Origin of the sequence: Bradyrhizobium sp. CCBAU 45321 (assembly GCF_028128975.1) — a bacterium.
Lineage (GTDB): Bacteria > Pseudomonadota > Alphaproteobacteria > Rhizobiales > Xanthobacteraceae > Bradyrhizobium > Bradyrhizobium yuanmingense.
In genome coordinates this window covers 354,156-577,179 of sequence record NZ_LFKZ01000130.1, presented here as the reverse complement: position 1 = coordinate 577,179, position 223,024 = coordinate 354,156, and the positions used below count along the sequence as shown (strand labels likewise).

The window sequence follows — 223,024 nt, the reverse complement described above, 5'->3', positions numbered from 1 at the left end:
CGCCCGAGTCCATCCGCTGCATCAGCTCGAAGCCGAGCACGCCGCAATAGAAGCCGAGCGCACGATCGAGATCGGCGACCTTGAGGTGGACGTGGCCGATCCTGGTGCCGGCAGGAATGATTGGGCTTTGCGACATGTGAATGCTCCCTCGAAAACATGCACGTAAGCTCGGCTTCGAGCCAGTGCTACGGCCAAACGCGAAACCCATCGTTTCTGGATCGGCAACTAAACCGGAATGGCTTCAGGGTGAAGCGATTGCCGCGGGCTCGGTGCAACCTCTCCCGCTTGCGGGAGAGGTCGCGCCGAAGGCGCGGGTGAGGGCTTTCTCCTCTAGGGGACTATCCCATCGCGGAAGCACCCTCTCCCCAACCCTCTCCCGCAAGCGGGAGAGGGAGTGCACTTTCCTCGTAGCAATCAAACCTGATCTCATCTCGCTCTAGCTAAGCTCCGACACCTCGCCCTCGGGCAGGCCGAACTCGAACGTGTTCAGCGTCATCGACACCAGCGTGTAATAGCCGCACAGCCCGATCACCTCGACGACGCCGCGTTCGCCGAGCAGCTTCACGGCGTCGTCGTAGAGGCCCTTCTCGACGCCGTGGCCCTCGTGCAGCGACTTCGCGAGATCGTAGATCATCTTAGCCTTGGCATCTTCGAAGTCGGGCGTACGGCGGTCGCGGATCGCGTCGATAATCTCGGGCTTCATGCCGCCGGCGAGTGCGAGGCGCTTGTGCGCATACCATTCGTAATGCGCGGTCCAGTGCCGCGCCGTCACCAGGATCGCGATCTCCGAGAGCTTGGCCGGGAAGATGGTGTCGAAGCGCAGCACCTCGCCGAGCCGCGTGGCATGGCGCGCCATCTCGGGGCTGTTCAGCCAGGCCATCATCGGCGGCGGCGGCTTGCCGCGCTTGCCGGCGATCGACTCGTCATAGGTCTGCCGCTGGCTCTCGTTCATTTCGCCAGGCGAAAGAAGTTTTAGGCGCATGGTCGTTTCCTCTGTGTTTTCAAGGCTCGCCGCAGCAGCGACTATAAATGATAAGTGGTTGAATTCCGCGGGGGCTTGGCCCAGACTCGGCGACAACAATTCGAATTTTGGGTGATGGAAACAACGAATGACCGACCTCAAGACCAGCGATTCTGAATCCGCCGATCTCGAAACATTCCGCAACGAGACCCGCGCCTGGCTGGAAGCCAATTGCCCGCCGGAGATGCGCAAGCCCGCAACGTCGGACGCCGACGTGTTCTGGGGCGGACGCAACGCAAAATTCTCGTCCGAGCCGCAGCGCATCTGGTTCGAGCGCATGCGCGACAAGGGCTGGACCGTGCCTGACTGGCCGAAGGAGTATGGCGGCGGTGGCTTAAGCGCTGCCGAGCACAAGGTGCTGCGCGCGGAGATGGCGCGGATCGGCGCGCGGCCGCCGCTGTCGAGCTTCGGCATCTGGATGCTCGGGCCGGCGCTCTTGAAATACGGCAACGAGGCCCAGAAGAAGGAGCATCTGCCGAAGATCGCCGCGGGCGAGATCCGCTGGTGTCAGGGCTATTCCGAGCCGAATGCCGGCTCCGACCTCGCCTCGCTCCAGACCCGCGCCGAGAGCGACGGCGACGACTTCATCATCAACGGCCAGAAGATCTGGACTAGTTACGCCAATTACGCCGACTGGATCTTCTGCCTGGTGCGCACCGATCCGACCGCCAAGAAGCACGACGGCATCAGCTTCATCCTGTTCGACATGACCTCCAAGGGCGTCTCGACCAAGCCGATCCTCTTGATCTCCGGCTACTCGCCGTTCTGCGAGACCTTCTTCGACAATGTCCGCGTGCCGAAGTCGCATGTGGTCGGCACCATCAACCGCGGCTGGGATGTTGCGAAATACCTGCTCCAGCACGAGCGCGCAATGATCTCGGGGATGGGCGAGCGCGGCGTCGGCCGGCCGCTCGGCCAGATCGCGGCCGACTCGGTCGGCACCGATGCGCAGGGGCGGCTCGATGATTCCATGCTGCGCGGGAAGATCGCCAGCTTCGACGTCGATGAAGCCGCGCTGGCTGCCTGCGCCGAGCGCGCGGTCGATCTCGCCAAGGCCGGCCAGGCGCATCCGGCGTTCTCCTCGGCGATGAAATATTACGGCACCGAGCTCAACAAGCGCCGCCACGAGATCCTGATGTCGGCGGGCGGCGTCGATGCGCTGGAATGGGAGAGCGAGCGCTCCAGACAGGGCGCCCGCCCGCGCGCCTGGCTGCGCACCAAGGCCAACTCGATCGAGGGCGGCACGTCCGAGGTCATGCTCGGCATCGTCGCCAAGCGCATCCTGGATCTGCCGGGGGCGTAAGCCTTTCTGTCATTCCGGGGCGCGCGTAGCGCGAGCCCGGAATCCATAACCACCAGTCGGGAGTATGGATTCCGGGCCTGCGCCTGCGGCGCATCCCGGAATGACGAGACAACATAGATTTCGAATCGGAAACACGCACATGGCCCTCGTCCTCACCGAAGAACAATCCATGCTCCGCGACTCCGCGCGCGGGCTGATCAGCGACAAGGCGCCGGTGTCGCACCTGCGCCATCTGCGCGACAGCAAGGACCCCACCGGCTTCTCCAGGGAGCTCTGGCATTCCTTCGCGGAGATGGGTTTTGCCGGCTTGCTCGTGCCGGAAGAGTTCGGCGGCAGCGGTCTCGGCTTTGTCGAGGCCGGAATCATCATGGAGGAGATCGGCCGCACCTTGATGCCGTCGCCCTTCCTCGCGACGTCAGTGGTGGCGGCATCAGTGCTGACCCGCGGCGGCAATGCCGCGCAGAAATCGGAATATCTGTCGAAAATCGCGAACGGCTCGCTGCTCGCGACGCTCGCGATCGACGAGGGCGCCAAGCATCGCCCGCTGCAGACCAGCCTCAAGGCCGTGCGCGCCGGCAACGGCTTCAAGCTCTCCGGCGCCAAGGCGCTGGTGGTCGACGGTCATGTCGCCGATCTCCTCATCGTCGCCGCGCGCACCGCGGGCTCTGCCGGCGAGCGCGAGGGCCTGACGCTGTTCCTGGTTAACCCCAAGGCCAAGGGCGTTGCGATCGAGCGCACCATCATGGTCGATGCGCACAATGCGGCGCGAATCGAGTTCGCCAATGTCGAGGTCACCGCCGACAGCGTGCTCGGCGAGGTCGACCAGGCGGCCGGCCTGCTCGATGGCGTGCTCGATATCGGCCGCGGCGCGGTCGCCGCCGAAATGGTCGGCCTCAGCGATGAAGTGTTTGGCCGCACCGTCGAGTATCTGAAGAGCCGCAAGCAGTTCGGCAAGCTGATCGGCGAATTCCAGGCGCTGCAGCATCGCGCCGCCGAGCTCTACATCGACATCGAGATCACCCGCGCTGCCACCATGAAGGCGCTGCAGGCGCTCGATGCCGACGTTGTCAAGGCCGCACCCGCCGTCGCCGTGGCAAAAGCCCGCGCCGGCACCACCGCCACACGCGCGGTGCAGGAAGGCGTGCAGATGCACGGCGGCATGGGCATGACCGACCAGTTCGACATCGGCTTCTTCATGAAGCGCGCCCGTGTCTGCGAGGAGCTGTTCGGCGATGCGAACTACCACACCGAGCAGCTGGCCAGGGCGCGGGGCTATTGAGGCTGGGGCAATAGCGCGAACCGTCATGGCCGGGGTTGTCCCGGCCATCCACGTTCTTTGGTGCCTCGGAAACGTGGATGCCCGGGCCTTCGCCTCGCCGAAGCGGCTTCGGCCGCGCAGGCGGGACGCCCGGGCACGACGAATGAAGTGTGGCGCGAGCCTGTATCAACCTCGTCACTGCGAGGAGCGCTTGCGACGAAGCAATCCAGACTGTCGCCGTGGAAAGACTCTGGATTGCTTCGCTTCGCTCGCAATGAGGGCGGAGAGACCGCCTTACCGCATCGGCGGTGCGTACTGCACGCCACCTGCGTTCCACAGCTGGTTCATGCCGCGCGGGATCTTCAGCTGCGACTTTTCGCCGATGTTGCGATCATACATCTCGCCGTAATTGCCGACGTGGCGGATGATGCGGGCGGCCCAGTCCTTGGTGAGGCCAAGCTGCTCGCCGTAACGGCCTTCGGTGCCGACGAGGCGCATCACTTCCGGCTTCTTCGACTTCAGGGCTTCGTCGATGTTCTCCGAGGTCACGCCCAGCTCCTCGGCGTTGATCATCGCATACAGCGTCCATTTCACGATCATCATCCAGTCGTCGTCGCGCTGACGCACCACGGGGGCGAGCGGCTCCTTGGAGATCATGTCGGGCAGGATCATGTGGTCGCCGGGCTTCGTCAGGTTCAACCTGAGAGCATAGAGCTGAGAAACGTCGGCGGAGAACGTGTCGCACTTGCCGGTGTCGTAGGCCTTCACCACGTCGTTGAGGTTATCGAACTTCACCTCTTCATACTTCATGTTGTTGATGCGGAAGTAATCGGCGACGTTGAGTGTCGTCGTGGTTCCGTTCTGCACGCAGACCTTGCTGTCTGCCAGGTCCAGCGAGGTCTCCTTGTTGCGCGTGCGCGGCACCATGAAGCCGACGCCGTCGTAATAGGCCACGGCCGGGAAATACAAATCGTAGTCAAGCTCGCGCGCCATGCTCCAGGTCGTGTTGCGCGAGAGGATGTCCACCTTGCGGCTCTGCAGCTCCTTGAAACGCTCGTTGGCGTCGAGCGGAACGAACTTCGCCTTGCCGGGGTCGTTGAAGATCGCAGCAGCCACCGCACGGCAGAAATCGACGTCGAAGCCGGTCCAGTTGCCCTTGTCGTCGGGGATCGAGAAGCCCGGCAGGCCCTTGTTGACGCCGCACAGCACCTCGCCGCGGCGAACCGTGCGCCTCAGGGTGCGGGTGTCGTAAAACTCGTAAATGATCGCGCCGATGGCGACCAGCACGGCGATGGCGACCCCGATCAGCAGGCCGCCACGAAAAGTGCGCATCATGTTGCTCTCTCGAAAAATCGGGAAAAGGAATCAGGCGGGGATGGAGAGCATGATCGGGATCCGGACGGCCGCGTTGGCGCAAGGCACGCTGCGGCCGTCCGAAGCAATCATGCCGGGATCATGAACCTTAGAGCTCGGGCTTCTGCCGGATGACGACCTTGGTGCCGACAGGGACGCGATCGTAGAGATCGGCGACGTCCCTGTTGACGAGGCGGAAGCAGCCCGACGACACCTTGGTGCCGATCGTGTCGGGTCGGTTGGTGCCATGGATGCGGTAGACCGTGGTGCCGAGATACATGGCGCGGGCCCCCAGCGGGTTGCCCGGGCCGCCGGCCATGAAGCGCGGCAGATAGGGCTGGCGCTGGATCATCTCCGGCGGCGGTGTCCAGTCCGGCCACTCCTTCTTGTTGGTGATGGTCACCAGCCCCTGCCACTGGAATCCGTCGCGGCCGACGCCGATGCCGTAGCGGATGGCGCGCCCGCCGGGCTGCACCAAGTAAAGGTGACGTTCGGCCGTCGAGACGATGATCGTGCCCGGCGGCTCGGTGGTGCGGAAGTAGACCACCTGCTTCTGCCATTCCGGCTCGAGCTGGTATCCGTCATCGGCGATCAGGCCCGGCTCGTCGCCGCGGTCCGGTTGCTGGGCGAGGGCGTGTGGCGTGGACAGGACCAGTCCCATCGCAGCCACGAAAATCCCGGTCAGGCGACGAAAATCCGTCATTCAAGCTCTCCCCGCTGCCACACAGCGCAAATCATTCGGAACCATCAAACCTGAGGGGCAAGTTCATGGCAAGTTGATGGCGCGCTACCCCGGCATGTCACGAGAATGCTTTGGTTTTTTGACGGGCTCGGCGCAATGCCACGAACAGGGGATGGCGCGAAAAGCATAGGATGTGCGGCTGGGCGGGGTGCGCTCCCTTCCCCGCTTGCGGGGGAGGGTTGGGGAGAGGGTATCTCCGCAAAGGGACACTCCCGATGCGGAAAGAACCCTCACCCGCGCCTTCGGCGCGACCTCTCCCGCAAGCGGGAGAGGCTCAGACCGAGCTCGCCGAAAGGGTCAACTTCGACACTGGCAATCGAGGCCAGTCAGATCTTGTTGTTCTCCGCCGCGATCCCGAGCCGCCGCACGATCTCGGCTCCCACGGCGCGGGCCTCGACCCGGGAGCCGATGCGGGGGCTGCGAAACCGGCGCCCCGAATGCAGCCGGATCACCACGATGCAATGCTCGTCCTCGGAGCGGCCGCGGCGCTCGACCGTGATCGTTTTCACGTCGGGTCCGGCGATGCGGTCGGCGCGCAGGCTGCCGTCGCCCCACAGGCGCTCGACGCGAATATCGTTCGGTCCAATGATCCAGAACGCGCCGGTCGCAAGGTTGGCATAGCGATAGACGGCGAATGCGGCGATCGCGCCCAGCGGCAGCAGCAGGATATCGACATGGCTCGGCGAGAGGCCGCGCCACAGCTTGTAGGCATAGGGGGCCGCGGACAAAGCCACCGCGATCAGTGCGACGATGCGGATCTCCCGTGCAGGAAACGCCTCGAGAGGCTCGCCGAGATGCATCTCGGGATTGCTGGCATCGAGCGGGTTGCTCGGCGCCTCGACATTGGGAACGTCGAAATGCGCCGCGATCCACGCCACGGTGTCGCGGACATGGGTGACATCGGAAATCGGCGGTGAGGTCAGCCGCTCGCCCGAGGCCAGGGTGAAGACGAGCTGGAAGCGGGCCTTCACCCTCTTGCTGCCGGGGACCTGCAGCGCCGTGATCTCGTCCTTCCCGACGAGGCGCGTCCTTAGTTTTCCGAACGGCCGTTGCCGGCCGATCAGGATCTCGTCCGCCGTGATGATCCACACCACCGCCGGCGCCATCATGATGCCGACGACGAATCCGGCTCCCACCAGCAGCGCCACCGTCGATATCGTGATTTCCAGGAAGTCCTGCGTGAACAGACCCGGCGTGAAGCAGAGCGCGACGGCAGCCGCACAGCCGGCCACGACCAGCCGCTGCGCGATCGAGGAACCTTCACGAAGGCGGATGTCGGTGCTGGTGGTCGCGTCCATTGCGGGCGGCTGATTGCGTCGGTTGCGAAACTCCACGGACGGCTCCGTGGAGTCAAGCAACAAGGGCGACAACTGCCGCCGCGCGATGGCTGCGCGGCGTCAGCTGCTCGCGTTCAGCAGCTTGGCCACCGTGCGATCGATCTCGTCATAGCTGCCTTCGCCGGCGTGCTGGAACACGATCTTGCCGCTCTGGTCGACGATGTATTGCGCCGGCCAATATTGATTGCGATAGGCGTTCCAGGTCTTGGACTCATTGTCCTGCGCCACCGGATAGGTGATGCCATGGCGCTTCAGCGCGGCCTGCACGTTGGCGGCGGAGCGCTCGAACGGGAATTCCGGCGTGTGCACGCCGACCACGACGAGGCCCCGATCCCGGTACTTGGCGTAGAGCTCGGTGACGTGCGGCAGCGTGTTGACGCAGTTGACGCAGCCATAGGTCCAGAAATCCACCAGCACGACCTTGCCGCGGAGATCGGCGATGCTCAGCGGCTTCGAGTTGAACCAGTTGGTGATGCCGGTGAAGTCGGGCGCGGCCTGCTGGTTTGCGGCGGCGGTGACGACAGGCGCAGCGCGTGCGGCCTCGTCGCAGATGCCGGGGATGACGGCGCCGGTCACTGTGATGCCGATCAGTGCAGCAGACATTGCGAGCAGCTTGAGAGTCATGGAAAGCGTCCTCCGGTGAAGATGAGGTGGGATCACAGGCCGATCTGGCCGGTGGGGTAGAAGCCGGTGAGCCACGCCACAATCAGCGTGTCGTATTGGAAATAGGCGGCGACCGCGAAGCCGATCACGACGACGCCAAAGCCCTGCTGCAGTCGCGGTGAGATCCGGGCCAGGCTGCGCACGCGCGTGGTCGCGGCCTGTCCGCCATAGGCTATTCCCAGCATCGGGATCGCAGCGCCAATGGCATAGGCGACCAGCAGCGTGCCGGCCCAGGCAACGTTCTTCGACGTCGCCACCAGCGTCAGGATCGAGCCGAGCACGGGCCCTGCGCAGGGCGTCCAGACCAGTCCCAGCGTCGTGCCGAGGATCAGCCCTCCGAGTGCGCCGTCGCGCTGCGTGGCACCGGTGTTGCCGAGATCGAGCCAGCCGTTGATCCGGATCGACAGCCATTCGAACGGCGCCGGCCACAGCATCAACAGGCCGAAGCCGAGCAGCAGGACCGCAGCCGCCTCGCGCAGCACGTTCGGATCGAAATCGAAGGCCCGCGTGATCGCGCCGAGCGCCAGCGCGACCACCGAGAAGGAAACGACGAAGCCGAGCGCGATCATCGCGGGTCGCAGATGCCCCGCGCGCCCGATCGAGGCGCCGAGCAGGATCGGCAACATCGGCAACGTACAGGGCGCGGCGATGGTGAGGATGCCGGCGAGGAGAGCAAAGAGCAGGTCGAGCATGAGGCACTCGTGAGGGAGGTCACGAGGGCTGTTCGCGTGCGGTGGGGCGGTCGTTACGCAGCGTCACGGCTTCGTGACGGGGCTTTGAGGCATTCTGTTCGACACGACGGCGCTGCGCGCCACCCCCAAATAAAAACGACCCGGACGGGGCATCGTCCGGGTCGCTGGAGGTCTTGGGAGGTTTAACGAAACCGTATGGGAGCTTTATAGAGGGGAAGTTTTTCCGCCTGATGTTGTCGTTTGTTTCAATTGTTTCGCCGGCGGTAACGCTTCCGTGTCCGGGGGAGGCCAAAACGGAGGTCCTATCCCCTTGAAATCATTATTGTTAAGCGGCGAAACGGTCGACGCCGGCGCCCTTAAGCAAATCGGCGAGTTGCTTGCGGGCGTAGAACATCCGCGTCTTCACCGTGCTCTGGGGAATGCCGATGATCTGGCCGACCTCCTCCACCGACTTCTCGTGGTAATAGACGAGGTTGATGATCTCCCGATGCGCCGGCGACAGCTTCTGCACGCAGGCGCGCAGGATGGCACTGGTGTCACTGCGGTCGAGCGAAGTCTCCGGCGTGTCGCAATCATCAGGGATCTGACGCACGTCCTCCTGATCGATGTCCTCGAAGCGACGCTGGCGCATCGCGGTCAGCGCCTTGAAGCGGGCGATCGAGAGCAGCCAGGTGGACACTTGCGAGCGGCCCTGGAATTGGCCGGCGGTCCGCCACACATCCAGAAACACCTGGCTGACCAGATCTTCCGCCGTGGTGGCGTCGCGCACGATGCGCAGGATGAAGCGGTACACCCGTACATTGTGCCGGCAGTAAAGGATGTGCATAGCCGTCCGGTTGCCGTCGGCAATGCTTGCGAGGAGCATGTCGTCCGAGGTCGCCTGAGCGGCAATGATGCTCTGGCTGGCTTGGGCGTTGATGGCAATGACGTTCGGCATGGACTTGGCTCCCCGTAGCGCCGCAACCGAGCGGCGTTTCCTTGGATCAAAGTGTTAATGAGCCAACGTTTCGGGACGTCTGCACGAAAAGCGGAAAATGGTTTCGTGCGCCGTCAAATTGTTTCGCCGGACAGGGCGCGACGAAACATTCGGGGCAAAAAACCTTGTGATTTCAACGTACGGAAAATACGGGGTGGGGATTCGGGGCCGGACGGGCGCGCCGCGGAACGAATTTAGGGGGATTGCGTTTGGTCGCGCCACACCTACCGCTGTCGTCCCGTGGCGATAATCCGTAGCCCGGATGAAGCGCAGCGAAATCCGGGGCAACTCCATCCGCGGCTACAGCACCCCGGATTGCGCTGCGCTCCATCCGGGCTACGGCAGAGCGGGCTGTGCCGCTCGCCCTACGCCTTCTCGCCCTGCGGCGAGAACAGATAGCCGCCGCCGCGGATGGTGCGGATCACCGCGGGCTTGGCAGGATCGGGCTCGATCTTGCGGCGGATGCGCATGATGCGCAGATCGACCGCGCGGTCGAAGGCTTCGGCGTCGCGGGCGTTGGCAAGCTCGAGCAGGCGCTCGCGCGACAGCACGCGCTTCGGATTGGCCGCGAACACCTTGAGCAGCCCGAACTCGGACGCGGTCAGCGGATGCTCGTTGCCCTCGTCATCGCGCAAGGCCTGCGCTTCGAGGTCGAGCCATTTGGTGCCGAAGCGCACCAGCTGCTCCTTGTCCGACTTCGCCGCCGGCGCGTCGGCCGCCTTGGCCGGTCCGCTCCGCCGCAGCACCGAGCGGATGCGCGCCATCAGCTCGCGCAGCTCGCAGGGCTTTGCCACGTAATCGTCGGCGCCGAGCTCGAGGCCGACGACGCGGTCGATCGGGCTCGCGGTCGCCGTCAGCATGATGACCGGCACGTTGATGCGGCTCTTGAGGTCGCGGATGATCGAGAGCCCGTCTTCCTCGGGCATGTTGAGGTCGAGCACGACGAGATCGGGCATGCTGCCCTGGATCGCGGCGCGCAAGGACTTGCCGCCGTCGCACAGCGTCACGGTGAAGCCGTGCATCTTGAGGTAATCGCCGACCATCTCCCGGGCCGGAGCCTCATCGTCGACGATCATGATGTGCTGGCTTTGGGTCATGGGCTTTGCATCACGGGCTTTGACATCACGGCGCTTCAGTCGCAGGGAGGGTGATGGTGAAGGTCGAGCCCTTGCCGGGGCCCTCGCTCTCGGCGGTCACCTCGCCGCCGTGCATGTCGATGATACGCTTGACGATGGAGAGACCAAGTCCCGTCGAGCTCTCGCCGGCGGTCGGCTTGGCCGACAGCCGCTGGAACCGACCGAACAGGCGGCCGAGATCCTCCGGCGACAGGCCGGCGCCCTCGTCGCTGACGCTGACGATGGTGTCGCTGCCCTCGTGGACCACGGTGACGTCGATCTTGCCGCCGATCGGTGAGTATTTGATGGCGTTGCTGATGAGATTGTCGATCGCTTCGCGGATGCGGTCGGTGTCGCACATGGTGACGATGTTGGGCGGCGCGGTGACGCTGATCGCCTGCTGCTTGTTGACCGCGAGCGGCTGGTTGGCCTCGGCGACCTCCTTGACCAGGGCGGCGACGTCGACCGGCTCGCGGCGGATGGTGATGTCGAAGGCATCGGCCATCGCGTCCGAGATCAAATGATCGACCATCGTGGTCAGGCGCTTGGTGGCGTCGCGGATGTGGTCGACCTGGGCGACGACCCCGCTTTCCGAGGCGCCGGTCGAGATCAGCTCCTTGAGCATCTCGGTGCGGCCGAGAATGACGCCGAGCGGGTTCTTCAGGTCGTGCGCGACGGTGCCGAGAATCTCGTTCTTGAAGCCGTTGGCGCGCTGCAGCCGCAGCCATTGCGCCGAGAGGCGGCGATTGGCCTGCATCAGGGCGCGGGTGCGCTGGGCGACGCGGTCCTCCAGCTGGGTGTTGGCGTCCTGCAGCTGCTGATAAAGGATGACGTTGTCGAAGGCGATCGAGAGCCTGGAGGAGAAGATCTCGACCAGCGAACGGTCGGTCTCCGACAGCTCGCGCTCGGCCTGGAGCAGCACCACGACCTCGCGGCCCGATCCGGTGCGCAAATAGATCACGCTGCGGTGGTCGGCGAATTCGTTCTTGCGGCGCTGGAACGCGGCCTCCACCATCTCGCGCAGCTCGGGGTCGAGCGCCTTCGACGAGGTGGTGCCGATGAAGCGGCTGTAGCAGCCGCTGCCGGCGAGCACCGAGAGCTCGGGATCGATGCCGCCATTGTCGCGCAGCACCAGGATGCCGGCGCAGTCGACGTTGAGGAGCGAAGCGAGCTGGGTCAGGACGCCCTCGGCGAGCCGCTGCATCGACTTGAAGTCGTACAGCGTCGAGGCCGCGTCGATGATGATCTCGAGCCCGCGCCGGGTCTGCACCATGCGCTCGAGCTGCTGGTAGGAGCGCAGCGCCGCGGTCAGCGAGGTGAACAGCTTGTCGGCGGTGAGCTCGGTCTTGGCCTTGTAGTCGTTGATGTCGTACTGAACAATGACGCGCCGCTCCGGCGCCTGGCCGGGCTGGCCGGTGCGCAGGATGATGCGCACGGTCTCGTTCCGGATCTCGTTGCGAATGAACTCGACCAGCTCGAGGCCGGCGACGTCGGTCTCCATGATGACGTCGAGCAGCACGGCGGCGATGTCGCGGTGCTCGGCCATCAGCTTGCGCCCTTCGGCCGCGGAATAGGCCGACAGGATCTCCAGGCTCTGGCCGTTCAGGCTGTAGTCCGACAGCGCGAAACGCGTGCCGTCATGCACGGCCGGATCGTCATCGATGACGGCGATCTTCCATTTCCGGGCGTTGCTGTCCTCCGACGCGGTACCGGTGTCGTCGATCAGGTGGAGGACATCGTCCTGTTCGGCCATTGCGAAGATCCGTCACTTTCTGTGCTTTGCGCGCCGCCCTTGGCGACGCGGGGCATGATAATGCGAAAAGTAGTGCCTTGTCCCAGCTTGGATTCCAGCATCATCCGGCCGCCGAGCTGCTGGGTGACGAGGTTATAGACGATATGAAGGCCAAGTCCCGTGCCGCCTTCATTGCGCCGGGTGGTAAAGAAAGGGTCAAAGGCCTGGCGCTGCACGTCCGGGGTCATGCCGGCCCCGTCGTCGGAGAAGCTGATCTCGATGTCCTCGGTGCCGCGCGGCCGCGCCGAAATCGCGATCCGGCCGGCGCGGCCGTCGGCGAAGGCGTGGTTGGCGGCGTTGAGGAAGAGGTTGGTCAGGATCTGGCCGTAGGAGCCGGGATAGCCGTCGAGCAGCAGCCCCTCGGGGACGTCGACCTCCAGCGTGATCGGCGAGCGCTTCAGCACGGGCTTGAGGCTGGCGATGATCTGGTCGGTGGCTTCGCTTAAGGAGAACTGCCGCCGCTCGGCATGGGAGCGGTCGACCGCGACCTGCTTGAACGACTGGATCAGCTCGCCGGCGCGCTGGAGATTGGCGACGAGCTGCTGCGAGGCGTCGCGCGAGGATTGCACGAACTCCTCCAGCTGCGAGCGGCGCAGGCCGCCCTCGCCCTTGAGCTGGGCTTCGAAAATCTCGGTGCGCCGGGCAAAGCTCGATGCCACGGTCAGGCTGATGCCGATCGGGTTGTTGACCTCGTGCGCGACGCCGGCAACCAGGCCGCCGAGCGCGGCCAGCCGCTCGGCGTCGATCAGGTTCTGCTGCGCGGTGTTGAGCTCGAGCAGGGCACTCTCGGCCTTTTCCTTCGAGGCGCGCAGCTCGTCCTCGGTCCGGCGCTTGGCGATCGCGTTCTCGCGGAACACCTCCACCGCGCGCGCCATGGCCCCGACCTCGTCGCGCGCTTTCGTGCCCTGCACCTCGCGGTCGAGATCGCCGAGCGTGATCGCGCGCATCGCGGACATGATCTGCTGCAGCGGCAGGCGGATCGACAGCGCAATCAGGACGCCCGCGGTGAGGATGATGCCGAGGAAGATCACCGCGATCGACAGCACCCGGCGTGAGATATCCGCCAGCGTGCGGTCGAACACCTCCTGCGCTTTCTGCTCGCGCTGGCGCATCTTGGTCGAGAGGTCGTCGATGGCGCCGATCGCCTCGGCCTGGCTGGCGTCGATGGTGTTGCGCAACAGCTCCGTGCGGCTCGCAAGCTGCTCGGAGAGTTTTGCAAAACCCTCGCGAAGTGCGGCGGTGCGGGCCGCGAGCCGCTGCAAGGCCATCTTCTGCAGGTCGTTGTCGGCGAGATCGATCATGACCGGGATGGTCCTCTCGATCGTCTCGGTGTGGCGGCGCGCGTCGTCGGCGGCGCCCGACGACTGCGACAGATAGTAGGAATTGGCCGCGACCAGCATCGCGGTGAAGGCTTCGCGGGATTTGCCGAGCGAGGGCCAGATCAGCGCGTCGCGATGGCCGGTGGCGCCCTCGATGATGGAGTAGAGGCCCGCCATGTCCCTGGCCGGGCCCTGCACCTGCTCCTCATAGGTCTTGGCGATGGTGGACTGCACGCTGCGCAGCTCGCCGAAGCCGTTGAGGAAGCGGTCGGTGGTGCGCTCCAGCTCCTCGACCGAGCCCGACAGCATTGGGTCCTTGGCGGCGCGATTGGTCAGCGTGCCCAGCACCGCCTCGCGCAGCAACAGGATCTCAGCGAACAGGTCGGGGCTCGGCTGGTTGATGTAGCGGTGGATCAGGTTTTGCAGCCGCCCGGTCTCGCTCTCGAGCAGCGCCAGGATCCGGTCGGACTCGCGCACCTGGCGCACGTCGTCCCAGGCCGAGCCGAGCACCTTGGCGCCGTTCCAGATCATCGCCACCAGCACCACGACCACGGCGGAGTTCAGCGCGGCGATCGACAGGATGCGCCAGCGGATCGGCACCGCCCGCAAGAGGCCGACGATGCGCGCGCGCAGCTGCCCGATCGGGCCGGGCGGCTTGTCCGCGTGATCGCCATGTCCAAGCGCAGCCAACAGGCCTCACTCCACCTTGCGAATCCGTTCAATCAGCGCGGCCGCCGCGGGGTCGCGCGCGGCCTTGGCGTAGATTGCGGCCATGGCGTCCTCGAACGGCTTGCGGTCGATGTCCTTGATGATGGTCACGCCGGCTTCCTGCGCCTTGCGCTGCGACTGTTCCTCGAGGTCGTGCCACTTCTCACGCATGAACCGGCTGGAGCGCTGCGCGGCCTCCTTAAAGATCGTCTGCTCCTCCGCCGACAGGCTGTTCCAGGCCTTCAGAGAGATCACCAGCACCTCCGGGCTCATCGTGTGCTCGGTCAGCGTGTAATGGCCGGCATGCTTGTAATGATTCGTGGTCACGAAGGATGGCCAGTTGTTTTCGGCGCCGTCGATCAGATGGTTGGCAAGCCCGGTGAGCACCTGCCCGTAGGGCAGCTCGACCGGTTCGGCGCCGAGCGCGCGCATCATCTGGCTCATTAACTCCGACTGCTGCACGCGGATCCGCAATCCCTTGAGGTCCGCGATGGTCTTCACCGGGCGGACCCCGTTATAGATCGACCGCGCACCCGAATCGTAGAAGGCGAGCCCGACGAAGCCGTAGGGCTCGAAGCTACCGAGGATCTTGCTGCCGACAGGTCCGTCCAGCACCTTCTGCATGTGCTCGATGGACCGGAACAGGAACGGCATCGCCAGCACGTTCATCGCCGGGACGAAATTGCCGATCAGGGCGACATTGGTCCGGTTGAGGTCGATCGCACCGGCCCGGGTCTGCTCGATGGTCTCCTTTTCCTCCCCGAGCTGGCGGGAGTGGAACACCTTGATCTCGTGGCGGCCCTTGGTGCGCTCGGCGATCAGGGCGCCCATGTAGCGCAGCGCCTGGACGGTCGGGTAATCCTCGGCCTGGGTGTCGGCGGCGCGAAATTCGCGCGCAACCGCGCTCGTCGTGCCCATGCTCGACGAGACTGCGGCAAGCAGAAGCGCAACGAAGACCACCCCGGTCCGCGAGAGTTCGGCACGGCTCAACACTGGCACACTCAACCCCTCAGTGGTGGAGTCTATGGCGGAAGGAAAAGGTTCAATGCAATCTAAAGCGTTTTCAAGCGAAGTGGATACCGGTTCGCGTAAAGAAAACGCGTCAAATTGAGAATCTAGAGCCTGTTCCGATCGGAACGGGGCTCTAGCAGATGGTGAAGGGAAGGCCATCCCGCGCCCGGCCAGCGGGCTGATTGTGCGGCGCGGCCGGCGTTCATTCCCGGTTGAAACGGCCACTGCCGGGCCTTAAGCAGGACAGCCGCCACGTCGACCGCGGCCTGGGAAGAGCCATCCTGATGTCAGCCTTGCGCCTTTTGCAGCTCGTTGCCGTCTTTGCGGCCCTCGCATTGGCCGCCCCTGCGCGGGCTGCCACCGAGATCGCCTGGTGGCACGCCATGTCCGGCGAGCTCGGCCGGCAGCTGGAAAAGCTCGCCGCCGACTTCAACGCCTCGCAATCCGATTACCGCATCGTGCCCGTCTACAAGGGCAATTACACCGAGACGGTGACGGCCGCGATCTTCGCCTTCCGCTCGCGCAGCCAGCCCGCCATCGTGCAGGTCAACGAGGTCGCCACCGCCACCATGACTGCGGCCAAGGGCGCGATCTATCCGGTGTTCAGCCTGATGCGCGACCAGGGCGAGCCGTTCTCGCTGGGCGATTATCTGCCGGCGGTCTCCGGCTATTACACCGATGCCGCCGGCAATCTGTTGTCGTTCCCGTTCAATTCCTCGACCCCGATCCTGTACTACAACAAGACCATGTTCCGCGACGCCGGCCTCGATCCGGAGGCGCCGCCGAAGACCTGGCCGGAATTGGGAGCGGCCGCCAAGCGCCTGCGCGACCGCGGCGCTGCTTGCGGCTTCACCACGTCCTGGCCGTCCTGGATCCATGTCGAGAATTTTTCGGCCTTCCATAATCTGGCGCTAGCGAGCCGGGCCAACGGCTTCGCCGGGCTGGATGCGGAATTGACCATCAACAATCCGAGGCTGGTGCATCACGTCGCGGCGCTCAGCGAGTGGCAGAAGACCAAGCTGTTCGACTATAGCGGCCGTGGCCAGTCGGCCGAGCCGCGCTTCCAGAAGGGCGAGTGCGGCATCTTCATCGGCTCCTCGGCGACGCGCGCCGACATCAAGGCCAATTCGAAGTTCGAGATCGGCTACGGCATGATGCCCTATTGGCCCGACGTGAAGGGCGCGCCGCAGAACTCGATCATCGGCGGCGCCACGCTGTGGGTGCTGCGCGACCGTCCGCGCGAGGAATACAAGGGCGTGGCGCGCTTCTTCGCCTATCTGTCCCAGCCCGGCGTGCAGGCCGCCTGGCACCAGAACACCGGCTATCTCCCCGTGACCCGCGCCGCCTTCGAGCTGACGCGCTCGCAGGGCTTCTATGAGCGCAATCCGGGCTCGGCGATCTCGTTCGAGCAGATCACGCTCAATCCGCCGACCGAGAACTCCAAGGGCATCCGGCTCGGCTCCTTCGTCCTGATTCGCGGCGTGGTCGAGGACGAGCTCGAGCAGGCCTTCGCCGGCCACAAGAGCGCGCAATCAGCGCTCGATTCCGCCGTCGAGCGCGGCAACAAGCTGTTGCGCCAGTTCGAGCGCGCGAGTCCCGAGCGGTAGGGTGTGTTGCGATTAGGTTTCGCCGCCGCTGCGAACGAGGTGCGCTCCCTCCCCCGCTTGCGGGGGAGGGTTGGGGAGAGGGCTCTCTCCACGTTGGGATTGCCTGAAGTCTGCGGAGAGTGTCCCCACGTGGAGAGAGCCCCCACCCGGCGCTTCGCGCCGACCTCCCCCGCAAGCGGGAGAGGTGCACCGTCTCCTTGGCTCGCATCGAGCCAACCAAAGTTAACCCTGCTCTCAATACGCAAGCGCCAATGACAATCACGCCGCAACAGCTGCCTCACCTCGCAGACGCCGCAAGCCTCCGCGCCTTTCGCTCCGATCCCTTACAATGGCTGCCAATCGCTCTCGACATCGCGCGCAGCCACGGCCTCGATGCCGGCTCGCCGCATGTGTTCGCGGCCGGCACCAATCTCGTGGTCGGCCTCGGCGACAAGCTGATCCTGAAGATCTTTCCGCCGCCGCTCGCAGCGCAATTCGTCTCGGAGCGCGCCGCGCTGGCGCAGCTCAAAGGCCGTCTGCAGCTGCCGATCCCCGAGATTGTCGCGGAGGGGATGCGCAACGGCTGGCCCTATCTCGTCATCACGCGTCTTGCCGGCACGCTGGGCTCGGAGGTCTGGCCATCACTGCCGGAGCCGCAGAAGGAGCGCCTGCTGCGCCAGATCGGCGAGACCATTGCGAGCGTGCAGCGCGCGCCGCTTGGACCGCTCGCGCATATCGAGCCGCGCTGGGACGCGTTCATGCGCGCCCAGATGCAGGGCTGCCGCGCGCGGCACACGCGTCTCGGCCTCGCACCAAAATTCCTCGCCGGCCTCGATGATCTCCTGCGCGACGCCGCCAAGCTGATCCCGATGGATGCAGCGCCCGTGATCCTGACCGGCGAATACATCCCCGAGAACTTTCTGCTCGCCTGTGACGACGGCCAATGGTCGCTCGGCGGCCTGTTCGATTTCGGCGACGTGCTCACGGGGTGGCGTGACTACGATCTGCTCGGCCCCAGCGCCTTCATGGCGGCGGGCCGTCCGGGCAGAGTGAAGAGCCTGCTCGAAGGCTTTGGCTATGCGACGCTGGATTTCACCCTCAAGCGCCGCCTGATGGCCCTGATGCTGCTGCACCGCGCCAGCGACCTCAACAGCCACATCTGCATCGAGGGTTGGCAGGAGCGGGCGGATGATCTGGTTGAACTGCAGGAGTTGATCTGGCCGGGCTGAGCGCCCCCTCCGTCATTCCGGGCGCCGCGCAGCGGCGAGCCCGGAATCCATTGTGCCGTGCGTTCTGCCGCCCGATGGATTCCGGGTTCGATGCTGCGCATCGCCCCGGAATGACTCCTGGGGCCGGGCGAGCGCCGGCGACTGCCTCCATAATGATCCCTCAAGCCGATCAGCCTAAGTTTTACGCAATCGCGCATCTTTGTATGCAATTGCGCGTGGCGGTGCAGAGTGGTGAGAACAGGAATACTTTGTGATATCAGTGGCTTATATGGACTTTAGTCTTCCGTTAAGCCTTGGCACAAACCTTGCGAATCCAGCTCCAGCCAAAAAACCTTTGTGTTGGAGCGAATTTCATGAAGCGCCGCGATTTCCTCAAATCCGTTTCCGGGTTGGCCGCTGGCGCGGCGCTTCCGGCCATGCCGTCCGTGATCTCCTCGGCCAAGGCCGATGCCCGCTCGGAGACCTTGCTGATCGTTTCCGAAGGCGGCCCGAACAATCTCGACATCCATGGCATCGGCACCAACGTGCCCGGCTATGAAGTCTCCTGGAATTGCTACGACCGCCTGATCAGCCACGAGATGAAGAGCGGTCCCGGCGGCGTGCCCTATTACGACCGGGACAAGTTCAAGGGCGAGCTCGCCGACGACATGAAGATCGACGACATGTCGGTCACCTTCAAGCTGAAGAAGAACGCCAAATTCCACGACGGCGCGCCTGTTACCGCGAAAGACGTGAAATGGTCGCTCGACCGCGCCGTCAGCGTCGGCGGTTTCCCGACCTTCCAGATGAGCGCGGGTTCGCTCACCAAGGCCGAGCAGTTCGTCGTGGTCGACGATCACACCGTGCGCGTCGACTTCCTGAAGAAGGACAAGCTGACGATCCCCGATCTCGCCGTGATCGTGCCCTGCATCGTCAATTCCGAGCTGGTGAAGAAGAATGCCAGCGAGAAGGATCCCTGGGGCCTCGAGTTTACAAAACAGCAGACCGCCGGCTCCGGCGCCTACAAGGTGACGAAGTGGACCGCCGGCACCGAAGTGATCATGGAGCGCAATGAGGATTGGGTCGGCGGTCCGCTTCCCAAGATCAAGCGCGTGATCTGGCGCATGGTGCCGCAGGCCGGCAACCGCCGTGCACTGCTCGAGCGCGGCGATGCCGACATCTCGTATGAGCTGCCGTTCAAGGATTTCCAGGAGATGAAGGCGAACGGCAAGCTCAACGTGGTGTCGCTGCCGTTCTCCAACGGCATCCAATATATCGGCATGAACGTCACCAAGCCGCCCTTCGACAATCCGAAAGTACGGCAGGCCATGGCCTATGCGATGCCGTATCAGAAGATCATGGACGCCGTGCTGTTCGGCCTCGGCAATCCCATGTTCGGCGCAAAGGACAAGGCCACCGACGTCGCCTGGCCGCAGCCGCACAAGTACAACACCGACATGGAGAAGGCGAAGGCGCTGCTGGCTGAGGCCGGTTACGCAGGCGGCTTCGAGACCACGATCTCGTTCGATCTCAACTTCGCCGGCGTCAACGAGCCGCTCTGCATCCTCGTGCAGGAGAGCCTCGCCCAGCTCGGCATCAAGACCACCATCAACAAGGTGCCCGGCGCCAACTGGCGCACCGAGCTCAACAAGAAGGAGATGCCGCTCTTCACCAACGTGTTCTCGGGCTGGCTCGATTACCCCGAGTACTTCTTCTACTGGTGCTATCACGGCAACAATTCCGTCTTCAACACCATGAGCTACAAGTCGGCGGCGATGGACAAGTTCATCGACGGTGCGCGCACGGCGGCCGCCACCGGCGACAAGGCCGCTTACGATGCCGACGTGAAAGGCTTTGTCGATCTCGCCTTTGCCGACGTCCCGCGCATCCCGCTGTACCAGCCCTTCGTCAACGTCGCGATGCAGAAGAACATCAGCGGCTACCAATACTGGTTTCACCGGCGGCTCGATTATCGCGCGATGGCGAAGGGGTGAGGAAAGCGAATAGGGAGTGGCGAATAGCGAATAGGGGGACGTGATGGTCGACAGGAGCGAATGTCCATTCGCCACTCGCTATTCGCCAATCGCGCGAGCGGAGCGAGCCCCATGCTGACCATGATCGGCAAGCGCCTGATGTTCGCGATCCCGTCGTTGATCGGCGTCGTCATCGTCACCTTCCTGCTGACGCGTGCGCTGCCGGGCGATCCCGCGGCCTACTTCGCCGGCCCCGCCGCGACCAAGGAAGCCGTCGAGCAGATCCGCAAGAAACTCGGCTTCGACAAGCCGCTGGTCGAACAGTTCTTCCGCTATGCCACCGATCTCGCGCACGGCGATTTCGGCAACTCGCTGACGACGGGCCAGCCGGTCGCCACCGAGATCCGCAACCGCCTGCCGGCGTCAGCCGAGCTGACGCTGCTCGGCCTGTTCGTGTCCGTTGCGATCGCCATTCCGCTCGGCGTGCTCGCGGCAACGCGTCCGGGATCGTGGATCGACCATCTCTGCCGGATCACGACCACGGCCGGCGTGTCGCTGCCGGTGTTCTTCACCGGCCTCGTGCTGGTCTATGTCTTCTACTTCCGGCTCGGCTGGTCGCCGGCGCCGCTCGGCCGTCTCGACGTGTTCTACAGCGCGCCGCCGACGGTAACGGGCTTCTATCTGATCGATACCCTGATCGCGCGCGATCTCGAGGCGTTCCGCTCGGCGCTGAGCCAGCTCATCCTTCCCGCAACGACGCTCGCGATCTTCTCGCTGGCGCCGATCGCGCGCATGACCCGCGCCTCCATGCTCGCGGTGCTCGCATCCGATTTCGTCCGCACCGCGCGCGCCAGCGGCCTGTCGCCGGCAACCGTGATCGTCACCTACGCGTTCCGCAACGCGATGCTGCCTGTCATCACCACGCTCAGCATGGTGTTCTCGTTCCTGCTGGGCGCCAACGTGCTCGTCGAGAAAGTGTTCGCTTGGCCGGGCATCGGCTCCTACGCGGTGGAAGCGCTGATCTCCTCGGACTTCGCGCCGGTGCAGGGCTTCGTGCTGACCATGGCGGTCATGTACGTGCTGCTCAATCTGATCATCGACATTTTGTACGGCGTAATCGATCCGCGCGTGCGGTTGGAGGGCTAACCCGATCATGGTCGCGTTCGATGCAAGCCACGCGAACGGTGCGCTCCCTCCCCCGCCTGCGGGGGAGGGCTGGGGAGAGGGTGTATCCGCGGTCGAGAACCCCCAAGAGGCGAGAGCCCTCTCCCGGCGCGTTGCGCCGACCTCTCCCGCAAGCGGGAGAGGTGAAGTCAACTCCCAGCTCGTCATGAAGCACCAGGAGTGAACAATGAGCTCCGTTGCGCCTGCTGTTGAACCTGTCGGCCCCGCCCGCACGTCAGGCCTCGTCGCGATCCTTGAACAGACCCGCTATGTCCTCAGCGAGAACAAGGTCACGGCCTTTGCCTTCGCTCTGCTCCTGATCATCGTGTTCGCCGCGCTGTTCGGCCCTTACGTGGTGCCGTACGACCCGCTTGCCTCCGACACCGCCGCCGCGCTGAAGCCGCCGTCGGCGGCGCACTGGTTCGGCACCGACCAGCTGGGGCGCGACATCTTCAGCCGCGTCATCGTCGCCACGCGCCTCGACTTCTTCATCGCGATCGCCTCGGTCGCGCTGGTGTTCCTGATGGGCGGCCTTGCCGGCATCGCGGCCGGCTATTTCGGCGGCTGGACCGACCGCATCGTCGGCCGCATCGCCGACACCATCATGGCGTTCCCGCTGTTCGTGCTCGCGATGGGCATCGTCGCCGCGCTCGGCAACACCGTGCAGAACATCATCCTGGCCACCGCGATCGTGAACTTCCCGCTCTATGCCCGCGTCGCGCGCGCCGAAGCCAATGTCCGCCGCAATGCCGGCTTCGTGCAGGCCGCGCGTCTCTCAGGTAACGGCGAATTCCGCATCCTCCTGGTGCACATCCTGCCGAACATCATGCCGATCATGATCGTGCAGATGTCGCTGACCATGGGCTACGCCATCCTCAATGCCGCAGGCCTGTCCTTCATCGGCCTCGGCGTCCGTCCGCCGACCGCCGAATGGGGCATCATGGTCGCCGAAGGCGCGGGCTTCATGGTGTCGGGCGAATGGTGGATCGCGCTCTTCCCCGGCCTTGCCCTGATGATTGCCGTGTTCTGCTTCAACCTCCTCGGCGACGGCCTGCGCGACATCGTCGACCCCCAGCGGAGAACGTGATGGCAGACGTACGTCCGAAATTCTCCAATGATTTCAGTCGCCGCTCTACTGTGCATGGGGTTGTTTTCGACCGTTTGAGTGACGGGAGCCGTCCATGACCGCCCAGCCCCTGCTCGACGTCCAGAACCTCACGGTCGAATTCACCACCCGACGCGGCATCGTCAAGGCGGTGCAGCACGTCAACATCTCCGTGGCCAAGGGCGAGACGCTGGCCATCGTCGGCGAGTCCGGCTCCGGCAAGTCGGTGACATCCTACGCGGTGATGCGCATCCTCGACCGCGCCGGCAAGATCGCCGAGGGCTCGGTGATGTTCTCCGGCATCGACGTCAAGGCGGCGACCGAAGACCAGATGCGCGATCTGCGCGGCCGCGAAGTCTCGATGATCTTCCAGAACCCGCGCGCCGCGCTGAACCCGATCCGCAAAGTCGGCGACCAGATCGAGGACGTGCTGCGCACCCATGTGCAGCAGGCCCAGGTCGCAGATCACGGCGAGAAGGCGATCGAGGCGCTGGAGCAGGTCAAGATCGCCCGCCCGCGCGAGCGCTATCACGCCTATCCGTTCGAGCTGTCGGGCGGCATGTGCCAGCGCGTCGTCATCGCGCTCGCGCTGGCCTGCAATCCGCAGCTCCTCATCGCGGACGAGCCGACCACCGGTTTGGATGTCACCACGCAGAAGGCGGTGATGGACCTGATCGTCGAGCTGACGAAACGCCGCGCGATGTCGACCATCCTGATCACGCACGATCTCGGGTTGGCTGCCGCCTATTGCGACCGCGTCGTCGTGATGGAGAAGGGCCGCGTCGTCGAGACTGCCACCGCCGCCGACATTTTTGCCAACCCTCAGCACCCCTACACCAAGAAGCTGATGCGCGCGACGCCGCGGCTGGGGGTGAGCTTGCGCGATCTGCTGCCGGAGGAGGATACTCTTGCCTCTCCCCGCACGCGGGGAGAGGCCGACAGGCTCTGGAGCGCAGTTGCGCTCCAGAGCGTGGCGGGTGAGGGGAACTCTCCACGAGTCGAGCTCGCCGAGGCTGCCCCTCACCCCAGCCCTCTCCCCGTGAAGGACGGGGAGAGGGAGCAGAGCGGTGCAAGCGGGGAGAGGGAGAAGACGCTCCTCCTCCGCGTTGAAAAGCTCGTCAAGGAATATCCCCGCCAGGGCGCGACCGCCGTGCTCGGTAAACTGTTCGGCCGCAAGCCGCCGGTGGAGCCGGACGTGTTCCGCGCCGTCGACAGCATCAGCTTTTCGATCGGCCATGGCGAGAGCGTCGGCCTCGTCGGCGAGTCCGGCTGCGGCAAATCGACCACCTCGATGATGGTGATGCGTCTGCTCGACCAGACCTCCGGCCTGATCCAGTTCGACGGCGAGGACATCGGCGGCATTCAGCCTGCCGCCTTCGCCCGGCTGCCGCAGCGCAGCCGCATCCAGATGGTGTTCCAGGACCCCACCGACAGCCTCAACCCGCGCTTCACCGCCGCGCGCGCGATCGCCGACCCGATCATGCAGCTTGGCGATATCAGGGGTCGCGACGCGCTCCGCGCCCGCTGCGAGGAACTCGCCACCATGGTCGGCCTGCCGCACAATCTGCTCGACCGCTTCCCGCACCAATTGTCCGGCGGCCAGAAGGCCCGCGTCGGCATCGCCCGGGCGATCGCGCTGCATCCCAAGCTCGTCATCCTGGACGAGCCGACCGCGGCGCTGGACGTCTCCGTGCAGGCCGTCGTCCTCAACCTGCTGCAGGACCTCAAGGCGCGGCTAGGTATGAGCTATCTGTTCGTCTCGCATGATTTGAACGTGGTGCGCTTGTTGTGCGATCGTGTCATTGTGATGCGGACGGGACGGATCGTCGAGGAGGGCTCTTCCGAGCAGGTTCTCGGCGATCCCAAGGACGACTACACCAAGGAGCTGCTGACGGCGATCCCGCATCCGCCGTTGCCGACACACTAAGACTGCACTGATTGCTTGAGAGCGTGATGGCCGAACCGCTGGACGACTATATCGACGCCGTATCGAAGGCGCTGGCGCTGCCGATCGAGGAGGCCTGGCGGCCTGCGGTTCGCGCCAACCTCGAGGTCTCGCTGCGGCTTGGCCGTCTGGTCGACGAATTCGCGCTGCCGGACGAGACCGAGCCGGCGCCGATCTTCACGGCCTGATGCTGCCATGACCACCAAGCCAGAGATGACGGCCTCCGAGATCGCGAGTGCGGTTGCGGGGCGCAAGATGACCGCGCTCGCTGCCACCGAAGCTGCGCTCGCCCGCATCGCGCAGCATGACCGCATCCTCAATTCCTTCACCGACGTCACCGCCGAACGCGCCCGCGCCAAAGCGCGCGCGATCGATGCCGACATCGCCGCGGGCAGGACAATCGGTCCGCTCGCCGGCGTACCCTTCGCGGTCAAGAACCTGTTCGATGTCGCGGGGCTGCCAACGCGCGCCGGCTCGAAGATCAACCGGGACCTCGCGCCCGCGAGGCGCGATGCGACGCTGATCGAGCGGATGGAGGCGGCCGGCGCCGTTCTCGTCGGCGCGCTCAACATGGGCGAATACGCCTACGATTTCACGGGCGAGAACATCCATGACGGCCCCTCGCGCAATCCGCATGACACCACGCGGATGAGCGGCGGCTCCTCCGGCGGCTCGGGCAGCGCCGTCGGCGGCGCGCTGGTGCCGATCGCGCTCGGCTCCGACACCAACGGCTCGATCCGCGTGCCGTCCTCCTTCTGCGGCATCTTCGGCCTGAAGCCGACCTATGGCCGGCTGTCACGTGCGCGCTCGTTCCCGTTCGTGGCGAGCCTCGATCATCTCGGCCCGTTTGCGCGCTCCGTCGCCGATCTCGCGCTCGCCTATGACGCGATGCAGGGTCCGGACGCAGACGACGGCGCCTGCACCACGCGCGGGCCAGAGCCCGTCACGCCGCTGCTCGATGAGTCCATCTCCGGCTTGCGCGTTGCGATCGCCGGCGGCCACTTCCAGAAGAACGTGTTTCCGGAAGCGGTCGAAGCCGTCAGCCGCGTCGCCAAGGCGCTGGGCGCAACGCAAGTGGTGGATGTTCCCGAAGCCTCGCGCGCCCGCGCCGCCGCCTATGTCATCACCACCACCGAAGGCGCTTCGCTCCATCTCGATCGCCTGCGCAAGCGCCCGAACGACTTCGATCCGGCGGTGCGCGATCGGCTGATCGCGGGCGCCATGGTTCCGGCGCCGCTGGTCGATCGCGCCCAGAAATTCCGTCGCTGGTATCGTGCGCAACTCACCGAGATCTTCAAATCGGTCGATGTTCTGCTGGCACCCGCAACGCCCTGCACCGCGCCAAAACTCGGACAGGTCAATTTCAATCTCGACGGCGTCGAGCTGCCGGTGCGCGCCAATATCGGCATCCACACCCAGCCGATATCCTTCATCGGCTTGCCGGTGGTCGCGGTCCCCTTGCCGCTCGAGCCGCTGCCGATCGGCGTGCAGATCATTTGTGCGCCCTGGCGCGAGGACATCGCGCTGCGCGTCGCGCACGCATTGGAGAAGATGGGCGTCGTCGCTGCGCCCGCGCCGAGAGGGTTCTAAGATGCAGATCGATCTCCCCGACGTGATCGCGGAAGTCAAAGCCGCGTTCGAGCGCTATGAGCAAGCCCTCGTCAGCAACGACGTCGCCGTGCTCGGCGAGCTCTTCCGCAACGACCCGCGCACCTTGCGCTACGGCATCGGCGAGAACCTCTATGGCTACGAGGCAATCTCCGGTTTCCGCGCCGGCCGTTCGCCGGTCGGGCTGAACCGCCGCACCGCCAAAACCGTGATCACCAGCTATGGCCGCGACACGGCCGTGGCGTCCACCTTGTTCTATCGCGATACGGCTCCCGGCAAGGTCGGCCGGCAGATGCAGACGTGGATACGTTTCCCGGAGGGCTGGCGCGTCGTCGCCGCTCATGTCAGCATCATCGAGGAGCCGAAAGAGACCGTATGACGCTTGATGATCTTCCGCAGGGCGCATTGCCGGCCGAGCCGGTGGTGCCGCGCGTCGACCGTGCATCGCCGTCGCTGCTGAAGGTCACGCGCGCCGAGGAGCTGCGGCTGCAGCTTGCCGACGAGATCGTGCGCGGAACGCTGGCGCCGGGCTCGCCGCTGGACGAGACCGATATCGCGCGGCGCTTCAACGTCTCGCGCACGCCGGTGCGCGAAGCGCTGCGGCAATTGGTGGCGAGCGGCCTCGTCGAGGCGCGACCGCATCGCGGCGCCGTGGTGGCGCAGCCCTCGATCGAGCGGCTGAAAGGCATGTTCGAGGCGATGGCGGAGCTCGAGGCCTTGTGCGCGGGTCTTGCCGCCGAACGCATGTCGGCGACCGAGCGTCATGGCCTGGAAGCCGTCCACGAGGAGCTGCGGGTGCTGAGCTACACCGGCAATCCCGAGCGTTTCCACGAGGTCAACGAGCGCTTCCACAACGCGATCTATGCCGGCTCGCAGAACGGCTACATCGCCGAGATCACGCTCGCGACCCGCGTCCGCGTGCAGCCGTTCCGCCGCGCCCAGTTCCGCAACCTCGGCCGCCTCGCCAAGTCGCAGGCCGAGCACGACCGCGTCGTCGTCGCCATCATGCGCGGCGACAAGCAGGGCGCCGCCGCCGCCATGCGCGCGCATATCGAGCTGGTGCGCGGAGAGTACGAGATCTACGCGGTGTCGGTGTAGGACGACACGCTCGGTGTCGTAGGGTGGGCAAAGGCGCGAAGCGCCGTGCCCACCGTCTCTCCAAATTGACGATGATGGTGGGCACGCTTCGCTTTGCCCACCCTACGAGAGCTACGCCTTCGCAGCTTCCATCATAAATTTTCGCCATCCCCCATACGCCGTGATGTCCCGCGCATCGCCCAGCACTTCCGGCTCGACGAGGAATCCCTTCACGCTGCGTCCGTCGGCGAGCCTGATTGTGCCGATCGCCATCGGCGCGGGGATCGCGTTGACGAACTTGCCGAAGGCGGACGACGACAGCGACCAGATCTCCAGCTCGATCGCCGCGCCCGTGCCGGTCTCGACGCGCAGCATGCCGGGCTTCGGCGGCGTCGTCTTGAGCGCATAGAGCTTGTAGTCGGGCGCGGTTTTCGTCGCCTCGACCAGCTTGCCATTCAGCGCGGTCAATTCCCCGTTCAGCGCCATGCCGGTGAGATGCGCGCCGACCACTGCGATGGGAATCTCGTCGTCGCCGCCGGTCGGGAGCGGCGCGAGCGGGGCTTGCGTCACACCCTTCGCGCCGAGCGTCAGTTTCGTATCGGCGTGGAACACCCGGCCGATGCTCGCGAGCAGCGCGTCGCGTCCTGCGGGCGCCAGCAGCGTGATGCCGAACGGAATGCCGTCACTGCGCATCGCAGCCGGCACGGCGAGGCCGCAGAGGTCGAGCAGGTTGACGAAATTGGTGTAGGTGCCGAGCCGGCTGTTGAGCTCGATCGGATTGGCGAGCACCTGCGCGGTCGTATAGGCCGTCGGCGCCGTCGGCAGCACCAGCGCATCGATGTTGGCGAACGTGCGCTCTGCGATCTTGCGCAGGCCCTGCAGGCGGTAGAGCGCGGAGAAGGTTTCCGCGGCCGTGAGCCGCGCGCCGGCCGCGGTGATCTCGCGGGTAACGGGGTGGATCGCGTCTGGCGCGGACGCCAGCAGGTTCTTGATCACGAGATAACGCTCGGCGACCCAGGGACCCTCATAGAGCAGCCGCGCCGTCTCATAGAACGGCTCGAGGTCGAACTCGACCAGCGTTGCCCCAAGCGCGGTCCATCGCTTCAGCGCATCGCTGTAGGCGGCTTCCGCTCTCTTGTCGCCGAAGAAGATCAGCTGGCCGTTGCGCGGCACACCCAGGCGCAGGTTTGCCGGCATCGGCGTGATGGCGCCGAGCGGCCGGTCGCGCGAGAATGGATCGGCTTGGTCGGGCCCGGCCATCACCGACAGCGCAAGCGCGGCATCGTCCACCGTCAGTGCGAACACCGAGATGCAGTCGAGCGTGCGGCAGGCCGGCACCAGGCCTGCGGTCGAGATCATGCCGAGGCTCGGCTTCAGCCCGACGATGTTGTTGAGCATCGCCGGCACGCGGCCCGAGCCGGCGGTATCCGTGCCGAGCGACAGCGGCACCAGCCCGGCGCCGACCGCGGTGGCCGAGCCCGAGCTCGAGCCGCCGGGAATGAGATCCTCGCGGATCGAATTCCTGGGGACGCCGTAGGGCGAGCGGACGCCGACGAGGCCGGTCGCGAACTGGTCGAGATTGGTCTTGCCGATGATGATCGCCCCGGCCACGCGCAGGCGCTCGACGGCGGTCGAGTCGTGCGTGGGCGTGTAGGAGAAAGCCGGGCAGGCGGCGGTTGTGGGAAAGCCCAGCGCGTCGATATTGTCCTTCACCGCGACCGGCACGCCGTAAAGCGGCAGGCTGGCAGCATCCGCCCGGGCCGCGAGCTTCTCCGCTTCCGCGATCGCGTCCTTCTCTTCGCGCAGGCTGATGAACACGGCGGGATCGTCGTAATCGCGGATGCGCCGATAGGTCCGCGCGACGGTCTCTGCCGGCGAAAGCCGGCCCGCGCGGTTCGCGGCCACAATCGCGGCGATCGTTTCAGGCTGCTCGGCCCCCATGGCGGCAAAACTCCGGCAATTCGTCTTCGCCCGGAGTGAAGCAAGCGATGTGCCATTGTGTAAAGAATCCGGGCAGGATGATCGTGCCGGATCCTATCGTGCGATCAGTGGCTTGGGGGACATTTCGGCCGGCGCCCGGCCGGTCGCCCCAGTGACCTATCTGCCCAAATCATAGGCAGTCGGGATCAGGTGAAGCCGGAAAGGATCCGGAGCAGCTGTGCCCGGTTCTCCTTGCCGATCTTCGCCTCGACGTGCCGCTCGTGCTCGGCCGCGAGCCGCTTGAATTTCGTCAGCGCCGTCTCGCCCTGCGCGGTGAGGTGCAGCGCATGCGAGCGCCGGTCCTGCTTCGACTTGATCCGCTTCACCAGCTTGCGCTGTTCGAGGCTGTCGAGCAGGTGCACCAGCCGGGCACGCTCGATGCCGAGGCGTTTTGCCACCGCCATCTGCGACAGGCCCGGATTGGCGCCGATCACGGTCAGCACAGAATATTGCGTCGGCCTGATGTCGACCTCGCCGAGCGTCTTGATGAAGTCCTGAAAGATCCAGATCTGGAAGCGCCGCACCGCATAGCCGGCGTGTCCGACCAGCGCGTCGAGGCCCACGTCGTCGGCGCCATTGCGTGGTGCTGCGCCGTTGCCGGCGCGCTTGCGTGGGAAGCGGCGGGTATCGGCCCGGTCTGCTGTGGCTGTCACGTCGGTATCTCCTGTCGCGCAACCCTAGCGCCCCTGGGTTCGAAGCGAAAGATTGTTGTTGACGACAACAATTGCCATGCCCAACATTATGAGCAAAGCGGCCCGGAACGAGGCTGCGGCCGATCCTGTAACCGGGATGGAGGAGGAAACACATGACAGTCGCCTCACATGGTGACGTTGCAGGGCTGTTCGCAACGCCCAGGACCGTCGCAGAGCATCGGCCCGACGGCAGCATCGTTCTGCGCGCGCCAGAGCCGCTCGGCGAGACTGCGCGCTGCACCGGCGATTGGCTGGAGCAATGGGCGCAGCAAAGGCCGGATGCGATCTTCCTGGCCGAGCGCGGCAATGTCGAAATGCCCTGGACCACCGTCACCTATGCGCAGGCGCTGCGGAAGGTGCGCGCCGCGGCGTCCTGGATCCTGGCGCAAGGGCTCAGCGCGGATCGCCCCGTCGCGATCCTCTCGGACAACAGCATCGATCATGCGCTGCTCGCGCTCGCCGCCCAGCATGTCGGCGTGCCCTCGGCGGCGATCTCGCCGGCCTATTCGCTGATGTCGAAAGACTTCGACAAGCTCAAGAGCATGATTGCGCTGCTCGATCCCGGCGCGATCTACGTCTCTGCGCTCCAGCCGTTCGCGCCAGCGCTGGCCGCCATCGAGCCGCTGCACAACGCGCAGATCATCAGCGGCAATGCCGATGACACTGAGGTGCTCGCGTTCCGCGCCATTGCGGCAACGCCCGAGACGGCCGATGTCGCAAGAGCCTTCGCCGCGGTGACGCCTGATACGATCGCAAAATTCCTGTTCACCTCGGGCTCGACGGGCACGCCGAAAGCCGTCATCAACACCCAGCGCATGCTGACGTCGAGCCAGCAGGCCAAGGCGCAGACCTGGACCTTCCTCGAACGGAGCCGCGATCTCGTCATTCTCGATTGGCTGCCCTGGAGCCACACCTTCGGCGCCAACCACAATTTCAACCTCGTGCTGCGCAACGGCGGCGCGCTCTACATCGATGGCGGCAAGCCCGCGCCCGGTCTGTTCGCGACCTCGCTCGCCAACCTCAGAAGCGTGATGCCGACGGTCTATTTCAACGTGCCGCGCGGCTTCGACATGCTGATCGCGGCGCTGCGCAGCGACGAGGAATTGCGCCGCCGCTTCTTCGGCGAGGTGAAATTCGCGTTCTATGCCGGCGCGGCATTGCCGCAGAATCTGTGGGATGCTCTCGAAGAGCTCTCGCTCGAGACGGTCGGCCGCAAGCTGCCGATGGTCTCGGCCTGGGGCTCGACGGAAACCTCACCGCTCGCCACCGACTGTCATTTCCTCGCCGAGCGCTCCGGCAACATCGGCGTGCCCATTCCCGGCACCGAGCTGAAGCTCGTCACCTCCGGCGACAAGCTGGAGGTGCGGGTGCGCGGCCCCAACGTCACGCCCGGCTATTGGAAGGCACCCGAGTTGACCAGGCAAGCGTTCGACGAGGAGGGCTTCTACCTGATCGGCGACGCCGTGAAGCTTGCCGATAGCGCGCGCCCCGAGCGCGGCCTGTTCTTCGACGGCCGCGTTGCCGAAGACTTCAAGCTCAATTCCGGCACATGGGTCAGCGTCGGCGGCTTGCGCGTTGCCGGCATCGCCGCGCTGGCGCCGCTGGCTCAGGACATCGTCGTCGCCGGTCACGGCGGTGACGAGGTGCGTTTCCTGGTGTTTCCGAACATCGTGGCCTGCCGCGCCCATGCCGGTCTGCCCGAAACCGCGGCGGCCAGCGACGTGCTGGCGCACGACAAGGTCCGCAGCGCCATCGCGCGGGGTCTGACGAAGCTGAAACAGCAGAGCGCCAACTCGTCCGGTCACGCCACCCGCGCGCTGCTGCTCGCCGAGCCACCGTCGGTCGACGGCGGCGAGATCACCGACAAGGGCTACATCAACCAGCGCGCCGTGCTGACGCGCCGCGCCGATGCGGTGGCGCGGCTGAATGATGACGCGTCGGGTGAGTGGATCGGATTGTAAGGCCGAGTTAGCGACGCCACATTCCGCTGTCATTCCGGGGCGCGCCTCTTGGCGCGAGCCCGGAATCCATTTCACCGCAAGGGTAGTGCACAATGGATTCCGGGTTCGCGCTAGACGCGCCCCGGAATGACGAGTGGGATACTTCAGCAACCCTGCCGCATTATCTTGCCGATTCTTTTGTTGCCTAAGCAACTAATTTGTGCGAACCCTTCTAGACAGAGATGACGGCGGGCGGAACCGCTGCGTCCGATCGTGGAGGAAACAATGCGCGGCAGGAATGGTGCCGTCGGCAAATGCCGACGCATGCCGGAAGACAGGGTGCTTCCGCGACGCGACGCGTCAGCTATAGCTGCTGTCCGTCACGGCACCGAGGTTCTCGTGCAGCCGGCGCAAGAGATCGATCAGCACCTCGCGCTCGTCCTTGCTGAGGCACGACAACAGCCGCCGCTCGCGTTCGAACGCAGCGACGATCACCTTGTCATGGGTGGCGCGGCCCCTTGCCGTCAACGAGATCGAGTGGGTGCGGCCGTCGTTCGGGTCGGTGCGGATCGACACCAGCCCACGCTTTTCCAGCCCTGCCAAGGTCCGGCTCACCGGCCCTTTGTCGAAGCCGATGACGTGGCAGATGCGCGAGGCCGGGATGCCGGGTTCGATCGCCAGCAGCGACATGATCCGCCATTCCGTGACGTTGACGCCGAATTGCTTCTGATAGAACGCGGTCGCGCTGTTCGACAGCTTGTTGGCGATGAAGGTGATGAACGCCGGGACGTAACGGTCGAGATCGAGCGTCGGCCCCGCATCACTGGGTGCGGGCTTCTGGCGGGCTCTGGTCGAAGACGGCGGCATATCGGGTTTCTGACTCGCGGCGGGCCCAAAGACCTAAGGGCATGCGCCGCCCTTTCACAAGATCAAAATGAGGGAGGTCTTCCATGACCGCATTCGGTGCTGCGGGATCGGGCGTCCCGCATCTCGACGTCGACCCCTTCGACATGAGCTTTTTTGCCGACCCCTATCCGGCGCATGAGCTGCTGCGGGAAGCCGGCCCCGTGGTCTATCTCGACAAGTGGAACGTCTATGGCGTGGCGCGCTATGCCGAGGTCCACGCCGTCTTGAACGATCCCGCCACCTTCTGCTCCAGCCGCGGCGTCGGCCTGTCCGACTTCAAGAAGGAGGCGCCGTGGCGACCGCCGAGCCTGATCCTCGAGGCCGATCCGCCGGCGCACACCCGCACCCGCGCCGTCCTGTCAAAAGTGTTGTCGCCGACCGTGATGAAGCAGGTGCGCGACCGTTTTGCCGCGGCGGCGGAGGAACGGGTCGACGCGCTGCTCGACCGGCGCAGCTTCGACGCGATCACCGACCTTGCCGAGGCCTATCCGCTGTCGATCTTTCCCGATGCGCTGGGCCTGAAACCGGAAGGGCGCGAGCATCTGATTCCCTACGCAAGCGTGGTATTCAACGCGTTTGGCCCGCCCAACCAGCTGCGCCAGGAGGCGATTGAACGCTCGGCGCCGCATCAGGCCTATGTCGCCGAGCAGTGCCAGCGCGAGAACCTGGCACCCGGCGGCTTTGGGGCCTGCATTCATGCGCAGGTGGAAGAGGGCGCCATCACGGCCGTCGAAGCGCCGCTGCTGGTGCGCTCGCTGCTGTCGGCCGGACTCGACACGACAGTCAACGGCATCGGCGCTGCGGTGTATTGCCTCGCGCGCTTTCCCGATCAATGGCAGCGGCTGCGAGACGACCTCACGCTCGCGCGCGGTGCCTTCGAGGAGGCCGTGCGCTTCGAAAGCCCGGTGCAGACCTTCTTCCGCACCACCACCCGTGAGGTCGAGCTCTCCGGTGCGCGAATCGGTGAGGGCGAGAAGGTGCTGATGTTCCTTGCCGCCGCCAACCGCGATCCGCGGCGCTGGGATGCCCCCGACAGGTACGACATCACCCGCCGCACCTCCGGCCATGTCGGTTTCGGCTCCGGCATCCACATGTGCGTCGGCCAGCTCGTCGCCCGCCTCGAAGGCGAGGTGATGCTGACGGCGCTGGCGCGCCGCATCGCGAGAATCGAGATCACGGGCGAGCCGAAGCGCCGTTTCAACAACACGCTGCGCGGGCTCGACAGCCTGCCTGTGACGATCACCCCGGCCTGACGAGGAGCTTGATGCCTGCCATTACCTTCATCCATCCCGACGGCAAGTCCGATCGCGTCGAGACCGCGGGCGGCGAAAGCGCCATGCAGGCCGCGACCCGTCACGGCCTCGATGGCATTCTGGCCGAATGCGGCGGCAACGCGATGTGCGCGACCTGCCATGTCTATGTCGACGAGAGCTGGCTCGCGCGCCTGCCTGCGATGGCCGACGACGAGGATGCGCTGCTCGACGGCACCGCCGCTGAGCGGCGACCGACGAGCCGGCTGTCCTGCCAGATCACGATCACGCCCGATCTCGATGGGCTCGTCCTGAAGTTGCCAGAGCGGCAGGTCTGATCTGCCATGCCGTCGGATCTTCGCAAAATATCAAACAGGGAGGGAATGATGAAACATCTGAAGTGGACGCTCGCGCTGGCGGCGAGCTTGGTGACCGGGGCGGCGAGCGCCGAGATATCCGACAACGTCGTGCGCATCGGCGTGCTCAACGACATCTCCGGCATCTTCCAGGACACCAATGGCATGGGCTCGGTCGAGGCCGCGCGGATGGCGGCGGAGGATTTCAACGGCGGCGGCAAGGCCATCAAGGTCGAGATCGTCTATGCCGATCACCAGAACAAGGCCGATGTCGGCAACGCCATCGCGCGCAAATGGCTGGACGTCGAGGGCGTCGACGCCATCGTCGACGTGCCGAACTCGGCCGTCGGTCTTTCCATCAACGCGCTTCTGCGCGACAGCCGCATGACCTTCCTGGCGTCATCGACGGCGAGCTCCGATCTGACCGGCAAAGCGTGCTCGCCCAACACCATCCAATGGGTCAACGATGCCTGGGCGACCGGCAACACCACCGCAGCCGCCATGGTGTCGCGCGGCGGCAAGGACTGGTATTTCCTCACGGTCGATTACGCGCTCGGCAAGGGCATCGAGGCGGAGGCGCAGAAATACATCGAGGGTCACGGCGGCAAGGTGATCGGCTCGTCCAAGCATCCGCTCGGCACCTCCGATTTCGCCTCCTTCCTGCTGCAGGCGCAGAGCTCGAAGGCGCAGGTGATCGGGCTCGCCAACGCCGGCGGCGACACCATCAATGCGGTGAAGCAGGCCGCCGAGTTCGGCATCCAGCAGAGCGGGCAGAAGCTCGTCGCCTTCCTGCTCTTCATCAACGACGTTCACGGCATGGGCATCAAGGTCGCGCAGGGCCTCCAGCTCATGGAAGCCTTCTACTGGGACATGAACGAGGATACCCGCGCGTTCGCCAAGCGTTTTGCTGCACGGCCCGGCATGAACGGCAAGATGCCGAGCGGCAATCAGGCCGGAGTCTATGCTTCCACGCTCGCTTATCTCAACGCCGTCGCCGCCACCGGCAGCGACAATGCCAAGCAGGTCGTGCCCGAGATGAAGAAGTTCAAGGGCAAGGACAAGCTGTTCGGCGACACCACGATCCGTCAGGACGGTCGCGTCGTGCATCCGATGTACCTGTTCGAGGTGAAGAAGCCGGAGGAGTCCAAATATACGTACGATTATTACAGGCTGGTCTCGACGATTCCGGCAGACCAGGCGTTCCGCCCGCTCGCGGAAGGCGGGTGTGAGCTGGTGAAGTAGGAGCGGCGAGCGCGATCTGCTTTCACCCTCCCCTGGAGGGGTCCGGGACGAGCGTAGCTCGCCCGTGGTCGATCGCGCGCAGCGCGAGCGGGGTGGGGTGATCTCTCCACGCGGGCAGTGTTGGATGTGGAGAGACCGTCACCCCACCCCGGCACACATTTCGCTGCGCTCAATGTGAGCCGACCCTCCCCCTCCAGGGGAGGGTAAGAGGGCCGCGCTGCATCAGTGACTCCTACACCACCTTGCTCGACCCCTGCGTGATCAACCTCGCGGCGCGCTGGTCTCGCGCGTAGATCCAGAGCCAGCTCAGCGCGACGCTGAGGCGGTGGCGCAGGCCGATCAGGAAGTAGATGTGGGCGATGCCCCAGATCCACCAGGCGATGGTGCCGCGCAGCTTGACCTTGCCGAAATCGATCACCGCGAGCCGCTTGCCGATCTGGGCGAGGCTGCCGGCATGCTTGTAGCGGAACGGGCCGGTCGCAGCACCGCGCAGGCGCGCTTTGATGGTCTCGGCGACATGGCGGCCCTGCTGCTTGGCGGCCGGCGCGATGCCGGGCACCGGCTTGCCGTCCCAGGCGTTGATGCTGACGGTATCCCCGATCGCGAAGATCTCGGGATGGCCTGGAATGGTGAGGTCGGCCTCGACCAGCACGCGCCCGGCACGATCGCTCGGCGCGCCGAGCCATTCGGCGGCGGGCGAGGCGCGCACGCCGGCGGCCCAGATCCGCGTCTTGGCCTCGAGCAGCTTGCCGCCGAACACGACGCCCTCGCGGTTGATCTCGGTGACGGCCTGCCCGAGCACGACCTCGACGCCGATCTTTTCCAGCGAGGCCTGCGCATAGGCCGAGAGCTCGTCGGGAAAGCCGGCGAGCACGCGCGGACCCGCCTCGATCAGCACGACGCGGGCCTTGTGCGTGTCGATGTTGCGGAAATCGGCGGGCAGGGTGTGATGCGCCATCTCGGCGATGGTGCCGGCGAGCTCGACGCCGGTCGGGCCGGCGCCGACGATCACGAAGGTCAGCCGCGCCGCGCGCCGCTTCGGATCGGTCTCGCGCTCAGCGCGCTCGAACGCCACCAGGATGTGCCGGCGCAAGGTGGTCGCATCCTCCAGCGTCTTCAGGCCGGGCGCGAACTGCTCCCATTCATCGTGGCCGAAGTAGGCGTGCCGCGCGCCGGTGGCCAGCACCAGCGTGTCGTAGGGCACCTCGCTGCCGTCGTCGATCAGCACGCAGCGTCGCTCGGCATCGACGCCGCTCACGGTGGCGAACAGCGTCGTTACTTCGCGCCGGTCGCGCATGAGATGACGGATCGGCCAGGCGATCTCGCTGGTTGCGAGCGAGGCGGTCGCGACCTGGTAGAGCAGGGGCTGGAATAGATGATGATTGCGGCGGTCGATCAGCGTGATCTCGACGGGAGCGCCTGCAAGCCGGTAAGTCGCCTCCAGTCCGCCGAAGCCGGCGCCAACGATGACGACGCGATGGGGATTTGCGGCCATGATTTAACCCTCGAATCTCGCTGCTGCTCGCCTTCATTTAAGTGCGGATTGGGCGCCGCGGTCCAATAGAGGTCATCAATCGTCGCATAGGCCTGCTGTATCGATCCGGCGCGAAAAAGCGCCGCGGCCTCCCGGACCGGCCCTGGGCCGGCCTCGGCCGAAGTGAGTAGAATTATAATTCTTGCCATCTCCAATCGGGGCGAAATATGGTGCAGGGCGGGCGCTGAGCCATTGGCGGCGCGACAGATTTTGCGTTCAATAGAGACAGGCCTGGAGCGGCGATCACCCTGCTTCCAGGACCGATAATTAAGGAGGGAGTGTTATGAGGACGGCATTCTGGCTGGCGGGCGCAGCGGCGCTGGTGCTGGCAAATCAGGCATTCGCCGGAGACACCATCAAGATCGGCTTCGTCTCGACCTTCAGCGGCCCGACCGCCGTGATCGGCAACGACATGCGCAATTCCTTCGAGCTCGCGCTCGATCATCTCGGCCGCAAGATGGCCGGCAAGCCGGTCGAGGTGCTCTACGAGGACGACGGGCAGAAGCCCGACGTCGGCAAGCAGAAGACCGAGAAGCTGGTGCAGTCGGACAAGGTCGACTTCATCGTCGGCTATATCTGGTCGAACGTGCTGCTCGCCTCGCTCAAGACCGCGGTCGATTCGAAGACCTTCCTGATCTCGGCCAATGCCGGGCCGTCGCAGCTCGCGGGCGAGCTGTGCTCGCCTTATGTGTTCTCGACCTCCTGGCAGAACGACCAGACCCCGCAGGCGGTCGGCACCTATATGAACCAGAAGGGCGTCAAGTCGGTGTTCCTGATCGGCCCGAACTACGCCGCCGGCAAGGACATGCTGGCCGGCGTCAAGAGCACCTTCAAGGGGCAGGTCGTGGGTGAGGAATACACGGTGTGGCCGAGCCAGCTCGACTTCTCCGCCGAGCTCTCCAAAGCGCGCGCCTCCGGCGCCGAGTCGATCTTCGTGTTCTACCCCGGTGCCGCCGGCGTGCAATTCCTCAATCAATATGCGCAGGCCGGACTGAAGAGCACGATGCCGCTCTACACCGCCTTCACCATCGACGAGCTCTCGCTGCCGCTCCAGAAGGAGAATGCGCTCGGGGTGCCCGGTGCGCAGCAATGGGTCAATGACCTCCCCAACGAGCAGAACAAGCGCTTCGTCGCCGACTACCGCAAGAAGTATCCCGGCCTGCGCCCGACCTTCTACGGTGCGCAATCCTATGACGCCGTGAACCTGATCAACAGCGCCGTCGTCGCCGTGAAGGGTGACACCTCCAAGAAGGACGAGATGAAGGCCGAGATGGAGAAGGCCAACTTCAAGTCGGTGCGCGGCGCGTTCAAGTTCGGCAACAACCACATCCCGATCCAGAACTTCTACCTGCAGGATGTGGTCAAGGATTCCGAAGGCCAGCTCGCCCTGAAGACCGTCGCCACCATCGTCGAGAACGACCAGGATCGCTTCCACGAGAAGTGCAAGATGAAGTGAGATCTCTCCTCTCCCTCTCCCCGTTCTTACCGGGAGAGGGGTGGGGTGAGGGGCTCTCTCCCCGAGGACGGAGTTGCTCGAATTCCTCGCCAGTCCCACACCGTCATTGCGAGCGCGCAGCGAAGCAATCCAGAGTCTTTCCGCGGAGGGATTCTGGATTGCTTCGCTGCGCTCGCAATGACGTGTTGAGAGACCGTCGTCCCAGCGGATATGTGTCTCGCGGAGGCCGCTCACCCGCGCTACGCGCGTCGGCCTCTTCCCGCAGATTGGGAGAGGCGAAGACCTACACCCTCGGCATGCTTGCCGGGCGTACCTCGCGCGCTTGCGCTGCGAGCCTGATGCCGGCGTTGGCCGCGCCAAAACCTTGATAATTCCTGCGCTCGACGATCTCGAAGAAGAAGCGCTCGTCGAAGATGTGGGTGTAGACCTGGAAGAACTCGCCGTCGCCCTCGCGGTCGTAGAGGATGTGGTTGGCGCGCAGCTGCGCCATCAGTTCGGGCGCAAGATCGTATTTGGCTTCGATGTCGTCGTAGTAATTGTCGGGGATGTCCAGGAAACCCGCGCCGCGCTGGCGCATCGCGGCGACGGTCGCAAAAATATCCTGACACGCGAAGGCGACATGCTGTACGCCCGAGCCGAAGAACTCCGAGATGAAGCGCGCCGGCAGGGTGCGGTTGGCAGAGGAGCCGTTGAGCACGAAGCGCAGGCTCTGGTCGGCGTTGATGACGGCCTGGCTCTGCACGAGGCCCCTGGGGTCGGCGATCTCCATCTGCGGCAGGCGCTTCAGATCGAGAATGCCGGTGTAGAACAACAGCCAGGTCAGCATCTCGTCATAGGGCATCGACTGCGCGATGTGGTCGACGGCGACCAGCGCATCGGTGCTGGCGTCGCTTGCAACAGGCTCGAAATCCGTGTCCCAATTCTTGCCGGCCTGGTCGAGAAAATAGAGCAGGCTGCCGCCGACGCCGTGGATCGCGGGAATCTCGAGTTCGCCCGGCCCGACCGGCTGGTAGAAGGTGCGCGCCTTCAGCGTCTCGGCGCGCTGCATGGCGCGGCCGGCATCGTCGACGTCGAGCGCGATGGCGCAGACGCCGGGCCCGTGGGTGACATAGTGCGAATGCGCGAAGCCGTCGGTCTCGCAATTGACGACGAGCTCGACCTTGCCCTGCGACCAGCGCTCCACCGCCTTGCTGCGGTGCTGGCCGGTCTTGCGAAAGCCGAGCTGCGAGAACAGGCGGGCAAGCTCGGCGGCCTTGCTCTCGTTGACGGCAAATTCGATGAAGCCGGTGCCGCGGCTCTTCGCCTTCGGGGCCAGCGCCTTGCCGGCGAAATTCGGCCAGTCCGGTGCGAGCTGGTCCTCCAGCAGGATCAGCGAGCGCAGACCGTCGACGGCGGTCTGTGCGGCCGAGCCGGCGCGGAACTGGTCGTTGAAGATTTCCAGCGACAGCGGTCCGGCATAGCCGGTCGCTGCGATCGCCGCCATGAACGCGCCGACCGGAAGGTCGCCCTGGCCGGGGAAGGAGCGGAAGTGCCGGCTCAATGACAGGATGTCGAGCTCGAGCCTTGGCGCGTCGGAGAGCTGCACCAGAAAGATCTTGTCGCCGGGGATCGAGGCCATGGCGCGGTTCGGAAAGCCAGGTGCCAGCGCATGAAAGCTGTCGAGGATGACGCCAATCGCGGGATGATCGGCGCGACGCACGATCTCCCAGGCGTCGCGATAATCGTTGACGTGGCGGCCCCAGGCCAGCGCCTCATAGCCGACGCGCAAACGACGTTTCGCGGCGCGCTCGCCGAGCTCACGAAAATCGTCAGCCGCGCGGTCGATGCCGCCGAGCGCGGCGGGTGAGACGTTGGAGCAGATCAGCAACAGATCGGTGCCGAGCTCCTGCATCAGATCGAACTTCCGCTCCGCGCGGGCGAAGTTGCGCGCGCGCTGCGGCTCCGGCATGCCCTCGAAATCGCGGAACGGCTGGAACGCACAGATCTCGAGATTGAGGTCCGTGCACATCTTCGCGATATCGCGTGGGCCGGCTCCGAACGACAGCAGGTCGTTCTCGAAGATTTCGACCGCATCGAAGCCCGCGGCGGCGATGGCGCGGAGCTTTTCGTCGAGGCTGCCTGAGAGGGAGACGGTGGCGATCGAGCGCTTGTTCATGCGGCCTGCTCCATGATCTGCCCCGGCGAGATCGTTTGCCCGGTACGCGCGGCCGCGCTGACGGCTTCGACGACGGCAAGCGTTCCCATTGCGTCCTCGACCGAGATCAGCGGCTGTTCGCGGCCGGCAATCATTGCGCAGAAATGCCGGAGCTGCTCGACCAGCGGATCGAACGCGGGCGGCGCGATGGTCGCGCGCGACAGCGGCGCGTACCAGCCGGGCTGCTCCATGTATGACCAAAGCTCCATGTTCGGCAAGGAGAGCGAACCTGCAGTCCCTGCGAAGATGTAGCAGGGCTGGTCCTGCCTGGGATAGGCTGGATTCTCGCCCGAGGAGAGCTCCCAGCTCCATGGCGCCGGCGTCGCATCCGACACGGTCACCGTGCCCAGCGCGCCGTTGGCAAAGCGCAGCAGCAGCGCGGCGGTGTCTTCGACCGCGAAGCCGCGCACCTTGTTCGAGGTCAGCGCCTGCACCTCGACGATCTCACCGCAGATAAAGCGGAGATTGTCGATGTCGTGGATGAGATTGATCAGCAGTGGCCCGCCGCCTGCCTCGCGCCGCCAGGCGACCTCGAAATAATCGTCGGGCTTCTTGAGGAGCCACAGCCCGACCACGGCCGTGAGCTGGCCGAGCTTTCCGTTCGTCACGGCCTCTCGGGCCGACTTGATGATCGGATTGTGCCGCCGGTGGTGGCCGACCAGCATCGGCACGCCGGTGCGTCTCACCGCCGCGCACAGGCGTTGCGCGGTGGCAACCGTCTCGGTCACCGGCTTCTCGATCAGAGCCGGTATGCCGGATTCGGCGCAGTCGAGCGCCATCGGCAAGTGCAGCGTGTTGGGCGAGGCAATGATGAGGCCGTCGGGCTTCTCTTCTGCCAGCAGGGCGCGATGGTCCGCGTAGCAGGGCACGCCATGCGCCAGCGCATACTCCTTGGCGGCGGGCGAGGGGTCCGCAATGCCGGCGAGCACGCAATCCCCGGAGGACTCGATCAACTCGATATGCCGACGGCCGATCAGGCCGGCGCCTGCCACGGCGATCCGCATCTTCGCGCTCATGCCGCGCTCTCCTCCATGGCGCCGCCGAGGAAGAGCTGCCCGATGCGCGGATCGTTCAGAATGCGCTTGGCGTCATCGACCATGCGGGTCTGGCCAAGCTCGAGCACGATGCCGATGTCGGAGATCTCCAGCGCCGAGCGCGCGTTCTGTTCGATCATCAGGATGGTGACGCCGCGATCGCGCAAGCTCTTGAGGATGTCGAAGGTCTGCTGCACCATCAGCGGCGACAGGCCGATCGAAGGCTCGTCGACCAGCACCAGCTTCGGCTCGAGCAGCAGCGAGCGGGCGATCTCGAGCTGCTTCTGCTCGCCGCCTGATAGCGTGGAGGCCTGCTGCGCGGACTTGCGCCGCAGCGCCGGAAAAAGGTCGAGCGCCGCCTCGATCCGCTTGGGCAGGTCGAGGCCCTTGTCGGCGGCGACGCCGCCGAGCTCGATATTGTGGCGCACCGACAGCTCGGGAAAGATGTTGCGGCCTTGCGGCACGTAGCAGATGCCGGCGTTGAGCAGCGCGCGCTGGCTCAGATTGGTGACGTCGCGGCCGGCGAAGCTGATCTTGCCTTCACGCAGCTTGAGCAGGCCGAAGATGGCCTTGAACACCGTCGATTTACCGGCGCCGTTCGGGCCGATGATCGTCGTGATCGTGGCTGAAGGAACGGCAAACGTCGTGCCGTTCAAGATCGTCATCTTGCCGTAGCCGCCGACGAGATTGTGGACCGAGAGAATGGGATCGCTCATTACGCGCTCCTAATGTCCGAGATAGGCTTCGATCACGGCGGGGTTCTTGCGGACCTCGTCGGGCCGGCCCATCGCCAGCACCTTGCCTTCCGCCATCACCATCACGCGCGAGCACAGCGACATCACGAACTCCATATTGTGCTCGATCACGACGAAGGTGGCGTTCTTCTCGCGGTTGATCGCGACCAGGCGTTCCTTGAGGTCCGCCAGCATCGACGGGTTGACGCCGCCGGCTGGCTCGTCGAGCAGCACCAGGCGCGAGCCCCCCATGAAGGCCATGGCGGCATCGAGCAGTTTTTGCTGACCGTAGGACAGGCCCCCGGCCGGCTCGTCGGCGAGATGGTCGAGCTTGAAGAAGCCGATCATCTGGTTGGCGGCCTCGGTCAGCCCGGCATCGGAGCGGCCGACCAGGCGCGAGGCCATGTTGCCCTGGTGCTCCTGTCCGGCGAGGATCAGGTTCTCGCGCACCGAGAGCTTTGGGAACACCTGCAACAGCTGGAAGGTGCGGCTGACCCCGAGCTTGTTGAGCTCGGAGGGGCGCAGGCCCGTGACGACCTGTCCGTCGAGCTTGACTTCGCCGCCGGTCGGCGTGAGCTGGCCGAGGATGCAGTTGAACAATGTGGACTTGCCGCAGCCGTTCGGGCCGATCAGGCCGAGGATCTCGCCCTCGCGCACGTCGAACGAGACCCCGTTGACGGCGTGGATGCCGCCAAAGCTCTTCTTGATGTCGGTGACTTCGAGGACCGCACTCATTGCGCCGTCTCCAGGCGCGACTTTGCGACGGCGCGCAGTGCGGACGCCGCCTTGGTGCGGCGTTCGGCGAGGTATCGGTCGAGGATTCCGAGAATGCCGGTCGGCGACCAGATCAGCAGAAGCATCACGGCCACCGCGTAGAGCATCAGATAATAGCCTTCCGTAAAGCGCAGCCATTCCGGCAGCAGCACCGCGATCATCGCGCCGAGGAAGGGGCCGAAATAGAAGCCGGCGCCGCCGACGATCACCATTAAGAGGAGGTCGAGCGAGAGCGACAGGTTGAACGGCACCGGATCGATATATTGCGTCAGCGGCGCATAGAGCGCGCCGGCGACGCCGCCGAGCGCCGAGCCGATCGCGAAGGCCATCAGCGTGTAGCGGCGGGTATCGACGCCGAGGGATTGCGCGCGCAACGGATTCTCGCGCAGCGCCATGAAGGCACGGCCCCAGGGCGAACGGATCAGCCACCACACCGCGAGCGAGACGATCGCGAGCGAGCCGAGGCAGACATAGTAGAACGGCAGCGGCTTGTTGGTCGCGATGCCGAAGATGTGCGGACGCGGGATGTTGGAGATGCCGTAGATGCCGCCGGTCAGCCAGCTCTCGTTGCGGAACACCAGGAAGGCGAGGGTGGAAAAGGCGAGGGTGACGAAGGCGAGGTAATGGTGCTGCACGCGCAGTGCGGGATAGCCGAGCACCCAGCCGATCGCAAAGCTCAAGACCATCGCCACCAGGATCGCCGCCGGCAGCGGCCAGCCATGTGTGGTCATGATCGCGGCGGCATAGGCGCCGATGCCGACGAAGGCGCCTTGGGCCAGCGAGACCTGGCCGGCATAGCCGAGCGTGAGATTGAGCCCCATGGCGGCGATGCTCATCACCGCCCATTGGCTCAGGATGAACAGGCCGTAGCGGTTGAAGTTCATGGGGACGATGATCAGCGCGGCGATGACGGCAAGGCCGAGCGCGATCTTCAGGGGTTTGGCGATGCCGCTCATACGGTGCGCTCCTCGGCACGGCCGAGCAAGCCCTGCGGCCGGAACAGGATGACGGCGATCAGGAACATCATCGGCACGGCGGCGCGATACTGCGTCGACACATAGGCCGCCGCGAGATTGTCCAGCACGCCGATCAGCAGGCCGCCGGCGATGGCGCCGCGCACCTGGTTGAAGCCGCCGACGATCGCGGCGATGAAGGCGGCCTGGCCCAGCACCTCGCCGGACGAGAATTTTGCGAGGTAGATCGGTGTGATCAGCAGCGAGGCCAGCGCCACCAGGAAGGCGTTGATCAGGAAGGTCAGCAGGATCATGCGCTCGACCGGGACGCCGATGATGCGGGCCACCGTCGGGTTCTGCGCCGCCGCCTGCATCTGGTGGCCGAGCGAGGTACGGCTCAGCAGCGTGGTCAGGCCGAGAACGGCGAGGATGGCAACAGTGAGCACGCCGATGCTCTGCAGCGACACGGCATAGCCGAGGATGGAGATGTCGCCGGTCGGCACGATCGAGGGGAAGGGTGAAGCCTCCGCGCTGTAGAACTGCTTGACCGATTCCTTGATGCCGATCGCGAGCGCCATGGTCGCGATCGCCAGCGGTAGCACACCGTGACGCATCATCGGGTCCACCAGCAGCATCTTGAAGGCGAGCCCGAGCAGGATCAGCGAGAGCAGGATGCCGAGGATGATCGCGAGCCAGAACGGCGCGCCCACATGCATCGCGGCCAGCATCAGGAACGCCGGCAGCATCACGAACTCGCCTTGCGCGAAATTGATGGTCTGCGAGGTCTGCCACAGCAGCGTGAAGCCGACCGCGACCAACGCGTAGATGGCGCCGGTGGCGAGTCCCGCGACCAGTAGATCGAATAGGTTGGACATGTTCCCCTCTTTCCTTCCCTCTCCCCGCTCTCTTTCCTCTCCCTCTCCCCGTACTTACGGGGAGAGGGTTGGGGTGAGGGGCTGTCTCCGCGTACTCGCTTGTCACCGTCGTCGCGGAAGCAGCCCCTCACCCCGCCCTCTCCCCGCGAAGGGGCGGGGAGAGGGAGATGAAAGATCTCTCCCCGCGAAGAGCGGGGCGAGGGAGAAGGGCCACGCTTCACTTCACCTTGGGCAGCACCTGCTTCACCACCTGCTTGCCTTCGACCACCTCGACCAGGAAGCTCTGGCGATCGATGTCGCCGGTGTCGCTGAAGGTGACGTCCATCAAAATGCCCGGCTCGTCCGCGGCCTTGATGGTGAGGCCGTGCAGCGTGTCGGCGAACTTCTTCGGGTCGACCTTGCCCATCTTTTCCGTGGTGGCCTTCACCATGTAGACGGCGAGATAGCCCTTCAGGCCGTTATGGTCGGGGACGTAATTGTACTTCTTGGAGAACTTCTCGCGGAACGCCTTGACCAGATCGACCGGCGCGTCGGTGGTGAGGCCGACATGGCCGCGCGCACCGTTGGCGGCATCGCCGGCGAGCTCGATCACCTTCTGGCCGATCAGCGTGGTCTCGCCCATTAGCGGCGCGGTGACGCCCTGGCGCTTCAGCTCTTTCAGGATGCGCGCGCTCTCTTCCTCGTTCAGGTAGACGAACACGGCGTCGGGATTGGCGGCCTTGATCTTGCCGACGTCGGCGGCGAAGTCGGCCTGGCCCGCTTCGGTGGAGAGATCGGCGACGACCTTGGAGCCGAGCCGGTCGAGCTCCTTGACCACGACGTCGCGGCCACCGCGGCCGAAATCGTTGTTGACCCAGACCACCGCAACGGTCTTCGCCTTCATCTCGTCGTGGATGTACTTTGCGACCTTCGGCATTGAGGATTGCTGGCCGAAGGAGGTGCGGAACAGGAACTTGTTACCGGTCTGCGTCAGCTCGGCGGCCTCGCCGCCCATGATCTGCGCGATGCCGGCTTCGGCCGCGAGCGGCGCGGTCACCTTCACCGAGCCGGAATAGCCGGGCCCGAGCAGCACATAGGGTTCGGCGTCGAGCGCCTTCTGCACCTGGGCGCGCGCCACCCCGGGGTTGGACTGCGAGTCCGCGTGGCTGACCTCGAGCTTGCGGCCGAGCACGCCGCCCTTGGCGTTGATCTCCTCGATCGCGAGGTCGATGCCGTTCTTCCAGTTCGTGCCGACGGTAGCGCCGCCGCCCGAGAGCTCCGCGACGTTGGCGAGCTTGATCGCCTGGGCAAAGGCGCCCGTTGCGGTCATGACGGTGAGCAATGCGCCCACCACTAGCGTTGATTTCATCGTCCTCTCCTCCCGTTTCAAATCTTGCAAGCGGCCTTGTATTCCGGCCGCTTCGCCTCAAGCTGCCTGATAGGCGGCGCTGCGCGCTGCCATCACGGCGTCGAAAGCCTCTCCCATGATCTCGGTGGATGGGGCAAGGCCCGTGAACAATTCGAAGGCGTCGGCGGCCTGGTAGATCGCGAGGTCGCGGCCGGTCATGATCTTCGCGCCTTTGTCTCGCGCTGCGGCCAGCAGCGGCGTGATCAGCGGCGAATAGACGGCGTCGGCGACCCAAAGGTCCGCCCTGAGCAGTCCCGCCGGCACCGGCGTGTCACGGTTCGGCAGCATGCCGACCGGCGTGCCGTTGACGAGACCGGTCGCACCCTCGAGCGCATCCTCGACGCTGGCGGCGATGCGTGCGCCGCGCGGGGCGAGTATGGCGGCCAGCTTCTCGGCGCGCGCCGGCTCGCTGTCGAAAATGCGGATGTCAGCCACCGCTCGGCTCGCCAGCGCAAACGCAATGGCCTTGCCGACGCCGCCGGCGCCGATCAGGGCGACGGCGTTGCCGGAGGGCGCCAGCAACGGCGTCACCGCCCGCGCGAAACCCGTGGTGTCGGTGTTGTGGCCGGTCAGCCGGCCGTCCCTGACGACGACGGTGTTGACCGCGCCCATGCTGGCTGCGCCCGGCGCCAGCGCGTCGAGCAGCGGCACCACCGCTTCCTTGTAGGGATAGGTGACATTGACGCCGGCAAAGCCGAGCCGCCGGACACCCTCGAGCATCATGCGCAGCCCGGCCGCATCGGCCCCGGCGACCTCGATAAGCTGGTAATGGCCGCGCAGGCCGAGCGCCTCGGCGGCGCGCTCATGCATGCCGGGCGAGGCGGAATGCGCGATCGGGGCGCCGATCAGGCCGATGAGGAGCTTCTTGCTGGCGGCGTATCCGCGTTTCGACATGGTTCGCTATCGTCTCAAAGGGAGCGTCCGGCCCCGGCCATTAGCGGGGAAATCCGTGCAATTCCAGCTGCGACGATAGCCTTTCCCCCGCCTAACACAATTACCCTTTTATCTGGCAAACCTAACATCATGTTATTTCTTCCGCCCGCGTGAAGGGGCGGTCTTGCCGCTGCCGCGGGACGGCTCGACCGCGCGCATCTCGGTGCGCAGAGATTCGATGAAGTACTCCGCATGCAGTGACAACGGCGTGCCGCGCTTGACTGCGATGTAGGTGTCGAATCGCGTCGGCTCGGCGATCTTCAGAAGCTCGATGCCGGGATAGCCGCCATGGGCGACGGTGAACTGGTCAATGATGGCGATGCCGAGCCCCGCCTTCACCAGCGCGCAGACGGTGGTGCCGAAGCGCGCGCGGATCGTGATGTTGTAGTCGAGCCGATGGCGCGCGAAGATCCCGGCCATGATCCGGCCGTAGGGGTCGTTGGGATCGATGCCGATCAGCGGATAGCGCGTGATCTCGGCGGCGGAGACCTGCTTGCGGCCGGAGAGCTCGTGGCCCGGCGGCACGATGCAATAGAGCTCGCCCGAAGCGAGCGGCATGAAGTCGAGCCCGGAATGCTCGAGCCGATAGCTCATCGCCACGCACTCGCCGCGGCCGAGCATCAGGTAGTCGATGGCCTCCTCGAGCTTGAGGATGTTGATGTCGATGCCGAGATCGGGATAGCGGCGGCGGACGCGCTCGATCGCACGCGGCACCATCACCTGCGAGATGCTCGGCACCGAGCCGATGCGCAGCTCCGAGAGGCCGCCGCGGCCGATCTTGGAGATGATCTCGGAGAGGTCGTCGACCTTCTTGTAGACGCCGTTGATCTGCTCGAAGATGTTCTCGGCCTCCGGCGTCGGGAAGTAGCGCCCGTTCTGGCGCTGGAAGAAGCGGATGCCGAGCGAGCGCTCGGTGTATTTGACGAGGCGGCTGATCCCCGGCGCCGAGACGTTGAGCAGCTTCGCCGCACCGCCGATGGTGCCCGTCACCATCACGGCACGGATCACTTCGACCTGGCGCAGCGTCATCATGGCCTTGAACTGTCCCTGGCATCGACAAGAGATCGCGGCGGCGATCATCTCACGAGAGATGCGCTGTCATCCAGCGGCAAGTGTGCGCCGATGTGGCCGGAGGCGCGCTGCCTTACCCTCCCCTGGAGGGGCAGGGCAATCGCATATGAGAGTGATATCGCTTGTGGCCATCCTTCGAGACGCCCGCCGTTGGCGGGCCCTCAGGATGAGGACCGAGTGTGGCGCTAGTTTCAGCGGGCTCCGATGCCGCTTAGCCTCATCCTGAGGAGGCGCCTAAGCGCCGTCTCGAAGGACGAGGCGCGCGCTCAGCTCGCGCAAAGAGCCATATGTAATAGGCTGGCTGCGAGGAGGGCTATCGCATTTGCACCCTCACCAGAGGTCGTCATGCCCGGGCTTGTCCCGGGCATCCACGTTCTTTGTGCTGCGTGGCAAGGCGTGGATGGCCGGGACAAGCCCGGCCATGACGATGTGGAGACTTTCGTGCCCGAAGGTGTACTGCTCATATGCGATAGCCCTGCCTGGAGGGGGAGGGTCGATCGCGCGCAGCGCGAGCGGGGTGGGGTGACAGTCTATCCATTGAAGCGGTGCCCGAGTGGAGAGATCACCCCACCCCGTCACGCAACGCTTCGCTCGACCGCGTGCCGACCTTCCCCCTCCAGGGGAGGGTAAGGGCGCAGCAGGCGTTACGGATAATGGCGGAGTAATTTCGCAGTCAGAGTGTTTCGACTAAAATCCGCGCGGTCAGATGGAGAGGCGCTCTCGTGGCGCGATCTGTTGCTTCGGCTGTTGCAACGGCGTTCTAGCTCGCCGGCCCTTCCGGCGACACGCTCTCGGCCAGCTCCGCGCGCTCGCTCTGCAGCACCTCGCGCGCAAACTCGATGATCTTCTGCTTGTTCGACGTTTCGCGGACGGCAAAAAACACGCGGTTCAATTCCAGGCCGAGCACGCTGTTGAGGGCGATGTCCTCGTCTTCCATCGTTGGTTTCCCGCTTCGACGTTCTCAGGTGTATCGTGGCGTCAATTCTGCCACAAGTAGTTAAATGTTCAGAGCGGATGAGCACCGGGAAACTACGGCCACAGCGAATTGAGGCAGTCTGCGAATACGTGCTATACGAAAGCGGCGAGGGTCAGGAAACGTACGATGTCCGCCGTAGACTATGGCCGGGAGGCGCTCGACTTCATTGAAGGCCTGCAGACCTACCGCAAGGTACCAGAGGCCATGAATGCGCTCGAAGCGGCGTTCGGTCGCTTCGGCTTCGAAACCATCATCGTGACGGGGTTGCCCAATCCCGATCAGCAGTTTGCACAGATGGTGCTCGCCAAACGCTGGCCCGCGGGGTGGTTCAGCCTCTACACCGAGAACAATTACGATCGGTTCGATCCCGTGGTGCGGTTGTGCCGTCAGTCGGTCAATCCGTTCGAGTGGTCGGAAGCGCCCTATGATGCGGAACTCGAGCCGAATGCGGCCGAGGTGATGAACCGCGCCAGCGAGTTCCGCATGTCGCGCGGCTTCATCGTGCCGATCCACGGGCTCACCGGCTACGAGGCTGCGGTCTCGCTCGGCGGTGTCCATCTCGACCTCAATGCCCGCAGCAAGCCGGCGCTGCATCTGATGGCGATGTATGGCTTCGACCACATTCGCCGACTGCTCGAGCCGATGCCGCATCCGTCGACGCGCCTGACGCCGCGCGAGCGCGAGGTGATCGCCTGGGCTTCGCAGGGGAAGTCGGCCTGGGAAATCGGCGAGATCCTGCACATCACCCAGCGCACCGCCGAAGAGCATCTTGCAACTGCCGCGCGCAAGCTCGGCGCCGTCAACCGTACACATGCGGTCGCGCTGGCGATCCGGAACAAGATCATCGCTCCGTAAGCCGCCTTACTGGGAAATTTCCCAATACCGAAGCTGCGTCTTTTCGCGGACTCTGCCTCCATTGAGAATGAATGGGGGTTTTCATGATTCACGCAATTTCCGCGGCAAATCGCCACCTTTATGAAGACGTCATCGAGCAGCATTTCCGGCTGCGTCACGACATCTTCGTCGAGGAGCGGCGTTGGGAGACGCTGCGCCGGCCGGACGGCCGCGAGATCGATTCCTACGACGACGAGGACACCATCTATCTGCTGGCGCTGGAGGGCCGCCGCGTCGTGGGCGGTCATCGGCTCTATCCGACCACCAAGCCGTCGATGATGAGTGAGGTGTTTCCGCATCTGGCGGCGGTTCGCGGCTGGCCGGCCGATCCGCTGGTGTGGGAATGGTCGCGCTACTTCGTCGTGCGCGATCGTCGCGACGGCGCGCTCAACCTGCAACTGATGGCTGCGGTGCAGGAGTTCTGCCTCGATCAGGGTATCGCGCGGGTCAGCGCGATCATGGAGACCTGGTGGTTGCCGCGCTTCCATGAAGCCGGCTTCGTCGTGACGCCGCTCGGTCTGCCGGCTCTGGTCGAGAACGCATGGACCATGGCGGCGACCATCGACATTCGTCGGGAGACGCTCGATGTCCTGCATCGTCGGATCGGCACGGCTTCGGTCGTGCAGCAGGACGGCCCTCGTCTCAATGCCGTCGCCCGTGCCAACCTCTGCGGTCATGTTGCCGCGCAACGAAAGAGCGCCTGAGATGTCGAACGTGATGCGGGACAGCCAGATCATGGCGCAAATGGAAGACGAGAATCTCGGCTACATGTCCGACATGGCGCTCGAGCTGGCGCAAATGGCGGAGGACACCGGATTGACGACGCTCGCCTATCTGTTTCGGATGGCGGCCCTGGAGGCGTCGACGGCCAACAGTGTTCTCGCCGAGCCGGACGAGCTCCCCCGGCAGATGACGTCGCACTAGACGCAGCCCTGCTCGATTTTACGACGATCGTACCCTCTCACCGCCAGCCGGTGAGAGGGTGAAGTCGTCTGGCTGCGGCAGGTTGCCTCATGCAGCGCGGCAGCTTTTTTGCATTGCGGGGCGCGTCCGGGCCGCACGTGCCGAGATGCAACAAAGTGCATGTTTGATGTCGAATCGCTCTTGCCTCGGAACGATACTGCCATTACCCATTTTTCGGCCTTGAAGAGGCAGGGGGAGCTCTTTCACTGATGGCGGCAGTGTTCGAACATCGGCGCGCGTCTGTATGCGCCTGAAAGAGTCCTGATGCTGCTCGTCGTCGAACAATTCTTGAATGGGCTGCAGTTCGGTCTGCTGCTGTTCCTGCTCGCCGCCGGCCTGACGCTGGTGTTCGGGATCATGGATCTCGTCAACCTCGCGCACGGCTCGCTCTATATGATGGGCGCCTATTTCGCCGCGACCTTCGCGGCGTGGACCGGCAGCTTCCTGCTCGGTGCGCTGATGGCGCTAGGCGCCACCCTCGTGCTCGGCATCGTGCTGGAGGTGACGGCGCTGCGGCATCTCTATGGCCGCGACCACCTCGACCACGTGCTCGCGACCTTCGGCCTGATCCTGTTCTTCAACGAAGCCGTGCGGCTGATCTGGGGCCCGGCGGGCCTGGCGCTGCCGCTGCCGGCCTGGCTCACCGTGCCGGTGCCGATCCTTCCCGGTATTCATTATCCCGCCTATCGCCTCGCCATCATCGCGGTGGCGCTGCTGGTCGCGCTGTTGCTCTATCTCGGCGTGATGCGCACCCGCATCGGCATGCTGATCCGGGCCGGAGCATCCAACCGCGAGATGATCGGCGCGCTCGGCATCAACATCAAGCTGCTCTACACGCTGGTGTTCGGCCTTGGCGCCGCGCTCGCGGGCCTTGCCGGGCTGATGCAGGCCCCGATCCTCACCGTGCAGATCGGCATGGGCGAGAACATCCTGATCCTCGCTTTCGTCATCATCGTGATCGGCGGCATCGGCTCGATCCGCGGCGCTTTCCTCGCTGCGATCTTCGTCGGCATGATCGACACGCTCGGCCGCGCCTTCCTTCCGAACCTGCTCCGCCAGGTGCTGAGCGGCGCCGCCGCATCCACCGCCGCGCCCGCGCTGTCCTCCATGCTGATCTATCTGCTGATGGCGATCGTGCTGGTGGTGCGGCCGGAGGGGCTGTTTCCGGCCAACCGTCGATGAAGAGTTTGAGCGTGAGCAAGGCCGTCACGGCCCTGATGCTGGCGGGCCTCGTGCTGCTGCCGCTCTACTCGCATCTGACCGGCAACATCTTCATCCTGACGCTGTTCACCCGCATCATCATCCTGGCGCTGGCGGCCGCGAGCCTCAACCTCATCATGGGATTTGCGGGCCTGATGAGCTTTGGCCATGCCGCCTATCTCGGCATCGGCGGCTATGCCGTCGGCATGCTCGCGCAGGAAGGCGTTGGGTCCGGCTTCATCCAGTTTCCGGTCGCGATCGCGGCGTCGGCGATCTATGCGCTGGTGATCGGCGCGCTGTCGCTGCGCACCCGTGGCGTCTACTTCATCATGATCACGCTGGCCTTCGCCCAGATGGCCTACTATGTCGCCTCGGGTCTGGCCCGTTACGGCGGCGACGACGGCCTGACCATCTACACGCGCAGCGACTTCTCGGGCCTGATCGATCTCGGCAACCGCACGCAGTTCTACTATCTCTGCCTCGCCTGCCTTTTCGGCGTCATGCTCCTGATATGGCGCATCGTCAACTCGCGCTTCGGTCTTGTCGTGCAGGGCCTGCGTTCCAACGAGCAGCGCATGCAGGCCATCGGCTTCCCGGCCAAGCGCTACCAACTGGTCTGCTTCGTCATATCAGGCACGATGTGCGGCCTTGCCGGCGCGCTGCTCGCCAACAACACCGATTTCGTCAGCCCTGCCGTGATGTACTGGACCCGTTCCGGCGACCTCATGGTGATGGTGATCCTGGGCGGCATGGGCACGCTGTTCGGCCCGGTCATGGGCGCGGTGGTGTTCCTGCTGTTGGAAGAGCTGCTGTCGCAGATCACCGAATATTGGGCGCTGATCCTGGGCCCGCTGCTGCTGCTCATCGTCCTGTTCGGCCGCGGCGGCATCATGGGCGCACTCGGGAGGGCTGGCCGTGGCTGAACCCTTGCTCCGCGTCGAAAAGCTGGTGCGTCGCTTCGGCGGCATCATCGCCACCGACAACGTCTCGCTCGACGTCGCATCCGGCGAGTTGCACGCCATCATCGGCCCGAACGGCGCCGGCAAGACCACGCTGATCAGCCAGCTCACCGGGCATCTCGAACCGCATTCCGGCAGCGTCTTGCTGGCGGGGCGCGACATCACCTATCTGCCGGCCTATCGCCGCTGCGCGTTGGGCCTGGCGCGTTCGTTCCAGATCACCTCGCTGCTGCTCGACTTCACCGCCGCGGACAATGTCGCGCTGGCGGCGCAGGCGCATGCCGGCACCTCGTTCCGATTCTTCGCCAATGCGCGGAAAGAGAAGGGTCTGCGCGATGCCGCGCAGGCGGCGCTCGATCGCGTCGGCCTCGGTCACCGTGCCGATATCGTGGTGTCCAGGCTCAGCCACGGCGAACGCCGCGAGCTGGAGCTCGCAGTCGCGCTCGCCAGCAAGCCGAAATTGCTGCTGCTGGACGAGCCGATGGCCGGCCTCGGCGTGACCGAATCCCAGCGCATGGTGAAGCTGCTCCAGGAGCTGCGGAAAGAGGTCTCGATCGTGCTGGTCGAGCACGACATGCCGGCGGTGTTTGCGCTCGCCGACCGCATCACGGTGCTGGTCTATGGCCGCGTCATCGCCTCCGGCGATCCGGCCGCGATCCGCGCCAACGAGGACGTCAAGCGCGCCTATCTCGGCGATCAGCATGTGGTGACGCATCATGGCTGACACGCTGCTCGAGGTCGACGGCATCGAGACCTGCTACGGCCTGTCCCAGGTACTGTTCGGCCTGTCGCTGTCGATCAAGCCGGGCGAGATGGTCTCGCTGATGGGCCGCAACGGCATGGGCAAGACCACCACCATCCGCTCCATCATGGGCCTGACGCCGGCGCGCGCGGGCACCATTCGCTTCGCGGGCGCGGAGGTGCGGCAGCTTCCGTCCTACAGAATTGCCAAGCTCGGCGTCGGTCTCGTGCCCGAGGGCCGGCAGATCTTTCCGAACCTCACCGTGCGCGAGAACCTGGTCGCGGCCGCGGCCGATCGCTTCAACAGCGATAATCCCTGGACGCTCGCCGCGATCTACGTGATGTTTCCGCGCCTCGCCGAACGCGCGTCCAATATGGGCAACCAGCTTTCCGGCGGCGAGCAGCAGATGCTCGCGATCGGCCGCGCGCTGATGACGAATCCAAAGCTCCTGATCCTGGACGAGGCGACCGAAGGCCTCGCGCCGCTGATCCGGCAGGAGATCTGGAATTGCCTGTCGCTGCTCAAGAGCCGCGGACAGTCAATCCTGGTCGTCGACAAGAACGTCGACCATCTCGCCCGCATCTGCGATCGCCACTACATCATCGAGCGCGGCAAGACGGTGTGGAGCGGCACCTCCGACGAGCTGATGGCCGCGCCGGATCTGCAGCACAAATATCTGGGAATTTGAGCCCCGCTCCAGCCGCGTCGTCGTTGCGAGCACAGCAAAGCAATCCAGACTGCCGCTGCGGAAAGATCCTGGATTGCTTCGCTGCGCTCGCAATGACGGAAGAGATAACGTGAGCTCTCACCAATAAATTCCGTGCCGATGCAGCTCGCGGATCACGCGCGCCTCGGTGGACGGCTGCCGGCGCTTCGGTTTGGCGGTTTCGGCCCTCGACGCCGTTGCGGACCGGGCCGACGTTGTGGCGGCCGGAATTGCCGAGGCAGGCGCCGTCGATGCAGCTGGTGCGGTCGCCGTCGGCACATTCGTTGTTGGCGGGGCTTGAGGCGTCTGCGCCGGAACTGGCGTCGCGGTGGCCGGCTGTTCCGCCTGCTGGCTTGCATTGCTGGCTGCCAGGCTGAGGCTCCGCGAGCCTCCGGCATGGGCCTGGCTTGCCATCAGCGACATCGCGGCGATCAGGATCAGCTTGCGCATGGTAATCCCCGTCATCTGGTCAATCGATCTTACCCAATTCCCATGGGCTTCATGGACCTAACGCGCGAGGCGGTGCGTGCCGATCTCGATCAGGGTGGTCCGGCAGGACAGGCGATAGATCAGGCTGAAAAGTTGACCCCACATGACCGAACTCCGTTGTTGATCAATGCAGAAAATTCTAGACCGCCTGCCTTTCCGGCGTTTTTCGCCGGGTGAGGAAAATGGCTTCGTCCGGGGGCGGCGCGATGTCGTCGCAACAGTCCGGAAGAAGTCGCCTCACGCGGGCGTGAAGCAGCGCGCCGAGCGGGGCCGATCGGATTCCGATCAAGGCCGGTAGTTCTCCCGGGATGAAGCGCGCGCAGCGCGGCAGTAACGTGCGGGCGCCTTCAGCCCCGGTTATTGTATGAGTTCCGATCGCCAAGACGAGCCGCCGATCCTCATCTGCTCAAAATGCAGGCGGCCAATGAAGTTCCTGGCGACACTACCTGGAATAGTCACGCTGCCTGCGGAGCACGTTTATCATTGCGTCCAGTGCCGTCGCGTCGACACGATTCGGCTGAAGTGACGCTCTGGTGGCCGGGGCGGGCCGCTTACAGCAGTTGTAGCTGCTCCCGCCGCCGCGAAACCGGTGCTATAATATCGTGAACAGACGAGAACAGGGAGGACACCATGAACCACACCATGGTTCCCAGTGATCGCGTGGAGCACGTCGCCGTCTACGGACGCGACGGCACGAAGCTCGGCACGATCGAGCGGTTGATGCTCGACAAGATGAGCGGAACGGTTGCCTATGCCGTGATCAAGACCGGCGGGCTGCTCGGTACGCGTCACCATTATCCGCTGCAGTGGGGCGCGCTGAAATACGATCCAGCACGGCAGGCGTTCCAGACCGAGCAGACGCTGGACGAACTCAGCAGCGGCCCGTGCGAGTTCGATGGCGACGCGTTCGACTGGGGCGACCGCTCGCGGCCCTACCCGCATCCGCACTACTGGTCGGTCTAGCGAGCAAGACGGTTCGGCCGCGGAGCAGTATTTGACGCGAGCGCCCGCTATCCCGCGAGCGGCTGCTCGCCGACCTTGGGCCAGTAGGTGCCAAAGCTCCAGAGCCCGCCCTCCGGATCGCGTGCGGCGAAATCGCGGCTGCCATAATCGGTCGTGTAGGGCTCCATCTCGATCTCTGCACCAGCGGATTTCACCTTCGCATAGAGCGCGTCGGGATCATCGACAGCGAGATAGACGGCATCCGTCCGCCGGCCGCCGATGTCGCCAACCAATTTGCCGTAAGCATCGTCGCGATGCGCGCCCAGCATGAGGATCGACGATCCGAACGCCAGCTCGGCGTGAACGACCGTGCCCTCCTTGCGGTACACCACCCGTTCGGTGAAGCCGAGAACGTTCTTCAGCCAGGCGATCATCGCCTCGGCATCCTTGCAGCGCATGGTGTGGTAGAGGCGCGGCGCTTCATAAACGTTCGGCGGGTTCATGACATTCTCCAAGCAAGCCCTTTTCTGTCACGAAGCGACCTTAGTTCGGATCGCGGCGGCCGGCTTGAACAAATGGGACTTGACCCAAGTCTCGCGCTGTCTTGGCGCTAAAGCGCGATGCGAATAGGATGGATCGTCATCGCGCTTAAGGTTGTTTGAGCATGATCTTTTCGGAAAACCGCTACGCACGTTTCCGGATCATGCTCTAGCCTCCGCCGTCCCGCATCAGGCGTGGATCGACGACATCGAGCCGCGCGGCCCATCCGGTCGGCGTCTCGCCGCTGAACAAGCGGAAATCGCGGGCAAGATGCGCCTGGTCGGCATAGCCGGCGTCTGCGGCAATGGCCGCCCAGCCGCCTGTGCCATCCGTCCGGGCCAGGACGCAAGCGCGATGAAAGCGCAGCATCTGCGCCAGCACCTTTGGCGGAACGCCGATCTCGTGGTGGAAGCGGCGCGTGAGATGCTTGCGGCTCCAGCCGATGTCGGAGGCAATGTCGGCGATCCTGACCGCGCCCGCGCCTCGCCACAGCGTCTCCAGCGCGAAAGCGACCTCAGGCGAGGGCTCGTGTACGGCCCGGCGCAGCACGAAGTCTTCCACGATCTCGAATCGTCGCTGCCAGCCGGCCGCCTCGGCCACTCTGGTGCGGAGCTCCCTGCCGTGCCGTCCCAGGATGTCGTCGAGGCCGACGATCCGCGCGGTCAGATCGGGCACGGCGCCTCCGAAGAAGCGATACGCCCCGAGCGGCGTGAAATCGACCTGAACGCATTCGGCGCGCCCGTCGGATTCGATCACGACCGGCCCGGGAAACAGACCCGCCGCGAAACTCGGCCGCGCATCGGCGGTGTCCGGCTGGTGACCGAGCGCGATGCGGAAGGGCGTCCCCAAATTCACCAGCAGAGGCAGTGCAAGCGGCGCGGCATGCCGGAAGGCGGCCAAGCCGATGCCGCGCTCGCGGTAGAACGAAATGCTGGAGATCAGACGCGCAAGACGCGGCGAGGGCGGTCGACGGATGACATCGGGAGGTGCGTCCATCACGCGTTAACGCTCCGTCGCTTTGCGTTCCCTGCGAATGGTGTCAGGAAGCATGCCGGTCCTGTCTGGAGCTTAGCAGGCGATCGCCGCGGAACTCAAATGAACCGATGCGTGGCACGCCGTCGAATTGCCAAAGGCGTTGCCGCCCTGTCACGGCCGGTTGCGCATCCAATCGGCGAGGCCGGACAGCGCCTTGTCGAGATCCTGCCGCGCGGCGGCGTCGGCGATCGTCTCTTCCATCGCGCCGCGCATGCAGAGCATCCAGGCGTCGCGCTCGGCGTCCCCGATGGCGAAGCCGAAATGGCGCTGGCGCAGCCGCGGATGGCCTTTCTCGGGGGTGTAGAGCCGCGGCCCGCCGGTCCATTCGGTGAGATAGCGCTTCAGCACGTCCCTGATCAGGCCGAGGTCGTCCGCATGCATGGCGCGGATGATCTTCGCCTCCGGCAGGGTGTCCATGCGGTCGTAGAAGCGATCGACCAGAGCCTCGATCGTGGCGCGGCCGCCGATCCGCTCGAACATGGAGATGGCGACGTCGGTGGAGGTCATCTCTACAGCGCCACGCTGCGCAGCCCGAAGCTGCGCGCTTCGTTCTGGAGCACCGGTCGTACCGCATCGATCAGCCGCGCGGCGGCGGCGTCGACCGACAGCCCGGCGGTATCCACCACCGCGGTCGCGCGCGAATACAGCGGCTCGCGGCTGAGCAGGATGTTGCGCAGCTCCGTCATCGCCGAGCGATCATCCGCCATCGGCCGCAGATCGCCCTGGCGGCGCACGCGTGCCATGTGCTCCTCGGGCTCGGCCTTCAGCCAGATCGTGTAGAACGAGGAGAGGACCTGGTCGAAAGTCAAAGGCTCGGAGACGATGCCGCCGCCGGTTGCCAACACCATCAGCTCGTTGCGCGCGAGCAGCTGTTGCAGCGCCGCCTGCTCCATGCGGCGAAAGCCTTCCTGGCCGTACAGCGCGATGATCTCGGCGACCGAGAGCCCGTTCTGCTGCTCGACCTCCTTGTTGAGCTCGACGAAACTCCAGCCGATCCTCTTCGCCAGCATCCGCCCAAGTGTGGACTTGCCGGCGCCGCGCAGGCCGATCAGCGCGATGCCGCAGAACGGCGCGCGCCGCGGCGCGGTTGCGCTGCCGCCGGAGAGCAGATCCTTGGCTTGAGCAATCTGCGCGGGCGTTGCCTTGCGCAGGAGATCGCGAAACATCTGCCAGTCCGGCGTCGGATCGGGCGAGGGGAGCAAGTCTTCGAGATGCGCGCCCATCGCATCGGAGACGCGGCGCAGCAGCACTATCGAGACGTTGCCCTTGCCGCTCTCGAGCTGCGCGATGTAGCGCTCCGAAATTCCCGACACCTTGGCGAGCACTTTGCGCGACATGCCGCGCAACGCGCGCATGGTGCGCACACGCTGGCCGAGCTGTTCGAGGAAGCGGGATTCGGCGTCGGGACTTTCGGTCATGAGTCTTCTTTACAGGGGTCCTGCGGCGCATTTTAATGAAACATAGTGCCTGCTGGCATTGACAGCAAGCCGCCGTGGTGTCTTTCTATGAATTATAATTCTAAATTCCGGGGAGATGTCCGTGAGCGAGGGATCCTATAACGCGGTGACCTGGCTGCTCGACCGTAATGTCAGGGAGGGCAGGGGCAGCAAGCTCGCCTTCGACGACACCGTCTCGCGGCTCACCTATGGCGAGCTCCAGCAACAGACCCGGCGCGCCGCCAACATGCTGCGCCGGCTCGGCGTCCGCCGCGAGGAGCGCGTGGCGATGATCATGCTGGATACGGTCGATTTCCCGGTCGTGTTCCTGGGCGCGATCCGCGCCGGCATCGTGCCGGTGCCGCTCAACACGCTGCTGACCGCGGACCAATACGCCTACATCCTCGCCGACTGCCGCGCGCGCGTGCTGTTCGTGTCCGAAGCGCTCTATCCCGTCATCAAGGACGTCGTCGGCCGCATGCCGGATCTCGAGCATGTCGTGGTCTCCGGCGCCAAGCAGAACGGACACAAGCAGCTTGCCGAAGAACTCGCCGGCGAGAGCGATCAGTTCACCACCGCCGCGACGCATCCTGACGAGCCGGCGTTCTGGCTCTATTCGTCGGGGTCGACGGGCATGCCGAAGGGCGTGCGCCATTTGCATTCGAATTTGCAGGCGACCGCCGACACCTACGCCAAGCAGGTGCTCGGCATTCGCGAGAGCGATGTGTGCCTCTCCGCGGCGAAATTGTTCTTCGCCTATGGCCTCGGCAATGCGCTGACCTTCCCGATGTCTGTCGGTGCCAGCGTGATCCTCAACAGCGAGCGGCCGACGCCGGCGCGCATGTTCGAGCTGATGAACCGCTACAATCCCTCGATCTTCTATGGCGTGCCGACCTTGTTCGCCGCGATGCTCAACGACGAGACCATGAAGAGCCAGCGCGGCGGCAAGGCTTTGCGCATCTGCACCTCCGCCGGCGAGGCGCTGCCGGAATCCGTCGGCCACAGCTGGAAGGCACGGTTCGGTGTCGACATTCTCGACGGCGTCGGCTCGACCGAGCTGTTGCACATTTTTCTGTCGAACGCGCCCGGCGACATTAAATACGGCTCGTCCGGCAAGCCGGTGCCGGGCTATGCGGTGCGGCTCGTCAACGAGGCCGGGCAGGACGTCGCCGACGGCGAGGTCGGCGAGCTCTTGGTCGATGCGCCCTCCGCCGGCGAAGGCTACTGGAACCAGCGCCACAAGAGCCGCCGCACCTTCGAGGGGCCGTGGACCCGCACTGGCGACAAATACATCCGCGACGCCGATGGCCGCTACACCTTCTGCGGCCGCGCCGACGACATGTTCAAGGTCTCCGGCATCTGGGTCTCGCCGTTCGAAGTGGAGAGCGCGCTGATCACGCATCCCGCCGTGCTGGAAGCTGCCGTCGTGCCCCAGGCCGATCCGGAAGGACTCCTAAAGCCGAAAGCCTTCGTCGTGCTGCGCCCGGGCGCCAAGACGACGGATTTGCAGGAGATGCTCAAGGAGCACGTCAAGCAGAAGATCGGCCCCTGGAAATATCCGCGCTGGATCGACGTTGTGGAGTCGCTACCCAAGACCGCGACCGGAAAGATCCAGCGGTTCAAATTGCGCGAGGGCGCGAATTGAGTGAGCAGGCGGCGAACGCGCTCGCTTACCCTCCCCTGGAGGGGGAGGGTCGGCACGCGATCGAGCGTAGCGAGACGCGTGGCGGGGTGGGGTGATCTCTCCACGGGCACCGCATCCGCGGAGAGGCTGTCACCCCACCCCGCCTCACATCTCGCTGCGCTCGCTGTGAATCGACCCTCCCCCTCCAGGGGAGGTGGGCATCTCGGCATCGGCTAGGAATGGGAATTCGACCATGACCCAACTCACCCCAACCGGCTTCCTCAGCATCGATGGAGCCAGCCTCGAATACAAATGGCTCGCGCCATCGTCCGCGGACGCTCCCACCATCGTCACGCTGCACGAGGGCCTCGGCTGCGTCGGCCTCTGGGGCGACTTCCTGGAAAAACTGCAGCAGGCCACGGGCGCCGGCATCTTCGCCTATTCGCGCGCAGGCTACGGCCAGTCCAGCCCGGTCGCGCTGCCGCGGCCGCTCGACTACATGCATCGCGAGGCGCTGGACGTGCTGCCGAAGCTGCTCGACATGATCGGCTTCAAGCGCGGCCTCCTGCTCGGCCACTCCGATGGTGCCTCGATCGCGACCATCTATGCCGGGGCGCATCAGGATCATCGCCTCAATGGGCTCGTGCTGATCGCGCCGCATTTCGTCGTCGAGGACATCTCGATCAAATCGATCGCCGCGATCAAGACGACGTTCGAAACTTCGGACCTCAGGTCGAAGCTCACGCGCTGGCACAAGGACGTCGACAACGCCTTCTACGGCTGGAACGGCGCCTGGCTCGATCCGAAATTCCGCACTTGGGATATCTCCGAATACCTTGCCTACATCCGCGTGCCCGTGATGATCGTGCAGGGCGCGGACGATCAATATGGGACCGTGCGCCAGGCGGAGATCGCGCAGGAAGAATGTTACTGCCCGGTCGACCTGAAAATCATTGCCGGCGCGGCGCATTCCCCACATCGCGAGGCCCCGGGGCCGACCCTTGATGCCATCGTGCAGTTTGCGCAGGCCGCCTTGCGGGACGATCCGGGGCTTCAGGCCGCATGAAACCCATGAGCGCCTAGATGAAGCAAAGTGCATATGGCGCCGCGATTCGGGCTAGACTAATCTAATAAGATGCACTATTGTGCATCTAACGCTCCAGAATGCATAACCAAGCTCAAGGGTGGCTCATGGCCGGGGAAGATCGGCGCCTCGCAGGCGGCGCGACATTCATCGATTTCCAGACCGAACCGTCCCGCTACAGGCATTGGAAGCTGGCGGTCGAGGGCGACGTCGCGACGTTGACGATGGACGTCGACGAGAATGGCGGCCTGTTCGAAGGCTACCAGCTCAAGCTCAATTCCTACGATCTCGGCGTCGACATCGAGCTGGCCGACGCGATCCAGCGCCTGCGCTTCGAGCATCCCGAGGTGAAAGTCGTCGTGCTGCGCTCGGCCAAGAACCGCGTGTTCTGCGCCGGCGCCAACATCCGCATGCTCGCGGGCTCGACGCATGCGCACAAGGTGAACTTCTGCAAGTTCACCAACGAGACCCGCAACGGCATGGAAGACTCCTCGGAGAATTCCGGCCAGCGCTTCATCACCGTGGTGAACGGCTCCGCCGCCGGCGGCGGCTATGAGCTGGCGCTCGCGACCGATCATATCATCCTCGCCGACGACGGCTCGTCCGCCGTCGCGCTGCCCGAAGTGCCGCTGCTCGCGGTGCTGCCGGGCACCGGCGGTCTCACGCGAGTGGTCGACAAGCGCAAGGTGCGGCGCGACCACGCCGATGTCTTCTGCACCATCGAGGAAGGCGTGAAGGGCAAGCGCGCCGTGCAATGGCGCCTCGTCGACGAGATCGCGCCGAACTCCAAGCTCGAGGCCAAGATCGCCGAGCGCGCCAAGGAGTTTGCGGCGGCCTCGACGCGCAAGGGCAGCGGCAAGGGCATCGCGCTGACGCCGCTCAGGCGCCTGATCGACGAAAACAGCATCCGCTACGGCTTCGTCAGCGTCGACATCGATCGCACCGCCCGCATTGCCACCATCTCGATCAAGGCGCCGGAGACCGCGCCGCCCGCCGACATCGACGGCATGATGGCGCAAGGCGCCTCGTTCTGGCCGCTGCAAGTGGCGCGCGAGCTCGACGACGCCATCCTGCACTTGCGCATCAACGAGCTCGAGATCGCGATGCTGGTCTTCAAGAGCCATGGCGACCGCGCCCATGTGCTCGCCTGCGATGCGTTCCTCGAAGCCAACAAGGCGCACTGGCTGGTCAACGAGATCAGGCATTACTGGAAGCGCGTGCTCAAGCGCGTCGACGTCACTTCGCGCACGCTGGTGACGCTGGTCGAGCCCGGCTCCTGCTTTGCCGGCACGCTCGCCGAGCTCGTCTTCGCCGCCGACCGCTCCTACATGCTGATCGGCACCCGCCAGGGTGACAATCGTCCGCCGCCGTCGATCGAGCTGTCCGCCATGAATTTCGGTCCCTATCCGATGAGTCATGGCCTGACACGGCTGCAGGCGCGCTTCCAGGCCGATCCGTCCGATCTGGAGCGCGTGGAAGCAACGCTCGGCACCAGCCTCGACGCCGAGCAGGCCGAAGAGCTTGGCCTCGTTACCTTCGCCCTCGACGACATCGACTGGGACGACGAGGTCCGCGTGTTCCTCGAGGAGCGCGCCAGCTTCTCGCCCGACAGCCTCACCGGCATGGAAGCCAGCCTGCGCTTCGTCGGCCCCGAGACGATGGAATCGAAGATCTTCGCGCGCCTCACCGCCTGGCAGAACTGGATCTTCCAGCGCCCGAACGCCGTCGGCGAAGAAGGCGCGCTGCGCCGCTACGGCAGCGGCCAGAAACCGAAATTCGATATGACGAGAGTCTAGCGAGTAGGGAGTGGCGAATGGCGAATAGGGAATGCCCGTTCGCTACTCGCCATTCGCCATTCGCCCCTTCAAACGAGCTAGTCCCACACGGGAGGTCCACATGAACATGAACATCATGAACGTCGACTACTCGACCAAGATTCCGAACAACGTCAACCTCGCCGAAGACCGCCAGGTGCTCAAAGCGCTGGAGGGCTGGCATCCCGGTTACATGGACTGGTGGAGCGACATGGGGCCGGAAGGCTTCCAGGAATCGCTGGTCTATTTGCGCACCGCTTACTCCGTCGATCCGCGCGGCTGGGCCAAGTTCGATTATGTCCGCATGCCCGAATATCGCTGGGGCATCCTGCTTGCGCCGCAGGAAGAAAATCGCGTCGTGCCGTTCGGCGAGCATTATGGCGAGCCGGCCTGGCAGGAAGTCCCGGGCGAGCATCGCGCCATGCTGCGCCGCCTGATCGTGATCCAGGGCGACACCGAGCCCGCTTCGGTCGAGCAGCAGCGCCATCTCGGCAAGACCGCGCCCTCGCTCTACGACATGCGCAATCTGTTCCAGGTGAACGTCGAGGAAGGCCGTCACCTCTGGGCGATGGTCTACCTGCTGCAAAAGTATTTCGGCCGCGACGGACGTGAAGAAGCGGATGACTTGCTGCGCCGCCGCTCCGGCGATGCCGACGCGCCGCGCATGCTGGGCGCGTTCAACGAGGCGACGCCGGACTGGCTGTCCTTCTTCATGTTCACCTACTTCACCGACCGCGACGGCAAGATGCAGCTGCACTCACTGGCGCAGTCCGGCTTCGATCCCCTGTCGCGCACCTGCCGCTTCATGCTGACGGAAGAAGCGCACCACATGTTCGTCGGCGAGACCGGCATCACCCGCGTCGTGCAGCGCACCTGCGATGCGATGAAGGCGGCCGGCATCACCGACCCCACCGACATCGCGAAAGTCCGCGCGCTCGGCGTGATCGATCTTCCGACCATCCAGAAGAAGCTGAACCTGCACTACACGCTCTCGCTCGACCTGTTCGGCTCGGAAGTCTCGACCAACGCGGCCAACGCCTTCAACGCCGGCATCAAGGGCCGCTATCACGAGACCCAGATCGACGACGATCACCAGCTCAAGAACTCCAACTATCCGGTGCTCAAGCTGATCAACGGCGAGATCAAGCTGGTTGACGAGCCGGCGCTGACCGCGCTCAACATGCGCCTGCGCGACGATTACAGCCAGGATTGCATCAAGGGCATGCTGCGCTGGAACAAGGTGATCTCGACCGCGGGCTACGACTTCAAGCTGACGCTGCCCAACGTCGCCTTCCACCGCCACATCGGCGAGTTCAAGGACGTGCACGCGACGCCGGATGGGATCCTGATCGACGATGCCACCTGGGCCAAGCGCAAGGACGAATGGCTGCCGTCGGCGAGCGACGGCGACTTCATCACCTCGCTGATGCAGCCCGTCACCGAGATCGGCCAGTTCGCCTCCTGGATCTCGCCGCCCAAAGTCGGCATCGACAACAAGCCCGGCGATTTCGAGTACGTGAAGATCGAGTCGTAAGGGCTGCTGGCGGGACGAAGCGCTCTTCGCAAGACGCGGCGATCTCGCCACACATCCCGCTGTCATCGCCCGGCTTGGCCGGGCGATCCCGCATTCCAGCGACGGTGGAGGCGCCGCGGCGTACTCGTAACGAATGGAGGGGACATCTCCGCCACTGCGATTGTCTACTAGTCTTTTTTGGGCCGCATCCCACTGGCCTGCGTGAGGCTTTCCACTAAACAATCATCAAGCCATTGAAAATACTGAATTTTGTAGCCTTGCTACCAAAGGATTGACTCACCCCTTAAAATGAATACATTCGACAATATTCATTTTAGGTGCACTTCTTCATGCCCGACCTCCTCGCCGATTTGGCCGCTCGTCATATTGCCGGCCGTGACGGCCTGCCTGACGCGATCGCAAGGGCGTTGCGGGAAGCCATCTTCGAAGGCGCCTTCGCTCCGAACGAGCGGTTGAACCAAGACGAAATCGCTCAGCGATTTGGCGTCTCCCGCGTCCCGGTTCGTGAAGCGCTGGCAAAGCTAGTCACGGAAGGCTTGGCGGTGCAGCGCTTCAATAGGGGCATTAGGGTCGCGCCCCTGAGCCGAGCCGATTTCCAAGACATCATGGAAATGCGGAAGCTGCTCGAGCCGCACGCGCTTCGGCTATCGGCGCCGCACCTGCGGGCCGCTGACTACGATCAAGCCGAAGAGATTCTCGCACAGGTGCGGCCATCAAGACTGGGAGCAGAGGCCGCCGTCCTCCATTGGGCGTTCCATAATCGATTGTACGGTCGCTCGGGTCGCCCCCGGCTGCTCTCGCAAATTTCGGCACTGCAGATCGCAATCAATCGATATGTGCTCCCCGTCTGGCGCACGGTCGGTCTGTCGGCCGATTGGGATGACAGTCATCGCGATATCGTGAACGCGCTACGGGCGGGCGATGTCGAGCAGGCGGCCCGGCTGACCGGCGATCAGATCCAGCAGGCGATGCTTCGCATGCTGGATCAGCTACCGGCCACCGTCTCCACGGCGGACGAACTCGAATGATTTCCCAGCCGCGCGCCACGAGCGGCGTCGCGCCAACTCCGGTCAGGGCGTCAACTTGAGCGCCAACAACCAGCAACCGTTTGCCATGAAGAGGATTAGGAAAATGAGACACTCAGTGGCCTACCGCTCCCTGTGCCGAGGCTTCATGGTTGCGATCGCGACGGGGACTATCGGCGCCGCCACTTGGAACGCAAGCGCATCAGCAGCTTCGGAAGCGCCAGCCCTGAGCACGACCGACGCCAACGACTTCGCCGACGTTCAGCCCGTGAAGGAAGTCGCCGCGCTGTTGCCGGCAAGCACGAAGAGCCTGAAGGTGGCCATGAATCTGTCGACGCCGCCGAACAAGTTTCTGGCTACGGATGGTCGAACGCCACTCGGCACGAATCCGGATCTCGCCAGATTGATGGGCCGCGTCTTCGGGGTGCAGGTGCAGTTCGCGAACGTAGGATTCGACAACATCATCCCCGGATTGCTCAGCGGGCAATTCGATCTGTCCATCGCAAGCATGGGGGTAACGCCGGAACGCACCAAAGTTCTCGACATGATCGACTATGCGAAGTGGGGCTCCGAGGCCGTCACCCTTAGGAGCAGCAATGCCGACGTCTCGAACCTCTGCGGCCTGAACGTCGGCGCTCAACTCGGTTCTCTTCAACTCGCGAAGCTGTTGCCGGAACTCTCGGACGAGTGTGCCGCAAGCGGCAAAAAACCTGTCAACATCGTGGGCCTTCCGAGCCAGCAGGATGCGTTGACCCAGCTTTTGTCCGGTCGTCTTGACGCCGCGTTCGGCGATACGCCGGTCATGAGTTACGCGGTTCTCAAGCAGCCGATTTTTCGCGTCGCCGGCGCGGAGATCCGCCCGCTCCCCATAACGCTCTCCACGAAGAAAGGCAGCGCGCTGACTCCCGCTTTGGTCGCGGCCATGAAGCACATCGTGACCATGCCGCAGTACAAGGAGATATTCCGGGCGTGGGGCCTGCCTAACGCCACGCTCGAAACGATCGAACTCCACTGAGAGCCGCCGAGATGTTGGATCCGAATATGGCGGGGGTCGCCCCTAAAATTCTCGTGGACGTCAGAAAGCCACATCGTTCCCGCTGGGAGTATGCCGGCTGGATCGTCGCCATCCTAGTGACGTTGTCGTTGACGCGTTCGGTCGTGACCAATCCCAATTTCCACTGGGATATCGCCGCCGAATATCTTATGGCGCCGATCATCCTCAGGGGCGTCGGAATGACGCTGGTGCTCACCGCGATCAGCATCGTTCTCGGAGTACTGATCGGAGCGGTGCTGGCCGTGATGATGCGGTCTCAATCGCCCGTGGTCGCAAAGCTGGGGTCTGGCTATGTCTGGTTCTTCCGAGGAACGCCGCTGCTCGTGCAACTGATCTTCTGGTTCAACCTTGCCGCCCTTTATCCGACGCTCGGCTTCTTCGGATACGAGGTGAATGCCACGCAGATAGTCACGCCCTTCCTCGCAGCGATCATCGGGTTGATCACGAACGAAGCCGCCTACATGGCGGAGATCGTCCGCGGGGGCTTCGAGAGCGTCAATCGCGGTCAGACGGAGGCGGCCACCAGCCTGGGGCTCCGGCCGCGGCAGGTAACTTTCCGCATCCTCCTGCCGCAGGCGATGAAGGTCATCGTTCCTGTCATCGGGAATCAGACGATTGCGATGCTGAAGAACAGCTCGCTGGTATCGGTACTAGGCGTGTCCGAGCTCCTGCACAGTGCCGAAATCATTTACGGGACCAATTATCAGACCATTCCCCTCCTCATCGTCGCTTCGCTTTGGTACCTCGCCTTGTCGACCGTCTTTTCGGTCGTCCAGCATGGGGTCGAACGGGCATATGGCCGATCGACAAGTCGCAAGTCGGACGCGACGTGGAAGGAGCTGCTTCGAAGAGGACGCGATCGATGAGCGATCTGGCTGTTTCCGTCCGCGGTCTTGTCAAGCGATTCGGCGGTCGCACCGTGTTGAGGAACGTCGATTTCTCCGTCGAGCCCGGTCGAGTATCCTGCATCATCGGCCCGAGCGGGTCCGGCAAGTCCACCCTGTTGCGCTGCCTGAACAGCCTGGAGGAGATTCAGGGAGGTGAGGTGCGGATCTTCGGAGAACTTCAGGGCTACGTCCTATCCGGTCGAGCCTATAGGAGACTTTCGCCTGGTCGTTTGGCGCAGCAGCGCGAACACGTCGGCATGGTGTTCCAGAACTTCAATCTCTTTCCGCACATGACCGTTGCGCAGAATCTGACCTGCGCTCCTACCTTGTTGCGCAAGGAAGCCGCGGCGGACGCGCGCGAGCGGGCCGCCGAGCTTCTGTCGACGGTCGGACTGGCCGGCTACGAATCGTCATATCCGGCGCACCTGTCCGGCGGGCAACAGCAGCGCGTTGCTATTGCCCGCGCGCTCATGATGAACCCCCGCGTCCTGTTGTTCGACGAGCCCACGTCGGCCCTGGACGCGGAACGGGTCAGCGAAGTGCTCGACGTCATGAAGGCGCTGGCTAAAGCCGGAAAGACCATGGTCGTGGTCACGCACGAACTGGGATTTGCACGCGAAGTGGCCGACATCGTGGCCTTCATGGACGAAGGCGAAGTCGTCGAAACGGGAACGCCGGAGCAAGTGCTCGGAAGACCGGGCCGCGACCGGACCAGAGCTTTCCTTTCGAAGGTTCTGTGACCCGGCCCAGCGATTCTGGCGGCATCGCATTTTAAAACCGAGATCGGCGGCTCTAGCTCGTCAGGCGCCGCCAACAGACCAGGAGGCCTCGAGTGATCGATTTCGACAAGTTCAAGGTTGTTACGTTCGACTGTTATGGCACGCTCATCGATTGGGAGACCGGCATTGCCCGGGTCGTCCGTCCATGGATCGACGCCATCAACCCGGCGATTCCGACCGATCTCGTCGTCACGTCCTTCGCGCTTCACCAGGCCAAGCATCAACAGACGAGACCTGCATTGCTCTACCCCGAAGTGCTCGCCAGGACATGGAAGGATATCGAGCGCACCTTTGGCTGGACCGCGGACGGAGGTCATGCCGCAAATTTCTCGGCTTCGGTTCCGGAATGGCCAGCTTTCCCCGACACCGTGGATAGCCTGCGGTATCTGTCGCGCTTCTACAAGCTAGTCATCCTGTCAAATGTTGACAACACGTCGCTTACGGGAACGCTGCGCCACCTCGAAGTGCCCTTCGAATTAACGGTGACGGCGGAGGATGTCGGCTCGTACAAGCCTGCACTGCCGCACTTCACACGCGCCATCGAGGCGCTGGCCGCGAAAGGCATGGCAAAAAACGAAATCCTGCATGTCGCGCAGAGCAAGCATCACGACGTCGCTCCTGGGCGCGAACTTGGGCTGACCACCGTGTGGGTCAATCGTCGCCACGACCGGGCCGGAAGCGGGGCCACCTTGGCGACGGAGGCCGAGCCGCATCTGACCGTCAATTCGCTTGCCGAACTCGTGGCGCTGCACAAAGGACGGTCCAGATCAGCTTCGGCAAGCTGAGCGTCACAAACCGCATCGCTGATCAGGCAATTGGCTCGGTGCATCAAAGGAGCACCGAGGAAGGAAACATGATGACTTCGTTGCTAGAGAAATTCGGAAGACTTGCTACCGACGATGCGCCAGGCCAGGAGGTACGTCAGGCTTCGACTCATCATGCAAATTTGCTGAAGGGGAGAACTCTCGACGGTATGCCAGTTGACTTTTCCCATGGTGACGTGGATGCCTTCGAGCCTGCACCGGGTACCCTGGAAGCATTCGTCCAAGGCGTCCGTGTCGGCGGCAAGAGAGCCTACACAGAATACAGGGGCGATGCCGAGATTCGTCATGGGCTCGCGGCGAAGCTCGAGCGTTTCACCGGTGCACCGGTTTCAGCCTCCGAGGGTCTGATGGTCACGCCAGGAACCCAGGGCGCACTCTTTCTGGCCATCGCGTCAACGGTGTCAGCAGGCGATAAGGTCGCGATCGTCCGACCGGACTACTTCGCAAACCGAAAACTTGTCGAGTTCTTCGGCGGCGAAATCGTTCCCGTCAGCCTGGACTATCTCGGAACGACCACTTCAAGTGGAATCGACCTCTCCGGTCTCGAAGATGCCCTCAGAGCCGGAGCGAAGGTCTTCGTCTTCTCCAACCCGAACAATCCGACTGGCGTCATCTACTGTCGGGAGGACGTCGAGAGCATATCGCGGCTCGCCGTACGTTACGGTGTGACCGTGATCGTCGATCAATTATACGCACGACAGATATTCGATGGAGCGGACTATTGGCACCTGCGCGCCGGCGACGTCGACCCTGACCGGATCATCACGATCATGGGACCTTCCAAGACGGAATCACTGAGTGGGTATCGTCTTGGGGTGGCGTTCGGATCTCCAGCGATCATCTCGCGCATGGAAAAGCTGCAGGCGATCGTCTCGCTGCGGGCCGCGGGCTATAGCCAATCGGTGCTGCAAAGCTGGTTTGACGAGCCGACAGGATGGATGGAGGAGCGTATACGCCTGCATCAGATCATTCGGGATGATCTGATCGAATCGTTCGATTCGGTGGAGGGTGTCAGAGTCCGTCGACCACAAGGCGGCAGCTACCTGTTCCCACGCCTGCCGAAGCTGTCGGTATCCATGAGGGATTTCGTTCGCATACTCCGACATCAGGCCGCCGTGACGGTGACCCCTGGCACGGAATTTAGCCCTCACTCCGACGACAGTGTCCGTCTCAATTTTTCGCAGGCCCGACAGCCCGCCGCGCGTGCCGTCGAACGGGTCGTCCAACTCGTCGAGCGATACCGCGCATGATGATCCCGCAACAACGTGGAAGGCCAATACCGCAGGGAAACTACGTCCCTGCCAAACGACACGGCGATCTGGTGTTCACTTCGGGGGATGACGCCCCGAGAGAAGGGAAAACTCTTATTCTCAGGCCCGATAAGCGCTGACGTCCCACTTGTCGACTACCGGAATGCGGTGGTCCTGGCGTGTTGCAACGCTCTCGATTGTGGCCTTGGCGGACATGCACATCTGGGACCGCCAATGCACCTTTTCGAGCGGAAAGCAGACGTCGCTGTGCCTGCATCGCCCCTGATGGATTTTGACTACATGCCCCAGCTCGGCAGTGTTTTGCCCGACGTGTCAACATCATCGCGGCGGCAAGGGTCGTTTCCGCGCGGCAAGAAAAGCCCCTTGTCGATCAAGGGGCCTCCTACTGTGCATGGGGTTGTTTTCAACGTTTTGGTTTTGAGCCCCGCTGCGCGTGACGGGAGATCGCCAGATCAATCGCTGTCCCACCCGCTGCCCTTGATCCCGGGGTTCGCATAGACGATGCCGCCATCCACCGCGATGGTCGCTCCAACGACGTAATCGCCCGCGCGCGAGGCGAGGTAGATCGCGGCGCCTGCCATGTCCTCGTCGGTGCCGATGCGGCCCACGGGGACGCGCGTTGCAACCTCGTCGGCGTGGTCGCGTGCGGCGCGGTTCATGTCCGATTTGAACGGGCCCGGCGCGATCGCGGTGACCACGATGTGGTTCGGGATGAGCTTCACCGCCATGCGCCGCGTCAGGTGGATCAGCCCGGCCTTGCTCGCGGCATAGGAATAGGTCTCGCCGGGATTGACGAAGATGCCGTCGATCGAGGCGATGTTGATCACCTTCGCCGGCCGTTCCGCGCTTGCCGAGGCGCGCAACGTCGGCGCCAGCGCCTTGGTCAGGAAGAACGGCGCCTTGACGTTGAGGTTCATCACCTTGTCCCAGCCGTTCTCGGGGAATTCGTCGAACTCCGCGCCCCAGGCCGCGCCCGCATTGTTGACGAGGATGTCGAGCCTGGATTCGCGCTTCTTGAATTCGCTCGCGAGCAGCTCGCAGCCGGCGACCGTGGACATGTCGATCGGCAGCGCGATGCATTCGCCGTCATATTGCGCGCTGAGCGCCTTGGCGGTCTCCTCGCACGGTCCGGCCTTGCGCGCGGTGATGTAGACCTTCGCCGCGCCGGCACTGAGAAATCCCGCCGCGATCATCTTGCCGATGCCGCGCGAGCCGCCGGTTACCAGCGCGATGCGGCCTTTGAGCGAGAACAGATCGTTGAACATGCGTTCCTCCCTTTGTTGCCGCCGGTTGTGGGCGGAGCAGGGAGAGGAGTCAAGGAAGGCGCGCTTGTCCTCGACCAGTGCAGATTGAGGCCTACGCCGCCGCGATGCGGCGGAAGCCGTTCCACATCGCGGTCGCGGCGCCAGAGGTCAGCACCGGCAGGATCCGCGCGTCCTGATAATTGCCGTTGAGCGAGACGCGGGGCAGCGCGGTCATGTGGTCGGCATTCTCCGCGAACAGCATGCCGGGCCGCGTCGTCACCGCGGTCTTGAAACCGGCGGATGCGGCAAGGGCGAATTCGCGCGCGCCCGCGGCGTCACGGTCGCCATAGGGATAGGCGAGGTGCAGCACGGGGCGCTCCAACACCTGCTCGATCCGCGCGCGGCTTGCGGCCATCTCCTGCGCGGCGATGTCTTCCGTCTGCTTGGCGAGGTTGCAATGGCTGACGCTGTGCGCGCCGATCGTGACCAGCGGATCGGCGGCAAAGGTCTTGAGCTCGGCCCAGGACAGGCACAGGCCGCGGCACAGCGCTTCCATGTCGACGCCGTAGGTCCTGCACAGCGCGCCGATCTCGCGCGCAAGATCCTGCTCGCTCGGCAGCGCGCGAAGCCAGTCGTGCAGGCGGTCGAACGCCGCCTGCTTCGCCGCGACATTGGTCGCATCGAGCCGCAGCGCGGAATTGCCGATCTGAATGTCGATCTGCTCGGCCTTGGCGATCACGGCCTCCAGCGCCGTCCACCACAATCGTCCTGTGCCGTCGGCAAAATCGCTCGCGACATAGACTGCCAGCGGCGCGTCAAATTCGCGCAGCACCGGCAGCGCGTAATCCAGATTGTCGCGGTAACCGTCGTCGAGGGTGAAGGCGGCGAAGCGGCGGTCGAACCGGCCCTGCACCAGCCGCTCATGCAGCTCGTCCATGCTGACGATGTCGATGTCGCGCGTGCGCAAATGGCACAGCGTGGCGCGCAGGAAGTCGGGGGTGACCTCGAGATGCCGGTTCGGCTGGAACGCGGCCTCGCGCGCCGGCCGCACGTGGTGCAGCATGAAAATGGCGCCGACGCCCGACAAAAGCGGGCGCAACAGGTGGTGCGCCCCGCTGAGATAGAGTGCTCCCAGCCCGGCGCGGATGACGTTGTTACGCAGTTGTTTCATGACCGGGTGGGGACTTTGGCATTCCGGCCTCAACTTACGGAAGAACTCTTGAAGAAAAAGTTATTCCGATTGTCCCACCCGGGCCTTGGGACCAGGGCCATTTCCGGTTTGACAGCCTGCCAAGGGTTTGTTTTGTCTCCGTTTCCAGAGGTCGGGTCGTCGAATGCAGAAGCTTTTCTCGTGGGCCAGCAAATGGTGGCCGGGGTTGATCCCCCTTGCCGTCATGTGGGGATTTGCGGCCTGGAATAATACCTTACCGGTGGAGGCCGATCTGTCGGCCCGCAGCTCGGCTGCGCTCAAGGAGACCGTTCTGGACAAGACCCGGATCGCGGTCGACGGCCGCGACGTCAGCCTGGCCGCGGACGCCTTCTCCGAGGAGGGGCGCCGCGACGCCGTGATGGCGGTCGAAACCGTGCCCGGCGTGCGGCTGGTCGACGACCGGACCCGCCTCGTTCCCGAGGCCAAGCCCTTCGTCTGGAATGCCGAGCGCGACGTGGTGCGGGTGACGCTGTCGGGCTCCGCGCCGCTGCCATCGATGAGGGCCCGGCTGACCGAGGCGGCCCGCAAGGAAGTCGGCGGCGTCGAGGTCGCCGACCAGATGGGGCTGGCGCGCGGGGCGCCGCCTCGGTTCGAAGCCGCCGCGGTGCTGCTGCTGGATCAGATCGGCAAGCTGAAGGACGGCAAGATCACGATCACCGACACCAAGGTCAATCTGTCGGGCATGGCGCGCGAGCTCGGCGGCCGTGAGGCGATCGCGGCTGCGCTGAAGAACCTGCCCGAGGGTTTTTCGATTGCGGCCAACGAGATCAAGGCGCCGCCCTACATCTTCCAGGCCTACAAGGATCCGGTGGCTGCGACGGTAACGCTGACCGGCTATGTTCCGGACAACAACGTCCACGCCGCGATCGGCACCAGCGCCTCGCGAAAGTTCTTCACCGAAAAGGTCGTCGACAATCTCAAGGCCAGCATCGGCGCCCCCGGCTCCTTCAGCACGGCTGTTATCGCCGCGCTGGGCGCGCTGTCGCGGCTGTCGACCGGCACGCTGGTCGTCTCCGACCGCGAGGTGAAGCTCTCGGGCGATGCACTCTACGAGGGCGCCGCCAACGAGATCCGCGCGGGCCTCGGCAAGGACTTCCCGAAGAACTGGCAGTACAAGCCGGAGATCACGGTGAAGCCCGCCGCAGGCCCGGTCGACGGCACCGTGTGCCAGCAATTGTTCTCGGAGCTTCTGACCAAGGGCAAGATCCGCTTCGCGAACAGGCGCGCGGACATCGACCCCGACTCGGCCGGCATTCTCGATCGCCTCATCGAGACCGCGCTGCGCTGCCCCACCACCAATATCGAGGTCGTCGGACACACCGACGCCGATGGCGAGGATGCCTTCAACCAGGCCCTTTCGGAAAAGCGCGCGCAGGCGGTGATCGACTATCTCGTCAAGGCGGGCCTTCCTGCCAGCCGCTTCACCGCGGTCGGCCATGGCAGCACGCAGCCCGTCGCCGGCAACGACACCGATGAAGGCAAGGCGCAGAACCGCCGCATCGAATTTCTGGTGAGGTGACGATGCCCTATCTCGTCTCGTTCCATCTCGGCTGGCTGATCGGCTCGCTGCTGTTGGGCTTCTGCATGGGCTGGATCTCGGTGGTCCAGCGCGGCAACGGCACCTCGAAGGTGACGGCGCGGTGGCTCGCAGTGTTTGCCGCCGCCCTGGTCGCGGCCTCTCTCACCCATGTGGTCCCCGGTCGCTTCGGCTACTGGCTCGACCTCGGCCTGATCATGTTCGCCTGCTATCTCGTCGGCGGCACGATCGGCGCGTGGCTGCGCGACCGCGTGGTCTCGCGTACCGCGCCGCCAGCCGCTGTGTGATGTTGCTATGCACCCTCAGCGAGGGACGGGGTGTGCTCCGCCGCGGCCTTTCGGCGCATTGGAAAACCGGGACCTGGCCGCTCCAGTCACCCCTCTTTCAACAGGCAGGCCGGCTCCATAGATTGACGTCGGCTTAAGGCGTGACGGAACATTGTGCGGCCGAAATCATCAAAACTTCATGGCCCCTGCGCAGGATCGCCTGGAGATTCGCGCCAAGCCTTGCCGACGAAAGCGCCAAACCCTGGCACTGGGAGCTGCAACCCTGCCTAAAATATTGAAGGCACGTGTTTTTGTTCGAATTGGCGAATTCCACTTCGGCCGAAAACGCGCTAGTGGAGGGGCAGGGGGCATGCGCGATTCCGGCGCCGGCGGCGAGGGTTCGTTGAATGCCTGCGCGTCCGCCTGTCCGCCGGCCACCCTGGCCGCTGAAGCGTTGTTCGAGGTCTAGATGCTGGAAGCCATACGCAGGGCGATGACGTTTCTGCGCCAGAAGCAAGTCCTGCATAAGCTTGGAGTCGTGATCAGCATCGCGGTCATCGGCATCGCTTGCTACGTGCTCTACCACATGCTGCGCGGCATCGATTTCAACGAGGTCCTCGAAGCGATCAAGAGCACCGAGCCGAGCCAGATTGCGATGGCGGCGCTATTCGTCACTGCGGGCTATTTCACGCTGACCTTCTACGACCTCTTCGCCACGCGCGCGATCGGCCATGCCCATGTGCCCTATCGCATCAACGCGCTCGCGGCCTTCACCAGCTATTCGATCGGCCACAATGTCGGCGCCTCCGTCTTCACCGGCGGGGCGGTGCGCTACCGCATCTATTCGGCCTATGGGCTCAACGCGATCGACGTCGCAAAAATCTGCTTTCTCGCCGGCCTGACCTTCTGGCTGGGCAATGCCGCCGTGCTCGGCCTCGGCATCGCCTACCATCCGGAGGCGGCAGCCTCGATCGACCAGCTGCCGGTCTGGCTGAACCGGACACTGGCGCTGACGATCATCGTGGCGCTGATCGGTTACGTGATCTGGGTCTGGAGCCAGCCGCGGGTGGTCGGCCGCGGCCCCTGGACCGTGGTGCTGCCGGGCGGCCCGCTGACGCTGCTCCAGATCGCGATCGGCATCGTCGATCTCGGTTTCTGCGCGCTGGCGATGTATGTGCTGGTCCCCGACGAGCCCAATCTCGGCTTCGTGATGGTCGCGGTGATCTTCGTCTCGGCGACCCTGCTCGGCTTCGCCAGCCATTCACCCGGAGGCTTGGGGGTGTTCGATGCCGCCATGCTGGTCGGCCTCTGGCAGATGGACCGCGAGGAGCTGCTGGGCGGCATGCTCCTGTTCCGCGTCCTCTATTATCTGTCTCCGTTCGTCTTATCTGTAATCTTGCTGACGTTTCGAGAGGTTATAATCGGCGCCCGATCGAAGCGCTTGCAACAGGCGGCGCTCAAGCTGGACCCCGGCCCGGCGCCTGAAGCCGCCTATGTGAGAGAGCGCAGCGACAGCGGCGCCTGACCGGTGTCAGGTCCTTAAGGACAGTCCCCAGGAGAAGTCCGCCCCGATGGCGATCGACGCCCCCTCTTCTCCCTCCGCCCAGCCCTGGTCCGATCGGCTGCGGCACTCGACCATCATCCTGATCGCCGCGGCGCTGGCGCTGTCCGTCGTGGTCTCGCTCGGCGAATTGTCGGCGCTGCACGCTGCAATCGTGTTCCTCTGCATCGCGGCGGCTGCCTTGATCCCGTGGCGGCTGCACGATCCCGCCACCTCCCGCGACGACGTCAGACGCATCAACCCGGTCGAGAGCGCGGCGGTGGCCGCGGTGGTCGCCGGCATGCCGGATCCGGCGGTGCTGCTCGACCGGGCCGGCCGCGTCATCCACCTCAACGCCGCCGCCGCCCAGCTCGCGCCGGCGCTGCGCAAGAACGAGCTCGCCCAGTTCGCGCTGCGCTCGCCGGAGATCATCACCGCGCTGCGCGAGGCCATCGCGACCACCGAGCCGCGGCGCGCGACCTATCTCGATCATGTTCCGGTTGATCGCTGGATGGAGCTGATCATCACGCCGGTACCGGTGCCGACCAGCTTCGGCGGCGCCGACAAATGCATGCTAATGACCTTCCACGACCAGACGCCGCTGCGCCGGGTCGAGGAGATGCGCGCCGACTTCGTCGCCAATGCCAGCCACGAGCTGCGCACGCCGCTGGCGGCGCTGTCGGGCTTCATCGATACGCTCCAGGGCCAGGCCAAGGACGATCCCAAGGCGCGCGAGCGCTTCCTCGGCATCATGCACAACCAGGCCACGCGCATGGCGCGCCTGATCGACGATCTCTTGTCGCTGTCGCGGGTCGAGCTGTCGGCCCATGTCCGGCCCGACACCCTGGTCGATCTCGTCCCGATCATCCGTCAGGTCGCCGACGGGCTCGAGCCGCTGGCGCGCGAGCGTCAGGTCGAGGTGGACATCCACCTGCCGGAGCCACCGGTGATGATCGCGGGGGACCGCGAGGAGCTGCTCCGCCTGTTCGAGAACCTGATCGAGAACGCGCTCAAATACGGCGCCTCCGGCGGGCGCGTCATCGTGTCGCTGACCTCGAGCGCCGCCGCTGACGGAACTCAGGAAATTCGGGTCATGGTCCGCGATTTCGGCCCGGGCATCGCGCCGGAGCACCTGCCGCGGCTGACCGAGCGCTTCTACCGGGTCGATGTCGGCGACAGCCGCTCGCAAGGCGGCACCGGGCTCGGGTTATCGCTGGTGAAACATATTCTTAACCGTCATCGCGGCCGCCTTTTGATCGAAAGCGTGCCCAGGCAGGGCGCCACCTTCACCGCCTGTTTTCCCCAAACCAAGACTCCGGCTTGATCGGAAACGCAAGCAATTTCAACTGCTTGGTGTCGTCATCCAACTGTCACGAAACCTTCGTAAAAGCACAGCCGACCGCCCCTAAAGCGGCGGCGCGGGGAGCGCGATCGGGCGCGGATGGCGCTTCGCTCCCCTGTATGGAGACCAGCATGAATTTCCTCAAAACCATGGTCGCTGCCGGCTTGGTCGCCGCATCGACGACGGTAGCCTTTGCAGCCGACATCACCGGTGCCGGCGCGACGTTCCCGTTCCCGATCTATTCGAAGTGGGCCGACGCCTACAAAAAGGAGACCGGCAACGGTCTGAACTATCAGTCCATCGGCTCCGGCGGCGGCATCAAGCAGATCCAGGCCAAGACCGTGACCTTCGGCGCCACCGACGCGCCGCTCAAGGCCGAGCAGCTCGAGAAGGACGGCCTCGTCCAGTGGCCGATGGTGATGGGTGCCATCGTCCCCGTCGTCAACCTCGAGGGCGTGAAGCCGGGCGAGCTGGTGTTCGACGGCGAGACCTTGGCCAACATCTATCTCGGCAAGATCACCAAGTGGGACGATGCCGCGATCAAGAAGCTCAATCCCAACGCGAAGCTGCCGTCAGAAGCCATCACCGTGGTCCGTCGTTCGGACGGCTCGGGCACCACCTTCAACTTCACCAACTATCTCTCCAAGGCCAGCGCGGACTGGAAGAGCAAGGTCGGCGAGGGCACCGCGGTCGAGTGGCCGGTCGGCGTCGGCGCCAAGGGCAACGAGGGTGTGTCAGGCAACATCAGCCAGACCAAGAACTCGATCGGCTATGTCGAATACGCCTATGCCAAGCAGAACAAGCTCACCCACACCGGTCTCGTCAACAAGGCCGGCAAGCCGGTGCAGCCGACCGTCGAGGCCTTCCAGGCGGCCGCCTCCAACGCCGATTGGTCCAAGGCTCCCGGCTATTACGTCATCCTGACCGAGCAGCCCGGCGAGAAGTCCTGGCCGATCACGGCGGCGACCTTCATCCTGATGCACAAGTCCGCCACCGACAAGGCGGCCGCGCAGGAAGCGATCAAGTTCTTCCGCTGGGCCTTCAAGAACGGCGGCAAGATGGCCGAGGAGCTCGACTACATTCCGATGCCGGAAAGCGTCGTCCAGCAGATCGAGAAGACCTGGGCTGCCGAGATCAAGAGCTAAGGCGCCATATGTGTCCCGGACACGGTTCCGGGACGCTGCAAGATCTCCGCTCCGGATCGGCCTCCTGCCGCATCCGGAGCGCGCCACCAACAACAAGCGTACATAAAACGGGTATAGGGGATCGGCGTGGCTGAGATGGCTGTTGAGAGCAATGTGATTGATGCTGCCGGTCCATATGATCGCGCCAAGGCCTTGAGCGCGTTCAAGCTCGGCGACGTCACCTTCTACTGGATCACGCGGTTGTCCGCGATCTCGGTGCTGCTGATCCTCGGCGGCATCATCATCTCGCTGATCGTCGGCGCCTTCCCGGCGATCCAGGAGTTCGGCATCTCCTTCCTGTGGACGCAGCGCTGGGCGCCCTCGGCCGATCCGCCGGTGCTCGGCGCGCTCGGGCCAATCTACGGCACGCTCGTCACCTCCTTCATCGCGATGCTGATCGCCATTCCCGTCGGTCTCGGCATTGCGATCTTCCTCACCGAGCTCTGCCCGCAATGGCTGCGCCGCCCGATCGGCATGGCGGTCGAGCTGCTCGCCGGCATTCCCTCGATCATCTACGGCATGTGGGGCTTCTTCGTGCTCGGCCCCTTCCTGGCCAACACCTTCCAGCCCTTCATGATCAGGGTGTTCGACGGCGTCCCCGTGCTGGGCGCGATCTTCGCAGGGCCCCCGTCCTATCTCAGCCTGTTCAACGCCGCGCTGATCCTCGCCATCATGGTGCTGCCCTTCATCACCTCGATTTCGGTCGACGTGTTCAAGACGGTGCCGCCGGTGCTGAAGGAAGCCGCCTACGGCGTCGGCTGCACCACCTGGGAGGTCGTCCGCAGCGTGGTGATCCCCTACACCCGCGTCGGCATCATCGGCGGCGTCATGCTGGCGCTGGGCCGGGCGCTCGGCGAGACCATGGCGGTGACCTTCATCATCGGCAACTCGTTCCGGATCTCCTCGTCGATCTTCGCGCCGGGCACGACCATCTCGGCGGCGATCGCATCCGAGTTCGCCGAGAGCGACGGCCTGCACCAGTCCGGCCTGATCCTGCTCGGCCTCCTGCTGTTCGTGCTGACGTTCTTCGTGCTCGCGGCCGCCCGTTTGATGCTGCTGCGCCTCGAAACCAAGGCCGGGAAGTGAAGCCATGAACCCGATCTATTCACGCCGCCGCCGCTGGGACATCGTCATCCGCGGCCTCTGCATCGCCGCCGCCGCCTTCGGCGTCACCTGGCTCGCGCTGATCCTGGTCACGCTGCTCTACAACGGCCTGGCCGGGCTCAACCTCCAGGTCTTCACAGCTGACACGCCGCCGCCCGGATCGAACGAGGGCGGCCTGCGCAACGCCATCGTCGGCTCGCTGATCATGACCGTGATCGGCGTCGGCATCGGCGCGCCGCTCGGCCTGTTCGCCGGCACCTATCTCGCCGAGTACGGCCGCAACGACAAGCTGACCTCGGTGATCCGCTTCATCAACGACATTCTCTTGTCGGCACCCTCGATCATCATCGGCCTCTTCATCTATGGCGCGGTGGTGGTGCCGATGCGCGGCTTCTCGGCGATTGCGGGCGCGCTGGCGCTTGCCGTCATCGTGATCCCGGTCGTCGTGCGCACCACGGAGGACATGCTGCTGCTGGTGCCGAATCCGTTGCGCGAAGCTGCCAGCGCGCTCGGCCTGCCGCGCTCGCTGGTGATCAGGCGAATCGCGTACCGTGCGGCGCGCGCCGGCCTCATCACCGGCGTGCTGCTCGCCACCGCCCGGGTCGCCGGCGAGACCGCGCCGCTGTTGTTCACGGCGCTGTCGAACCAGTTCTTCAGCCTCGGCCTGGACAAGACGATGGCGAACCTGCCTGTCACCATCAACAACTTCGTGCAGAGCCCCTACGAATATTGGAAGCAACTCGCCTGGAGCGGCGCGCTGCTGATCACCCTGACCGTGCTTGCCCTTAACATTGGCGCGCGCATCCTTGGCGCCGAGAGGACTGCAAAATGAGTGAAATGTCTGTTTCCGTCAGCGCACCGACCGTTCATCCCGGTTCGCAGCCGTTGCCCGAGGCGCCCGCCAAGGTCACCGCGCGCAACCTCAACTTCTACTACGGTGATCACCACGCGCTGAAGAACATCAACCTGGCGCTCGGCACCAACCGCGTCACGGCGTTCATCGGCCCGTCCGGCTGCGGCAAGTCCACCCTGCTGCGCATCTTCAACCGGATGTACGACCTCTATCCGGGCCAGCGCGCAGACGGTCAGCTGTTGCTCGACCATACCAACATCCTCGACCCCAAGCTCGACCTCAACCTGCTCCGTGCCCGGGTCGGCATGGTGTTCCAGAAGCCGACGCCGTTCCCGATGACGATCTACGAGAACATCGCCTTCGGCATTCGTCTCTACGAGAAGATCTCCAAGTCCGAGATGGACGGCCGCGTCGAGAAGGCGCTGCGCGGCGGCGCGCTGTGGAACGAGGTCAAGGACAAGCTCAATGCCTCCGGCCTGTCGCTCTCCGGCGGCCAGCAGCAGCGCCTCTGCATCGCCCGCACCGTCGCGGTGCGGCCCGAGGTGATCTTGTTCGACGAGCCTTGCTCGGCGCTCGACCCGATCTCGACCGCCAAGGTCGAAGAGCTGATCCAGGAATTGTCCGAGAACTACACGATCGCGATCGTGACCCACAACATGCAGCAGGCGGCGCGCGTCTCCGACAAGACCGCCTTCATGTATCTCGGCGAGTTGATCGAGTTCGATGACACCAGCAAGATCTTCACGTCGCCGAGCGATCGGCGCACGCAGGATTACATCACCGGCCGGTTCGGCTGAGGAGACGGAACATGGGTTCTGAACATACCGTAAAGGCCTTCGACAGCGATCTTCAGGAGCTCACCCGCCTTGTCGCCGAGATGGGCGGCATCGCCGAGCGCATGATCGTCGATTCCGTCGACGCGCTGATCCGCCGCGACGTCGCGCTCGGCCAGCGCGTGGTCGCCACCGACGCCGAGCTCGACGCGCTGCAGAAGCGCATCGAGGAGCGCGCCGTGCTCACCATCGCCCGCCGCCAGCCGATGGCCGTCGACCTGCGCGAGATCGTCGGCGCCATGCGCGTTGCGACCGATCTCGAGCGCATCGGCGATCTCGCCAAGAACATGGGCAAGCGCGTCGCGGCGCTGGAGACGGATTTCCATCCGCTCAAGCTGTTCCGCGGCCTGGAGCACATGACCGACCTCGTGCAGCAGCAGGTCAAGTCGGTGCTGGACGCCTATGCCGCGCACGACCTGCCGGCGGCGATGGCGGTGTGGAAGGGCGACGAGGAAGTCGACGCCATCTGCACCTCGCTGTTCCGCGAGCTCCTCACCTACATGATGGAGGATCCGCGCAACATCTCGTTCTGCATCCACCTGATGTTCTGTGCCAAGAACATCGAGCGGATCGGCGACCACGCCACCAACATCGCCGAGACCGTGTTCTACATGATCGAGGGCCAGGCGATCACTGACAAGCGGCCGAAGGGCGACATGACGACCTTCGCCACGACGGTGCCGAACACCTGACGACTTAAGGAGCGACGACCACATGGGCGCACGCATTATGGTGGTTGAGGACGAGGAAGCTCTCACCGAGCTTCTCCGCTACAACCTCGAAGGCGACGGCTATGACGTCGAGACGGTGATGCGCGGCGATGACGCCGACACCCGCCTCAAGGAGCACATTCCCGATCTGATCGTGCTCGACTGGATGCTGCCGGGCCTGTCGGGCATCGAGCTGTGCCGGCGGCTTCGGACCCGTCCCGAGACCAAGCAGCTGCCGATCATCATGCTCACCGCGCGCGGCGAGGAGAGCGAGCGGGTGCGCGGGCTTGCGACCGGCGCGGATGACTACATCGTCAAGCCGTTCTCGGTGCCGGAGCTGCTCGCGCGCGTGAAGGGCCTCTTGCGGCGTGCCAGCCCCGAGCGCCTCGCCACCGTGCTCGCCTATGGCGATATCGAGCTCGACCGCGACAAGCGCCGGGTGGCGCGCTCGGGCCGGCCGATCGATCTCGGCCCGACCGAATATCGCCTGCTGGAGTTCTTCCTGGAGCATCCCGGCCGCGTGTTCTCGCGCGAGCAGCTGCTCGACAGCGTCTGGGGCCGCGACATCTACATCGACGAGCGCACCGTCGACGTCCATATCGGCCGCCTGCGCAAGCTGCTCAATCTCGGCCGCGAGCAGGACCCGATCCGCACCGTCCGCGGCGCCGGCTACGCGCTGGACGATCGTTTCGCGAAGGCTGAGCAGACATAAAGCGCCAGCGACAGCTGGTTTGGCGAACTGCGGCGCCGATCTCGACCGTCATCCCCGGGCGCGCGCAGCGCGAGCCCGGGATCTCAGCGCGAGCGCTTGCGCTCGTCGCGATTAGCCACAAGGCGTGGTTTGGCGAAGACTCGGAGTGACCATCTCGCGCAACAATTGCGCCCTGTGGCTATGGATCCCCGCGTTCGCGGGGATGACACCGAGTGGGTGGAGCCGTCATCGTATGACGGCTGCAGTCTTGGCGATCAAGCTTGGTGATCAAGCTTGTTGATCAGGGAATACCGCAAATTCACCGCGTGCCTGGCTTCGCCGGTGCACGCCGGCGATCCGCTGCGGGCTGATAGGCCACGCGCGAATGCTGGGCGCAGTAGGGCAGGCCTGAGAGCGCCTTGCCGCCGCAGAAGAAGAAATCCGGGCTCGAGGGATCGCCGACCGGCCAGTGGCAGGTCGCCTCGTTCAATTCCAGCAGCGACAGCCGCTGGCTCATCGGCACCACGTTGTCGTAGGTAACCGGCTCGGCTTCCAACTCGACCTCGAAGGCCTGCGCCAGCGCGGTGTTGCCGCGCGCGACGGGGCGGGTCACCCGCATCATGTGCTGCGCGGGCCGTGCCTTGCGCGGCCGCGGCGCTGCCGATGAAGGGCTCTTGGCGCGGCCGGACAGGCCGAGCCGGTGCACCTTGCCGATCACGGCATTGCGGGTCACATTGCCGAGCTCCGCCGCGATCTGGCTGGCCGAAAGTCCGGCCTCCCAGAGCTTCTTCAGCTGCTCGACGCGATCATCGGACCAGGTCAAAACCGTCATTGCACCCTTTCCCTCGCTGCGCGCCTGCCATCCTGGGGCCTTCGCAGCGAATGCTTTAGCCTTGAAAAACCCGTGCCGTCAGAATCCCTTAAGGCTCGCCGGGCGCGCTCAAGACGCCCGAACGTTTACGCCGGTACATGAGGACTTCTGGGATCAGAACTGCTGCACGAGATGTCGTATCTGACAGTCCAAACGCTACAATATGGCGTGACTCCCGCGCAAGAGTCCGCCGACTCGCTTCCACATGTTCCGTGGTGAAAAACCCGCAAAATCGGCACCGCAAGACTACGGAATCAGCGTTTCGCGAGGCTTTCCGGGCGGCATTGACACCCGTCTTGCCAGGCATAAGATAGTGGCACGTGCCGCCCTTAAAAGGCGGCACGTTTCGTTTTCCGGGGCCGGTTGATGGTGCGTCGCGCAATGCATGCCTCACACCGTCCGCAACATTCAAGTGATGTCATGACTAACAGCGCAGCGCCGCATTTGCTCCCCGTTTTCGCCAGGGCCGACCTCGGTTTCGAGCGCGGCGAAGGCTGCTGGCTGATCGCGACCAACGGCGATCGCTATCTCGATTTCACCTCGGGCGTGGCGGTGAATGCGCTCGGCCATGTCCATCCCGCGCTGGTCAAGGCATTGCAGGAGCAGGCGACCAAGCTCTGGCACATGTCGAACCTGTTCCAGAGCCCTGATGGCGAAAAGCTCGCAAGCCGCCTCTGCAATGAGAGCTTTGCGGACTTCGTGTTCTTCTGCAATTCCGGCGCCGAGGCGCTGGAAGGCGTGATCAAGCTGGTGCGCCACCATCACTTCTCCAAGGGGCATCCGGAGCGTTACCGCATGATCACCTTCGAGGGTGCCTTCCATGGCCGCACGCTGGCGACGCTCGCCGCCACCGGATCTGCAAAATATCTCGAGGGCTTCGGCCCGCCGATGGACGGCTTCGATCAGGTGCCGCATGGCGACCTCGACGCCGTGAAGAAGGCGATCGGTCCGCACACCGCCGGCATTCTCATCGAGCCGATCCAGGGCGAGGGTGGCGTTCGTTCTGCACCTCACGCCTTCCTGAGGGCGCTGCGCGAGCTCTGCAACGAGCGCGGCCTGTTGCTCGCCTTCGACGAGGTGCAGACCGGCATGGGCCGCACCGGCGAGCTCTTTGCCTACAAGCGCACCGGCGTCACACCGGACGTGATGTCGCTCGCCAAGGCGCTCGGCGGCGGCTTTCCGATCGGCGCGGTGCTGGCGACCGCGGATGCGGCCGCCGGCATGGGGCCCGGCTCGCACGGCTCGACCTTCGGCGGCAATCCGCTCGCGATCTCGGCTGCCAACGCCGTGCTCGACGTCATGCTCAAGCCCGGCTTTTTCGACCACGTGCAGAAGATGTCGCTGCTGCTCAAGCAGAAGCTCGCCTCCGTGATCGATCGTCACCCTGATGTCGTCAGCGAGGTTCGCGGCGAGGGCCTCCTGATCGGCATCAAGGCCGTGGTGCCGTCGGGCGATCTCGTCGCGGCGCTGCGCGCCGAAAAGCTGCTCACCGTCGGGGCCGGCGACAATGTCGTGCGCTTCCTGCCGCCCCTGATCGTCACCGAAGCGGAGATCGAGGACAGCGTCGGCCGGCTCGAGCGCGCCTGTGCTGCGATCTCCTCCAGCCAGACCAAGCGGGCGGCAAGCTGATGAGCACGACGCCCAACAAAGCTCCCAAGCACTTCCTGGACATCAACGAGCTGCCGCTGTCTGAGCTCAAGAGCATGCTCGCCGCCTCTTCCGCCATGAAGGCGAAGCAGAAGGCGCAGCAGCCGGTCAGGCCGCTCGAGGGCAAGACGCTGGCGATGATCTTCGAGCGTCCCTCGACCCGCACCCGCGTCTCGTTCGACGTCGGCATGCGCCAGCTCGGCGGCGAGGCGATCATGCTCACCGGCGCCGAGATGCAGCTCGGCCGCGGCGAGACCATCGCCGACACCGCGCGGGTGCTGTCGCGCTATGTCGACGCCATCATGATCCGCATCCTCAACCACGATGCGCTGCTGGAGCTCGCGGCCAACGCCACCGTGCCCGTCATCAACGGCCTGACGCGGCGTTCGCATCCCTGCCAGGTGATGGCCGACCTCATGACCTATGAGGAACATCGCGGCCCGATCGAGGGCAAGACGGTGGCCTGGACCGGCGACGACAACAACGTGCTGGCGTCCTGGGCCCATGCCGCCGAGCGCTTCAAATTCCAGCTCAATGTCGCAACGCCGCCGGAGCTCGCACCGAAAAAGGCGATGCGCGACTGGATCAAGGCGACGGGCGCGCCGATCGTGCTCGGCACCGATCCCGAGGCCGCCGTGCGCGGCGCCGATTGCGTCGTCACCGACACCTGGGTGTCGATGGGCGACAAGGAGGGCGAGCACCGCCACAACGTGCTCAAGCCCTACCAGGTCAATGCCAAGCTGATGTCGCTGGCCAAGGCGGACGCATTGTTCATGCATTGCCTCCCGGCCCATCGCGGCGAGGAGGTCACCGACGAGGTGATCGACGGGCCGCAATCGGTCGTGTTCGACGAGGCCGAAAACCGCCTGCACGCGCAGAAGGGCATCTTGGCCTGGTGCTTCGACGCGGTGAAGTAACCTTCTCGTAGCCCGGGTGAAGCGCAGCGAAATCCGGGGTTCTCAACGCGTGGAAAGACCCCCCGGATTGCGCTGCGCTCCATCCGGGCTACGCAGCTCGTCGTTCCGCGGACGACGGAATGCGGGCGTGCCTCTTTCAATTTGCATCGAACGACCCCAGATAAAGCGCCATGGTTTCCCAATCTCCTGACATGAAAACCGGGCCTGAAGGCCCGGTTCGCGCGCCATCATCGGTTCCGATCGATGACGCCGTGCTGCCTTACGAGGTCGACGCGCTCGACGTGCGCGGGCGCCTGGTGCGGCTTGGTCCTGCGCTCGACGACATCCTCACCAAGCACGACTATCCCGCCGCCGTGGGCAAGCTGCTCGGCGAGGCCATCGTGCTGACGACGCTGCTCGGCTCGACGCTGAAATTCGAGGGCCGCTTCATTCTTCAGGCCCAGACCGACGGTCCGGTGTCGTTCCTGGTGGTCGACTACAAGGCCCCGGACCGCCTGCGCGCCTATGCGCGCTTCGACGCCTCGCGCCTGGGCACGACCAAGGATTCCGGCACGCTGCTCGGCCGCGGCCATCTCGCCATGACCATCGATCAGGGCCCCGACATGAGCCGTTACCAGGGCCTGGTTGCGCTCGACGGCGGCAGCCTGGAAGACGCCGCCCACGAATATTTCATGCGCTCCGAGCAGATCCCGACGCGCGTGCGCCTCGCGGTCGGCGAGGAGTGGCGCTCGAGCGACGGCGGCAAGCATCGCTGGCGCGCCGGCGGCATGCTGATGCAATTTCTGCCGAAGGCGCCGGAGCGCGCGCGGCAGGCGGACTTGCATCCCGGCGATGCGCCCAACGGCACCGAGGTGCACAGCGTCGCCGAGGACGATGCCTGGGTCGAGGCGCGCTCGCTGATCGAGACCGTCGAGGACGTCGAGCTGATCGATCCCGAGCTCTCCGGCGAGCGGCTGCTCTACCGCCTCTTCCACGAGCGCGGCGTGCGCGTGTTCAATCCGCAGGTGCTCGAGGCGCGGTGCTCCTGCTCGCGCGATGCGGTCGCCGCGATGCTCAAGAGCTTCTCGCACGACGATCGCGCCGCCATGGTCAAGGACGACAAGGTCGTGGTCACCTGCGAGTTCTGCTCGTCGGTGTACCAGTTCACGCCGCACGAAGCGGGCGTCGAGGACGCGTAAGCCTACCCGCGTCGCTGCACTCAATGACGAGTGGAGCAGTGCCACACGCGCGGTGTCATCGCCCGACTTGATCGGGCGATCCAGTACTCCGAGACGATGCTGATCGAAACGAGAGGCCGTGGCGTACTGGATGCCCCGGTCAAGCCGGGGCATGACAGTTGTGAGTGTTACGGCGAACTCGCCTCCCTAATTCAACACCCGCTTGTTGTCGGGGCTGTCCAGCGAAAATGTCGGCACGTCGATCTCGAAACGCTCGCCGGTTTCGCTGACCATCTGGTAGCGGCCGGTCATGAAGCCCGAGGCGGTCGAGAGCGGCACGCCGGAGGTGTATTCGAAGCGCTCGCCGGGGGCGAGAATCGGCTGTTCGCCGACCACGCCTTCGCCCTTCACCTCCTGCTGGCGGCCGGAGGCATCGGTGATGATCCAGTGCCGCGTCTTGAGCTGCACGGTCTCCTCGCCCGAATTGGTGATGACGATGGTGTAGGACCAGAAGTAGCGCGAGCGGTCGGCCGACGATTGCTCCGGAACAAAGTTCGGCTCGACGGTCACTTCGATCTGGCGGGTCACGGCGCGGTACATGGCTGTCATCATACCGAAATCCGCCCCGGGAACCAAACCCCCGCGGGCGCCTTGGCGACATCGTCCCGCCAGAATTGGCGGGAAAGCACACCACCGAGGGAGACACCCTGATGTGATCCGGACGCTTTGCGAGACGACAGCCGGACCATTACACTGCTTCAACGTCGCGATTTGCGGAAGGGTTTCCAGGCCCCGATGACCATTGCCGACCAAGTGACGGGATCGACCATCGCAGGAACCGCGGGCGCCAAGCCCGCAGGGACCAAGGCGCGCGCCGCAGCGCCGGCCATCACGCTGCCCGCCGTCGGCGAGCGCGAGCTCCGACTCGATCTGTTCCGCGGGCTCGCGCTATGGCTGATCTTCATCGACCATCTGCCGCCCAGTCTGCTGACCTGGTTCACGATCCGCAATTACGGCCTCAGCGACGCCACCGAAATTTTCATCTTCATCTCCGGCTACACCGCCGCCTTCGTCTATGGCCGGGCCATGCTGGAGAGCGGCGTTCTCATCGCCACCGCGCGCATCCTGCGCCGGGTCTGGCAGATCTACGTCGCCCACGTCTTCCTGTTCACGATCTTCCTCGCCGAGATCTCCTATGTCGCGACCAGGTTCGAGAACCCGCTCTACACCGAAGAGATGGGCATCATGGACTTCCTCAAGCAGCCCGACGTCGTCATCGTGCAGGCGCTGCTGCTGCGCTTCCGTCCCGTCAACATGGACGTGCTGCCGCTCTACATCGTGCTGATGCTGGCGCTGCCTCTGATCCTGTGGTCGATGAAATGGCGGCCGGACGTCACGCTCGGGCTGTCGGTCCTGCTCTACGCGGTGACCTGGGAGTACGACCTTTACCTGTCGGCCTATCCGAACGGCTTCTGGGCCTTCAATCCTTTCGCCTGGCAATTGTTGTTCGTGTTCGGTGCCTGGTGCGCGCTCGGAGGTGCGCGTCGCATGTCGGGCATCCTGGCCTCGCCCGTGACGATGTGGATCTCGATCGCCTATCTCATCGCGGCGTTCTACGTGACCTTGACCTGGTACGTGCCCCAGCTCTCCCAGTTCATGCCGAAGCAGATCGAACAATGGATGTATCCGATCGACAAGACCGACCTCGACGTGCTGCGCTTCGCGCACTTCCTGGCGCTGGCGGCGCTGACCGTACGCTTCCTGCCCCGCGATTGGCCGGGCTTGAAATCGCGCTGGCTACGACCATTGATTCTATGTGGTCAGCATTCGCTCGAGATCTTCTGCCTCGGCGTCTTCCTGGCCTTTGCCGGCCATTTCGTCCTCGCCGAAATCTCCGGCGGGCCGGTGATGCATGCGTTGATTAGCCTCTCCGGAATCCTGATCATGTGGGGAGTTGCGTGGATCATTTCGTGGTACAAGCGTGTGGCTGACAAGAGCGGTGCGAAAACCAAGAACGCCGTCGGCAACGCCGATCTGGCGGGAGGGGGCTGATGAAGGCGAAGGTTCTCCTGAGCCTGGTCCTGCTGTGCGGTAACCTCGCCGCGCCCACGGCGCGCGCGGGCGATGCCGCGTCTGCCGCATCCCCTGTGCCTGCGGCCTGCGAATTGCCGTCCTATCTGCTGACCAGTGAAAGCCAGCTGCCCAAGGTCGCCGAGGCGATCAAGGCCGGCAAACCGCTCGACATCCTGGTGATCGGCAGCCGCTCGACCACGATTCCGTCGTCGGAGAGCAGCTCCTATCCGGCGCGCATGGAGGCGATCCTCAAGGAGAAGCTGCCGCCCTCCGAGCCGGTGCACGTCTCCGTAGAAATACAGAGCAAGAAAACGGCAGAGGAGACCGCGTCCACCTTCGTTAAGCTGATGGAAGCAAAAACGCCTACTTTGGTCATCTGGCAGACCGGGACCGTGGATGCTATCCGATCCATCGATCCCGACGAATTTCGTAGCGCGGTGACCGACGGGGTTGTTGCGCTGCAAAAGGCAGGGGCGGACGTCGTCTTGATGAATTTGCAATATAGCCCGCGCACCGAGACCATGATCTCGGCGCAGCCTTTTCTCGATAATATGCGCGTCGTGGCACAGGAGCACGACATCCCGCTGTTCGATCGTTTCGCGATCATGCGGCAGTGGAATGAACAGGGCCAGTTCGACCTGTTCAACCCGTCCCGCGGGCCTGAGCTGGCGAAACAGGTCCATGATTGCCTCGGCCGGGCCTTGGCACAGTTCGTGATTGACGCTGCTCATCTGGAGCCGGCCCAGCAGCAAAATTGAGGTCTAGCGTTAATGAGTTCTCTCCGCCCTTTTTGCCTGACGTCATGGTTGGCCGTGCCTGCAACAGCAGTGCTGTTGTTGCTGACGCCCGCCTCGCATGCGCAGACGCCGGCTGCACAGCCGGCGACCCCCGCACCCGCCCAGTCGCCTGATCCCGCGCCCGCAGCGCCGTCCCAGACCACCGTCGCCGCGAGGTCGCCCGAGCAGCGCGGCGTCACCTCGCGCGCCATCGACAAGGTGAAGGAGGTCGCGAAGTCCGCCGCCGACATCTTCAGCCGGGTGCCCTGCCTGCCGCCGAAGGGCGGCTCCAAGGCGATGGGCTCGCTGCCGCATGTCGCGAGCAAGCTGGCCGCCGGCCAGCCCGTCGTCATCGTCGCGTTCGGCTCGTCGTCGACTCAAGGGTTCGGCGCGAGCTCGCCGGAGTTCAATTACCCCAATCGTCTCGCCGCGCAGCTGCGCCGGCACTATCCGACCGCCGACATCAGCGTCATCAATGCAGGCGTCGGCGGCGAGGACGCCCCCGAGATGATGAAGCGTCTGCAGACGCAGGTGATCGACAGGCATCCGGATCTCGTGATCTGGCAGGTCGGCACCAACGCCGTGCTGCGCAATCTCGATCCCGGCGAGACCGTCAAGCTGGTGGAGGACGGCATCAACCGCATTCAGGCCGCCGGCGGCACCGACATCGTGCTGGTCGATCCGCAATATTCGCCGGCCGTCAACCAGCGCAAGGAGAGCGCCGGCAAGATGATCAAGCTGCTCGGCAACGTCGCCGAGCTCCGCAAGGTCGGTATCTTCCCCCGCTTCGAGGTGATGCGCGACTGGCACGAGAACCAGTCGATCCCGGTCGAGAGCTTCGTCATCGCCGACGGCCTGCACATGAACGATTGGGGCTATGCCTGCTTCGCCCAGCTGCTCGGGGACGACATCATCCGCTCCGTCGGCCAGATCAAGCTCGGTGTGAGCGTGCCCGCCGATGTGAGAACGTACCGGCCGATGTAGAGGCGAGTAGGGAATGGCGAGTAGCGAATAGGGCTGGGTCCATTTGCCACTCACTATTCGCCATTCGCCCTCACGCCTTCTCCAGCGCCGCGGTGAGATCCTCGATCAGGTCATCCGCGTGCTCCAGCCCCGCCGAGAAGCGGATGAAGCCCTCGCTGATGCCGAGCGCGGCGCGGTCTTCCGGCTTGAGGCGCTGATGCGTCGTGGTCGCCGGATGCGTGACGAGGCTCTTGGCGTCGCCGAGATTGTTGGAGATCTTGGCGAGCTTCAATTCGTTGAGCACACGGAACGCCGCCGCCTTGCCGCCCTTCACCTCGAAGCCGACCAGCGTCGAGCCGCCGCGCATCTGCTTCTTCACCAGCGCCGCCTGCGGATGATCGGCGCGGCCGGGATAGACCAGTCGCGAGATCTTGGGATGGCTCGCCAGCACCTCGGCGACGCGCGCGGCCGTGTCGGTCTGCGCGCGCACGCGCACGCCCAGCGTCTCCAGTCCCTTGAGCAGGACCCAGGCATTGAACGGCGAGATCGACGGGCCGGTCTGGCGCATGAAATTGTGGATGTGCTCGGCGATGAAGGCTTCGGAGGACAGGATGATGCCGCCGAGACAGCGGCCCTGGCCGTCGATGTGCTTGGTTGCGGAGTAGACGACGACGTCGGCGCCGAGCGCGAGCGGGCTCTGCCAGATCGGGGTTGCAAACACGTTGTCGACGACGAGCCGCGCGCCGCCCTTGTGCGCGATCTCGGCAATCGAGGGAATGTCGAGCACGTCCAGCGTCGGGTTGGTGGGGCTCTCCAGGAAGAACGTCTTGGTGTTGGGCCTCAGCGCCCGTTGCCACTGGTCGAGATCGAGCCCGTCGACCAGCGTGGCCTCAATGCCGTAGCGCGGCAACAGGTCCTGGATGACGTAGAGGCAGGAGCCGAACAGCGCACGGGAGGCGACCACGTGATCGCCGGCCTTGAGCGGCGCCAGGATCGCGGTCGTCACCGCCGCCATGCCGGTTGCCGCCGAGCGCGCGGCCTCGGCGCCCTCGAGCTCGATCATGCGGCGCTCGAACATTGCAATCGTCGGGTTGGAATAGCGCGAATAGATGAAGCCGGGATCCTCGCCCTTGAAGCGCGCCTCGCACTCCTCCGCGCTGGCGTAGACATAGCCTTGCGTCAGGAACAGCGCCTCCGAGGTCTCCCCATATTGCGAGCGCAGGGTGCCGGAATGGACCAGGCGGGTTTCGGGGCGGTAGGCAGCAGACGACTTCGACATAGGACCCTCTCCGACATGACCGTCGAGGCAAAACGGTCACAAAAAAACCGGCCTGGATATCTCCACGGGCCGGGATCACAGAGGTCCCCGGCCTGTTTAGCGACTTATTTAACGTGGCTGCAAGCCGGCCGGCTCAAATCACCACGGGATAAGTGATGCTCATATTCCGCAATGCCCTTTCCGTCAAGGCGTCCATCGGATAGCCGTAAAAGACTTGTATTTCCGGCATGGCCGGATGCATTCGACCCCTGATGAGGACCCCCGGTTGACGTTCACGGTCGCCGCCGACGCCAATGGTATCCTGCCCGACCGCACGATCGCGGCGATGGCGGAAGAAGGTCTCATCCTGCCCGCCTACGACTTCGTCGAGAGCCAGATCCAGCCGGCGAGCCTAGATCTGCGCCTTGGCGACATCGCCTATCGGGTCCGCGCCAGCTTCCTCCCCGGGCCCGGTGCCACCGTGGCCGAGCGCATCGACGAGCTGAAGCTGCACGAGTTTAGCCTCGCCGACGGCGCGGTGCTCGAGACCAACTGCGTCTACATCGTGCCGCTGCTCGAGAGCCTCGCGCTGCCGCCCGAGATCGTCGCTGCCGCCAATCCGAAGAGCTCGACCGGCCGGCTCGACGTCTTCACCCGCGTGATCGCCGACGGCACCCGTCGCTTCGACATGATCGGCGCCGGCTATCACGGCCCGCTCTATGCCGAGATCAGCCCGAAGACGTTTCCGGTGCTGGTGCGCGAGGGCTCGCGTCTCAGCCAGGTGCGCTTCCGCACCGGCGATGCCATCCTCAATGCCGACGAGCTCGATGCGCTGCACGCCAGCGAGCGTCTCGTCGACATCGACGATGCCGATCTCTCGGGCGGCGTTGCCGTCTCGGTCGATCTCTCCGGCGAGAAGGCGAGCGGCTTCGTCGGCTATCGCGCCAAGCGCCACACCGGCGTCGTCGATGTCGACCGCCGCGCGGGCTACGCGGTGGAGGATTTCTGGGAGCCGATCTCGGCGCGCCCCGGCGGCAGCCTGATCCTCGACCCCGGCGAGTTCTACATCCTCGCCTCCAAGGAAGCGGTGCAGGTGCCGCCCGATTACGCCGCGGAGATGGTGCCGTTCGATCCCCTGGTCGGCGAATTCCGCGTGCACTATGCCGGCTTCTTCGATCCCGGCTTCGGCTATGCCGGCGCCGGCGGGCTGGGATCGCGCGCCGTGCTGGAGGTGCGCTCGCGCGAGGTGCCGTTCATCCTCGAGCACGGCCAGATCGTTGGCCGCCTCGTCTACGAAAAGATGCTGGCCCGCCCCGACGCGATGTACGGCCAGCGCATCGGTTCCAACTACCAGGCGCAAGGCCTCAAGCTCAGCAAGCATTTCAGGGTGTAGTGCTAACCTCACCCACCGCTGTCATTCCCCGCGGAGGCGGGGAATCCAGTACGCCGCGGCCTCTCGATTCAAGCATGACCATCTCGGAGTACTGGATCGCCCGTCCCAGTGCGCAATGGCGCACAAGGCGGGCGATGACACCGAGATCGCGTCTGGTTGCGTCACCCGATCCGCGATGACACACTCCCGCAAAACAACAAGCCGGGAGCGAACATGACCACCGCACCAGACCTCGCGCAGGAAGCGCAATGGAAGCGCTGGCGTGCGATCGCCGATCTCTATCACGCCTGTTTCACCGGGCTGATCCTCACAATCGTCACGCGCCGCGGCACGGCGGATGCGGCAGAATTCGTCTTCCGCGTGTTCCGTCGCCAGCAGCAGGAGCGCTTCCTGCCGGGGCTCAAAAAGCTCGGGATCGACCATCTGCCGCCGGCGGTCGCGGCTGCGCAATACCACTATCTCTCCAACTGGATCGGCGGCGTGCATGTCGAATACATGTACGAGAGCGACACCAAGGCTTGGATCCGCTATCCGCCGCCGCGCTGGATCTGGAAGGGCACCGCGATCTGTGGCGTGCCGGGCGAAGTCTCCCGTGCCATGCTGCGCGGCTGGCACGCCAACAACGGCGTTGCGCTCGGCGATCTCAGGCTCGGCTTCGTCTGCACCAAACAGAGCGTCGACGGCCAGGACGGGCTCGAAGGCTACTACCATCTCTACGACCATCCGCTAGAACTCGACCAGCGCCTCGTGTTCGCGCGCCACCTCGAAGCACCTTTGTTCGATGCGAAGACGGCGCCCGCCTTGCCGGTCGCGAGCTGGCCAAAACCGCGGCTGGAAAAGGCCTACCGCAATTACGCGATGGAATATGTCCGCACCGCCGCGCCCGTGATGGTGCAGCTGTTCGGCCCGGAGGATGCCGGCTATCTGCTGCACCTCACCGGCAAGCTGATCGGCATGCAATATTTCGACGAGGTCGCCGCGGCGCTGGCGACGACCCGCGGCGGCGCGCGAGAATTCGCATCGTTCCTGAACGCGCTGCTCGCCGCGCAGGATGATGCGGCCGAGATGACGCAATCGGAAGGCACCTTCGAGATCCGGCAGCAGAGCTGGAAGCTGATGGACGACGTCGCCGATTATCATCGCGCCTGCGCGAAGGTGCTGGAGGGATTGCTTGAAGGGCTCACCGCAGGCTGCGGCCGGCACATCTGCGTGCAGATGCGCACCGCTGCAGGCGGCCGCCCGCCGCTGGTGTGGACGATCGAGTAATTCCACCGCTTGAAATGCGCTGCCGCAGGGCACGCCTGCATCAGGCGCAGGCGGAAGCGCCGCGCGCCGTGCTAACACGCCTCTGCCGCGCCTTTCGCGCGAACGAAGCCATTGGCACACGAAGTGATTGCTGCGCTGCAAATGGCGCCTGCGCCCGGGAGAGGACATGTCCGACATCGCCGAAATCCCGGTCGATGAGCAAGAGCGCCCGCTGCCGCCGCCGCCGCCGCCGATCAGAAGCGCCCTGACCGACGGGCCGATCCTGCGCACGCTGCTCTCGCTCGCCTGGCCGAACGTGATCGGCCTGTCGGCCGGCATCTGCGTCGTCATCGCCGAGACCTCCTATGTCGGCCGGCTCGGCGTCGAGGCGCTGGCGGCGATGGCGCTGGTGTTTCCGACGATCATTCTGACGATGACGATGTCCGGCGGCGCCATGGGCGGCGCGGTGGCCTCGGCCATCGCGCGTGCGCTCGGCGCCGGGGACCGCGAGCGCGCCGGCATCCTGGCCGTGCACGCGATGCTGATCGGCATCAGCTTCGGCCTCGTCTTCATGCTGGGCATGCTGATCTTCGGGCCGAGGCTGCTCGAAATGCTCGGCGGCCGCGGCGATGTGCTTGCGCATGCGATCGCCTACACGCAGGTGTTCTTCGGCGGCGCCGTGCTGCCCTGGCTGCTTAACACCATGGCGGGCATCTTGCGCGGCACCGGCAACATGAAGCTGCCGTCGTTCCTGATCCTCAACTCCGCGGCCTGGCAGATCGTGCTCGGCGGCACGCTCGGCCTCGGGCTCGGGCCAGTGCCGCAGTTCGGCATGCGCGGCGTCGCCGCCGGCGCGCTGATCGCCTACACCATGAACATCGGCATCATGAGCTGGTACCTGTTCTCCGGCCGCGCGCGGATCACACTGAAGCTGCGCGGCCTGCGCATCCAATGGGCGATGTTCTTCGACATCCTTAAGGTCGGCGCCATCGCCTGCTTCTCGCCGCTGCAATCGGTGCTGACGATCTCGATCTTCACCCACATGCTGGCGCAGTTCGGCACTGCGATCCTCGCCGGCTACGGCGTCGGCGCGCGGCTCGAATTCCTGCTGACCTCGATCGCATTCTCGTTCGGCATCGCCTGCGTGCCGATGGTCGGGATGGCGATCGGCGCCGGCCGCATCGCGCGCGCCCGGCGCGTCGCCTGGACCGCCAGTGTTGCCGCTTTCGTGGCGGTCGGCGCGCCGGCGTGCCTCGTTGCGATCTTCCCCGATCTCTGGGTCAACATGTTCACCGACAGCGTGGCGGTGCGCGCGGCGAGCCATCAATATCTCTCGACGGTCGGGCCGTTCTACGCCTTCTTCGGTCTTGCGACGACGATGTATTTCTCCTCGCAAGGCGCGGCCAAGGTGATCGGCCCGGTGCTGGCGCAGACCGCGCGGCTGATCTACATCGCCGGAATCGGCTGGTGGCTGTCGAGGCACGGCGCCAGCGCGCAGAGCTTCTTCTGGCTCGCCGCGAGCTCGATGGTTGTGCTCGGCCTCTTGTCGTGCTCCAGCGTCGTGCTGACACGCTGGGGACCGCGCGAGACGAAGCCTGCGATCAAGCCGGCGCTTTCGGCTGCCGACTAGCGACGCTTGTGGCGGCGATGGCCGCCCCCGGTATTTGCGAGCCGCATCAATTGCGGAATCATCGCCATCATGTCGCTGCCGCCGCTGCCGCCGAGCATGCCCATGATGTCGCCGCCGCCCATGCTGCCGATCCCGACCGGCATGGTGCCGCCGCCCATCGGCGCGTAGCCGCCATAGCTCGGTGCACTGAATCCGCCGCCGAAATTGCCGCCGCCGCCCATCAAGCCGCCGAGCCCGCCGCCGCCGTTCTCCATCATGCGGCTCATCATCGGGCCCATGGTCTGCATCAGCATGGCGAAGCGGCGCTTGCCCATCTTCGCCTTCATCATCTCCAGCATCGGCGCCATCTGGGTCATCATGTCCTCTCCGCCGGCGCCGCCGCCGCCGAGGAATTGCGCCTTTGCCGGCACGCTCGAGATCGAAAACAGCAGCAGCACCGCGGCTGCCTGGCAGATCACCTTGTCCGCACCTCTCATGGCATGCTCCTCGCGTGCGTGGCCGCCGGGAGAGCAGAGCCAACCGTACGCACGCGGCCATGGTTATGGCCGGCGAGGACGGAGCACTGTGAGAAAACTCACAGTGAACGATCAGGCAGCCGCGGGCGGAAACGCCTTGTGCATGGCGGCCACCGCCTCCTTGGTTTGCCCCTGGACGTAAGGCGCGAGCTCGTTCGGCAGCATGTCGATGATCCAGACGAGGCGGCAGCTCGTCTCGCCCTCGGCAATGACCTGCACCGAGGCACTGTAATGCCTCAGCCGCTCGTTGCTGATGGCATAGACGAGGCGCCGCCGCGCATCGTCGCAGTCGACCAGCACTTCGCGCGCGACCGAGCCGTTGGCGAAGGTGACAATGCGCGCATCGCCGTCGAGCGTGCACGCCGTGACGAAGCCCGGCACCAGCCGCCGATGCAGCGCGCCGAAATCACGCACTGCGCCCCAGACGTCGCGCGCGGGGGCGGGGAGGGAGATGTCGTGTGGATGGAGGCCATGAAGGTATCCTTGATTGCGATAAGTGGTGCCACAGATGCCGTCATTGCGAGCGCAGCGAAGCAATCCAGAACTGTATCCGCGGAAGCAGTCTGGATTGCTCCGTCGCAAGAGCTCCTCGCAATGACGGAGCGAGTGGCTAGCGCTCACACACAAACCGCCTCGACATTGTTGCCATCAGGGTCGATCAGGAACGCCGCGTAATAGGTTGGGCTGTAATCCTTCCGCGGGCCGGCGCCGCCATTGTCGCGGCCGCCGCACTTGAGGCCTTCGCTGTGAAACGCCTTGACCGCGTCATGATCCCCGGCGCGGAAGGCGATGTGGACGCCGTCGGCCTTGCGGCCCTTGTTCAGGTGCAGCCACAGCGCCGGCTCGCCCTTCGGCCCGAAGCCGGCATAGCCGTCGCCGCTCGAGCACAGGACAAAACCGAGCGGCGCCAGCACCGCGCTGTAGAAGCGCGTGGCGGCGTCGAGGTCGGCAACGCGCAATCCGATGTGGTCGTACATGTTCGTCTCCATTGCGAAGAAGCGTGCCGCGAAGGACACGCGCCGGAGACGACCCTAGTCAGTTGAGGGCAAGCTGCTCTTGGAGAATCTTGCGCTCCCCCTTCGACGCCTGCCGGAACTTGGTCGGCGACACGCCGGCGGCGCGATGGAAGGTGCGGACGAAATTGGAGAGATCGCCGAAGCCGACGTCATAGGCGATGTCGGTGACGGGGATGTCGTCGTCAGCGAGCAGCCGTGCCGCGTGGCGCAGCCGCGAGCGCACGAGATATTGATGCGGGGTGACGCCGAGCACGGCCGAGAACAGCCGCAGGAAATGAAACGGGCTCAATCCCGCCTGCTTGGCTGCCTGCTCGAGGTCGAGCTCGGCATGCGAGTTGTCGTCGATCCACAGCGCCGCCTCCACCGCGCGGCGGCGGTCGCGTGCGGTGGGGGTGGCCGGCTTGCGCGCTTTGCCCGAGACGGCGTCGACAAAACGGCCGCCCAGGATTTGGCCGATCTCGTCGAGACCGAGATCGCTGTTGCCATCTGCTGCCGTCTGGGCCAGCTCGCCCAGCACCATCAGCTCGGGCAGCGGCGGCGTCGCGCCGATCTGCCAGACCTCGCTCCGTCCGCCGAGGGCGTCGACCAAATCCTCACTGAAGAAGAAGCCGAGGCAGACGTCGCCGGACACGTGCTCATGCGTGCAGGTGTATTCCTCGCCGGGGGCGCCGATCAGCATCGAGCCCGCCACCAGCTCGAAGAAGCCGGCGCGGCAATGGCAGCCGAAGCTGCCGGAGCGGACATAGGCGATGGAATGGCCGGTGCGGCATTCCGCAAACGGCCTGTCGTCCGGGCCCGCATCGCAGCGAAACTCGGATGCCGTGATCGAGGGCGTCGTCAGCAACGTGGTGGCGTGCATCCCGCGTATTTAGGTAGGCGCCCGCGGCGGAGCAACCGGCAGCAGCACCTCGAATAGCGTCTTGCTGGCGATGGGGTGGGCGCCTTCGAGCGCCAGCAGCCGCCGCTTGGAGATCACGCCGCCATGGGGCGAGAGCCTGTCGGTGTAATTGCCAGCCTCCAGCACCCGGTGGCAGGGCACGATCAGCATGAAGGGATTTTTCGCAATCGCCTGCGCCACGGAATAGGACGCGCCGGAGGCGCCCAGCGCCCGGGCGACCTCGTGATAGGTGCGCGTCTCCCCGCGCGGAATGCTGCAGGCGTACTCGTAGACGCGCCGGTCGAAGCCGGGCACCCCGCCGGCGTCCAGGCTGACCTCGGAAAAATCGGGATCGTGACCTTGCAGCAGGCCCGTGATGCCCTCGATCGCCAGCTCGGCGTTCTCGGACGGGCGCTGCTCCCGCGCCTCGGGATGGACCTGGAAAATCCGGCGGCGGGTGTCGATCTCCCGCGCCTCCGGCAATTGCACGGCGACCACGCCGGTGCCGCTCCAGATGATGCCGCAACGGCCTATGGCCGTGTCGAATATCGCGTAAGCCCGCCCCACCATGCACACGCCCCACTCAGTGCACGTTTCTCCCCGGAAAAGCGATCATAACACCGCCACAATCCGGCGCACCTGGAATCTTATCAGGACGTTAACAACCGCCCGGCCGTTCGCGCCAAACCGCTTGGCGGCAGGCGCCGTCTCGGCTAATCAAGAGGGGCGTAAGCTGCGCATCGCGGGCGTAGTTCAATGGTAGAACGGCAGCTTCCCAAGCTGCATACGAGGGTTCGATTCCCTTCGCCCGCTCCAAGTTTTCCCCGATCGACGTTTCATTGGTGCCGGCGTGACAAACTCGCTCTCGCGAGCGGCGCAAAGATTCCAATATATTAGCTCTTCGCTCTCGGCATGCACCGCTTCCCCGGCTTAAGCTCCAGGGCGTCCGGCGGGTGAGGTCCTCGTGCCGGGCAATGTTGGGATGAAGGCCAGGACCTGCAAAGAGATGGACCAGCAAAAACTCGATCGCGCCATTGGCCGGCGCCTGAAGACGCTGCGGACGCAGGCCGGGATAACGTTGAACGAACTCGCGGCGCGCTCCGGCGTCAGCCGGGCCATGATCGGGCGGGTGGAGCGGGCGCAGAGCAGTGCGACGGCGGCGCTGCTGAACAAGCTCTGCGCCGCGCTCGACGTCACGCTCAGCGATGTCGTCGCGCTCGCCGAGAAGCCGCCGGAGCGCCTGGTGCGGCTTTCCGACCAGCCGCTCTGGCGCGATCCCGACAGCGGCTATCGCCGGCGGCACGCCTCGCCGCCGGATGCGGCCAGCGGCATCGAGATCATCGTGGTCGACCTTCCCGCCGGCGCGCGCGTCTCCTACAGCCCCTGGGGCCGCAACGCCTTCACCCAGCAGCTCCTGATGCTGGAGGGCGCGATCGCCGTGCATATCGAGGCCAAGGCGGTGCGGCTGCGCGAGGGCGATTGTCTGGATTTCGACGTGATGCGCGCCGTGATCTTCGAGAACGAAACCAAGCAGGACGCGCGCTACGTCATCATCGTCAGGCGCGGCGCGTCCTACGGCAAGATGTGAAGGCAAAGCGTGGAGACGAGCACGATGCAGATCCGTACCGGCGACACCTATGATCCGCGCGTCGTCGCGCTGCTCGATCACCACGTTGCGGCCGCGCGGGCGCAGACGGCGCCGGGCAGCGACCATGCGCTCGATCTGGCGGGCCTGCGTGCACCCGAGGTCGCGTTCTGGACCGGCTGGGACGGCGAGACGCTGGTCGCCACCGGAGCGTTGAAGACGCTGTCGACGAGCCACGGCGAGGTCAAGTCGATGCATACGCTGCAGACTGCGCGCCGGCGCGGCTATGGCGGCCAGATGCTGCGTCACATCATCACGGAGGCCCGTGGGCGCGGCATGACGCGGCTCAGCCTCGAGACCGGCTCGTGGGACTATTTCAAGCCGGCGCACGCACTCTATATGGCGCACGGTTTCGTCGCCTGCCGCCCGTTCGAGGGTTATGTCGAGGATCCCAACAGCCTGTTCCTGACGCTGGAGCTGTCGGCGCCAGGCCGCCGATAGCTACAGCATGATTCGGAAAAGTGTGAAGCGGTTTTCCGAAAAGATCATGCTCAAACAACAACCTAAAGCGCGATGACGCTTCACCCTGATCGCATCGCGCTCTAGGAGCGCGTCTCCTCGATCTTGTCGAGCACGCGCTCGGGGGCGATGTCCCGGGCCGCTTCCTGCAGGTCGCGCTCTGAGTCCGGCTTGACGTCGAGCCGCTCGGCGACCTGAGTGAGCAGGCGGGCCACCTTGGTCAGCTCGTGCTCGGCGAGCAGGCTGATCTGGAGATCGAGATCGGCGCGTTTGTCGGCCGCCGCGGTCATGCGGTTCTGCGAGATCAGCACGAAGGTGGAGAGGAAGATCGCCTCCACCGAGGCGATCATCGCCAGCATGACGAAGCTCTCGTCCCAGGCCGGAACTCCCGGAATCCAATGCAGGTTGGCGATGATCCAGAACCCGAACAAGGCGAGGTGCAGGTAGACGAAGATCATGCTGCCGGTGAAGGCCGTGATCGCGTCCGCGACCTTGTCCTGGCCGCGTGCCGCCTGCTGCTCGCGGCGCCGCCGCGCCACCAGTGCCTGGATGTTGCGCTCGAGCGTCGGGCTCAGCCCCTCGCCGGAATCATGTGTGAGGTCGTTATGCACGCCCCGGCAACGGTCCGCTCGCGGAGCCGTTCCTGGAAGAGGAAGCAAAAAGACGCTTCCCCTCACCAAAATGAGTTGCGTACCTCAAAACACCTCTGCTAGCCTTCAGCCATGGCCGAGACCCTCGCCCCGACTGTGCTGACGCTGAAGGACATCGCCCGCGAGGCGGGTGTCAGCCTCGCCACGGTCGATCGCGTGCTGCACAACCGGCCGGGGGTCCGCCCGGATACGGTCCGGCGCGTCAAGGACGCCATCGCGCGCAATTCGTTCCAGCCGCATGTGGCGGCCGCCGAGCTCGCGCGCGGCCGGGCCCGCCGCTTCGCCTTCGTGATGCCGTCGGGGCCGAACCCGTTCATGCAGCAGATCGAGGCCTATCTCGGCGAGATGGCGGCTTGGCTGTCGGCCCGCCGCCTCAATGTCGAGATGATCGCAACCGACGTGTTCGAGCCCGCCGCGCTCGCGGCCTCGCTCGAGGCGCTGTCCGGCGACTATGACGGCGTCGCCGTGGTGGCGCTGGACCATCCGAGCGTCCGCGCCGCCATCAATGACCTCGTCGATGCCGGCGCCAAGGTCGTGACGCTGGTCTCGGATGTGCCGTCGTCGCGCCGCCACCATTATGTCGGCATCGACAACATCGCCGCGGGCCGCACCGCCGGCGCGCTGGTCGGACGCTTGGTCGGCCAGAGGTCTGGCAAGGTCGCGATCATCGCGGGCTCGCAGGGCCTGCGCGACCATGCCGAGCGCATCTTCGGCTTCAACCAGGTGATGGCGAGCGAATTCCCAGATCTCAGCGTGCTGCCGGTGCTGGAAGGGCGCGACGAGGACGATCGTTCGGAGCAGCTGCTGGCGCGGCTGCTCGGCAAGCATCCCGACATCGTTGGTCTCTACAACGTCGGCGCCGGCACGCAGGGCGTCGCCAAAGCGCTGAACGGCAAGGCGTTGAACGACAAGGCCTCGGGCGCGGCCGGGCGTGACAAACAGGTGGTGTTCGTCGGGCACGACGTTACCGCGTTGACGCGCCGCTTGCTACTGCAGGGCGTGATGGATGCCGCGATCTCGCAGAACCCCGGACATGAAGCGCGCGCGGCCGTCCGCGTGCTGCTCGCGCTCGCCCGCGGCGAGCCGATCTTGAGTGAACAGGAGAAGATCCGGATCGACATTGTGATGCGGGACAATCTGCCCTAGCGGCAGGTGAACTTGGAAACGGGACCGCCGGCGGGGAAAAGCGACGCAAGATCGCGCTCCCGCGGCAGGCGAAAGGGAGGACGATTTGTATCTCGGGATCGACATCGGCACGTCCGGTGTGAAAGCGGTGCTCGTGAGCGAAGCCGGCGCGGTGACCGCGACGGCGGCGCGCGAGCTTGCGCTGTCGCACCCGGCGCCGTTGTGGTCCGAGCAGGATCCCGACGCCTGGGTCGATTCGGCCGTCGGCGCCGTCGACGATCTCGCCGCGCGCCATCCGCGTGACGTTGCGCAGGTGCGCGGCATTGGGCTGTCGGGTCAGATGCATGGCGCGACGCTGCTTGGCGAGGACGGCCGCCCGCTGCGTCCGGCCATCCTCTGGAACGACGGCCGCTCGCAGGCCGAATGCGCCGCGCTGGAGCGGCGCTGTCCCTCGCTGCACGCGATCGCCGGCAATCTCGCAATGCCCGGCTTCACCGCGCCGAAGCTGCTCTGGGTGGCGCGGCACGAGCCGAAGATCTTCGACCGCGTGGCGAAGGTGCTGCTGCCGAAGGCCTATGTCCGCTATCGCCTCACCGGCGAGATGGTCGAGGACATGTCGGACGCCGCAGGCACGCTGTGGCTCGACGTCGGTCTGCGCCGCTGGTCCGCGCTGCTGCTGCATGCCACCGGGCTCGATCTGCACCACATGCCGCGTCTGGTCGAGGGCAGTGCGGTGAGCGCGGTGCTCGCGCCTGAATACGCGCAGCGCTGGGGCATGGCGAAAAACGTGGTGGTCGCGGGCGGCGCCGGCGACAATGCGGCCAGCGCGATCGGGCTCGGCGCCATCGCGCCCGGCGATGCCTTCCTGTCGCTGGGAACGTCGGGCGTCCTGTTCCGCGTCACTGATCGCTTCGCCCCCGCCCCGGCCTCGGCGGTGCATGCCTTCTGCCACGCGCTGCCCGGCCTCTGGCACCAGATGGGCGTGATGCTGTCGGCCGCAGCCTCGCTCGCCTGGCTTGCCGGCGTGATGGAGACGCCGGCCGCGGCGCTCCTGGCACCGCTCGGCGAGCGCGTCGATGCACCAAGCCCGGTCCAGTTCCTGCCTTATCTCGACGGCGAGCGCACCCCGCACAACGATGCCGCCGCCAGCGGCGCCTTGGTCGGTCTGCGCGGCGCGACCGGGCGTTCAGAGATCGTGCAGGCGGTGCTCGAAGGCGTCGCCTTTGCCGCGCGCGACAATCTGGCGGCGCTGAGCACAGCCAGCGGGCCAATCGGCGAGGTCGATCTCGTCGGCGGCGGCTCGCGCTCGCCGCTATGGGCGCAGATCTGCGCCGACGTGCTCGGCATGCCCGTCCACCGCGTCGAGGAAGGCGAGGTCGGCGCCGCGCTCGGCGCTGCGCGGCTCGGCCGGCTCGCCGCGACCGGCGAGAACCCCGCGAACGTCTGCACGCGCCCGCGGCGGCTCGCAAGCTTCACACCCCGCCCGTCCGTCGCCGCGGCATATGACGAGGCCTATCGGCGATGGCGCGCGCTTTATCCCGCATTGAAGGAGTCTTAAGTGAACGCGCCAGCCAAATTCTTCGATGCAAGTGCACCCGTCGCCTTCGGCGGCAAGGATGCCGAAGGCGCGCCCGCCTTCCGCTGGTACGACAAGGACCGCCTGGTGCATGGCCGCCGGCTCGAGGATCACTTGCGCTTTGCGGTCTGCTATTGGCATTCGTTCTGCTGGCCGGGCGGCGATCCCTTCGGTGGCGAGACCTTCCTGCGGCCTTGGCACCACGGCACCGACGCGATGGCGATGGCCCGCGCCAAGGCCGATGCCGCCTTCGAGCTGTTCCGCCTGCTGGACGTCCCCTTCTTCACCTTCCACGACGTCGATGCGGCGCCGGAGGGCGCTTCGCTCGCCGAGTCCGTCGCCAACCTCAACGCCATCGCCGATCTGTTCGAGCAGAAGATGGCATCGAGCAAGGTTCGCCTGCTCTGGGGCACTGCGAACCTGTTCACGCACCGCCGCTACATGGCGGGCGCCGCGACCAATCCGGATCCCGACATCTTCACCTATGCCGCCGGCCAGGTTCGTGCTGCACTGGAGGTGACGCACCGGCTCGGTGGGCAGAACTACGTGCTGTGGGGCGGACGCGAGGGCTACGAGACGCTGCTCAACACCGATCTCAAGCGCGAGCTCGACCAGCTCGGCCGCTTCGTCTCGCTCGTCGTCGAGCACAAGCACAAAATAGGCTTCAAGGGCCCGCTGCTGATCGAGCCGAAGCCGAAGGAGCCGACCAAGCATCAATATGATTTCGACGTCGCCACCTGCTACGGTTTCCTTGAACGCTACGACCTGCTCAAGGACGTCAAGCTCAACATCGAGCAGAACCACGCCATTCTCGCCGGCCATTCCTTCCATCACGAGGTCGCGCTGGCCGAGGCGCTCGGCGTGTTCGGCTCGCTCGACATCAACCGCGGCGACGATCTGCTCGGCTGGGACACCGACCAGTTCGCGATGAACGTGCCGGAGCTGGCGCTGGTGTTCCACGAGATCCTGAACCGCGGCGGCTTCACCACCGGCGGGCTGAATTTCGATGCCAAGATCCGCCGCCAGTCGATCGACCCCGATGATCTCATCCATGCCCATGTCGGCTCGATGGATGCCTGTGCGCGGGCCTTCCTCGCCGCCGCCGACATGCTCGACGCCGGCACGCTGAGTGCGCCGCTCGCAAAACGCTACGAGGGATGGGCGAGCCCGGAGGGCCGCGCCATTCTCGGCGGCCAGCGTTCGCTTGCCGATCTCGCCGACCGCGCGATGTCTCCCGGCTTCGATCCGCAGCCGCGCTCGGGCCGGCAGGAATATCTGGAATCCCTGGTCAACCGCTATGTCTGAGGAAACGCCGCTGATGACGAAGACTGACGCGACACCGGTGCTCGAGCTCACCGGCATCGGCAAGGAGTTCGGCGCGATCCGCGCGCTGCACGACGTCGACATGCAGGTCTGGCCCGGGGAGGTGGTCGGCCTGATGGGCGACAACGGCGCCGGCAAGTCGACGCTGGTGAAGATCATCGCCGGCAATTTCCGCCCCACGCATGGCGAGATGCGCTTTGCCGGCAGCGCGGTGCATTTCAACCGGCCGGTCGATGCCCGCGCCGTCGGCATCGAGGTCGTCTACCAGGACCTCGCGCTCGCCGACAATCTGACGGCGGCCGCCAACGTCTTTCTCGGCCGCGAGTTGAAGCGCAGGTTCGGACCGATTGCCTTGCTCGACCACAAGGCGATGGCATCGCGCGCGCTGGAGCTATTCGGCGAGCTGCGTTCGGAGACGCGACCCGACGATCTCGTCAGGCAGATGTCGGGCGGCCAGCGCCAGGCGGTCGCCATCGCGCGCACCCGGCTCTCCAATGCGCGGCTGGTGATGATGGACGAGCCGACCGCCGCGATCTCGGTGCGCCAGGTCGAGCAGGTGCTCGGCCTGATCCACCGGCTGAAGGAGCAGGGCGTCGCCGTGATGCTGATCTCGCACCGCATGCCCGACGTGTTCGCCGTATGCGACCGCGTCGTTGTCATGCGGCGCGGCGAGAAGCGCGCCGACAAGTCGATTCACCAGACCTCCCCCGAGGAGGTCACCGCCCTCATCACCGGTGCGAAGGAGGCGGCGTGATGGCCATGCCCTTGGAATCCCCGATCAGCTTCACCAATGTCGGCAAGATCAGGTGGTGGCAGCGCGGCATCTTCGCCTCGCAGACCGGCTACGTCCTGCTCGCGCTGGCGGTGCTGCTGGTGATCATGCATTTCGCCAGCCCCTACTTCTTCACCCAGGGCAACATGCAGAACGTGGCGAAGAACTTTTCCTTCATTGCCATCGCGACGCTCGGCGTCACCTTCGTGATCATCACCGGCGGCATCGACCTGTCGGTGGGATCGATGATGTGCTTTTCCGCCATGATCACCTCGATGGTGATGACCGAGCTGTCGGCGCCTGGCTCGCCGCTGGTGCACATGGCGGCGGACGGCAAGACCGTGCTCGCCAATGTGCCGGGGCTGATCCTGCTCATCTCGATCCTCGCCGGCCTCGGCGCCGCGCTGATTTCAGGCCTCGTCAACGGCTTCTGCATCGCCGTGCTCGGCCTGTCGCCCTTCGTCACCACGCTCGGCATGCTATCGATCGTGCGCGGGCTCGGCTATGTCGTCTCCAACGGACGCGGCAGCTTCCCGGGCGGGCCGGACGCCGACTATTTCTATGCGCTCACGTCCGGTGACGTGCTCGGCGTGCCGGCGCCGTTCATCTATCTCGTGATCCTGGCGCTGACCATGGCCGTGGTGCTGCACCACACCTCGTTCGGCCGCCACGTCTTCGCGCTCGGCGGCAACGAGAAGGCGGCCGAGCTCACCGGCATTCCGGTGGTGCGGGTGAAGATCGAGGTCTACGTGATCTGCGCGCTCGCCGCGGGCCTGCAGGGCATCATCATCTCCGGCTGGCTCGGATCGGCGCCGGCCAACATGGCGATGTCCTACGAGCTCAACGTGATCGCGGCGGCCGTGATCGGCGGTGCCAATCTCGCCGGCGGCATCGGCGGCCCGCTCGGGGCCATCGTCGGCTGCGTGCTGCTGGAGGTGATCCGCAACGGCCTCGTGCTGGCCCAGGTCAGCTCGTACTGGCAGCAGACGCTGGTCGGCGTGATCATCATTCTGGCTGTGCTGGTCGACCGCGTCCGCTCGCGGATGACCTGACATGACGACATCTCGGGAAGGCAAGGAAAACGCCGCCTATCCGCTTCCCGGGGGCTTTCGAGGGGATAGGCACCAACAAGAGTGGAGGAGACAATGAGGAAACTGCTTCTTGCCGGCATCGCGGTTGCGATGATGGCCACGCCGGCATTTGCTGCGAACTACCGCTTCGTCATCGTGCCGAAGGCGATGAACAATCCGTTCTTCGACTTTTCGCGCGACGGCTGCCTGAAGCGCGCCAAGGAGCTCGGCAACATCGAGTGCATCTACAAGGGACCGGTCGAGCATGAGCCGGCGAACCAGGCCCAGATCATCCAGGACTTCATCACGCAGAAGGTCGACGGTCTCGCCATCTCGGTCGCGGACGTCGCGGCGATGACCAAGTCGATCGAGGCGGCGACCGCTGCCGGCATTCCCGTCATCACCTTCGATGCGGACGCGCCGGGCTCCAAGCGCATCGCCTATATCGGCACCAACAACAAGGAGTTCGGCCTGGCCCTCGGCAAGGAATTGCTGAAATTGCGGCCTGACGGCGGCAAATACGCCATGGTCTCCGGCGGTCCCGGCGCCAAGAACCTGGCCGAGCGTGTCGACGGCGTGCGCGAGGCGCTGAAGGGCTCGAAATGGACCGAGGTCGCGGGTTCGCCGAGCTTCTGCAACGACGATCCCGCGCTCGCGGTCCAGCAGATGACGGACATGCGCACCGCAACGCCGGATCTCGCCGCCATCGTTCCGATCGGCGGATGGCCGATGTTCGCGCCCGAAGGCTTCAAGGCCTTCGCCAGCAGGAACAAGAAGGACATCGATTCCGGCAAGTTCACGCTGGTCGTCGCCGATACGCTGAAGATGCAGCTCGAGCTGCTGCGTGACGGCTATGCCAATGCGCTGGTCGGCCAGCGTCCGTTCGAGATGGGCGAGAAGGCGATGGACACGCTGCTCGCCATCAAGAAGGGCGAGAAGGTGCCGGAGATCGTCTACACCGGCCTCGATCTCGTCACCAAGGACAACGTCGCGAAGATGTTGAAGTAGGAGCGCTGCCCAGCCCCGCGCTTCTGCATGCCTCTCCCGCTTGCGGTTTCCGCAAGCGGGAGAGATGATTTGGAATGGACGACGATCGCTGGAAGGCATGGGAATGAAAAGATCGCGGCTCGGGGCGCTCGATGTCACCTCGATCGGCCTCGGTTCAGCCCCGCTCGGCGGATTGTTCTCGCCCGTCAGCGATGCCGATGCGCACGGGACGATCGAACGGGCCTGGTCGCTCGGTGTCCGATTCTTCGACACCGCCCCGCTCTACGGCTTCGGCCTCGCGGAGCGGCGGCTGGGCGCCTTCCTGCGGCAACAGAGGCGCGACTCCTACGCTATCTCGACCAAGGTCGGCCGCCTGCTGCGCGCACCTGATGGCGCTGTCCCGGAGGACGAGCACTACAAGGGCACGCCGCGCGAACGGCCGGTGTTCGATTTCAGCTATGACGGCGTGATGCGGTCGGTGGAGGAGAGCCTGCAGCGCCTCGGCCTCGACCGCGTCGACGTCCTTCTCGTGCATGATCCGGACGATCATTATGACGATGCCGTCAGCGGCGCCTTCCGCGCGCTCCAGCGCCTGCGCGAGGACGGCACGGTGAAGGCGATCGGCGCCGGCATGAACCAGTCCGAGATGCTGGCCCGCTTCGCCGAGGCCGTGCCGGTCGACTGCTTCCTGCTCGCTGGCCGTTACACGCTGCTCGACCAGGGCGCGCTAGATGCGCTGTTTCCGTTGTCCCAGGCCAGCAATATCGGCATCCTGCTCGGCGGCATCTACAACAGCGGCATCCTGGCCAATCCGCGGGCGAGCACGAAATTCAACTATCAGGATGCTGACGCTGCGCTCGTGGCACGCGCGCTGGAGCTCGACGAACTCTGCCGCAGGCACGGCACCGAGCTGAAAGCCGCCGCGCTGCAATTCTGCATGGCCCATCCGGCGGTGACGGTCGCCGTGATGGGCGCGCGCAATGCCGCCGAAGTCGCCGACAACGTCGCGATGTCCGAGAAGGCGGTGCCGCCGGCATTCTGGCAGGAGCTGCGGGCACGAAAGCTGGTCGATGCGCGCTCGCCGCTTCCCGGCGGAGATTAAGGCATGATCGTCGATGCCCACCAGCATTTCTGGGATCCGGCGCGCGCCGATTATCCCTGGATGGAAGCGGACGAGCTGGCGCCGATCCGCCGTGCCTTCGGCCCGGCCGATCTCGTGCCGCTGCTACAGGCGAACGGCATCGACGCCAGCATCCTGGTGCAATGCCGCTCAGCGCTGGAGGAGACCGAGGAGTTCCTGCGTATCGCGGATGCGACGCCCTCGGTGATCGGCGTGGTCGGCTGGGCCGATCTCACCGATGCGGCGCTCGGCGAGATGCTCGACCGGCTGCGCGCTCTGCCTGGTGGCGACAAGCTGGTCGGCATCCGCCACCAGGTCCACGACGAGCTTGATGCGGATTGGCTGCTGCGCGAGGACGTCCAGCGCGGACTCACGGCCGTGTTCGCCCACGATCTCGCTTACGATTTCCTTGTCCGCAGCCGCGAGCTGCCCGCGGCGGTCGCAACCGCGCAGGCCTTTCCGCACGCGCGTTTCGTGCTCGATCACGCCGCCAAGCCGCCGATCGCCGAAGGCGGCAGCGCCGAATGGTCCGAGCGCATCGCGGTGCTGGCTGCCTGCGGCAATGTCTGGTGCAAGATCTCGGGATTGGCGACCGAGGCGGTCTGGAACGATTGGAATGCGGAACGGCTGTTTCCGTTCGTGGAGCACGCCGCGAAATGTTTCGGCGAGGACAGGCTGATCTTCGGATCGGACTGGCCCGTATGCCTGCTCGCGGGAAGCTACGGCGAGATCACGACCGCGCTGGAGGCCTGCTTGGCGCGGCTCGGCCCGCGTGTGCGCGACAAGGCTTTCGGTGTGAATGCAGCGCAGGCGTATCGGCTGGTATCGCGCGTCGGCGCCTGAGCGCGCGCCTCGTCCTTCGAGACGGCGCTGACGCGCCTCCTCAGGATGAGGCTAAGCGGCATCCGTCTCCCTTGAAGCGACCGCCGCGCACTCCGCTCCTCATCCTGAGGAGCCCGCCTGAGGCGGGCGTCTCGAAGGATGGCCGCATTCGCCGCGCCTACTCCGACATCGGCTTGTCGGAGATGTCCCAGTCTTTCCCGGTGAAGGTGGAGATGAACAGCGTCTTCATCGGCGTGTAGTCCTCGGGCGTGTAGCTGTAGGTGACGCCGTCGAGGAAATAGGGCGAGTGGAAACCTTGGAGGTTCGATGCCTGCTTCAGCACGTTGGCGCGGGTCAGCTCATTGCCGCAGCGGCGCAGGATCTCGGCCATGGTGGCGGCCTGCCCGTAGCCGGCGAAAGCGATGGTGTTGTCGGGGTCGATCGCCGGCGTGTACTTCTTGCGCAGCTCCTCGAACGCCATCACGTCCGGGTCCTTCTCCCATTTCGGCAGGCCGACCTCCTTGTTGTAGCGGATCGCGACGATGCCGGTAGCGTTATCGAGGCCCGCGGCATTGAGGATCGAACGACCGGTGGAGCCGGCGGACAGGAGGTGCAGAGGCTTCCAGCCGAGCTCGGCCACTTTCCGGATCGACTGCGACGAGGCCTTGCCGGTCGAGATGTTGTAGAAGACGTCGGCTCCGGACTTGGAGAGATTGATGAGCTGGGAATCGACGGTCGGCTCGGTGAGATCATAGGTCTGCTCCATGATCACTTGCGCGGTGCCGCCGGCGTCAGTCAGCACCTTCTTGAAGGGACCGAGGAAGTCGCGGCCGAAGTCGTCGTTCTGGTAGAGGATGCCGATCTTCGCGTTCGGCTTCACGCTGACGACGTGGCGCGCGAGGATGCGCGCCTCGGTCGGATAGAGCGGCAGGCCCGCCATCGTCCACTTGAACTCTTTCGGATTATTCCACTTCGACGCGCCGGTGTTGAGCAACAGCTGCGGCACGCCCTTGGAGTTCAGGTATTTGTGCACGGCGGTCTGCGGCGCGGTGCCGAGCGAGCCGTACAACGCGAGCACTTCTTCCTGCTCGACCAGGCGGCGCGTGGCCTCGACGCATTTCGGCGCGCTGTAGGCATCGTCCATGGTGAGGAACTTGACCTTGCGCCCGTTGATGCCGCCCTTCTCGTTCAGCATCTGGAAATAGGCTTCGCCGACGCGGCCGAGCACGCCGTAGAGCGAGCCGGGGCCGGAATGCGGCACGGTCTGACCGATCTTGATCTCGGTGTCGCTGGCGCCCGCATCGTATTTCTTCTCCGCGGCCCAGACGTAGGGCGCGGGCAATGCCGATGCGGCGATGGTGGCGAGTGTGCCGGCGCTGAAATCGCGCCGCGATGGATTCTTGGTCATTGTTGTTTTCTCCCTGATGCGCGCATTGTGCTGACATCGCAGCTCGGCTCGCAAGTGGGAAGTCGCAGCTTTGCGACGCAATGACGCTCAAATCGTCAGGCGTTAGCGTCTAGACTCAAGTTTTCTCGGCGACCACGACAAGGCCGCGCACGGGCTCGTTGTTCTCGTTGCGCGGCGAGGCCGGGTCCAGCGTCAGCAGCTTCAACCCCGCCTTCGCGATGGCGCCGCGCACATATTCCGCGGAATGGGCATAACGCAGGCCGTCGCCGAGCACGATGCCGTCGCCCGCATGCGTCTCCAGCGTGAAGGCGAGCACGCCGCCTGAGACGAGCACGCGCCTTACTTCGCTCAGCACCGGTGCGAGCTCGGAGAGATAGACGAACGCATCCGCGGCCACGACGAGATTCGCGCTCGCGTCGGCCTTGCCGCGCAGGCCCTCGATCATGTCGGCGACTTCGAGCTCGGCATAGAGATTCGTCGCCCGCGCCTCCTTGATCATGCCGGGCGACAAATCGATGCCGGTGAAATGGTCGACCTGCTTGGCGAAGGCAGCGGCCGCGAGCCCGGTGCCGCAGCCGAGATCGATGGTGCGCTTGAAGTAGGCGGGCTTCTTGGCCGCGACGCGCGCCGCCAGCACCGCCTTGAAGATCAGCGTGGGGGCGCGATAGCCGAGATCGTTGATCAGGGCGTGCTCGAAGCGCGGCGCGTATTGATCGAACAGCGCCTGCACGTAGGCCTTGGGCATCTCCGTCATTTCGGTATCGCCGAGCCGCATCAGGTGCAGGCCGGCGCCGTGCTGATCCCCGGGGTCGCATCGACGCGCTTCACGAAAGGCCGCGATGGCCTTGTCGCGCTGGCCGAGCTGCTGACGGATCTCGCCGAGCGTGAACCAAGCCGAGGTGAAGTTGGGCGCGAGCTCGATCGCCTGCTCCAGGAGGTCCGCAGCCGCCGGCAGGTCGCCCTTGAGCTGGAGATCGCGCGCGAACTCGAAACGGCGGTCGGCCATGAGATCGCCGGAGGTCAGGAACAGGCGGAGCGGCATTGAGGAACCAGGAAACGAAATGGGTAAGTGACTCGAAGATGTAATGGTTCGACTTATATAACAGGCATGCGTCCGCAAGACATCCTGCTGCCAAATGCTGCCGGCCTGTGCTGCAAGCCCGGCGGCTTCCATATCGACCCCGTCCGCCCCGTGGAGCGGGCCGTGATCACCCACGGCCATTCCGACCATGCCCGTGCCGGCCATGGCGCGGTGCTGGCGACGCAGGAAACGCTGGACATGATGCGGCTGCGTTACGGCGAGAATTTCGCCGGCTCGACTCAGGCGATCCGCTATGGCGAGGAAATCCGGCTCGGCGACGTCAAGGTCAAGTTTCACCCGGCCGGCCACGTGCTGGGATCGGCGCAGGTCGCCGTCTCGTGCAAGGACACCTGCATCGTCGCCTCCGGCGACTACAAGGACGCGCCGGACCCGACCTGCACGCCGTTCGAGCTGGTGCCATGCGATGTCTTCATCACCGAGGCGACGTTCGGCCTGCCGGTCTTCAGGCATGGCGATGCGAGCGACGAGGTCAAGAAGCTGCTGGCTTCCGTCGCGCTGTTTCCGGAGCGCGCGCATCTCGTCGGCGCCTATTCGCTCGGAAAGGCGCAGCGCGTGATCAAGCTGCTGCGTCAGACCGGCTATGATGCGCCGATCTACCTGCATGGCGCGATGGAGACGATCACGCATTATTATCAGAGCCGCGGGATCGACCTCGGCGAGCTCAAACCAGTGAAGGGCATGAAGAAGGCGGCGCTCGCCGGCACCATCACGCTGGCGCCGCCCTCGGCCACCTCCGATCTCTGGACGCGGCGCTTTCCCGATCCGGTCACCGCCTTCGCCTCGGGCTGGATGCGCGTGCGCGCCCGGGCGCGGCAGCGCGGCGTCGAGCTGCCGCTGGTGATCTCCGACCACGCCGATTGGGACGGCCTCACCGCGACCATCGCGTCGACCGGCGCCGGAGAGATCTGGGTCACCCACGGCCAGGAAGATGCGCTGGTGCATTGGTGCCGGAGCAAAGGCCTGAAGGCACGGCCGCTCGATCTCGTCGGCTATGGCGACGAGGAGGAGAGCGAGACGCCGATTCAAGGCGAGGCCGAAGCATGAACCGCTTCGCCGAGCTGCTCGACCGCATCGCCTATGAGCCCGGCCGCAACAACAAGCTGCGGCTGATCACCGGTTATTTCCGCGAGGTCGGCGATCCCGACCGCGGCTATGCACTGGCTGCGCTGACCGGCGCACTCAGCTTCAAGCACGCCAAGCCCGCGCTGATCCGCGATCTCATCGCGGCACGCACCGATGAGGTGCTGTTCGGGCTGAGCTACGATTATGTCGGCGATCTCTCCGAGACGGTGGCGCTGATGTGGCCGAAGGCCGCGCTCGCCGCCCACAACAACCCGCCGCCACCGAGCCTCACCGAAGTCGTCACCACGCTGCGCACGCTCGGCAAGACCGAACTGCCCAGGCAGCTGGAGCGCTGGCTCGACGAACTCGACGAGACCGGCCGCTGGGCGCTGCTGAAGCTCGTCACCGGGGCCCTTCGGATCGGCATCTCCGCGCGCCTTGCCAAGACTGCGGCCGCCGCGCTCGGCGACAAGGACCCGCACGAGATCGAGCTGATCTGGCCGGGGCTCGTCCCGCCCTATCTCGACCTGTTCGCCTGGCTGGAGGGCCGCGGCGACAAGCCCGTCAACCGCGATCCCGCGCCGTTCCGCCCGGTGATGCTGGCGCATGCGATCGAGGATGCGGATTTCGCCGCGCTCGATGCCGCCGATTACATCGCCGAATGGAAATGGGACGGCATCCGGGTGCAGGCGGTGGCCGGGCGCGACGAGCGCGGCCATATCACCGCGCGGCTCTATTCGCGCACGGGCGAGGACATCACCGGAAGCTTTCCGGATCTCGTGCCGTCGCTGCGCCTGCCGGGCGCGATCGACGGCGAGCTCTTGATCCTGCGCGAGGGCCGGGTGCAGAGCTTCAACGTGTTGCAGCAGCGCCTCAACCGCAAGGTCGTCTCGCCGAAGCTGATCAAGGAGTTTCCGATTCACCTGCGCGCCTACGATCTGCTCGGCGACGACGAGAACGATCTGCGCGAGCTGCCTTTTGCCGAGCGGCGCGAGCGGCTGGAGCGATTCATCGCAAAGCTCGACGATCCCCGCATCGATCTCTCGCCCACCGTGCCCTTCGATAGCTGGGAAGCACTCACCGCCGCACGCGCGGATCCCGCGAGCGCCGGCGCCGGCGAGGACGCGGACGCCGTCGAAGGCGTCATGCTGAAGCGGCGCGATGCGCCTTATTTGCCGGGGCGGCCGAAGGGGCAATGGTGGAAGTGGAAGCGCGACCCGCACATCATCGACGCCGTGCTGATGTATGCGCAGCGCGGCCACGGCAAGCGTTCGTCCTACTACTCCGACTACACCTTCGGCGTCTGGACCGAGACCGAGAACGGCGAGGAGCTGGTGCCGGTCGGAAAAGCCTATTTCGGCTTCACCGACGAGGAGCTCTTGCAGATCGACCGCTTCGTCCGCCGCAACACCACGGAAAAATTCGGCCCCGTGCGTCATGTCGTGCATGAAGCGGACAAGGGGCTGGTGCTGGAGGTCGCCTTCGAGGGATTGCAGCGCTCGCCCCGGCACAAATCCGGCGTGGCCATGCGTTTCCCCCGCATCAGCCGCCTGCGCTGGGACAAGCCGCCGCGCGAGGCCGACCGGCTGGGGACGCTGGAGAAGATGCTGAAGGAAGAGGCGGCGGAGATCGAGGTGTGAGGCGCGCGCTGAGCCGAATTTTGGCGGCGCCTGAGCGCGCGCCTCGTCCTTCGAGACGACCGCTTCGCGGTCTCCTCAGGATGAGGCTAATCGGCGTCGGTGCACGTTATAGCTGCTGCCGCGCACTCCGTCCTCATCCTGAGGAGCCCGCGAAGCGGGCGTCTCGAAGGATGGCCGCAGGCAAACACTCTCAATAGCGTCGCGGGAGAGGTGACCGACCGTCCGAATTAAACTCCCGTAATCCGATTGACGGCCCCTTGCGGGTTCCCCATGTCCCCCGCCGTGCCCTATAATGGGTTCGAATCCGCTTCAGGAGTTTGCGATGGTCCAAGACGTCAGAGATTTGCCGGCCGGCCGCAGCGACGGCCTGCACCGCTTTCTCGGCGGCTCGCCGCTGGCGGTCGCGTTCCGCCTGGCGCTGCTCTCGATCCTGGTCGGCGTCGTGCTGGCGACGATCGGCTTCGACCCCTGGAACATCATCCACAGCATCCGCCTCCTGTTCCAGCGGCTGTGGGACCTCGGCTTCGACGCGGTGAACTGGCTGTGGCGCTACTTCCTGCTCGGTGCGGTTATCGTGATTCCGATCTGGCTGCTGTCGCGCGTGTTCGGCGCGCCACGCGGCAGGTAAGGATCGGATTGAGGGAGTGCGCAGCCGATGCAATTGCGGTTCGTCGGCTGCGGTGATGCCTTCGGTTCCGGCGGCAGGCTCAACACCTGCTTCCACGTCTCGGGGCGCAAAGCGAACTTCCTGATCGATTGCGGTGCGTCGGCTTTGCCGGCGCTGAAGCGGCTCGAGATCGATCGGGGCGACATCGAGCTGATCCTGATCACGCATTTCCATGGCGACCATTTTGCCGGCCTGCCGTTCTTCCTGCTCGACGCGCAATTCTCGCGGCGAATGCGGCCGCTGACGATCGCGGGCCCGCAAGGCATCGAGAGGCGGCTGCGCGAGGTGATGGAGGCGCTGTTCGAGCATTCCTCGAACACCAAGCCGCACTTCGGGCTGAACGTGGTCGAGCTCGCGCCCGGACAAAGCCGAGACTTCGCCGCGGTGAATGTGACGCCCTATCCGGTCGTGCACGGCGAATCGGGCGGACCGTTCCTAGCCTATCGCGTCGCGGCCGAGGGCCGCACGCTCGCCTACACCGCCGATACCGAATGGACGGAGACGCTCATTCCGCTGGCGCATGGCGCGGACCTTTTCATCGCCGAAGCCTATATGTACGAGAAGGTGGTCAAGAATCACCTCAGCCTGAAGACCTTGGAACAGCATCTGCCCGACATCGGCGCCAAGCGGCTCGTCCTCACCCATATGAGCGACGACATGCTCTCGCGCCTGGGCGAGGTCGAGCACCTCGCCGCCGAAGACGGCATGGTGCTCGTGTTCTGAAACATGCACGCGCCCGTCCATCACCGCGTCGGTAGCCGGCAGGTCTTCGCCATCGCAGGTCCTGCGATGATCGCGAACCTCACGACGCCGCTGATCGGCGTGGTCTCGACCACCGCGATCGGACGGCTCGACGATGCCGCGCTGCTCGGCGGCGTCGCGATGGCTTCCGTCATCTTCGACTGCCTGTTCTGGCTGTTCGGCTTCCTGCGCATGAGCACACTCGCCTTCACCGCGCAGGCGCTCGGCGCGGGCGAGACGCGCGAGCAGACCGTGATCCTGGTGCGCGGCTTCATCGTCGCCGGCCTGATCGGTGCGGCGCTGATCGTGCTGCAGCTGCCGCTGGCAGGCCTGCTGTTCGACCTGATGGGCGGCAGCGATGGCGTGACGCACGCCGCGAAGACCTATTTCATGATCCGGATCTGGTCCTCGCCCTTCGCCTTCGCCAATTACGTCATCCTCGGCTGGCTGGTGGGGCAGGCCCGCGCCAATCCGGCCCTTGCGCTCCAGGTCGTCATCAACCTCGTCAACATGGTCGCGACGATCCTGCTGGTGCTGGTCTACGACACCGGCATTGCCGGCGCGGCGATCGCCGCGCTTCTGTCCGAGACGATCGGCTTCATGCTCGGCGTGATCGTGTGCAGGCGCCATGCGGTCGGCGGTTTTGCCGTGCCTCGCGCGATGCTGTTCGATCGCGCCAAGCTGATGCGGCTCCTGGCTGTCAACACCGACATCCTGATCCGCACCGCGGCGCTGATCGCCGTGTTCCTGTTCTTCACCGCCAAGGGCGCGCGGGCCGGCGACGTCACGCTGGCGGCGAACTCCGTGCTCAACAATTTCCTCCTGGTCAGCGCCTTCTTCCTCGACGGCCTTGCCAACGCGGCCCAGCAGCTCTGCGGCCGCGCCTTTGGCGGACGCGACGCCAAGGGATTTGCGGATTCGACCAGGCTGGTGCTGCTCTGGGGGCTCGGCTTCGCAATCGTCGTCGCCGTGCTGTTCGCAGCGTTCGGCCCTGACATCATCAACGTCATGACGGCGAGCGAGGACGTCCGCCGCGCCGCGCGCGAGTTCCTGCCCTTCATCGTGCTGGCGCCGGTCCCCGGCGTGTTCGCCTTCGGTTTCGACGGCATCTATGTCGGCGCGACCTGGGCGCGGGAGATGCGCAATCTGATGCTGCTCTCGCTCGCGATCTTCTTCGCCGCCTGGCTGGCGCTGCAATCGTTCGGCAATGCCGGCCTGTGGAGTGCGCTGATCGCGTTCTACGTCGCGCGCGGCGGCTTGCAGGGCGCGAGGTATCCGGCGCTGTACCGGGCGACGTTCGTGAAGCCGTAGCTCTCGTGTCCCGGACGCGCGAAGCGCGAGCCGGGACCCAGGATGCGGCAGCATAGGCCCCGGCTCTGCAGCGCACCGCTGCAGAAGCGCTGCCATAGCGCGTCGAAGACGCGCGTAAACGCGCTTATGGCGTCCGGGGCACGAGACAGTGCTACATCCCCGGCCAGTCTTCCGCCGTGAGCGTCGCCGCATCGGCACCGACGATCTCCGACAGCGAATCCCGCCCCGTCCGCAGCAATGTCGACGTCAGGTCGCGCTTGATCTCGTCGACAAGGCCGAGGCCCTTGTAGACCAGCGACGAATAGAGCTGGATCAAACTGGCGCCGGCGCGGATCTTGGTCAGCGCGGCGCCGCCCGAATCCACGCCGCCGGCGCCGATCAGCGGGAATGCGCCCTCGACGCGCACATAGGTTTCCGCGACCATGCGCGTCGACAGACGGAACAGCGGCCGGCCGGACAGGCCGCCTTGCTCCTTCGCCCGCGTCTCTTCACGCAACGTGCTCGGCCGCGCGACCGTGGTGTTCGACACGATCATGCCGTCGACCCGGCGCGAGCGCGCGACCTGCACGACGTCGTCGAGCTGGGCGAGGCTCAAATCCGGCGCGATCTTGAGCAGCACCGGCGTGTCGCCGGCCTTCTGCCTGACACGCTCGCGGGCCTCGATCACGCGCGCGAGCAGATCGTCGAGCAGCGCGCCTTCCTGAAGGTTGCGCAGGCCCGGCGTGTTCGGCGAGGAGACGTTGACGGTGAAATAGCTCGCCACCGGCGCGAAGGTCTCGATCAGCTTGACGTAGTCGCCGACGCGGTCCGGCGAATCCTTGTTGGCGCCGACATTGACGCCGACGATGCCGCCGTGCTGCGCCCGCGCGGCAAGCCGGCGCAGAGCCGCCTCCGCGCCGTCGTTGTTGAAGCCCATGCGGTTGATGATCGCCTCGTCGCGCTCGAGACGGAAGAGCCGCGGCCGCGGATTGCCGGCTTGCGGCTTCGGCGTCACGGAGCCGATCTCGACGAAACCGAAGCCGAGCCGCAGCAGCGCGTCCGGCACCTCGGCGCTCTTGTCGAAGCCCGCGGCCATGCCGATCGGATTGGGAAAGTTCAGCCCGAAGGCGCGCACCGCGAGCTTGGGATCATCGGCACGCGGCTTGACCGGCGGCAGGAAGCGCAGGCCCTGGATCGCGAGGCGATGCGCGTCCTCGGGATCGAGCCAGCGCAGCACCGGCAGCGAAAAGGCGTCGAACGCGCGGATCACGGCAACAGCTCCGGAACATCGTGACCGCCGTCGGAGCGCGTGTTGAGGTTTATCACCGCGATCACCGCGCCGAGATCGAGCTCGCCATAGAGATGCGGGAAGAGCTCGTCATTGCGCGAGCGTTCCCAGCGCAGCTCGCTGCCGAGCGCGTCGCCGTCGACCTCGACCAGGAACAGCGCGCGCTGCCCGAAATAGTGCTTGCGCAGGGTCTCGGGAACCTGGGCCGCGGTCGAGAAATGGATGAACCCGTCGCGCGCGTCATCTGCGCTGCCCCGGTAGACACCCTGCCGTTCCGCCTCGCGCCAGGCCGAGGCCGGACAGATTTTGTAGATCTTGACCACCGCTACCGCAGCCTTGTTTGTTCTTTGAGTCTCTTGGGTTTTTTCGCTTTTCGCGGGTCCTCGAAACTCGGGCGCGACCGTAAAGGCCGCCCCTTCCGAACTCAAGGCTTAGTGCCTTTTCCGCGCCGATGAAATCGGCACGGGGCTCCAGATTCCCGTTTTGCGCGCTTTCCTGACGCGAACGGCTACCCGTTTCGTTTGCGAACGCCGCCTCGGTCGCCTCTTGCGCGAAAAACGGAAAACCGGTTGATTTGAGGACAGTTTTCCTGAGTTGCGACGGGCTGGACCTTCCATGGTCAGACAGGCCAAAGCGCAGAGGATGCTGACTCACGACCAGATCTGGGCCGCGCTGGACCGGCTGGCGGCGCGCGCCGGATTGTCGCCGTCCGGCCTTGCCAAGCGTGCCGGGCTCGACCCCACGACGTTCAACAGGTCCAAGCGGGTCACCGCCGACGGCCGCGAGCGCTGGCCCTCGACCGAATCGATCGCAAAAGCGCTGGCCGCGGCCCACGCCTCGATCGACAGCTTTGCGAAGCTGATTGATGACGACGGTGGAAGCGGCCGCGGCTCGGTGCCGCTGCTCGGCTTTGCACAGGCCGGAATGAGCGGCGCCTTCGATGAGGCCGGTCTTCCAACCGGCGGGGGCTGGACCGAGATCGCGCTTCCGATCGGAGAGGACGGTCAAGTCTTTGCGCTGGAGATTTCCGGCGCTGCGCTGCTGCCTGCCTACCGCGACGGTGACATCATCCTGGTCTCGCCTGCGGCGCCGATCCGCAAGGGTGATCGCGTGGTGGTCAAGATCAAGACGGACGAGATCACGATTGCGACCCTGAAGCGCCGCACGGCAAAGACCCTGGACTTGGCGCCCCTCGATGCGTCACAGGCGGCGCGAACGGTGGCGGCGAGCGATGTCGCCTGGGTTGCGCGGATCCTCTGGGCGAGCCAGTGATGGCGCCGCTCACGCACTCCTTGCCAGTGCGCCGTCGATCATGTTGACCGCGTTCTGCACGCCGTAGACCGCGACGAAGGAGCCGAAGCGCGGGCCCTTCTCCTGGCCGAGCAGCACCTGGTAGAGCATGTTGAACCAGTCCAGCGTCACGCCGGGGCGGCCGTCCTTGCCCTTCTTGACCTGATCGAGGAACGGCTCGCGGCGGCCGATCTCGTAGACGACGTTCTGGATGTCCTCGGCCGAGGCATCCTGCGCCAGCTGCGACAGCGCATCGCGCAAATCCTGCAGCGCGGCGCGCTCGCTGTCCGTGGGTACGCGGAACTGCTTCGTCGGCGCGACGAAGTCGCGATAATAGTTGATGGCGTAACCGACCATCGCATCCAGCTTCGGATGCGTCTGCGGGCTCACGCCAGGGCGGTAGCGGCCGATGAAGCCCCAGAGCGTCTCGGCGTTCTCCGCGTTCGACGACGACACCAGCGTCAGGAGCAGCTGGAAGGTGACGGGCATGTCGCCCGTCGGCGGCTTGCCGTTGTGGATGTGCCAGACCGGATTGCCGAGCTGCTGCTTGCCGTCCTGCTTCGGAAAGCCGTCGAGGAATTGCTGGTAGTCGTCGACGTTACGCGGGATGACGTCGAAATACAGCCGCTTGGCCGCCTTCGGCTCGCGATACATGAACAGCGACAGCGATTCCGGCGAGGCGTAGCGCAGCCATTCGTCGATGGTGAGGCCGTTGCCCTTTGACTTCGAGATCTTCTGGCCCTTCTCGTCGAGGAAGAGCTCGTAGTTGAAACCTTCGGGCGGCGTGCTGCCGAGCGCTCTGGCGATCGCGCCGGACAGCTTCACGGAATCGATCAGATCCTTGCCGGCCATCTCGTAGTCGACGCCGAGCGCGACCCAGCGCATCGCCCAGTCGGCCTTCCACTGGCACTTGACGTTGCCGCCGGTGACGGGCGTTTCAACTTCCTGGTTGGTGTCGGGATCGACATAGGTCACCGTGCCGGCCGCGACGTCGCGGCGGATCATCGGCACCTGCAGCACGACGCCCGTGGTCTTGCTAATGGGCAGGAACGGCGAATAGGTCGCGCGGCGATCCGGGCCCAGCGTCGGCAGGATGATCGCCATGATCTCATCGTAGGCGGCGAGCATCTTCAGCAGCGTCGCATCGAACCGGCCCGACGTGTAATAGTCGGTCGAGCTCGCGAACTCGTAGTCGAAGCCGAAATGATCCAGAAACGCGCGCAAGCGCGCGTTATTGTGCGCGCCGAACGACGGATATTCGTTCGAAAACGGATCCGGCACCCGCGTCAGCGGCTTGCCGATATGAGCGGCCAGCATCTCCTTGTTCGGAACGTTGTCGGGCACCTTCCGGAAGCCGTCCATGTCGTCGGAGAATGCCAACAGGCGCGTCTTGACCTTGTCCTCGGTGAGCACGCGGAAGGCGTGGCGCACCATCGAGGTGCGCGCCACCTCGCCGAACGTGCCGATATGCGGCAGGCCGGACGGACCATAGCCGGTCTCGAAAAGCACCTCGTCCTTCGGGCTTTTTTTCAGCCGCGCGACAATGGCCTTCGCCTGCTCGAACGGCCAGGCGTTGGATTGTTCGGCGAGCGCACGCAACTCGCTCGGGTTTGCGGCTAGATCAATAACGGACATCAGGGGCCTCCGGGCCGCGGAAAATAGCGATTTCCCGGCAGAATGCAAAAGCTGCGAGCTAATACCCCCAGCCGTCTCCCGGTTGCGGTTGAGGGCTATCGGATAGCGTGCGCAGAATGCAGCGGCATCGGCAGTGGGCTCCCTCCCCCGCTTGCGGGGGAGGGTTGGGGAGAGGGTGTCTCCGCGCTGGGACTATTGGGATCAACTGAAGATGTCCCTGCGTGGCGAGAGCCCTCACCCGCCGCGCTCTGCGAGCGCGTCGGCCTCTCCCGCAAGCGGGAGAGGCGAAGCAAGCCCGCAGACAGTCCTCGTGGAATCCATATGCGAGAGCCCAGCCGCGCGGGACGATGCATCGCATCGGCCGGCAGGTGGATTGAATGCGATGCGGCTCAATGCGCTGCTGAGGCCGAGCGCTTGGTCGCCACTTGCTTCGGGGCCGGCTTCGCGCTGGCCTGCGGTGCGCTGTCCCAGCCGCCGTTCGGGGCCGCCACGTTGACGGCATCGTCGGGCTGCGGCTCGGCGTTGAAGGTCTGGATCGCAAGCTTGGCGGCCGCGAGCGATTGCGGGTCGAGGCGCTTGGCGACGTCGTCGCGCTTGCCGGCGGCATCCGCATCGCCCTGGGCAGCTGCCAGGTTGAACCATTTGTAGGATTCGGCGAGGTTCTGCTCGACGCCGATGCCGCGGGCATAGAGGATGCCGAGGTTGAACTGGCTGTCGGCGACGCCGCGATCGGCCGCTTTCCGGAACCACTGCGCCGCGCTCTTGTAATTGGCGCCGCGACCGCCGCCGTCGGCATCGAGCACGGCGAGATTGTGCATCGCCTTGGCGTTGCCGCGCTCGGCGGCCTGGGTGTAGTAGCGGCGCGCGATGTCGGCGTCCTTCTTCACCCCTAGGCCCTTTTCGTAGAGCGTGCCGAGGCGGAAGATTGCGGGGACGACCCCGGCCTGCGCGGCGCGGTCGTACCACTTCGCCGCTTCGTCGTAATTCGTGGCGACGCCCTTGCCTTCGGCAAAGCGCACGCCGATCTCGTAGGCCGCCGTCGCATCGCCCTTCATCGCGGCGCTGCGCAAGACCGGGCCGCCGATGCCGTCAGGCAGCTTCTCGCTCGGCGGCACCTGTACGACGCCGAGCCTGGCGCGGCTGGTGCCCGACAGCGCGCCGGTGACGTCGCTGGAGGCCGGCGGCACCGCCGCGGCAGGCGCTTGCGGGATTTCGACCGAAGCCGAGCCGCCGGACCCGGGAATGGGCGCCGGTGCGGCATTGTTCTGCGACTGTCGTCCGATCGGTGTCGGCGACGTCATCGACGGGGTGATCTGCTCGGGCGCGGCTGGCTTGGTCTCGACCGGCGGCGGCGCCGGCTGCGGTGCCGGCTCGCTCGGGATGTTTTGCATCGCCTGCGGCGTCGGTGACGTGCTGCCGCCTTCGAGCAGGTTCATCGCCATCTTGAAGGTGCCAAGCACGATCACGACCACGCTCGCGCCCACCAGCAGCGAGCGGATCTTGGAGGTGATGGTCGAGCCGCCTTCCTGGCCCTTCTCCTTGGCGCGGGCGATCGCGCCCTTGGCGCCGCGGGCCGGCTTCTCGGGCGGCTGTGCGGCGGCAGCTTGCGCCGCGCGGCGCGCGGCCGCGATGAAGCTCGACGACGACACCGACTCCTTCGGCGCGGCGGCAATTCCGCTGATCGCGCTTTCGGAGGCGGCGATGCGTTCCGACGGCGTGGCGACGCGCCCGCCCGGCCGTGTGCCCGGCTCGAGCGGGTGATCCGGCGGCAGTTCCGGCGCGAGTGCAGCGCGCGCCGTGTGCGGCTCCAGGATCTCACTGATCGCGCGCGACGGAACCGGCGGAGCCGCCGGCACGGGCGGCGGCGCGGTGGGGGTGGCGGCGTGGAACTCGCGCGGTGCGGCGACGAAGGCAGCCGGGGGCGCCTGCGCGGCAGCTGGATTGGGCAGCTCGGGCTTCGGATCGTATTTCGGCGGCTGTGCTGGCGGTTGCGGCCGCGGCTCGCGTGCCATCGGCGCCGGCTCCATCGCCGCCGCCATCGGCATCGACATCGGCTGTGGGGCGGGGGAAGGCGGCGCGGTGCGCACCGCGCGCAGATCGCCCTCGATCATCGAGAGGCGATCGACGACGTGACCGAGCGCGCTGTGGACGGCCTCGAGCGAGTCCTGGGTGTGCCGGTTGGTCTCGGCCTGACTGAAGCGGATGTCGGAGAGCTCGCGCTTGACGAGATCGACCATGCCGGAATCGGGCGGCGGCGCGGCGTTGCGGCTCTCGGCGAGGGCCGCATAGGTCGCCTGCTGCCGTTCCAGGTGCCTGAGGATGTCGTGCAGCCCGTCCTCGACGCGGCTCAAATTGCCGTTACGCGGATCGGCGGCGGCCTCGATCCGCTCCAGGAGATAGGAAACACGCTGCTCGAGATGGGCGAAGGTCGAGGCGGAATCGTTGCCGACCTGCATGCGATCGAAACGGTCCGACAGCGCGCGGATCGCAGCTTCGAGATGCTCGGTGCTCTCGGACGGCTGCGGCCGCTCGCGCGTTTCCAGCGCCGCCGTGAGCGCCGCGATGCGCTGCTCCAGCACGGCAAAGCTGTCGCTGGGACCGGAGGCGCGGGTGATCTGGTCGACCTTGGACGACAGCAGCTGCACGTCTTCGGATAGCCGTGCCAGCGCCTCGTTGGATGCGACGTTGGAGACGATGGCGCGCAGCGCCGAGATCGCGCCTTCGAGCTGCTGCACGGTCGAGGGATCGTCATTGGCGCGCAGGATCAGGTCGAGCTTGGCGCCGAGATTGCGGATCGCCTCGTCGTAGCCGGTGAGCTGCTCGGCCGGCGTCAGCGTGCGCAACACCTGCTTGATGTCGGACAGTGCGCGCTCGATGCCGGCAAGAACCTGCCCGTCAGTGCCGTTGGAGCGGGTCTCGTCGATCCGGCGGTGCAGCGAGCGGATCTCGTTCTCGATCGATTCGATCGCGCGCCGCGGCATCGCCTCGGTGATGGCGGCGCGGATTTCGGCCAGCTCGCTGCGGAAGGCGTTGATGGCCTGCTCGGTATTGTCAGGCCGCTGCAGCGATTCGATCTGGCTCGTGATCTTGAGCAGATGGCGCTCGAGCGAGGAAAAATCCGGCCCCGGCTGCGGTGGCGGCGGCGCCATCGGCGGCGCGTATGGAGCCGTTGGCGCAAGCGGCGGCGCGGCACGCGGCGGCATCTGCCGCGGCGCAAAGCCGTCGAGCTCGCTCTGGCGCGCGGTGATCTCGGCGACCGCGACGTCGAACGAAGCCGGGCTCAGGGGTGGTGAGCCGCGATAGACTTGCGCGGCGGCGCGCTCGACGGCGTCGGCCTGGCGCTGGCGCGTCTCGGCCGGGGTGGGGCGAGGGGCCTGCGGTTGCGGCGCTTGCCGCTGTGGACGGGAGATCTGCGACAGGCGCGCGTCGAGCCGCGAGATCGCATCGTTGAGCTGGCGCGCGACGCCCTGCTCGCGCGAGACGTCTGGTCTTGAGGAGTCTTGTCTTGAGGCGTCTTGTCTTGAGGAGTCTTGGCGCGGCGCGGGTTTTGAGATCCGCTCGATCTGCTGGGCGATCGCGTCGAGCCGCCGGTGGATGTCGGCGACTTCGCGGCTCTCCTGGCTCGGTCCTTGGCTCGGCACGTGCTGCGGACGCTGATCGTAAGGTCCGCGGAAGTTGGGCGGGGCAGTTTCGCCGAGCGTGGAGTTCAGCCAGTCGTTGAGCGACATGCCGGCACGGCGCGCAGCAGCCTCGGCCCGCTCCCGGACGGATGGATCGATGCCGTCGACACTCCACGATACGCGCGAATTCATGACTCTGTCCGGTTCCGACTTCGGCACCCCACCCCGGCGCCTCCAGCTTCCCCACGCGTGCCGGTTGCAAAGACAATCGAATTTGGCGCGGGTCGTCTGCCTCGAAAACCGACTTTTTCCTGTTACGGTAAATAACGAGTTAAGGAATGCGGCGTGGCTGTCTTAAAGTTGGGCGGCGGGAACCGGGGGGCGGTGTTGTGTCGCTCATCCGGTCCCGAAACAAACCGGTGTCATGCCCCGCGAAGGCGGGGCATCCAGTACGCTGCGGCTCCTCGGCTCTAGCCGCGCCGTCTCTGGAATACTGGATCGCCCGCCTTCGCGGGCGATGACAGCGAGGAGGCGGAAAGGGCTCGCGTAACGTCGGCGCCCTCAGCCCTTCTCGCGCTTGCCATCCTCCAGCGGCACCACTGTCGCCTTGCCGCTCATCGCCGATAGCGCCTCCAGCGCCTCCTCGCAGAAGTCGGCCACCATCTGCTCGTGGCGGGCGCCGAGCTGGAGCAGCAGCAGATTGCCGAGGTCGAGCCGTCCCTCCGCCGTGCCGTCGGGAAAGCGCTTCTTCAGGATCCGCTCGTAATTGGCGTGGCGGTCGCGGTGGTGCTCCAGGCGGGCCATCAGGTCGGTGCGCATGGGCTCGATGTCGATGCTGTCGAGCGCGTGCAGCCGCACCAGGAGGTCGTCCTTGATCGAGGGCGGCGTGCTTGGCCGCGCGGCCCAGTGCCGCAGTGCTGTTCGGCCCTCGGGAGTCAGCGTATAGATCAGTTTATTGGGCTTGCCCGACTGCACGACCTCGCGGCCCTGGATGTAGCCGCGGTCCCGCAGCTTGGAGAGCTCGCGGTAGATCTGCTGATGGTCGGCTTTCCAGAAGAAGCCGATCGAGGAATCGAACGTCTTGGCGAGCTCGTAGCCCGTCATCGGGCGTTCCGTCAGGCATGCGAGGATTGCGTCGCCCAGTGCCATGACCGGCCCCCTTCTTTAGGTTTGACCAAGTTGCTTGACTTTATGCGCATCGGCGCATATGCGTCAATGTGCATATGAGGCAGCGTGCAGGCGGGCCACAGGCCCGACTGGAATAATCAAGTGAAATCAATCTCCTCGCTACTGTGCATGGGGTTGTTTTCGCAACTTTTGCCCTAGCCTTGAGGGAGGCATCCGAGAATGACCGGCCTCGATTCCTGGTACGCCTACATGAAGTCCCACGACCGCGCCGCGCTCTGGGACCTCCTGCATCCCGACGCCGTGTTCGAAAGCCCGGTCGTGCACACGCCGCAAGCCGGCCGCGACATCACCTTCAAATACCTCTCCAGCGCCGAGAAGGTGCTCGGCGGCCCCGGCTTCACCTATGTCGGCGAGTGGCGCAGCGATAAAGGCGCGGTGCTCGAATTCAAGAATGTCATCGACGGCATCGAGATCAACGGCGTCGACATCATCAGCTTCGATAGCGAAGGACGCATCACCCACTTCAAGGTGATGGTGCGTCCGCTCAAGGCGATCAACATGCTGCACCGCCTCATGGCGGAGCAGCTTGCCGCCGCCCAATCATAAGCTCAACATCCCCTTCAAGCCCACGCCGGGAGACCTCCAATGCCGATCTATAAAGCCCCCGTCGAAGACGTGAACTTCCTGCTCAACGACGTCTTCCAGATCGATCGCTACGACAATCTCGCCGGCTTCTCCGATGCGTCGAGCGACGTGCGCGAGGCCATCCTCGGCGAAGCCGCCAAGCTCGCTGAAGAGGTGCTGCAGCCGCTCAACCGCGTCGGCGATCTCGAAGGCTGCAAGCGCGCGGACGACGGCAGCGTCACCACGCCGAAGGGCTTCAAGGAGGCCTTCAAGCAGGTCGCCGAGGGCGGCTGGCTCGGCCTGTCGGCGCCGATCGAATATGGCGGCCAGGGCCTGCCGGTGACGCTCTCGCAAGCCGTCAACGAATTCCAGATCTCCGCCAACATGGCGTTCTCGATGTATGGCGGCCTCACCATGGGCGCGACCGCGGCGCTCTTGGTGCACGGCTCGCCGGAGCAGAAGAAGACCTACGTGCCGAAGATGGTGGCCGGCGAATGGACCGGCACCATGAACCTCACCGAACCGCATTGCGGCACCGATCTCGGCATGCTCCGCACCAAGGCAGTGCGGCAGGCGGACGGCAGCTTCAAGATCACGGGCACCAAGATCTTCATCTCGGCCGGCGAGCACGATCTCGCCGACAACATCATCCACCTCGTGCTCGCCCGCATCGAGGGCGCGCCGGCCGGCATCAAGGGCGTGTCGCTGTTCGTGGTGCCGAAGTTCCTCGTCAACGCCGACGGTTCGGTGGGCGCGCGCAACGGCGTCGTCTGCGGCTCGATCGAGCACAAGATGGGCATCCACGGCAATTCGACCTGCGTGATGAACTACGACAACGCCACCGGCTGGCTGATCGGCGAAGAGAACAAGGGCATGCAGGGCATGTTCGTGATGATGAACGAGGCCCGGCTCGGCGTCGCCGTGCAGGGCCTCGCGCAGTCCGAGGTCGCCTATCAGAACGCGGTCGCCTATGCCCGCGAGCGCATCCAGGGCCGCGCGCTCACCGGCGCCAAGGCACCGGACAAGCAGGCCGATCCGATCATCGTGCATCCCGACGTGCGCCGCACGCTGCTCTCGATCCGCGCGTTCAACGAGGCCGCGCGCGCCTTCGTGATGTGGACCGCGCTGAAGAGCGACGTCGCCCATCGCTCCGAAGACCCCAAGGACCGCCAGGCCGCCGACGACCACATGGGCCTGATGACCCCGGTGCTGAAGGGCTTCCTCACTGACTATGGCTTCGCCAACGCGGTGCAGGCGCAGCAGATGTATGGCGGCCACGGCTACATCGCCGAGCAGGGCATGGAGCAGTTCGTGCGCGATGCGCGCATCGCCATGATCTATGAAGGCGCCAACGGCATCCAGGCGCTCGACCTCGTCGGCCGCAAGCTGCCGCGCGACGGCGGCCGCGCCATCATGGCCTTCTTCGGCGAGGTCATGGCGTTCGCCAAGGAGAACGGCGGCGACGAGGCGCTGAAGCCCTTCATCACGCCGCTCTCGACCTCGCTCGGCCATCTGCAGCAGGCGACGACCTGGCTGATGCAGAACGCGATGGCGAAGCCCGACAATGCCGGTGCCGCCGCAACCGACTACCTGCATCTCTTCGGCTTCGTCGCGCTCGGCTACATGTGGGCGCGGATGGCCAAGGTGACGCTAGCCAAGATTGCCGAGAGCGGGCAGACGCCCTATCTCTCCACAAAACTCGTCACCGGCCGCTTCTTCATGGAGCGGATGCTGCCGGAGACCGCCGCCAATCTCGCGCGCATCCAGGCCGGCTGCGCCACCATCATGGAACTGCCGGCGGACGCGTTCTGAGCCTGCTTCCGCTACCTGCTCCCAATCGTACCGAACATCACATCAGGAGGGCGTCATGCCTGAGGCATTCATCTACGACCACGTTCGTACTCCGCGCGGCCGCGGCAAGCCGGACGGCGCGCTGCACGAAGTCACCGCGCTCGCGCTTGCGACCGTGCCGCTGAAGGCGCTGAAGGACCGCAACAATTTGCCTGAGGATTCGGTCGATGACGTCGTGCTCGGCGTGGTCGACCCAGTCGGCGAAGCCGGCTCCGACATCGCGCGCTTCGCGGCGCTGAAGGCCGGTCTCGGCGAAGCCGTGCCCGGTGTGCAGATCAGCCGCTTCTGCGCCTCCGGCCTCGATGCCGTGAACTTCGCCGCGGCGCAGATCATGAGTGGCCAGCATGAGCTCGTGATCGGCGGCGGCGCCGAGTCGATGAGCCGCGTCGGCATCGGCGCCTCCGGCGGCGCCTGGCCGATGGATCCTTCGATGGCGGTGCCGGCCTATTTCATGCCGCAGGGCGTGTCGGCCGACCTGATCGCCACCAAGTACGGCTTCTCGCGCGACGACGTCGACGCCTACGCCGTGCAGAGCCAGCAGCGCGCCGGCAAGGCCTGGGACGAAGGCCGCTTCAACAAATCCGTGGTGCCGGTGAAGGATATCAACGGCCTCACCATCCTCGCCAAGGACGAGCACATGCGCCCCTCGACCACGATGCAGTCGCTGGCGCAGCTGCAGCCGTCGTTCACGATGATGGCGCAGATGGGCGGCTTCGACGGCGTCGCGATCCAGTCGCACCCGGAGATCGAGCGCGTCAATTACGTGCACCATGCCGGCAATTCCTCGGGCATCGTCGATGGCGCCGGCGCCGTGCTGCTCGGCAGCAAGGAGGCGGGCAGCAAGTACGGCCTGAAGCCGCGTGCCAAGATCCGCGCATTCGCCAACATCGGCTCGGAGCCCGCGATGATGCTGACCGGTCCGGTCGACGTCACCGAGAAGCTGTTTGCGCGCTCGGGGATGAAGAAGTCGGACATCGACCTGTTCGAGCTCAACGAGGCTTTCGCCTCGGTCGTGCTGCGCTACATCCAGGCCTTCGACATCGACAATGCCAAGATCAACGTCAATGGCGGCGCGATCGCGCTCGGCCACCCGCTGGGGGCGACCGGCGCGATGATCCTCGGCACCGTGCTCGACGAGCTCGAGCGCACCAACAAGTCGACCGCCCTCGTCACGCTGTGCATCGGCGGCGGCATGGGCACCGCGACCATCATCGAGCGCGTCTAAGGATAGGGAGCAACAAACATGTCGTACAAGAACTTCAAGGTTGAGACCGATTCCGACGGCATCGCGCTCGTCACCTGGGACATCCCGGGCCGTTCCATGAACGTGCTCGACGAGACCTCGACCAACGAACTCGAGGCGATCGTCAAGGCGACCACGGCCGACGCCGCGGTGAAGGGCGTCGTCATCACCTCGGCCAAGGAAGCGTTCTGCGCCGGCGCGGACCTGTCCATGCTCGAAGGCATGAACCAGGCCTATGCGAAGGTTTTCAAGGAGCAGGGCGAGACCGCGGCGAACCAGATGCTGTTCGATCAGAGCCGCCGCTTCTCGCAGGTGCTGCGCGGAATCGAAACCTCTGGCAAGCCGTGGGCGGCGGCGATCAACGGGCTCGCGCTCGGCGGCGGCTTCGAGATCACGCTGTGCTGCCATTATCGCGTCGCGGCGGAGAACCCCAAGACGCGCCTCGGCCTGCCCGAGGTCAAGGTCGGCCTGTTCCCCGGCGCCGGCGGCACGCAGCGCGTGCCGCGCCTGGTGCCGCCGCAGGACGCCATGACCATTCTGCTCAAGGGCGATCCTGTCACGGTCGACAAGGCCAAGGCGCTGAACCTCATTCACGCCATCGTTCCCGCCGCCGACCTCATCAAGGCGGCGAAGGACTGGATCAAGGGCGGCGGCAAGGCCGTTGCGCCGTGGGACGAGAAGGGCTTCAAGCTGCCTGGCGGCCCGGTCTTCTCTAAGGCCGGCATGATGATGTTCCCGGCCGGCAACGCGATCTATCGCCGCGAGACCTACGACAATTACCCGGCCGCACGCGCGATCATGAGCTGCGTCTATGAGGGCCTGCAGCTGCCGATCGATGCCGCGCTGCGCGTGGAGTCGCGCTACTTCACCTCGGTGCTGCGCTCGAAGGAAGCGGCCGCGATGATCCGCAGCTTGTTCCTGTCGATGCAGGAGCTCAACAAGGGCGCGCGTCGTCCGAAGGACGTGCCCGCAACCAAGGTGAAGAAGATCGCCGTGATCGGCGCCGGCTTCATGGGCGCGAGCGTCGGCTATGTCTCGGCCCGCGCCGGCCTCGACGTCGTCCTGATCGACCGCGACCAGGAAAGCGCCGACAAGGGCAAGGCACATGCGCAGAAGGTGATCGAGGAGCAGATCAAGAAGGGCCGCGCCAAGCCCGGTGATGCCGAAGCGCTGCTCGCGCGCATCACGCCGACCGCGGACTACGCCGCGCTGAAGGACGTCGACCTCGTCATCGAGGCCGTGTTCGAGGACCGCAAGGTCAAGGCGGAGACCTTTGCCAAGGCGCAGCAATATCTGAAGCCGGATGTGATCTTCGCCTCCAACACCTCGACGCTGCCGATCACCTCGCTGGCCGAGAGTTTTAAGGATCAGGGCAAGTTCATCGGCATTCACTTCTTCTCGCCGGTCGAGAAGATGATGCTGGTCGAGATCATCCTCGGCAAGAACACCGGCGACGTCGCGCTCGCGACCGCGCTCGACTACGTCCGCCAGATCGGCAAGACGCCGATCGTGGTCAACGACTCCAGAGGCTTCTTCGCCAATCGCTGCGTCGGCCGCTACGTCGCCGAAGGCAACGAGATGTTCCTGGAGGGCGTGCCGCCCGCGATGATCGAGAACTGCGCCAAGATGGCCGGCATGCCGGTCGGCCCGCTCTCGCTCTCGGACGAGGTCGCGCTCGATCTCGGTCTGAAGATCATGAAGGCGACCGAAGCCGACCTCGGCCCCAACGCGATCAATCCCGAGCAGAAGAAGCTGATGGTGGAGATGGTCGAGAAGCAGGGCCGCCTCGGCCGCAAGAACAGCAAGGGCTTCTACGACTATCCCGAGAAGGGCAAGGGCCAGAAGAGCCTGTGGCCGGGCCTTTCCGCACTGCAGCCGAAGCAGCTCGACCCCGACACGCTCGATATCGAGGAGCTGAAGCAGCGCTTCTTGGTGGTGCAGGCGGTGGAAGCTGCGCGCACCGTTGAGGACCACGTCATCACCGATCCGCGCGAGGCCGATGTCGGCTCGATCCTCGGCTTCGGCTTCGCGCCGTTCACCGGCGGCACGCTGTCCTATATCGACTTCATGGGCACGAAGAAGTTCGTCGAGCTCTGCCACAAGCTGGAGGCGAAGTACGGCTCGCGCTTCACCCCGCCGAAGCTCTTGGAAGAGATGGCCGCGAAGGGCGAGACCTTCTACGGCCGCTTCGCGCCGAAGAAGGCGGCAGCCTGACGGAGGAGGTTACGCAGAAACAAATGGCCGGATCATCGATCCGGCCTTTTTCATTTTCCGGCGCCGAACGGCGAGAAGGCGCGCCCTCCGACTACATCGTCGTCGAGACGGGCCTTCCAGCTGCCTTCGTCGCCGCGGCCGATGCGCACCTCGAAGCGCCAATCATTCTGGTTGGTGAAAGCGATCTCCGTGCCGCTCTTCGTCCTGGCGTAGCGACAGGGATATTCGGTCGGCCGGTCCGGAAAGACGATCTTGCCTTCCTTGCTCTCGAACACGGCCGAGGTGATCTGCGGATGGATCATGAAGATGCAATTGCGTTCCGGCGCGACCGGCGTCGACAAGCCGAGCATCGCCAGCGGCGCGCCCGCGGCGGTCATGAGGACGATCATGTTCATGGAGGCAATTGTCTCCTGGAGATGCTCCTTCGACGTCGCCGCTGATCAGATGGTTCACAAATGGAAGGGATAGATCATCGCTTGGGCGCTCTGCCTTGCGCCTTGTCACATCGATTGATGCGCTTTCGTCTCACCCCAGCACCCAATCCTCCACCCCGGCCACGCTCGCTTCGCCCTGGCACCGCTCTTGCTGATGATCCACCGGATGGCCCATCGACATTGAAGGTGTCCCGCAATGATCCCCACGGTGTCTCAAGACCGCGCAGCCGGCGTTGCGGTACGATACGTCCCGTTGTTGCTGCTGGGGCGGCCGTGGCCGCGCCGCAGGCTCTTCCGGCGGCGCAGAAAAATTCCTTCGTGGGTCGGCCTGGCCCTACTCGTCCTCATCTTTGATATGGCGCTGGCCGTGCTTGCCTGGTTCGCCGTCGATCTCGTCCTGCACTGAAAGCTCACCTCTGTGCACGTAGAACGTCGCCGCCAAATAGGCGACCTGGCCGGCAATCAGGCAGCCGACGACGATTGGAACGCCCGTCCAGAATCCAAAGCCTGAGGTCTGAAGCACCGTCGCGGCAAGGATCGCAGTCGCCGGCGAGACCAGCAATAGAGTCCAGACTCGGAAGAATAGCCCCGTCGCCAAGCCGGTTATTGCACTCGCGAGCAGGAGGAGGAGTACGGTCGTCACGATAGTTTTTCCGGTCCGACGGCTAGCGTCCTGTCCTCGCGCTGAAGCTGAGCCAAGAGCATTGCTCTCACAAGGATGGTGACGTCCCCGGAGCGCACAACACGGAGTTATTGTTAACCCGGACAATGCTCGTAAAATCGGTGTCAGCGCATCGCAAATCTTCGGACTAGCGAATGTGGCAAGAAAGAGCCGAATCATCGGTCCGGCTCTTCGCCGTCCTTCCGGTCGTGCTTCGCGAACGGTGGACCAGGCCTGATCGGCGATCATCTGGACAATCACTTGGCCTTCCGTCACGATCTCATTTGCTGTCGAGGCCCAGCGCAGGGACCTGGCCCCAAGGGGGGTCAGCTTCAGATAATCCTCACTATTTTCGGGCTTCTTGGCGCCGCTACCGACCTCGACCGGGCCATAGAGCGGGCTGCCTCCAGGAGCACGATGTGGGGACGGCGGGCACACACCGGGCAAACCGTCCGGTTTCGAGGAATTTCCTTCCCCTGACGCTTGGTTCGGCCGAAAGAACGACTACATGCACCTGCTTGAAATAGTCAAGATTGATGCAGGTGCATCGAATGGAGTAAGAGACGGACGACGAGCTTGAGCGGGACCATGAAACGCAAACCATCGACCGAGGCAACCGCGGCCTGGATCCGCCTGATGCGGGTGCAGAGCCGCGTGCTCGATTGCGTCGAGCAGGACTTGAAGAAGGCCGGCTTCCCACCGCTGGCCTGGTATGACGCGCTGCTCGAACTGTCGCGGGCGCCCTCGGGCGAGCTGCGGCCGGTCGAGCTCGAGCGGCAGATGCTGATCCCGCAATATTCGACCTCGCGCCTAATCGACCGCCTGGTCGACGAGGGCCTCGCCTCGCGTCGCGAATGCAAGATCGACAAGCGCGGCCAGTTCGTCGAGATCACCGAAGCCGGCCGCGAGCTGCAGAAGCGGATGTGGGGCGCCTATTCGGCCGCGATCGAGAAATATGTCGGTTCGAAGCTGTCGGATGCCGACGCCGTCAAGCTCAGCAATCTGCTCGATCGCCTGGGCTGCTCGTGCGGCGAGATGAAACTGCCGCCCGCGGCCGCCAACGAAACCATGCCGTCGCGATGATCGCGCGGCAAATCCGCTCGCCCGTGCAACCGGTGGGTTCGCGGGCCATCCCTGTCACCCGCGCGCGTTCGGTCGAAGCGCTTTTGATTAGAGTTTGATATGGCGCGAGACCAGATCGACATGACGCCGCTGCAATCACGCGACGAACTCGTCGCGTGGTTCGAGGCCGGCTGCAAGGACCCGTCCGAATTCCGCATGGGCACCGAGCACGAGAAAACGCCGTTCACGCTCGACGGCCATCGACCGGTGCCTTACGAGGGCGCGCGCGGCATCGGCGCGCTGCTCGAAGGCATGAAGCTCCTGCTCGGCTGGGAGCCGATCATGGAGCAGGGCAACATCATCGGCCTCTACGACGTCACCGGCGGCGGCGCGATCTCGCTCGAGCCCGGCGGACAGTTCGAGCTGTCCGGCGCGCCGGTCGAGAACGTGCACCAGACCCAGAGCGAGCTGATGGCGCACTTGGCGCAGGTGCGCGAGATCGCAACCCCGCTCGGCATCGGCTTCCTCGGCCTCGGCATGACGCCGTCCTGGTCGCGCGCCGATATCCCGGTGATGCCCAAGGGCCGCTACAAGATCATGACCAATTACATGCCGAAGGTCGGTCAATACGGCCTCGACATGATGTACCGGACCTGCACGGTGCAGACCAATCTCGACTTCTCCTCCGAAGCCGACATGGTCAAGAAGCTGCGCGTCTCGCTCGCGCTTCAACCGGTCGCGACCGCGCTGTTCGCCAATTCACCGTTTACCGAGGGCAGGCCGAACGGCTTCCTGTCGTTCCGGTCCGAAATCTGGCGCGACACCGACAATGCCCGTTCGGGCATGATGCCGTGGGCGTTCGAGGACGGCATGGGGTTCGAGCGCTATGTCGATTATGCGCTGGACGTGCCCATGTATTTCGTCAAGCGCGGCGAGGAGTATATCGACGTCTCGGGCTCCTCGTTCCGCGCCTTCTTCGACGGCCGCAACAACAACCTTCCCGGCGAGCGTCCGACCTTGTCGGACTGGGCCAACCACCTCTCGACGATCTTCCCGGAAGTGCGGCTCAAGCGCTATCTCGAGATGCGCGGCTCCGACGGCGGCCCGTGGGGCCGCTTGCCGGCGCTGCCGGCGTTCTGGGTCGGGCTGCTCTACGATGATGCCTCGCTCGATGCCGCCTGGGAGATCGTCAAGCACTGGAGCGCGCATGAACGCCAGGCCCTGCGCGACGACGTGCCGCGCATGGGCTTCAAGGCGCGGATCAAGGACCGCTATCTGTTCGAGATCGCCAAGGAATGCCTCGTTCTTGCCCATGCCGGCCTTCGCCGGCGCGGCCGGATCGACCAACTCGGCCGTGACGAAACCCGGCATCTCGAGCCGCTCGATCGCATCATCGATTCCGGCCGGACGCCGGCCGAGGAGATGCTGGATAAATTCAACGGTCCCTGGCAGGGTTCGGTGGAACCGGCCTACGCGGAATACGCGTTCTAGACCTCTGAAACCGGGCACCCGGGATTCAGCCGTTCATCGCCCATACAGGTTTGCGGCGATCAAATGACCGGCTGAAAAAACTTGAGCGTCGTCAATAACTCGAAAGCTGTTCCGATGGGGAAGGGCCGCCTGTCCGTGGCCATCATGGCCAGCGCCGCGGCATGTGTCACGCTGCTTTCGCTTGCGTTTGCAAGCGCGCCGGCGCTTGCCCAGACGGCGTTCGACCGGCCCGGCGGCGACTATTTCAGTACGCCCGTCACCTCCGGCGATCCCGAGGATTGCGCGCTGCTGTGCGAGCGCGATCGCCGTTGCCGCTCCTGGAGCTTCAACTATCCCGATGTCGAAGGCGGCTCGGCCGTGTGCTGGCTGAAGAACACCGTGCCGGCGCGCGTGCCGGGTAGCTGCTGTATCTCGGGCGTGCGCGGCGCCGGCGTGATCGAGCCGCGCGTGGAAGGCGTCGAGACGTCGATCGACCGTCCCGGCGGCGACTTGCGCAATTTCGAGCTCAAGGATGGCGAAAGCGTCGAGGCGTGCAAGGCCGCCTGCATCGCCGACAACAAATGCCGCGCCTTCACCTATGCCCGCCCCGGCTACACCGGGCGCGAGGCGCGCTGCTTCCTGAAGAAGGAAATCAAGCCGCCGCGAAGGAAGGCGGGGTTCACGTCGGGCGTGGTCAGATAGCACGCACTCCCTCCGCCGTCATTGCGAGCGCAGCGAAGCAATCCAGGCTGTTTCCGCGGAGGGATTCTGGATTGCTTCGCTGCGCTCGCAATGACGGGTAAGATGTAGCGGCACCTCACTCCGCCGCGATCACCGTGATCTCCGGCCACAGCGCCTTCCAGCGCTTAGCCTTCGCTTCGTAGTTCGCCGCGGAAAAATTCGGTCCTGGATTTGGCCGCGCGATCAGTGCTGCAATGTCGTCAAACCCGCGCGGTGCGTAGACCTCGTGGCCATCGCTTGCGCGCCTGACGCCGACCTGCGTGTTCTGCGTGAGGAAGCGGTCGATGCCTTCCCTCGAGCTTCTCAGCGGCGGATAGGGCAGGCCGTGCTTGGCCGGGTACCACATGTGCACGCGGGCCTGGTTGCGGACCTCGATCTTGGCGCCGAGATGCGCAAGGGGCGCATGGAGGGTGCGGATCACCGCGTCCTCGGCCTCCCACGATGTGTCGGCGTCGAAATAGAACACGTCGTAATCGGCGATGCCGTGGTCGATCGGGCGCCCCGTGAGCACGTTCCACACCGTCTGCACCAGGCATCCCGACACCAGCCACGCATCCGGCAGCGCGAGCCGGTGCAGTTCGTCGAGGATCGCGGCGTTGACCGGATTGCGTAAGGCGAGCGAGAGGAATTCGTCCTTGCTCACCTGCGACCGGTCAGTGCACGGCGGTGAAGAACCGCGACAGCCTGAATCCGGACAGCCAGGTCCACACCGGCTGGCTGCGCATGCCGAGGTCCCAGGAGCCGACCACGGCGTCCGCACGGCCGATCAGATTATCGATCGGCAACAGGCCGACGCCGCCGGAGCGCAGCGGCACGCGGCTGTCGGCGGAATTGTCGCGGTTGTCGCCGAGCACGAACAGATGTCCCGCCGGCACCGTCACCTCGGGCGTGTTGTCGAGCGGACCGCTGTCGCGCATCTTGAAGATCAGATGCGAGACGCCGTTCGGCAACGTCTCGACATAGCGATAGGCGGGCTCGCTGCCGCCACGGTCGTTCTCGGCCGCACCGACGCCGTCCGGCTTCAGCTCGGCCGGACGGTCGTTGATGAAGAGCTGGCCCTGCCGCATCTGGATGCGGTCGCCGGGCAGGCCCACGACGCGCTTGACCCAGGCCTGCGAACGATCGCCGGGCCAGCGGAACACGACGACGTCGCCGAGCTTCGGCGTCTCCGCGAACACGCGGCCGCTTTCCGGCAGGCTGATCTGGATCGGCAGCGACGAGGTGCCGTAGCCATAGGGGAATTTCGAGGCGAGCAGCGCATCACCGATCAGGAGCGTCGGCTCCATCGAGCCCGACGGCACGTAGAACGGCTCGGCGAGCGCGCCCTTGGCGATGAAGACCGCGGCGACGATGCCGGCGAGCTGAGCGATCTGTCCGCCCCAGCCCCTGCTTTTGCGCTTGGGACTGACCGTGACCTTGTCTTCAACGCTCATGCGCCGGTTCCACCCACGGTGATGCGTTCCATCAGCAGCGACGGCTGGCCGACGCCGACGGGCACGCCCTGGCCGTTCTTGCCGCAGGTGCCGATGCCGGTGTCGAGCGCAAGGTCGTTGCCGATCATGCGGATGCGATGCAGGTCGGTCGGTCCGTTGCCGATCAGCATGGCGCCCTTGAGCGGCGCCCCGATCTTGCCGTTCTCGATCTTGTAGGCCTCGGTGCACTGGAACACGTATTTGCCCGAGGTGATGTCGACCTGTCCGCCGCCGAAATTCGCGGCGAACACGCCGTTCTTCACCGATGCGATGATCTCGGCCGGATCGCGATCGCCGGCGAGCATGTAGGTGTTGGTCATGCGCGGCATCGGCACATGGGCATAACCCTGGCGACGGCCGTTGCCGGTCGGCTTCATGTTCATCAGCCGTGCGTTCTGGCGGTCCTGCATGTAGCCGACCAGGATGCCGTCCTCGATCAGCACGGTGCGATTGGTCGGCGTGCCCTCGTCGTCGATCGACAGCGAGCCGCGGCGCGAGGCGATGGTGCCGTCGTCGACCACGGTGACGCCCTTGGCCGCGACCTGCTGGCCCATCAGGCCCGCAAAAGCAGACGTCTTCTTGCGGTTGAAGTCGCCTTCGAGGCCATGGCCGACCGCTTCATGCAACATCACGCCGGGCCAGCCGGCGCCGAGCACGACGTCCATCTCGCCAGCGGGGGCGGGGATCGATTCCAGATTGACCAGCGCCTCGCGCAGCGCGCCGTCGGCGGCCTCGCGCCAATTCCTGCTCTGGATGAACTCGGCATAGCCGGCGCGGCCGCCATAGCCCTTGCTGCCGCTCTCCTGGCGGTCGCCCTGGCCGGCGACGACGGAGATGTTGACGCGCACCAGCGGACGGATGTCGCGATAGCTCTCTCCGTCGGGCCGCAGGATCTCGACGACCTGCCAGGTCGCGCCGAGACTCACGCTGACCTGCCGCACCCGCGGATCCTTGTCGCGCAGGTAAGCGTCGATCTCGGCGAGCAGCTTGACCTTGGTCTCGAAGCCCGGCGCATCGAGCGGATTGTCGTCGCCATAGAGGCGGACATTGGTGTGCGGCGGCGGCGCCGAGAAGCTGCCGGAGTAGCCGCCGCGCACGGCGGCAACCGCATCGGCAGCGCGGATCAGCGCCGGCAGCGACACGTCGGAGGAATGCGCGTAGCCGACCGCATCGTCCTTGACGGCGCGCAGGCCAAAACCCTGCGAGGTGTCGTAGGTCGCCTGCTTCAGCCGCCCATTGTCGAACATCAGCGCTTCGGTCTGGCTGTATTCCAGGAACAGCTCGCCGTCGTCGGCGCCGGAAAGCCCGCGCGCGACCTCGTGGCGAACCTGGTCGCGGTCGAGATTGGCACGGTCGAGCAGGGAGGTCGTGGCAGGATTGGTCATGCGTCCGTCCATTAGCCGGGGATGTGGGGCAAGATAATGGTTTCGGACCAGTTCCGCGAGAGCGCGAAGCCTCACATTACGGAAACAAAAGGATTGCCAAGGTTAGCCGCTGCTACGGCAGCTTGTCATAGCCCTCACCCAGTCCGTTCAGGCTGAGCGGGAAGCCGATGCCTTCTTCCGGGGTCTCGAAGATGATGAAGGTCGCGGTCTTGGCGCTGCGGAGCTGACCGAGCAGCTTGTCCTCCAGGACGACCTCGGCGACGCAGCCGTTGGGCAGGCAGCGGACGAAGCCGGCGCGGCCGACGTCCTGGTTGTCGAGCTTGAGCCCGAGGCCGGAGGGCAAGAGGACCCCGAGCGGAGCGACCACGCGCATCAGCCGGCTCTTCTGGTCGGCGGTCTTGAGCACGATCACGGTCAGGCCGGCATTGGAGCGGTCTTCGGCCACCACGCTCTGGATCAGGGCGCATTGCTCGGTCTGGGCGCCGGGCGGGGTGTCGCAGCGGATCTGCCAGTCGCCATGGACGGAGCGCACCGCGCCCTGCGCATGGGCAAGCCCCGGCAGCGCCAGCAGGACCATCGCAGCCACGAGGGCGGCGAGCGCCGCGAGGCCGTTCGCCGGCTTTGCCATCGATCTCGAAAGCCCCATCGGGTCGGTCCCTCTGCTCGCCTGGGTTGCTCGCGCTTGGCGGACTGATCTGGCGGACTGATACGGAATGACGGCGTCTTGAAGGCGATTCCCAAGCAAATTCCGCGCCGCGCACACCGCCATTGCCCGCACGAATCAGGCTGCCGCGTGGCAGTCTTCCAGTGCCTACCGAGGGCAATTCCGCTGTCAAGCCGCAGCGTCCCGGGAAACGGTATTTTTGTCTGATCTTGCTGGGAAATATCTTGCCGGTGATGGCTGGCAGGCGGGGCTCAAGACTGCATTGCGATAGATCAAGAATTATGGTTTGAGAGGCTTGATTTCGCGTTCTAGCGATCTGGCCCCAATTCCTCTTAGAGGTATTCTTGCGTGGCGGTTTGTCGGACTGGCGGAGCGAATAAGCGTTTCCCGCAAGCAGGGAAATGCACGTGGGGTGATTTCGGAAGGGGAGCGCGAACGACATGAGGATGTCGATGGGTCGGGTGGGCCGGCAACTGCTGGGATTGGCCACCATCGCCTTGGTGGCGGCTGGAGTCACGCTGGCGACGGGTGGTGCGGCATTGGCCGAACTCGGGCAGCCGGCGCCGTGGGAGTGGACGCTCCAGCAGTCCGGTTCCCCGGTGATGGACAACATCGTCTGGTTCCATAACTTCCTCTTCGTGCTGATCACCCTGATCACGCTGTTCGTCCTAGCGCTGCTCGTGATCGTGGTCGTCAAGTTCAACGCGAAGGCCAATCCGGTGCCGTCGCGGACGACCCACAACACGCTGATCGAGGTGGCTTGGACGCTCGTCCCGGTGCTGATCCTGGTCGGCATTTCGGTGCCGTCGTTCCGGCTGCTGTTCCTGCAGCTCGACATTCCGAAGGCGGACCTGACCGTCAAGGCGACCGGCAAGCAGTGGTATTGGTCCTATGCCTATCCCGACAACGGCAAGTTCGAGTTCGACTCGCTGATGGCCCAGGACAAGCAGCCCCGCCTGCTTGCCGTCGACAACGAGATGGTGGTGCCGGTCAACAAGGTGGTTCGGGTCCAGACCACGGGTGCGGACGTCATCCACGCCTTTGCGCTGCCGGCTTTCGGCGTCAAGATCGACGCCATTCCCGGCCGCCTGAACGAGACCTGGTTCAAGGCCACCAAGACCGGCATGTATTACGGCCAGTGCTCGGAACTGTGCGGCAAGGATCACGCCTTCATGCCGATTGCGATCCGCGTGGTGAGCGACCAGGAGTTCGCCTCCTGGGTCGAGACGGCGAAGAAGAAGTTTGCGAGCGGCGGCACCAGCACCTACGCCTCCGCGGCCGGCCCGACGCAGTAAGCGCCGGGGGCGGCCTGAGGGACTGAAAGCGATAAGGGTGGGACCTCCAAAGGTCCGAATGGGACGCAAGGCAGGATTTGAAAATGGCAACGAGCGCAGCGGCACACGGCGATCACGCGCATCATGACGAGCATGCCCATCCGACTGGATGGCGGCGCTACGTCTATTCGACCAATCACAAGGACATCGGCACGATGTACCTGATCTTCGCGGTCGTCGCCGGCATCATCGGTGCGGCGATGTCGATCGCGATCCGGGCCGAGCTGATGTATCCGGGCGTGCAGGTCTTCCACGAGGCCCACACCTACAACGTGTTCGTGACCTCGCACGGCCTGATCATGATCTTCTTCATGGTCATGCCCGCGATGATCGGCGGCTTCGGCAACTGGTTCGTGCCGCTGATGATCGGCGCGCCCGACATGGCGTTCCCGCGCATGAACAACATCTCGTTCTGGCTGCTGCCGGCATCGTTCGCGCTGCTCTTGATGTCGACCTTCGTCGAGGGCGAGCCGGGCTCCAACGGCGTCGGGGCGGGTTGGACCATCTACGCGCCGCTGTCGACCTCGGGCCATCCCGGCCCGGCGGTCGACTTCGCGATCCTGTCGCTGCACCTCGCCGGTGCCTCCTCGATCCTGGGCGCGATCAACTTCATCACCACCATCTTCAACATGCGCGCGCCGGGCATGACCCTGCACAAGATGCCGCTGTTCGTGTGGTCGATCCTGGTGACGGTGTTCCTGCTGCTGTTGTCGCTGCCGGTGCTCGCCGGTGCGATCACCATGCTGCTCACCGACCGCAATTTCGGCACGACGTTCTTCGCCCCCGACGGCGGCGGCGACCCCGTGCTGTTCCAGCATCTGTTCTGGTTCTTCGGTCACCCCGAGGTCTACATCCTGATCCTGCCCGGCTTCGGCATGATCAGCCAGATCGTCTCGACCTTCTCGCGCAAGCCCGTGTTCGGCTATCTCGGCATGGCCTACGCCATGGTCGCGATCGGCGGCATCGGCTTCGTGGTGTGGGCGCACCACATGTACACGGTCGGCATGTCCTCGGCGACGCAGGCCTATTTCGTCGCCGCCACGATGGTCATCGCCGTTCCGACCGGCGTGAAGATCTTCTCCTGGATCGCCACGATGTGGGGCGGCTCGATCGAATTCCGCGCGCCGATGATCTGGGCGGTGGGCTTCATCTTCCTGTTCACGGTCGGCGGCGTGACCGGCGTCGTGCTGGCGAACGCGGGTGTCGATCGCGTGCTCCAGGAGACCTACTACGTCGTTGCCCACTTCCACTACGTGCTGTCACTCGGCGCGGTATTCGCGATCTTCGCCGGCTGGTACTACTGGTTCCCGAAGATGTCGGGCTACATGTACAATGAGGGCCTTGCCAAGCTGCACTTCTGGGTCACCTTCGTCGGCGTCAACCTGGTGTTCTTCCCGCAGCACTTCCTCGGCCTGTCCGGCATGCCGCGCCGCTACATCGACTATCCCGATGCGTTCGCGGGCTGGAATCTGGTCTCGTCGGTCGGCTCATACATCTCCGGCTTCGGCGTGCTGATCTTCCTCTACTGCGTGCTGGACGCCTTCATGAAGAGGGTGCCGGCAGGCGACAATCCCTGGGGTGCTGGCGCGACCACGCTGGAGTGGACGCTGTCCTCGCCGCCGCCCTTCCATCAGTTCGAAGTGCTGCCCCGCGTGCAGTAAGCAATCCCCCCGCGGCGCCCGTGACGGGCGCCGCGGCGCTGTAACGAAGCGAGTCAATCTAAGTGTCCGTCCTCGACCACAACGCCATCGACATCAATCCCCACATCTCCGAAGCGGAGGTTGGCGATTATCTCGCGCTGCTCAAGCCGCGGGTGATGTCGCTGGTGATCTTCACTGCGCTGGTCGGGATGGCGATGGCGCCGGGGCATTTCCACCCGGTGCTGGCGATCACCTCGCTGCTCTGCATCGCGGTCGGTGCAGGCGCCTCCGGGGCGCTCAACATGGCGCTCGAGGGCGACATCGATTCCAAGATGTCGCGCACGGCGAACCGGCCGATCCCGCGCGGCCGCATCACCCGTCCTGAAGCGATGGCGTTCGGCACGACGCTCGCCTTCTTCTCGGTGATGACGCTCGGCATCCTCGTCAACTGGGTCGCGGGCGCGCTGCTCGCCTTCACCATCTTCTTCTACGTCGTGATCTACACGATGTGGCTGAAGCGCTGGACCGCGCAGAACATCGTGATCGGCGGTGCCGCCGGTGCGCTGCCGCCGGTGGTGGCCTGGGCCTCGGTGACGGGCACGGTCGATGTCGAGCCGCTGCTGCTGTTCGCCATCATCTTCTTCTGGACCCCGCCGCATTTCTGGGCGCTGGCTCTGTTCCGCTCCGACGACTACGCGCGCGCCGGCATTCCGATGCTGCCGAACGTCGCCGGTCCCGACGCCACGCGTCTGCAGATCCTGCTCTACACCATCGTGCTGATCGCGGTCGCCGCCGCGCCCTGGGCGCTCGGCTATTTCGATGCCGTCTACGGCGTGGTCTCGCTGCTCCTCGGTGCCGGCATGCTGGTGCTCGCCATAAACGTCTATCTGCGCCGCGAGCGCAGCCAGTCGCTGCGCGCGACCCGCAAGCTGTTTGCGTTCTCGATCCTGTACCTGTTCGCGCTGTTTGCGACCCTGCTGGCCGAGGTCGTGTACCGGGCGCTTGCTCCGATGGTTGGGGGCGCATGATCACCGCGATGGCCGACAAACCCGAGCCGGAAGGAATCGTCCTCACCGAGGCGCAGCGGAAGAGCCGTCGTCAGCGCTCCATCGCCATCGCTTTGGCGCTCGGCGTGCTCGTGGTGCTGTTCTTCGCCGTCACCATGGTCAAGGGGCCGGCCGTGCTCGTGCGGCCGATGTAGGAAACATGGATCACGAGCCCACCATATCGCAGGACGTCAGCGCCAAGCCGGGCCATCGCAACCCGGGCAAGGGCCGCGGGCTGGGGCGCGATGTGGTGGTCGCGTCCATCTGCGGCGGCGTGGTCGCGCTGATGGTCGGCGCCTCCTACGCGGCGGTGCCGTTCTACAATTGGTTCTGCCGCGCCACCGGCTTCAACGGCACGACGCAAGTGGCGACCTCTGCGCCGGCCACGGGCCCAATCGCGCGGAAGATCTCGGTGCGCTTCGATTCCAACGTCGCGCCCGGCCTGCCCTGGAAGTTCGAGCCGGAGCAGAGCGAGATCGAGGTCAATATCGGCCAGGTCGTGACGGTCTTCTACACCGTGACCAACCAGGCGGCGCGCGCCACTGCGGGCCAGGCCGCATATAACGTCGCGCCCCTGACGGTCGGCGCCTATTTCCAGAAGATCAACTGCTTCTGCTTCACCGAGCAGACCATGGCGCCCGGCGAGAAGCGCGAGATGCCGGTCGTGTTCTACGTCGACCCGTCGATCGCCGCCGACCACGAGAACGACGGGCTGAGCACGATCACGCTGTCCTACACGTTCTATCCGGTGCGCGATCCCGTGGTGAAACCGCTGGCATCGGGCGAGGCCGACAAGCGCAAGGGAAATCTTTGACCGCAGGGCTCACGCGCGGGCGGTTGGACACGAGGGGATAAGTGCCGGACGGGCACGGGATTGAGGAGAGAGACGGAAATGGCCACGGCGCACACCAAGCATCACGACTATCACCTCGTCGATCCCTCTCCCTGGCCGGCGGTCGGCTCGCTCTCGGCCTTCATCATGGCGGTCGGCGCGGTCGCCTGGATGCACCACATGTTCTCGGCGGCGCCGATCGTGTTCGGCGTCGGCACCGTGGGCGTGCTCTACACCATGGCGAGCTGGTGGGCCGACGTGATCAAGGAAGCCCAGTACAAGGGCGACCACACCCGTGTCGTGCAGCTGCATCACCGCTACGGCATGATCCTGTTCATCGCCTCCGAGGTGATGTTCTTCGTCGCCTGGTTCTGGGCCTATTTCAACGCGGCGCTGTTTCCGGCCGATGCCGTCCACGCCACCCGCGATGCGGTGTTCGGTTGCGGCCTCGGCACGCAGCCCGGCGCCTGCGCGGTCCCGGGCACCTGGCCGCCGAAGGGCATCGAGACCTTCGATCCCTGGCATCTGCCGCTGCTGAACACGCTGATCCTGCTCACGTCAGGCACCACCGTCACCTGGGCGCACCATGCGCTGCTCGAGAACGACCGCCAGGGCTTGAAGTATGGCCTGATCCTCACCGTCGTGCTCGGCGCGCTCTTCACCTGCGTGCAGGCCTATGAGTATGCCCACGCGGCGTTCTCCTTCGGCGGCAACGTCTACGGCGCGACGTTCTTCATGGCGACCGGATTCCACGGCTTCCATGTGCTGGTCGGCACCATCTTCCTGCTGGTGTGCCTGTTCCGCGCCTATGCCGGCCACTTCACGCCGAAGCAGCATCTCGGCTTCGAGTTCGCGGCCTGGTACTGGCACTTCGTCGACGTGGTCTGGCTGTTCCTGTTCCTCTGCATCTACGTCTGGGGACGCGGCGCCGAGACCATGGCCAGCGCGGCGCACTGAGCCCGATCGAACCGATCAGGAAGGGCGGCCGCAGGGCCGCCCTTTCGCTTTCCGGCCGCCCGAAGTTTCGTCGGAAACTGTGATAGAGTCCGCCATCATGAACGACAGTGCCGGCACACCCCCGTCCGAAACCACCGTCCTGCAAAGCGCGCTGCGTGGGCTTGCCTGCAAATGCCCACGCTGCGGCCAAGGCAAGCTTTATGCGGGCTTTCTGACGCTCGCGCCCGCATGCGACCGTTGCGGGCTCGACTATGCCTTCATCGATACCGGCGACGGCCCGGCGATCTTCATCATCATGCTGGCCGGCGGCATCGTCGTCGCGTGCGCCCTCATCGTCGAAGTCAAATACCAGCCGCCATATTGGCTGCATGCGGTGCTCTGGCTGCCGCTCATCCTCGCCACCACGCTGTTGCCGCTGCGCTCGATGAAGTCGTTGCTGATCGCGCTGCAATTCCACCACAAGGCGGCGCCGGGCCGGTTGGTCGATCGCGCGAAATGAACGAGCCTGCGTCGCGCAAGGCCCCCGTGGCCGGCTTCGCGCTGTTCACGCTGTTCCTCACGGCTGTGTTCGTGGCGCTCGGTGTCTGGCAGCTGCAGCGCCGCACCGCCAAGCACGAGTTGATTGCGGCGCTCACCGAGCGGCTTGCGGCCGCGCCGGTTGCGCTGCCGCCGCCCGCGCAATGGGCCGCGCTCAATCCCGCCCGCGACGAATTCCGCCGCGTCAGCTTCACCGCGACCTACGCAGCCCTCCCCGATGCAATGGTCTATTCCTCCGGCTCGGCGGTGCGCAAGGACGCCTCCGGCCCCGGCACTTGGGCGTTCCTGCCGGCGCGGCTTCCCGGCGGCGAGATGGTCGTGATCGACGCGGGTTTCGTCGAGAACACGATGCAGGACCGCGGCGTCGAGGATCGCGCGGTGAACAAGCTCGTCACGGGCCAACCGGTTGAGCTCACCGGCTATCTGCGCTTTCCCGAGGCGCCAAGCTGGCTGACTCCGGCGGAGAATCGCGGCAAGCGGCTCTGGTTCGTGCGCGATCATCTGGCAATCGCAAGCGTGCTGGGCTGGGGCACGGTTGCGCCGTTCTATATCGATCTCGAACGGCCCGCGCCGGCGAACGGCATCCCGCGTCCGGGACCGCTCCAGGTGAATCTCAAGGACGACCATCTGCAATATGCAATCACCTGGTTCACGCTTGCAGGCGCCGTGCTTATCGCCTTCGGCGTGTGGGCAAGAGGCCGGCGGCAGAGCTGAGCTCATTGGGGCATGATCCGGAAAGTGGGTAGCGGTTTTCCGAAAAGATCATGCTCAAACAATAAGGTCCATCAAGGGAACCCGGTATCGCCCGGGGTTTATTATTCAGCGCATATTCACGAGGGTAGTTCTAAGCCGCCAATATTGTCCGCGGCAGATTGGGTGCGGCGTGAGTGATTTCGACCAGATGGGAATTATCGTCGACTGGGTGGATGCCTGCCGTAAGGGCGACCTCACAGCCCTGCTCGACCTCTATGCCGACGACGCGCAGCTCGAATGCACCTGCGACGGCGCGCGGCGCTATCGTGGCCGGAGCGAGATCGAGGCCTATTGGCAACCGCGGCTCAGCGCCTTCTCCTTGGCGGGGTTCGGGCTGGAAGAGATCAATCCCGCGCCCCACGGCATCCACCTCGAATATTCCGTCGCCGGCGCGCTGCGCATTCAGGCCTCGTTCCGCTTCAGCCCGGATGGCAAGATCCGCAGCACGCTGTGCGAACCGGCGCGACAGAATGCGCATGATGGTTGCGCCTGCTGAACTAGCCTGGTGACGGAACGTCCCGCATCGTCTCCGCCGGAAGGCGGCAGCGCACGTAGGTTCGGTCATCCACGCGCAACAGCGACAGCGATCCGCTGAGCGCGCGCACGCGCTCATGCATGCCGGTCAGGCCCCGGCCGAAGACGTTATCCGCAGGGAAGCCGCCGCCATCGTCGGAGATCTCGACGACGAGCGTCTTGTCGGCAACCGTCGCCTGCACATGTGCGTTGCCCGCGTTGGCATGTCGCAGCACGTTGGTCAGTGCCTCCTGGATCACGCGATAGACGGTCTGCGCCAGCGGTCCGCCGATTGCGCTGAGATCGCGATCGATCGCGTCCGTCAGCACGATATGAGGTGCCTGCTTGCGAAAATTCCGGAGCAGCGTTTGCACGCTGCTCGAAAGGCCGAGCTCCTCGATATAGAGCGGCCGCAGCCGGTCGAGGATGCGGCGGTTGGTCTGCTGCAGGGCCTCGACCGATTGCAGCAGGTCCTGTGCCGAATTGCCGAGATGTCCCGTTGGCTCGGAGGCATCGGTCAGCGCGATCGTGCCGGCGCGGATGCTGAAGAGGAGGGGCCCGAGCTCGTCGTGCAGTTCGCGGGCGAGATCGCGCCGCTCGTCATCTTGCAGCGACACCAGGCGGTGCATCAGATCGCGATTGTCCTGGCTGAGTTGCGCCAGCGTTGCAGCCAGCGCGTTCGCCTCCTCGCAGCCTTGCCGGATTTCCGCTGGGCCTCGGACCGGAATTGGGCTCGTGTAGTCGCCCCGCCGTATTCGCGTGAGACCTTCGCCGAGATGTTGCAGGGGGCGCAGGGCCGAACCGGCGAAGACATAGGCAACGGTGCCGGTGAGCACCATCAGGACAGCGACCAGGCTGGTCAGCGCAAGGAAGCCGATCCACTTCTCGAACAAGTCGGCCGATATGTCCGGGAAGAACACGATATCGCCGACATGTCTGCCGTCTATGACGATCGGAAACGCCGCTTCCATCTCTGGTATGGTGATGAGGTTGACGAACCATTGCGGAACCTTCTTCAGGTTGCGCAAGTCTTTCGGAGAAGGCGGGGGACCTCCATCCATGCGGCGGAATTGAATATCCGTGGAGGCGTCCAAGGACTGAACAAATGCATCGAGGGTCTTTTGCGGATTGTCCGATGCGCGCAGGGTGCTGTTGAGCGCGGCGGCGATGGTCTGGATCGAGCGTCGAGCCGGCTCGTGTTCATCAGCTACCTGACCTGGTGCAAATATCTGCAGTAATATGCCGCCCAGGATCAGGGCTGCGAGAAGGCTCGCGCCGAGCGGGAGAAACAATTGCGTTCGGAACGAAAGTCGTCGCCACATTAGGTCAATTCTAACGCGTATCGGCCGGATTTGCTCTTTCCATTTATTCCCGGCGGGCTATGAGTCGAAAAACAAGAGAGTGCGCGATGCAAGATACCGCCAAGCTGGCGACGAGGGTCCTGATCGTCGACGACCATCCCGTGGTGCTGTCGGGCTGCCGCACCCTGTTCGCATCCGACCATTCAATCCGCATTGACGAGGCGAGCGATGCCAAATCCGGGCATCGCGCCTATGTCAGCAAGCGGCCCGACGTCACCGTGATCGACATCAGCCTGCCCGACGTCTCCGGGTTCGAGCTGATGCGGCGTATCCGCAAGGACGACCCCGACGCCAAGATCATCATGTTCAGCATGAACGACGATCCGGCGTTCGTCGTGCGGGCCGTCGAGCTCGGGGCGCAGGGCTATGTCTCCAAAGGCGACGACCCCAGGATCCTGCTCAAAGCGGTGCGCAAGGTGGTCGCGGGTGACAACTTCATCTCGCCGCAGCTTGCGGAAGCCGTGACGTTTTCCGGCGCGGCGATCAAGGCCAACCCCGCGTCACAGATGACGCCGCGGGAGCTCGAAATTCTTCGCTTGCTCGGACGCGGCGACAAGATCGTCGAGGTCGCCGAGGCGCTCGGCATCTCCTACAAGACCGTCGCCAACACCACGTCCCTGCTCAAGCAGAAGCTTGGCGCCAAGAACCATTCCGACCTGATCCGGATCGCAGTGGAAATCGGGATGAACTGACTTTCGCCAGCGACCGAACCGGCTGCTCCGGGATGCAGCGGTTCGGCCGACGGATCGACGCCGCCGTTGGCCGGGCAATGCATTGGACAACGGGCTGACGCCCATCCGCCGACACAATGGGCCGAGGCTGTATTCGTTCCCGCGGCTGATTCGGGAAAAAGCGGAGTTCATGGGCAAGGATCACTGACAGGACTTGGCTGCAACTGCCAAAACGAACCAGAGCCCAGATCGGGAAAAATAGGAACATTTTCGACGCGCGCGGGGTTTGGACTTGACGATTTCGTGACAGGCGACGAAAGCTTGCCGGAACAGTTTTGAGGGGTCGGCGACCCCGATGAGGCAACCGGTCTGCACACAACGACAGACCTTCCAAGAGAAGGGCTGCGGCAATGCCGCAGCCCTTTTTCATTGGGCGAGGGGTAGGCCGGAAGCGGTTTCCCGATGCCGCAAAACACTCTATGGTGGTTCAAAGCCACCGGCTGTTGACAAGTAACTACGTAAAATCAAAGGCTTAAGGGTCGAGCTTAGGGCCCGGCCGCCTTTGGAGGGCAGTTTGACTCGCTATATCTCGACCCGGGGCGAAGCCCCCGAACTCGGCTTTTGTGACGTGATGCTGACCGGGCTTGCCCGCGACGGCGGCCTGTATGTGCCGGCGGTGTGGCCACAGCTTCCGAGCGAGACGATCGCCGGCTTCTTCGGCCGCCCCTATTGGGAGGTCGCGGTCGACGTGATTCGTCCCTTCGCCGGCGGCGAGATTTCCGACGCCGAGCTCGGGCGCATGGCGAACGAGGCCTATGCCACCTTCCGCCATCCTGCGGTGGTGCCGCTGCGCCAGATGTCCCCGCACCAGTTCGTGCTGGAGCTGTTCCACGGTCCGACGCTCGCCTTCAAGGACGTGGCGATGCAGCTGATCTCGCGGCTGATGGACCATGTGCTCGAAAAGCGCGGCCAGCGCACCACCATCGTGGTCGCGACGTCAGGCGATACCGGCGGCGCCGCGGTCGAAGCCTTTGCGGGCCTCGAGAACGTCGATCTCATCGTGCTGTTTCCGCACGGCCGCATCTCCGAGGTGCAGCGGCGGATGATGACCACGACGGGCGCGGCCAACGTCCATGCGCTCGCCATCGAAGGCACCTTCGACGACTGCCAGGCTCTCGTTAAGGGGATGTTCAACAACCATCGCTTCCGCGATGCGACCTCGCTCTCCGGCGTCAATTCCATCAACTGGGCGCGCATCGTCGCACAGGTGGTCTACTATTTCACTTCCGCCGTCGCGGTCGGTGCTCCGGCGCGCGCGGTCGATTTCGTCGTTCCGACGGGCAATTTCGGCGACATCTTCGCCGGCTACGTCGCCAAGCGCATGGGGCTGCCGGTGCGCACCCTGCGCATCGCCGCCAACGTCAACGACATCCTGGCGCGCACGCTGAAGACCGGCATCTACGAGGTGCGTGAGGTGCACGCGACGGCATCGCCGTCGATGGACATCCAGATCTCCTCGAACTTCGAACGGCTGCTGTTCGAGGCCGGCCGGCGCGATGGCGCCGGCGTGCGTCGCCTGATGGAACAGCTGAAGCAGTCCGGCCGCTTCGTGCTACCCGATGCGACACTCGCCGCGATCCGCGAGGAGTTCGATGCCGGGCGCGCCGACGAGACCGAGACTGCGGCTGCGATCCGCGCCGCCTGGCGCGAAGCAGGCGAGCTGGTCGATCCTCATACCGCCGTGGCGCTCGCCGTCGCGGACCGCGACACCACCGATACGAAGGTGCCGAGCATCGTGCTCTCCACCGCCCATCCGGCCAAGTTCCCCGACGCCGTCGAGGCGGCTTGCGGCCAGCGGCCGCAATTGCCGGCCTGGCTCGACGGGCTGATGACCAAATCCGAACACATGAGGGTGATGAAGAACGATCAGGTCGAGCTCGAGCGGTTCGTGCTGTCCGCCAGCCGCGCCGCAAAGCAGGGAGTTGCCGGATGAGCGTCGAGATGTCCAAGCTTGCCTCCGGCCTCACCGTCGTCACCGACGAGATGCCCCACCTTGAGACGGCGGCGCTCGGCGTCTGGGCCGGCGTCGGCGGACGCGACGAGAAGCCGAACGAGCACGGCATCTCGCATCTGTTGGAACACATGGCGTTCAAGGGCACGACCAGGCGCTCCTCGCGCGAGATCGTCGAGGAGATCGAGGCGGTCGGCGGCGACCTCAATGCCGGCACCTCGACCGAGACCACGTCCTATTACGCGCGGGTGCTGAAGGCCGACGTGCCGCTCGCGCTCGACGTGCTCGCCGACATCCTTGCCAACCCCGCCTTCGAGCCCGACGAGCTGGAGCGCGAGAAGAACGTCATCGTGCAGGAGATCGGTGCCGCGCAGGACACGCCCGATGACGTCGTGTTCGAGCATCTGAACGAACTCTGCTATCCCGACCAGCCGATGGGCCGTTCGCTGCTCGGCACCGCCAAGACGCTGCGCGCATTCAACCGCGACATGCTGCGCGGCTATCTGTCGACGCATTATCGCGGGCCCGACATGGTGGTTGCCGCGGCCGGGGCGGTCGATCACGGCCAGGTCGTCGCCGAGGTCGAAAAGCGCTTTGCGAGCTTCGAGGGAACGCCCGGGCCGAAGCCGCAGGCCGCCCGGTTCGGCCAGGGCGGCGCCAAGGTGGTGCATCGCGAGCTTGAGCAGGCGCATCTGACGCTGGCGCTCGAGGGGGTGCCGCAGACCGATCCTTCGCTGTTCTCGCTGCAGGTCTTCACCAATGTCCTCGGCGGCGGAATGTCGTCGCGCCTGTTCCAGGAGGTGCGCGAGAAGCGCGGCCTCTGCTACTCCATCTACACCTTCCACGCGCCCTACACCGATACCGGCTTTTTCGGCCTCTATACCGGCACCGATCCCGCCGACGCACCGGAGATGATGGAGGTCGTGGTCGACATCATGAACGAATCGGTGGAGACGCTGACCGACGCCGAGATCGCCCGGGCCAAGGCACAGATGAAGGCGGGTCTGCTGATGGCGCTGGAGAGCTGCTCCTCCCGCGCCGAGCAGCTCGCCCGGCATGTGCTGGCCTATGGGCGCCCGCAGACAGTGCAGGAACTGGTCGCCCGGATCGACGCCGTCAGCATCGAATCGACCCGGGACGCGGCCCGTGCGCTGCTGTCGCGCAGCCGGCCTGCGGTCGTCGCATTGGGCAGCGGCAGGGGTCTGGACACGGCGGTGTCTTTTGCGGAAGGATTGACACGGGCGCGCGCCAAGGCGCGGCTGCATTAGGAGCCGCGCGCGGGCCTCGCCCCGGGAAGCATCACCATGGCCCTCTTTCGCCTGCCATCCAGTGGACCCGCCGCCCTGGCGCCGCGCGGCAACGGGCTGCTCCTGCGCGCGCCGCAAATGTCCGACTTCCTGCAATGGGCTCATTTGCGCGAGACCAGCCGCGACTATCTGACGCCTTGGGAGCCGATCTGGCCGTCCGACGATCTCACCCGCTCCGGCTTCCGCCGCCGCCTGCGCCGCTATGCCGAAGATATCGCCGCGGACCGCTCCTATCCCTTTCTGATCTTCCGTGAGCTCGACAGCGCCCTGGTCGGCGGCATCACGCTCGCCAATGTCCGGCGTGGCATCGTGCAGGCCGGGACCATCGGCTATTGGGTCGGCCAGCCCTATGCCCACCGCGGCTACATGACGGCCGCACTGCGGGTGCTGCTGCCGACGCTGTTCGGCGAGCTCAATCTGCACCGGGTCGAGGCCGCCTGCATCCCGACCAATGCGCCGTCGATCCGGGTGCTGGAGAAGTGCGGCTTCTCGCGCGAGGGCCTGGCGCGCCGCTATCTCTGCATCAACGGGGTCTGGCAGGATCACCTGCTGTTCGGCCTGCTGCACGAGGACTTCCGCGGCTGAGCAGCCTGATGGATGCGGCCTAATCCCTTTTTGCCGCCTTGGGTTCGCCGATATTGGCGATATAACCCGGCCGGAACATTGTCATGGAGTACGGGTGTTGATGGTGCAGGAGCTTCGGTCATCGCGGACGAGGTTGCGGCGGGGCGCAGCGGTCGTGCTGGCATTATCGGTCGGGCTCGCCTCCGTCTCGCCGGTGGCGGCGCAGTCGTTGACCGACCGCTTCAAGAGCCTGTTCGGCGGCAAGTCCGACGAGCCGGCGGAGCCGAAGCCGGCGCCTGCGCCCGGGCAGCCGGCCGAAGACGACCTCGATTGCCCGCAGGTCACGGTGCGCGCGGGCGCCTCGACCTACGCGGTCGGCGCCAGCGGCAAGCCGGCGGTCGGCAATGACATCCGCTTCCAGGCCTCGATCACCAAGATGGCGCGCGAATGCTTGCGCAGCAGTGCCGGCATCACGGCCCGGATCGGCATCCAGGGCCGTGTCATCGCCGGCCCCGCCGGGGCGCCTGCCTCCGTCGAGGTGCCGCTGCGCATCGCCGTCGTGCAGGGCGGCGTCGGCGAGAAGGTGATCGCCTCGAAGGCCTACCGGACCACGGTGGCGATGTCGGAAGGCGGCAGCGTGCCCTTCACCTTCGTCGCCGAGGATCTGGCCTATCCGGTGCCGGCGCCCGCGGTTGCCGATACCTACATCTTCTATGTCGGCTTCGACCCGCAGGCGCTCTCGCCGGAGAAGGCTAAGCCGAGGAAGAAGTAGCTTCAGTTCAAGGTCTCGTGCCCCGGACGCGGCTCAGCGCTCCCGGCGATGTGAAGCGTATCGTCCGGTGCGGTGCGACGCAGAGCCGGGGCCCACGCCGCGGCATGCTGGGTCCCGGCTCTGCGGAGCAGCGTTGCACGCTGCACCGCGTCCGGGACACGAGAGACCAGCACAAACAAAAAAGCCGGCGCTCGTCGCGCCGGCTTTTTGATTGGGTAAGGCAAATCCCTCAGTTCAGCTTCTGCCTGACTTCGTTGATGCCCTTGGCGAGCAGGTCGTCGGCGATCTGGCCCTTGACTGACTGCGACAGGATCGTGGAGGCAGCCTGCACGGCGGCTTCCGCGGCGGCTGCCCGGACGTCCGCTAGAGCCTGAGCCTCGGCGAGTGCGATCTTGCCCTCGGCGGTCTTGGTGCGGCGGGTGACGAAATCTTCCAATTTCGCCTTGGCCTCTGCTGCGATGCGCTCCGCTTCGGCGTTCGCGTTGGCGATGATGTCGGCGGCCTCGCGCTCGGCACCGGCAGTGCGCGCCTTGTAGTCGGCGAGCACCTTGGTGGCCTCCTGCTTGAGGCGCGCCGCCTCGTCCAGCTCGGCCTTGATACGAGCGGCGCGATGATCGAGCGCCGACATCGCCGTCTTGAACACCCCCACATAGGCGAAGATCACCATCAGGATCACGAAGGCGACGGCGACCCAAAACTCAGGTGTGAAGAACATCGAGACTAACCCTTCAAGGTCGCGTCAACGGCGGCATTGACCGACGCTGCATCCGGAACGACGCCCGTGAGCTGTTGAACGATGGTGCCGGCTGCATCGGCCGCGATGCCGCGGACGTTGCTCATGGCGGTCGCGCGGGTCGAGGCAATGGTCTTCTCCGCCTCGGTGAGCTTGGCGGACAGTTGCTCTTCCAGCGCCTTGCGTTCGGCTTCCGCCTGCGCATTCGCCTTCTCGCGGGATTCGTTGCCGATCGCCTGTGCACGTGCGCGCGCCGACGCGAGCTCGCCTTCATAGGCCTTGAGCGCCGCCTCGGACTCGTCCTTCAGCTTCTGCGCTTCGGCGAGATCGCCCTCGATCTTGTTCTGACGCGCCTCGATCGCACCCCCGACACGCGGCAGCGCGAACCGGGAGACGATCAGATACAGCGCGACGAAGGCGATCGCGAGCGACACCAGTTGCGAAGCAAAGGTGCTGCTCTCGAAAGGCGGAAAGCCACCGCCGTGGTGACCGCCATCGGCCTCCGTGTGAGCGCCGGTACCTTTGGCGCCGCCATGACTTTCAGCCATGGAGTTCTCCTGTTGCTGTCAGACGCGCCGCCTCCCACCAGGAAGCGGCGCGAAACGCGTTCAGAGCGGGACGAACAGCAGCAGCAGAGCGATCAGCAGCGAGAAGATGCCGAGCGCTTCGGTCACGGCGAAGCCGAAGATCAGGTTGCCGAACTGGCCCTGAGCAGCTGCCGGGTTGCGCATGGCTGCGGACAGATAGTTGCCGAAGATGAAGGCCACGCCGATGCCGGCGCCGCCCATGCCGATGCACGCGATGCCCGCGCCGAGAAACTTAGCTGCTTGCGGATCCATTTTTGACTCCTTGGAAGAAAGACAGGTGTGGGTGGAAAAGCACCCGGATCACTCAGTGTCCAGGGTGAATGGCGTCGTTGAGGTAGATACAGGTCAAGATCGCAAACACATAGGCTTGCAGGAACGCGACCAGCAGTTCGAGCGCGGTGAGCGCGACGGCGAGCGCCAGCGGCATGACCCCGCCGATCCAGCCGACCACGCCAAGAGACGCGCCGAGCATGGCAACGAAGCCGGCGAACACCTTCAGCGCGATGTGGCCGGCGAGCATGTTCGCGAACAGTCGAACGCTGTGCGAGACCGGCCGCAGGAAGAACGACAGCACCTCAATCGCCATGACCAGCGGCAGGATGTAGCCCGGAACGCCCGAGGGGACGAACACTTTCAGGAACTTCAGGCCGTTCTTGTAGAGGCCGTAGATCAGGACCGTGAAGAACACCAGCAGCGCCAGCGCCGCAGTGACGATGAGATGGCTCGTCACGGTGAACGTGTACGGAACGATGCCTACGAGGTTCGAGACGCAGATGAACATGAACAGCGAGAAGATCAGCGGGAAGAACCGCATGCCATCCGCTCCGGCAGTGCTGCGGATCATGCTGGCCACGAACTCATAGGAGAGCTCGGCCACCGACTGCAGACGCCCCGGAACCAGCTGCTTGCCGCTGGTGAGCAGAAGCAGCGCAATGATCCCCACCGCGACAAACATGTAGAGAGAGGCATTGGTGAAGGCGATCGTGTGATCGCCGATACGGCCGATCGTGAAGAGCGGTTCGACGTTGAACTGATGGATCGGGTCGATTTTCATCCGCGCGGCATCTCTCGTCTGCTGGACAAGCCGACCAGTGAAGATTGGTCGGCCGGCTGTGCCGGCGAGCGGCACGACAGTTAACCCGGCTAGGCCAATTACGAACCACCGCGCCTGTTCGGACCCGCGCCTGCCGTTCTCACCACATTCACCACGCCGGCGATGAAGCCCAGCAGCAGGAACGCGATGAATCCGAAAGGCGACGTCGACAGCAAGTGGTCGAACCCCCAGCCAATCCCCGCTCCGACAGCGACGCCGGCGATCAACTCCGAGGATAGTCGGAAACCAAGCGCCATCGCCGAGGCTCTGGCCGCTTTGTCTCCATCGTCACCTGCGGGTTGCTCGGTCTTGGCCCGGCGGTCGCGAAATTCGGACAACCGCTGATCAAGATTTCCGAGCCGATCGGAAAGCGCGGCTTCCTCGGACGATCTATCGCGATCTCCATCCTCGCCGTGTCCCGTGCCCTGTGTCATGCAACGAAGACCCGAAACGCTGCGGCTGAATGGAAATTGCGCCCGTCACCCTCAAAAGCCGCGCGGACCATACTGATGGCCCATAATCAAGTCAAGCCAAGTCACGATTGCGTCGCTTCCGATTATGTATTTGATTTACTTGATAATATTGACGCGCACAGCAGCGCTGCACACAGCGTGACGCCGCACCGCAGCAGGTCTGCTTGCGAACGGCGGACGCAGCCGTGCTTTCGCCGCGCTCGCGGGATCAAAGAAGCCGCCGCGTTCGTTGATTTCGGGGCGGCTTTTTGGCGGCGGATTGCCGGCTGGGGGTGTAGAATTGCAGCCGCAGCCGCAGCAGTGCCGGGGCGGAGACAATGATGAGACCTGCGACGTCATCCACGACATCATGGCTCGCGGCGGCGGCCGCGGTGATGGTGGTCAGCGGCGGCCTCGTGGCCGCGCAATCTGCGCCCGACGGCGAAAATGGCCGCTACAGCATGACGCCCATCCCCGAGGGCGTGCTGCGGCTCGACACGCGCACCGGCACGGTGTCGACCTGCACCAGGAACGGCGCCGGTTGGGCCTGCTACGCGGTGCCCGACGAGCGGACTGCGCTCGACACCGAGATCGGCAGGCTCCAGGCCGAGGTCGAGCGGCTGAAGGCACAGCTCGCGGCGGGGCCGACGGTATCGGGCAAGATCGACGAGGCGCTGCCAAAATCCGATCCACTCAGGAAACCCGAGCCCAAGGTCGCCGAGGGCGAGCGTAAGATCGAGATCCCGCTGCCGAGCGAGCAGGACGTCGACCGCATGATGACGTTCATGGAAAAGGCCTGGCGGCGGCTGATCGACATGGCCAACCGCGTGCAGAAAGACGTGTCGGGGAAGATCTGATGCGGGCCCCTCCATGACATCAGCCAGATCCGTCACCCGCTCCGCACCATCGTCCGTGCAGGCAACCACCGTCACATCGACACTGCTCACCCTGCAGACGCCTGGCCGCGGCTTCACTGATCTGACCAGCGAGGCCGCGAGATTCATCGCCGAGGCGCACGCGGGTGAGGGCGCGTTGACGCTGTTCATCCGCCACACCTCGGCCTCGCTGACGATCCAGGAGAACGCCGATCCCTCCGTGCTGGTCGATCTCACCACGGCACTGTCGCGGCTCGCGCCGGAGAACGCCGGATGGACCCATGATGCCGAGGGACCCGACGACATGCCGGCCCACATCAAGACCATGCTGACGCAGACTTCGCTCCAGGTCCCGGTCCTGAACGGCAGGCTCGCGCTCGGCACCTGGCAGGCGATCTACCTGATCGAGCATCGCAGCCGCCCGCACCGCCGTGAGATCGTGCTGCAATTCATCGGCAGCAACCGGTAGAGCGTTTTCGAGCGAAGTGGGTACCGGTTCGCGTGAAGAAAGCGCGTCCAAGCAAGAACCACACAAAGCAAAACCGGCCGCGGAGACCGCGGCCGGTTGGTGTCGTCGATTGCTGCTGCGATCAGGTCGCCTTGATGTCGACGTCCTTGGTTTCCGGCAGGAACAGGAAGCCGATCACCACGGTAATCGAGGCGAAGATGATCGGGTACCACAGACCGGCATAGATGTCGCCGGTCGAGGCCACGATGGCGAAGGCGGTGGCGGGCAGGAGGCCGCCGAACCAGCCGTTGCCGATGTGGTAGGGCAGCGACATCGAGGTGTAGCGGATGCGGGTCGGGAACAATTCGACCAGCATCGCCGCGATCGGGCCGTACACCATGGTCACGAACAGGACCAGGACGAACAGCAGACCGATGATCGCCGCCGGCTGCGGACGGAAGACGTCGAACGGATGCGACATCTTCACGATGCCGGTGTCACCCGCCTTGGGATAGCCAGCCGCCTGCACCGCGGCGAGAACCGCCGGGTTGCTGTCCTTGGCGTTGGCGTAGGGCACGTCCTTGCCGTTGACCACGACCTTCACGCCCGAGCCGGCCGGACCCGAACTCGTCGTGTACCTGACCGACGATTGCGACAGGTAGGCGCGTGCGGTGTCGCAAGGCGCGGTGAACACGCGGGTGCCGACCGGGTTGAACAGATCGCCGCAGCCGGCGGGATCGGCCACCACCTCGACCTTGACCGACTCGATGGCCTTTTCCAGCGCCGGGTTGGCGTTGGACGTGATCATCTTGAAGATCGGGAAGAATGTGAGGGCCGCGATCAGACAGCCGCCGAGGATGATCGGCTTGCGGCCGATCTTGTCGGAGAGCGCACCGAACACGATGAAGAAGCCGGTGCCGAGCAGCAGCGACCACGCAATCAGGAGGTTGGCGGTGTAGCCGTCGACCTTCAGGATCGATTGCAGGAAGAACAGCGCGTAGAACTGGCCGGTGTACCAGACCACGCCCTGGCCCATGACGCCGCCGAGCAGGGCGAGCAGCACGAGCTTGCCGTTCTGCCAATTGCCGAAGGCTTCCGTCAGCGGCGCCTTCGAACTCTTCCCCTCTTCCTTCATCTTCTGGAAGATCGGCGATTCGTTGAGGCGGAGCCGGATCCAGACCGAGATGCCGAGCAGCAGCACGGAGACGAGGAACGGAATGCGCCAGCCCCACGCCGCGAAATCGGCCTCACCGAGCGCGGTGCGGGTGAACAGGATCACCAGCAGCGACAGGAATAGGCCGAGGGTCGCCGTGGTCTGGATGAAGGAGGTGTAGAAGCCGCGCTTGCCGTTCGGCGCGTGCTCCGCGACGTAGGTCGCCGCACCGCCATATTCGCCGCCGAGCGCCAGGCCCTGGGCCAGACGCAGGATGATCAGGATGATCGGGGCCGCGATGCCGATGGTGGCTGCGTTGGGCAACAGGCCGACGATGAAGGTCGACAGGCCCATGATGAGGATGGTGACGAGGAAGGTGTACTTGCGGCCGACGATGTCGCCGACACGGCCGAACACGATCGCGCCGAACGGGCGTACCAGGAAGCCGGCGGCAAACGCCAGCAGCGCGAAGATGTCGCGGGTTGCCGGCGGATAGGCCGAGAAGAACTGCGCACCGATGATGCCGGCCAGCGAGCCGTAGAGATAGAAGTCGTACCACTCGAAGACGGTACCGAGCGAGGAGGCGAGAATGACGAACCGTTCGTCCTTCGTCATCCCCTGCGCGCTCGATTGAGACACAGCCATTGTCGACATGTTGAGTCGCTCCCCGAAAATCGTTTCCTCTCGCCCCCAGAATGTCCGGACGTGCCGGATCAGCCCAGGTCTTGGCCACAAGGTAACATCGGCGTGAAACCCGCCCCAATACGACTTTCGGCCTTGCGCACTGGCGCTGCGGTATCCCGCGCCGGTGCGCAAATGCGAAGCCCAGGGATTAACCCCTTTGCAGCAAAGGGATAATGTGCACTTGCATGCCACGACCGCTCGGGGAAGAATTGACGCACCCGGCATCTGTTCGCCGGACCGGCGCGAACGACAGCAAGAGAACGATGAACGCTCCTTCGACCCACCTCGTCATCGCCGATGATCATCCCCTGTTCCGCGATGCGCTGCGGCAGGCGGTGGCGGGCGTTCTCCCGTCGGCCCGGATCGACGAGGCCGGAACCTTCGAGGATCTGACCAAGCTTCTGGAGCAGACCTCCGAGGTCGATCTGGTCCTGCTCGACCTCTCCATGCCCGGGATCTCCGGCTTCTCCGGCCTGATCTATCTGCGCGCGCAATATCCGGCGATTCCGGTCGTGATCGTCTCGGCCTCCGACGACAGCGCCACGATCCGCCGTTCGCTCGATTTCGGCGCGTCCGGCTTCATCCCGAAGCGATTCGGGGTCGAGACCTTGCGCGACGCCATCCTCAAGGTGATGGAAGGCGACGTCTGGGTTCCCGCCGATACCGACCTGTCCGCCGCCGCCGACCCCGACATGACCCGCCTGCGCGACCGCCTGGTGACGCTGACGCCTCAGCAGGTTCGCGTCCTGATGATGCTGTCGGAGGGCCTTCTCAACAAGCAGATCGCCTACGAGCTCGGCGTCTCCGAAGCCACGATCAAGGCCCACGTTTCGGCAATCCTGCAAAAGCTCGGCGTCGAGAGCCGGACGCAAGCGGTGATTGCCGCGGCGAAGATCGCCGGCAGCCAGTGGAAGCAGGGCACGCCGACGGGGTAGCGTTTGCGCGTTAACTGGTGGATGTTCGGGCTCGCGGCAGAGCGCAATCATTCGGTGCGATGAGAGCTTCGGCGGTTTTGACCGTTGTGGGCATTTCGCTCGATGGATTAGCTGGACCGCTAAGCCGCCGTTTGGAATAGACCGCCAGTGGTAGATGTGGCTAAGTTGGGGGCAAACTCCGGAGGATGAAGATGCCGTACTTCGCAGTCAACCAGACCCAATCCGATCGCACGTCTAAGGTGCTTGCAGATGTCTTCTGTGCGCTTTTACTAGGGACCTTTTCCATCGTCTTTTTCGGTCTGGTTGGCGGCCTTGTTGCTTTCGTTCTGCTGGAAGCTTGCTTGCTCGCCCTCGATTGGGTGATGCCGAGCGACGATGATGCCGCTGGGGTTGTTCGCTAGGAGATCAAGGGCCAACGAATGAGCAAGCCCGTAAAATCTGAAAGCGAACTGATCGCCATGGCGAGAGCCGAGTTGAAGGTCCACGCCGACTGTCCCGATGGAATCACGATTTCCGTCCTCCGCGACGGGAAATCCTGGGAGTTTCGGGCCAGCGCTGATCAGGCGACCTCTGATCGGCCGGGCTATCCTGAATGCGTTGCCATGCTTGTCCAGATTGGGGATCACCTCTGCAAGCAGTACGATGTCGAGGGGTAGGGGCACCTCGACAAGCCGCACAGGTTCAGAAGAAGCGGGCCATTACCATCGTCAGACCAGCTGAGAAGGACATGATGATAGCCAGAGGAATACCTGTTTCAAAGAATGGAAGTGCCATCCATCGGTGTGACTGCCGGTTGCGCGGCAGGAAAAACCAGAGAAGGACCGCTGACAAGACAATTAAAAATGCACCGATCACGAAATCCCCCTGAGCAGCGGCATCGCCGCAGCTAGTCCTCCGAAGACCCCCTTGCTGGCAGCCCCTGCAGGTCAATGCGATTAATCACTGCGACCATATTATAGCTAATGCTGGGTCAAATTGCCCATTTTTCTAGTTGACCCGGATTTGGCCCCCGGTAAAGGTGCTCTGCTTCACGCCGCAGGCGAGATCTGACATGTCTCGCCAAAATCCTAAAAAAAGAACGGGCGTAAGCATCAGGAGGGTGAACTAGCTCCCGTGCGGAAAAGGCGGGCTGCCAAGGCGGTGGCCATGCTTCTGCTCGCCCGGAGTCAGCACTCAGCGAGCGGGGACAAGACATCGATGCGCCCATTGTTGGCGGTGAGTACGGCTATCGACTGGCTGAACGAAAAGGTCGGCAACGTCTGCAACATATTGGTGCTTGCTGCCTGTCTCGTCAGCGCCGTCAATGCGATGATCCGATACGCCTTCAGCTACAGCTCCAACAGCTGGCTAGAGACCCAATGGTACATGTTCGCTGTCGTCGTGATGTTCGGCGCGTCCTACACTTTCAAGCGCAACGAGCATGTTCGGGTGGAGATCCTTTACCTCATGCTCTCAGAACGCGGCCAGCTTTGGCTGGATCTGATCGGGACTCTGGTTTTCCTCATCCCGGCATGTCTGCTCCTCAGCTACCTGTCCTGGGGAATGTTCTACAACTCGCTGATCATCGGTGAAATGTCCAACAATGCCGGTGGCCTCCTTCGGTGGCCGATCAAGTTCGTCCTGACGGCCGGATTCTTCATGGTGGCTCTGCAGGGCGTGTCGGAGGTCATCAAACGTGCGGCGGCCTTGCGCGGTGAAGTCACCATCGAGGCGAAATACGAGCGGCCGACCCAATGATCACGATCGAGATGATGCCGCCGCTGATGTTCGGCGGCCTGGTCCTGGCGATGCTGATCGGCTTTCCGGTCGCCTTCACGCTGGCCGCCCTCGGGCTCTCGTTCGGATTTCTCGCGATCCATTTGGGATTTTTCGAGTTCAGCTTCCTCCAGGCGATCCCGGAGCGCATCTACGGCAGCGTTCTGGCCAACGAGCTGCTGCTGGCCATCCCATTCTTCACGTTCATGGGCGCGATCCTCGAACGATGCGGCCTCGCAGAGGACATGCTGGATTCGATGGGGCAGCTGTTTGGCCCCGTTCGCGGCGGTCTCGGCTATTCCGTGATCATCGTCGGCTTCATCCTCGGTGCCATCACAGGCACCGTGGCCGCGCAGGTGATCGCGATGGCGCTGATCTCGATGCCGGTCATGATCCGCTACGGCTATAACGTGCGCTACATCACCGGCGTGCTCGCAGCCTCCGGCACCATAACGCAGCTGGTGCCTCCTTCGCTGGTTCTGATCGTGCTCGCGGACCAGCTCGGCAAGTCAGTGGGCGACATGTATCTGGGCGCCTGGGGGCCATCGATCCTCCAGATTGCGCTGTTCGCGGGCTACACCTTCGTTCTGAGCATCGTCAAGCCGGGCCATGTCCCGGCGGTGCCCAAGGAAGCGAGGACGCTCAAGGGCTGGGCGCTCTGGCGCAAATGCCTTCTAGGCATCATTCCATCCGCCGTTCTGATCTTCGTGGTGCTCGGCACGATGATGCTGGGCCTCGCCACGCCGACCGAAGCGGGCGCGATGGGCGCCGTCGGCGCGATCGTCCTCGCCGTCATCCATCACAAGGATTTCAGCTCGGCCGGTCACAAGGTCTTGCTCGTCGGCGTCGCCGCTGCCGGAATCGGCACCATCATCGGCATCTACTTCACGCCGAATCTGCCGTTCAAGATTGCGTTCGCGACTGCCTATCTGGCAGTGGCCTGGCTGTGTCTCGAGGTAATCAGGATTCCCGACCTGCGCTTGCTGGTAAAGCAGGGTTATGAGACCACCATGCGCATCACTTGCATGGTGACTTTTATCCTCATTGGATCGACCTGTTTCTCGATTGTCTTTCTCGGCTGCAACGGGGGCGTCTGGCTCGAACATATGCTGACATCGTTGCCGGGCGGTGTGTGGGGCTTCTTAATCTTCATCAATCTGTTCATCTTCTTTGTCGCCTTCTTCCTCGACTTCTTCGAGATTGCCTTCATTATTGTCCCCATGGTCGCGCCGACCGCCCTCAAGCTCCTCACCCCTGTCGTCGGCGCGGATGCTGCCTTGATCTGGTTTGGGATCATGCTGTGCGTGAACATGCAGACTTCCTTCCTGCATCCCCCCTTTGGCTTCGCGCTGTTCTATTTGCGCGGCGTGGCGCCGAAGGAAGTCAAGAGTTCAGACATCTATTGGGGCGCGGTGCCGTGGATCGGTCTGCAGGCGATCATGGTTGCGGTCGTGATCGCATTCCCGATCACTGTCACCGGGTTGCTGGACGCCCCGATCAAGGTGGATCTGGAGAAGATCAAGATCGAGATTCCGGACGTCGAGCTGCCGCCACCATTGATCGATTTCGGGCAGCCCAAGAACTGAGGGACGTCAACCGAGGCATTTCGGCGCGTCCGGCTTCATTCCGAAGCGGTTCGGGGTCGAGACCTTGCGTGACGCCATCCTCAAGGTGATGGAGGGCGACGTCTGGGCTGCCGCCGATACCGATCTGTCCGTCGCCGCCGATCCCGACATGACCCGCCTGCGCGACCGCCTGGTGACGCTGACGCCGCAGCAGGTTCGCGTCCTGATGATGCTGTCGGAGGGCCTTCTCAACAAGCAGATCGCCTACGAACTCGGCGTCTCCGAAGCCACCATCAAGGCCCCTGTCTCGGCGATCCTGCAGAAGCTCGGCGTCGAGAGCCGGACGCAGGCGGTAATCGCGGCGGCGAAGATCACCGGCGGCCAGTGGAAGCAGGGCACGCCGACGGGGTGATCCGCTACAGCTTGGTCAGAAGCACGCTGGCCGCTTTGATATCCGCCGTTTCGGAGCCCTCGGCAAAGCCCTCGAGCGCCGATTGGAGCCATCGCTTCGCCTCGTCGCGCTGCCCACGCTCGGCAAACAGCCCGGCGAGATCGATCGTGGCGCGCAGCTCCCAGGCCGTGGCGCCTTGCCGGCGACTGAGATCCAGAGATTGCATGAAGTGGGCTTCTGCCTGCTCGGCGTCGGGCTCGGGCAGCGACAACAGAACTCTGCCTTTCATCCGCAGCAATTCGGGCATGTAGAGATGATCGCCGCTCTGATCGACGAGGCGGATCGCATCGTCGATCAGGCGCGCACTCTGCTCGATCTGTCCAAGCGCCAACAAGCCTTGAACCAGCGCGATGTTGAAGGTCGTGGTGAGCAGTTCGTAGCCGGCCTCGTGGAGATCGCGTAGGCAAGCGAAGATCGTATCGACGCCTTGCGCGGCGTCCCCCCGCCGGATCGCCAGTTCGCCTTTCACGCCGCGGCCTACCACGAGATAGGGACCCATCGATCGAGATTCGGCATGCGCGATGAATTGGTCGATGCTCTGCTCGGCGCCGTCGAGATCGCCGTCCCAGAGCGAGATCGAGACCGCCCAGATCAACGCAATGCAGAGCGTGATCGGATGCTCCATTTGCGCGGCTTCAGTCACCGTCTGTTGCGCCAGCTGCCGCGCGTCCGCGGGACGGCCCTGCAACCAGAGTTCGCGCGCCAGCGTGATACCGGCCCGGTTGCGGTGATCGAAGCCATGGATGGTGCTGGTTCGTTCCGCGCCCGGCCCTTGCCATGCGACCTCCAGCATCTTCACCGCCTCGCGGTGCTCGCCGGCCAGATGCAGCGAGACCCCGAGCAGCGAATGGGCGAGGACGATCGAGCCGGGATCGCCGAGCGGCTGCGCGACCGCAAGGCTCTGCTGCGCATAGCCAAGCGCGGCATGGAACTGTCCCATCCGTTCGTTAAAGATATGCATGCGGCCGAGCAGCTGCAGCTGATTCGGCGGGTCACCGCGCGCCTCCGCGATCGCAAGGCTCCTACTCAAGGCCACGCGCGCCGCCTCGCTGCCGCCGCGCGTGAACATCAGGGTCAGCCCGAGGGCGGCCTGGATGTGCATTTCATCGGCGCTGCCGCGCGCGGACGGGGTCATGGCAAGCAGTGCCCGTTCCGACCAGCGCCGGCATTCGATCAGAAGAGACATCGCGAGGAAGATCGGCGCTGCCGCGGCGGCGAGCGTGATGCCGGCGCTGGCGTCGCCGCCCGTGCCAAAGCACCAGTCCAGCGCGGCACGCACGTTGTGGAGCGCGGAGAAGTGGATCGCCCGTTCGTCGGCGTTCGGCGTTGCCGCCCAAGTGCTGCCGGCCTGCTCCAGCCATCGCCGGTAGTAGGCCGCGTGGCGGGCGGCGAGCGCGGCGTCGTTCGGCTCGATCTCGAGCAGATAGGCGCGCGTGGTATCGAGCAGACGGTAGCGCATCATGGCGCCGACCGGCCGCGGCGCGACCATCGATTTGGCGACGAGACTGTCGATGGCATCGAACAAATGGGAGCGGTCGGCACGTTCATCCGGGACGACCTCGAGGGCGGCGTCGATGGTGAAGTGACCTGCGAAGACCGCCAGCCTGCGGAGGACGAGGCGCTCGATGTCGGACAGCAGCCCGTAGCTCCAGTCCAGCGTCGCCCGCAACGTCTTCTGCCGCGGCGGCGCGGTGCGCTGGCCCTGCCAGAGCAGATTGAGACGCTCGTCGAGCAGCGCGGCCGTCTGCTCCAGGCCGTAAGCTTCGACCCGGCCTGCGGCGAGCTCGATCGCCAAAGCCATGCCGTCAAGGTTGCGGCAGATCCTCGCGATAGTCGCGGCGTTGGTATCGTCGATCGCGATCTGCGCGCCGCCAGCGGTCGCCCGTTCGATGAAGAGCTGAAGCGCGGGATAGGTCTGCGCAGCCGCCGCACTCAGCCCGGCACTATCAGGCGGTACGGCGAGCGGTGCCAATCGATAGACCTGCTCGCCCTCGACGCGCAGGGCTTCGCGGCTGGTGGCGAGGATGTGCACATCAGGCGCAGCGTGGAAGATCGCCGAAGCCAGCGGTGCCGCCGCGGCGATGACATGCTCGCAATTGTCGAGGATGAGCAGCATCCGCTTGTCCCTGACATGCGCGAGCAGCGCGGGCAGGGGATCGTCGGTCTCGGCCGGCAAGCCGAGCATCAACAGGATCGAGGTGATCACGAGATCGGGATCGCTGAGCGCGGCAAGGTCGACGAAATGTGCGGCGTCGGAGAACGTCGCGAGCAGGTCGTGGGCGATCGCCACCGCGACGGCAGTCTTGCCGACGCCGCCCGGACCGACGATCGTGACGAAGCGTGCGGTGAGAAGCTTGTCGGAGATGGTGGCGACCGCCTGGTCGCGCCCGATCATCCGTTGCAGCCGATTCGGCAGCTTGACCGGCGGCAGTTCCATCGGCGGGGACGAGCGCCGCGCCGCCTGAAGCTGCGTGTGCGAGATCGGTGCCACGAAGCAATAGCCGCGCCCGGAGAGCGTCGTGATGTATCGCGCGCCGTCTTTGCCGTCGCCGAGCGCCTTGCGGAGGGCGGCGATGTGAAAGCGCAGATTGGCCTCTTCGACGGTGATGCCGGGCCACACCAGCGCCATCAGATCCCATTTGCTGACGACCTCGTTCGGCCGCGACATCAGTGCGATCAGCGCGTCGAACGCCTTCGCACCCAGCGGCACTGTGACGCCGTCGCGCGTCACGAGCCTTTCATGTGGCGCCACGGTGAATGGTCCGAACGAGAGTCTTGGCCCGGTCGGCTTGGTCATCGCGAAATCTTGCTCATTTGCGAACCGGATAGCCAGAGGGCAGCCATCCCGCAAGGCCTGCGTTGCATCGGCCTCAGGCCTTGTTTGCAGGCCTCGTAACAGCTTCTGCGCCGGCCTCACAACTTCTCACAAGTCCAAACGGGTCTCCGGAGCGCGTCGCTGCTAGTCAGTTTGCGCGACGGCAAGGAGCTCTTCATGACGCACACAGCAAAACTGCTCTACACGGCCCGGACCCACACCAGCGGCGGCCGGCACGACGGCATATCGCGCAGTTCCGACGGTCGCCTCGACGTCAAGCTGTCGCCGCCGGGCGGGGCCGGCATCGGCACAAATCCCGAGCAATTGTTTGCGGCCGGCTGGTCGGCCTGCTTCGAAGGCGCCATGGAACTCGCCGCGCGCAAGCAGAAGGTGACCCTTCCCAGGAAAAGCGCGATCGATGCGGAGATCGATCTGGTGCTCGACGAGGGCGCCTACGCGCTGAGGGCGCGCCTCAATGTCAGCCTGCCGGGTCTCGACCCCGAGATCGCACGCGGCATCATCGATGAAGCGCATCAAACCTGCCCCTACTCCAAGGCCGTCCGCGGCAACATCGACGTCACGGTCGCGCTGATCTGACGCACCATCATCAACCACGACAAGGTAACACCATCATGAAACGGATCATTGATCAGCACCGCCGCCAGTTTCTCGGCATCGCCACCGGAGCTGCCGCCGCCGGTATCGGCATGATCGCGTTCGCTCGTGCCGAGACCGAACCGCAGCGATCTCAAGGGTCGAATGCGTCCTTCGGCGCGATCAAGCAGATCGAAGCCGGCGTCCTCAATGTCGGCTATGCCGAGGCGGGTCCCTCGAACGGTCCGGTGGCGATCCTGCTGCACGGCTGGCCCTACGACATTCACGCCTTCATCGAGGTCGCACCGATCCTGGCGCAGGCCGGCTATCGCATCATCATCCCTCATCTGCGCGGTTACGGCTCGACGCACTTCCTCTCCAGCGAGACGCCGCGCAATGGCGAGCCTGCCGCGATGGCGTCCGACATCATCGCGCTGATGGACAAGCTCGAGATCAAGAAGGCCGTCGTCGCCGGCTTCGACTGGGGTGCACGCACCGCCGACATCATCGCCGCGCTGTGGCCGGAGCGGTGCCGCGCGCTGGTGTCGGTCAGCGGATATCTGATCTCCAGCCAGGCTGCGGGCAATATGCCGCTGCCGCCGTCGGCCGAGCTGCAATGGTGGTACCAGTTCTACTTCGCGACCGAGCGCGGCCGGGCCGGCTACGAGAAGTACACGCATGATTTCGCCAAGCTGATCTGGAAGCTGGCCTCGCCGCAGTGGAAGTTCGACGACGCCACCTTCAACAGAAGCGCAGCGTCGCTCGACAACAAGGATCATGTCGCGATCACGATCCACAATTACCGCTGGCGGCTCGGGCTCGCCCAGGGCGAGGCAAAATACGAGCATCTCGAAAAGAAGCTGGCCGCAGCTCCGCAGATCGAGGTGCCGACGATCACGATGGAGGGCGATGCCAACGGCGCGCCCCATCCCGATCCCAGCGCCTATGCCAAGAAGTTCTCAGGCCGATACGAGTTTCGCCTGATCACCGGCGGCGTCGGCCACAATCTGCCGCAGGAAGCGCCGCAAGCCTTCGCCAAGGCCATCATCGACGCCGACGGCGGCGCCTGAGGATATTGTCCGCCTCCGGTTCAGCCCGGCTGGACCGGAGGATATCCGTCGCTCCGAGCCTGTTGAGAGATCATGACCGCGCCCGAACCCGAAAAGAAAACCTTCGCATTCTCCACGGTGATCGTTCTTGCCGTGGTTCTCGTCGTCATTCTGCTGACCTGCGTGCCGTATCTCGCCACGATCGTCTCGGCGCAGACGCCGGCTGAAAGCACGGCCGCCAACGCCTCGCCGATCTTCGGCGTCACGATCCCCGCCGGCTACAAGCAGTGGGAGCTGATCGCGCCGGCCGAGGAGGCTGCGCCGCTCGACGAACTGCGCGCTGTCGTCGGCAACCAGGCTGCCATCGATGCCTACCAGGCCGGCAAGCTTCCGTTCCCGGGCGGGACCGTGTTGGTCAAGCGCGCTTGGAAGCGGAAGCAATCACCTGAATTTGCATCCGCGACGATCCCCGGTGCTGCTACGACGGTCCAGGTGATGGTCAAGGATTCCAAGAAATATGCCTCCACTGGAGGCTGGGGCTTTGGCCGCTTCATCAACGGCAAGCCGGTTGACGAGGCCCAGCACCGCACCTGCTGGGGCTGTCACGAAGCCCGTGCCAAGAACCACGATTACGTGTTCACGCGGCTCGCGCCTTAAGTCCTTGCGGAGACTGGAATGAAGACCTGGTTCATGAGCGGCAGTTCGCGCGGGTTGGGGCGCGCCATCACGGAAGCCGCACTCGTTGCGGGCGACCGGGTGGTGGCCACGGCTCGCAAGCTCGACCCGCTCGAACCGCTGCGCGAACGTTTCGGGGAAGGACTGCGGCTGGCAACGCTTGATGTGACCGACGAAGCGGCAGCGCAAGCGGCGATCGACCTCGCGGTGGAAGCCTTCGGCGGTCTCGACGTCGTCGTGAACAATGCCGGCTATGGCGATCTCGGCTCGGTCGAGGACACCAGCCTCGCCTCGTTCCGGCAGCAGATCGAGGCCAATCTGATCGGCACCATCATCGTCACCAAGGCGGCGATCCCGGTGCTGCGCAAGCAGCGCCGCGGGCACATCATGCAGGTCTCGTCGGTCGGCGGCCGCATCGGCGCGCCGGCCCGCGCGCCCTATTCGGCGGCGAAATGGGGTATCGAAGGCTTTTCGGAATCGCTGGCGCGCGAGATGGCGCTGATCGGCGTGCATGTGACCATCGTTGAGCCCGGCGGCTTCCGGACCGGCTTTGCCCAGACCTCGCATGAGACCGACGAAGGACGTCCGGAGTACGACGCGGTGGTCGGTGCCGCCGTCAGGATGCAGCGCGACTACGATGGCCGTCAACGCCATCGCGGCGACGGACCGGCAGCGTCTCGACGAGCTGGAGAAATGGCGCGCGCTTGCGTATCGACCGACTACTGACGGCGTCCTATTCCGCTGCCACCATCTGCTGCGTGCGCCACTGCCCGAGCAGAGCACGCAGCGAAGCCGGCTTCACCGGCTTGTTGAGCACCGCGATCTTCTCGTCGCGCGCGGCGACCTGCACGGCGGGGCTGCGATCGGCCGTGATCAGGATCGCAGGGATGGTATCGCCGAAACGGCGGCGGATCTCGCGGATGGCGGCGATGCCGTTGCCGCGATCGAGGTGATAATCGACCAGAAGGCCGGTGACGCGGCGGCCGGCGGTTTCGATCGCGGCGATCGCGCCTTCGGGATCGGCGACCGCGATCACCTCGGCGTCCCAGGCCTTGAGCAGCGTGCGCATGCCGTCGAGGATCGCCGCATCGTTCTCGATGCAGACGATCAGCGCGCCCGAGATCGGTGTGCGCGCCAGCGGCGTCGCGCTGGTCACGGCCGCGGTGTGGGTGACCGCCTTCGCCGTCGGCACGGTCACCGAGAACACCGAGCCGCCGCTTCGATTGCCGTCGATGGCGATGCCGTGCTTGAGCACGCGGGCCAGGCGTTCCACGATCGAGAGGCCGAGGCCCAGACCGCGCGCGATCCGCGCGCCCTGCTCCAGGCGATGGAACTCCTTGAAGATCTCGCCGCGCTTAACCGCGGGGATACCGACGCCGGTGTCGTAGACGCAGATTTTGAGCGAGGCGCCGCGGCGGCGGCAGCCGACCAGCACGCGGCCGCGGGGGGTATACTTGATCGCGTTCGAGATCAGGTTCTGGAGCAGGCGCCGCAGCAGGAGCCGGTCCGACTCGACCGGCAGCGAGCAGGGCACGAAGGCGAGCTCCAGTCCCTTGGCGCGCGCGATCGGCGCGAACTCGATTTCCAGCGAGCGCATCAGATCGGCCATCTTGAAGCTCGAGATCGAGGTCGCCATCGCGCCGGCGTCGAGTCTGGAGATGTCCAGCAGCGCGCCGAGGATTTCCTCGATCGCCTGCAGCGATTCGTCGATGTTCTCGACCAGCCGCGTCTCCTCGCCATTGTGCTGGCGCTCGACGAGGCTCGTGACGTAGAGCCGCGCCGCATTCAGCGGCTGCAGGATGTCGTGGCTGGCGGCGGCGAGGAAACGCGTCTTGGAGATGCTGGCATCCTCCGCCGCGCTCTTGGCGATGGCCAGCTCGGAGTTCAGCCGCGTCAGCTCCTCGGTGCGGTCGCGCACGCGCTTTTCCAGCGTCGCATTGGCGCGCTCCAGCGCTTCGGCGGCTTCGAAGGTCGGCGTGACGTCGGTGAAGGTGATGACGAAGCCACCGCCGGGCATGCGGTTGGTGAGCACTTCGATCACCATGTGGCGTTCCGGCAGGCGCTCGAGATAAGGCTCACTGTCGGTGGTGTAGGCCGCAAGGCGCCGTTCCAGCAGGGCCTCGCGCTCGAGCGGATCGTTCGGATCGCCGAGGCCGATGAATTCCAGGATCTCGCGCAAGGGCGTGCCGAACTGGATCAGATGCAGTGGCACATTGAGGAGGTCGCCGAACTGCCGATTGGAGCAGATCAGTTGCAGATCGGCGTCGAACACGGCGATGCCCTGGCGCACATGGTTGAGCGCGGTCTGCAGGATCTCGCGGTTGAAATGCAGCGCGGCGTGCGAATCGTCGAGCAGCTTCAGCGCGGCCTTGGCGGAGACCGTCCGCTTGCGCAGCAGCAGCGACATCACGAGGCGGGAGGAGGCCGCGCCGATCGAGGAGGCAATCAGATGCTCGGCGTGTTGCAGCAGCTCGAAATCGGCGGGCGCACCGGGCTCCAGCCGCACGTTGCGCCGCGCCGAGAAGGCCTCGAAGGAGTGCCGTGCGCGGTCGGGCCCGAGATACTGCGCCACCGTGGTCTGGATGTCCTGCACGGTGACGGTGCTGCGCCAGCGGCGGAAGCTCGGGGAGATCGGTGCGAGCGTATTGGGCACGAACAGATCGGCCTGCAGCAGTTCGATGGAAGACGGCCGGCGCGCCAGCGACAGCAGCACATAGGTCACGATGTTGAGGGACAGCGACCAGATCACGCCGTGCATCAGGGGCGGCAGGTCGGCGCCGAACAGTGCCTGCGGCCGCAGCGCCTCGATGCCGAACGGGCCGTGCTGCAGCAGCAGGATGCCTGACGTCGAGGAATCCATGAAGCTCGGCATGAACAGCGTGTAGAGCCACACCGCAAACCCGACCAGCATGCCGCCGATCGCCCCGCGCGCGGTCGCGCGCCGCCAGAGCAGGCCGCCGAAGAAGCTCGGGGCGAGCTGGGCGATGGCGGCAAAGGAGAGCAGGCCGATCGCCGCGAGCTGGGTGCTGCCGAGCGCGCGATAGTAGAAATAGGCCATCACCATGATGGCGAAGATCGCGAGTCGGCGCGAGCGCAGCAGGAAGTTGCTGAAATCGGCCCCGCCGGCGCGCCCCTCCGGCCGACGTTTCAGCACCAGCGGCACCACGAGGTCATTCGAGACCATGATGGAGAGCGCGACGCATTCGACGATCACCATGGCGGTCGCCGCCGACAGCCCGCCGACGAAAACGACGACGCTGAGCAGGTTCGCGCCGTTCTCGATCGGCAGGGCCAGCACATACATATCAGGGTCGGCCGTGCCGAACGGGAAGGTCACGAGGCCGGCGAGCGCGATCGGGATCACGAACAGGTTGATGGCGACGAGGTAGAGCGGAAACAGCCAGCGCGCGCGGCCGACCTCGGCATCCGAGGAATTCTCCACCACGCTGACGTGAAACTGGCGCGGCAGCAGCATGATCGCGCACAGCGACAGCAACGTCATGGTCAGGAAGTTGCCGATCGACGGCGAATAATTGATGGCGCGCACCGCTTCCGGCGTCCTCATCGCGCGCTCGATCAATTCATGCGGCGAGAACATCCAGAAGGTGACGAAGATGCCGGCGGCGAGGAAGGCGACCAGCTTGATGATGGATTCGGTCGCGATCGCCAGCATCAGGCCGTGCTGGTGCTCGGTCGCGTCGGTCTGTCGCGTGCCGAACAGCACAGCGAAAGCCGCCATCGTCAGCGTCACCATCAGCGCCATGTCGCCGAGGATCGGGATGTGCGAGAAGGCCTGGTCTTCGCTCAGGATTGTGCCCAGCGAGGAAGCCACCGCCTTGAGCTGGAGCGCGATATAGGGCACCGAGCCGATGATCGCGATTGCGGCGACGGTCGCCGCCACCGCCTGGCTCTTGCCGTAGCGGGCCCCGATGAAGTCGGCGATCGAGGTGATGTTGTGGGTTTTCGCCAGCTGGATCACGCGTCGGAGCACCCCGGCCCCTAACCCGATCATCAGGATCGGGCCGACATAGATCGCGAGGAAATCGGTCGAGGTGCGGGTGGCGAAGCCGACCGACCCGAAGAAGGTCCAGGACGTGCAATAGATCGCCAGCGACAGCGGATAGATCAGCCCGGAGGCGCGGCCGCGCCCGGCCGGCGAGCGGCGGTCGCCGTGGCTCGCCACCAGGAACAGGAAGCCGATATAGCCGAAGGCGGCGGCGATCACGCCCCAATCGTGCAGCATGGGTCGGGGGCTCTCTCCCTGGGCGCCGGCGGCGCCCGAGCTCATTTTCCCTGCAAACCTAGCGCGTTGAGCGGACGCAAGCGACAGCGAAATGCCGTGCGGCGGTAGGAACAGGGGTTGTCGTTAAGGTGCGAGCGTGCACCCACGGGCGCCTACCCTCCTCTGGAGGGTAGGGTCGATCGCGCGCAGCGCGAGCGGGGTAGGGTGATCTCTCCCCACGGGCACTGTTCGCTGCGGAGAGACCGTCACCCCACCCCGTCTCCCATATCGCTGCGCTCTATGTGAGCCGACCCTCCCCCTTCAGGGCCCTTCAGGGGAGGGTAAGAGAGGACCCTATTCCGCCGCGAGCGACTTGGCGCGCAGCGGCAGGCCGAGGCGGTCCCACACTTGCAGCAACGCTTCGGCGAGCTGATCGATCAGGCCGTCGTCGTGATAGGGCGAGGGCGTGATGCGCAGGCGCTCGGTGCCCTTGGCGACGGTCGGATAGTTGATCGGCTGGATGTAGATCCCATGCTGTTCGAGCAGCAGGTCGGAGGCCTGCTTGCACTTCTCGGGATCGCCGACGAACAGCGGTACGATGTGGGTGTCGCTCGACATCACCGGCAGGCCGGCGGCATTGAGGATCGCCTTGACGCGGGCGGCGCGGTCCTGGTGGCGCTCGCGCTCCCAGCTCGACGTCTTCAGGTGCCTGATCGCGGCGGTCGCGGCCGAGCAGACCGCCGGCGGCAGCGCGGTGGTGAAGATGAAGCCCGGCGCATAGGAGCGCACGGCGTCGATGATCTGGCCGTTGGCGGCGATGTAGCCGCCGAGACAGCCGAACGCCTTGGCCAGCGTGCCCTCGAGAATGTCGATGCGATGCATCACGCCGTCGCGCTCGGCGATGCCGCCGCCGCGCGGGCCGTACATGCCGACGGCGTGGACTTCGTCGACATAGGTCATCGCGCCATATTTCTCGGCGAGATCGCAGATCCTGGCGAGCGGCGCGACATCGCCGTCCATGGAATAGAGACTCTCGCAGACGATCAGCTTCGGCCGATCGGGACCGGCCGCTTTCAACAGCTCTTCGAGATGCGCAACGTCGTTGTGGCGGAACACGATCCGCTCGCAGCCGGACTGGCGGATGCCCTCGATCATCGAATTGTGGTTGAGCTCGTCCGATAGGATCAGGCAGTTCGGAATGAGCTTTGCGATGGTCGGGATGCCAGTCTGGTTCGAGACATAGCCCGAGGTGAACAGCAGCGCGGCTTCCTTGCCGTGGAGATCGGCGAGCTCGGCTTCGAGCTGCACCAGCGGATGGTGCGTGCCGGCGATGTTGCGGGTGCCGCCGGCGCCGGTGCCGACGCGCGTCGCGGTCTCGACCATGGCGCCGACCACCTTCGGATGCTGGCCCATGCCGAGATAGTCGTTGGAGCACCAGATCACGACGTCGCGCTTGCCCTTGGGCGAGTGCCAGACCGCATGCGGGAACCGGCCGGCCGTGCGTTCGAGGTCGGCGAATACGCGATAACGCCGCTCGGTGTGGAGACGATCGAGGGCGGAATCGAAGAATTGGGCGTAATCCATCGGCAAACCTGCAACGGAACCTGACCACGGGACGCGTCTACTTAGAGCTTTTCCAGCTCCAATGTCTATGCGCTATCCCACATTTGGATCTGTGGGGCATTTGGGCAAAATGCCCTATCCGGCGCGTCTCAGTTTGATCCCGATCAATCCTGCGCGACATGTAATGCTGCTCTGCACCATCTGCCGGGGCGAGGGTTCAACCCCCAGCCTTGGTCTTCCGTCGCGGCCCGGCGCGCGCTTTCCTTGCTCAACCAGGCTCTCGAAAGGACCCTTCCATGAAGCGCGTGATGATCCTCAACGGTCCCAACCTCAACATGCTCGGCATCCGCGAGCCGCACATCTACGGCACGACGACGCTCGCGGAGGTCAACGCGAGCTGCGAGGAGGCGGCCGCCAGGCTCGGCCTCAAGCTCGCCTTCCACCAGTCCAACCACGAGGGCGTGCTGGTCGATCTGATCCAGTCGGCGCGGCAGGACGCCGACGGCATCGTCATCAATCCGGCCGGTCTCTCCTTCACCTCGGTCTCGATCATGGACGCGATCAAGACGTTCGAGGGCCCGGTGCTGGAGGTGCACATCTCCAACATCCACGCCCGTGACGAATATCACCGGCACTCCAAGATCTCGTTCGTGGCGACCGGCGTGATCTGCGGACTCGGGCCGTTCGGCTACATCGCGGCGCTGCACGCGATCGCGAACATGAAGTGAGGTCTTCTCCCTCTCCCCGCAAGCGGGGAGAGGCGAAGAGCTCACGTCGTCCGAAACTGCAACACGCCGTCCTGCATCTCGGGCGTGAGGCGGCCCTCGACGATCATGTAGTTGACGTGGGCGACGAGCTCGCCGGCGGCAAAGCCCATCTGGTGCTCGTCCAGCACGTGCTTGTTGAACACCACGGGCACCAGGGCGCGCGAGGTTTGCGGCACCTCACGGCAGGCTTCCGCGATCAATCGGCAGCGCTCTTCGTGGTGGTCGGCGAGCTGCTTGATGCGGGTCTTCAATCCGTAGAACGGCACGCCATGGCCGGGCAGCACCAGCACGTCATAGGGCAGCGTCGTGGTCAGGCTGGCGAGCGAGGCCAGATATTCGCCGAGCGAGTTCTGGTCGGGCTCGACCGCCCAGACGCTGACATTCGGCGAGATCTTGCTCAGCACCTGGTCGGCGGAGAGGAACAGCTTGTCGTCGGCACAATACAGCATCACCTGGTCGAGGGCGTGGCCGCCGCCGGTGATGACCTTGAAGCGGCGCGTGCCGATCACGACGTCGTCGCCATGCGAGATGCGGCGGTAGGACGGCGGCAGCACCGAGACGCGCTTCAGATAGTCCTGGCCGCGGCCGAGCAGCTTTTCGGTGAGCGACTCGTCCATGCCATGGCGGCGGAAGAACAGCCGCTGCGCCTCGCGCCGCTCCTCGGTGCCGCGGTTCTGGTGATAGACCGATTGCAGATATTCGACCTGCGACATCACCAGCGGGCAGCCGAACCGCTCGACGATCCAACCGGCGAGACCGACATGATCCGGGTGGGAGTGGGTGACGATCAGGCGCGTGATGTTGACGCCTTTCAGCGGTCCGTCGAACAGCTTCGTCCAGGCCTCGATCGTCTCCTCGTTGCCGAAGCCGGCATCGATCATCGCATAGCCGTCGCCATCGGCGAGCAGGTAGATGTTCACGTGGTTGAGGCGGAACGGCAGCTTCAGCCGCGCCCACAACACGCCGGGCCGCACCTCGACCACCTGTTCGGGGCCGGGATGCTGTTCCCAGGGGTAGCGCAGGGCCTCGGCCGAGGACTGCGGGGTGTCGGTTTTCAAGCTCATGCTACCGGCTTAAACCCAGTGCGCGCAGGGCGCCAGCCGAAAAAGGATGCTGGGCGGCGACAGCATGGCGGTCATACCGAGGCAGTTTTCCGTAACCCGGATTGCGCTACGCTCCATCCAGGCTACAGGATAGGGCTCTTACGCCGCCCGCATGTCGTTGAGGAAGGCGTCGATCTCCCCGCGCAGCATATCGGCCTCGCGCCGCAGCGCGTCCGAGGCGCTCAGCACCTCGGTGGCCGCAGCGCCGGCTTCGGCGGACGCGGTGGAGACGCCGACGATGTTGCTGGAGACCTCGCTGGTGCCGCCGGCGGCATGCTGGATGTTGCGGGCGATTTCGCGCGTCGCGGCGCCCTGCTCTTCGACCGCGGCTGCGATCGTGGTGGTGACGTCGTTGATCTCGCCGATGATCCGACCGATGCCCTGGATTGCGCCGACCGCGGAGGTCGTGACTGACTGCATGCTGGCGATCTGGGTGCGGATCTCGTCGGTCGCCTTGGCGGTCTGGCTGGCCAGGCTCTTCACCTCGGAGGCAACCACCGCGAAGCCGCGGCCGGCCTCGCCGGCGCGCGCCGCCTCGATGGTGGCGTTGAGCGCGAGCAGATTGGTCTGCGAGGCGATGGTCTGGATCAGGTCGACGACGACGCTGATGCGGCTCGCGCTGTCGGCAAGGCTCTGCACCGTGGCGTCGGTCGCTCCCGCTTCGTCGACCGCCTTTTTGGCGATCTCGGCGGAGGTCACGACCTGGCGGCTGATCTCCTGGATCGAGGAGGACAGCTGCTCGGTGCCGGCCGAGACGGTCTGCACGTTGACCGACGTCTCCTCCGCGGCGGAGGCGACCGCGTTGACCAGCGCGTTGGACTGGTCGGCGGTGTTCGACATGCTCTGCGCGGTCGATTGCATCGAATTGGCCGATTGGGCCAGATTATCGAGTGCGGAGCGCACCGTGCTTTCGAACTGGGCGATCTTCGCCTCCATGCGCGCGGCCCGCTCGGCCTTGGCGATACGGTCCTTGTCCTGCTCGCTGGTCAGCGCGCGGGTCTCGATCATGCTCTCCCGGAACACCTGCAGCGTGTTCGCCATGACGGAGATTTCGTCGTTGTGGTTCTTCGAGCGGTAGATCTCGGTTTCGAGATCCCCGTTCGCGAGCAGCTGCATCGACTGCTGCAAGGCGCCGATCCGGCGCAGGATGTTGCGGCCGACATAGAGCCATACGAACAGCGCCGAGCCGACCAGCATCAGCGCGCCCAAGCCCAGCATGACCGACGTCGCGAGCGAAATCTCCTGCCGCGCCTGGAGGGTCGAGGCGTTGGTCTCTTTCTGCACGCCGTCGACGAGCTGCTGCACGCTGATGCCGAGGCCGACATTGAGCTTGCGCGTCTCGTCCAGGATGGTCTGACCATAGTCGATGGAGTCGAGCTCCTTTTCGCGCAAATTGAACACGCCGGTCTTGCCGGTGCCGAGCGCGAGCAGCTTTTCCGCGGTGTCGCGCAGCATCTTGTTGCCTTGGTTGTCCGGCAACAGATCGAGGTTCGACCGCAGGCGCCCCTGCGCCGTCTTGAATTCCTTCTGGATGTCGTCGAGCTTGTCGCTGGTGTTCGCCGACAGCGCCGCGCTCATGTTGGCGGCGGCGAGATTGCCGCTGGCGACGACGTTGCCGAGCTGACCGACGGTCTGCGCGGCGTCGGTCGCGTCTGCGGCTGACAGGTCGGCTGACCCGAGAATGGCATTGACGCGGGTCTGCGCGTCCAGCATCGCCGGGCTCGCTGCGCCGACGAACGCGCCCTGCGCGGTGCGAAGCGCGTCATATTGCTTCTCGTGCAGCGCCGCGAGGTCGAGCCGTTCGCGGGCGGCTTTCGTCAGGCTCTGAGCCGCCTCGTTGATGCTCTTTATCGTATCGCTGAGCCCCGAGACGACGCTCTTGTCGCCGCCGAGCTCGATGATCTCGTTGAGCTTCTGCTGCGTCTGCTCCTGCAATTCCCTGAGCTTCTTGGTACGTTCGTTCAGGGCGTCGTCGCTCTGCGCCGCAAGCAGGGCCGGTCCCTGCGCCGCGAGGCTCGCACTCAGCGCCGACAATTGCAGGCTGGCGGAAAGGCGCGGAATGTCCCGTCCGCTCAGTTCAGTCATGCGTCCGCCGAGATTCTGCAGCGCAAGGCCGGCGCCGGCCGCGATCACGAGGCCCATGCCCGCGATCAAGATGAAGGCTGCGAACAGGCTGCCGCGCACGCCCCATCTCGGCATTTTGAAACGCGGCTTGAAACGGCCGAGACTGAAACGGATCGCCATCGAAATTCCCCCACGCCCTTGCTTTATATTTTGTGGCGGGGAGTATCGGCCAGGGCGGTTAAAAAATCGCAATTGCTGCAATCGGTTGCGTGCGTTCCGCAGAGCGAAAAAAAAGAAGGGGCCGGCAGTGTCGCCGGCCCCTCATCACGATAATGTCTTGCTAACCGATCAGTAGCGCGCCATGGCCGGGCTTGCCCAGTTGAAGCGGTAGTTGACGCCCGCCTTGAAGGTATGGTCGTCGGTGGTGAAGGCGCCGGTGCCGGCGAGCGGACCGGCGGTGAAGCTCGCGTCGCCGAAATTGTAATACTGGTACTCGGCCTTGGCCGACCAATTCGGGGCGAACATGTATTCGAGGCCGGCGCCGACGGTGTAGCCGTTGCGATGATCGCCGGTGATGACGAAGGCGGTCGGCACGCCGCCGACGGTGACCTTCTCGTTGTTGTCCGAATAGGCGTAGCCGCCCTTCACATAGACCAGGCCGGGACCCCAGGTGTAGCCGACGCGGCCGGTGATCGAGCCGAGGCCGCGCTGGTCGTTGGTGTAGGCGATGCCGCCAGGGAACACCGCGCCGACGCTGCCGGAGAGCCAGGAATACTGGCCCTCGACGCCGACCACGAAGTTCGGGTGGAACTGCCAGTCCCCGCCGACCTGCACGCCGCCGAGGAAGCGGCCGTTGCCGTTGTTGCCGGTGGAGAGGCCATTGAAATTGTTGTCGCTGGAGAACGCGCCGCCGACATGGGCGCCGAGATAGAAGCCTGTCCAATTGTAGATCGGCGCGGCGTAGGCCGGCGCGGGCGTCTTGTAATAATTGCGGTTGCCGAGATCGGCGCCGACGGCCGGCGCAGCCGCGCCCACCACGAGCAGCGCCACGGTCGCAAACAGAATCTTCTTCATCGTCTTGAACTCCAACACGTAGATGTCCCGGCAGGCGCGTTTTCTGCGCCGCGTTGGTTTGCAGATAGCTCGCTTTTGACGAAAATGCTGTCACATCCGTGGCACAGCGACGGCCAACGTAACTTGTTGGGCCGTAAATGATTTTCGTGCTTAATGGCAACTTAAGAAGTGGTGAAGGAAGGCTTAACGGCGCACTCTGTCGGTAACTTGCGCGCGCCTTGCGTTAACCAAGACGCCGCCGTGCCTCGTCGCGCATCTGCGCGCGAAAGGCGGCGCGCTTTGCCGGCCTGTCTTCCTCACGCACGTCGTGTCGATCGAAGATGTCGAATTTCTCCAGGATCGGATAGCGCTCGCTCGCCATCGCGAGCACGCGCAGTATCCTGGTCCCCTCCGGCGTCGGGCCGCTGACCTCCCAGCGCCGGATGGTGTCGGCGCCGCCTCTCTCCGGCAATCCGCAAAGCTTGGCCATGTCGGCCGCGCTGAGCTTGCGCTCGAGGGCATCGGAGAGGTCGTTGCGAAGCTGCTTCAGTTCGGCGCCGGTCATGCTTTGCGTCCAGGGAAGTCACTGAAAGCAATGCACTAGCGCTGATTCGGGTCCATCCGAAGACGATGTGAGTCCGCCGCGCTCCGGCACCTTCGTCCGCACACGGAGTTATGAAGGGAGAACCCATGGAAATTTGCCGATGCATGAACACTTGGCACATCGGGGCGCGCAACGGGTGAAGGGATCAGCCATGAAAACCATCAGACTCGCCATTTCCGCGCTGATCACGACGGGACTGCTTGCCGCACCATTCGCAGCTGAGGCGAAAAAGGTCCGGTCAAGCCGGCAATACAGCACTGGTGTGGTGGCGCCGACCTATGGCGGAGCCGGAGCGCCGGCCGCGCAACCGAGGGCGGCCTACGGATCGTCGGGACAGACGGTCGGCACTGTCACCGCGCCGTCGATCGGATCATACAATTGGCCCTCGGTCGGCGTGACCAACTCGGCTCCCACCTGGAGCAACACCACGAGATAGAGGGCTCCGGCAAGGTGGAGGCGACTGGCGGATCAACGCATACCGCTCGCCGATCCCGAGAGCAGATAAAGCGCGATGAGCAATGTCGCGACCGACAGCATCGTGGTGATCGAGACCGTGGCCGCAACCAGCTTCTCCTCGACCTTGTGTTCATGTGCGAGGACGTAGACGGTTTTCGCCGTCGGCACGGCCGCGCAGATGACCGCCGCAACCGTGTAGAGAGGGGTGAGGCCGATCACGACGCAAAGCCCGTAGACGATGAGCGGCATGACCACCAGTTTCACCGCCGCGAGCGCAAACGACGCTTTCAGGTTGGACCGCAAGCCCTCGATGGACAGGCCGAGCCCGATGGCGAACAGCGCGCACGGCGTGAGCGCGGCCGCGATCATGTTGAGATAGGCCGCGACCGGTGCCGGAATCGGCAGTCCCGTCACCGCCCAGGTGAGGCCGATGAACGTCGACAGCACCATGGGATTGAGCAGGATCTGCTTTGCCAATCCCATAGAGCGCACGGAGGCCCCGCGTGCATCGCGCTTTTCCAGCAGGATCACCGTGATCGGAAACATCACCGCGGCCACGAACACCGTCGCGACGGCCGCGGGCAGGACGGCGGGTTGGCCGTAGATCGCATGCAGGATCGGCAGCGCGACGAACCCGGTGTTGGTCATCGCCGCCGCCATCCCCTGAATGGTGCTGCTGGCGAGGTCGTGTTTGCCGCCTGCGCGGACCGGCACGAACACGAGCGCGAAGCAGATCAGCGAGCCGCCGCCGAAGGCGAGCAGAAAGCGCCATTCCAGGAGATTGCGCGCCGGCTCCTGGGCGATCGTGACAATCAACAGCGCCGGCATCGCCACGTTGTAGGCGAAATGCACCAGGGCATCGGCCAGCGCGCGCGAGAGATAGCCGAGCTCGCCGGCGAGCCAGCCGGTGACGATGATCGCGAATACGGGAAGAACGAGGCTGGCGACCTCCATCCGGCTTCCCCCTCATTTTCGAACAGGGAGGGTAGACCGGCAATGGACTGGCGTCACTCCGTGATTTGTGGGCCGCCTTGATTCGTCGGAGGAGAATCCGCCTCGCTAGATTCCCCGGCGCCCCTGGTCTCCGATCACGCAGCGCCAGGCCGCCAGGCGCTCGGCCGGATGCTGGTTCATCCATTCGGCAAGCTGCGGCGCGCCCATCAGGCAGGCCTGCACCGAGATTTGCGCAAAGTCCGACGTGGTGACGATCTGCTCGTGACAATTGGAGGGAGAGGCGAGGCTGCAAAGCACGGCGATGATCTTGATCACGATACGTTACCTCCGTCGCGGCCGATGAACGGGCGACCGATCGCCGGCTTTCCCTGGCCCTCGTCCGTCGGATCGACCGGCGGGAAGATGCTATCGTAGATCGCCCGCGCTTCCTGGATGAGGCGCGTTCGCTCGCGCTCGGACTTCGAGACAAATCGAATAACTTCGCCCATGTTGGCTCCGAATATCAGTGTGAGTCCGTCATGAGATGACGTCGATCATTCAAACGTCATCTATGGTCATGCCCTTAAGCTTTGAAGCGGCCGGTCCGGTCACGACCGGATAAAAAGCGCGTGACCGCGCCGCGCAGTTCCCAGCATCCCGGTGCGTCTTGCTTGCTGGGTTGTTGAGCTGCCCATCACATCACGTTCGTTGTACGGCGCCAGCCGCGACGAGCGACTATGGCGTCAAATCACCCCTTGCCGACATGAGCAAGGATGGTCTCACGAAAGCAAATGCCGCTGAATCGAATATGTTTCGCCTCGCTCGGCGTGCAAGTTTTGGAACCATCACGGAGATCAATGAACGAGGACGAACCGTCTCAGGCCGCCGGCGCGTGCTCCTTCCGTCCAGGCACGGCTGCGAGCAATTCGCGCGTATAGGCGTGCTCGGGCGCGGCGAAGAGTTGCGCAGTCGGCTTCAGCTCGACGATAGCGCCGCGCTGCATCACCGCGATGCGGTCGCAGATCTGGGCAGCGACGCGCAGATCGTGGGTGATGAACAGCATCGACAAGCCAAGGCGCGCCTTGAGATCTTCCAGCAACTTCAACACCTGCGCCTGCACCGAGACATCGAGCGCGGAGACGGCCTCGTCCGCGACGATGATCTCCGGCTCGAGCGCGAGCGCGCGGGCAATGCCGATACGCTGGCGCTGACCGCCGGAGAATTCGTGCGGATAGCGTTCGAGCGCGCCCGCGTCCAGGCCCACCATCTTGAGGAGATCGCGCGCGCGGTCGAACGCCACCTTCGGATCGGTCCCGGCTGCGATCGGCCCGTCGGCGATGATGTGGCCGATCTTGCGGCGCGGATTGAGCGAGGCGAACGGATCCTGGAAGATCATCTGGATGCGATGGCGCTCGCCGCGCAGCGCCTTGCCGGAAAGCGAGGTCAGGTCGGTCTCGCCGATCCGCACCGTGCCGCGGTCGGCTTCGATCAGCCGCATCACCAGGCGCGCTACCGACGACTTGCCCGAGCCGGATTCACCGACGAGGCCGAGCGTCTCGCCCTTGAGGATGTTGAAGTTGACCGCGCGCGCCGCATCGACGCGGCGGGCCTGGCGGAACCAGCCGCCCGACGTGACGTAGGTCTTGTCCAGCCCGATCACCTCGACGGCCTTGGCCCGATCGTCCAATGGCTCTCGCGACGGCGGATCCATCGAGGGCACGGCGGCAAGCAATGCCTTGGTGTAGTCGTGCTGCGGCTCGTTGAAGATGGCCGTGGCGGGACCTTCCTCGACGACCTTGCCGTGGCGGAGCACCACGACCTGGTCGGCGATGTCGGCGACCACGCCGAAATCATGCGTGATGAACATCACCGCCATGTTGCGGCTCTGCTGGAGGTTGCGAATCAGCTTCAGGATCTGGGCCTGCGTGGTGACGTCGAGCGCGGTGGTCGGCTCGTCCGCGACCAGCACCGCGGGCTCGAGCGCGAGCGCCATCGCGATCATGGCGCGCTGGCGTTGGCCGCCGGAGAGCTGGTGCGGATAGGCGCGCACGATACGCTCAGGGTCGGGCAGGCCGACTTCGCTTGCCAGCGCCAGCGCCTTGGCCCGCCGCTCCTTCGGCGTGAGCAGGCCGTGCGCCTCGAACATCTCCGCCATCTGGTCGCCGATCCGCATCAACGGATTGAGCGCGGTCATCGGCTCCTGGAAGATCATCGCCAGCCGACGACCGCGCAGATCGCGCCAGCCGTCGTCAGCGAGCTTGAGCAGGTCCCGGCCCTCGAACTGGATCTCACCGGAGGTGACCGAGACCGTATCCGGCAAAAGGCCCATCAGCGCATGCGCGCACATCGACTTGCCGGAGCCGGACTCGCCGACGACGCAGACGATCTTGCCGGGCTGCAGATCGAGCGAGACGCCGTCGACCGCGAAGGGGCGCTCGGCGCCCTTGGGCAGCGCGATCCGCAAGTTCCTGATGGAGACGGCGGGCGGGGCGGTCATCGTCAGCGGCCCTCCCGCGACAGGCGCGGATTGAGCGCATCGTTGAGGCCTTCGCCAATCAGGTTCAGCCCGAGCACCGAGATCAGGATCGCGATGCCGGGAAACACGGTGATCCACCAGGCCTGCCGGATCACGGTGCGGCCGGCGCCGACCATGTAGCCCCAGGAGATCAGATTGGGATCGCCGAGGCCGAGGAAGGACAGCGAGGATTCAAGCAGGATCGCGGTCGCCACCATCAACGAGGCCAGCACGATCACGGGCGACAACGCGTTGGGCAGGATCTCGCGCAGGATGATCCAGCTGTTGCTTTGGCCGGTGACCACGGCGGCCTGGACATATTCGCGGGTACGCAGCGAGAGCACCTCGCCGCGCACGAGGCGAGCGACCGGCGGCCAGCTCACCACCGCGATCGAGGCGACGATCGAATAGATCGAGGGCTGCAGGATGGCGACCAGCACGATCGCGAGCGCGAAGCTCGGAATGGTCTGGAAGAACTCGGTGAAGCGCATCAGGGCGTCGTCGACCTTGCCGCCGAAATAGCCGGCCATGGCACCGATCGGCACGCCCACGATCAGCGCCGCCAGCGTGGAGACGAGACCGACCAGAAGCGAGACGCGGGCGCCGAAGATCATGCCGGCGAAGATGTCGCGGCCGAGCGCGTCGGTGCCGAGCGGCACGGCCCCGAGCGTGAACGGCGGCAGGAACGGCCGCTGCACCATGCGCCAGGGCGAGTTCGGGAACAGCATCGGTCCGAACACCGCGACAGAGATTGCAACCAGGAGGATGACGAGCCCGATGACGCCGCTCGGGCTCTTCAACATCGATTTCCAGAACTGTTTCATGCGGCGTATTCGATCCGCGGATCGACCAGGCGATAGACGAGGTCGGTGATGAGGTTGAAGGTGAGGACCATGGCGGAGCAGATCACGAACACGCCGAGCAGCAGATTGTAGTCCCGCTGCAGCAGCGCGTCGTACATCAGCCGCCCGATGCCGGGCCAGGCGAACACGGTCTCGGTGATGACGGCGCCGCCGATCAGCGTGCCGGAATGCACGCCGGCGAGCGTCACCACCGGCAGCAGCGCGTTGCGCAGCACGTGGCGGCGCTGGATCACGGCGTCGGAGAGCCCCTTGGCGCGCGCCGTCTTGACGAAGTCGAGGCGTTTCACCTCCAGCATCGAGGCGCGCGTCATGCGGGTGTAGGTCGCCATGAAGAACAGGCCGAGCGTCATCGCCGGCATGATCAGGTGCTTTGCGACGTCGACCGCATGGGCAAGGCCGGTGAGGTTGGCCCCGACCGTCTCGTAACCGAAGCTCGGCAGCCAATCCATCGTGACCGAGAACAGGAGGATGCCCATCAGCGCCACCCAGAAGATCGGCATGGCATAGAAGATCAGCGCGAACACGGTGATGGCGGTGTCGAAAAACGTTCCGGCAAAGCGCGCGGCGAAGGTGCCGAACAGGATGCCGAGCGTGAGCGAGATCGCGAAGGCGGTCAGCGTCAACAACAGCGTCGCCGGCAGCCGCTCGCCGATTAGTTTTGCGACCGGAGCCTGCTGCCGGAAGGAAAAGCCGAGGTCGAGGCTGACGACGCCCTTGACGTAGATGAAGAGCTGCTCGGGCAGCGGCTTGTCGAGCCCGAACTTCTCCCGGAGCTGCTTGACGAAGACCTGATCGCTGGCCCCGGCCTCGCCCGCCATCACGATCGCGGGATCGCCGGGCGCCAGGCGGATCAGGAAGAAGTTGAGGACCACGATCGCGAGCAAGACGATCACGCCCTTCAGGACACGCTGAGCAACGAAGGAGAGCATCTTACTGGAGGTTCATAGAGGGTGACGTAGGCTTTAGCCACTGGGGCGGTACGCTCCCTCGCCCCGCTCTTGCAGGGAGAGGGTTGGGGTGAGGGGCCTCTCTCGGAGTGTGAGAAACGCCGACGGACCTGTACCCCCTCACCCGAATATGCGCTTCGCGCACATTCGACCTCTCCCCGCGAGCGGGGAGAGGTGAAGAAAGGCATGCGCTCACTTGTCGAGCCATGCGTCCTTGAAGCCGTCATTGACCCCGATCCCCGTGGTGATCAGGTTCTTGACCTTGCAGCGCATGATGGTCGGAAATTGCAGCTCGAGCATCCAGGCCACCGGCACGTCCTCGACCAGGATCTTCTGCGCCTTCTCGTAGATCTCCTTGCGCTTGGAATCCGGCGTTGCAACCGCGCCCTCGGCGAACAGCTTGTCGATCTCCGGGTTGGAATAGCCCTCGACGTTGTTGAACACCTGGCCCTTGGCGATGTTGCTGGAGACGTAGTTGCGCCCCACTCCGAGCGCGGGGTCGCCGTACTGGTAGAGATAGGTGAAGGCGATATCGTAGTCCCACTCGGCGATCTTCTGGTTGCCGCCGGCGACGTCGGTGGCGATCGTCTCGATGGTCATGCCGACATCCTGGAGGTTCTGCTTGACGGCTTCGCCCCAGCGCTGCCAGGTCTCGCCATAGGCCAGCGGCAGCAGGCGGATCTTCTCGCCCTTGTAGCCGGCTTCCTTCAGCAGTGCCTTGGCCTTGGCCGGATCGTAGGGGTATTTCTTCACGTCATCGGTATAGAACTTGATGGTCGAGGCCGACGGGCCGGTGGCGACCTTGCCGAGCCCGTTCCAGATCACGTCCTTGGCGAAGTCGCGGTCGACCGCATACATGATCGCCTGCCGCACCCGCTTGTCGGCGAGCGGACCCTGGCGGTTGTTCAGCCACAGCCAGGCCAGCGGCGAGAAGAATTCCCAGCCGGCGCCGGTGACGCAGGTGTCCTTCAGCTTGGACAGCCGCGGCACGTCGAAATTCTCGACCGAGCCGCCGGGCAGCACGTCGACCTTGCCGGTCTCGTAAGCCACCGAGCGCGCGGCGGCGTCCGGGATGATCTGCCAGTAGATCTCGTCGAGATAGGGCTTGCCCTTCTCGTGGTAGTTCGGATTCTTGACCAGGCGGATGAACGAGCCCTTCTGCCATTCCTTGAACATGAATGGGCCGGTGCCGATGGGTGCGTTGTTGTAGGGGTTGGTCTTCCAGTCGGTGCCTGCATAGAGATGCTTCGGCACCATCGGCATCGAGCCGACCTCGAAGATGCCGAGGAACGGGCCGAACGGCTGCTTCAGCGTGAAGACCACCGTATGATCGTCCGGCGTCTCGATCTTGTCGACCTGCGCCAAATTGGTGCGGGCGCGCGCATGGGTCTGCTTCAGCATCTCGATCGAGAACAGCACGTCGGCGGCGGTGAAGGGCTTGCCGTCGTGCCAGGTCACGCCCTTCTTCAGCTTGAAGGTGTAGGTCTTGGCGTCCTCGCTGACGCTCCAGCTCTCGGCGAGCTCCGGCAGGGGATCGAGCTTGGGGCTGTAGCGCAAGAGGCCTTCGAAGATGTTGCCCGAGACCATCTGGGTCGGGCCGTTCTGGACCTGCGCAAGCATCAGGCCGGGCGGCTCAGGCTGGATCACGGCATTGATCACACCCCCCGTCTTCGGCTCTTGCGCCAGCGCAGGGGCCACAAGGCCGCAAGCCAGGAGGAGACCAAGCAACACTCGTTTTGGCATGTCGTAATCTTTCTCAAGCGAGACCAGCCGGAAACGCTTCGCACGCGCCCTCGCGCGCAAAGCGACGGTCGGTCCATCCCAGTCCCCATCCGCCATCGAGGCTCACACAGTCCCGTTCGGCGCGGCAAGATGAAAGTCGCGACAGTGCTCGCACAAAAAATGTACAGCTCGTCCTGTTTCTCCGCCTGTGCGACGGCACGGCAGATCGGCCAGCTCCGAGGGATCAGGCGGCCTTCAGAAGTGATGAGAGCATGCCGGGGCAGTGCACAAGTCCGCGCCTGCGACCAAAAGCATCAGCCCGTCATTTTGCGCCGAGCGCCCGCCGCAATTCGTCGAGCGCCTCTGCAAGCTGCTCGCGGTGCGCGATGTCGTCCTTGGGCAGCGCGGCGACGCTGCGGGCGAGCTCCCGCAGGATTCCGGCCAGCAGGCCGAAGTTGATGTGCAGATGCACCGATTTGCGTTCGTCGGGCGCGCCAGGATGTTGCAGCACCAGCCAATGCCGCTGCCGTCGAGCTTCGCCTCGAAGCGGGACGAACCTCATCGATGCCCGCGCATTCTGGCCGAGAACGAGCCGGACCGCCTTGCGCCAGGTCAGAGGCGGTCGGTGCCAAATTTGATTCGGATCAAAGCCGGTCCAGCGCTTCTGCGATCGAATGGCAAGTAGCGGGATGCGGCTGCGCGTCCTGTTCCCTTGAGCCGTGAGACGATCGATGGACATTCAGGCTACGACTATCCCTGCGGATGACGACAGCGGGCTTGATGTCGCCGGTCTCGAGCCGGCGCCGGACGTGGGCGCGCAGCACTGCCTGCTTTTGCTCGGCAATGCTGGCCTGCGCCCGACACGCCAGCGCCTGGCGCTCGGCCGATTGCTGTTCCTGGGCGGCCATCGTCACGTCACCGCAGAAAGTCTCTATGAAGAAGCAATGGCCGCGAACGCATACCTGTCGCTCGCCACCGTCTACAACACGCTGAACCAGTTCACCGAAGCGGGCCTCTTGCGCCGGATCGCGGCCGACGGCATCAAGTCGTTCTTCGACACCGACACGTCCGTGCATCCGCACTTCTATCTCGAAGGCGAGGACGTGTTGGTCGACGTTGCCGATGGCCTCGCCTTCACCAAGATACCCGAGGCCCTTCCCGGCCACGAGATCGCGCGTCTCGACGTCGTCGTCCGTTTACGCCGGAAGCGAACTTAGCGCAGCCGTGGCTCTTACCCTCCCCTGGAGGGCGAGGGTCGGCTCACATTGAGCGCAGCGAAAATGTGAGACGGGGTGGGGTGACGGTGTCTCCACATCCGACACTGCCCGAGTGGAGAGATCACCCCACCCGCTCGCGCTGCGCGCGATCGACCACGGGCGAGCTTCGCTCGGCCCGGCCCCTCCAGGGAAGGGTAAGAGCAGCGTTGCGCCTTACCGCAACCCGGCGCGGCGGAATCCCTCCAGATAGTGTTCGCGATCTCGCTCATTCGCCCACGGCAGCTGCGTCGCGATCCAGTGCAGCGAGATGCCCGGCTGGGTGCGGCGGAGCTCTCCAAGTGCCATTTCCGCAAGCGCGCCATCGCCGGTCATGCCGGCGGAGACGGCGAGCACGCGGTAGGCCCCGGTAAGATCGCCGCGGTGGCGGATCGCCTCGCGCGCCAGCGCGATGGCCTCGCCATAGTGCCGTTCGGTGAAGCGCGCATAGGCGGCGATACCGTGATAGATCGCCAATGACGGATCGCGCGGCGACAGCCGGATCGCCTTTTGCGCAGCCTCGAACGAGTCCTTCGACCGTCCGGCATAGGACAGTGCCAGCGCGTAATAGCCCTGCGCCAGGGAGAAGTTCGGATTGAGCGCGAGCGCCTGCTCGAACTCGGACAGTGCGTCGGTGAGCCTGCGGGTCGAGAAGCAGACGCTGCCGAGCGCGGCATGTGCCCAGGCATCCTCATGGTCGCAGCGCACCGCTTTGAGCGCGGCGGCTTCCGCGGACGGCGCAACCGCGGCCAGCTCGGTCCAGCCGAGATGCACGCCGAACATGTCGTTCACGGCCAGCACCGACAACGCCTGGCCGTAATCCGGGTCGATCGCGATCGCGCGCGCGAGCAGCGCCTTCGCGGCCGCGTGGTCCTGCCGGGTCACGCGCCAATAATGCGACAGCGCGCGCATCAACAGGTCCCAGGCGTCGAGGCTCGCCGGCGGCTTGCGACGGCTGCGGAAATTCTCGGCGGCGTGGATCTGCGGCTCGATCGCGGCGGCGATCGCATTGGTGATCTCGTCCTGCACGGCGAAGACGTCGACGAGCTCGCGGTCATAGCGCTCGGCCCAGAGATGACCGCCCGACACGGCGTCGTTGAGCTGCGCGGTGATGCGCACCCTTTTGTCCGCCTTGCGCACGCTGCCTTCGACGATGTAGCGGACGCCGAGTTCCTCGGCGATCTGCCTGATGTGGACCGCGCGTCCCTTGTAGGTGAAAGAGGAGTTGCGGGCGATCACCATGAACCAGCGCTGCTTCGATAGCGCGGTGAGGATGTCCTCGCTGATCCCGTCGCCGAAATAGTCCTGCTCGGGATCCCCGCTCTTGTTCTCGAAGGCGAGCACCGCGATCGCCGGGCGGTCCGCAACGCGCGGGGGAGCGGGCCTGGCTTCCGTCCGCGCGAGCGATACTGCCACCTCTTCCCGGACCTCGCCGATGAAGCGAAACCCCTTGCGCGGAATGGTCTTGATCAGGCGCTGGGTCGCGCCATCGTCGCCGAGCGCCTTGCGCGCGGCGTTGATCCGGCTGTTCAGGGCGGAATCCGAAACGATGCGGTCGTTCCAGATCTGGCTGATCAGGTCATCCTTACTGACCACACGCGCCCGTTGCGTGACCAGATAAAGCAGCAGATCGAACACTTGCGGCTGCAACGGAACGGTTTCCCCGTCGCAAGTGAGCTCCCGAAGGTCACCGTCCAGCACGTTGTTTTCAAAGCGAAATCGCACGTTCTCGTCGTCTCAAGCAAAAATCAAAGTCGTCTCAGGCGAAAATCAATCGTCCGCGAAAGCCGCGGGACGTCCGATCCGGCATGGTGCGAAGACCAAACCGTATCGATGCCTCGGCACAACGGAGTGTTTTATGACCCAAATTGATCACCAGGTTCATTCTCTCGGCCCGGAGGCTACGGGCTCTCGTATTTTCAGGTTCATCGCCTTTCTGTACGGAATTGCGGCGTATCTCGTGTTTTTCGTCACCATTCTCTATGCGATCGGCTTCGTCATGGGGGTGATGGTGCCCAAGACCATCGATACCGGTGCCGAAGCGCCCGTCGTTCGCGCGGTCGTCATCAATCTGCTGCTGATGTCGCTGTTCGCGGTTCAACACAGCGTGATGGCACGCCAACAATTCAAGGCATGGTGGACGCAGTTCGTCCCCAAGCCGGTCGAGCGAAGCACGTATGTGCTGTTCGCGAGCCTGTCATTGCTCCTCCTGTTCTGGCAGTGGCGTCCGCTACCCGCGGTCGTATGGGAGGTCGAGAACCCCGATCTTGCCGTCACACTGGTCACGTTGTCCTTCGCTGGCTGGATGCTGGTGTTCACCTCGACCTTCATCATCAACCATTTCGAACTGTTCGGCCTGCATCAGGTGACGAATCATCTCGTCGGCAAGGAGATGGAGCCGCCGCGCTTCAAGACGCCGCTGCTCTACAAGTTCGTCCGCCATCCGATCTATCTCGGTTTCATCATCGCGTTCTGGGCGGCGCCGGTCATGACCGCGGGTCATCTGCTGTTCGCGGCCGTGACCACGCTCTACATCTTTGTCGGCATCGCGCTTGAGGAGAGCGATCTCGTCGATCTCTTCGGCGACGAGTACCGGCAGTACAAGCAACGCGTCTCCATGCTTATTCCCTGGCGCCGGTCGGTATAGTCTAGGCCAAGCCCCGCGCATCCAATCGAAACAAGGGCGCGCGGGGCGCCGACGCGCGATAGCGATCCATCGGAAAAAGGGAGACGTCCAAATGAAACATGTCGGAAACTGCTTCTGTGGCGCGGTCACGATCGAGGTCACGGGTGCACCGGAGGCGATGGGCTATTGCCATTGCCGCTCCTGCCGCTCCTGGTCGGGCGGTCCGGTCAACGCCTTCAGCCTGTGGAAGCCGGAAGCCGTGCGCATCACCGAAGGCGCTCAGAATGTCGAGACCTTCGTCAAGACGCCGCTCAGCCAGCGCAAATATTGCAAGAAGTGCGGTGGCCATCTCATGACCAACCATCCGCCGCTCGGTCTGGTCGACGTCTTCGCCGCCACCATCCCCACCCTCGCGTTTACGCCCGGCGTCCACGTCAACTATGCCGAGACCGTGCTGCCGATGCGCGATGGCCTGCCCAAGCTGAAGGATTTTCCCGCCGAGTTCGGCGGAAGCGGCGAAATGATGCAGGAATAGCGGCGCGTCTTCAGTTGAAGGCTGTTCCCTGCTGCCATCCTTGGTCGATTCGACTACCCCGGTCCGTTCACCTCTCCCGCTTGCGGGAGAGGTCGCGCCGAAGGCGCGGGTGGGGGCTTTCTCCTCTTGGGGATTGTCCCATTGCGGAAGCACCCTCTCCCCAACCCTCTCCCGCAAGCGGGAGAGGGAGGGCACCTCCGTCGTTGCAGCGATCAAGCGTCATTTCATCGCACTTTAGCCTCCGCGCGATTCGACCACCTTGCGGCAGGAATCGGACAGCTTCGACTTGTTCTCGCGCAGGCAGGCGTTCATTTGCGGCGGCTTGCCGATATGCTCGGCGCAGAATTTGCTGGCGTCGCCGCGGCAGGCCATTTGCTCCTGGACGGATGGACCGGACTGCGCGGCAGCAGGCAGGGCGGCAGCTGCGAGCAGCAGCGCGGCAAGAACCGAAATCTTCATAGAGCACCTCTTTGGAATTCTCGTTGGTCCCGACCGGGATCAATCGGGCCGGACCATTCCGCAAAGGCCGGGCGCCGGTCCATGCCATGTTCATGGCAGCGGCCAGTCCTCCCGCCCGCGGTACCCCCATCTTCATGGCATGTATCCGCGGGCCGACTTTTGTCATTCAGGCTGCACCTCGGCTGCGAGACCCGGTGATTGCGTCGGGACGCCGAACGGAACCAGGAGAGCAAGATGTCGAAGAGAGCTGGAGCGCTGGGCGCAGGGCTGACGGTCATGGCGCTGGCGGGTGCGGCGATGGTGTCGCTGGGCACGAGCCCGGCGCAGGCCGTGGTCTATTGCAAGACCGTCGGCGTGCCGAAGGGCTGCGTGGTGCGGCCGGCTGGCGCCGTGGTGGTGGGAGCGCCGGTCGCGCGGGCTGCCGTCGCGACCCCCGGTGTCGGCGCACCCGGTGTCGGTGTGCGTGCCGGCACGCCGATGAATCGGGGCGGCCCGGTCAATCGCGTCGGCGTGCGCTGATATTTCCGCTCCATTGAACTGATGCATCGCTTCGGGCCAAGGGGCCCGCGGACGAAGACCCCCCGTCCTCCGCGGGCAATTTCAACCCGGCCCGTCCCCTCTCTCCGTGCGCCCCACACGTTCGGGGAGGGGGCCCTTTCAACCCGCGGCCATGTCGCTGTCGGGAAAACGTTGCGGCAATTTCAGCCGCAAGCGCGTGCCGGAGGAATCAGACGTCAGGTCGAGCACCGCGCCGCAGCGCGCGGCGCGGCTTTTCATATTGCGCAGGCCGCGCGCGGTCTGGCCGGCCCCCGCGGCCTCGCCATTGCCGGCCAGCGCAAAACCGTTTCCGTCGTCCGTCACGGTTATCACGCCGTAGGGTCCCTGGCCTGCGTCGAACGTGTCGATGGTCACCGCGATGCGGCGGGCCTGCGCGTGCTTGACCGCATTGGTCACGGCCTCGTCGAGGATGCGCACGATCTGGACGACGTGCCATGGCCTGAGCTCGGGATGCAGCGGCAGGCCCTGCGGCGTCGCCACGCGCCAGTCGAGCGTGATGTCGTGCGGCCGCAATTGGGCCGTGGCGCGCTCGCGCCAGGAGCCGAGCGCCAGCATCAGGTCGCCGCCGATGTCGTCCATGGAATCGATGACGAGACGGAGATCCTTCAGCGCCGCGCGTGCGGCGTCCGTGATGCTCGCGCCCGCGCTGCCGCGTTCGGACAGCGCGACGATGCTCACGAGCTGGCCGCCGAGTCCGTCGTGCAGGTCTCGCATCAGGCGCGTGCGCTCGTTGGCGAGCGCCGCCGCGCGGGCGCGCTCCTCCTCGCGGGCAAAGCTCGCCTTCAGCCGCTCCTCGGCCTCCCGCACCCGCGTCACCAACTGGCCGGCAAAGCTGTCGACCTGGTTCAAGGCGCGGGCGAAGCGCCAGGTCAGCCCGGCGCCGATCGCGACCAGCATCGCCGAATAGGACAGGCGCGAGACGAAGATGCGATCGTTGCTCACGATATCGAGCACCGTGAGCATGTCCTGAACCCAGCAGACCAGCACGATGGTCACCGCGCAGCCGATCGTGAAGCTCGCCGCGTCCTGCCGTCGCACCACCGCGGTTGCGGTGACGCAGGCCATCAGGAACAGGCAGAGCCCGACGGTGGGAATGCCGAGCACCAGGAACAGGATGCGCGGCAGCGGCGGGCCCCCGATCAGCCCGACCACGAATATGAGGACGCCTGGCACGAACAGCAACGTGCCGTAGCGCGGCCAGCGCCAGCCGAAGAACAGCACGCCGAACACGACGATCAGCGCGCTCTCGATCGGTGCGGAGGCCAGCAGCACCGCGGCCAGGTGCGATACCGTGGCCGGCGGCACCGGCGGCGGCGCGAATGCCTGCACCACGCCGAGCACCATCGCCGTCGCCAGTACGCCATAGACCGGCTCGTGACGCCGCATCAGCCACATGATCGCGAGGATGACGGCCAGGATCGCCTGCCAGGCGGAAAACACCACCGGCAGGGTGACGAACAGCAGCGTGCGTGTCTCATAGGCCGGGCGCAAGGCGGCATCCGGCCCGACATAGACGGTGTCGAGGAAGCCCTTGAGCGGGCCCCATACGAACAGCCGCACCGTGATCTCGTTTCCGCCCTCGCGCAGCAGCGACGCGGGGATGGCTGCGATCTGCGGCGTGTTGCGGTCGGGCCGGTTGGCGTTGGTGTCGCGTCGGGAGTCGAGCACGACGACGCCGTTGACGGCGACCTCCACCGCGTTGCTGAAGCGCGGCAGGTACACCGACCAGCCCGCGGCCGCATCGCCGCCCCGGAATGTGAAGGTGCCGGCGTAGATCGGCGGGTCGGCCAGCGAATAGCGTGACGAGGTGAAATGCGGCAGCGTCACCGGGCGCGTCAGACCGTCCTCCCGCGCCGAGAAATCGTCCACCGCGTAGTCGTCGGGATCGTTCGGCTGCAGCAGCCGAATCCCCAGGATCGTAACGATCACGATCAGGGCCTGGAGCAGCAGATAGGGCACCAGGCGCGAGGCGATCAGCCTGCGCCGCGGGCGTGTTGGTGCCCTCGCAGGTGCTTTGGCCGCGATCTCACTCACAGCTTGATCAGGCCCTGCTGCACCGCCTCGAACACCGCCTCGCTGCGCGTGTGCACCTCGAGCTTGCGATAGATGTTCTTGATATGGCCGGGCACGGTCTGCTTGGAGAGGCCGAGATGGCTTGCGATCTCGGCATAGCTGAAGCCTTTGGCGATGCCCCACAGGATGTCGATCTCGCGCGGGGTGAGCCTTGCCGTGTTGAGCGCGGGGCCGGGCGGCGGCTCCGCCGAATTCTGCGCGGCACCTTGCGTCCTGCGCACGATGAAGCGGGCGATCGAGGCCGAGATCGGTGAATGTCCCGCGACCAGATCGCGCACCGTGGTGGCGATGTCGGTGGGGAAGGCGTCCTTGAGCAGGTAGCCGGTGGCGCCGACCGTGATCGCGGAGATCACGCTCTCCTCGTCGCCGAGCGCGGAAATCACCATGATTTCGGTGTCGGGGAAGCGCTGCCGCATCTCGCGGATCAGCTCGACGCCGTGGCCGTCGGGCAGCCGCAGATCGGTCAGCAGCACGCGCGGCGCGCCGGCGGCGAGGGCCTGCCGCGCCTCTGCGAGCGTACCGGCGCTGCGCACCTCGTAACTGGCCTTGACCAGCGCATCCTGGAGGCGCCAGCAGGTCGGCGCATCGTCCTCGACGAGGAGGATGGTGATGGCTTCACCCGTCTCGCCTTGTTCGGTCATGATCAATGGTCCCGCGACCCGCGTGTCCCCCGCGGCGCAAGGCAAGTTTAGCCGCAGCGCGCACGCCGTGACACCCATAATCATGGGGGCAGTCACGGGACTGCCATGTGCCGACCCAACGTTGCCGCGCGACGGAGTGCCGCCGCCAATCCAGCTTACGAAAGATCAACCCGCGGCGGCGGATATCGCCGCGCCAGGACCGATAGCGACAGCGGCCGTTCGTCTTCCGGCAGCTCCAGATAGGCCAGCACGAGCGGCCGCTTCCAATCGCCGACGCCGAAATCCATCGCCGTCCATTTCTGCGGCTCGGGCCCTTCGAGCCCCCGGACCCAGACGAAATAGCGGGGAAGGTCGTCCGTGTCCGTCGTGCGTCTCCTGGCCATCGAAGCGGTCCGCTGCGTCAAGATCGTTGCCGCACGATATAGGGAATATCTGGGGGAAGTCGAACGCCCGAGGCGATCGGGGAAGCTTGCCGCCCGCGCCGGTGCCGGTTGGCGACAAAAGCGCTGTCGTTGCCCGTTAAGGTTCGATCCGTTCGAGAAATGATCGCGTAAGCGAAACAACCTCATCGAGGTTGGTTTCGAGCAGCCAATGGCCGCCATCCAGGAGATGCAGTTCGGCATCCGGCAGGTCGCGGAGATAGGCCCGCCCTGACTCCTCAGGCATGTAATGGTCCTGCGGCCCCCACAGGATCAATGTTGGCGGCTTGTGCTCCTGAAGATATCGGCGGTGCTCGGGAAACCATTGGCGGTTCGCCTTGAGGCCAAACAGAACGTCTGCGGCGGCGTCTTTCCGCCGCTCGGTCATCAGCGACCAGTGCAATCGCCAAAGGTCCGGTGCGATCAGTCCAACCATATCCGCACGCAAATCATTCAGGAACTCGTCGCGGAAATTCTCTTCAGTGACAGCTTCCCGCATCGCCGCACGCATCTCCTGATCGGGCAGTGACCAGGACTTCTCGATGTCGGCGTATGCCGGGCCAAGCGCATCTTCGTAAGGTATGTCGCCGTTTTGAATGATCTGGGCCACCACCCTCTCAGGCCGCATGATCGCCAGCCTGGCCCCGATCGGTGAGCCGAAATCATGAAGGTAGATCACGAAGCGTTCGATCTTCAGCTGCTTCACGAACTGGTCGAGCCACGCGGCATAGCCGCCGAAGCTGTAATCGAAGTCATCAGGTGTCCCGCTATAGCCGAACCCGGGATAATCGGGAGCAATCAGCCGCCATTTATCGGCCAGTCGCGGCATCAGATTGCGGAATTCGTAGGATGAGCAGGGATAGCCGTGCGGCAGCAGAACGACGGGCGCGCGTTCAGGACCGGCTTCTCGGTAGAAGGTATCCACGGATCCGATCCGGACCCTGCAATGTCTGACGCGTGTGTCCATGTCTTGCTTCCTTTGTAGATAAAGCAACTTCCGGGGCGGGGTTCCCGGCATCTGCGTCGTGGTGGGTAGAACCGAAGGCGGCTCTGACGGAACAACCACCGGAAGCTTACCGTTACGAAGCAACATCGGAGCGGGAGGTCGTTGTGATCCACCATGTCTCGGTAGGAACGAATGATGTTCAGCGTGCGAAGCGCTTCTACGATGCGGTCTTGCCGGTCGTCGGGATCACGCCGATGGCCGAGGACGAGGGTGGATTGGGCTACGGAAGCGGGACGTTTCACTTCAGCGTTCAAGTTCCGATCGACGGAAAGCCCGCGACCGTGGGTAACGGCAGCCACATCGCCTTTGCCGTCGAGAACCGCGCGATGGTCGATCGCTTCTACGCTGCCGCATTGAAGCATGGTGGCAGCGACGCTGGCGCTCCCGGGCTGCGGCCGAGTTACGACCTCAACTATTATGGGGCGTTTGTCCGCGATCCAGACGGTCACAAGATCGAGGCCGTGACCTACTCGGCACAATAGTCGCGAGCGAGCGGGAAGGCGCCATGCCGACCATGCCCTATGCAATTATCGAAGCTCCTTCGACGCTCGGCCTTGCGACTGACGGCGTGGAGCGCTTGCCCGAACAGCTGCTGAAGCTTGGTCTTGCGGAGCGCATCGGCGCGCGCCGCGCCGGGCGGCTGATGGTGCCTTCGAAAGATCCGACGCCGGATCCCGAGACCGGCGTCTTGAATGCCGGCGCAATTGCGGCGTGGTCGCCCAAACTCGCCGACGCGGTGGAAGCGGTGCTCGTCGCGGGCGAGTTTCCGCTGGTGCTGGGCGGCGATTGCACGATCTTACTGGGCTCGATGCTCGCGTTTCGACGGCGCGGCCGCTACGGCCTGTTGTTCATCGACGGCAACGCCGATTTCTTCCAGCCCGAGGCGGAGCCCAAGGGTGAGGGCGCCTCGATGGACCTTGCCTTCGTTTCCGGCCACGGCCCGTCCCTCCTGGCCGACATCGAAGGTCGCGGTCCTCTGGTCCGCCCTGAAGACATTGTGGCGTTTGGATATCGCGATCACCAGGATCAGGCGGAATATGGAAGCCAGCCGCTTCCCGAAGAGCTCAAGGTGCTTGATCTTCCTGCTGTGCGGGCGCGAGGCATCGAGGCCGCTGCACGCGAAGCCGTCGATCACTTGACGCGAGCCGAGCTGGACGGCTTCTTCATCCATCTCGACGCCGATTGTCTCGACGATGCCATCATGCCGGCTGTCGATTTTCGCGTGCCGGGTGGGTTGTCGTGGGACGAGCTATCGACCGTGCTCCGGGTTGGCTTGGCGAGTGGCAAGGCGGTCGGCCTGGAGATCACCATCTACAATCCGGGCCTGGATGAAGACGGCAGCGCCGGGCGTGGCCTGGCCGATGTGCTCGCAGCAACGCTCGGGTCGTAGTTCGAGTTTGCTGAACCAGTCGGTCTTCGCCAAGAGAAGAGGCTTCGCCGGACACGCTTCGCCCTTTGGGCCGCCTGGCCGCGCCACGCGAAGCCCGAAGCGTGGTGCCCCTGGCCGGAATCGAACCAGCACTCCTTGCGGAACTCGATTTTGAGTCGAGCGCGTCTACCAGTTCCGCCACAGGGGCCCTCGGTCGGCCTCATAGGCGGCGTCGCGAAGCCGGCGGACTATAGCCATGGACGGGACGGGGTCAACCCGCGCCAAAGTGATCCCCGCCGTTCTCGACAGCCGCATGGGCTGGGGCTAGAGGCTTGGGAGCGCGAGAGATGCGAAAGAGGCTGCCGTGACCACCCAGAGTGCCGCCATACCTGCGTTCAAGCCGGGCGCCACGAGCCCCGCGCTGACCGCCGCGGCCTTGGTCACGCTGATCGGCTCAGCCACGATTGCGGGCGCCTGGTTCTTCCAGCTCGTCCTGGAGATCCTGCCCTGCCCATTGTGCCTGGAGCAGCGCTACGCCTATTACCTTGCGATACCTCTCGGTGTGCTGACGGCGCTGGCGGCGCGAAGCGGCGCGCCGCGGCCGCTGCTGCTGGCGGGGCTGGCGATCCTCACCCTGGCGACGCTCGCCAATGCCGGCCTCGGCGCCTACCATTCCGGGGTCGAATGGGGGTTCTGGAAGGGGCCGACCGATTGCTCCGGTCCGGTCGTCAACCTCGGCAGCGCCGCCGATCTCTTGTCGAAGCTCGACACCGTGAAGGTGGTGCGCTGCGACGAGGTGCAATGGCGCTTCCTCGGCCTCTCGCTCGCCGGCTACAACGTGCTGATCTCGCTCGTGATGGCCGCGATCGCTGCGTGGGGCTTCGTGCGGACGGCGAAGCGCTAAAGCTCAATCATCCACGTCGTCCTGCGTGCGCCCGAACAGGTGCACGATGCCCGGCGTTGCGATCGTCACGAAGACGAAACGCGACAGGTGGTGGGCGCCGACGAAGATCGGGTCGATGTGCAGCGTCAAAGCCAGCGCCAGCATCGCGTCCATCGCGCCCGGCGCGAAGGCGACGACGACGTCGGAGAATTTCACCGGGGTGGTCAGCGCCACGATGCCGACGAAGATGGCGGAGACGGCGATGGCCACGGCAAACGAGCCCAGCGCAGCGCTGAGGTGGCCGGCGAGCGTCTTGATTCGCATCCGGGCGAAACGGCTGCCGATCAGTGCGCCGATCCCGATCAGCGCAACGCCACGCACCCAGTCCGGCAGGCCGCCCTCGACCCATCCGGCACCATGCAGCACGCTGGAGGCGATCATCGCGCCGAACATCCAGCTCGCGGGAAACCTGATCAGCCGCAGCACGAGCGCCGCGGCCAGCGACGCGGCGGCCAGCTCGAACAGGTCGAGCGGCGAGGCGATGGTCGTTGTCAGCGACTGTGCAGCCGAGGGCGTGACGCCTGCAATCGCCAGCACCATCGGCAGCGCGGCGGTCAGGATCATGACGCGCATGGTCTGCACCACCGCAATGCCCGGCAGGTCGGCGCCGCGCTCGACCGCCAGGATCGTGATCTGCGACAGCGCACCGGGACTGCCGGCCAGGAAAGCGGAGGTGCGGTCCCAGCCATGGATGCGCTGGAGGTAATAGCTCGACCCGAACGTGGAGCAGAACGTGGCGAGCGCAAGCAGGCCGATGGTGACCGGGTAGGCGCTGACCTGCTGAAGCAAATGGCGCGAGACGACCGAGCCCAGCGAGATGCCGAGCAGCACCAGCACGGTCTGGGTCAAAATCGGCGGCAAGGTCAGCTGACGGCCGGCGATCGCGGCGATCCCGACCGCGATCATCGAGCCGGAGATCAGCCCGCCGGGAAGGCCGGCGAGCAGAAACACAAGGCCGCCGGCGGTGCCGATGACGAGCGTCTCCACCGTGCTCAGGATCGTGGCACGGCTCGGCCATTCGAACGACAGGGAGGCGGTGATGTGCTTCACGCCACCTTATCGCAAATCAGCGCGAGGCGCACAATTGCAGGCTCGTCATGCCGCAATGCGCGAGGCCTTCCGCGGAGGCTCGGACGGAATCGTGACGGGCTTATTTCTTGTCGGCTGCGGGAGCGGCGGGAGCTGCTGGAGCGGCGACTGCGCTGCCGGCCCTCGCCTCCTTTTTGCATTCGCGACGGAATTTCTTGCGCTCCTTCCCCTTCAATCCCTTGGCGTCCGCCTGCCTGGAGCATTCCAGCGATTCCGCCGATCGCTCCTTCGTTGCCTTCTTTTCGTCGACGGTGGCGGCAGTGTCGGTCTTGGCGGCCGGCGCGGCGGTCTGTGCGAAAGCGGTGCCGGTGACGAGCAGGGAGGCGAGAGCAACGGCGGCGAGGCGGGACGTGAAGGTCATGTGGTGCACTCTGCTTGCGAGAATTGCGAAGGGCTGGAACGTTGGCTCGCGTTGCTGAACGCGACATGAATGAGTTGAGCGGCAGGATCACTATATTTTGCCGGCGCAACTCATCGCATCCTTGTCGCAAGCGGCCGGCACGCTAGGATAGCAATCCTCAATTCACTTCCGTCGGGGAAGATCAAGCAGGAGACCCAGGGATGACCATTCAGACGAAATTGTTGTATGCGATCGCAGCGTCCGGTGTCGCGGCATTGCTGACGAGCGCGCCGGCACAGGCACTGACCGCGCAGGAGTGCAGCGCGAAGTACCAGGCCGCCAAGAAGGACGGCTCGCTCGGCACCATGAAGTGGAATGACTTCCGCAAGGCCCAATGCGGTGCCGATGCGACGCCCGCCGCTGCGCCGACAGCGGCAGCGCCCACAGCTCCCGCGGAGCCGAAGCAGGCGAAGAAGGAGGAGGCACCAGCCGCGGCGCCAGCCCTGCCGGCCGGACCCGCAGTCTACCCGAACGCGATCGATCCGAAATATGCCAAGGAGACTCCCGGCAAGGCGCGGTTGCACACCTGCGTCGACCAGTACAATGCCAACAAGTCCACCAACGGCAACGGCGGCTTGAAATGGATTCAGAAAGGCGGCGGCTATTACAGCGAATGCACCAAGAAGCTGAAGGGCGCCGCCTGAGCTTCGCATTGCTGCGAAGGCCGGAGCGACGCTCCGGCCGATTCGCCTGAAGTGTCGCGCATGATCTTTTCGGAAAGCCGCTGCACACCTTGCGCTTACGCGGCCCTTGGGGGTCGGATCATGCTCAGTCGAGCAGCTTCTCGGCAGATTTCGCCACGAGTTGCGACCGCTTGCGCGGACCGCTCTCGACGAACAACAGGCTCTGGCCGAAGATGAAGCAGTAGAACAGGAAGGCCTGCGCGTCGGCCTCTTCGGTCGCAAGGCCGGTCGCCCGGTAGAGGTCGCCGACGTGCCTGAGCCGCGCCGCGTCGACACTTGCCACTGCGGCCGCGGCGTTCTCATCCGAGCGGGCCCATTGCCGGATCGCGAGCTCGATCGCCATCCCTTCCGGATTGAGCCGCTCGGAATAGAGCTGGATCACTGCCCTCAGCCGCTCGCGGGGCGTTTGCCCGTCGAGGCTTGTCTGCTGCGCGATCGCGGCGATGCGGCCCTTGCGCCAGGCTTCGAGCATGGCCTCGAGCAGCGCGGCGCGGTCGGCGAAGCGCCGGTAGAAGCCGCCCTTGGTGACGCCGAGATTCTTGGCGAGCACCTCGACCCGCACGCCCTCCACCCCCGCGCGGGCGAGCTCGGCAAATCCAGCCTCGACCCAGACGTCGCCCTTGCCGTCGCTCATGGAGGAAGCCTCACCCGATCTTGATACGGTGCCGTATTGTTAATGCGCAACGGGTTTGATACGCTACCGTATCAACGACCAAGAATGAAAGCGCGGAGGAAATGCTATGGAGCAGGAGGCGACCTATCGCGGCACGGTCTATCCGTGGCAATGCGACCATGTCGGGCACATGAACATCATGTGGTATGTCGGCAAGTTCGACGAGGCCAATTGGAATCTGTTCGCTCGCCTCGGCCTGACGCCGAGTTACTTGCGGTCCTCCGGCCGCGGCATGGCCGCGGTGCAGCAAAACATCGCCTACAAGCGCGAGCTGCTCGCCGGCGACATCGTCGAGATCCGCAGCCATCTGCTTGAGATCAGGGACAAGTCGATCCGCTTCCGGCACGACATGACGAATGCCGAGACCGGCGAGCTCGCCGCGACGTGCGAGATCACCGGCGTGCACATGGACCGCCAGCTCCGCAAGTCCGCCCCGTTCGCCGATTGCATTCGCGAAGCTGCCATGAAGCATCTTGCCGAACCAGCCGAGGTGTGAGCCATGACCGCATTCGAGCCGAAAAACCCGGGCTATCGCGCGGCGGCCATCGCCATGTTCGATGCCCAACCGGCCATGCGCACGCTCGGCATCGTGATCGTTCGCCTCGCGCCGGGCGAGGTCGAGCTCGCGATGCTGCATGCGCCGGCCTTCACGCAGCAGAACGGTTTCATCCATGCCGGCATCATCACCGCCGGGCTCGACAACGCCTGCGGCGTTGCGGCCTTCAGCTTGATGCCGCCGGAGGCCGGTATCCTCACCGTCGAATTCAAGACCACGCTGCTCGCGCCCGCCCGCGGCGAGCGTTTCGTCTTCAAGGCCGAAGTGGTCAAGCCCGGCCGCACGCTGACCTTCTGCGAGGCAAAGGCCTACGCCGAGCATGACGGCAAGACCACGCTGATCGCTACGATGACCGGGACATTGATGGCGATGCTGCCGGCGGCTTAGTTGAGCCGGGCGCGATTCGCGTGGCAATCGCTCCCGCAGCATTCTATATGAGTCGTAACAATGGCCGGTCCGCGGGCGTATATCCGCAAGATGGGACCGGAACGGGACGATATGACTGGATTTGGGAACAATGCGCCGAGCCGGCGCGCAGCCTTGACGCTGATCGGAGCGGGTGTGCTCGCGGCTGGCGGGATCGTTTCGGCGCGCGCCGCCACCGGCGATGACGAAGTGCTGACCGAAGCCAAGGTGCTGCGCGATCCCGACACGCCGGTCGCAGGCAATCCCGACGGCAACATCACCATCGTCGAATGGTCCGACTACAATTGTCCCTATTGCCGCAAGCTCGAGCCCGAGCTGCGCCAGGTGGTCCAGGACGACGGCAAGGTGCGGCTGGTCATGAAGGACTGGCCGATCCTCGGGCCGGTTTCAGTCACCGCGGCGCGGAGCGCGCTGGGGGCCAAGTTCCAGGGCAAGTATCACCAGGCCCATGACGCCCTGATCGGCGTCAGCTCGCGCCTGACCGAGCCGCGCATCAACGAGCTGCTCGCGGCTGCCGGGGTCGACATGGACCACTTGAAGCGCGATCTCACCGGCCACGCCAAGGACATCGACGCCATCCTCAAGCGCAACAACGAGCAGGCTGAAGCTTTCGGCTTCCAGGGCACCCCGTCCTTCATCGTCGGCAAGTATCGCGTGCCCGGCGCGCTCAGCATGACCGAGTTCGAGCAGGTCATCGCCGACGCCCGCAAGGCCAAGATGAACTGAGCCGGCGATATTCAGGACGCAATACAAAGGCGCCGTCGCGGGTCTGCGACGGCGCCTCGTTCATGTCGATCGGACGAAATTACTTCGACGAGATCCGGACCCAGTCCTTGTGCGCGCGATCGCGCAGCGCATCCCAATCGGCCTTGGCGACGTCCCAGTTCACGATGGTGCGGTTGGTGGTCGCGACCTCGCCCTTGGCGACTGACGACGTCTGCATGGAATCATAGACGTAGACGCCGCCCGCAAGCAGCAACGCGCCCAGGATCATTCCGAAAAAAGTCTGCATGGCGAACCTCCGGTGACGGGCGATAACGTCGGCCCGGAGTGATGGTTCCGCGACCATGCGGCGCATTCAAGGAGAGGTTGTTCATTTTCCATTCAGCCACTCCATCAGCTCCGCATTGATCTCGCGCGGATAGGTGTGGCTGAGGTCGTCGATCTCGCGATAGGTGATTTGGGCACCGGCGGCGGACAGCGCCGCCTGCGTCTGCCGTGCGGTCTGCACCGGAAACATCCAGTCGAGCTTGCCGTGAGTGATGAAGATAGGCAGGCCTTGCAGGCGCATCGCGTCGGCCATTTCCGCCATCAGCGGATGGAAGGTCGCTGCAACAGGGGCGAGATGCGTGAAGGGCGAGGCGCTGTCGAGGCCGGTGACGTAGCAGAAGGTGCCGCCGTCGCTCATGCCTGTCAGCAGCATGCGCGCGGGGTCGATGCGCCAGCGGCCGCGCACAGTATCGATGATGCGCATGAGGTTCGGTGTGTCGGTGTCGTCGCCCATCAGCGCCCAGGTCGGGCCGGTCGCGGTCGGCGCCACCAGGATCGCCCCAAGAGTGCGGGCGTCGCGGAGCCAGCTCCACAGAAAGCCGCGTCCGTTGCCGCTGCCGCCATGCAGCGCCATCACCAGCGGCATGGCACGCTCGGGCGCGTAATATTCGGGGACGTAGACCGAGAAGCCGCCGCGGCTGCCGGGCTCGTTGTGGTCGTGGAAGATGCCGGTATCTTCGCTCGCGCTGGCTTGGAGCCGCGATAACAAATCCGCATTGTCGCGATTGGCGGCGTTGAGGAAGAAGCCGCTCACCGGCGGAAATTGCGCTGCCAGCGGATAGAGCGCCTCCTGCGCGCGCGGGACATGGCGCAAGGCGCGGAATACCGCGACGAGATCGCCATGGCCACGCTCGACCTCACGAATGCCCGCAAAGGCAGCGAGCGTCTCGCCGCAGGCGCGATCGAGCCGGTCGCGCAGCCCGGCGAACCGCTCCGGCCAATCCCCGATTGCTGCGTGCGCCGTCTGCAGCGCCTCGTCCGGCGTGCCGATCGCATCCATCACCGAGGCGAAGGCCGGTGGATGCAGATGTCGCTGGAAGAAGCCGAGTGCTTCCAGCGCGTTGAGCAGAGGTGGCAGCACGGCCACGACGTCGTCGATCACGGCCTCGCTCATTATAGCCTCTCCACGGCTTGCGCCGCGGCGACCGCAGCGCGGTGCGCTATTTCTTCGCGGCCTTCTCCTGCGTCTTAAATCCCAGGTATGTCGAATTGACAATGCCCATCAGGAGCAGCAGATTCGTATCGAATTCCACGAAGATGAAGTTGGCGACGACGTTCCAGATAAAGATCACGGCGAGGATAGCGGTCCAGCCAATCATCTGAATCCTGTGCAATTTGGGTCCGTCTTCATCCGATAGCAGGTCGCTCCAGAATCTTTTCGATTTCACCCTTATCGGATTCTTGAGGTCGTCCCTATCCAGGATGACGGCAGCGATGCCAGTCACGCTGTTGATGCCGAGAAGCACGAGAATTGCTTCGGTGATGACGTTCCGGTAGATTCCCAGCGTGAGCCAGAGGAAGATGAAGCCCGCAGTCGAGAGCCACAGCCACAACGCCATCTGAGTGCGGCCGAGGCTGAACGTGCCTGCGGGGTCGTCCCTCGTTGGACTGGCCATGCATTCCTTTAGCTCGTCTTCAGCTTTCGTCTTGGCTTTCTGCAGATCAGCGTTCGTGGGGTCCGCGGCGGCCGCATCGCGTGCGGTCCTGGCATTTTGCTCCGCCAAATCGATATTTGTAAGCGAGTGATCGCGCAGGACGCTCGACTTGGCTGCAAAGATGGCGAAACCGGTCAACAGCAAGGCCATTGATAGCGCGCCCAGACCAACAATGTACGGCCAATACACCCGGAGTTCGATCGAGGATCTGGCTTCCGCCTCTGGCGTGCTGCTTTGCGATCTCGATACTCCGATCTTGAGCGGCATCGAACCCGAATTAGTCTTGTTCGCCAGCAAGCCGCGCCAGAATTTGGCGTCGTCCGACGCTGCATCAGGGGTCTGCCCGAACTCGAAAACGAGTGTTTGCGGTGCAGGTATAGCCGGCACCTTGAGCGACATCGGCGTGCGGCGTCCGTTCAGAAACAGCGTCACATCGACGACAGGAGGTGGCTGGTTCTGAGCGGCTTTGGCAACAGACAGGGCGACGTTGGCGACATCGAGCTTCTTCTCGGTTTCGGTCTTCGTCTTGGCATCGAGGGGGGTGTCAAGTTGTGTTTGTAGGTCCTTTACTTTCGTCTCGTTGTCTTCGACATCCTTCTTCAGCTTCTTTTCGCCAGCCTCGGACGCGACGCCGGCAACGACGACACAAAGGCGACCACCGAGCCTGATGGTACGGGGCAAGACGTCTACAATACGGAATTTCCCATTCGCGTCGTCAGCGGCGGATTTTGCGTTCGCAATAGAGCCAGGGTCGAGAGCGGCCTTCAATCCATCTCCGCAACCGGCATCGGCGACATTATTCGGCGCCTTTTGATTCGCTGGAGCGCCCGTGAGGAAAGGCCACTCGAACGCCGTACCAAGCATGCACATCACCAGCGCAACAATTCCCGCTAGCGTCAAAACGGCAGCGAGCGTCCTCGGAGGCACGCGGGGCATGGCAATTACCTTGAACAAAAAATGAGAGTAAAAATCACCAAGTTGTAGCTTGCAATGAGACAACCCAAAATTGCAAGCGATTATTCGCCGCAGCCTCCGGCGGAATATCCGGAGCTTGGTGTTGCGCTTGAGGGGTCTTGGCGACTCCCGCTCAGTGCAGCTTCGGCGCCTTCAGGAGCTTGAAGCGATCGGTCGACGTCACGGTGACGTCGAAGGTGACGCCTTCATGATGAACGGTGAGCGGCACGTCGACGCCGGCGGCGCCGAGCGCCCACATTTTCTTGTAGAAGGCGGTCTGGCTCGTCACCCTGTCACCGTTCACGGCGAGAATGACGTCGCCGGTCTTGAGCTCGGCGCGGGCGGCCGGGCCATTGGCGGAGATCCCGATCACCACCACGCGGTTGTCGATCTCGGTCGAGTAGAGTCCGAGCCAGGGTCGTGCCGGCTTGTTGACACGGCCGAACTTGCGCAAGTCCTCCAGGACCGGCTTCAAGAGGTCGATCGGCACGATCATGTTGACGTGCTCGGCCTCGCCGTCACGTTCGCGATCGAGTTGGAGCGAGCCGATGCCGATCAGCTCGCCGCGTTCGTTGAGCAGCGCCGTACCGCCCCAGTTCGGATGTGCGGGAGCGGTGAAGATGGCCTCGTCCAGCAGATATTCCCAGTAACCGGCGAATTCCTGCTTGGCCACGACCTGGCTCGCGACCGAGCGCGTGCGTCCGCCGGCGCCGCCGACCACGACGCGGTCGCCGATCCGTGTCGCCGCCGACGAGCCGAGCGGCAGCGGCGCAATGTCGAGCTGGCCGAGCGCCTGCACCAGCCCGAACCCGGTCTCGGAATCGAAGCCGAGCGCATGGCCCTCCACCACGCGTCCGTCGGCGCGGTGCAGCCAGACCGACTCTGCCTCGGTGATGAGATAACCTATCGTGAGCACCAGGCCGTCATCGATCACGACGCCGTTGCCGGCGCGTTCGGTGCCCAGTGTCTCGGCACTGAAGGCGTCCGGAGGGATGATGGCGTGCAGGCCGACGACGGAGCCGAGTGCGCGGTCGAGATCGAAACCATAGTCGCTCGCCCGCGGCTGGTTCGCCGGCGGCACTCTCCATTCGGTCACAGTGCTCATGGAGTTCTCCTGGCTGAGAGCATCGCTCCGGCAAGACTGGCGGAACAACGCGCGAAGCACGCCTAATTTAGGCCGGAGCAGGCCGTCTTGAAAGCCTCGTTCCCAACTATTCGGGAGAACGCCGCGTGAAATCTTGGAAAGGCCTGGAAACGCATCGTCATCTGATCCGGCGCATGGCTGCTGTCCGGCGCGGTGCTAGGCGCCGTGCAGTGAAGCTGCTAACCATTGCCGCCTCGTTTGACCAAGGGATCACGGACGACAAGCATGGACAACCGCAGCGACATTTGGCGTGGCATCGACACGATCAAGGCACGCTTCATCGACCTCAGCGACAGGGTCTGGGGCATGCCTGAGGTCTGCTACACCGAGGCGCGGTCCGCCGCCGAGCATCTCGCCGAGCTGCGTCATCAGGGATTCCGCATCACCGAGAGCGTCGCCGGCATCCCGACTGCGCTGATCGGCGAGTGGGGCGAGGGCGGTCCGGTCATTGCCTTCATGGGCGAGTACGATGCGCTGCCGGGCCTCAGCCAGGAGGCGGGTGTCGCCGAGCATCGCCCGATCGAAAACGGCGGCCATGGCCATGGCTGCGGTCACAACCTGCTCGGTTCCGCAGCGCTGCTCGCCGCGACCGCGGTGAAGGACTGGCTGGCCGAGAGCAAGGTGCCCGGCCGGGTGCGCTATTACGGCTGTCCGGCGGAGGAAGGCGGCGCGGCCAAGGCCTTCATGGTGCGCTCCGGCGCGTTCGAGGACGCCGACATCGCCATCACCTGGCACCCGCACAGCTTCTGGGAAGTGGCGGTGACGCCCTCGCTTGCGAATACGCGCGCGGATTTCATCTTCACCGGCCGCACTTCGCATGCGGCGGCCTCGCCGCATCTCGGCCGTTCGGCGCTCGATGCGGTGGAATTGATGAATGTCGGCGTGAACTACATGCGCGAGCACATGCCGAGCGACGCGCGCGTGCACTATGCCCTGCTCGACACCGGCGGCATCGCGCCGAACGTAGTGCAAGCCCATGCCCGCGTGCGCTATTCGATCCGCGCGCGCGATCTTCCCGGCATGAACGAGTTGGTCGAGCGTGTGTCCAAGATCGCGCAAGGCGCGGCGTTGATGACCGAGACCAAGGTCGAGATGAAGATCATCTCCGCGGTCTCCAACATCCTGCCGAACACGCCGCTGGAGCAGGCGCTGCATCAGGTCATGGAAGAGCTCGGACCGCCGCATTTCGACGATGCGGACAAGAGCTTTGCCAGCCAGATCCGTGCGACCTTGAGCGATAAGGATATCGCCTCGGTCTATTACGCGATCGGCATGGAGCCGACCGATCGGCCGCTGGCCGACTTCCTGGTGCCGCTCGATGCCAAGCGCAATCCGCTGGTCGGCTCGACCGATGTCGGCGACGTGAGCTGGGTGGTGCCGACCGTGCAGGTGCATGCACCGACGGTTGCAATCGGCACGCCCTTCCACACTTGGCAGGTGGTGGCGCAGGGCAAGAGCCCGCACGCGCACAAGGCCATGGTGCAAGCAGCCAAGGCGATGGCAGGTCTCGGCATCAAGGCGTTGACGGAACCGGAGCTGATCAAGGTTGCCAAGGCGGATCTCCAGAAGCGGACGGCCCGGACTCCTTACGTCTGTCCGTTGCCGGATCACGTCGCGCCGCCGCTCGACATGTCCGTGGCGTAGGAATTCGCCTCGATACTTCGTCTGATCCAGCGAACAAATTTTCCGCAGTGCAGCGCGCAATCCAGCAGATTTTGATGCTGGATTGCCGAACGGATGGGCTGCGGAGCGCAATTTTGCCCAACGGACAGCCAATAGACCGTTTGCATACACACGGTCCCAGTTGACGTGCACCCCATTCGGTGTGCCATCTACCGCCAGCCAAACCGGCGGTCGCGAGCGGCCGCCTGCATCCATGTCGGAACCAGACGGGGGACAACCATGCTGGACAAAGAGCTGCGTTCGATGATCGGTCAGGTGAAGGACGGGCGGATGGACCGCCGCGCCTTCGTCAAGCGCCTCGCCGCGGTCGGTCTCACCGCTCCCCTCGCCAACCAGCTCCTCGCGCTCGGCGGCGTTGCCATGGCGCAGAGCCCCGCGGTCTACAAGCCGACCAAGCGCGGGGGCGGCGGCCCTCTCAAGGTGCTGTGGTGGCAGGGGCCGACGCTTCTCAATCCGCATTTCGCCACCGGCACCAAGGACCAGGACGGATCGCGGCTTTTCTACGAACCGCTCGCCAGCTGGGACGCCGACGGCAATCTCAACCCCATCCTCGCTGCAGAGATTCCTTCGCTTGCAAACGGCGGTCTCGCGGCCGATGCCAAATCAGTGGTCTGGAAAATCAAGCCGGGAGTCAAATGGCACGATGGCAAGCCGCTGACTGCCGACGACTTCGTGTTCACCTGGCAGTACGCCAGCGATCCCGCCACGGCTGCCGTCAGCATCAGCACCTATGGTGAAATCACGGTCGAGAAGGTCAGCGATCTTTCGATTCGCATCCTGTTCAAGACCCCGACGCCGTTCTGGGCCAACGCGTTCGTCGGCGCTTATGGATGCGTTCTCCCCAAGCATCTGTTTGCCGACTACAAAGGCTCGAAGTCCCGCGAGGCGCCGAACAATCTGGCCCCGGTGGGCACCGGTCCCTACAAGTTCGTCGAGTTCAAGCCGGGCGATGTGGTCCGCGGCGAGCTCAATCCAGACTATCACATGCCCAACCGTCCGCATTTCGACACGATCGAGATGAAGGGCGGCGGCGATGCCGTCTCGGCGGCGCGCGCGGTGATCCAGACCGGCGAATTCGATTTCGCCTGGAACATGCAGGTCGAAGACGACGTGCTGCTGCGTCTGGAGAAGGGCGGCAAGGGCAAGACCGTCTATGCCACCGGCGGCGACATCGAGTTCATCGCGATCAATTTCACCGATCCGAATGTCGAGATCGACGGCGAACGCTCCTCGATGAAGACCAAGCACCCGATCTTCTCCGATCCGAACGTGCGCAAGGCGCTCGCCCTACTCGTCGACCGCGACTCCGTCAAGAAGGCGATCTATGGTCGGGCCGGCCGCACCACGGCCAACTACCTCAACGGCCCCGAGAAGTTCGTCTCCAAGAACACCTCGTGGGAGTTCAACATCGAGAAGGCGTCGAAGATGCTCGATGACGCCGGCTGGAAGGTCGGCGCCGACGGCATCCGCGAGAAGGACGGCAAGAAATTCAAGCTTCTGTATCAGACCTCGACCAACGGTCCGCGCCAGAAGACCCAGGCCATCGTCAAGCAGGCCTGCCAGAAGGCCGGCATCGACGTGGAGCTGAAATCGGTCGTCGCCTCGGTCTTCTTCTCGTCTGACGTCGCCAACCCGGACACCTATCCGAAGTTCTATGCCGACATCGAGGAGTTCCAGATCCCGATGACGCAGCCCGATCCGGCCCTGCACATGCGGCGCTACATCTCCGCCAATGTGGCCACCAAGGAGAACAAATGGCAGGGGCAGAACTTCCCGCGCTACGTCAACAAGGAGTATGATGACGCCATTGCTGCGGCTGAGACCGAGACCGATCCAGTCAAGCGCGCCGCGCTCTACATCAAGTGCAACGACCTGTTGTGGCAGGACACCGTGTTCATTCCGGTGATGCATCGCCTGCTGGTGGATGCCTGCTCCAACACGTTGCGGCCGGCGCTCTCGGGCTGGGCCAATCGGACCGATAACCTCCAGGACTGGTACCGGGAGGCATGAGCGCAGGCTAGACGGGATTCTTCCCTATGAGTCAGTATGTCCTGCGTCGCCTCCTGATTGCCGTTCCGAGCCTGCTGGCGATTTCGCTGGTGCTGTTCGTCGTGCTTGCACTCGCGCCCGGCGATCCGTTCTCCGAACTGGCCACCAATCCGAACGTGCCGCCCGAAGTTCAGGCGGCACTCCGGGCCAAGTTCGGTCTCGACGATCCGATCTACCTCCGCTACCTGCACTGGCTCAACGCCATGCTGCACGGCGACTGGGGCTTCTCCTTCGTCAGCCGGATTAACGTCGACACGCTGATCCTCCAGCGCCTGCCCGCCACGCTCTACGTGATCGGCTCGGCGCAGATCCTGGCGCTGCTGATCGCGATCCCGGTCGGCGTCTATGCCGCGACCAGGCCGTATTCGCTGTTCGACCAGATCGCGAATACGCTCGCCTTCGTCGGCTTCTCGCTGCCGACCTTCTTCACCGGCATCCTGTTCATTCTGATCTTCTCGGTCACGCTGGACTGGCTGCCTTTCGTCTACACCACCGACATCAAGGCCACCGGCATCCGCTGGGTGCTGGAGATGATCCGTCAGGCGATCATGCCGGTGGCGGTGCTCGGCCTGTTCCAGGCGGCATCGATGACGCGCTTCGTGCGCTCGGCGATGCTCGACGTCATCCGGCTCGATTACGTCACCACGGCGCGGGCCAAGGGCCTCGGCCAGACCACGGTGATCATCAAGCACGTGATGCGCAACGCCATGATCCCCGTGGTCACGCTGATCGCGTTGCAGATGCCCGCGGTGTTCGGCGGCGCCATCGTCACCGAGCAGATCTTCCGCATTCCCGGCATCGGCTCGCTGCTGATCTCCTCCATCCTTTCCAACGACACGCCGGTGGTGATGGCCGTCACCTTCGTCTTCGCGTGCCTCGTGGTGCTGTTCAATCTCATCGCGGACGTGCTTTATGGCTGGCTTGACCCTCGCATCTCCCTCCGCTGAGCGGCGCGCCTATTCGCCCTGGCGCGAAGCATGGCGGCGTTACAGCCGCCACCGGCTCGCGGTGGTCAGCGCTGTCCTGCTCCTCATCCTGGTGCTCGCCGTCGTGCTTGGGCCGTTCGTGTGGCGTGTGAAGATCAACGAGATCGACATCGTCGCGGGCCTGCAGGGTCCGTCGCTCGCCCATCCCTTCGGCACCGACGATCTCGGCCAGGACATTCTGGCGCGCATGATCTATGGCGGCCGCATCTCGCTCGCGGTCGGGCTCGCCGCGATGCTGGTCGCTGTCATCATCGGCACAGTGATCGGCGCGCTCGCCGGTATGTCGCGCGGCGCGCTCGGACACGGATTGATGTGGCTCACCGACCTGTTCCTGTCACTGCCGCAGCTGCCGCTGCTGCTGCTGCTGATCTATCTGTTCCGCGACGGGCTGAAGCAGGTGTTCGGGCCCGAAGGCGGCATCTTCATCTTGATCGTGCTCGTGATCGGAGGTCTGCGCTGGATGCCGGTGGCGCGGCTGGTGCGTGCCCAGTTCTTGTCGCTCCGCGAAAAGGAGTTCGTCGAAGCCGCCCGTGCGCTCGGTGCCAGTCCGGTGCGGCAGGTGGTGCGGCACATCCTGCCCAATGCGGTCGGCCCGGTGATCATCGCCGGCACCATCGACGTCGCCGCCGCGATCATCGCGGAATCGACGCTGTCCTTCCTCGGCCTCGGCTTCCCGCCGGATACCCCGACCTGGGGCCGGCTGCTGTTTGACGCCAAGGATTTTCTCGACATCGGCCCGCACTGGGCGTTGTTTCCGGGCGGCGCGATCTTCGTTGCGGTGGTGGCCATCAACTTCATCGGCGACGGTCTGCGCGACGCGCTCGATGCGCGACGGGTGATCTGATGGCGCCGCTGCTCGAGATCAAGGGCCTGAAAACCCACTTCTCCACGGACGACGGCATCCTCCAGGCCGTCGACGGTGTCGACATCTCCATCAACAAGGGCGAGACGCTCTGCGTCGTCGGCGAATCCGGCTGCGGCAAGACCGTGACCGCGATGTCGATCCTGAAGCTGATCGCGATGCCGCCGGGCCGGATCGCGGCGGGCCAGATCATCTTCGAGGGGCGCGATCTGGTGCCGCTGACCAGCAACCAGCTCGACGAGATCAGGGCGAAGGAGATCGGCTTCATCTTCCAGGAGCCGATGACCTCGCTCAATCCGGTGCTCACCATCGGCGAGCAGATCGCAGAGAGCCTGCGGCGGCACGAAGCGGTGACCAGGAAGCAGGCGCTCGAGCGCACCATCGAGATGCTGAAACTGGTGCAGATCCCGAACGCCGAAGGCCGCGTGCACAATTATCCGCATCAGTTTTCCGGCGGCATGCGCCAGCGCGTGATGATCGCGATGGCGCTCGCCTGCAAGCCGAAGCTGATCATCGCCGACGAGCCCACCACCGCGCTCGACGTCACCATCCAGGCGCAGATCCTCGACCTATTGCAGGACATGAAGGACCGCTTCGGCATGGCGGTGATGCTGATCACCCATGCCATGGGCGTCGTCGCCGAGACAGCGCAGCGCGTCGTCGTGATGTATGCCGGCAAGGTGGTGGAGGAGGCGCCCGTCGACGATCTCTTCGGCGATCCCCGTCATCCCTATACGCAAGGCCTGATCCGCTCGATCCCGCGCATCGATCTCGACAGCGAGCACAAGACGCGGCTCGAGGCGATCGGCGGCTCTGTGCCGATCCTGATCAACCCGCCGGTCGGCTGCCGCTTCGCGCCGCGCTGCAAGTTCGCCATGAATGTCTGCACCGAGAAGGAGCCGCTGCTGCGCGAGATCGCGCCCGGTCACCGCATGGCCTGTCATCTCGGAGATACCAGCGTGGGAGCCGCGTCATGAGCGAGCCCTTGCTCCGCGTCAGCGGCTTGAAGAAACATTTCCCGGTGCTCGGCGGCCTCTTGTCGCGCCAGGTCGGCACGGTCTACGCGGTCGACGGCGTGTCGTTCTCGGTCAACCGCGGCGAGACGCTCGGCCTGGTCGGCGAATCCGGTTGCGGCAAGTCGACGACCGGGCGCTGCGTGCTGCGCCTGATCGAGCCGACTGACGGCGAGGTCACCTTCGACGGCCAGGACGTGCGCAAGCTCGGCGGCAACGATCTGCGCGCGATGCGGCGGAACATGCAGCTGGTGTTCCAGGATCCGTTCGCCTCGCTCAATCCGCGCATGACGGTCGGGGCCATTCTCGGCGAAGCCTTTACCATCCACAATCTCGCCTCCTCCTCGAAAGAGCGCGAGGAGCGCGTTGCGGGGCTTCTGGTCAAGGTCGGGCTCAAGGCCGAGCACATGCGACGCTATCCGCATGAATTCTCCGGCGGCCAGCGCCAGCGCATCGTGATCGCGCGCGCGCTCGCGGTCGAGCCGAAGCTGATCGTCTGCGACGAGCCGGTCTCCGCGCTCGACGTGTCGATCCAGGCCCAGGTCATCAACCTGCTGGAGGACCTTCAGGCCGAGCTGAACCTGACCTATCTGTTCGTCGCGCACGACCTCTCGGTGGTCGAACACATCTCCGACCGCGTCGCGGTGATGTATCTCGGCCGCATCGTCGAGCTCGCGAAAGCCAGCGACCTCTACCGCAACCCGCAGCATCCCTACACCAGGGCGCTGCTGTCGGCGGTGCCGGTGCCAGATCCAAAACTCAAGCGCGAGCGCATCCGCCTCAAGGGCGACGTGCCGAGCCCGATGAAGCCGCCCTCCGGCTGTCACTTCCACACCCGCTGCCCGATCGCCCAGCCACGCTGCGCGGAAAGCGCGCCGCCGCTGAAGGAGGGCGCGGGCGGCCATTTCGTGGCGTGCCATCTGGCGTAGTGCTATGAATCCGTAGACGGCCGATCAGCTCACGCGCTTTTCGCGGGCCATGCTATCACCTGGCCCGACATCACCAGCCGGTCTCGGCCGCTCTCCTTGGCGACGTAGAGCGCCCGGTCGGCGGCGGCAACCAGCGTGCTAGACTCCATCGCGGTCTGGGACGGAAGAGCCGCGGCGCCGCCGATGCTCGCAGTCACCAGCCGCGAAGGCGGATTTTGCGCGTGCAGCATGGCGAGATCGAGCAGCGCCTGGCGAATCGCTTCGCCGACCTCGGCGCAGCCTTCAGGACCGGTGTTCGGCAGCAGCACGGCGAATTCCTCGCCGCCATAGCGCGCCGCGAGGTCGGCCGGACGCCTGGCCTGGGCGGATAAAATCCGGGCCAGCGCGCGCAGGCAGGCGTCGCCCGCCAGATGCCCATAGAGGTCGTTGAATTTCTTGAAATGATCGACATCGATCAGTAGTAGCGAGAGCTGAGTTCCGTCGCGCCGAGCCCGCGCCCATTCGTCGGCAAGGTGGTCGTCGAAGGCGCGACGGTTGGCGAGGCCGGTGAGACCGTCAGTGGTTGCCAGCGAGGCGAGCCTGTCCTGAAGATCCTTCTGCTTGGTCATGTCGCGCACGACCGCGACGACGCCGTCGATCACGCCGCTGTCGGACGCCACGGTCACGTGCAGCGCGGCCTCGGCCCAGATCTCGCCTTTGTCGCGATGACGCTGCCGATAGACGAACCGCGCTTCCTCCGCCTCGCCATTCTTCAGCGCGGCGATGGCCTGCTCAACTCGTTCCATGTCGTCGGCGTGAATGCCGGCCAGGGCCGAGGTGCCCATCAGTTCTTCGGCCGACCAGCCGGTGATGCGCGCGCAGGAGGGAGAGACGTAGAGCAACCGGTTATCCAGCCCGATGCGGGTCACCATGTCGCTGGATTGCTCGGCCAGCAGGCGGAAATTGGCTTCCTTGGCGACCAGGGCCTGTGCCGTGCGCTGCCGCTGCATCAGCTGACGGACGAGATAGTAGCCGATCACCGCGATCAAGAGGACGAGTCCGAGGACGAAGCTCATGCGTGCTGCTGCCGCCCGCCGCCAGGGGGCGAGCACGTCGTCCTGCGACTTGCTCGCCAGCACCATCAGCGGATAGCGGCTGCTGCGCTGGTAGTAGCTCAGCCGCTGCACGCCATCGAGCGGCGATTTGAAATAATAGACCGCCGCGGCGGGGCGGCTCTTCCAAGTCCTGAACAGGGGCGCATCGGACAGGTCGCGCCCGACGAAGGCACCGCTCTCGTCGCGGCTGCGCGCCAGCATGATGCCGTTGTCGTTGAGCAGAGATGCTGAACCGCTCGGCCCGATATCGAACCGCTCATAGAACTTGACGAAATAGCTGACATCGATCGTGAGCAGGGCAACGCCGGCGAAGCCGCCGTCGGAATCGTTGATCCGGCGGGAAGCCGTGATGATCCACTGGCCGCCGGAGCGGCTCTTGACGGGCCGCCCGATCAGCGTGCCCCTCTCCGGAGAATCGCGATGGCGCTGGAAATATTCGCGGTCGCTGTTGTTGAGCTTGGAGAAGTCGAGCCGCTCCGTCGTGGCCAGCCAGCGGCCGGTCGCATCATAGATGAAGATGCCGCGGATGCGCTCCGATGATTTGCGGGTGGGCAGATAGGCCTGGAGTTTCGTAATCGTGTCCGCACCCGTCCCGTCGATTTCGAGCCGGTGGACCAGCCCGACGAGAATCGTATCGGCAAGCTCGAACGTGTCGTCCGCATGCTGAATCAGCGAATGAGCAACGTTGGCGACGTCGATCTCGGCGTTCCTCAGATCGGCGTTGCGCGCCTCCCATTCGCGCCAGGCGCTCAGGCCAAGGATGGCAACGCAAATCAGCACGACGAATCCGGCCGCCCAGAGCGGAAGACGCGTCTTGCCGAGTTCGCGGCTCGTGACCATCAGGCGTGCTCCAAATCGGAGCAAACCTCTCACTTTCGCCTTAACGGCCTGTTGCAATATCCGCGATGATTGTGCGGGGTCCGTACTCGACCGGGGAACCGTCGATATCTTGGTTCATTCGCGTCAGCGGACGTTAACCACGCTCCAGGGCCTCATCCTTCCAACGTGAAGCCGACGCGCAGCGTCACCTGAAAATGACGCACGGCGCCGTTCTCGACATGGCCGCGCGTTTGCACGACCTCGAACCATCTTATTTCGCGAACGGTCTTGGAGGCGCGGCTGATAGCGTTCTTGATCGCATCCTCGATCGAGGTCTCGGATGATCCGACGAGGTCCAGGATCTTGTAGACGTGATCGTGCTCGGCTGTGGGCATGGCCTTCCCTCATTTGGTATATTGCCATCCGAAACATGCGTATGGCGGAACGTGCGCAGGCGAGCGTGCCTGGCCCACGGTCTGAACGGTCGTGGAAGCTTCGGGTTCCGTGCTCCGCGATGGCCCGCATGCACCAGGCGAGGTGGAGCGGCCGGCGCCGGCCTGCTAAGCGCTGGGTATGGACACGGCGCGACGCGACAGGACGATCGGCTCTCTCTGCCTGTGCGTAACGGCGTTCGGCTGGGCGTTGAACTGGCCGCTGATGAAGCTGCTGCTGCAGCAATGGCCGCCTTTGTTCGCGCGCGGCCTTGCGGGTGTTTGCGCCTCGCTCATTCTCGGCACCCTGGTGCTGATCCGGAAGGAATCCTTCGCCGTCCCGCGCGAGGCGGTGCCGCGCCTCTTGTTTGCGACCTTCACCAACGTCTTGGCCTGGATGGGTCTCGGCACGGTCGCGATGAAATATGTGAGCGTGAGCGAGGGCGCGCTGCTCGCCTATACGATGCCGATCTGGGCGATGCTGTTCGCCTGGCCGGTGCTGCACACGCGGCCGGCGCGACGGGATGTTCTCGGGCTTGTCCTCGGCATCGCCGGCGTCACGCTGCTCCTGAGCGGCAACGGTCTTGCGTTCAGCACCGACAAGCTGGTCGGCATTGCGCTCGCACTGCTCTGCGCCATCCTGTTCGCGCTCGGTAACGTGCTGAACCGCAAGCCGCTTCCGATGCCGCCGCTGGTCGTCGTCGCCTGGCAGGTCGGGCTCGGCTGCGCCACGATGCTGGTCCTCGGCGTGCTGTTCGAGCGCCCCGACGTCACCGCCATCACTCCGCTGGGGCTCGGCTGCTTCGTCTACATGACGCTGGTGCCGATGGGCCTCTGCTACGTCACCTGGTTCGAGACGCTGCGCCGTCTGCCGCCGACCACGGCTTCGACCGGCATGCTGATCGTGCCCGTGATCGGCGTCGTCTCCGCGGCGATCATTCTCGGCGAGCCGCTCGGCTATCGCGAATGGACGGCGATGGCGCTCACGCTCGGCGGCGTGACGCTGGCGTTGCAGCGGGGGTAGCAGAGCGCGCTGGTTCGCCCCTACGGATCCAGCTCCGTATCCCAGTACAGATAGTCCAGCCAGCTGTCGTGCAGATAGTTCGGCGGAAACAGCCGGCCGTTGCGGTGGAGTTGGTGCACGGTCGGTGCGAACGCCGTCTGGCGCGGAAACATTTTGGACTGCGCCGGGGTGAGGTTGCCCTTGCGCAAATTACACGGCGAGCACGCCGCGACCACGTTCTCCCAGGTGGTCTGGCCGCCTTTGCTGCGCGGGATGATGTGATCGAAGGTGAGGTCTTCGGGCGAGCCGCAATATTGGCAGGCGAAACGATCGCGCAGGAAGACGTTGAAGCGGGTGAATGCGGGGTGGGTGGTCGGCTTGACGAAGGATTTGAGTGAAACGACGCTGGGCAGCTGCATTTCCAGCGTGGGACTTCGAACCGCCTGATCGTAATGTGCGACGATGTTGACGCGGTCGAGGAACACCGCCTTGATCGCGTCTTGCCACGACCACAACGACAGTGGGTAGTAA

At 65.0% G+C, this 223,024-nt stretch carries 215 protein-coding genes, 2 tRNA genes, 2 pseudogenes and 1 riboswitch (2 of these 220 only partly in view); of the genes and pseudogenes, 124 read left to right on the top strand and 95 right to left on the bottom strand.

The features are described 5' to 3' along the window. Positions 1–136: the beginning of a VOC family protein gene (locus ACM43_RS35265; protein WP_271546458.1), read on the bottom strand. The gene continues 359 nt to the left of window position 1, outside the view; only the first 136 of its 495 coding nucleotides appear in the window; it begins with the start codon at positions 134–136; its stop codon lies beyond the left edge, outside the window. A gap of 300 nt (positions 137–436) precedes the next feature. Further along, on the bottom strand, positions 437–982 hold the full coding sequence (locus tag ACM43_RS35260; protein WP_271546456.1) for a carboxymuconolactone decarboxylase family protein: 546 nt from the start codon (positions 980–982) through the stop codon (positions 437–439). 127 nt (positions 983–1,109) lie between these two features. Between ACM43_RS35260 and ACM43_RS35255 the strand changes: the two genes are divergently transcribed. Together ACM43_RS35255 and ACM43_RS35250 are read left to right on the top strand one after the other, a co-directional pair. Further along, positions 1,110–2,324 (top strand): acyl-CoA dehydrogenase family protein, encoded by a 1,215-nt coding sequence (locus ACM43_RS35255; protein ID WP_271546454.1) that lies wholly within the window; start codon positions 1,110–1,112, stop codon positions 2,322–2,324. 139 nt (positions 2,325–2,463) lie between these two features. After that, positions 2,464–3,603 carry an acyl-CoA dehydrogenase family protein gene (locus ACM43_RS35250; RefSeq protein WP_271546453.1) on the top strand — a complete coding sequence of 380 codons (1,140 nt, stop codon included), beginning with the start codon at positions 2,464–2,466 and terminating at the stop codon, positions 3,601–3,603. Positions 3,604–3,876: 273 nt separating this feature from the next. Here the strand turns inward: ACM43_RS35250 and ACM43_RS35245 are convergent, their stop codons facing one another. From ACM43_RS35245 to ACM43_RS35200, 10 genes are all read right to left on the bottom strand, one after another. Then, on the bottom strand, positions 3,877–4,914 hold the full coding sequence (locus tag ACM43_RS35245) for an amino acid ABC transporter substrate-binding protein (protein ID WP_271546534.1): 1,038 nt from the start codon (positions 4,912–4,914) through the stop codon (positions 3,877–3,879). Between the two features lie 130 nt (positions 4,915–5,044). Beyond that, complete coding sequence (locus tag ACM43_RS35240) at positions 5,045–5,638, bottom strand: L,D-transpeptidase (protein WP_271546451.1); 594 nt, start codon at positions 5,636–5,638, stop codon at positions 5,045–5,047. 365 nt (positions 5,639–6,003) lie between these two features. After that, positions 6,004–6,975, bottom strand: coding sequence for a hypothetical protein (locus tag ACM43_RS35235; protein WP_271546532.1), 972 nt, complete (start codon positions 6,973–6,975; stop codon positions 6,004–6,006). 99 nt (positions 6,976–7,074) lie between these two features. Continuing rightward, positions 7,075–7,638: a thioredoxin family protein gene (locus ACM43_RS35230; RefSeq protein WP_271546449.1), complete on the bottom strand. Its 564-nt coding sequence runs from the start codon at positions 7,636–7,638 to the stop codon at positions 7,075–7,077. 32 nt (positions 7,639–7,670) lie between these two features. Beyond that, the gene (locus ACM43_RS35225; RefSeq protein WP_271546448.1) at positions 7,671–8,369 is read right to left on the bottom strand and encodes a cytochrome c biogenesis CcdA family protein; all 699 of its coding nucleotides are present in this window, start codon (positions 8,367–8,369) and stop codon (positions 7,671–7,673) included. A gap of 325 nt (positions 8,370–8,694) precedes the next feature. Then, positions 8,695–9,306 (bottom strand): sigma-70 family RNA polymerase sigma factor, encoded by a 612-nt coding sequence (locus ACM43_RS35220; protein WP_128266044.1) that lies wholly within the window; start codon positions 9,304–9,306, stop codon positions 8,695–8,697. Positions 9,307–9,710: 404 nt separating this feature from the next. Next, the gene (locus tag ACM43_RS35215; RefSeq protein ID WP_036020286.1) at positions 9,711–10,442 is read right to left on the bottom strand and encodes a response regulator; all 732 of its coding nucleotides are present in this window, start codon (positions 10,440–10,442) and stop codon (positions 9,711–9,713) included. A gap of 25 nt (positions 10,443–10,467) precedes the next feature. Then, positions 10,468–12,213, bottom strand: coding sequence for an ATP-binding response regulator (locus ACM43_RS35210; RefSeq protein WP_157286606.1), 1,746 nt, complete (start codon positions 12,211–12,213; stop codon positions 10,468–10,470). Continuing rightward, on the bottom strand, positions 12,183–14,213 hold the full coding sequence (locus ACM43_RS35205; protein WP_271546531.1) for a sensor histidine kinase: 2,031 nt from the start codon (positions 14,211–14,213) through the stop codon (positions 12,183–12,185). The genes ACM43_RS35210 and ACM43_RS35205 overlap by 31 nt, the downstream gene beginning before the upstream one ends. A gap of 54 nt (positions 14,214–14,267) precedes the next feature. Further along, on the bottom strand, positions 14,268–15,278 hold the full coding sequence (locus tag ACM43_RS35200; RefSeq protein WP_333919953.1) for a TRAP transporter substrate-binding protein: 1,011 nt from the start codon (positions 15,276–15,278) through the stop codon (positions 14,268–14,270). Between the two features lie 296 nt (positions 15,279–15,574). Between ACM43_RS35200 and ugpB the strand changes: the two genes are divergently transcribed. The 10 genes from ugpB (at position 15,575) to ACM43_RS35150 (ending at position 26,977) form a co-directional block, all read left to right on the top strand. Further along, a complete protein-coding gene (gene ugpB / locus ACM43_RS35195; protein WP_271546442.1) occupies positions 15,575–16,897 on the top strand; it encodes a sn-glycerol-3-phosphate ABC transporter substrate-binding protein UgpB in 1,323 nt (440 codons plus the stop codon). Positions 16,898–17,148: 251 nt separating this feature from the next. Beyond that, positions 17,149–18,105, top strand: a complete 957-nt coding sequence (locus ACM43_RS35190; protein WP_271546440.1) for an aminoglycoside phosphotransferase family protein — start codon at positions 17,149–17,151, stop codon at positions 18,103–18,105. A 353-nt stretch (positions 18,106–18,458) separates the two neighbouring features. Further along, entirely contained in the window at positions 18,459–20,078 is a 1,620-nt protein-coding gene (locus ACM43_RS35185) for an ABC transporter substrate-binding protein (RefSeq protein ID WP_271546438.1), read from the top strand. Between the two features lie 111 nt (positions 20,079–20,189). Next, positions 20,190–21,203 carry an ABC transporter permease gene (locus ACM43_RS35180; RefSeq protein WP_271546436.1) on the top strand — a complete coding sequence of 338 codons (1,014 nt, stop codon included), beginning with the start codon at positions 20,190–20,192 and terminating at the stop codon, positions 21,201–21,203. A 205-nt stretch (positions 21,204–21,408) separates the two neighbouring features. Beyond that, positions 21,409–22,308: an ABC transporter permease gene (locus ACM43_RS35175; protein WP_271546434.1), complete on the top strand. Its 900-nt coding sequence runs from the start codon at positions 21,409–21,411 to the stop codon at positions 22,306–22,308. Between the two features lie 94 nt (positions 22,309–22,402). Beyond that, entirely contained in the window at positions 22,403–24,253 is a 1,851-nt protein-coding gene (locus ACM43_RS35170; protein ID WP_271546432.1) for a dipeptide ABC transporter ATP-binding protein, read from the top strand. A gap of 26 nt (positions 24,254–24,279) precedes the next feature. After that, positions 24,280–24,459: a DUF4089 domain-containing protein gene (locus ACM43_RS35165; protein ID WP_036001861.1), complete on the top strand. Its 180-nt coding sequence runs from the start codon at positions 24,280–24,282 to the stop codon at positions 24,457–24,459. Positions 24,460–24,466: 7 nt separating this feature from the next. Next, positions 24,467–25,861: an AtzE family amidohydrolase gene (locus ACM43_RS35160; RefSeq protein ID WP_271546430.1), complete on the top strand. Its 1,395-nt coding sequence runs from the start codon at positions 24,467–24,469 to the stop codon at positions 25,859–25,861. Between the two features lies 1 nt (position 25,862). Further along, on the top strand, positions 25,863–26,258 hold the full coding sequence (gene hpxZ, locus ACM43_RS35155; protein WP_157286601.1) for an oxalurate catabolism protein HpxZ: 396 nt from the start codon (positions 25,863–25,865) through the stop codon (positions 26,256–26,258). Next, positions 26,255–26,977 carry a GntR family transcriptional regulator gene (locus tag ACM43_RS35150; RefSeq protein ID WP_271546426.1) on the top strand — a complete coding sequence of 241 codons (723 nt, stop codon included), beginning with the start codon at positions 26,255–26,257 and terminating at the stop codon, positions 26,975–26,977. Before hpxZ ends, ACM43_RS35150 begins: the two co-directional genes overlap by 4 nt. 111 nt (positions 26,978–27,088) lie before the next feature. Here ACM43_RS35150 and atzF read toward each other — a convergent pair whose 3' ends face one another. Beyond that, positions 27,089–28,897, bottom strand: coding sequence for an allophanate hydrolase (atzF, locus tag ACM43_RS35145; RefSeq protein WP_271546425.1), 1,809 nt, complete (start codon positions 28,895–28,897; stop codon positions 27,089–27,091). Between the two features lie 185 nt (positions 28,898–29,082). Next, complete coding sequence (locus tag ACM43_RS35140; RefSeq protein WP_271546423.1) at positions 29,083–29,589, bottom strand: MarR family winged helix-turn-helix transcriptional regulator; 507 nt, start codon at positions 29,587–29,589, stop codon at positions 29,083–29,085. 152 nt (positions 29,590–29,741) lie between these two features. Between ACM43_RS35140 and ACM43_RS35135 the strand changes: the two genes are divergently transcribed. Further along, positions 29,742–31,589, top strand: coding sequence for a feruloyl-CoA synthase (locus ACM43_RS35135; protein ID WP_271546421.1), 1,848 nt, complete (start codon positions 29,742–29,744; stop codon positions 31,587–31,589). A gap of 339 nt (positions 31,590–31,928) precedes the next feature. On the opposite strand, the gene ACM43_RS35130 is transcribed toward ACM43_RS35135, so the two are convergent. Further along, positions 31,929–32,435, bottom strand: a complete 507-nt coding sequence (locus tag ACM43_RS35130; protein ID WP_271546419.1) for a MarR family winged helix-turn-helix transcriptional regulator — start codon at positions 32,433–32,435, stop codon at positions 31,929–31,931. A gap of 83 nt (positions 32,436–32,518) precedes the next feature. On the opposite strand from ACM43_RS35130, the gene ACM43_RS35125 reads away from it, so the two are divergent. Genes ACM43_RS35125 through ACM43_RS35115 form a run of 3 tightly spaced genes read left to right on the top strand, consistent with a single transcriptional unit; the run spans position 32,519 to position 35,322 of the window. Then, complete coding sequence (locus ACM43_RS35125; RefSeq protein WP_271546417.1) at positions 32,519–33,727, top strand: cytochrome P450; 1,209 nt, start codon at positions 32,519–32,521, stop codon at positions 33,725–33,727. An 11-nt stretch (positions 33,728–33,738) separates the two neighbouring features. Next, the gene (locus ACM43_RS35120; RefSeq protein WP_057028474.1) at positions 33,739–34,062 is read left to right on the top strand and encodes a 2Fe-2S iron-sulfur cluster-binding protein; all 324 of its coding nucleotides are present in this window, start codon (positions 33,739–33,741) and stop codon (positions 34,060–34,062) included. 48 nt (positions 34,063–34,110) lie between these two features. Continuing rightward, positions 34,111–35,322 (top strand): ABC transporter substrate-binding protein, encoded by a 1,212-nt coding sequence (locus tag ACM43_RS35115; RefSeq protein ID WP_271546412.1) that lies wholly within the window; start codon positions 34,111–34,113, stop codon positions 35,320–35,322. Positions 35,323–35,554: 232 nt separating this feature from the next. On the opposite strand, the gene ACM43_RS35110 is transcribed toward ACM43_RS35115, so the two are convergent. Then, entirely contained in the window at positions 35,555–36,817 is a 1,263-nt protein-coding gene (locus ACM43_RS35110; protein ID WP_271546410.1) for an NAD(P)/FAD-dependent oxidoreductase, read from the bottom strand. A gap of 322 nt (positions 36,818–37,139) precedes the next feature. Here ACM43_RS35110 and ACM43_RS35105 point away from each other — a divergent pair, with 322 nt between their 5' ends. Beyond that, on the top strand, positions 37,140–38,312 hold the full coding sequence (locus ACM43_RS35105; protein ID WP_271546408.1) for an ABC transporter substrate-binding protein: 1,173 nt from the start codon (positions 37,140–37,142) through the stop codon (positions 38,310–38,312). A gap of 283 nt (positions 38,313–38,595) precedes the next feature. Here the strand turns inward: ACM43_RS35105 and ACM43_RS35100 are convergent, their stop codons facing one another. The 10 genes from ACM43_RS35100 to ACM43_RS35055 all read right to left on the bottom strand — a co-directional run bounded on the left by ACM43_RS35100 (position 38,596) and on the right by ACM43_RS35055 (position 49,204). Further along, the gene (locus ACM43_RS35100; protein WP_271546406.1) at positions 38,596–40,467 is read right to left on the bottom strand and encodes a bifunctional sugar phosphate isomerase/epimerase/4-hydroxyphenylpyruvate dioxygenase family protein; all 1,872 of its coding nucleotides are present in this window, start codon (positions 40,465–40,467) and stop codon (positions 38,596–38,598) included. Continuing rightward, complete coding sequence (locus ACM43_RS35095) at positions 40,464–41,522, bottom strand: Gfo/Idh/MocA family protein (protein WP_271546404.1); 1,059 nt, start codon at positions 41,520–41,522, stop codon at positions 40,464–40,466. The genes ACM43_RS35100 and ACM43_RS35095 overlap by 4 nt, the downstream gene beginning before the upstream one ends. Further along, positions 41,519–42,256, bottom strand: a complete 738-nt coding sequence (locus ACM43_RS35090; RefSeq protein WP_271546402.1) for an ABC transporter ATP-binding protein — start codon at positions 42,254–42,256, stop codon at positions 41,519–41,521. Before ACM43_RS35090 ends, ACM43_RS35095 begins: the two co-directional genes overlap by 4 nt. Positions 42,257–42,265: 9 nt before the next feature. After that, positions 42,266–43,009 carry an ABC transporter ATP-binding protein gene (locus ACM43_RS35085; protein ID WP_036001814.1) on the bottom strand — a complete coding sequence of 248 codons (744 nt, stop codon included), beginning with the start codon at positions 43,007–43,009 and terminating at the stop codon, positions 42,266–42,268. Continuing rightward, on the bottom strand, positions 43,006–44,004 hold the full coding sequence (locus ACM43_RS35080) for a branched-chain amino acid ABC transporter permease (RefSeq protein WP_271546400.1): 999 nt from the start codon (positions 44,002–44,004) through the stop codon (positions 43,006–43,008). The genes ACM43_RS35085 and ACM43_RS35080 overlap by 4 nt, the downstream gene beginning before the upstream one ends. Beyond that, positions 44,001–44,876 (bottom strand): branched-chain amino acid ABC transporter permease, encoded by an 876-nt coding sequence (locus ACM43_RS35075; protein ID WP_271546399.1) that lies wholly within the window; start codon positions 44,874–44,876, stop codon positions 44,001–44,003. Before ACM43_RS35075 ends, ACM43_RS35080 begins: the two co-directional genes overlap by 4 nt. 217 nt (positions 44,877–45,093) lie before the next feature. After that, on the bottom strand, positions 45,094–46,224 hold the full coding sequence (locus ACM43_RS35070) for an ABC transporter substrate-binding protein (RefSeq protein ID WP_036001805.1): 1,131 nt from the start codon (positions 46,222–46,224) through the stop codon (positions 45,094–45,096). 57 nt (positions 46,225–46,281) lie between these two features. Continuing rightward, positions 46,282–47,157 (bottom strand): shikimate dehydrogenase, encoded by an 876-nt coding sequence (locus ACM43_RS35065; RefSeq protein WP_271546396.1) that lies wholly within the window; start codon positions 47,155–47,157, stop codon positions 46,282–46,284. A 132-nt stretch (positions 47,158–47,289) separates the two neighbouring features. After that, positions 47,290–48,228, bottom strand: coding sequence for a LysR family transcriptional regulator (locus ACM43_RS35060; RefSeq protein ID WP_271546395.1), 939 nt, complete (start codon positions 48,226–48,228; stop codon positions 47,290–47,292). A 799-nt stretch (positions 48,229–49,027) separates the two neighbouring features. Continuing rightward, the gene (locus tag ACM43_RS35055; RefSeq protein ID WP_157286587.1) at positions 49,028–49,204 is read right to left on the bottom strand and encodes a hypothetical protein; all 177 of its coding nucleotides are present in this window, start codon (positions 49,202–49,204) and stop codon (positions 49,028–49,030) included. A 165-nt stretch (positions 49,205–49,369) separates the two neighbouring features. Here ACM43_RS35055 and ACM43_RS35050 point away from each other — a divergent pair, with 165 nt between their 5' ends. The 7 genes from ACM43_RS35050 to ACM43_RS35020 all read left to right on the top strand — a co-directional run bounded on the left by ACM43_RS35050 (position 49,370) and on the right by ACM43_RS35020 (position 54,689). Next, on the top strand, positions 49,370–50,098 hold the full coding sequence (locus tag ACM43_RS35050; RefSeq protein ID WP_157286586.1) for a helix-turn-helix transcriptional regulator: 729 nt from the start codon (positions 49,370–49,372) through the stop codon (positions 50,096–50,098). A gap of 83 nt (positions 50,099–50,181) precedes the next feature. Further along, a complete protein-coding gene (locus ACM43_RS35045) occupies positions 50,182–50,841 on the top strand; it encodes an acyl-homoserine-lactone synthase (protein WP_198399951.1) in 660 nt (219 codons plus the stop codon). Position 50,842: 1 nt separating this feature from the next. After that, complete coding sequence (locus tag ACM43_RS35040) at positions 50,843–51,061, top strand: hypothetical protein (protein WP_271546392.1); 219 nt, start codon at positions 50,843–50,845, stop codon at positions 51,059–51,061. 303 nt (positions 51,062–51,364) lie between these two features. Further along, positions 51,365–52,282 carry a branched-chain amino acid ABC transporter permease gene (locus ACM43_RS35035; protein WP_018644491.1) on the top strand — a complete coding sequence of 306 codons (918 nt, stop codon included), beginning with the start codon at positions 51,365–51,367 and terminating at the stop codon, positions 52,280–52,282. Continuing rightward, positions 52,279–53,223, top strand: coding sequence for a branched-chain amino acid ABC transporter permease (locus ACM43_RS35030; RefSeq protein ID WP_109142170.1), 945 nt, complete (start codon positions 52,279–52,281; stop codon positions 53,221–53,223). The genes ACM43_RS35035 and ACM43_RS35030 overlap by 4 nt, the downstream gene beginning before the upstream one ends. Beyond that, on the top strand, positions 53,216–53,983 hold the full coding sequence (locus ACM43_RS35025; protein ID WP_271546389.1) for an ABC transporter ATP-binding protein: 768 nt from the start codon (positions 53,216–53,218) through the stop codon (positions 53,981–53,983). The genes ACM43_RS35030 and ACM43_RS35025 overlap by 8 nt, the downstream gene beginning before the upstream one ends. Further along, positions 53,976–54,689 carry an ABC transporter ATP-binding protein gene (locus tag ACM43_RS35020; protein WP_036001768.1) on the top strand — a complete coding sequence of 238 codons (714 nt, stop codon included), beginning with the start codon at positions 53,976–53,978 and terminating at the stop codon, positions 54,687–54,689. The genes ACM43_RS35025 and ACM43_RS35020 overlap by 8 nt, the downstream gene beginning before the upstream one ends. 117 nt (positions 54,690–54,806) lie before the next feature. Here ACM43_RS35020 and ACM43_RS35015 read toward each other — a convergent pair whose 3' ends face one another. Further along, on the bottom strand, positions 54,807–55,157 hold the full coding sequence (locus tag ACM43_RS35015; protein WP_157286582.1) for a hypothetical protein: 351 nt from the start codon (positions 55,155–55,157) through the stop codon (positions 54,807–54,809). Positions 55,158–55,826: 669 nt separating this feature from the next. Between ACM43_RS35015 and ACM43_RS35010 the strand changes: the two genes are divergently transcribed. Further along, complete coding sequence (locus ACM43_RS35010; RefSeq protein WP_271546387.1) at positions 55,827–56,159, top strand: PRC-barrel domain-containing protein; 333 nt, start codon at positions 55,827–55,829, stop codon at positions 56,157–56,159. Between the two features lie 47 nt (positions 56,160–56,206). Here the strand turns inward: ACM43_RS35010 and ACM43_RS35005 are convergent, their stop codons facing one another. The 4 genes from ACM43_RS35005 to ACM43_RS34990 all read right to left on the bottom strand — a co-directional run bounded on the left by ACM43_RS35005 (position 56,207) and on the right by ACM43_RS34990 (position 59,131). Continuing rightward, complete coding sequence (locus tag ACM43_RS35005; RefSeq protein WP_271546385.1) at positions 56,207–56,641, bottom strand: VOC family protein; 435 nt, start codon at positions 56,639–56,641, stop codon at positions 56,207–56,209. Between the two features lie 205 nt (positions 56,642–56,846). Continuing rightward, a complete protein-coding gene (locus ACM43_RS35000; protein ID WP_271546383.1) occupies positions 56,847–57,674 on the bottom strand; it encodes a helix-turn-helix domain-containing protein in 828 nt (275 codons plus the stop codon). A 150-nt stretch (positions 57,675–57,824) separates the two neighbouring features. Then, the gene (locus tag ACM43_RS34995; RefSeq protein WP_271546381.1) at positions 57,825–58,220 is read right to left on the bottom strand and encodes a group II truncated hemoglobin; all 396 of its coding nucleotides are present in this window, start codon (positions 58,218–58,220) and stop codon (positions 57,825–57,827) included. A 2-nt stretch (positions 58,221–58,222) separates the two neighbouring features. After that, the gene (locus ACM43_RS34990; protein ID WP_271546379.1) at positions 58,223–59,131 is read right to left on the bottom strand and encodes a helix-turn-helix transcriptional regulator; all 909 of its coding nucleotides are present in this window, start codon (positions 59,129–59,131) and stop codon (positions 58,223–58,225) included. Positions 59,132–59,252: 121 nt separating this feature from the next. On the opposite strand from ACM43_RS34990, the gene ACM43_RS34985 reads away from it, so the two are divergent. From ACM43_RS34985 to ACM43_RS34940, 10 genes are all read left to right on the top strand, one after another. After that, positions 59,253–60,794 carry a benzoate-CoA ligase family protein gene (locus tag ACM43_RS34985; RefSeq protein WP_271546377.1) on the top strand — a complete coding sequence of 514 codons (1,542 nt, stop codon included), beginning with the start codon at positions 59,253–59,255 and terminating at the stop codon, positions 60,792–60,794. Positions 60,795–61,026: 232 nt separating this feature from the next. Beyond that, positions 61,027–61,839, top strand: coding sequence for an alpha/beta fold hydrolase (locus ACM43_RS34980; RefSeq protein WP_271546375.1), 813 nt, complete (start codon positions 61,027–61,029; stop codon positions 61,837–61,839). A gap of 125 nt (positions 61,840–61,964) precedes the next feature. Further along, entirely contained in the window at positions 61,965–63,653 is a 1,689-nt protein-coding gene (gene boxC, locus ACM43_RS34975; RefSeq protein WP_271546373.1) for a 2,3-epoxybenzoyl-CoA dihydrolase, read from the top strand. Positions 63,654–63,753: 100 nt separating this feature from the next. After that, positions 63,754–65,205, top strand: coding sequence for a benzoyl-CoA 2,3-epoxidase subunit BoxB (boxB, locus tag ACM43_RS34970; RefSeq protein ID WP_271546371.1), 1,452 nt, complete (start codon positions 63,754–63,756; stop codon positions 65,203–65,205). Positions 65,206–65,534: 329 nt separating this feature from the next. Further along, positions 65,535–66,233 carry a GntR family transcriptional regulator gene (locus ACM43_RS34965; RefSeq protein WP_271546369.1) on the top strand — a complete coding sequence of 233 codons (699 nt, stop codon included), beginning with the start codon at positions 65,535–65,537 and terminating at the stop codon, positions 66,231–66,233. Between the two features lie 145 nt (positions 66,234–66,378). Beyond that, entirely contained in the window at positions 66,379–67,245 is an 867-nt protein-coding gene (locus ACM43_RS34960) for an ABC transporter substrate-binding protein (protein WP_271546367.1), read from the top strand. 11 nt (positions 67,246–67,256) lie between these two features. Continuing rightward, positions 67,257–68,150 carry an amino acid ABC transporter permease gene (locus ACM43_RS34955; protein WP_271546365.1) on the top strand — a complete coding sequence of 298 codons (894 nt, stop codon included), beginning with the start codon at positions 67,257–67,259 and terminating at the stop codon, positions 68,148–68,150. Further along, on the top strand, positions 68,147–68,911 hold the full coding sequence (locus ACM43_RS34950; protein ID WP_271546363.1) for an amino acid ABC transporter ATP-binding protein: 765 nt from the start codon (positions 68,147–68,149) through the stop codon (positions 68,909–68,911). The genes ACM43_RS34955 and ACM43_RS34950 overlap by 4 nt, the downstream gene beginning before the upstream one ends. 92 nt (positions 68,912–69,003) lie before the next feature. Further along, positions 69,004–69,735, top strand: a complete 732-nt coding sequence (locus ACM43_RS34945; RefSeq protein WP_271546361.1) for an HAD-IA family hydrolase — start codon at positions 69,004–69,006, stop codon at positions 69,733–69,735. Positions 69,736–69,803: 68 nt separating this feature from the next. Further along, positions 69,804–71,024 carry a pyridoxal phosphate-dependent aminotransferase gene (locus tag ACM43_RS34940; protein ID WP_271546359.1) on the top strand — a complete coding sequence of 407 codons (1,221 nt, stop codon included), beginning with the start codon at positions 69,804–69,806 and terminating at the stop codon, positions 71,022–71,024. Positions 71,025–71,497: 473 nt separating this feature from the next. On the opposite strand, the gene ACM43_RS34935 is transcribed toward ACM43_RS34940, so the two are convergent. Next, the gene (locus ACM43_RS34935; RefSeq protein WP_271546357.1) at positions 71,498–72,310 is read right to left on the bottom strand and encodes an SDR family oxidoreductase; all 813 of its coding nucleotides are present in this window, start codon (positions 72,308–72,310) and stop codon (positions 71,498–71,500) included. 91 nt (positions 72,311–72,401) lie between these two features. After that, positions 72,402–73,460, bottom strand: a complete 1,059-nt coding sequence (locus ACM43_RS34930) for a polysaccharide deacetylase family protein (RefSeq protein ID WP_271546355.1) — start codon at positions 73,458–73,460, stop codon at positions 72,402–72,404. A 163-nt stretch (positions 73,461–73,623) separates the two neighbouring features. Here ACM43_RS34930 and ACM43_RS34925 point away from each other — a divergent pair, with 163 nt between their 5' ends. The 10 genes from ACM43_RS34925 to phoB all read left to right on the top strand — a co-directional run bounded on the left by ACM43_RS34925 (position 73,624) and on the right by phoB (position 83,580). Further along, complete coding sequence (locus ACM43_RS34925) at positions 73,624–75,018, top strand: OmpA family protein (protein ID WP_271546353.1); 1,395 nt, start codon at positions 73,624–73,626, stop codon at positions 75,016–75,018. 2 nt (positions 75,019–75,020) lie between these two features. Continuing rightward, positions 75,021–75,323 (top strand): hypothetical protein, encoded by a 303-nt coding sequence (locus ACM43_RS34920; protein WP_157285723.1) that lies wholly within the window; start codon positions 75,021–75,023, stop codon positions 75,321–75,323. Positions 75,324–75,771: 448 nt separating this feature from the next. Beyond that, the gene (locus ACM43_RS34915; RefSeq protein ID WP_157285722.1) at positions 75,772–76,827 is read left to right on the top strand and encodes a lysylphosphatidylglycerol synthase domain-containing protein; all 1,056 of its coding nucleotides are present in this window, start codon (positions 75,772–75,774) and stop codon (positions 76,825–76,827) included. 46 nt (positions 76,828–76,873) lie between these two features. After that, entirely contained in the window at positions 76,874–78,166 is a 1,293-nt protein-coding gene (locus ACM43_RS34910; RefSeq protein WP_036042748.1) for an ATP-binding protein, read from the top strand. A 149-nt stretch (positions 78,167–78,315) separates the two neighbouring features. Beyond that, positions 78,316–79,329: a phosphate ABC transporter substrate-binding protein PstS gene (pstS, locus tag ACM43_RS34905; protein WP_271546350.1), complete on the top strand. Its 1,014-nt coding sequence runs from the start codon at positions 78,316–78,318 to the stop codon at positions 79,327–79,329. Between the two features lie 135 nt (positions 79,330–79,464). Continuing rightward, positions 79,465–80,454: a phosphate ABC transporter permease subunit PstC gene (gene pstC, locus ACM43_RS34900; protein ID WP_036001678.1), complete on the top strand. Its 990-nt coding sequence runs from the start codon at positions 79,465–79,467 to the stop codon at positions 80,452–80,454. Positions 80,455–80,458: 4 nt separating this feature from the next. After that, positions 80,459–81,304, top strand: a complete 846-nt coding sequence (gene pstA / locus ACM43_RS34895) for a phosphate ABC transporter permease PstA (RefSeq protein WP_157285717.1) — start codon at positions 80,459–80,461, stop codon at positions 81,302–81,304. Next, complete coding sequence (pstB, locus tag ACM43_RS34890) at positions 81,301–82,122, top strand: phosphate ABC transporter ATP-binding protein PstB (RefSeq protein ID WP_271546347.1); 822 nt, start codon at positions 81,301–81,303, stop codon at positions 82,120–82,122. The genes pstA and pstB overlap by 4 nt, the downstream gene beginning before the upstream one ends. Before the next feature lie 11 nt (positions 82,123–82,133). After that, positions 82,134–82,850, top strand: a complete 717-nt coding sequence (phoU, locus tag ACM43_RS34885) for a phosphate signaling complex protein PhoU (RefSeq protein ID WP_271546345.1) — start codon at positions 82,134–82,136, stop codon at positions 82,848–82,850. A gap of 22 nt (positions 82,851–82,872) precedes the next feature. After that, positions 82,873–83,580 carry a phosphate regulon transcriptional regulator PhoB gene (gene phoB / locus ACM43_RS34880; protein WP_008143479.1) on the top strand — a complete coding sequence of 236 codons (708 nt, stop codon included), beginning with the start codon at positions 82,873–82,875 and terminating at the stop codon, positions 83,578–83,580. A gap of 298 nt (positions 83,581–83,878) precedes the next feature. On the opposite strand, the gene ACM43_RS34875 is transcribed toward phoB, so the two are convergent. Further along, complete coding sequence (locus ACM43_RS34875) at positions 83,879–84,391, bottom strand: GcrA family cell cycle regulator (protein ID WP_271546343.1); 513 nt, start codon at positions 84,389–84,391, stop codon at positions 83,879–83,881. 459 nt (positions 84,392–84,850) lie between these two features. On the opposite strand from ACM43_RS34875, the gene ACM43_RS34870 reads away from it, so the two are divergent. The 3 genes from ACM43_RS34870 (at position 84,851) to ACM43_RS34860 (ending at position 88,172) form a co-directional block, all read left to right on the top strand. Continuing rightward, entirely contained in the window at positions 84,851–86,059 is a 1,209-nt protein-coding gene (locus ACM43_RS34870) for an aspartate aminotransferase family protein (protein ID WP_225175116.1), read from the top strand. Continuing rightward, a complete protein-coding gene (argF, locus tag ACM43_RS34865) occupies positions 86,059–86,994 on the top strand; it encodes an ornithine carbamoyltransferase (RefSeq protein ID WP_036042744.1) in 936 nt (311 codons plus the stop codon). The genes ACM43_RS34870 and argF overlap by 1 nt, the downstream gene beginning before the upstream one ends. A gap of 170 nt (positions 86,995–87,164) precedes the next feature. Next, entirely contained in the window at positions 87,165–88,172 is a 1,008-nt protein-coding gene (locus tag ACM43_RS34860; RefSeq protein ID WP_271546340.1) for an Hsp33 family molecular chaperone, read from the top strand. Positions 88,173–88,358: 186 nt separating this feature from the next. Here ACM43_RS34860 and apaG read toward each other — a convergent pair whose 3' ends face one another. Beyond that, positions 88,359–88,751 carry a Co2+/Mg2+ efflux protein ApaG gene (apaG, locus tag ACM43_RS34855; RefSeq protein ID WP_024337101.1) on the bottom strand — a complete coding sequence of 131 codons (393 nt, stop codon included), beginning with the start codon at positions 88,749–88,751 and terminating at the stop codon, positions 88,359–88,361. A gap of 195 nt (positions 88,752–88,946) precedes the next feature. Between apaG and ACM43_RS34850 the strand changes: the two genes are divergently transcribed. The 3 genes from ACM43_RS34850 to ACM43_RS34840 are packed head-to-tail and all read left to right on the top strand — an operon-like array spanning position 88,947 to position 91,984. Continuing rightward, entirely contained in the window at positions 88,947–90,203 is a 1,257-nt protein-coding gene (locus tag ACM43_RS34850) for an OpgC domain-containing protein (protein WP_271546338.1), read from the top strand. Further along, the gene (locus ACM43_RS34845) at positions 90,203–90,982 is read left to right on the top strand and encodes an SGNH/GDSL hydrolase family protein (RefSeq protein ID WP_271546336.1); all 780 of its coding nucleotides are present in this window, start codon (positions 90,203–90,205) and stop codon (positions 90,980–90,982) included. The genes ACM43_RS34850 and ACM43_RS34845 overlap by 1 nt, the downstream gene beginning before the upstream one ends. 12 nt (positions 90,983–90,994) lie before the next feature. After that, positions 90,995–91,984, top strand: coding sequence for an SGNH/GDSL hydrolase family protein (locus ACM43_RS34840; RefSeq protein ID WP_271546334.1), 990 nt, complete (start codon positions 90,995–90,997; stop codon positions 91,982–91,984). A 70-nt stretch (positions 91,985–92,054) separates the two neighbouring features. Here the strand turns inward: ACM43_RS34840 and ACM43_RS34835 are convergent, their stop codons facing one another. Next, positions 92,055–93,242 (bottom strand): O-succinylhomoserine sulfhydrylase, encoded by a 1,188-nt coding sequence (locus ACM43_RS34835; protein WP_225128479.1) that lies wholly within the window; start codon positions 93,240–93,242, stop codon positions 92,055–92,057. Positions 93,243–93,317: 75 nt separating this feature from the next. After that, positions 93,318–93,397: riboswitch (SAM riboswitch) on the bottom strand. Between the two features lie 80 nt (positions 93,398–93,477). Between ACM43_RS34835 and ACM43_RS34830 the strand changes: the two genes are divergently transcribed. From ACM43_RS34830 to ACM43_RS34820, 3 genes are all read left to right on the top strand, one after another. Further along, positions 93,478–94,614 carry a 2'-deoxycytidine 5'-triphosphate deaminase gene (locus ACM43_RS34830; RefSeq protein WP_442869362.1) on the top strand — a complete coding sequence of 379 codons (1,137 nt, stop codon included), beginning with the start codon at positions 93,478–93,480 and terminating at the stop codon, positions 94,612–94,614. 213 nt (positions 94,615–94,827) lie between these two features. Further along, positions 94,828–95,880, top strand: a complete 1,053-nt coding sequence (locus ACM43_RS34825; protein ID WP_271546327.1) for a hypothetical protein — start codon at positions 94,828–94,830, stop codon at positions 95,878–95,880. Positions 95,881–96,046: 166 nt separating this feature from the next. Next, on the top strand, positions 96,047–97,489 hold the full coding sequence (locus ACM43_RS34820) for an MATE family efflux transporter (protein WP_271546325.1): 1,443 nt from the start codon (positions 96,047–96,049) through the stop codon (positions 97,487–97,489). On the opposite strand, the gene ACM43_RS34815 is transcribed toward ACM43_RS34820, so the two are convergent. The 5 genes and pseudogenes from ACM43_RS34815 to ACM43_RS34795 all read right to left on the bottom strand — a co-directional run bounded on the left by ACM43_RS34815 (position 97,486) and on the right by ACM43_RS34795 (position 100,467). Next, the gene (locus tag ACM43_RS34815; protein WP_271546323.1) at positions 97,486–97,965 is read right to left on the bottom strand and encodes a hypothetical protein; all 480 of its coding nucleotides are present in this window, start codon (positions 97,963–97,965) and stop codon (positions 97,486–97,488) included. The two genes, ACM43_RS34820 and ACM43_RS34815, sit on opposite strands and share 4 nt — an antisense overlap. A 111-nt stretch (positions 97,966–98,076) precedes the next feature. Next, positions 98,077–98,477 (bottom strand): annotated as a pseudogene (locus ACM43_RS34810) (SRPBCC family protein). A 144-nt stretch (positions 98,478–98,621) separates the two neighbouring features. Beyond that, complete coding sequence (locus tag ACM43_RS34805) at positions 98,622–98,981, bottom strand: VOC family protein (protein ID WP_198399887.1); 360 nt, start codon at positions 98,979–98,981, stop codon at positions 98,622–98,624. A gap of 58 nt (positions 98,982–99,039) precedes the next feature. Beyond that, positions 99,040–99,879, bottom strand: a complete 840-nt coding sequence (locus tag ACM43_RS34800; RefSeq protein ID WP_271546321.1) for a helix-turn-helix domain-containing protein — start codon at positions 99,877–99,879, stop codon at positions 99,040–99,042. A 9-nt stretch (positions 99,880–99,888) separates the two neighbouring features. Then, on the bottom strand, positions 99,889–100,467 hold the full coding sequence (locus ACM43_RS34795; RefSeq protein ID WP_271546319.1) for a methylated-DNA--[protein]-cysteine S-methyltransferase: 579 nt from the start codon (positions 100,465–100,467) through the stop codon (positions 99,889–99,891). Between the two features lie 172 nt (positions 100,468–100,639). Here ACM43_RS34795 and ACM43_RS34790 point away from each other — a divergent pair. The 3 genes from ACM43_RS34790 to ACM43_RS34780 all read left to right on the top strand — a co-directional run bounded on the left by ACM43_RS34790 (position 100,640) and on the right by ACM43_RS34780 (position 101,983). Continuing rightward, positions 100,640–100,713: transfer RNA gene (locus tag ACM43_RS34790), tRNA-Gly, on the top strand. Positions 100,714–100,903: 190 nt separating this feature from the next. After that, positions 100,904–101,485: a helix-turn-helix domain-containing protein gene (locus tag ACM43_RS34785; protein WP_271546317.1), complete on the top strand. Its 582-nt coding sequence runs from the start codon at positions 100,904–100,906 to the stop codon at positions 101,483–101,485. A gap of 24 nt (positions 101,486–101,509) precedes the next feature. Then, a complete protein-coding gene (locus ACM43_RS34780; protein WP_271546315.1) occupies positions 101,510–101,983 on the top strand; it encodes a GNAT family N-acetyltransferase in 474 nt (157 codons plus the stop codon). A gap of 101 nt (positions 101,984–102,084) precedes the next feature. Here ACM43_RS34780 and ACM43_RS34775 read toward each other — a convergent pair whose 3' ends face one another. After that, positions 102,085–102,612, bottom strand: coding sequence for a DUF1003 domain-containing protein (locus ACM43_RS34775; protein WP_271546313.1), 528 nt, complete (start codon positions 102,610–102,612; stop codon positions 102,085–102,087). A gap of 111 nt (positions 102,613–102,723) precedes the next feature. Here ACM43_RS34775 and ACM43_RS34770 point away from each other — a divergent pair, with 111 nt between their 5' ends. The 8 genes from ACM43_RS34770 to ACM43_RS34735 all read left to right on the top strand — a co-directional run bounded on the left by ACM43_RS34770 (position 102,724) and on the right by ACM43_RS34735 (position 111,467). Beyond that, positions 102,724–103,797, top strand: coding sequence for a LacI family DNA-binding transcriptional regulator (locus ACM43_RS34770; RefSeq protein WP_271546311.1), 1,074 nt, complete (start codon positions 102,724–102,726; stop codon positions 103,795–103,797). A gap of 85 nt (positions 103,798–103,882) precedes the next feature. After that, positions 103,883–105,334 carry a xylulokinase gene (gene xylB / locus ACM43_RS34765; RefSeq protein ID WP_271546309.1) on the top strand — a complete coding sequence of 484 codons (1,452 nt, stop codon included), beginning with the start codon at positions 103,883–103,885 and terminating at the stop codon, positions 105,332–105,334. Next, positions 105,335–106,657 carry a xylose isomerase gene (gene xylA, locus ACM43_RS34760; protein ID WP_271546307.1) on the top strand — a complete coding sequence of 441 codons (1,323 nt, stop codon included), beginning with the start codon at positions 105,335–105,337 and terminating at the stop codon, positions 106,655–106,657. A gap of 13 nt (positions 106,658–106,670) precedes the next feature. Beyond that, on the top strand, positions 106,671–107,429 hold the full coding sequence (locus ACM43_RS34755) for an ATP-binding cassette domain-containing protein (RefSeq protein WP_109145592.1): 759 nt from the start codon (positions 106,671–106,673) through the stop codon (positions 107,427–107,429). Further along, positions 107,429–108,499 (top strand): ABC transporter permease, encoded by a 1,071-nt coding sequence (locus ACM43_RS34750; protein ID WP_271546304.1) that lies wholly within the window; start codon positions 107,429–107,431, stop codon positions 108,497–108,499. Before ACM43_RS34755 ends, ACM43_RS34750 begins: the two co-directional genes overlap by 1 nt. A gap of 93 nt (positions 108,500–108,592) precedes the next feature. Next, positions 108,593–109,525 (top strand): sugar-binding protein, encoded by a 933-nt coding sequence (locus ACM43_RS34745; protein WP_057028437.1) that lies wholly within the window; start codon positions 108,593–108,595, stop codon positions 109,523–109,525. A gap of 103 nt (positions 109,526–109,628) precedes the next feature. Beyond that, positions 109,629–110,606 carry an aldo/keto reductase gene (locus ACM43_RS34740; RefSeq protein WP_271546302.1) on the top strand — a complete coding sequence of 326 codons (978 nt, stop codon included), beginning with the start codon at positions 109,629–109,631 and terminating at the stop codon, positions 110,604–110,606. A gap of 3 nt (positions 110,607–110,609) precedes the next feature. After that, the gene (locus ACM43_RS34735; protein ID WP_271546300.1) at positions 110,610–111,467 is read left to right on the top strand and encodes an amidohydrolase family protein; all 858 of its coding nucleotides are present in this window, start codon (positions 110,610–110,612) and stop codon (positions 111,465–111,467) included. 157 nt (positions 111,468–111,624) lie between these two features. On the opposite strand, the gene ACM43_RS34730 is transcribed toward ACM43_RS34735, so the two are convergent. Both ACM43_RS34730 and ACM43_RS34725 read right to left on the bottom strand, forming a co-directional pair. Continuing rightward, positions 111,625–112,854: an ABC transporter substrate-binding protein gene (locus ACM43_RS34730; RefSeq protein ID WP_271546298.1), complete on the bottom strand. Its 1,230-nt coding sequence runs from the start codon at positions 112,852–112,854 to the stop codon at positions 111,625–111,627. Positions 112,855–112,969: 115 nt separating this feature from the next. Beyond that, positions 112,970–113,896, bottom strand: coding sequence for a class I SAM-dependent DNA methyltransferase (locus ACM43_RS34725; RefSeq protein ID WP_271546296.1), 927 nt, complete (start codon positions 113,894–113,896; stop codon positions 112,970–112,972). Between the two features lie 66 nt (positions 113,897–113,962). Here ACM43_RS34725 and ACM43_RS34720 point away from each other — a divergent pair, with 66 nt between their 5' ends. From ACM43_RS34720 to ACM43_RS34700, 5 genes are all read left to right on the top strand, one after another. After that, a complete protein-coding gene (locus ACM43_RS34720) occupies positions 113,963–115,000 on the top strand; it encodes a ligase-associated DNA damage response exonuclease (protein ID WP_271546294.1) in 1,038 nt (345 codons plus the stop codon). Further along, positions 114,997–116,658, top strand: coding sequence for an ATP-dependent DNA ligase (locus ACM43_RS34715; RefSeq protein WP_271546292.1), 1,662 nt, complete (start codon positions 114,997–114,999; stop codon positions 116,656–116,658). The genes ACM43_RS34720 and ACM43_RS34715 overlap by 4 nt, the downstream gene beginning before the upstream one ends. Positions 116,659–116,980: 322 nt before the next feature. Continuing rightward, positions 116,981–117,286 carry a DUF6460 domain-containing protein gene (locus tag ACM43_RS34710; RefSeq protein WP_271546290.1) on the top strand — a complete coding sequence of 102 codons (306 nt, stop codon included), beginning with the start codon at positions 116,981–116,983 and terminating at the stop codon, positions 117,284–117,286. A gap of 27 nt (positions 117,287–117,313) precedes the next feature. Then, a complete protein-coding gene (locus ACM43_RS34705) occupies positions 117,314–118,048 on the top strand; it encodes an MBL fold metallo-hydrolase (protein WP_271546288.1) in 735 nt (244 codons plus the stop codon). Positions 118,049–118,051: 3 nt separating this feature from the next. Beyond that, positions 118,052–119,377: an MATE family efflux transporter gene (locus ACM43_RS34700; RefSeq protein ID WP_271546286.1), complete on the top strand. Its 1,326-nt coding sequence runs from the start codon at positions 118,052–118,054 to the stop codon at positions 119,375–119,377. 151 nt (positions 119,378–119,528) lie between these two features. Here the strand turns inward: ACM43_RS34700 and ACM43_RS34695 are convergent, their stop codons facing one another. After that, positions 119,529–120,626: a quinone-dependent dihydroorotate dehydrogenase gene (locus ACM43_RS34695; RefSeq protein ID WP_271546284.1), complete on the bottom strand. Its 1,098-nt coding sequence runs from the start codon at positions 120,624–120,626 to the stop codon at positions 119,529–119,531. After that, a complete protein-coding gene (locus tag ACM43_RS34690) occupies positions 120,623–120,967 on the bottom strand; it encodes a DUF952 domain-containing protein (RefSeq protein WP_271546282.1) in 345 nt (114 codons plus the stop codon). The genes ACM43_RS34695 and ACM43_RS34690 overlap by 4 nt, the downstream gene beginning before the upstream one ends. 292 nt (positions 120,968–121,259) lie before the next feature. On the opposite strand from ACM43_RS34690, the gene ACM43_RS34685 reads away from it, so the two are divergent. Beyond that, complete coding sequence (locus ACM43_RS34685) at positions 121,260–121,916, top strand: S24 family peptidase (RefSeq protein WP_271546280.1); 657 nt, start codon at positions 121,260–121,262, stop codon at positions 121,914–121,916. A gap of 9 nt (positions 121,917–121,925) precedes the next feature. Here the strand turns inward: ACM43_RS34685 and ACM43_RS34680 are convergent, their stop codons facing one another. From ACM43_RS34680 to ACM43_RS34670, 3 genes are all read right to left on the bottom strand, one after another. Further along, positions 121,926–123,569, bottom strand: a complete 1,644-nt coding sequence (locus ACM43_RS34680; RefSeq protein ID WP_271546278.1) for a lysine--tRNA ligase — start codon at positions 123,567–123,569, stop codon at positions 121,926–121,928. 389 nt (positions 123,570–123,958) lie between these two features. Then, on the bottom strand, positions 123,959–127,381 hold the full coding sequence (locus ACM43_RS34675) for a tetratricopeptide repeat protein (protein WP_271546277.1): 3,423 nt from the start codon (positions 127,379–127,381) through the stop codon (positions 123,959–123,961). A 369-nt stretch (positions 127,382–127,750) separates the two neighbouring features. Then, positions 127,751–128,338 carry a PadR family transcriptional regulator gene (locus ACM43_RS34670; RefSeq protein WP_035996500.1) on the bottom strand — a complete coding sequence of 196 codons (588 nt, stop codon included), beginning with the start codon at positions 128,336–128,338 and terminating at the stop codon, positions 127,751–127,753. A gap of 198 nt (positions 128,339–128,536) precedes the next feature. On the opposite strand from ACM43_RS34670, the gene ACM43_RS34665 reads away from it, so the two are divergent. Genes ACM43_RS34665 through ACM43_RS34650 form a run of 4 tightly spaced genes read left to right on the top strand, consistent with a single transcriptional unit; the run spans position 128,537 to position 134,249 of the window. Continuing rightward, a complete protein-coding gene (locus ACM43_RS34665) occupies positions 128,537–128,923 on the top strand; it encodes a nuclear transport factor 2 family protein (protein WP_025033468.1) in 387 nt (128 codons plus the stop codon). Between the two features lie 39 nt (positions 128,924–128,962). Then, a complete protein-coding gene (locus tag ACM43_RS34660; RefSeq protein ID WP_271546273.1) occupies positions 128,963–130,753 on the top strand; it encodes an acyl-CoA dehydrogenase C-terminal domain-containing protein in 1,791 nt (596 codons plus the stop codon). 55 nt (positions 130,754–130,808) lie between these two features. Then, positions 130,809–132,017: an acetyl-CoA C-acetyltransferase gene (locus ACM43_RS34655; RefSeq protein ID WP_157285676.1), complete on the top strand. Its 1,209-nt coding sequence runs from the start codon at positions 130,809–130,811 to the stop codon at positions 132,015–132,017. A gap of 18 nt (positions 132,018–132,035) precedes the next feature. Further along, on the top strand, positions 132,036–134,249 hold the full coding sequence (locus tag ACM43_RS34650) for an FAD-dependent oxidoreductase (RefSeq protein ID WP_271546271.1): 2,214 nt from the start codon (positions 132,036–132,038) through the stop codon (positions 134,247–134,249). A 50-nt stretch (positions 134,250–134,299) separates the two neighbouring features. On the opposite strand, the gene ACM43_RS34645 is transcribed toward ACM43_RS34650, so the two are convergent. Together ACM43_RS34645 and ACM43_RS34640 are read right to left on the bottom strand one after the other, a co-directional pair. Further along, a complete protein-coding gene (locus tag ACM43_RS34645) occupies positions 134,300–134,644 on the bottom strand; it encodes a hypothetical protein (protein ID WP_271546269.1) in 345 nt (114 codons plus the stop codon). Positions 134,645–135,017: 373 nt separating this feature from the next. After that, entirely contained in the window at positions 135,018–135,326 is a 309-nt protein-coding gene (locus ACM43_RS34640) for a hypothetical protein (protein WP_245452296.1), read from the bottom strand. Between the two features lie 606 nt (positions 135,327–135,932). On the opposite strand from ACM43_RS34640, the gene ACM43_RS34635 reads away from it, so the two are divergent. From ACM43_RS34635 to ACM43_RS34625, 3 genes are all read left to right on the top strand, one after another. Next, positions 135,933–136,427: a MarR family winged helix-turn-helix transcriptional regulator gene (locus tag ACM43_RS34635; protein ID WP_035996519.1), complete on the top strand. Its 495-nt coding sequence runs from the start codon at positions 135,933–135,935 to the stop codon at positions 136,425–136,427. 99 nt (positions 136,428–136,526) lie between these two features. Then, positions 136,527–137,897: a glutamate--cysteine ligase gene (locus tag ACM43_RS34630; RefSeq protein ID WP_271546262.1), complete on the top strand. Its 1,371-nt coding sequence runs from the start codon at positions 136,527–136,529 to the stop codon at positions 137,895–137,897. Between the two features lie 114 nt (positions 137,898–138,011). Continuing rightward, positions 138,012–138,578 carry a PAN domain-containing protein gene (locus ACM43_RS34625; RefSeq protein ID WP_271546526.1) on the top strand — a complete coding sequence of 189 codons (567 nt, stop codon included), beginning with the start codon at positions 138,012–138,014 and terminating at the stop codon, positions 138,576–138,578. A gap of 115 nt (positions 138,579–138,693) precedes the next feature. Here ACM43_RS34625 and ACM43_RS34620 read toward each other — a convergent pair whose 3' ends face one another. The 4 genes from ACM43_RS34620 to ACM43_RS34605 all read right to left on the bottom strand — a co-directional run bounded on the left by ACM43_RS34620 (position 138,694) and on the right by ACM43_RS34605 (position 142,120). Beyond that, complete coding sequence (locus ACM43_RS34620; protein WP_271546260.1) at positions 138,694–139,260, bottom strand: nucleotidyltransferase family protein; 567 nt, start codon at positions 139,258–139,260, stop codon at positions 138,694–138,696. Positions 139,261–139,270: 10 nt separating this feature from the next. Next, on the bottom strand, positions 139,271–140,050 hold the full coding sequence (lepB, locus tag ACM43_RS34615; protein WP_271546258.1) for a signal peptidase I: 780 nt from the start codon (positions 140,048–140,050) through the stop codon (positions 139,271–139,273). After that, positions 140,047–141,474, bottom strand: coding sequence for a metalloprotease TldD (gene tldD, locus ACM43_RS34610; protein ID WP_271546256.1), 1,428 nt, complete (start codon positions 141,472–141,474; stop codon positions 140,047–140,049). Before tldD ends, lepB begins: the two co-directional genes overlap by 4 nt. A 112-nt stretch (positions 141,475–141,586) precedes the next feature. Beyond that, on the bottom strand, positions 141,587–142,120 hold the full coding sequence (locus tag ACM43_RS34605) for an invasion associated locus B family protein (RefSeq protein WP_271546254.1): 534 nt from the start codon (positions 142,118–142,120) through the stop codon (positions 141,587–141,589). A gap of 458 nt (positions 142,121–142,578) precedes the next feature. Between ACM43_RS34605 and coxB the strand changes: the two genes are divergently transcribed. From coxB to ACM43_RS34560, 9 genes are all read left to right on the top strand, one after another. Continuing rightward, on the top strand, positions 142,579–143,433 hold the full coding sequence (gene coxB / locus ACM43_RS34600) for a cytochrome c oxidase subunit II (protein WP_271546252.1): 855 nt from the start codon (positions 142,579–142,581) through the stop codon (positions 143,431–143,433). Positions 143,434–143,516: 83 nt separating this feature from the next. Then, positions 143,517–145,133 (top strand): cytochrome c oxidase subunit I, encoded by a 1,617-nt coding sequence (ctaD, locus tag ACM43_RS34595; protein ID WP_035996582.1) that lies wholly within the window; start codon positions 143,517–143,519, stop codon positions 145,131–145,133. 62 nt (positions 145,134–145,195) lie between these two features. Beyond that, positions 145,196–146,140 carry a heme o synthase gene (locus tag ACM43_RS34590; RefSeq protein ID WP_271546250.1) on the top strand — a complete coding sequence of 315 codons (945 nt, stop codon included), beginning with the start codon at positions 145,196–145,198 and terminating at the stop codon, positions 146,138–146,140. Then, positions 146,137–146,313: a hypothetical protein gene (locus tag ACM43_RS34585; protein WP_035996586.1), complete on the top strand. Its 177-nt coding sequence runs from the start codon at positions 146,137–146,139 to the stop codon at positions 146,311–146,313. Before ACM43_RS34590 ends, ACM43_RS34585 begins: the two co-directional genes overlap by 4 nt. Positions 146,314–146,318: 5 nt before the next feature. Then, positions 146,319–146,972 carry a cytochrome c oxidase assembly protein gene (locus ACM43_RS34580; RefSeq protein ID WP_035996588.1) on the top strand — a complete coding sequence of 218 codons (654 nt, stop codon included), beginning with the start codon at positions 146,319–146,321 and terminating at the stop codon, positions 146,970–146,972. A 78-nt stretch (positions 146,973–147,050) separates the two neighbouring features. Next, positions 147,051–147,947 carry a cytochrome c oxidase subunit 3 gene (locus ACM43_RS34575; protein ID WP_035996590.1) on the top strand — a complete coding sequence of 299 codons (897 nt, stop codon included), beginning with the start codon at positions 147,051–147,053 and terminating at the stop codon, positions 147,945–147,947. Between the two features lie 97 nt (positions 147,948–148,044). Continuing rightward, positions 148,045–148,446 carry a DUF983 domain-containing protein gene (locus ACM43_RS34570; RefSeq protein WP_035996593.1) on the top strand — a complete coding sequence of 134 codons (402 nt, stop codon included), beginning with the start codon at positions 148,045–148,047 and terminating at the stop codon, positions 148,444–148,446. Further along, on the top strand, positions 148,443–149,198 hold the full coding sequence (locus ACM43_RS34565) for an SURF1 family protein (protein WP_271546247.1): 756 nt from the start codon (positions 148,443–148,445) through the stop codon (positions 149,196–149,198). The genes ACM43_RS34570 and ACM43_RS34565 overlap by 4 nt, the downstream gene beginning before the upstream one ends. Before the next feature lie 169 nt (positions 149,199–149,367). Continuing rightward, complete coding sequence (locus ACM43_RS34560) at positions 149,368–149,733, top strand: nuclear transport factor 2 family protein (protein WP_271546245.1); 366 nt, start codon at positions 149,368–149,370, stop codon at positions 149,731–149,733. A gap of 1 nt (position 149,734) precedes the next feature. On the opposite strand, the gene ACM43_RS34555 is transcribed toward ACM43_RS34560, so the two are convergent. Further along, positions 149,735–151,072 (bottom strand): histidine kinase, encoded by a 1,338-nt coding sequence (locus ACM43_RS34555; protein WP_271546243.1) that lies wholly within the window; start codon positions 151,070–151,072, stop codon positions 149,735–149,737. Positions 151,073–151,158: 86 nt separating this feature from the next. Here ACM43_RS34555 and ACM43_RS34550 point away from each other — a divergent pair, with 86 nt between their 5' ends. The 5 genes from ACM43_RS34550 to ACM43_RS34530 all read left to right on the top strand — a co-directional run bounded on the left by ACM43_RS34550 (position 151,159) and on the right by ACM43_RS34530 (position 156,436). Beyond that, positions 151,159–151,803 carry a response regulator transcription factor gene (locus ACM43_RS34550; RefSeq protein WP_028178165.1) on the top strand — a complete coding sequence of 215 codons (645 nt, stop codon included), beginning with the start codon at positions 151,159–151,161 and terminating at the stop codon, positions 151,801–151,803. Between the two features lie 553 nt (positions 151,804–152,356). Further along, a complete protein-coding gene (gene thrC, locus ACM43_RS34545) occupies positions 152,357–153,775 on the top strand; it encodes a threonine synthase (RefSeq protein ID WP_036040215.1) in 1,419 nt (472 codons plus the stop codon). Next, entirely contained in the window at positions 153,772–155,061 is a 1,290-nt protein-coding gene (locus tag ACM43_RS34540) for a M16 family metallopeptidase (protein ID WP_036040217.1), read from the top strand. Before thrC ends, ACM43_RS34540 begins: the two co-directional genes overlap by 4 nt. A gap of 36 nt (positions 155,062–155,097) precedes the next feature. Beyond that, positions 155,098–155,685, top strand: a complete 588-nt coding sequence (locus tag ACM43_RS34535; RefSeq protein WP_157285664.1) for a GNAT family N-acetyltransferase — start codon at positions 155,098–155,100, stop codon at positions 155,683–155,685. Between the two features lie 100 nt (positions 155,686–155,785). Then, on the top strand, positions 155,786–156,436 hold the full coding sequence (locus ACM43_RS34530) for a hypothetical protein (RefSeq protein WP_260347528.1): 651 nt from the start codon (positions 155,786–155,788) through the stop codon (positions 156,434–156,436). A 229-nt stretch (positions 156,437–156,665) separates the two neighbouring features. On the opposite strand, the gene ACM43_RS34525 is transcribed toward ACM43_RS34530, so the two are convergent. From ACM43_RS34525 to ACM43_RS34505, 5 genes are all read right to left on the bottom strand, one after another. Next, positions 156,666–157,151 carry a F0F1 ATP synthase subunit B family protein gene (locus ACM43_RS34525; protein ID WP_035996616.1) on the bottom strand — a complete coding sequence of 162 codons (486 nt, stop codon included), beginning with the start codon at positions 157,149–157,151 and terminating at the stop codon, positions 156,666–156,668. A 5-nt stretch (positions 157,152–157,156) separates the two neighbouring features. Continuing rightward, positions 157,157–157,717: a F0F1 ATP synthase subunit B gene (locus ACM43_RS34520; protein ID WP_271546238.1), complete on the bottom strand. Its 561-nt coding sequence runs from the start codon at positions 157,715–157,717 to the stop codon at positions 157,157–157,159. 60 nt (positions 157,718–157,777) lie between these two features. Continuing rightward, a complete protein-coding gene (locus ACM43_RS34515; protein ID WP_008541273.1) occupies positions 157,778–158,008 on the bottom strand; it encodes a F0F1 ATP synthase subunit C in 231 nt (76 codons plus the stop codon). Between the two features lie 52 nt (positions 158,009–158,060). Next, positions 158,061–158,810, bottom strand: a complete 750-nt coding sequence (locus ACM43_RS34510; RefSeq protein ID WP_035996621.1) for a F0F1 ATP synthase subunit A — start codon at positions 158,808–158,810, stop codon at positions 158,061–158,063. 98 nt (positions 158,811–158,908) lie between these two features. Beyond that, the gene (locus ACM43_RS34505) at positions 158,909–159,283 is read right to left on the bottom strand and encodes an AtpZ/AtpI family protein (protein WP_271546232.1); all 375 of its coding nucleotides are present in this window, start codon (positions 159,281–159,283) and stop codon (positions 158,909–158,911) included. A gap of 359 nt (positions 159,284–159,642) precedes the next feature. Between ACM43_RS34505 and ACM43_RS34500 the strand changes: the two genes are divergently transcribed. Further along, positions 159,643–160,158 carry a hypothetical protein gene (locus ACM43_RS34500; protein ID WP_271546230.1) on the top strand — a complete coding sequence of 172 codons (516 nt, stop codon included), beginning with the start codon at positions 159,643–159,645 and terminating at the stop codon, positions 160,156–160,158. A 13-nt stretch (positions 160,159–160,171) separates the two neighbouring features. Further along, entirely contained in the window at positions 160,172–160,645 is a 474-nt protein-coding gene (locus ACM43_RS34495) for a secondary thiamine-phosphate synthase enzyme YjbQ (protein ID WP_271546228.1), read from the top strand. Between the two features lie 121 nt (positions 160,646–160,766). Here ACM43_RS34495 and ACM43_RS34490 read toward each other — a convergent pair whose 3' ends face one another. Next, a complete protein-coding gene (locus tag ACM43_RS34490) occupies positions 160,767–162,392 on the bottom strand; it encodes an MFS transporter (protein WP_198399889.1) in 1,626 nt (541 codons plus the stop codon). A 332-nt stretch (positions 162,393–162,724) separates the two neighbouring features. Here ACM43_RS34490 and ACM43_RS34485 point away from each other — a divergent pair, with 332 nt between their 5' ends. The 3 genes from ACM43_RS34485 to ACM43_RS34475 all read left to right on the top strand — a co-directional run bounded on the left by ACM43_RS34485 (position 162,725) and on the right by ACM43_RS34475 (position 164,052). Continuing rightward, positions 162,725–163,396 (top strand): response regulator transcription factor, encoded by a 672-nt coding sequence (locus ACM43_RS34485; protein ID WP_225113010.1) that lies wholly within the window; start codon positions 162,725–162,727, stop codon positions 163,394–163,396. A 191-nt stretch (positions 163,397–163,587) separates the two neighbouring features. Next, positions 163,588–163,797 carry a hypothetical protein gene (locus tag ACM43_RS34480; RefSeq protein WP_271546224.1) on the top strand — a complete coding sequence of 70 codons (210 nt, stop codon included), beginning with the start codon at positions 163,588–163,590 and terminating at the stop codon, positions 163,795–163,797. Positions 163,798–163,815: 18 nt separating this feature from the next. After that, the gene (locus tag ACM43_RS34475; protein ID WP_271546222.1) at positions 163,816–164,052 is read left to right on the top strand and encodes a hypothetical protein; all 237 of its coding nucleotides are present in this window, start codon (positions 163,816–163,818) and stop codon (positions 164,050–164,052) included. Between the two features lie 25 nt (positions 164,053–164,077). On the opposite strand, the gene ACM43_RS34470 is transcribed toward ACM43_RS34475, so the two are convergent. Continuing rightward, complete coding sequence (locus tag ACM43_RS34470) at positions 164,078–164,251, bottom strand: hypothetical protein (protein WP_271546220.1); 174 nt, start codon at positions 164,249–164,251, stop codon at positions 164,078–164,080. A gap of 342 nt (positions 164,252–164,593) precedes the next feature. Here ACM43_RS34470 and ACM43_RS34465 point away from each other — a divergent pair, with 342 nt between their 5' ends. The 3 genes and pseudogenes from ACM43_RS34465 to ACM43_RS34455 form a co-directional block, all read left to right on the top strand. After that, positions 164,594–165,133 carry a TRAP transporter small permease subunit gene (locus ACM43_RS34465; protein WP_271546522.1) on the top strand — a complete coding sequence of 180 codons (540 nt, stop codon included), beginning with the start codon at positions 164,594–164,596 and terminating at the stop codon, positions 165,131–165,133. Beyond that, positions 165,130–166,737 (top strand): TRAP transporter large permease, encoded by a 1,608-nt coding sequence (locus ACM43_RS34460; RefSeq protein WP_271546218.1) that lies wholly within the window; start codon positions 165,130–165,132, stop codon positions 166,735–166,737. Before ACM43_RS34465 ends, ACM43_RS34460 begins: the two co-directional genes overlap by 4 nt. Positions 166,738–166,741: 4 nt before the next feature. Then, a pseudogene (locus tag ACM43_RS34455) lies at positions 166,742–167,128 on the top strand (LuxR C-terminal-related transcriptional regulator); the annotation flags it as partial. Positions 167,129–167,132: 4 nt separating this feature from the next. Here ACM43_RS34455 and ACM43_RS34450 read toward each other — a convergent pair. Further along, positions 167,133–169,964, bottom strand: a complete 2,832-nt coding sequence (locus tag ACM43_RS34450; RefSeq protein ID WP_271546217.1) for an ATP-binding protein — start codon at positions 169,962–169,964, stop codon at positions 167,133–167,135. 195 nt (positions 169,965–170,159) lie between these two features. Here ACM43_RS34450 and ACM43_RS34445 point away from each other — a divergent pair, with 195 nt between their 5' ends. The 4 genes from ACM43_RS34445 (at position 170,160) to ACM43_RS34430 (ending at position 173,026) form a co-directional block, all read left to right on the top strand. Then, entirely contained in the window at positions 170,160–170,579 is a 420-nt protein-coding gene (locus ACM43_RS34445) for an organic hydroperoxide resistance protein (RefSeq protein WP_271546215.1), read from the top strand. A 35-nt stretch (positions 170,580–170,614) separates the two neighbouring features. Continuing rightward, entirely contained in the window at positions 170,615–171,646 is a 1,032-nt protein-coding gene (locus tag ACM43_RS34440; protein WP_271546213.1) for an alpha/beta fold hydrolase, read from the top strand. A 72-nt stretch (positions 171,647–171,718) separates the two neighbouring features. Next, positions 171,719–172,282, top strand: coding sequence for a cytochrome P460 family protein (locus tag ACM43_RS34435; protein ID WP_271546211.1), 564 nt, complete (start codon positions 171,719–171,721; stop codon positions 172,280–172,282). Between the two features lie 18 nt (positions 172,283–172,300). Then, positions 172,301–173,026 carry an SDR family NAD(P)-dependent oxidoreductase gene (locus ACM43_RS34430; RefSeq protein ID WP_271546209.1) on the top strand — a complete coding sequence of 242 codons (726 nt, stop codon included), beginning with the start codon at positions 172,301–172,303 and terminating at the stop codon, positions 173,024–173,026. Between the two features lie 7 nt (positions 173,027–173,033). On the opposite strand, the gene ACM43_RS34425 is transcribed toward ACM43_RS34430, so the two are convergent. Both ACM43_RS34425 and hemA read right to left on the bottom strand, forming a co-directional pair. Continuing rightward, the gene (locus tag ACM43_RS34425) at positions 173,034–176,543 is read right to left on the bottom strand and encodes a PAS domain-containing hybrid sensor histidine kinase/response regulator (protein WP_271546207.1); all 3,510 of its coding nucleotides are present in this window, start codon (positions 176,541–176,543) and stop codon (positions 173,034–173,036) included. Between the two features lie 333 nt (positions 176,544–176,876). Then, the gene (gene hemA / locus ACM43_RS34420) at positions 176,877–178,106 is read right to left on the bottom strand and encodes a 5-aminolevulinate synthase (RefSeq protein ID WP_035996665.1); all 1,230 of its coding nucleotides are present in this window, start codon (positions 178,104–178,106) and stop codon (positions 176,877–176,879) included. A gap of 275 nt (positions 178,107–178,381) precedes the next feature. Here hemA and aroQ point away from each other — a divergent pair, with 275 nt between their 5' ends. After that, positions 178,382–178,813: a type II 3-dehydroquinate dehydratase gene (gene aroQ, locus ACM43_RS34415; protein WP_271546205.1), complete on the top strand. Its 432-nt coding sequence runs from the start codon at positions 178,382–178,384 to the stop codon at positions 178,811–178,813. A 41-nt stretch (positions 178,814–178,854) separates the two neighbouring features. On the opposite strand, the gene ACM43_RS34410 is transcribed toward aroQ, so the two are convergent. The 4 genes from ACM43_RS34410 to ACM43_RS34395 form a co-directional block, all read right to left on the bottom strand. Further along, complete coding sequence (locus ACM43_RS34410) at positions 178,855–179,916, bottom strand: MBL fold metallo-hydrolase (protein ID WP_157285640.1); 1,062 nt, start codon at positions 179,914–179,916, stop codon at positions 178,855–178,857. Between the two features lie 138 nt (positions 179,917–180,054). Next, entirely contained in the window at positions 180,055–182,199 is a 2,145-nt protein-coding gene (locus tag ACM43_RS34405) for a methyl-accepting chemotaxis protein (RefSeq protein ID WP_271546203.1), read from the bottom strand. A gap of 168 nt (positions 182,200–182,367) precedes the next feature. Continuing rightward, positions 182,368–183,093 carry an outer membrane protein gene (locus ACM43_RS34400; protein WP_157285638.1) on the bottom strand — a complete coding sequence of 242 codons (726 nt, stop codon included), beginning with the start codon at positions 183,091–183,093 and terminating at the stop codon, positions 182,368–182,370. A 223-nt stretch (positions 183,094–183,316) separates the two neighbouring features. Then, complete coding sequence (locus ACM43_RS34395) at positions 183,317–183,637, bottom strand: hypothetical protein (protein ID WP_035996689.1); 321 nt, start codon at positions 183,635–183,637, stop codon at positions 183,317–183,319. Between the two features lie 190 nt (positions 183,638–183,827). On the opposite strand from ACM43_RS34395, the gene ACM43_RS34390 reads away from it, so the two are divergent. Next, positions 183,828–184,112: a hypothetical protein gene (locus tag ACM43_RS34390; protein ID WP_035996692.1), complete on the top strand. Its 285-nt coding sequence runs from the start codon at positions 183,828–183,830 to the stop codon at positions 184,110–184,112. 32 nt (positions 184,113–184,144) lie between these two features. Here ACM43_RS34390 and ACM43_RS34385 read toward each other — a convergent pair whose 3' ends face one another. From ACM43_RS34385 to ACM43_RS34350, 8 genes are all read right to left on the bottom strand, one after another. Continuing rightward, positions 184,145–185,086 (bottom strand): AEC family transporter, encoded by a 942-nt coding sequence (locus tag ACM43_RS34385; RefSeq protein ID WP_271546200.1) that lies wholly within the window; start codon positions 185,084–185,086, stop codon positions 184,145–184,147. Positions 185,087–185,191: 105 nt separating this feature from the next. After that, positions 185,192–185,401, bottom strand: a complete 210-nt coding sequence (locus tag ACM43_RS34380) for a hypothetical protein (protein WP_035996696.1) — start codon at positions 185,399–185,401, stop codon at positions 185,192–185,194. Continuing rightward, positions 185,398–185,574: a hypothetical protein gene (locus ACM43_RS34375; protein ID WP_197424428.1), complete on the bottom strand. Its 177-nt coding sequence runs from the start codon at positions 185,572–185,574 to the stop codon at positions 185,398–185,400. The genes ACM43_RS34380 and ACM43_RS34375 overlap by 4 nt, the downstream gene beginning before the upstream one ends. A 368-nt stretch (positions 185,575–185,942) precedes the next feature. Continuing rightward, on the bottom strand, positions 185,943–187,562 hold the full coding sequence (locus ACM43_RS34370) for an ABC transporter ATP-binding protein (RefSeq protein ID WP_271546197.1): 1,620 nt from the start codon (positions 187,560–187,562) through the stop codon (positions 185,943–185,945). A 2-nt stretch (positions 187,563–187,564) separates the two neighbouring features. Beyond that, positions 187,565–188,404 carry an ABC transporter permease gene (locus ACM43_RS34365; protein WP_035996700.1) on the bottom strand — a complete coding sequence of 280 codons (840 nt, stop codon included), beginning with the start codon at positions 188,402–188,404 and terminating at the stop codon, positions 187,565–187,567. Next, positions 188,401–189,372 carry an ABC transporter permease gene (locus tag ACM43_RS34360; protein ID WP_225188520.1) on the bottom strand — a complete coding sequence of 324 codons (972 nt, stop codon included), beginning with the start codon at positions 189,370–189,372 and terminating at the stop codon, positions 188,401–188,403. The genes ACM43_RS34365 and ACM43_RS34360 overlap by 4 nt, the downstream gene beginning before the upstream one ends. Positions 189,373–189,582: 210 nt before the next feature. Continuing rightward, on the bottom strand, positions 189,583–191,133 hold the full coding sequence (locus ACM43_RS34355; RefSeq protein ID WP_271546192.1) for an ABC transporter substrate-binding protein: 1,551 nt from the start codon (positions 191,131–191,133) through the stop codon (positions 189,583–189,585). A 301-nt stretch (positions 191,134–191,434) separates the two neighbouring features. Continuing rightward, positions 191,435–191,623 (bottom strand): hypothetical protein, encoded by a 189-nt coding sequence (locus tag ACM43_RS34350; RefSeq protein ID WP_404545497.1) that lies wholly within the window; start codon positions 191,621–191,623, stop codon positions 191,435–191,437. Between the two features lie 220 nt (positions 191,624–191,843). On the opposite strand from ACM43_RS34350, the gene irr reads away from it, so the two are divergent. Beyond that, the gene (irr, locus tag ACM43_RS34345) at positions 191,844–192,329 is read left to right on the top strand and encodes a Fur family transcriptional regulator Irr (protein WP_271546190.1); all 486 of its coding nucleotides are present in this window, start codon (positions 191,844–191,846) and stop codon (positions 192,327–192,329) included. 213 nt (positions 192,330–192,542) lie between these two features. On the opposite strand, the gene ACM43_RS34340 is transcribed toward irr, so the two are convergent. Beyond that, a complete protein-coding gene (locus ACM43_RS34340) occupies positions 192,543–194,090 on the bottom strand; it encodes a winged helix-turn-helix domain-containing tetratricopeptide repeat protein (protein ID WP_271546188.1) in 1,548 nt (515 codons plus the stop codon). Between the two features lie 133 nt (positions 194,091–194,223). On the opposite strand from ACM43_RS34340, the gene mddA reads away from it, so the two are divergent. Further along, positions 194,224–195,012 carry a methanethiol S-methyltransferase gene (gene mddA, locus ACM43_RS34335; RefSeq protein WP_271546186.1) on the top strand — a complete coding sequence of 263 codons (789 nt, stop codon included), beginning with the start codon at positions 194,224–194,226 and terminating at the stop codon, positions 195,010–195,012. Between the two features lie 91 nt (positions 195,013–195,103). After that, positions 195,104–195,526, top strand: coding sequence for a GFA family protein (locus ACM43_RS34330; protein WP_271546184.1), 423 nt, complete (start codon positions 195,104–195,106; stop codon positions 195,524–195,526). A gap of 234 nt (positions 195,527–195,760) precedes the next feature. Here ACM43_RS34330 and ACM43_RS34325 read toward each other — a convergent pair whose 3' ends face one another. After that, positions 195,761–195,985 (bottom strand): hypothetical protein, encoded by a 225-nt coding sequence (locus ACM43_RS34325; RefSeq protein ID WP_036020653.1) that lies wholly within the window; start codon positions 195,983–195,985, stop codon positions 195,761–195,763. A gap of 234 nt (positions 195,986–196,219) precedes the next feature. Here ACM43_RS34325 and ACM43_RS34320 point away from each other — a divergent pair, with 234 nt between their 5' ends. After that, positions 196,220–196,504 (top strand): hypothetical protein, encoded by a 285-nt coding sequence (locus ACM43_RS34320; RefSeq protein WP_271546180.1) that lies wholly within the window; start codon positions 196,220–196,222, stop codon positions 196,502–196,504. A 138-nt stretch (positions 196,505–196,642) separates the two neighbouring features. On the opposite strand, the gene ACM43_RS34315 is transcribed toward ACM43_RS34320, so the two are convergent. The 4 genes from ACM43_RS34315 to ACM43_RS34300 all read right to left on the bottom strand — a co-directional run bounded on the left by ACM43_RS34315 (position 196,643) and on the right by ACM43_RS34300 (position 200,643). Further along, positions 196,643–198,577, bottom strand: a complete 1,935-nt coding sequence (locus ACM43_RS34315) for a sensor histidine kinase (protein ID WP_271546178.1) — start codon at positions 198,575–198,577, stop codon at positions 196,643–196,645. Continuing rightward, positions 198,574–199,257, bottom strand: a complete 684-nt coding sequence (locus ACM43_RS34310) for a response regulator (protein ID WP_271546176.1) — start codon at positions 199,255–199,257, stop codon at positions 198,574–198,576. The genes ACM43_RS34315 and ACM43_RS34310 overlap by 4 nt, the downstream gene beginning before the upstream one ends. A 155-nt stretch (positions 199,258–199,412) precedes the next feature. Beyond that, the gene (locus tag ACM43_RS34305) at positions 199,413–199,640 is read right to left on the bottom strand and encodes a hypothetical protein (RefSeq protein WP_036020661.1); all 228 of its coding nucleotides are present in this window, start codon (positions 199,638–199,640) and stop codon (positions 199,413–199,415) included. Positions 199,641–199,776: 136 nt separating this feature from the next. Beyond that, positions 199,777–200,643 carry an alpha/beta fold hydrolase gene (locus tag ACM43_RS34300; RefSeq protein ID WP_271546174.1) on the bottom strand — a complete coding sequence of 289 codons (867 nt, stop codon included), beginning with the start codon at positions 200,641–200,643 and terminating at the stop codon, positions 199,777–199,779. Positions 200,644–200,786: 143 nt separating this feature from the next. On the opposite strand from ACM43_RS34300, the gene ACM43_RS34295 reads away from it, so the two are divergent. Both ACM43_RS34295 and ACM43_RS34290 read left to right on the top strand, forming a co-directional pair. Continuing rightward, positions 200,787–201,164: a VOC family protein gene (locus tag ACM43_RS34295; protein ID WP_271546172.1), complete on the top strand. Its 378-nt coding sequence runs from the start codon at positions 200,787–200,789 to the stop codon at positions 201,162–201,164. Between the two features lie 23 nt (positions 201,165–201,187). Beyond that, complete coding sequence (locus ACM43_RS34290; protein WP_271546170.1) at positions 201,188–202,072, top strand: arginase family protein; 885 nt, start codon at positions 201,188–201,190, stop codon at positions 202,070–202,072. A 102-nt stretch (positions 202,073–202,174) separates the two neighbouring features. Here the strand turns inward: ACM43_RS34290 and ACM43_RS34285 are convergent. Continuing rightward, positions 202,175–202,259 (bottom strand) — tRNA-Leu (locus ACM43_RS34285). Between the two features lie 156 nt (positions 202,260–202,415). Here ACM43_RS34285 and ACM43_RS34280 point away from each other — a divergent pair. Next, positions 202,416–202,955 carry a disulfide bond formation protein B gene (locus ACM43_RS34280; RefSeq protein WP_271546168.1) on the top strand — a complete coding sequence of 180 codons (540 nt, stop codon included), beginning with the start codon at positions 202,416–202,418 and terminating at the stop codon, positions 202,953–202,955. Positions 202,956–202,958: 3 nt separating this feature from the next. On the opposite strand, the gene ACM43_RS34275 is transcribed toward ACM43_RS34280, so the two are convergent. Then, entirely contained in the window at positions 202,959–204,044 is a 1,086-nt protein-coding gene (locus ACM43_RS34275) for an AbrB family transcriptional regulator (protein ID WP_271546166.1), read from the bottom strand. A 100-nt stretch (positions 204,045–204,144) separates the two neighbouring features. Continuing rightward, the gene (locus tag ACM43_RS34270; RefSeq protein WP_271546164.1) at positions 204,145–204,444 is read right to left on the bottom strand and encodes a PsiF family protein; all 300 of its coding nucleotides are present in this window, start codon (positions 204,442–204,444) and stop codon (positions 204,145–204,147) included. A 200-nt stretch (positions 204,445–204,644) separates the two neighbouring features. Here ACM43_RS34270 and ACM43_RS34265 point away from each other — a divergent pair, with 200 nt between their 5' ends. Then, a complete protein-coding gene (locus ACM43_RS34265) occupies positions 204,645–205,127 on the top strand; it encodes a hypothetical protein (protein ID WP_271546162.1) in 483 nt (160 codons plus the stop codon). Between the two features lie 124 nt (positions 205,128–205,251). Here ACM43_RS34265 and ACM43_RS34260 read toward each other — a convergent pair whose 3' ends face one another. After that, positions 205,252–205,800 (bottom strand): TetR/AcrR family transcriptional regulator, encoded by a 549-nt coding sequence (locus tag ACM43_RS34260; protein WP_157286803.1) that lies wholly within the window; start codon positions 205,798–205,800, stop codon positions 205,252–205,254. Between the two features lie 106 nt (positions 205,801–205,906). Between ACM43_RS34260 and ACM43_RS34255 the strand changes: the two genes are divergently transcribed. From ACM43_RS34255 to ACM43_RS34245, 3 genes are all read left to right on the top strand, one after another. Further along, positions 205,907–206,335, top strand: coding sequence for an acyl-CoA thioesterase (locus tag ACM43_RS34255; protein ID WP_271546160.1), 429 nt, complete (start codon positions 205,907–205,909; stop codon positions 206,333–206,335). 3 nt (positions 206,336–206,338) lie between these two features. Continuing rightward, positions 206,339–206,782 carry a PaaI family thioesterase gene (locus ACM43_RS34250; protein ID WP_271546158.1) on the top strand — a complete coding sequence of 148 codons (444 nt, stop codon included), beginning with the start codon at positions 206,339–206,341 and terminating at the stop codon, positions 206,780–206,782. 111 nt (positions 206,783–206,893) lie between these two features. Beyond that, positions 206,894–207,547 carry a DsbA family protein gene (locus ACM43_RS34245; RefSeq protein ID WP_271546156.1) on the top strand — a complete coding sequence of 218 codons (654 nt, stop codon included), beginning with the start codon at positions 206,894–206,896 and terminating at the stop codon, positions 207,545–207,547. Positions 207,548–207,626: 79 nt separating this feature from the next. Here ACM43_RS34245 and ACM43_RS34240 read toward each other — a convergent pair whose 3' ends face one another. The 4 genes from ACM43_RS34240 to ACM43_RS34225 all read right to left on the bottom strand — a co-directional run bounded on the left by ACM43_RS34240 (position 207,627) and on the right by ACM43_RS34225 (position 211,585). Next, positions 207,627–207,833 (bottom strand): hypothetical protein, encoded by a 207-nt coding sequence (locus ACM43_RS34240; RefSeq protein ID WP_128265907.1) that lies wholly within the window; start codon positions 207,831–207,833, stop codon positions 207,627–207,629. Positions 207,834–207,914: 81 nt separating this feature from the next. Continuing rightward, positions 207,915–208,985: a phospholipase gene (locus ACM43_RS34235; RefSeq protein WP_271546154.1), complete on the bottom strand. Its 1,071-nt coding sequence runs from the start codon at positions 208,983–208,985 to the stop codon at positions 207,915–207,917. Positions 208,986–209,031: 46 nt separating this feature from the next. Continuing rightward, entirely contained in the window at positions 209,032–210,462 is a 1,431-nt protein-coding gene (locus tag ACM43_RS34230; protein ID WP_271546152.1) for a hypothetical protein, read from the bottom strand. A gap of 151 nt (positions 210,463–210,613) precedes the next feature. Next, positions 210,614–211,585 carry a S1C family serine protease gene (locus ACM43_RS34225; protein WP_157286809.1) on the bottom strand — a complete coding sequence of 324 codons (972 nt, stop codon included), beginning with the start codon at positions 211,583–211,585 and terminating at the stop codon, positions 210,614–210,616. A gap of 264 nt (positions 211,586–211,849) precedes the next feature. Here ACM43_RS34225 and ACM43_RS34220 point away from each other — a divergent pair, with 264 nt between their 5' ends. The 6 genes from ACM43_RS34220 to ACM43_RS34195 all read left to right on the top strand — a co-directional run bounded on the left by ACM43_RS34220 (position 211,850) and on the right by ACM43_RS34195 (position 219,146). Further along, positions 211,850–213,268 carry a M20 family metallopeptidase gene (locus ACM43_RS34220; RefSeq protein WP_271546150.1) on the top strand — a complete coding sequence of 473 codons (1,419 nt, stop codon included), beginning with the start codon at positions 211,850–211,852 and terminating at the stop codon, positions 213,266–213,268. Positions 213,269–213,526: 258 nt separating this feature from the next. Then, positions 213,527–215,317 carry a peptide ABC transporter substrate-binding protein gene (locus ACM43_RS34215; RefSeq protein ID WP_271546149.1) on the top strand — a complete coding sequence of 597 codons (1,791 nt, stop codon included), beginning with the start codon at positions 213,527–213,529 and terminating at the stop codon, positions 215,315–215,317. Between the two features lie 26 nt (positions 215,318–215,343). Continuing rightward, a complete protein-coding gene (locus tag ACM43_RS34210) occupies positions 215,344–216,303 on the top strand; it encodes an ABC transporter permease (protein WP_271546148.1) in 960 nt (319 codons plus the stop codon). Next, positions 216,269–217,186: an ABC transporter permease gene (locus ACM43_RS34205; protein WP_035996800.1), complete on the top strand. Its 918-nt coding sequence runs from the start codon at positions 216,269–216,271 to the stop codon at positions 217,184–217,186. The genes ACM43_RS34210 and ACM43_RS34205 overlap by 35 nt, the downstream gene beginning before the upstream one ends. Further along, a complete protein-coding gene (locus ACM43_RS34200) occupies positions 217,186–218,181 on the top strand; it encodes an ABC transporter ATP-binding protein (RefSeq protein WP_036040321.1) in 996 nt (331 codons plus the stop codon). The genes ACM43_RS34205 and ACM43_RS34200 overlap by 1 nt, the downstream gene beginning before the upstream one ends. After that, on the top strand, positions 218,178–219,146 hold the full coding sequence (locus ACM43_RS34195; protein WP_035996776.1) for an ABC transporter ATP-binding protein: 969 nt from the start codon (positions 218,178–218,180) through the stop codon (positions 219,144–219,146). Before ACM43_RS34200 ends, ACM43_RS34195 begins: the two co-directional genes overlap by 4 nt. Positions 219,147–219,175: 29 nt before the next feature. On the opposite strand, the gene ACM43_RS34190 is transcribed toward ACM43_RS34195, so the two are convergent. Together ACM43_RS34190 and ACM43_RS34185 are read right to left on the bottom strand one after the other, a co-directional pair. Further along, complete coding sequence (locus ACM43_RS34190; protein WP_271546142.1) at positions 219,176–221,080, bottom strand: sensor domain-containing diguanylate cyclase; 1,905 nt, start codon at positions 221,078–221,080, stop codon at positions 219,176–219,178. 152 nt (positions 221,081–221,232) lie between these two features. Further along, positions 221,233–221,454, bottom strand: a complete 222-nt coding sequence (locus ACM43_RS34185) for a dodecin (RefSeq protein ID WP_036020706.1) — start codon at positions 221,452–221,454, stop codon at positions 221,233–221,235. 178 nt (positions 221,455–221,632) lie between these two features. Here ACM43_RS34185 and ACM43_RS34180 point away from each other — a divergent pair, with 178 nt between their 5' ends. Further along, on the top strand, positions 221,633–222,514 hold the full coding sequence (locus ACM43_RS34180) for a DMT family transporter (protein ID WP_157286813.1): 882 nt from the start codon (positions 221,633–221,635) through the stop codon (positions 222,512–222,514). Positions 222,515–222,534: 20 nt separating this feature from the next. On the opposite strand, the gene ACM43_RS34175 is transcribed toward ACM43_RS34180, so the two are convergent. Further along, positions 222,535–223,024: the 3' portion of an HNH endonuclease gene (locus tag ACM43_RS34175; RefSeq protein WP_057028390.1), read on the bottom strand. Its footprint extends 68 nt past the window's final position; 490 of the gene's 558 nt are visible here — the last part of the coding sequence; the start codon falls outside the window, past its right edge; the stop codon is at positions 222,535–222,537.

Excerpts from the sequence above, each read along its gene's own strand:
- ACM43_RS35240 (WP_271546451.1), bottom strand. The coding sequence starts at position 5,638 with ATGACGGATTTTCGTCGCCTGACCGGGATTTTCGTGGCTGCGATGGGA.
- ACM43_RS35030 (WP_109142170.1), top strand. The coding sequence starts at position 52,279 with ATGAAGAGTTTGAGCGTGAGCAAGGCCGTCACGGCCCTGATGCTGGCG.
- ACM43_RS34995 (WP_271546381.1), bottom strand. The coding sequence starts at position 58,220 with ATGACCTCCACCGACGTCGCCATCTCCATGTTCGAGCGGATCGGCGGC.
- ACM43_RS34180 (WP_157286813.1), top strand. The coding sequence starts at position 221,633 with ATGGACACGGCGCGACGCGACAGGACGATCGGCTCTCTCTGCCTGTGC.
- ACM43_RS34525 (WP_035996616.1), bottom strand. The coding sequence starts at position 157,151 with ATGTTCTTCACACCTGAGTTTTGGGTCGCCGTCGCCTTCGTGATCCTG.
- ACM43_RS34705 (WP_271546288.1), top strand. The coding sequence starts at position 117,314 with ATGCAATTGCGGTTCGTCGGCTGCGGTGATGCCTTCGGTTCCGGCGGC.
- ACM43_RS34260 (WP_157286803.1), bottom strand. The coding sequence starts at position 205,800 with ATGAGCGACGGCAAGGGCGACGTCTGGGTCGAGGCTGGATTTGCCGAG.
- ACM43_RS34835 (WP_225128479.1), bottom strand. The coding sequence starts at position 93,242 with ATGTCGAAGTCGTCTGCTGCCTACCGCCCCGAAACCCGCCTGGTCCAT.
- ACM43_RS34675 (WP_271546277.1), bottom strand. The coding sequence starts at position 127,381 with ATGAATTCGCGCGTATCGTGGAGTGTCGACGGCATCGATCCATCCGTC.
- ACM43_RS34475 (WP_271546222.1), top strand. The coding sequence starts at position 163,816 with ATGAGCAAGCCCGTAAAATCTGAAAGCGAACTGATCGCCATGGCGAGA.
- ACM43_RS35045 (WP_198399951.1), top strand. The coding sequence starts at position 50,182 with ATGATTCACGCAATTTCCGCGGCAAATCGCCACCTTTATGAAGACGTC.
- ACM43_RS34665 (WP_025033468.1), top strand. The coding sequence starts at position 128,537 with ATGACCGGCCTCGATTCCTGGTACGCCTACATGAAGTCCCACGACCGC.
- ACM43_RS35090 (WP_271546402.1), bottom strand. The coding sequence starts at position 42,256 with ATGAGCGATCCCATTCTCTCGGTCCACAATCTCGTCGGCGGCTACGGC.
- ACM43_RS34305 (WP_036020661.1), bottom strand. The coding sequence starts at position 199,640 with ATGGCCAGGAGACGCACGACGGACACGGACGACCTTCCCCGCTATTTC.
- ACM43_RS34375 (WP_197424428.1), bottom strand. The coding sequence starts at position 185,574 with ATGGGCGAAGTTATTCGATTTGTCTCGAAGTCCGAGCGCGAGCGAACG.
- ACM43_RS34220 (WP_271546150.1), top strand. The coding sequence starts at position 211,850 with ATGGACAACCGCAGCGACATTTGGCGTGGCATCGACACGATCAAGGCA.
- ACM43_RS35125 (WP_271546417.1), top strand. The coding sequence starts at position 32,519 with ATGACCGCATTCGGTGCTGCGGGATCGGGCGTCCCGCATCTCGACGTC.
- ACM43_RS35175 (WP_271546434.1), top strand. The coding sequence starts at position 21,409 with ATGAGCTCCGTTGCGCCTGCTGTTGAACCTGTCGGCCCCGCCCGCACG.
- ACM43_RS35060 (WP_271546395.1), bottom strand. The coding sequence starts at position 48,228 with ATGATGACGCTGCGCCAGGTCGAAGTGATCCGTGCCGTGATGGTGACG.
- ACM43_RS35055 (WP_157286587.1), bottom strand. The coding sequence starts at position 49,204 with ATGGAAGACGAGGACATCGCCCTCAACAGCGTGCTCGGCCTGGAATTG.
- ACM43_RS34605 (WP_271546254.1), bottom strand. The coding sequence starts at position 142,120 with ATGGGGCTTTCGAGATCGATGGCAAAGCCGGCGAACGGCCTCGCGGCG.
- ACM43_RS35095 (WP_271546404.1), bottom strand. The coding sequence starts at position 41,522 with ATGAGCGCGAAGATGCGGATCGCCGTGGCAGGCGCCGGCCTGATCGGC.
- ACM43_RS34910 (WP_036042748.1), top strand. The coding sequence starts at position 76,874 with ATGGCGATCGACGCCCCCTCTTCTCCCTCCGCCCAGCCCTGGTCCGAT.
- ACM43_RS34815 (WP_271546323.1), bottom strand. The coding sequence starts at position 97,965 with ATGAGAGGTGCGGACAAGGTGATCTGCCAGGCAGCCGCGGTGCTGCTG.
- ACM43_RS35255 (WP_271546454.1), top strand. The coding sequence starts at position 1,110 with ATGACCGACCTCAAGACCAGCGATTCTGAATCCGCCGATCTCGAAACA.
- ACM43_RS35105 (WP_271546408.1), top strand. The coding sequence starts at position 37,140 with ATGAGGACGGCATTCTGGCTGGCGGGCGCAGCGGCGCTGGTGCTGGCA.
- phoB (WP_008143479.1), top strand. The coding sequence starts at position 82,873 with ATGGGCGCACGCATTATGGTGGTTGAGGACGAGGAAGCTCTCACCGAG.
- ACM43_RS34385 (WP_271546200.1), bottom strand. The coding sequence starts at position 185,086 with ATGGAGGTCGCCAGCCTCGTTCTTCCCGTATTCGCGATCATCGTCACC.
- ctaD (WP_035996582.1), top strand. The coding sequence starts at position 143,517 with ATGGCAACGAGCGCAGCGGCACACGGCGATCACGCGCATCATGACGAG.
- ACM43_RS34710 (WP_271546290.1), top strand. The coding sequence starts at position 116,981 with ATGGTCCAAGACGTCAGAGATTTGCCGGCCGGCCGCAGCGACGGCCTG.
- ACM43_RS34850 (WP_271546338.1), top strand. The coding sequence starts at position 88,947 with ATGACCATTGCCGACCAAGTGACGGGATCGACCATCGCAGGAACCGCG.
- argF (WP_036042744.1), top strand. The coding sequence starts at position 86,059 with ATGAGCACGACGCCCAACAAAGCTCCCAAGCACTTCCTGGACATCAAC.
- ACM43_RS35215 (WP_036020286.1), bottom strand. The coding sequence starts at position 10,442 with ATGACCCAAAGCCAGCACATCATGATCGTCGACGATGAGGCTCCGGCC.
- ACM43_RS34940 (WP_271546359.1), top strand. The coding sequence starts at position 69,804 with ATGATGACTTCGTTGCTAGAGAAATTCGGAAGACTTGCTACCGACGAT.
- ACM43_RS34245 (WP_271546156.1), top strand. The coding sequence starts at position 206,894 with ATGACTGGATTTGGGAACAATGCGCCGAGCCGGCGCGCAGCCTTGACG.
- ACM43_RS34935 (WP_271546357.1), bottom strand. The coding sequence starts at position 72,310 with ATGTTCAACGATCTGTTCTCGCTCAAAGGCCGCATCGCGCTGGTAACC.
- ACM43_RS35210 (WP_157286606.1), bottom strand. The coding sequence starts at position 12,213 with ATGGCCGAACAGGACGATGTCCTCCACCTGATCGACGACACCGGTACC.
- ACM43_RS34830 (WP_442869362.1), top strand. The coding sequence starts at position 93,478 with ATGCATTCGACCCCTGATGAGGACCCCCGGTTGACGTTCACGGTCGCC.
- ACM43_RS35005 (WP_271546385.1), bottom strand. The coding sequence starts at position 56,641 with ATGAACCCGCCGAACGTTTATGAAGCGCCGCGCCTCTACCACACCATG.
- ACM43_RS34960 (WP_271546367.1), top strand. The coding sequence starts at position 66,379 with ATGGTTGCGATCGCGACGGGGACTATCGGCGCCGCCACTTGGAACGCA.
- pstA (WP_157285717.1), top strand. The coding sequence starts at position 80,459 with ATGAACCCGATCTATTCACGCCGCCGCCGCTGGGACATCGTCATCCGC.
- ACM43_RS35020 (WP_036001768.1), top strand. The coding sequence starts at position 53,976 with ATGGCTGACACGCTGCTCGAGGTCGACGGCATCGAGACCTGCTACGGC.
- ACM43_RS34370 (WP_271546197.1), bottom strand. The coding sequence starts at position 187,562 with ATGACCGCCCCGCCCGCCGTCTCCATCAGGAACTTGCGGATCGCGCTG.
- ACM43_RS35065 (WP_271546396.1), bottom strand. The coding sequence starts at position 47,157 with ATGTCGAAACGCGGATACGCCGCCAGCAAGAAGCTCCTCATCGGCCTG.
- ACM43_RS35165 (WP_036001861.1), top strand. The coding sequence starts at position 24,280 with ATGGCCGAACCGCTGGACGACTATATCGACGCCGTATCGAAGGCGCTG.
- ACM43_RS35075 (WP_271546399.1), bottom strand. The coding sequence starts at position 44,876 with ATGTCCAACCTATTCGATCTACTGGTCGCGGGACTCGCCACCGGCGCC.
- ACM43_RS35220 (WP_128266044.1), bottom strand. The coding sequence starts at position 9,306 with ATGCCGAACGTCATTGCCATCAACGCCCAAGCCAGCCAGAGCATCATT.
- ACM43_RS35130 (WP_271546419.1), bottom strand. The coding sequence starts at position 32,435 with ATGCCGCCGTCTTCGACCAGAGCCCGCCAGAAGCCCGCACCCAGTGAT.
- ugpB (WP_271546442.1), top strand. The coding sequence starts at position 15,575 with ATGTCAGCCTTGCGCCTTTTGCAGCTCGTTGCCGTCTTTGCGGCCCTC.
- ACM43_RS34505 (WP_271546232.1), bottom strand. The coding sequence starts at position 159,283 with ATGACACAGGGCACGGGACACGGCGAGGATGGAGATCGCGATAGATCG.
- ACM43_RS34520 (WP_271546238.1), bottom strand. The coding sequence starts at position 157,717 with ATGGCTGAAAGTCATGGCGGCGCCAAAGGTACCGGCGCTCACACGGAG.
- ACM43_RS34980 (WP_271546375.1), top strand. The coding sequence starts at position 61,027 with ATGACCCAACTCACCCCAACCGGCTTCCTCAGCATCGATGGAGCCAGC.
- ACM43_RS34860 (WP_271546340.1), top strand. The coding sequence starts at position 87,165 with ATGGTTTCCCAATCTCCTGACATGAAAACCGGGCCTGAAGGCCCGGTT.
- ACM43_RS34195 (WP_035996776.1), top strand. The coding sequence starts at position 218,178 with ATGAGCGAGCCCTTGCTCCGCGTCAGCGGCTTGAAGAAACATTTCCCG.
- pstC (WP_036001678.1), top strand. The coding sequence starts at position 79,465 with ATGGCTGTTGAGAGCAATGTGATTGATGCTGCCGGTCCATATGATCGC.
- ACM43_RS34585 (WP_035996586.1), top strand. The coding sequence starts at position 146,137 with ATGATCACCGCGATGGCCGACAAACCCGAGCCGGAAGGAATCGTCCTC.
- ACM43_RS34820 (WP_271546325.1), top strand. The coding sequence starts at position 96,047 with ATGTCCGACATCGCCGAAATCCCGGTCGATGAGCAAGAGCGCCCGCTG.
- ACM43_RS34625 (WP_271546526.1), top strand. The coding sequence starts at position 138,012 with ATGGGGAAGGGCCGCCTGTCCGTGGCCATCATGGCCAGCGCCGCGGCA.
- mddA (WP_271546186.1), top strand. The coding sequence starts at position 194,224 with ATGACCCAAATTGATCACCAGGTTCATTCTCTCGGCCCGGAGGCTACG.
- ACM43_RS34430 (WP_271546209.1), top strand. The coding sequence starts at position 172,301 with ATGAAGACCTGGTTCATGAGCGGCAGTTCGCGCGGGTTGGGGCGCGCC.
- ACM43_RS34265 (WP_271546162.1), top strand. The coding sequence starts at position 204,645 with ATGACCATTCAGACGAAATTGTTGTATGCGATCGCAGCGTCCGGTGTC.
- ACM43_RS34965 (WP_271546369.1), top strand. The coding sequence starts at position 65,535 with ATGCCCGACCTCCTCGCCGATTTGGCCGCTCGTCATATTGCCGGCCGT.
- ACM43_RS34645 (WP_271546269.1), bottom strand. The coding sequence starts at position 134,644 with ATGAACATGATCGTCCTCATGACCGCCGCGGGCGCGCCGCTGGCGATG.
- ACM43_RS34870 (WP_225175116.1), top strand. The coding sequence starts at position 84,851 with ATGACTAACAGCGCAGCGCCGCATTTGCTCCCCGTTTTCGCCAGGGCC.
- ACM43_RS34825 (WP_271546327.1), top strand. The coding sequence starts at position 94,828 with ATGACCACCGCACCAGACCTCGCGCAGGAAGCGCAATGGAAGCGCTGG.
- ACM43_RS34465 (WP_271546522.1), top strand. The coding sequence starts at position 164,594 with ATGCGCCCATTGTTGGCGGTGAGTACGGCTATCGACTGGCTGAACGAA.
- ACM43_RS34685 (WP_271546280.1), top strand. The coding sequence starts at position 121,260 with ATGGTCAGACAGGCCAAAGCGCAGAGGATGCTGACTCACGACCAGATC.
- ACM43_RS35190 (WP_271546440.1), top strand. The coding sequence starts at position 17,149 with ATGACAATCACGCCGCAACAGCTGCCTCACCTCGCAGACGCCGCAAGC.
- ACM43_RS34540 (WP_036040217.1), top strand. The coding sequence starts at position 153,772 with ATGAGCGTCGAGATGTCCAAGCTTGCCTCCGGCCTCACCGTCGTCACC.
- ACM43_RS34500 (WP_271546230.1), top strand. The coding sequence starts at position 159,643 with ATGAGACCTGCGACGTCATCCACGACATCATGGCTCGCGGCGGCGGCC.
- ACM43_RS34670 (WP_035996500.1), bottom strand. The coding sequence starts at position 128,338 with ATGGCACTGGGCGACGCAATCCTCGCATGCCTGACGGAACGCCCGATG.
- ACM43_RS35010 (WP_271546387.1), top strand. The coding sequence starts at position 55,827 with ATGAACCACACCATGGTTCCCAGTGATCGCGTGGAGCACGTCGCCGTC.
- ACM43_RS35135 (WP_271546421.1), top strand. The coding sequence starts at position 29,742 with ATGACAGTCGCCTCACATGGTGACGTTGCAGGGCTGTTCGCAACGCCC.
- apaG (WP_024337101.1), bottom strand. The coding sequence starts at position 88,751 with ATGTACCGCGCCGTGACCCGCCAGATCGAAGTGACCGTCGAGCCGAAC.
- ACM43_RS34930 (WP_271546355.1), bottom strand. The coding sequence starts at position 73,460 with ATGAAACAACTGCGTAACAACGTCATCCGCGCCGGGCTGGGAGCACTC.
- atzF (WP_271546425.1), bottom strand. The coding sequence starts at position 28,897 with ATGGGGGCCGAGCAGCCTGAAACGATCGCCGCGATTGTGGCCGCGAAC.
- ACM43_RS34990 (WP_271546379.1), bottom strand. The coding sequence starts at position 59,131 with ATGACCGAAAGTCCCGACGCCGAATCCCGCTTCCTCGAACAGCTCGGC.
- ACM43_RS34720 (WP_271546294.1), top strand. The coding sequence starts at position 113,963 with ATGCGTCCGCAAGACATCCTGCTGCCAAATGCTGCCGGCCTGTGCTGC.
- ACM43_RS34780 (WP_271546315.1), top strand. The coding sequence starts at position 101,510 with ATGCAGATCCGTACCGGCGACACCTATGATCCGCGCGTCGTCGCGCTG.
- ACM43_RS34495 (WP_271546228.1), top strand. The coding sequence starts at position 160,172 with ATGACATCAGCCAGATCCGTCACCCGCTCCGCACCATCGTCCGTGCAG.
- pstS (WP_271546350.1), top strand. The coding sequence starts at position 78,316 with ATGAATTTCCTCAAAACCATGGTCGCTGCCGGCTTGGTCGCCGCATCG.
- ACM43_RS35185 (WP_271546438.1), top strand. The coding sequence starts at position 18,459 with ATGAAGCGCCGCGATTTCCTCAAATCCGTTTCCGGGTTGGCCGCTGGC.
- ACM43_RS34515 (WP_008541273.1), bottom strand. The coding sequence starts at position 158,008 with ATGGATCCGCAAGCAGCTAAGTTTCTCGGCGCGGGCATCGCGTGCATC.
- ACM43_RS35225 (WP_271546448.1), bottom strand. The coding sequence starts at position 8,369 with ATGCTCGACCTGCTCTTTGCTCTCCTCGCCGGCATCCTCACCATCGCC.
- ACM43_RS34225 (WP_157286809.1), bottom strand. The coding sequence starts at position 211,585 with ATGAGCACTGTGACCGAATGGAGAGTGCCGCCGGCGAACCAGCCGCGG.
- ACM43_RS35015 (WP_157286582.1), bottom strand. The coding sequence starts at position 55,157 with ATGCGCAAGCTGATCCTGATCGCCGCGATGTCGCTGATGGCAAGCCAG.
- ACM43_RS34445 (WP_271546215.1), top strand. The coding sequence starts at position 170,160 with ATGACGCACACAGCAAAACTGCTCTACACGGCCCGGACCCACACCAGC.
- ACM43_RS34680 (WP_271546278.1), bottom strand. The coding sequence starts at position 123,569 with ATGTCCGTTATTGATCTAGCCGCAAACCCGAGCGAGTTGCGTGCGCTC.
- ACM43_RS34365 (WP_035996700.1), bottom strand. The coding sequence starts at position 188,404 with ATGAAACAGTTCTGGAAATCGATGTTGAAGAGCCCGAGCGGCGTCATC.
- ACM43_RS34795 (WP_271546319.1), bottom strand. The coding sequence starts at position 100,467 with ATGGTGGGGCGGGCTTACGCGATATTCGACACGGCCATAGGCCGTTGC.
- hpxZ (WP_157286601.1), top strand. The coding sequence starts at position 25,863 with ATGCAGATCGATCTCCCCGACGTGATCGCGGAAGTCAAAGCCGCGTTC.
- ACM43_RS34730 (WP_271546298.1), bottom strand. The coding sequence starts at position 112,854 with ATGACCAAGAATCCATCGCGGCGCGATTTCAGCGCCGGCACACTCGCC.
- ACM43_RS34750 (WP_271546304.1), top strand. The coding sequence starts at position 107,429 with ATGGCCATGCCCTTGGAATCCCCGATCAGCTTCACCAATGTCGGCAAG.
- ACM43_RS34570 (WP_035996593.1), top strand. The coding sequence starts at position 148,045 with ATGAACGACAGTGCCGGCACACCCCCGTCCGAAACCACCGTCCTGCAA.
- ACM43_RS34925 (WP_271546353.1), top strand. The coding sequence starts at position 73,624 with ATGCAGAAGCTTTTCTCGTGGGCCAGCAAATGGTGGCCGGGGTTGATC.
- ACM43_RS35080 (WP_271546400.1), bottom strand. The coding sequence starts at position 44,004 with ATGAGCGGCATCGCCAAACCCCTGAAGATCGCGCTCGGCCTTGCCGTC.
- ACM43_RS34700 (WP_271546286.1), top strand. The coding sequence starts at position 118,052 with ATGCACGCGCCCGTCCATCACCGCGTCGGTAGCCGGCAGGTCTTCGCC.
- irr (WP_271546190.1), top strand. The coding sequence starts at position 191,844 with ATGGACATTCAGGCTACGACTATCCCTGCGGATGACGACAGCGGGCTT.
- ACM43_RS34530 (WP_260347528.1), top strand. The coding sequence starts at position 155,786 with ATGGTGCAGGAGCTTCGGTCATCGCGGACGAGGTTGCGGCGGGGCGCA.
- ACM43_RS35180 (WP_271546436.1), top strand. The coding sequence starts at position 20,190 with ATGCTGACCATGATCGGCAAGCGCCTGATGTTCGCGATCCCGTCGTTG.
- ACM43_RS34630 (WP_271546262.1), top strand. The coding sequence starts at position 136,527 with ATGGCGCGAGACCAGATCGACATGACGCCGCTGCAATCACGCGACGAA.
- ACM43_RS34205 (WP_035996800.1), top strand. The coding sequence starts at position 216,269 with ATGGCTGGCTTGACCCTCGCATCTCCCTCCGCTGAGCGGCGCGCCTAT.
- ACM43_RS34725 (WP_271546296.1), bottom strand. The coding sequence starts at position 113,896 with ATGCCGCTCCGCCTGTTCCTGACCTCCGGCGATCTCATGGCCGACCGC.
- ACM43_RS34950 (WP_271546363.1), top strand. The coding sequence starts at position 68,147 with ATGAGCGATCTGGCTGTTTCCGTCCGCGGTCTTGTCAAGCGATTCGGC.
- ACM43_RS34510 (WP_035996621.1), bottom strand. The coding sequence starts at position 158,810 with ATGAAAATCGACCCGATCCATCAGTTCAACGTCGAACCGCTCTTCACG.
- ACM43_RS35245 (WP_271546534.1), bottom strand. The coding sequence starts at position 4,914 with ATGCGCACTTTTCGTGGCGGCCTGCTGATCGGGGTCGCCATCGCCGTG.
- ACM43_RS34735 (WP_271546300.1), top strand. The coding sequence starts at position 110,610 with ATGATCGTCGATGCCCACCAGCATTTCTGGGATCCGGCGCGCGCCGAT.
- ACM43_RS35035 (WP_018644491.1), top strand. The coding sequence starts at position 51,365 with ATGCTGCTCGTCGTCGAACAATTCTTGAATGGGCTGCAGTTCGGTCTG.
- ACM43_RS35000 (WP_271546383.1), bottom strand. The coding sequence starts at position 57,674 with ATGGACGCACCTCCCGATGTCATCCGTCGACCGCCCTCGCCGCGTCTT.
- tldD (WP_271546256.1), bottom strand. The coding sequence starts at position 141,474 with ATGACCAATCCTGCCACGACCTCCCTGCTCGACCGTGCCAATCTCGAC.
- ACM43_RS34915 (WP_157285722.1), top strand. The coding sequence starts at position 75,772 with ATGCTGGAAGCCATACGCAGGGCGATGACGTTTCTGCGCCAGAAGCAA.
- ACM43_RS34200 (WP_036040321.1), top strand. The coding sequence starts at position 217,186 with ATGGCGCCGCTGCTCGAGATCAAGGGCCTGAAAACCCACTTCTCCACG.
- ACM43_RS34535 (WP_157285664.1), top strand. The coding sequence starts at position 155,098 with ATGGCCCTCTTTCGCCTGCCATCCAGTGGACCCGCCGCCCTGGCGCCG.
- ACM43_RS34660 (WP_271546273.1), top strand. The coding sequence starts at position 128,963 with ATGCCGATCTATAAAGCCCCCGTCGAAGACGTGAACTTCCTGCTCAAC.
- ACM43_RS34405 (WP_271546203.1), bottom strand. The coding sequence starts at position 182,199 with ATGGCGATCCGTTTCAGTCTCGGCCGTTTCAAGCCGCGTTTCAAAATG.
- aroQ (WP_271546205.1), top strand. The coding sequence starts at position 178,382 with ATGAAGCGCGTGATGATCCTCAACGGTCCCAACCTCAACATGCTCGGC.
- pstB (WP_271546347.1), top strand. The coding sequence starts at position 81,301 with ATGAGTGAAATGTCTGTTTCCGTCAGCGCACCGACCGTTCATCCCGGT.
- ACM43_RS34755 (WP_109145592.1), top strand. The coding sequence starts at position 106,671 with ATGACGAAGACTGACGCGACACCGGTGCTCGAGCTCACCGGCATCGGC.
- ACM43_RS34185 (WP_036020706.1), bottom strand. The coding sequence starts at position 221,454 with ATGCCCACAGCCGAGCACGATCACGTCTACAAGATCCTGGACCTCGTC.
- lepB (WP_271546258.1), bottom strand. The coding sequence starts at position 140,050 with ATGAGCGTTGAAGACAAGGTCACGGTCAGTCCCAAGCGCAAAAGCAGG.
- ACM43_RS34580 (WP_035996588.1), top strand. The coding sequence starts at position 146,319 with ATGGATCACGAGCCCACCATATCGCAGGACGTCAGCGCCAAGCCGGGC.
- ACM43_RS34325 (WP_036020653.1), bottom strand. The coding sequence starts at position 195,985 with ATGAAGATTTCGGTTCTTGCCGCGCTGCTGCTCGCAGCTGCCGCCCTG.
- ACM43_RS34435 (WP_271546211.1), top strand. The coding sequence starts at position 171,719 with ATGACCGCGCCCGAACCCGAAAAGAAAACCTTCGCATTCTCCACGGTG.
- ACM43_RS34230 (WP_271546152.1), bottom strand. The coding sequence starts at position 210,462 with ATGCCCCGCGTGCCTCCGAGGACGCTCGCTGCCGTTTTGACGCTAGCG.
- ACM43_RS34215 (WP_271546149.1), top strand. The coding sequence starts at position 213,527 with ATGCTGGACAAAGAGCTGCGTTCGATGATCGGTCAGGTGAAGGACGGG.
- ACM43_RS34255 (WP_271546160.1), top strand. The coding sequence starts at position 205,907 with ATGGAGCAGGAGGCGACCTATCGCGGCACGGTCTATCCGTGGCAATGC.
- ACM43_RS35070 (WP_036001805.1), bottom strand. The coding sequence starts at position 46,224 with ATGAAATCAACGCTAGTGGTGGGCGCATTGCTCACCGTCATGACCGCA.
- ACM43_RS34395 (WP_035996689.1), bottom strand. The coding sequence starts at position 183,637 with ATGACCGGCGCCGAACTGAAGCAGCTTCGCAACGACCTCTCCGATGCC.
- ACM43_RS34460 (WP_271546218.1), top strand. The coding sequence starts at position 165,130 with ATGATCACGATCGAGATGATGCCGCCGCTGATGTTCGGCGGCCTGGTC.
- phoU (WP_271546345.1), top strand. The coding sequence starts at position 82,134 with ATGGGTTCTGAACATACCGTAAAGGCCTTCGACAGCGATCTTCAGGAG.
- boxC (WP_271546373.1), top strand. The coding sequence starts at position 61,965 with ATGGCCGGGGAAGATCGGCGCCTCGCAGGCGGCGCGACATTCATCGAT.
- ACM43_RS34440 (WP_271546213.1), top strand. The coding sequence starts at position 170,615 with ATGAAACGGATCATTGATCAGCACCGCCGCCAGTTTCTCGGCATCGCC.
- ACM43_RS35250 (WP_271546453.1), top strand. The coding sequence starts at position 2,464 with ATGGCCCTCGTCCTCACCGAAGAACAATCCATGCTCCGCGACTCCGCG.
- ACM43_RS34920 (WP_157285723.1), top strand. The coding sequence starts at position 75,021 with ATGCCCTATCTCGTCTCGTTCCATCTCGGCTGGCTGATCGGCTCGCTG.
- ACM43_RS34650 (WP_271546271.1), top strand. The coding sequence starts at position 132,036 with ATGTCGTACAAGAACTTCAAGGTTGAGACCGATTCCGACGGCATCGCG.
- ACM43_RS34840 (WP_271546334.1), top strand. The coding sequence starts at position 90,995 with ATGAGTTCTCTCCGCCCTTTTTGCCTGACGTCATGGTTGGCCGTGCCT.
- ACM43_RS34785 (WP_271546317.1), top strand. The coding sequence starts at position 100,904 with ATGGACCAGCAAAAACTCGATCGCGCCATTGGCCGGCGCCTGAAGACG.
- ACM43_RS34355 (WP_271546192.1), bottom strand. The coding sequence starts at position 191,133 with ATGCCAAAACGAGTGTTGCTTGGTCTCCTCCTGGCTTGCGGCCTTGTG.
- ACM43_RS35230 (WP_271546449.1), bottom strand. The coding sequence starts at position 7,638 with ATGACTCTCAAGCTGCTCGCAATGTCTGCTGCACTGATCGGCATCACA.
- ACM43_RS34480 (WP_271546224.1), top strand. The coding sequence starts at position 163,588 with ATGCCGTACTTCGCAGTCAACCAGACCCAATCCGATCGCACGTCTAAG.
- ACM43_RS34330 (WP_271546184.1), top strand. The coding sequence starts at position 195,104 with ATGAAACATGTCGGAAACTGCTTCTGTGGCGCGGTCACGATCGAGGTC.
- ACM43_RS34485 (WP_225113010.1), top strand. The coding sequence starts at position 162,725 with ATGAACGCTCCTTCGACCCACCTCGTCATCGCCGATGATCATCCCCTG.
- ACM43_RS34410 (WP_157285640.1), bottom strand. The coding sequence starts at position 179,916 with ATGAGCTTGAAAACCGACACCCCGCAGTCCTCGGCCGAGGCCCTGCGC.
- ACM43_RS34550 (WP_028178165.1), top strand. The coding sequence starts at position 151,159 with ATGCAAGATACCGCCAAGCTGGCGACGAGGGTCCTGATCGTCGACGAC.
- ACM43_RS35260 (WP_271546456.1), bottom strand. The coding sequence starts at position 982 with ATGCGCCTAAAACTTCTTTCGCCTGGCGAAATGAACGAGAGCCAGCGG.
- ACM43_RS35040 (WP_271546392.1), top strand. The coding sequence starts at position 50,843 with ATGTCGAACGTGATGCGGGACAGCCAGATCATGGCGCAAATGGAAGAC.
- ACM43_RS34210 (WP_271546148.1), top strand. The coding sequence starts at position 215,344 with ATGAGTCAGTATGTCCTGCGTCGCCTCCTGATTGCCGTTCCGAGCCTG.
- ACM43_RS34955 (WP_271546365.1), top strand. The coding sequence starts at position 67,257 with ATGTTGGATCCGAATATGGCGGGGGTCGCCCCTAAAATTCTCGTGGAC.
- ACM43_RS34425 (WP_271546207.1), bottom strand. The coding sequence starts at position 176,543 with ATGCTGCACGATTGGGGCGTGATCGCCGCCGCCTTCGGCTATATCGGC.
- ACM43_RS34390 (WP_035996692.1), top strand. The coding sequence starts at position 183,828 with ATGAAAACCATCAGACTCGCCATTTCCGCGCTGATCACGACGGGACTG.
- ACM43_RS34805 (WP_198399887.1), bottom strand. The coding sequence starts at position 98,981 with ATGTACGACCACATCGGATTGCGCGTTGCCGACCTCGACGCCGCCACG.
- hemA (WP_035996665.1), bottom strand. The coding sequence starts at position 178,106 with ATGGATTACGCCCAATTCTTCGATTCCGCCCTCGATCGTCTCCACACC.
- ACM43_RS34635 (WP_035996519.1), top strand. The coding sequence starts at position 135,933 with ATGAAACGCAAACCATCGACCGAGGCAACCGCGGCCTGGATCCGCCTG.
- ACM43_RS34450 (WP_271546217.1), bottom strand. The coding sequence starts at position 169,964 with ATGACCAAGCCGACCGGGCCAAGACTCTCGTTCGGACCATTCACCGTG.
- ACM43_RS34575 (WP_035996590.1), top strand. The coding sequence starts at position 147,051 with ATGGCCACGGCGCACACCAAGCATCACGACTATCACCTCGTCGATCCC.
- ACM43_RS35120 (WP_057028474.1), top strand. The coding sequence starts at position 33,739 with ATGCCTGCCATTACCTTCATCCATCCCGACGGCAAGTCCGATCGCGTC.
- ACM43_RS34800 (WP_271546321.1), bottom strand. The coding sequence starts at position 99,879 with ATGCACGCCACCACGTTGCTGACGACGCCCTCGATCACGGCATCCGAG.
- ACM43_RS35160 (WP_271546430.1), top strand. The coding sequence starts at position 24,467 with ATGACCACCAAGCCAGAGATGACGGCCTCCGAGATCGCGAGTGCGGTT.
- ACM43_RS34555 (WP_271546243.1), bottom strand. The coding sequence starts at position 151,072 with ATGTGGCGACGACTTTCGTTCCGAACGCAATTGTTTCTCCCGCTCGGC.
- ACM43_RS34715 (WP_271546292.1), top strand. The coding sequence starts at position 114,997 with ATGAACCGCTTCGCCGAGCTGCTCGACCGCATCGCCTATGAGCCCGGC.
- ACM43_RS34320 (WP_271546180.1), top strand. The coding sequence starts at position 196,220 with ATGTCGAAGAGAGCTGGAGCGCTGGGCGCAGGGCTGACGGTCATGGCG.
- ACM43_RS34270 (WP_271546164.1), bottom strand. The coding sequence starts at position 204,444 with ATGACCTTCACGTCCCGCCTCGCCGCCGTTGCTCTCGCCTCCCTGCTC.
- ACM43_RS34290 (WP_271546170.1), top strand. The coding sequence starts at position 201,188 with ATGCCGACCATGCCCTATGCAATTATCGAAGCTCCTTCGACGCTCGGC.
- ACM43_RS34400 (WP_157285638.1), bottom strand. The coding sequence starts at position 183,093 with ATGAAGAAGATTCTGTTTGCGACCGTGGCGCTGCTCGTGGTGGGCGCG.
- ACM43_RS34565 (WP_271546247.1), top strand. The coding sequence starts at position 148,443 with ATGAACGAGCCTGCGTCGCGCAAGGCCCCCGTGGCCGGCTTCGCGCTG.
- ACM43_RS34310 (WP_271546176.1), bottom strand. The coding sequence starts at position 199,257 with ATGACCGAACAAGGCGAGACGGGTGAAGCCATCACCATCCTCCTCGTC.
- ACM43_RS34300 (WP_271546174.1), bottom strand. The coding sequence starts at position 200,643 with ATGGACACACGCGTCAGACATTGCAGGGTCCGGATCGGATCCGTGGAT.
- ACM43_RS34845 (WP_271546336.1), top strand. The coding sequence starts at position 90,203 with ATGAAGGCGAAGGTTCTCCTGAGCCTGGTCCTGCTGTGCGGTAACCTC.
- ACM43_RS34875 (WP_271546343.1), bottom strand. The coding sequence starts at position 84,391 with ATGACGGTTTTGACCTGGTCCGATGATCGCGTCGAGCAGCTGAAGAAG.
- coxB (WP_271546252.1), top strand. The coding sequence starts at position 142,579 with ATGAGGATGTCGATGGGTCGGGTGGGCCGGCAACTGCTGGGATTGGCC.
- ACM43_RS35085 (WP_036001814.1), bottom strand. The coding sequence starts at position 43,009 with ATGAGTGCGGTCCTCGAAGTCACCGACATCAAGAAGAGCTTTGGCGGC.
- ACM43_RS35115 (WP_271546412.1), top strand. The coding sequence starts at position 34,111 with ATGAAACATCTGAAGTGGACGCTCGCGCTGGCGGCGAGCTTGGTGACC.
- ACM43_RS34745 (WP_057028437.1), top strand. The coding sequence starts at position 108,593 with ATGAGGAAACTGCTTCTTGCCGGCATCGCGGTTGCGATGATGGCCACG.
- ACM43_RS35110 (WP_271546410.1), bottom strand. The coding sequence starts at position 36,817 with ATGGCCGCAAATCCCCATCGCGTCGTCATCGTTGGCGCCGGCTTCGGC.
- ACM43_RS34190 (WP_271546142.1), bottom strand. The coding sequence starts at position 221,080 with ATGGTCACGAGCCGCGAACTCGGCAAGACGCGTCTTCCGCTCTGGGCG.
- ACM43_RS35100 (WP_271546406.1), bottom strand. The coding sequence starts at position 40,467 with ATGAACAAGCGCTCGATCGCCACCGTCTCCCTCTCAGGCAGCCTCGAC.
- ACM43_RS34240 (WP_128265907.1), bottom strand. The coding sequence starts at position 207,833 with ATGCAGACTTTTTTCGGAATGATCCTGGGCGCGTTGCTGCTTGCGGGC.
- ACM43_RS34740 (WP_271546302.1), top strand. The coding sequence starts at position 109,629 with ATGAAAAGATCGCGGCTCGGGGCGCTCGATGTCACCTCGATCGGCCTC.
- boxB (WP_271546371.1), top strand. The coding sequence starts at position 63,754 with ATGAACATGAACATCATGAACGTCGACTACTCGACCAAGATTCCGAAC.
- ACM43_RS34770 (WP_271546311.1), top strand. The coding sequence starts at position 102,724 with ATGGCCGAGACCCTCGCCCCGACTGTGCTGACGCTGAAGGACATCGCC.
- ACM43_RS34655 (WP_157285676.1), top strand. The coding sequence starts at position 130,809 with ATGCCTGAGGCATTCATCTACGACCACGTTCGTACTCCGCGCGGCCGC.
- ACM43_RS34490 (WP_198399889.1), bottom strand. The coding sequence starts at position 162,392 with ATGACGAAGGACGAACGGTTCGTCATTCTCGCCTCCTCGCTCGGTACC.
- ACM43_RS34250 (WP_271546158.1), top strand. The coding sequence starts at position 206,339 with ATGACCGCATTCGAGCCGAAAAACCCGGGCTATCGCGCGGCGGCCATC.
- ACM43_RS34235 (WP_271546154.1), bottom strand. The coding sequence starts at position 208,985 with ATGAGCGAGGCCGTGATCGACGACGTCGTGGCCGTGCTGCCACCTCTG.
- ACM43_RS35050 (WP_157286586.1), top strand. The coding sequence starts at position 49,370 with ATGTCCGCCGTAGACTATGGCCGGGAGGCGCTCGACTTCATTGAAGGC.
- ACM43_RS35150 (WP_271546426.1), top strand. The coding sequence starts at position 26,255 with ATGACGCTTGATGATCTTCCGCAGGGCGCATTGCCGGCCGAGCCGGTG.
- ACM43_RS34360 (WP_225188520.1), bottom strand. The coding sequence starts at position 189,372 with ATGCTCTCCTTCGTTGCTCAGCGTGTCCTGAAGGGCGTGATCGTCTTG.
- ACM43_RS35235 (WP_271546532.1), bottom strand. The coding sequence starts at position 6,975 with ATGGACGCGACCACCAGCACCGACATCCGCCTTCGTGAAGGTTCCTCG.
- ACM43_RS35170 (WP_271546432.1), top strand. The coding sequence starts at position 22,403 with ATGACCGCCCAGCCCCTGCTCGACGTCCAGAACCTCACGGTCGAATTC.